Here is a 210,939-nt window from a genome sequence, read left to right as displayed (position 1 = left end):
ACCGACCCCACCTGGACCACCAAAGACCCCTACCTCCACGCCGAACAACTCCGCGGCACCACCCTCTACATCAGCACCGGAAACGGCACCCCGGGCCCGTACGACACGCTCGACAGTGCTGGGATAGACGGCGATCTCGGAAAGCTGCTCGACCGTTTCGGGGTCGGCGGGGGAGTCGAAGCCGTCACGAATATCTGCGTGGAATCGCTGCGGCGTCGGTTCGATGAACTCGGAATTCCGGCGACGTTCGATATGCGCCCGGTGGGCACCCACTCCTGGCAGTACTGGCAGGACGACCTGCACAATTCGTGGCCGATCTTCGAGCAGGCACTGACTCGCTAGTTCTCGGCGTCGTGACGGGCGAGACTTCCGCGCGGCGTGGTGTGATAATCGTCGAGTTCGATTCGGCGCGTGCGAAGCCGGTATCCGAGCATGGAACCAGGCCAATTATTGGTATTGGCCGGGCCGGCAGCGGTTCTCGCGATATACCAGCTGTTGCAGCCGCCGGTGTTCCAGACCGTGGTGGCCAGGCGCTGCTGAACCGATTCGTCGAACCAGTCCATGCTTTCCGCGTTCACTTCCAGGTAGCCGGTGCGAGTGAGTTCCTCGGCGGCGCGGACGATGTAGTTCATCTGGCTTTCGAGCATATGGACGATGGATCCGGAGCCGACGTTGGTGTTGGGCCCGTACATCAGGAAGAAGTTGGGGAATCCGGGCACCGTGAGGCCGAGGTAGGCATGCGGCCGGCCATGCCAGGTCTCGGTGAGATCCTGCCCGCCCAGGCCGCGGATTCGCATCGGCGCGACGAAGTCGTGCGAGCGGAAACCGGTCGCGAAGATGATCGTGTCGGCGCGATGGATCCGGCCGTCCTCGGTGCGCACGCCCTTCGCCTCGACCTGCACGATCGGACTGCTCGTCAAGTGGGTGTCGGCGCGATTGAGGGTGTCGTAGTACTCGTTGGAGGTCAGAATGCGATTGCAGCCGACCTCGTATCCCGGCAGGAGTTCGGCTCGGAGTCGGGGGTCCTGGACTCGGCGCAGATTCCAGCGGCACCACGCGCGAATCGGCAACGATAGGATGCGCCGGCCGACCGGCGATACCAGCATCGGGTTGAGCACACCTTCGAACCACAGGAAGACGCCCAGCCGGGGCAACTTTTGCAGGATGGGGAACCACCGGTTGGCGATCTTGCGCAGCCGCGGGTATGCCCGATCCGGCTTCGGGCTGATCCAATGTGCCTGTCGCTGAAAGACCGTCAGCATCGCGGCCTGTGCGGCGACCGGGGGAACGAACTGAATGGCGCTGGCGCCGTTGCCGATCACGGCGATGTCGCGGCCGCCGAGGTCGTGGGTATGGTCCCATTCGGCGGAATGGAAGACCTTGCCGGCGAACTCGTCGAGGCCGGGCAGGTCCGGGTGAGCCGGACGGCTGAGCTGCCCGCAGGCCGAGATCAAGATGTCGACGGTGGCTGTGTCGCCGGCCCGGGTCCGCAAGTGCCACTTGCTCGTCGTGCTGTCGAAGTCGGCGGCGAGGATCTCGGTTCCGGACCGCACGTGGCGCTCCAGGTCGTACTTGGCCGCGCAGCGGCGCAGGTAGGCGAGAATTTCTGGTTGTTCGGCGAAGCGCCGCGACCAGTTCGGGTTGGGTTCGAACGAGTAGGAGTACAGGTGTGAGGGCGCGTCGCAGGCGGCGCCGGGATAGGTGTTGTCGCGCCAGACGCCGCCGATGCCGTCTGCCTTCTCATAGATCGTCAGTGCGGTGAAACCGGCTTGTTTCAGTCGGATGGCCACGCCTAGTCCACTGAATCCACTGCCGACGATTGCAATCGACGGTCGGGTGCCGTTGCCATTTCGCACGTGCGCTCCTGTGTTGCCAGATTCCGATGTCCGGAACTCTGGATGTTAGCCCAGATGTATCAGTGCAACAAGACATGAATCGTTGATGCATTTGCCGATTCGGGCTTGTTTGACACAATGTAACCGCATCGGTAACTTCGGTACATGCCGGTGGGTCGCGACGCGCTCGACGAGAAGATTCTGGATGTGACGTTGGAGCGCGTGCTCCAGGTCGGCATCCGGCGCAGCAGCCTGGATGACATCGCGCGACGTGCCGGGGTCAACCGTGTCACCATCTACCGGCGGTTTTCCGGTAAGGACAAGCTGGTCGAGATGGTGCTCGAACGTGAGGCGCAGCGCATGCTCGCCGAGGTGACGGAGCGTGCGGCGGCCATCTCCGGTATCGACGCGCAATTCGAGGACGCGGTACTGCATGTCCTCCGGCAGACCCGCCTGCATCGGTTGGTCACTCAACTGCTCGCCGTCGCGCCGGATGAGGCGTTGTCCTTCTACACGGTCGGCGGCCGGGACATGCTGGCCCTGGGTATCCAGTACATCACGCGAATCCTCGAGCGTGCGCAGTCGATCGGCGCGATCGACCGCTACGATCCGACGCCGATCGCCGAACTTATCGCGCGACTGGCGCATTCACTCGTACTCACCCCCGCAGGCGGAGTCGATTTCCAGGACGACGACCGGGCACGCGAGTTCGTACGCAATACGATCGTGCCGTTGATGACTTACGGAATCACTCGGAAACCGGATTCGGGCGGTTGATTCGCCGATGAAATGTGCTGGCGAATAGGGCGTCATCACAACAAGATAAGCGGCGCCGCGACCAGGCGATAGCCTCGATTCGTCGTGTAGTCCGGAAGCCTGTAAACGGGTGGTGGAGGTCGGTCACAAAATGGGGCGTCACAGAAAACCGTCGTCTCGATTCCTGCGTCGCGGTTCCGTCATCGCACTGGGCGCTTTCGTGCCGGTGGGATATACGGCGGTAGCGGGAGCACCCGAAGCGGGAGTGGTATTCCGGGCAGCGGATCCACTGCCGCCGGAAGAACCGGTCGCCGTGCCCGTCGCCGGGCCGACGCCCGTGCAGCTCGCGCCGGTCGTCGAATGGGAAACACATCGTGCGGTCAGGCCGGCGCCCGCGCCGCCGGTCCTGCCGGATCCGGTACCGGTCGAGACCGATTCGCCGGTGAGCGCACGGCATCCGGCGGCCGCAGAGGTGGGTACTCCGGGCGTTCCCGGCATCGCGGTCGCGGCCTACACCAACGCCGAACGGATTCTGGCGGAACGTAACCCGGCCTGTGAGCTGCCGTGGACACTGCTGGCCGGAATCGGGCGGATCGAATCCGGGCACGCTTTCGGCGGTAATGCCGACGAGGCGGGTGACCCCCTGACCCCCATCTATGGTCCGACACTGGATGGGAGTCTCGACGGGAACGCGGTGATCGCCGACTCCGACAGTGGCGAGCTCGACGGCAACGCCGCCTACGACCGAGCCGTCGGCCCGATGCAATTCCTTCCCGAAACCTGGTGGCAGTACGGCGCGGACGGCAACGGTGACGGGATCATGGACCCGCAGAATCTGTACGACGCGGCGCTCGCGGCAGGCCGGTATCTGTGCTCTGGCGGGCTGAGCATGATCGACCCCGATCAGCGTACCCGCGCCATCCTGCGCTACAACTACTCGGCGGCGTACGTCGCGAATGTGCTGGCCTGGGAGAACGCCTATCGCAGTGGGGTCACGCCGGATCCTGGTGAACTACCCGCGATTTGACGGGATCAGGTCGCGTCGGCGTCGACCGGAGGAATGTCCGCGCCGGTCGACGGCGCGGGGTTCCACGCGCCGCAATTCAGTACGGCGCTGGGCTTCTTGACCAGGCTCACGGGTTCGACAGTGGGTATCGGCGAATTCGTTTCGGGCGCCTCGGGTGTGCCCGACCGCACCGCCTTGTCGGCGTCGAGCAGATATCTTGTGACCGCCGCCTGCGGAGTCAGCGACCGCAACTCGTTCAGTTGCTGCAACGGGCGGCGGATTTCGTCGAGTTCTGGACCGAATTCCTGCCGCAGTTGACCGGTGGCGCCATCGACATATTCCCGGGCCCGGCGCACAGCGCCGGTCGTCCAGCGGATAGCTCCGGGAAGCCGCTCGGGCCCGAGGATCATGAGCGCCGCGACGATCAGAATGATTGTCTCGGCCCAGCCGATACCGAACATGGGTCACCTCCGGGTGGCACGTCGTTGCTTTGCTCAGGGTAAGGATCGGTGATGCCGCAGAACAGATTCCGCAGGCGGCTTTTGAAACTGCACAACCGACTTGTCGATCGAGTGGTGCATGCGAACATGGTCGGCTGGAATCAAGCCGATCGTATGGAAACTCGGGTTAGCCTGCTGGCGCGACGCAAGATTTGCCGAGCAGAAAGTTGGGATAATTATGCGATCGATAGCGAAGGTGTGTGCCACGGCGGCCGTTGCCGGCTCGCTGGCTCTGATGGCGGTTCCGGCGCAGGCCGAAACGGGGTCGTCGCTCCTGCCGAGCACTGGATCGGGTGTACTGGACAGTGGTTCGGCGGTGGTGGGCGGTGGAACCGACCTGATCTTCTGCCTGTTGTCCACTTTTTCGGGGAGCAATCCCTCGACCTGCGTCTAGGTGGCGTAACGCCGATTTCGGCTGGGCGCCGGGTCACCCTGATGGGGTGGTCCGGCGCCCATGTGCGTTCAATTGCTGAATTTCCTTGTGCGAAATACTGGTTCGAGTATTTGTGACGAGGCCGTACGGTACGAATCCAGTGGTAGTCAGATCTCCATGATCGTCATTATTGCGTTACCGACCGGGGTGCGGCCCGGATACCGTCATGATCGTGACGCGGAGTTGGGGCCGGTGTCGCAACTCGCTCGGCGGATCCTTCTGAATTCACGCAGGCCAGCGGTCGGGAGTGCCGAGCGAGCTTATCGCGATCATAGCACGATCGTATTATATTCGGGCACAATGTGATTGCGTCGAGAGCGCCTACCGCGACCGCGGTAGGCGCTGTCGACGTTTGCGGCCAATGGTGCAACAAAGAATCAAATTCGGATACACCGTTGACAATTTCGCGCGACGCTCGTTACAGTTCTTTCACTCGACTGCTGGCCTGCTGTCGATTAGGACGTGATCCAATGGTGGAGTCCGATCTGTCTCGCCGTACGGTACTCAAAGGTGCTGCGGCCGGATCAATGGCGGTGGCCGCGGCTACGGCAACCAGCAGTGGACTGGTGGGGCTCGGCTCGGCGCATTCGCAGCCGACTCAGAATCGGGTTGTGGTCATCGGTGGCGGCGTAGCCGGCTTGACCACAGCACACGAACTGGCCGAGCGTGGCTACAAGGTAACAATCTTCGAAAAGCGTCAATGGGGCGGCAAAGCACGCAGCATGGATACGGCGCTGCCGGTATCGGACGGGCGTCGCCCGCTGCCGGGGGAGCACGGCTTCCGATTCTTCCCGGGTTTCTATCGCTGCATTCCCGACACGATGAGCCGGATTCCATTCCCGGGCAACGCCAAGGGTGTCTACAACAACCTGGTCGCCGCACCCACGGTGACCGGTGCGCAGACCGGCGCCGATATCACCCTGCCCTTCGGTGTGGACGGCTCGCAGATCGGCGTCGCGGCCGACCTGAAATGGTTGGTCAAAACTTTGCAGGGCGCGGCCGGCTGGATTCCCGACCTGCCGTATGCGGAGTTGCTGAAGTTCGCGAATCGCCTGTTCGTATTCTTCACCAGCTGTGACGCCCGCCGGTACGGGCAGTGGGAGAACCAGTCGTTCTTGGACTTCGCCAAAGTCACCGAGGACTCCCATCCCAATTACCTGCTGCTGATCTCGGTCTTGACCAACACGCTGGTGGCGGCGAAGGAGGACATCGCCAGTGCCCGCAGTATCTGCTGGCAGGCGGAGAACTTCTTCCTGAACATCCTGGGCCGCAACAACGGTGAGCTACTCACCGACAACGTGCTGAACGGGCCGACCAACGAGGTGTGGATCGATCCGTGGGTCGCGCACCTGAAGACGCTGGGTGTGGACTTCAAACTCGGCTACACGGTGCAGTCGGTGAACATGTCCGGCGGCAAGCTCGCCACGGCCACGGTCAAGGACGCCAACGGGGCCGCCTCGGATATCGAGGCGGACTGGTTCGTCAACGCCCTCGCGCCGGAGCACGTGCACAGTGTGTTCCCACCGGAGGTGACGGCCGCGGACCCGGACCTGAACAAGATCAAGGACCTGTTCGTGGACTGGATGACCGGTGTCTTGTTCTACCTGAACAAGGACGTGGTGCGCGCTCCCGGCCACATCGGCTTCATCGAGTCGCCGTGGAAGGTCAGTGGTATCCAGCAGGGACAGTTCTGGAAGAAGTACAACATCGGCCGCGACTTCGGCGACGGTAAGGCCAAAGACATTCTGTCGCTGGCTATTTCCGACTGGGACACCCCGGGGTTGACGATCAAGAAGCCGGCCAAGGAATGCAGTCCGGAGGAGGTCGCCAAGGAGGTGTGGACGCATGTCGTCAAGACCCTCGACGGTGTGGCCGACAGTGACCTCGCCTATTGGTACGTCGACGAGGGGCTGGTCTGGGACGGCTCGAAATACACCGAGAACCAGGATCAATTGCTGATCAACACCAAGAGTTCCTGGCAGAACCGGCCTACGACGACGACCAAGATCCCGAATCTGTTCCTGGCCGGTGACTACCTCCGGAGCAACGTCGATCTCGCCACCATGGAGGGGGCGTGCGAGGGCGGTCGCAACGCCGCCAACGCGATTCTGGACGCGTCCGGTTCCTCGGCGGCCAAGGCCCAGTTGTGGCCGCACGTCACCTTCCGCGAATTCAACGGGCTGCGCACGTTGGACGAGGCCCGCTACCGCGTCGGACTCCGCAACCTGTTCGACGTCTGACGATGAATTCCAACGAGTGGAGGAGGACTCCATGGGAGCAATGAGCGCTACCCACTGGCTGATCATCGCGGCCGCATTCCTGATCCTGTTCGGCGCCCGGCGACTGCCGGACGCCGCCCGGAGCATGGGACGGTCGCTGCGGATCTTCCGCAGCGAGATGAACGAGCTGCACACCGATTCCAAGAGCGCGGCCGAGCAATCGGGAGCACCTGCGGATTCGGTGGTCCGGACCATGCCGGAAGCGCGACGCAGTGCAGCGTCGGGCTGAGCGCGCTGAACAACGAAGGTAATCGACACATTTCGCAATCGACCGGGAGGTCACCAATCCTATGTCAAAGATCGCACGAGTAGCCGGCGTCGCCGTGTTGGCCGGAACATCCTGGCTGGTCGGGGTATCGGCCAACGCCGACGAACCCACCACCACCGCCCCCACGACCACAGCGCCGTCCGAAACACCGTCCACTGCACCGGCACCCAGTACGTCGTCGGCACCGGCGACCTCGTCGGCGTCGCCGTCGGCGGAACCATCCACCACGGTGGCACCGCCGACTTCGGAGGCTCCGCCTGTGACCGATGCCCCCTCGACCACCGAAGCGCCGTCCACTACGGTGGCGCCGCCGACCTCCGACGCGCCGCCGACCACGTCGGCGCCTTCCACGACCGAGGCTCCGCCGACCACCGCGGTTCCCGAGCTGACCCAGGACTCGATATTGGTCATGGTGGCGATGTCGGAGGGGGAGGAGCCCGAGGTACGTTCGGCGACGCTGGCCTGTAAGCCGACCGAGGGCAACACCCATCCCAAGGCGGCCGAGGCCTGCGCGGAGATGGCGGTGGCCAACGGCGACATCGCCAACCTCACCCAGAACGCCGAAGCGCAGTGCACCGATCAGGCCCAGAAGGTCGTACTGCTGGTCACCGGCACCTGGAACGGCGCCGACGTGCACTTCGAGAAGGAGTTCGCGAATTGGTGTGCGATGGAGAACGCCGCCAAGGACGTGTACCGATTCTGATCCGGCCGTCCTGATCAACCGGAATATGGCCCGGCACAACGGGGTTCGTCGTTCCTCGGCGGCGGCTCCGTTGTGCCGGGCCGCCGGGCTGCCCACCCATCGCCGATCCTCGAGGCGGAATCATGCGAGTCCTGTCCCTGCTCCGGCGCGTCGCCCGGGCATCCGAACGCGACGGCACCATGTCGCTGACCGATCACCTGCACGAACTGCGCCGTCGCCTGCTCATCTCGCTTGCGGCGATCGCGGTCACCACCACGTTCGGGTTCGTGTGGTACTCGCACCGAGTCCTGGGCGTCGAGGCGCTGGGGGAGATCCTGCGCGGCCCCTATTGCGCGTTGCCGCCGGAATCGCGTGCCGTACTCACCTCCGATGGCAGCTGCCGGCTGCTCGCCACCGCGCCGTTCGAACAGTTCATGCTGCGCCTGAAGGTCGCGTTCACCGCCGGCGTCGTGCTGGCGGTGCCCGTGTGGTTGCACCAACTCTGGGCGTTCATCGCACCGGGGTTGCGAGGCAGAGAACGCCGATACCTACCGGGGTTCGTCGGCAGTGGCAGCGTGCTGTTCGCGGCGGGGGCGGCGCTGGCCTATTTCGTCGTCGTCCACGCACTCGACTTCTTGCTCGGCATCGGTGACGACGTGCAGACCACCGCGCTGAGCGGGTCGGAGTACTTCGGCTTCATCATCCAGCTACTGGTGATCTTCGGCGTCAGCTTCCAAACCCCGGTCCTGATCATCGGTTTGAACCTGCTCGGCATCCTGACCTATGTCAAGCTCGCGGCTTGGCGCCGCGGTGCGATGTTCGGCCTGTTCGTGTTCGCGGCCGTGGTCACCCCGCAGGACCCGTTCTCCATGCTCGCCCTGGCTCTGGCCCTGACCGTCCTCTTCGAGATCGCCGTCCAATTCGCCCGCGTGAACGACAACCGACGTGCCCGCCGCGAAGCCGCGGCACTGGCGGAATTCATCGACGAGCAAGCCTCTTTCATCGCCGCGCCGGAACCCGTCAGCGCTGCCGAGCCTGTCCCGCCGTCCGCGTCGGGTATTGAATAGCGCCCGGCAGCATGCGTTGCGTCCGAGGCATCGGCTTACAGGAGATCGCGATCGTGTGGTGCCGACGGCGCGCCCGTAGCGCGATGCGCCGAGGGCACTGCCCGGCAAACGCCCATCATCGCCTGGACGGCACCGTCACGGTGTCCGAGGCGCCTGGCCGTGGTCTCGGCGTTTTCGCCACCGGGTCGATCGCGCTCGGGGATTGTCGCCAGGGGCGCAGCGACGTCGACCTGAACGTGCCGCGCGACCCGTGCGCGGCGGTTGCTGCGCGCTGTTGATCGGGGCCGGATGGTGGGTCGAGCGGGGGAATAAACTCGCCGACACCGGGATTGGACTACCGCATGACCAGTGCTGACTTGTTGATCGACGCCTTCGGTCGAGTCCAGGAGAATGTCCACGGCGCTGTCGCCGGCCTGAGCACCGAAGAACTGTCCATCCGCCTGGAACCCGGCGCCAACTCCATCGCCTGGCTGATCTGGCACCTGACCCGTGTCCAGGACGACCACATCGCCGATGTCGCCGAATTGCGCCAAGTCTGGACCGCCGCTGGCTGGGCCGAACGCTTCGACCTCCCCTTCGACGACTCGGCAACGGGCTACGGCCACGACACCGCCGACATCGATGCTTTCACCGGCACCACCGCCGAGCTACTGCTGGGCTACTACGACGCTGTCCACATTCGAACTCTCGACTACATCCGCACCCTCACCGACCGCGACCTGCCCCGTATCGTCGACACCCGCTGGACCCCGCCGGTCACCCTCGGTGTTCGTCTGATCAGCGTCGTCGACGACGACATCCAGCACTCCGGCCAAGCCGCCTTCATCCGCGGAATCTTGCTGCGCCGTCGCTGAACTACGGCCACATTGACTTGCGTTGAAGCTGGTCTTTGGGGCCGACGGGCAACCGACGGCGGCCTTCTGCGGCGAATCGCGCATCTGTTGGACGGCTACCGCGACTGTGGGTGCTTTATCCCGTCGGGAGATGCTGCGTGAAAGCTATTGCTACGGGGGATTATTCGACGTCTGGTTCGAGAAGGTCGAGGCGGGCCTTCCCTCTTCGGTGAGATCCGCCGGTAAAAGCCGGAAGTGATGGCGTTAATCGCGCATGAGCCGTTGACAGTGTGACGTCGCTCCTGGATCATGCTTTAACGCAAGAAATACTTGCGTTTAGTTCTTCGGTCCAGCTCGGATCGAGAACGCGCTTCGAGAGGAACGGTCGATGCTGACCAGACGACGTTTCATGATCGGCACGGTCGGGGTGACGGCCGCCGGTGTGGCCGCGGCACAGCTGCGGACCGCGACGGCGCTCGCGTCCCCGGCGCAAGGATCACCGGACTTCGGCCTGCGTACCTTCATCGAAGGACGCCTTGTCGACCAGGTCGAGGTCGTCGAGTGGGAGCGGCGGCGGCTCTCCGTGGCAGCGGCGCGACTGCGTAGAGATCATGGTGGCGTGGTGATCGGCGAGCTGGACTCGCTCTTGGCGCACGCGGAAATCTCGGTCGACGACCTTTCCACTGCGCGTGTGGCTTTGGCGCAAGTCCGGCTGATGATCGGCGAGGATGGTTTGCGTGAGCTGCTGGCCGCCGACCTACTCGCTTCCGAGGCCGCGGCACGCGCAGGGATTGCTGCTTCGGGAGGCCACTGGCAGTACGCCATCACCGAGATCGCCAGTAGTCGCGGGACCGCGCAGGGCTTCCTGGAGTGGTTCGACAGCGCGCGAGTCAACAACGAGCGGGCAGTATGGACCGACGCATGCCCGGACCACTACATCATCGCGACCCTGCCCGATGGCCGCCAGGAAGTCGTCGAGGTGACCGGCGGTGCGATGCTGGCCAGCCAGTTCTTCGTCGACTATGCCGATACCGCGGGGGTGATGGTGCCTTCGGATCCGGCCTTCCCGCTGACTGTCTGCGGTGTGGCGAGCCTGTCGGACGGCTCCGTCATCGGCGGAGTGCGCCACCAGTTCCGCGACGAGCCCGGCGGGGGATTCCGCGGCCAGTTCAAAGTCGCGTTCCCCGCGGCGCTGCCCGGGCTCTACATCGCCGAACATCGCTGGCATCTGGCCTGTGAATTCGGCAACTGGATCTCGGCCTACCTGCGCTGAGCGTCCGCGCGTTCGGTGCGACGCCGGTCCGGTAATACTTGGACCATGGACGGGCATGCACGCGTGGTGGGTGAGCAGAACTCGACGGCCCCCGGTCCGCGCAAGCGGACGGGAGGCCGGTCGGCGCGGGTGCGTGAAGCGGTACTCGGTGCCACGATCGATCAGGTCATCGAGTACGGCATCGAAGGCCTGACCATCGCTGATGTCGCCGCCCGGGCGGGCGTCGCGGAGACGACGATCTATCGCCGCTGGGGTAGCCGGACCGCGCTCATCGCCGACGCGGTGACCCAGTTGGCCGCGGATGGTAACCCGCCGCCCGACACCGGTGCGCTGCGCAGCGATCTGGGTGTGCTGGCAGAGCAGATCGCCCAGCTCATCACCCGTCCGGGCGTCGTGCGGTTGGTGGGCGCGGCGATCGCGCTGTCGGTGGATCCCGAGGTCGACGCCGCGCGTCGCCAGTTCTGGAACGACCGCTTCGAGCTGAGCTCGCAGGTGATCACGAAGGCAATCGAGCGCGGGGAACTTCCCGGTCGCACCGATCCGCGAGAGGTACTCGAAACCTTGTCCGCGCCTTTGTATTTCCGGCTGATGGTCAGTGAGAAACCGATCGACGACGCCTTCATTGCCCGCTGTATCGACGATGTGTTCATCCTCTTCGGCACCTCGGCCCAGTCATGAACGCCTGCCGTTGACGTGGCTGCGAGGACCCGGAGCCGCCCCGTCGGCGAGGATCTCCGCGGCAGCTCGGCGACCGGAGCGAATGGCGCCGTCCATGTAGCCGTTCCAGATATCGGAGGTCTCGGCTCCGGCCCAATGGATGCGGTCCACGGGAGCCGCCAGTTCTCGGCCGTAGCTGGTCCACGCGCCGGCCGCCAGTCGCCCGCCGTAGCAGCCGCGGGTGAACTCCTCTGCGTTCCAATCCTGTTCGAGGAGATCGAAGGGCTGTGCAGCCTGGCGGCCGAAGTACTTCACGAGGGCGGAGAGTACCCTTTCGCGGCGTTGCGCGGCACTCATCGTGGACGCGGTACGGGCGTGGGCTCCTTCGAGGAAACCGACCAGCACACCGCAGGAGCCGTCGGGTGGCGAATTGTCGAACACGACGTTGAACGGGTCGTCCATGCTGAGCACGAATCCACTGAGGCCCTGGTCGCGCCAGAACGGAGTCTCGTAGCCGATCTGGAACTTGATCACCGATCCGGCCGGCATCTGCTGAGTCAGGCTGTCCCGCAGTGCGGGAAGTGCTGGCACATAACGGATCCGGCCCGCGAGAGTGGGCGGGATCGCCACGATCACTCGCCCGGCCGCGACACTGCCGCCCTCGAAATCGACGACTACGCCGTGCTCATCCTGCCGAATGGTGCGAACCACACAGTTCAGCCGGACCGCGGCGCCCAGGTCGGCGGCCATGCGCTCGCAGATCTGATGGGTACCGCCGGATACACGGGACTCCTGCGCGCCGCCGGTGGTGGCTACCAAGGTTGCGAGGCTGGTGCCGGACTTGATGTAGAACAGGAAGTGTAGCAGTGACAGCTCCGGAGACTCCGCGGAGAACAGCGTGGGCACCAGGAGACGGAAGAAACCGCACGCGACCTCGTCAGCGGTGTTCGCGACCAACCATCCGTCGAGCGTCTGCCGATCCAGTTCCTCCGCGTTGTCGGTGTGCCAAGGCGCTGCGGTACGCACGGTGGCCGCCAGCGTCTCCAGTTCGGCCCAGAGGCGGCCGACTTCGGCGATCGATTCGGGCCGCAACCCGAACGACAGGTCGGTGTATCGGATGAGTTCGCCGTCCACAACGGTGATGGCGGCCCCGTCGTCGTAGGACGGAAAGCTCGTCAAGCCGAGTTCGGCGATCAACTCGATGACCGCGTCCTGCGTGGGACCGACCCACTGCCCGCCCAGTTCGACCGGCACGCCATTGCTCAGTTCCGCACCCAGCGTGCGACCACCCACCCGGTCTCGAGCTTCGAGCACACTGACGGTGCGACCGGCCGCGACCAGTGCACGAGCAGCGGCGAGCCCGGCCAATCCGGCGCCGACCACGATGACGTCCACATTCGACATTGCGATTCCCTGGTTTCTTGATGTGGCAAAAGTCAGTCGGTTGTATGACCGTAAGATAGGTCGTGACGCGAGCACCCGCAATAGCCGCGTCGGAATTCGTTCGCTGGCGAAGGCGAGGAGGCCGGTGGTTTACGTCAGGATGTCCGAGCGCGAGGAACAGATCGTCGCGGCGGCCGTGCGGGTACTCGGCGATGTGGGCGTACCCGCGATGACCTTGCGCGGCGTAGCCGCCGAAGCCGGTGTTCCGCTGGGAACTCTGCAGTACGTCTTCTCGTCCAAGGATCAACTGCTTCGCGCGATCATCACGACCGTGATCCGCGATATCTCCGAGGCGCTGCGCAGCCATCTCGAGCTCGACCGAGGCGTCGAGCACGCATTGCGGCACGGCATCACCAGCTTCTGGGACAAGCTCGTGGAAAACCGTGTGGGCCTGCAGATCATGCAGTACGAGCTCATGACCTATTCGCTGCGCAACCAGTCCGGCGAGCTGGCTCGGCTGCAATATGAGAGTTACAGTGCCGTCGTCACCGAGTTCTTCGAGCAGGCCGCCCGAACCTCCGGGGAGCGGTGCGCGGTCGGCTTCGACACTCTCGGCCGCCTCGCGCTAGCTCAGGTCGACGGACTGATCCTGCAATACATCGCCAGGCCCGACGCCGCGCGCGCCCGGCGCGATCTGCAGCAGGCGTTGGACATGGTGGTGATCTTCGCCGATCCCCAGCCGGTGGCACGCCGGGCCGGACGTCGCACCTCCACTGAGGTTCGGTGACCACACCGGCTATTGCGCTGCCGGATTGTGTCGAATTAGGGTGAGAGTCATACGCATGACTGACTCTTAGAGTTCGAGGTTGCTTCGCGCGTCGGACCGATGAATCGTTTCGTCCACCCGGAGTGTGACCAGATGACCCAGCTTCCCCCTGGCGTTCCGCCCGCTCGCCCGGAAACTCCGCATGCCGTCACGGTCGCCGTGATCGGCGCCGGAATGGCCGGGCTCGTCGCCGCTTGCGAGCTGACCGAGCAGGGAATCGACGTCATCGTGCTCGAAGCCGCCACCCGGCCGGGCGGGCGGACGGATGCTGGCCGAGACCACCGTGCTGGGTTCGCGAGTCGATCTGGGCGGTCAATGGATCGGTCGCGGTCATCACCGATTCGCCGCACTGGCTGCCGAACTCGGCACCGACGTCTTCGAGATGCACACCTCGAAGCGGCCCTCGATCATCCAGGGCGACACCATGATCCGAACATGGAGCCCGGACCTGGTGGCCGCCGGCGCAGTCCTGGCCATATGGGAAACGCTGGCCCGGATCGGGACGCCACGGTCATGGAAGCCGCTCAGTGTTCGAGCATGGCTGCGCCGAGTGCCGAATCGGCGCGCACGGCGTCTACTGGAAGTGCTCGTGTCGGTCACCAGCACCGCCGACCTGGGCGACTTCTCGATGCATGCCTTCCTGGAAATGGTTCGCTACCAGGGCGGCCTCACCGCAATGCTGTCGACCACCGGTGGCGCGCAAGAGAATTTGGTTGTCCAGGCCGCCGGAACGCTCACCGAGCGTCTGGCCGCCGAACTCGGTGATCGGGTCGCCTTCGACAGTGCGGTCACCGCGCTGCACCGGGACGAGACCGGTGTGACCGTTCACTCGACCGGGGGCACCTATCGCGCTGCCGAGGTGATCGTGACCGTTGCGTCGCCGACGGCCGCCGGAATCGAGCATCAGCCGCCGCTGCCCGCTCACCGGATCCGATTGCAGGACAACACCTCTATGGGGGTGGTGTACAAGGCGATCGCCGTGTTCGAGCGTCCGTTCTGGCGCGAACGCCGCGATGCCGAAATGATCGTGCTCGCGGATTCGGGTATGGCGGTCTTCGATACTTCGCCGCCACGGGGCCCCGGGCATCTGTGTGTGCTCGTCGCCGGACCCGAAGCCCGCGCCTTCGACGGACTCACCCTCGACGCCCGCCGCTCGACGATCCTGGGACTGCTCGTCGCACATCTGGGTTCGGAGATTCTCGAGCCGCGAGGCTGGCACGAGAAGGCCTGGCACCAAGACCGGCATACCGGCGGCGGTTACTCGGCGCTGCCGATTCTCGGGCACGAAGACGGCTATTTCCCGGTCGCCGCGGACCCGACCGGACACATCCATTGGGCAGGTACCGAAACCGCGGGTGAACACGCCGGATACGTCGAAGGCGCCATCGAGTCCGGCGAGCGCGCCGCACGCGAGGTCATTCGCGCGATGGGCGGCGCGCCGCGCTGACGAATACGCGAGGCAGGTCGCGCTTCGGTTGCGGTGGAGCCGAAGCCATGCGGGCCGCGTGGCAGGGTGAGCAGGTCGCCGGGAAGTGGCTGGTCGAGTGTGGAGTTGGGGCGTTCCACCCTGCGGGACAGGCGTTTTCGCTTGCCAACCGGTCGCTGCGCGGGTCCGGGTTGAGGTAACGTGTGGGTCGGCAAACCGGCCTCAGCGATCCGATCTCTCCCGAAGTCCTGGCCTCGGACCTGCCTTATGAAAGGGCAAAATACAGTGGACATTCGTGACGTCCCGTGCGGGCCAGGTCGTTTGCCTCTTGTCGGGCACGGCTGGCGAATGTGGCGTGATCCGGTCCAGTTCATGGTGGATCTGACCAGCATCGGGAAGATCGCGCGCGTCGATATCGGCAGCCGTGTCGTCTATGTCATCACCGATTTCGAAGTACTGCACAGCGTATTGGTCGGGAACTCCGAATCGTATGAACGTGGCCTGCTGTTCGAACGCATCCGGCAGATATTCGGCGAATCGCTGATCGTGGCGGACGGCGAGCGGCACAGAGATATTCGTCGGCTGCTGCAACCCGCGTTTCACCGAACAGAGTTGGACAGCTACGCGGACACCATCAAGCGCAACGCCGATGCGTTGACGAGTTCATTACAGCCGGGTCAGATCCTCGAGGCGCGTACGGCACTGTCGGAGGTGGTGATCGCCAACCTACTGGGCTCCCTGTTCTCGCGCGAACCCGATCCCGGCGAGCTGCAATTCATCTCGGGCCTCATCGAGGATATCGGCGCGGGCGCGATCGTAGGCAGCGTGCTGCCCAAGCGGCTGGCGAGCTTGCCTTTACCGGTGAACCGCAGATTCCTGTCGGCCGGAACGCGCCTGCGCGAATACTGCCAGGATCTGATCGTCGCGCGCCGGGCCAGCGGTGACCGGCGGAACGACCTGATCGACATCCTGCTGGATTCATCGGATGACGAACGCCATACCGACAAGTTCCTTGCCGAGCAGGCTGTGACCGTTCTCTTCGGCGGCATCGACGCTCCGACCGCCACGCTGAGCTGGGCTCTGTACGAGCTGTCGCAGCGTCCGGAGGTGGCTGCGACACTGCAGAAGGAGATCATCGGCGCAAGTGACCTCGGCCCTCGAGACCTCGGCCAACTCGACTACCTGAACGGTTTCCTGAACGAAGTCGCGCGGACTCATTCGCCACTGTTGCAAACCCGGCGCACTGTCGCCACGGTCGAACTCGACGGTTTCGTGTTGCCTGCCGGAACCGATATCGGCTACAGCATCGCGGCGATCCACCGCAACCCGAATATCTTCACCGAGCCGAATAGTTTCGACCCCGATCGGTGGTCGCCCTCGAGTTCCGACTCGAAGAACCGGAATTTCATTCCGTTCAGCATGGGCAATCAGATGTGCCTCGGTAACAACTTCGCCTGGATGGAATTTCAGACGACGATCCACAGTCTGCTGTCGACATGGGAGTTCCAGCCGTCGACCAAGAAGATCCGGCGAGCCATGGGGCCGATCCCCGGGTTTGCCGAGCTTCCGCTCGAGGTTCGCGCGGTCGCCGGGTAGCTCAGGCTGCGTCTGATTTGCTGAGTGTCGCTCTGCGATATACCGATATCCGGCGGACGAGGGGCGGTAGCACCGCTGTGAGAACAAAGAGCGCGACGGCGACGAGAACGAAATAGAGCAAAGACCCATTGCGGCCGAAGCGAGGCAGGAAGGCGACTTCCTGGCCGGTCGCGGCGACGGCGTTGAGAAACGGTGCGTAGGCCTGCAAGGTGTGCCCGCGGGGTAGCAGATTAAGGGAGTTCTCGCCCACATAGACCCAGAACAGCAGGACGGCGACGGCGGCGGACGGCGTGCGAATCACCGACCCGATCGCGACACCCACACCGCACGCGGCGAACGCATAGCACGGGACGGTCCAGAGGAACCGGATACCCGCGGCGTCCGTGATGTCCACCGCCCCATAGATTTGCGGGAACTGGTGCGGCAGCGTCACCATGACGACGACGAGCAGCACCGCTGCCGAGATCGCCGCGATGGTGCCGTAGTAGATCCACCGGGACAATGCCACCGTCCAGGATCGGGGGAACAGGAAAGCATTGAGATCGCTTGTCTGACCGCGCCATTGGCTGCCGTGGGCGTAGGCCGCGGTGACCATCATGACCGACACGGACAAGGTGATCACCCAGTACACCGAATTGGTGGTGGAGACCGTGGCCAGGTAGCTCTGTCCGGGGACAGCCGCGAGTCGTTCTGCGACAGCGGCGATTCCGAAGGTGACGACCAGCGGCAGCGCGAAGGTGAGGGGAACCGCGGCGGTCCACAGGAAGCTGCGTCCGGCGGTGCGGGTCCATTCGGCGGCGATGCCGCGGGAGATCGAGGTAGCCGGCCCGACATTGTTCACGAGGCGACGCCGGACACGACATCGGTGGGCAGCCCGGCGATTCGCAGATAGGCGTCTTCGAGGCTGGTCTCGCCCGGAGCGAGGGTGTCCATGACGTGAGTGAACGACTGGTCGGCCAGGACCCGCCCCTTCCCGATGATGACGATGTGGTCGGCGTTGCGTTCGACCTCGTCGAGCAGGTGCGTGGCAACCAGAACGCAGGTCCCGGCATCGGCGAGGCGGCGCAGCAGCTGGCGTATCCAGCGGATGCCCGCGATATCGAGACCGTTGAGCGGTTCGTCGAGCAGCAGGGTTCGAGGCTCGGACAGCAACGCGGCGGCGATGCCGACACGTTGGAGCATGCCGAGCGAGTAGTGCCCCAACCGGCGATCGGCGACGGGGGTGAGGTCGACGATCTCGAGGACGTCGCCGACCCGGCCGGTGGATAGTCCGCGGGCGCGGGCGATCCACCGTAGGTGCCGGCGTGCGGTGTGGCGTGGGTCGAAAGCTCGGTAATTGAGGTGCATTCCGAGCGACGGCGGTGTGCTGCGGTGGGCTCGGACGAGGGTGTCGTCGACCCGGACGGTGCCCGCGGTGGGCGCGATGACCCCGCAGATACACCGCAGCAGCGTGGTTTTACCCGTGCCGTTCAGACCGATCAGGTAGGTGAGTGCCCCGTCGGCGACGGTCAATCGAGGGACCTCGAGGACAGTTACGCCCGGGTAGCTCAGGGTGAGGTCACGGATGTCGATCACGGTGCTCGCAGCCGGTCAGAAATCGCAGGCCATCGCCAGCCCGACGGCCTTGATGCCCTCGCACACGGAACTGTTGGACAGCTTCCAGACACCATCGATACGCTTCCAGACCACGCGCGCAACGAGATCCGGCTGGCCCGCGGATTTGCTGCGCAGCATCGCGGTGTGCACATCGCCGTCATGGGTTTCGGGGCCGGTGATCTCGTTCGACCCGCGCGGAGCGCGATACCAGCCGATGTTGTAGAGGGTGCGCGCGACCACGACCGCCCGCATGCCCCCTTCCATATTGGCCGCCTTCGCCTCGTCGGAGGCGGGCGTTTCGATCAGGAAAGCGACCTGGGCGTCGAGATCCTCCAGGGTGGGGATCTCCCGGGTGACGAGGAACTGGCCGGGTGCGGCGGAAGTGACAGGGGCAATGACAAGCGAGGCGCCGGAGGTGATCACGGCGACCGTTGCGATCCGCGACACCACACCAGCGACAATTTTGAGGGTATTCATTTTCATCCTCTGATTCGACTGGGACAGCACCTGACGCACGCTCGAATGTGCAGGCGGCCAACAGATTGGCGTGTCCGAGACTACTCCTGTTCGTCCAGGATTCTCAGTGTTTGCGGCCGATGGCACCCAGCATGACCATTCGGGTCTCCGGCAGATCGGAACGTAGCCACTCCTGTACCGGCACCACACCGGGATCGAGCAACTCGAACCCGGTCAGGAAGGCCTCCGTCTGCGCTCGGGACCGGAAATCGACCTGCGCCGACGTGTCCTTCATATTGGTGAGCACCTCGAGTATTTCCGGGGCCGACTCGCTGGAGCCGTGGGTGATGGTGAGGTAGCTGCCCGGTGCCATCCGGTCACGGAGGGCGGCGATGATACCGGCGGGGTCCTCGTCGTCCATGACGTAGTGGAGCACGCTCACGAGCGTGATCGCCACCGGCTCGTCGAGGTCGATCAGGCCGCGGTGGCTCAGCTCATCGAGGAGGTCGTGCGGGCGGCGAACGTCGCCCAGCAGTGCCGAGATGCCTTTCGGTTTGGTCAGTAGCGCGTCGCAGTGGGCGACGACGACCGGGTCGTAGTCGACATACACCACCTGCGCCGACGGATCGATCTCCCGGGCTATCTCGTGCACATTGGGCGAACTCGGGATACCCGAGCCGAGATCGAGGAACTGACGGATGCCGACGGTGGCGGTAATCTCGACCGCTTTGCGCATGAAGCTCCGCGTGAACCAGGCCAACGTCTTGAGTTCGGGTGCGCTGGAGAGCATTCGGCGGGCCATGTCCCGGTCCGAGGAGTAATTGTCCTTGCCGCCCAGCAAGTAGTCGTACAACCGGGCGGAATTCATCTCCTCGGTATCGAACGGGTGCGGCGTCCGATTGATCTCCGGCGCAGGCCTTTCAATTTCATCGACCACGGGTGTAAGGGTAGCCGACCACCGGGTCGAGTGCGCGTTTCTCGGGGGATCAACCTGTGTACGCAGCGCTGGCGGACGGGTTGTCCCAGGTCGGCGCCGCTTCGGCTCGCCGAAAGCGGCCGCTGTGGTCAATCATGTTCCGGCACAAGATGATCCGGGAGTCGGCAGATCCGCCCGTCTGCCGTCGTGATCACAGTTCGGTGCCGGCCAGCGCGACCGCATGTGCGACCGCGGACTGCGCTCGGTCGACGGTCGTATAGCGCCCTAGACCGCAGGGCGCGGCGACGTCCACCGGGCCGCCGTAGGCGGCCTCCGCCGCCGCCAGTCCCTGTCGTGCTTGCTCGAGCGGCTGTGCCAGGTGCGCGAGCCCGGCGACCAGACGCGTCGCGGCAGGCAATTCCAGACGTGCGAGCGGCGCGTAGTACCGCGGTCGCACCGGCGCTTGTTTGCCGTCGCCGATGGGCAGATGGACGAAATCGAGATGCCTGCCCGCCGGCCAGTATCGCGCTATCGCGTTGGCCAGTGCGACGACTCCGGCTGTCGACCTCGGAGCGACGACCGGTTTGTCGTCGAGGCTCCCGTAGCACAGGTGCACTCCGAAACGGGCATCGTGGGGCGCCTGTGCGACGAGGCGCGCGAGTGCCCTACCTGCCGCGGCGGCCAGGCCCGCGCGCAGGCCGACGGGTGCCCGCGCGCAGAGGAGTGTCTCCGCGGCCAGCTCGAGCTGGAAGACGACATTGTCTCCCAGCGTCTCGTGAATGCGGACGATCTCGCGGGCGGTGGCGTCGACGATCGGGCGGTAGTACGGGAAGTTGCGGTCGCCACGGCCGACAGAGCGCCTCCGCCACACCAGCATTCGTGCTTCGAAAGCGATGAAGCCGATGACGAACGGTGTCGGTATGCCCACCTGCAAGCGAAGTCCGGGATCGGTGCGGCGCATTTCGGCGAGCGCCTCGAGCGCGCGCTCTGTCTCCGCCGTGTAGCCGAGCGCGGCGTCGATATCCGCTTCGCCCAGCGATCGGCCGGCGCGGAGCCGAAAGGTGTTGCGAGAACGCAACGTCGACCAATCACCGCGGCGCACCGGTTCCAGCGCCGGGACGTCGTCGAGCCGATCTATGATGGGTCTGATGTACCACTGGGCGCGATACGGATCCGCTTCCCCGCCGGGAACCATCCCGTCCAGAAACTCACCCGCCGTGTCGACAGCGAACGCCATCGCCTTCTCGGGAGTGTCCAACTGAGCGGGCAAACTGCCCACGAAGTGAATCCTACGATTCGGCTGCACGGCGTCAGTGTCGCACACGGCTGTGCGACAGCGGCCGGTATTTGGTCTGCCATGGCATTGGCGCAGGTTGCTCTCACGTCCGGGCTGCTCCAAACACGATGCCCGACCCGACGGCCTACCGGTCGTGAGCCGGAAATCCGCTTGGGAGGCATGACCTCGGCGAATCGTCATCGGCCCGCTGCCGCGAACAGCCCCGATATCCTAACCGTCGAGCAGGACGGGCAGTTCGTTCAAGGCCGCGAAGCTGATGGAATTGAGATACCCGATGACCTGGCTCGCCTGCTCACTCTCGGGAATCGCGAGGTCCAAGAGGGGGCCGGCTTCCTCGTCGAGGATGATGAGGCGGAAGGAGATCGCGAGCAGCTTCGCCAAGGACCCTTCGAAGCCATGGCCGATGAACAGCATCTCGAAAACCTGGTCCCCGGTGAGTATTTCACCAGTCGGCCATTGCCGGACAGGGGCGACTGGGGACTCGAAGAAGGTCCGGCTCGCCGCCCGCGCCTCGGCCGCCTGACTACCGTCCCAGTCGAAATAGTCCCACCCAGCTTTGAATTCGGTACCCGCGCCCCCCGCGGTGAGGTCATCGGGCAGCATTGACAGCAGCATTTCCTCGGTAGCGAGGTCGAGGGGATAGTTGACCCGGCCGTAACAGCCGAAGCCGCTCTGTCTGTCGTTGTTGGCTGGGCAGGCTAGGCAATCGTCGACGAAGGCGTCGAGCTGGGCCGCTTGCTCGAGTGCTTTGGTGACGCTCGACTCGACTTTCACCGTGCCCGTCGGGCGCGTCACCATGTTCCTGAACGTCATTCTGCGCCACGGCCTTCTGGCGTTGTGCCGGTGTTGGTCAAGCGTGAACATCGCCGCACCTCGCAGGATGAGCAGTTCGAGGATCTTTTCGGTGCCGAGCGCCTGCTTCGGCCGACACGGCAGGTCGACGACGTAATCTAGAGCCACGCCGTCACCCTAACCAGCAACCGCGACCGACGCGTTCTCACGGTCGAGTGGCTGAAGCTGTCGGGAGACATGACCCAGGAGGTTGGCGGCCGGTTGTGACGGCCGACGATGGATCTCGGTGTGTACGGACCGGCGGGTCGGCTGCTGATCTGGAATACGCTGGTACACATGAATATTCCACATGATCAGCGCGATCAGCTGAACAAGATCCAGGAAGGGTTGATACCGGGCGAGAGCATCATTGCCGTGTACGACGCGGTCGGTGTCGGCACCGGATTCCTGGGACTTACCGATCGTCGCGTTGTCATCCAGGACAACTCGTTCGTAGGCAAGAAGATCGCGATCACCAGCATCCCGTATGCCCGGATCAGCAGCGTGAGCATCCTCACCAACAAGTCTTTCGCGGGCCGGTTCTTCTCCTCCGGCCATATCGCCATCAGCACCGGCCACAACACCTACGAGGTGGAGTTCCGGGGCGACGAGAAGACCCAGCACGTCCACAACGTGATCCTGCACTACATCACGCAGTAATCCGACGAGTGTCGTGCCTTCGCTTCATGTGTCGATATGGAACTCGACCCAGAGCGGGTAGTGGTCGGATATGCGGAAGGAGGTCTGGGTGCGGGTGAGGGTGGGGTAGCAGTGCGGGAGGAAGTCGAAATGGCCCGCGCGTTGGGTGTAGGTGAGGTTGGTGAGCAGGCTTTCGTCGTCGGGGGTGCTGAACCAGGCGATCTGGTCGTAATAGTTGGTGGTGTTGTCGTTGCCGAAGATGGTGCGGTCGACGGTATTGAGCTCGGTCGGGGCCCAGAGGCCGGTGGAGACGAACGCGTCGAAGAGGGGGTCGCCGAGGCGGTCGAGGTTGAAGTCGCCGAGTACGAACAGGTTGTCGTTCCAGTCGTTGGGGCGATCGTTCCAGTCGCGCATCCACTGGGCGAAGGCGGTGAGCTCGGGCAGGCGGTCGCTGGGGTCGGCGCCCCAGAGGATGTGGACGGTGGTGAGGATGAACTCGACGTCGGCGCGGGTGAAGCTGGCGGCGTAGGGGGTGCGGACGAATTGGCGGGCGGGGTCGCCCGCGGCGGGTGGGAGGACGATCTCGCCGACGAGGCCGGAGGGTTGCACCCGGGTGCTGTCGTAGAGGTAGGCGAGTCGTTCGCCGTTGGTGTCGTTGTCGCCTTCGGTGACGTCGGAGGCGATCGCGCGCCAGTCGGGGCCGAGCCGGGCGAGCAGGAAGCGCAGGGCGTTGGTGTTGCGCTGGAGTTCCTGCACGGCGCAGACATCGAAGGCGGCGATCACCTGCGCGATGAGAGTGATTGCGCGCCAATCCCGTTTGGGTGAGTCGCTGCTGGTGGCGTTCCAGGACGGCGTCAGGTTGCCGAACTCGCGCAGGTTCCAGGTGCCGATGATCAGGTTGGCGTCCGTGCGCGCGGGCACGACGTCGGAGACCGCGGAGCGCAGTCGGGCGGCTTGGGCGGTGACGTCGGCGGGGATTGCCATAGCGTAATTGCATCACAGAGTTGCGGCGGTGTCGCCGAGTCGGTCGGACAACTTTCGGCAACCATCGACGATGATGGTTGCGGACCTGGGGAAACTCGAGATCGCAACCGGAAGGATTCGGCGAATGGTTGACCTGACCGGGAAGACAATCCTCGTGACCGGTGCGGCGCGGGGGATCGGCGCGGCCACGGCGCAGCAGGCGGTCGCGGCGGGCGCCAACGTCGTCATCGCCGATGTGCTCGACGACGAGGGGCGGGCCACCGCCGCGCAGCTGGGCGCGCGGGCGCGCTATCAGCACCTCGACGTCACGTCGGAGCCGGATTGGGCCGAGGCGCTCGCGGCGGCGCAACGCGAGTTCGCGACGACCGTGCACGGGTTGGTCAACAACGCGGGCATCTCGACTGGCGAACTCATGGCGAACGAGTCGCTGGAGCATTTCAAGAAGGTCATCGAGATCAATCTGGTCGGGGTGTTCCTCGGGATGAAGACCTTCATCCCGGCGTTGAAGCAGGCCGGTGGCGGGTCGATCGTCAATGTGTCGTCCGCGGCCGGGTTGATGGGGTTGGCGTTGACCGGCAGTTACGGTGCGTCGAAATGGGGCGTGCGCGGGCTGTCGAAGGTCGCGGCGATCGAGAACGGTACGGACCGCGTTCGCGTGAACTCGGTCCATCCCGGGATGACCTATACGCCGATGACCGCGCAGGTAGGGATCCAGCAGGGTCCGGGCGGCTATCCGAACACGCCGATGGGCCGGGTGGGCGAGGCGGCGGAGATCGCGTCGGCGATCGTATTCCTGTTGTCGGATGCCGCGACGTACATCACGGGTGCCGAGCTAGCGGTCGACGGCGGCTGGACCGCCGGACCGACTGTGAAATACGTTATGGGACAGTAGTACTCACGTGTTCCGGTGGTCGGTTCAGTTGTGCTCGACGCGGACTGTGTTGCGCGCGGCGAAGGGTTCCTGGAACTCGGTGAACAGCAAGGCGACCAATTCGCCTCGGCTGCTGACCCCGACCTTGTCGAAGATCGCCTTCACATGGTCGCGGACGGTGTGCGCGGACAGGTGCAGCTGGGCGGCGATGTCGGCGGTGGCCAGGCCGCGGGCGACGAGTTCGACGACCTCGAGTTCGCGCCGAGTCAATTCGTAGGCGGCGGTGACCAATTCGGCGACCTCGGAGGGTTTGGCGGGTTCGATGACCAGTGCGGTCGAGCTGTCGGAGCCGTCGGCGGCGCGCAGGCAGGAAGCGTGGCAGACCAGCCACCGGCCGGTGACGGTGCGGATCCGGATGCGGGCGCTGCCGCCGGTCACGCGGGCACGGCCGGCCGTGCTGAGAATCCACACCGGTAGGGGGAGTGCGATGCCCAGCGGGGTGGTCGTGGTCGGCCCCGGCGGCATCTGGGCGAGCAGGTCGCGGGCTTCGTCGTTGAGCGACACCAGATTTCCGCCGGCGTCGAAGAGCAGCATCCCGGGCGCTGTCGTCGCGTCCTGGGGAGCCGGGGGGTTCGACGGCTGCACGAACGACCGGATCCGCTGGGCGAGCGGCGTGGACAACGCCGTGACCAGCGCGATGTCGGCCGCATCGAAATCGGCGCGACCGCGTTCGCGGAACAGGCTGAGCTGCCCCCAGGACTTGCCGTCGACGCGGAACACCGCACGCAGTTCGTCGGCGAGCCCCCGGGGCCGCATGAAGTTCTGGTAGAGCGGGCTGCGCCCGGGTTCGCCCCCGGTCGCGGCACGCAAACCCGCGACCGGGACCGGCGCCGCCGCCAGATCCCGGAACCGGTTGACATGCTCGGCGAGCAGCTCTGATTCCCAATAGGTTCCGCAGCCGCCCTCGTGCAGGTTCTCCACCCGCACCGGGGCGGTGGTCAGTCCAGTGGTCGGATCGGTGACCACCCACACCGCGGCGTCGAACGGTGTGAGACGGCGCAGGCGGGTGGAGGCGTGCGCGAACAGGGTCTGCGCGTCGGCCGCGCCCCCGATGTCGTGCCGCAGCGCGTCGACCGCGTGGCGAGTGGTCATGACATCGATCTTGCCGGGTGCGGTGGACGTCGTCGATCCCTCAGGTGCGGGGGGCATCGCGAAATCCCCTGTTCGGGGGATGGGGCCGAACGTCGCGATCGGTGACGCTGGTAGCCGCACCGGACGGTGCTCGGAGAGGAGTTACGCCATGCGGATCGGAATTGTCGGGGCCGGAGCGGCCGGGGTCGGGTTGCTCGACGCACTCGCGGCGACCGGCGCAAAGCCCGGCAGCATCATGGTGTTCGACGGCTCGCCGGCCGTGTGGCGCGGCCGGCCGTATCAGCCCGACGCCGAGGCGGTGCGGGTGAACGCGCCGCCCATGATCATGTCGATCCGCGCCGGAGATCCGACGCATTTCCAGCGGTGGCTGGCGGCGCAGGCCGACGTCGACGGGTATCTCGACGCATCGCTGGGGCAGATCCTGGTGCCGCGGGCACGCTACGGTGACTATCTCGAGGAGACGGCGCGAGCGGCGATCAGCGGCTTGCGCGCGGCAGGTTGGCGAGTCGGTGTCGTCAACGCCCATGTCACCGGGTTCGCCGGAGCGGGTGGCGCGGCGGTGCTGCGAACCGAGTGCGGTGATCGGGTGCCGGTGGATCGCGCGGTCCTTGCGGTCGGAAGTGGCCGCCCGCGTGATCATTACGGTCTCACCGGTGCGCCCGGCTATGTGAACGAGCCGTACCCGCTGGCCCGAACCCTGGGCAATATCGCGCCGCGAGCGCATGTGGGCGTCATCGGCAGCGGGCTGACGGCCATCGATATCGCCGTGACGCTGGCGGCGAACGGGCACGCGGGTCCGATCAGCTTCCTATCTCGCAGCGGCACACTGCCTTTCGTTCAGAAGCGCCCGGTCCGGCTCGAACTGCGACACCTGCGACCCGATGTCCTGCACGCGGCCGCCGAGCGCGGCGGCGTCACGTTCGGCACGCTTGTCGAGCTGATGCGCGCCGAACTCGAGGAGCTCGGACAGGATTTCGACGCGTTTGCCGCCGAAATCGTCGGATCAGAGGCTCCCGCCGACCGCCTGCGTCGCCAGCTCGCGGAAGTGGACTCCCCACAGCACGGTTCGCGCTTGCTCACCATGGCGATTCGGGTGGCCGGGCCCCTCGCCTGGCGCCTGCTACCGGAATCCGATCGAACCATGTTGCGGGAGCGGCATTTCCGCAGCATCAACAGCCTCAGCTCACCGATGGTTCCGCACAACGCCCGAACAGTGCTGAGCCTGCTGGATTCGGGACAGCTGCGGTTGCGCCCGGGAGTCACCAAGATCGAGGACCACCCCGGCGGCGGCTTCACCGTCGTCGCCGGTGGCACCGACCGGCGCGTCGATGTGGTGGTCAATGCCGTCAACCCGCCCGCGTATACGACCCCGGCGGACACCCAGCCGCTGATCAGCGCGCTGCTGGCGAGCGGCGCCGTCGACCTGCGATCGGGCGGGGGTATCCCGGTGGACCGCGCCACCCGTGCGCCCGTGGTCCGGGGCCGCCCGGATGCGACCTGGCACGTGCTGGGCAACCTGGCCGCCGACTCGATGTTCATCGCGACGAACCCGCCCGGTCTCGCGGCAGAGGCGCAGCGCCTGGCGGGCATCCTGACCGCGTAGAAGCCGGACATAGCCGAGGGATCCGTTGTCCTGGATACTATTTCGTTGTGCTGTCGCAGTTGGTGGGAACGCTGAGCGGGGTGGTGATCGGTGGCGCGATCACCTTCCTCGCCTCCTATGTGAACGAACGGTCCAAGTGGAGCCGGAGTCAGGCCGCGCGGTGGGACGAACGCCGATTGCAGGCGTATTCGGACTTCCTCATCGTCACCCGGGGCATGCACACGCTGGCCGCGCGGGTGGTGCGGATCCGGTCGGGTGAGGCCGATCCGCACGGAATGACGTTGCAGGAGGGCGTCGTGCGACTCGGCGAACTCGAACAGGAGCGCATCCAGCGGTGGCAGGAGGTGCAGTTGCTGGGCAGTCCGAACGCGGTGGCGATCGGTGATCAGCTGAACCGCGGCACGTGGGCCATCGAGTGGTTCGCGTACGGCAAGCTGACCGGCGACGCCGACTGGCTGCTGATCATCCGGGAGGCCTACCGGCTGCGCAAGGAGTTCAGCACCGCGGCGCGTGAGGATCTCGACGTCGTCGAAGCGGGTGTCGCCGTCCCGGAATGGCGGGATTCGTGGACACCGCACGACCATATGACCGAAGTCCGGCAGCGGGCCCAGGCGTTGTCGCCACCGTAGCCTCGGCCGCCTCGCCGGTGGTCACCGTTAGAATGCGCGCGTGACTGCTGAGGCGGACGTACTGCACATGTTGCTGCTCGGACGTCGGCTGCTGGAATTGGCGCGGCAGGCCATCCGGGAGCCCACCGATGACGTGGTCGGTCCCGCCGCCAAGAACGTGCTCGAGGAGCTGACCTTCCGGCCGGGGTCGTCGGTCGAGGAGATCGCCGACCGAATCCGGGTGACCCCGGCCGAGGTGTCGGAGATCCTCGCGGACGAACAGCTGCGGAGCTGGGCCGAGCTCGTGCCGGACCCGGACGATCCGCAGCGGATCCTGGTGTGGCCGTCCGCGGAGCTGCTGGTCGAGACCGAGCGGCGAGTCCGTCGGCCCCTGGACACCGAATTGGCCGACAGCGTCCCGGATCCGGCCCAGCGGCGGCGCTGCATCGAGATGCTGGCCGAACTCGCCGACCTGATGCTGCCCGGGGAACCGGAAGGTCTATGACCGGAGCAGCTCCCGCTGTAGCTCCGATCCCGTCACCTCGCGCCGCCAGATACGCGCGAGCTCGACCAGTTCGGCCAGTTCGGCGGCCAGGTCGCGGCGCGCCGAGGTGGCCGTGAAGCGGCCGGGGCTCGACGCCCGCGGCGGCTGCCCGCTCCGTTTCGCGCCGATCGCGGCCGAAATCCGGTGCGCGTAGGTTCGGAGATCGCCGTGCATGTCGTCTTCGGGCACATACCGGTGCAGGCGAACCAGGCAATCCCGGATCTCCATGGACATGCGGTGCAGTTGGCTGATCGAATCGGTGGTGGGTCGTTCGAGGACGACCTCGGGGTAGACGCGGGTCAGATCGCGCCACAGGGGCCGGATGGCCCGGCAGTGCCGTCCCGGTCGATCCCATCCGGCGCGCACCACGACAGCCCCGAGCAGTGGAACGGTCAGGATCGCGGCTCCCACGATCAGAGCGATGAACGCGCTGAGCGCTTTCGACTGCATCGAGGGATCTCGTGCGGGGGAGTCGGTGAGCACCGCCGCGACCGTCTGAGCCGGCAGATAGACCGATTCCAGTGCGAGAACGCCGAAGTAGGCCAGCACGACGAGATAGATGGCGATCTCACGGACGGTGTTGTCGCCGCTGCGCAGCTCGATGACCATGATGCGGATGATCGCCAGTGAACTCGCGCCGAGTACGGAGTAGTAGGCGAGCCACACGATGATCGCCGGCCAGCCGTGATACTCGTCGATCAGCATGCCGTGCGCCCGGGCGGGGGTGCCCGCCGCGAGCATGACGGCGATGGCGATCAGCGCCGCGGCATCGTAGCGGCGCTGGCGGCGCCACACCGTGGATTCGTCGGTCGGGGACGTGGCGATCCGCGCCATCCCGAACAGGCACATGATCGAGAGCAGCAGCGGACCGAACGATGCCTGCCGGGCCAGGTCGATCACGTACGCGTCGTCGAACATCCACAGCGCCGCGGCGATGGCCCGCTGCACGGTGTCGTTGCGGAGCAGATCGCAGAGCAGCCCGAGCAGCAGCGCCCGGCTCGCCAGCCGGTCCAGGATGGTCTGGGCGACAAGGAGATAGCGGCCGATCAGCACCAGGGCGACGAACCCGAAAACCGGCCACTGCACGGCGGCGGGGATCGCCGAGGTCATCGGTGCCGCGTCCGGAAGAAGGTGCGGCGCGCGGCCGAGGGACGCCGCCGCGGCAGGGCGGCCTGGACCATCAGCAGGTCCGCGAAGGTCTCCGCGGCGGTCTCCCGGTCCGAGCGGTAGTCGTTGCGGGCCAGGACATGGTGGATCGCCTCGGGCGCCAGATCGGGCATGAGCGTGTGCAACGCGGAGTGGTCGGCGGGATCGGCATCGTCGTGGTGCAGGAGCATATGGCCGATCTCGTGGGCGATCACGTGATCGGCGTGCCATTCGGTGTCCGCCGAATACAGGACGATGTCGCTGTCGGTCGTCTTGATCCACAGGCCGCTGATGTTGGTCGCGCAGCCGATGCCGGACAGCAGGGCCGGATCCCCGAGTGGGTGCAGGCGGATCGGCCGCCCCCGGAACCGCGCGACCGTGGCGACGAACGCGTCGCGATCCCACGGATAGGGGATGTCGATGTACCGCATCAGGTGTGCGAAACGCTCTGCTGTGTCGGTCATCGAGACCGCCTCCTCGCGAAACTCAGGGAGCCAGGGACGAGTTCCGGGACCGCAATCGCATTCTCAATCCCGTCGGTTTGAGGGTGACCAGTTCATCGACCGCGAGCCGGTACCCCGGGTCGGGTTCCAGGTCGAAGGTGTGCAGCAGGTAGGCCAGGGTCAGGGTGATCTCGTGGATGGCGAACTGGCGTCCGATACACGACCGCACGCCGATTCCGAACGGCTTGTAGGCGGCGGCCGGGCGCTGCTGGGGCGCGTCCGGTGCGAATCGGTCCGGATCGAATCGGTCGGCGCCGACGCCCCAGGCGTCTTCGTCACGGTGGATGGCCAGCAGGTTCACATAGACGGACGCGCCGCGGCGGATGCGGTATCCGCCCAGCTCGGTGTCCTGCTTGGGCCGCCGGAAGAACCCGCCCGCGACCGGCCACAGGCGCAGCACCTCGTCCACGACGTGCCGCAGGTAGCGCAGCTTCGCCACCTGCTCATAGGTGAGAGTCGCCGGGCCGCCCTCGGTGACCGCGTCGATCTCCTGCCGCACCCGGGTGATGATCTCGGGCCGGTCGGCCAGCAGGTGCAGCGCGAAAGTCAATGTGCCGGCGCTTGTTTCGTGCCCCGCGATCAGGAAGGTGATGATCTGATCGCGCACCACGGTCCGCGACAGCAGCTGCCCGGATTCCGGGTCCAGCGTTTCCAGCATGTGCCGCAACAGATTCGGTGGCTCGACAGCGTCGGGCCGATAGCCGTCGATCATGTCCTCGGCGATACGGTGCAGTTCGGCGACATCACGCCGATTGCGCTGCCGGGCGGCGCGGCCAAGGGTGGCGTCGAGGAGTCCGATCGCGACCGGGCGGCTGGCATAGCGCAACACGTCCAGCATCCGTGTGACGACCGGCAGGGGCCGCTGGGCGAGACCGTCGAATCGGTGCCCGAATCCGGCCCGGGCGATGATCTCGAGCGTCAGCGCGTTCATCTCGGCCGCGACATCGACGGGGCCGTCGCCGCGTTCCCAGGCGCGGACCGCTTCGCCCACCACATCCAGCATGACCTGGTGGTAGAGCCCCATCGCCGCGCGGGTGAAGCCCGGCACGAGCACGCGATGCGCGGCGCCCCACTGCGGTTCATCGGTGGAGGCGACGATCAGCCCGGTCCGCGCGACCGCGCGCAGACGCCGGATCGGCGGCCCGAATTCCTTCTCCCACAGTGACTCCGACTGCACCGCCGTGGCGAGCTCGGCACTGTTGATCACCACCATCCGGGTCGGGCCGAACCGCAACTCGTAGATCGGGCCGAGGTCGCGCGCGAGCTTCGCCATCGACTGCACGGGTTTACCGGAGTCGAGCGCGAACACGTCACCGAGGACCGGAAGCCGGCCGGGCGGAGACGGAAGCGTGCGGTCGCCGGCGGCGCGAGAGTTCGACACGGTCGAAATCCTAGGCGTGAACCTCGGTTCGGCTCCACCGATCAGTCCGTATTCCGGTGCCGCGCGCGGACAATGCCGAGGTGCCACAATCGACGGCGGGCATATGCTGTGGCGTGTCACAAAATGCCGCAACGGTCGTCAACCTGCGATGCGCACGCCCATCGACCGCGCCGTCCCAGCGACAATGCGCATCGCGACCTCGACATCGCCGGTGTTGAGGTCGGGTAGTTTGCGCTGCGCGACAGCCCGCAACTGATCCTCGGTCAAGGTCGCGACACTCTCATGGCCGGGCCGGCTCGCGCCGCGCGTCAGCCCGGCCGCCGCGCGGATGAGCGCCGAGGTCGGCGGCGTCTTCAACCGCATCGACCACTTGCGATCCGGGGTGAAGGTGATCACCGCCGGAATGATCTCGCCCCGAAGGGAATTGGTGAGCGCGTCGTACTCTTTCTTCACCTCGAACGGCGGAATCCCGGTGGGTCCCAACATTTTGCCGAGCTCGGCGATCGAGGAATTCCCGGCGTCGAGGTGTATGGTCACCGAACGCGCTTGCTTGCCCATGGTTTTCGACATGGCTCAACGCTAGAAATTGACGTTACGTCAAGGTCAAGCCCGCGGTGGCTAGTCGAGCCGGTGTGCCAACAGCTTGTAGCCGTCTGCCGGGTATTCCGGTTGGCGTGCGCTGGGTTCGGTTTCCAGGAACCGGAACCAGACGACGTGGCGTTCGCTGGTGATCACGCAGAATGCGATCGTGCCCGCGACCGCCTGGGCCGACTTGTAGGCGAAGGGCTTCTCCCGTGCGGCCGCGATACTCTTGCAGGCCTCGGTGTCCGGAGCTTGTTCGTGCGAGGCGGTCGGAGCCGCTCGGATATCGGCCACCGTGCGGACCGTATTGTCCGGCCATTCCCCGCATCCGTACCTCAGTTCGGCTCCCGAGCGCTGTTGGTTCATCTCGCTGGATTCCTGCCACACCCGCATCGCGTCGAAATCGATGAACGTGTAGATCTTCTCGTCGCATTTCGGCTTCGGAACCTCCAGCCTGCTGCCACTGCTGCTGTCGGGATCACCACAGCCGGTAACAGCGAGTAGCGGTGCGATCAGGGCTACGGCGATTCGCTTCATATCGGATGATCTCCTCGGTGTCGTGAGTGTTGGTTGCACTACACACCGAGGTGGGTTCACTGCGAGTTCACTATGAACTGTTCATTGTTCAACGATGGGCGTGAACTGCCGGTTCGCTGAGTCGCTGTTCGGCACCTCGAGCAGTGTGCGGGCCGCGTCCGCATCGCGCGCCATGGTCGCCGCACCGTCGACCAGTTGTCCCCGGTTTCCGAGGCCGGTCCATCGGCCGATCATGGAACGACCCAAGGGTTGGACGATGAAGTACATGCTGCCGATCGAGCGCGGCGAGTCGTCGTCTGCGGCATACCATCCGGTGAGTATCTCGCTGTGCCAGAGGCGAAGTTCGCCATGCCACCGGAATCCCCCGCTGTCGGCGACGACGCCGGGGGTGGCGGTGTCGAGTTCGACGTGGGATCCGCGGTGCCGCAAGACCACCTCCTGCGTCGTGACGATCTCCTCGCCGTCCTGGTGCGCCTGCCATGCGGCCCACCACGCACCCGTCAGGTCGATCTGCCGGGTGGAGGTGGCGACGAGTTCATCCAGGCCGATTCGCAGCACCGCGGCCAATTCGACGGCCAGTGACAGGGTCGGCTCGGACTCACCGGATTCGTATCGGTGCAGTTCCGTTTCGTCGATACCGAGGCGACGCGCTACTTCCTGGGCCGGAAGCCCCAAGGCTTGGCGTCGGCGGGCGAGCCGTGTGTTCACGTCCATTCCGACAGGTCCCAGATCCGGAGTCGCTGTTCGTCGCCACCGGTAGCGACGAACAGCCCATCGGCGCGGAAATCGATGCTGCGGATCGGTGCTCGATGCGCGAGCGTGGCCACGTGCGCGAACTGTCCGCCGGCCCGCCACAGCTGGACGGCGGGCGTGGCGGCACATGCTGTCGCCAGCAGATCGCCACGAGGGCTGAAGCGGACGCAGCGCACGATTCCGCTGTGCTGTATCGACGTGATCGGACGGGGGTTGTGCAGGTCGGTCGTATCCCACAGCTGGACGGTCGCCTCGTCGCCTCCCGCGGCGAGCAGGCGGGCGTCGGGACTGAAGGCGATCGTCCGTATCGCGCCGCGCTGCCCCTCGAGGGTGGTGAGGTGGGTCGAATTCGCGGTGTCCCACAGTCGGACGGTGCGGTCTCGGCCGGTGCTCGCCAGGTATCTGCCGCCGGGATGAAAGACGACCGCACGGACGGGGCCGGTATGGCCGGCGAGAGTGCGCGTGAGGGCGGGACGAGACGGATCGTGCAGGTCCCAGATATGGACGCGGTGGTCGTCGCCCGCGGTGGCCAGTGCGAGTCCATCGGGACGGAAGGCGGCCGACCAGACGGTATGGGCCTGCGGTGCGAGCGTGGCTACGTGTACCGGCCGATCGCGGCGGGCTATGTCCCAGAGTCGGGTTCGACCGTCGTCACCTGTGGTCGCGAGCAGGGTGCCGTCCGGATGAATCGCCAGTGACCACACCACGTCGGTGTGCCCGATCACCGTGGCAACGGGCGAGTGCGGCACGGCGATATCCCAGATGCGAAACGTGCGGTCGGCGCCGGCGCTGATGAGCTCGGTGCCGTCGGGGCTGAATCTCGCCGTGTATATGGCGCCCTCGTGCCCACGGAACCTGGCGTCGTCGGCAACTGTGGAGCGATCCTTCTCTAGCACAAGGGGATTCGCCGACAACGCGCCGCGCTGCCGCTGTCTGAACCGCGCATCGTCGACACGCTCGAAACCTGTTCTGAATCCGGCCACCACCCGGCCGGGATCGAGATCGGAGGACTTCGCCGCGAGATCGGCCAGGTGCTGAACGATCCGGCCGAGGGCGTAATCGTCGTTCGGTACCGCCGCGCCGATGAACCAGTTCCTGACCCTGGTGTGGCTGGGATGTCTTCGACCGCTCGGCGGGCGCGGCGGAAACCCCACCACGGCCAAGCTCTCGTACGACGGATTCCGGGCAAGGAGCCGCAGAATCGTCAACTGCTCGGCAAGCGATTCCCGCGAGTGGATGACCGAAGGATCCAAGCCGGCCACGTCGCGTCCCGATACCGCGTCCACAAGGTGGAATCGTAGCCGATCCGACGGTGTGCGCTGAATCTTGCGGATTCGGCGGACTTTTGGTGGCGACGCAGTAGTCGGCTAACCCACCGGATGCTCCGGCTCGGCTTCCACGATCTCGAGCCGGGCGGTGACGGCCGCGGCGCGGTCGCGCAGGGCGCGGACCCGGGCTTGGATGCGCTGTGCCTGCGGGCCGGGGTCGACGGTCACGACGGTCACGCCGAGGGCCTGGGCGGTCGCGATCAGACTGTGCTGTACCGCGGGCTTCTGGGCGAGGATCGAGGTCGCGTACATGCCCGCGTCGAGGGTCTTCGTGCGGCCGAGCATGCCGGTGTAGACGATCTCGGTGGCGACCATGGTCGCCGGGTCGGCCTGTTCCATCGACGCCAGCAGGACCGTGGACAGGCCCTCGCCGATCTTGGTGAGGGCCCATTTGCGGCCGGGCACGGGCGGGAGCAGATCGCGGATCTTGTCCACCTCCTGCTCCAGCGAGCTGGTGGTCATCTTCAGAAAGGCGTTGTGGCAGCGAATTTCGACGACTTTCTCCCACGGGATGTCCTGGCCGTCGAAACCCACTGTCTCCGGGCCGAATCGGATACCGCCGAGGCTGATCAGCCCGTCGAGTACCTTTCCCACCGGCTTGGGGGTGTTCTCGAATCCGGCCTTGATGAGGCTACCGAGCGAGTGCTCCCATACCTCGGGCGTCGGAGCCTGCGGCTCGGGCAAATTGTCCAGCGCGCGGCGGGCCCACTCCCGCTCCACCGCGCGCTCGCGGGCATTGCCCACCGCGACCATCCCCGCGGCCACCGCGTTGCCCGCCCGCTGCCCGACCGCGCTGCCCAGACCGGTGACCTTGTCCCGGATCCCCATACTGTCGCCTCCCTGGTGAAACTCCAGAGCATCATAGGGGCAGCGGGCCCGCTGCTGTGGAAACGATTTGTCGCGGTGGGCAATGCCCGCGTCCACCCGCGCCGCGAACGCACGCTCAGTCGGGATTCCCGAACCTCAGCAGATTGTTGTCCGGGTCCATCAGAGCGAATTCGCGGAAGCCCCAGGGTTTGTCCTCGGGCGGGCTGAGGCGGGCCAGGCCGGTGCCCGCGTTCCAGCGGCGGCGCAACTCGGACTCGGTGCACGGTGGGTCGCCGGAATCGGTGGGCCAGACGCCGGCGGTGTGGAATTCGGCGTGGATGCCGTCCACGTCGTCGACCGGGATGAAGATCATGCCCGCGGCGTGCCAGGGGTCGTGCTCGGGTGTGGCGGTGTAGTGCAGGTGGATGGCGTTACGGCGCACGAAGGCGTAATCGGCGCTGTAGGACTCGGTTTCGAAACCGAGTCGGTCGAAGAAGCCGAGTGTCGCGGTGAGGTTCCGCGACGGCAGGATCGGCACGGCAGGACCTTCGCGACACTCGCCGGTGGACATGCCTTCGATGCTAGCGGTCCCGCCCCGAGCGGCCTCAGCAGTTGCTCGGGGCGGGTTCCCCGCGGAACCTGGCATCGATCCAGGCGAGTGCGGCGGGGGCGCCGAGGACGGCGGTGCTGAGATGGTCGGGGCTGGGGTAGCGTTCGGACAGGACGCGTACACCCGCGGCGCAGTAGCGGCGCACCGTGTTGTCGATGGAATCGACGGGGATCAGCGCGTCCTGGGGTGCGTGCCATTCGTAGATCGGCGCCAGGGGGATGCCGTCGTGCAGTTCGAGGCTGTTGGCTTCCACCACTCGGCGCGCCTGCGGATCGGCGACCAGCGAGGTCGACTTGGCGAGGTCCATGACGCTGCGTCCGGCCCCGGCCATCAGGATCTCGTTGGTGCAGCCGTTGGCGATCCGGCTGCGGATCGCCAGGCCGGCGGAATTCATGTGCTCGCTGATCGGAAGTTGCTGCGGGTATTCGCGTTCGAGTCCGATGGCAGCGGCGAGCGCCAGCCCGAAGACCGGGTGCCGCTGATATCCGAGACCTTCGATCATCTTCACCAGATTCATCGGCACGCCGCCTTCGGCCGCGCCGACCACACGCAGTTCCGGGGCGTATTCGCGTTGCAGCGCGGCGGCCCACGCGGTGGCCATGCCGCCGCCGGAGTAGCCGAGCAGGCCGACGGGGCTGGTGTCGAGCCCGAGTTCGGCGACCCGCTGCGCGGCGCGCACACCGTCGAGGGTGATGAGCCCGCCGAGCCGCGCGGCGCCGTAGGCGGCGTTGGGGCCGAGGTGGTCGGGCAGCGCGACCGACCAGCCGCGCAGCAGGAAGACGTTGAGTACCGGCGCTTCCTTGACGAACAGGTTCGGGTCCTGGGTGTAGAGCACGTGCGAGACCGCGCACTGGGTCCCGAGGCCGTTGATGATGTGCTGATAGGACAGCAGCGGCGCCCCGGGCCTGTGGTTCATCGGGGTGAGCACCGTCGTCGTCGCGGCGATCGGCGCGCCCGCGGAATTGGTGGAGCGGAACTTGATCAGGGTGACGCGCGCACCGGGGAACATGAACAGCGGCGGCATCGGCCGCGTCGCCAGCACGTCGCCGGGCGCGGCGGACGCGAGGTCGGCCGGTGCCTGATAGAAGGGGTCCGGGTCCGGTGCCGGGTAGAGCGGTTCGGCCCCGGCCGTGCCGGCGCCGAGTAGCACCGCGGTGACCACTCCCAGCGCGGTGAGCAGCGTGAATCGGGATGCGGACGTGAAGCGACGAACGGCGGACGTTCGCACGATACCTGACCTCCGAGGCCGATAGTTAGCTGAAAGTTTGCTGTCCGATTATCGGTGGGTGGTCCAGTGGCCGAGCAGGACACGCCGATCCCGGTGGAGAGTGTTACGTCAGCTTCACCAGGATCGGCCCCGCGGCCATCGCGCGACCTAGGCCGGGCCGTACGCGAGGTGCACGACGCCGTTGTCGTAGACCTCGGTCTGCTTCAGCGCGAGCTTGGTGGTGGCCTCGTCGGACCAGAAGCGCGCGCCGGTGCCCAGCGCGACCGGGTACACGAACAGGTGCAGGTCGTCGACCAGGCCGTCGGCGAGCAGGGCACGCACCAGGGTGCCGCTGCCGGAGATGTAGACGACGCCGTCGGTCTCGTCCTTGAGCTTGCGGATGGCGGCGGCGTCGTAGCCGCCGAGCAGGGTGGTGTTGGCCCATTCCACGGCCGGCGTGGTCGCGCCGACGACGTACTTCTGGGTCTCGTTGAAGAAGGGGGCGCCCGGATCGTCCTCGACCGTGCGGGTCGACCAGGCGGGGGCGAACATCTCGAAGGTGTTGCGGCCCAGCAGAATTGCCTTGGCCTCGCCGGTGATCGCACCGAGCGTCTCGCCCATCTTCGGGTCGAAACCGTAGTCGAAGGTCCAGCTCGGATCCTCGTAGACGCCGTCGATGCTGATGAACTCGTGAACCGCGATGCTACCCATGGTGGTGCCTCTCTCTGCTTCGTCGTGGCTTGCTGAACTGAAGACGACGCACCTGCCCGAAACTCATCGGCGCAATTGTGCGCCGAGATCGGCCCGCGATGTCGCGAATGGGCGGATCTCGGCGCACCAACCGGGAACGATCAGCGCCCGACATGCACCGGGAGTTCGCGATGCCCATTGGAGATGAAGCCGATGACCGGCGCGATCTCGGCGGGGTCGACAGCCAGGCGCAGGGCCGGGAAGCGGTCGAAGAGGGCCGGGAGCGCGATCGCGGCTTCCAGACGGGCCAGCGGAGCGCCGATGCAGTGGTGGGCGCCGTGCCCGAAGGCCAGATGGTCCTTCTTGATTCGCGTGACGTCGAAGGTGGGGGCGGTCGGGCCGTGCAGTCCGGGATCGCGGCCCGCGGCGGCGTAGGAGGCGAGGATGGCCTCGCCCGCGGCGATCCGGACCTCGCCGATCTCGATGTCCTCGACGGCGTAGCGCAGCGGCAGATGGGCGACGGGGGACTCGTAGCGCAGCGTCTCCTCGATGACATCGTCCCAGGTGGCGCGGCCGGCACGGACCGCGGCGAGCTGCTCGGGATGGGTGAGCAGGTTGAAGATGGCCTGATCGAGCAGGTTGACGGTGGTCTCGTGGCCTGCGTTGATGACCAGCATCAGGGTGTCGACCATCTCCTTCTCGGTCAGTCGCTCACCGTCCTCGTCGCGGGTGGAGATCAGGACAGTGGTCATGTCGTCGCCGGGCTGCTCGCGGCGCAGCGTGACGAGTTCGCCGACCAGACCGAACATTTCGATGTAGTTGGCCTGGGCGGCATCCGGGGTGATCTCGGTATCGAAGAAGCGGGCGACGCAGGTGCGCAGCGCGGGCTCCATCTCCTCGGGCACACCCATCAGCTCACAGATCACCTGGATCGGCACCGGATAGGCGAAACCCTCACGCAGATCGACGCTTTCCCCCGCCGGGGTCGCGGCGATGGCGTCGAGCAGCTCACCCACCAGCGCTTCGATCCGCGGGCGCAGCGCCGCGGTGCGGCGGTGGGTGAAGGCGGGCGAGACCAGCTTACGCAGCCGACGATGATCGGCGCCGTAGGCGGTGAACATGTTGTCCACCGCGACCCAGGCGAAAAGTGGCCAGTCCGCGGTGATTTCGCCCTTCATGAACGAACCCCAGTGCTGGGCCGCGTCTTTGGACACTCGCGGATCGGCGAGCAGCCGCTTGAGCAGGTCGGCATCGGTCACCGACCAGGCGGGCACCCCCATCAGTTCGACCCGCGTCACCGGACCGCGTGCGCGGATCCGCTCGTTCTCACCTTGAATGTCGATGCCGGTCAGGTCGAGCGCAAGCGGTTGAAGACTCACAGTTGTTCTCCTACAACACATTCAACGGTGGACTGGCGGGGAAGGTCACGGGAAGCGCCGCCAGCGCCCGATGGAAGAACCCAGGGCGCCAAGATAGTTCATCCGCTGGCACCGCCAACCGCAACTCGGGCAGGGCGTCGAGCAGCTGGTCGACCGCTTCCTGCGCCACCAGCGAGGCCACCAGCCTGGCTGGGCAGGCGTGCGGGCCGACGCTCCACGCCAGATGCGAGCGATTGCCGATCCGCTCGCCGCCGGCGATCGCGGGATCGTTGTTGCAGGCCGCGAAGCTGATCATGACCGGCTGATTCGCCGGCAGCCACACATCGCCGACGGCGATCGGCTGACGCGGGTAGGAGATACCGAAATTGGCCATCGGCGGATCGTTGAACAGCACCTCGTCCAAAGCGTCACGGGTGGACATACTTCCGCCCAGCACATCACCGGCGAAGCGGTCGTCGGTGAGGATCAGCCGGAGCGTGTTGATGATGAGATTCTGCTGCGGTTCGATTCCCGCGCCGTAGATGCTGATGATGTTGTACAGCATCTCGGTCTCGTCGAGTGCGGCGCTGTGTTGCAGCAGCCGGGTCACCATGTCGTTGCCGGGTTCGCGGCGCTTGAGGGCGATGAGGTCCATCAGGGCCGCGCTGAGCATGGTCATGCCCTGTGCCGCGTTGTCGCCGACGGAGTCGAAGAGCATGGCCATGCCGGCGGCCACCCGCTGCCCGATATCGGCGGGGCAGCCCAGCATCTGGTTGAGTCCGGCGAAAACCAGCGGGAACGCGTACTGGGACACCAGGTCCACCTCGCCGCGTTCACAGAAGGTATTGATCAGCGGGATGGCGTCGCGCTCGACGATGGCGTGCAGCGCGTGCAGATCGATACCCTCGATGGCGCTGACATTGGCCTGCCGATAGCGCAGATGCGCGGGGCCGCTGTTGCGCAACACATTCGGGTACCACATCATCATCGGCTTCACTGGGCAGTCATCGGGAATCGTGTCCTGCCAGGCGCGGGGATCGGCCGGGAAATGCTCCGGGTCGTTGAGGATCCGGACCGCCTCGTGGTATCCGATCACCAGTGTCGCCGGCACGCCCGGTGCGAGCTCCACCGGGGCGAAAGCGCCGTGGATGCGCCGCAATTCGCGGTAGTTGCGGTGCGGATCGGCCGCGAATGCCTCGGAGTACAGGGGGAATCGCGGTCCCTGCACGGTTGACGGACCGATCGCCCACGGGAGCGTAGTCTGCGGGCCGGATAGGCGCGAACTGACCAAGGCTGAGACTCCTGACGCGGTCGGGGATGGAACACGCGCGCGTGACGCGCACATGCCCTGACACCCTAGGGCGGATGACGCCGCGGCGAACAGTCGGAGGGGCGTCGCCGGACGGGGGCTGCTCCGAATCGGCCGCTGTACTAGGATTGCGCCATGCAGTGGGGGAGGGGTGGGCCGCCGCCGAATGCGCCGGGCGGGCAAGGTAATGCGTGGCAGTCGCCGTTCGCCGCCGCGGCGCCTCGAAACCCGCCGCCGCCCAGGGGCTCGCGCGGCGTGATCGTGCTGATCGTCGCGCTCGTGGTGGCCACGATCGCGGTCGGCGTCGGCGTGTACCTGGTGTCCGGCAGCGACTCCCGCTCCTCGGACCAGGCCGACGTTACGGTACGTCCTACGCCCACAACGATTTCGAGCACTCAGCTCACTCCGTCGCCTACCACCACGACCCGGACTGCGATCCCCAGTTCCACCGTCCCCAGATGGACGAAACCGGTCGAGCCGCAACCGGTCCTGGCGCTCGGCGACAATCCGCTGTTCAGCAAGACCACCACCGGATTGATCAGTTCTCCGTGCAACCTGCCCGGCTGGGGCGCCGACATCACGTCGGCGAAGTCGTTCTTCATGACGGCGTCGGGCTGCGCCGGGAAGATGTGGCAGAACCTGCTGACCAACGACAACGGCCTGCCCTACGCGCCACCCACGGTGCGCGTGCTCGAGCCGGGCGGTGCTGCCCAGACCAACTGCACCGGCGCGACCGCGAACTTCTCCGCCTTCTACTGTCCGACCGACAAGACCATCGTCCTGCCGACCGGCAACCTGCAAACCGGGAAGTACGGCAATAATTGGGGTATCTACCTGGCCGTTTTCGCACACGAGTACGCCCACCACGCCCAGGAACTCGCGGGGATCACCGCGAAGATGAACCAGGAGCGCGCCGCCGCCGGGGCGCGCACGGCCCGCGGCCTCGAGATCTCGCGGCGCTACGAACTACAGGCGCAATGCTTTTCGGGCATGTTCATCACCGCGCTGGTCGCCGCCGGGTCACTGACCGCCGACCAGGCCCGCGCCGTCATCGGTGACCAGTACGGGCGCGGCGACGACGGGGAGATGAGCGACCACGGCTCCAACGAGCACTACGGCGCCTGGTTCGAGCAGGGCTACAAGCACAATCGCGTCGCCCAGTGCAATACCTGGACCGTGAGCGCCGACCAGGTCACCTGAGCGGGTATCGGCGACGGCCTTCGCCCGCGGCCGGATACGGCTGCGCGGCGCTGATCTCGGCGATGAGGTCGGTCCAGGCGATCGCCAGCGCGCCCAGCCGCAACTGGGTAGCCCGGAGCCGGTACGCGTCCACCGGCGCGCCCGCGACACACTGCCGGTCGGCGGCGATCTGCGCGGCGGCCATCTCGTCGGCGAGGCCGCCAGGAGAGCGGGGCGGCCCGCTCCAGCCCGGGCGCCCCGGGAGATTCACCGCTATCCAGCGGTCGATCCGCGTGGCGAACTCGTGCCGCAAAGCCGATATCTCACACGGGCTGCCGGGCTGGACCCGATGCAGCGCCGCGAGCGCCGCCGCCATGATCAGGACGAGATGAGCGCCCGGCGCCCGCCCGGCACGGCAGTGGAAGGCGCGGGCCATGTCCCGGTAGGTCGGCAAACCAGCCGGAACAGGCGGATATTCGACTGGGAACACGGCAGAACGTGGCATCACGTGTCTCCCTCCTCTGCAACCGGTCGGCCGGTAACAGCATGCGCCCGTGCGGATCCGGCGCACCGAGCCCCGGAGGGAAGTTCGCGTGACGTTCACCTTCGATCAGAACATGCCGTGCGGCACCAGTGCGGGATTCGGGGACGGCTCGGACGACATCCCAGTGTTCGACCACCTGATCGTCGCGAACGCGCCGGATGTCGACCACCGCGTCGCCGCGGCCCGAGCCGGGCGGCGTCATCCGGTAGTGCACGACAACATATTCCTCGTCGGCGATGATCCGGGCGGCCGCGACCGGGCCGCGCTGATGTACTCGATGAAAGCGGCTTTGCCGGAAGGGTTTCCGGGGCTGTGCTCGATGAAGTCCTCGTGCACGACCGAGTGCAGGACATCGGTGTTGCCCGCGGCGAATTCGGCGTGCTGGATGAGGCGTCGGTTACGTTCGGCGAGAGCGGAGTTCGTCATGGGCCGAGCCTGCGGGAACGGCGCGCGGACTGTCGATTACATCGCAGGTAAATGGCGAAGCCTGGCCGGCGGGATCCGATACTGGGGCGATGCACGGGGATCGGCCGGTCGGTGAGTTGCTGCGGGGCTGGCGTCATCGGCGCAAACTCAGTCAACGGAGTTGCCGCGTCCACCGGTGACCCCGAGTTGAGCGCGCTCTACACCGAACTCGCCGCCTATGGTCCGCCGGTGCGCGGGGCAAGTGATCCGGCGGTCGTGCCCATGCCGATCCGGCTGTGGCACGGTGACGCGGAATTGACCTTGTTCAGCACCGTGACCACGTTCGGGGCGGCATTCGACATCACACTCGACCAGATAGCGGTGGAAGCCTATTCCGGCCGATGACCGGACCGTCGAGCGGTTGCGCGCGGGTAACGCCTCAGCCTGATCTCAGCCGGAAGTGACAGACTGTCGGTAGGCCTGGTTTCGATCCGCAGAGCACGAAGGTGACGAATTCATCGATGAACACCCCTGACAACGACGTCATGCCCTTTCAGAGCGAATTCACACGGTTCATGATGTCCTACCGCTTCGTCACCTCCGAGTTGATGACGAAGATCAATATTCTCGCGGACGAATTCACCTATATCCATAATTACAGCCCGATCGAGCACGTCGGATCCCGTTTGAAGTCCCCCGAGAGCATTCTGCGTAAGCTGGAACGCAAGAACATCCCGGCCACCCTGCCCGATATCCGGAAGAGCATCGTCGACATCGCCGGTGTGCGCATCACCTGCAGCTTCATCCAGGACACCTATCGGATCGCCGATATGCTCACCAGCCAGTCCGATGTCACCGTGAACGAGGTTCGCGATTACATCGCGAACCCGAAACCCAACGGCTACAAGAGTTTACACCTGCTCCTCGAACTACCGGTCTTCATGAGCGACCGGGTCGAGCACGTCCCCGTGGAACTTCAGATCCGGACGATCGCCATGGATTTCTGGGCCAGCCTCGAACACAAGATCTACTATCGCTACGGCGGCGATATCCCCTCGGAACTCCTCGCGGAATTGACCGACGCCGCCGACGCCGCGAACCGCCTCGATATGCGAATGGAACATTTACACGAGCGGGTCGCACTATCGCGTACAGCGGTTCCCACCGGAAACGGTACCGGTGCCGCCCAAGAACTATTCGAAGCCCTCGCCCGCCACCACCACTTCACCAGCTGACCCACCCGAGCCAGAGCCGTAGCCGGCTAGCGCCCGGAGTCGACCATCGAGGCCCGCAGTATCTCGCGCACCTCGGCGGTCGGCTTGGCTGCGGCATGTATCGGCCGGAGATTGTCGATGATCTCGAAGACTCTGCGGGGTGCTTGCCCGATTCGCAACTCGTCCGGCAGCAGACTCCACGCCGAGGTGATCGTATGACAGCCTTGTTCGAGATCGCTCGCCTCGATCTGCGCGGCGGCTTGGTCCATGAGTTGCAACGAGTTTCCGAGCTGGTCGTAGCGAGTGAACGGCAGTTCCAGGTATCGGTCGCGAATCGGCCCGGCTTGGGCGTGCGCGCCCGCAGCGGTGAGGGCGTTGGCCTGGTGCCAGCGCAGGAGCCACTCGCTGACACACACACCCCGTCGTTGACGGTTCGGGCCTCCGGTAGCCGCGAGTACATGCGGTCGGCGTTGCGTACCGCCGCCAGTGTCTCGCGACGACGCCCGAGACGAGACTGGATACCTGCCTCGACGAGGAAACCGAGCACGGCCGCGGGGTCGGCCGAATGGCCCGTGCCTGCCTGTGCGGCGAAGGCGGCCGCCAAACCGGCCTTGTAGCCGCGGCGATAGCAGATGCACGCATCGGCGATACAACCCGCGACCCACGCCTCGATACCCGCGTCGCCGGACTGGCGGGCAGCGCGTCGCGCAATGCCGTACCACTCGAAGGTCTCGGTCGACTCGGCGACGTCGTTGAGGCGCATCGCGATGAACCCGGCGTTCTTGGCGAACACTCGGTGCAGCCTGCGGCGAACGGCATCGGTTCGGGCGGTCAGCAGGCAGGCCTGGGTACGTGCGAGGTCGACCATGCGGGCGGGGATGAATTCGGCCGGTGCGGTGGTGAACAGACCGTACCCACTGTGCTCGGTGAGTTCCTCGAGCAGACCGACATCGATTCGCTCCGTCATATCCGAGCGGGCGTCGGAGCCGACATTCGGCTGGAAGAGCATCGAGGGACGCGCGGAGATGAACACAGCACCGGCGGAGGCGAGGTTGAGCACGTTACGGCGGTTCATCGAGTCCTCGCTCACCTCCCCTGGGTTCACCTGCCCGGGTGCGCGGGACTCCTCAACCATAAGCGGATCACGGGAGGTCAGGGGTATGTCGCGTGGCTTTGCACGCGAAGCGTGCAGAGACGAACCTCGCCGCGAGTTCTTCTGTTTCCGAGGCGAGTCCGGGCGGAGTGCCAGCGGCATTCTGGCAGTGTCACCCAGCCGCGATCGAGATCTGCGGCCAGGAAATGAAGGAGTCCAGGATGGCGCTCGCACAGGCCGGGAATTCCGGGCAGAGCGAACGGGAGTCGTTCGCGCTACGGGCAATTCAGGTTTATCCGATTACAATCACCTCATTGACTGCGCTGATCCCGAGTCTCGGTGTGTGGGGGAATGTGGTGCTGTCGGGGTTGACGATCACGACTCTGTTCATGTTGACCGTGTCGGTTGCCGTCTCCGCTCGGCGTCGGCAACGTGGAAACGGTAGCCGGGCCGCGGCGGCCGGTATGGGGGCATCGGGTGGGGCGGAGGGAGGGCGGTAGTGCTCGAGCAGATCAGATCCGACGGTTTCGCGTACGCCGGGCTGAGCGGGGACGAAGCGGACCGGATGCGGATGCTGCACAGCGAGGTCGATCGGTTCTTCGCAGCCGGACCATCGGTGAATCGGCGCTACGGCAACGCGCGTCTGTCGAACGGCTACCGGCCCCCGCGATCGTCGTACAACAACTTCGATCCGTCCCATGCGGATCTCAACGACTCGTTCCTGTACTGGAATCCGGCGGCCGGATCGAGGATTCCGCACTGCGACGAGATCGACCCGCTACTGAGCGCTCTCGAAGGACACCGACGCGGGGCGGTGCGCCGGATAATGGGCGCACTTCTTGCAGAACTGGCGGATTACCACGGGTACCCGCACAGTCTGTCGTTCGAGAATGCGTCGGTGCTGCAAGTGAACTCGTACGCCGACGCGAGCGATCGCGAATTGTTGCAGATGCCGCACGAGGACGGCACCCTGGCCACGATCATCTGGACTTCCGGACCCGGACTGGAGATCCTGACCGGAAACGAAGTCCTGCCGATCGATCTCGCCCAGGACGAGGTGCTGGTCATGCCCGGCGGAATTCTGAGCGCGATGACCGCGCACCGGATCCAGCCCGCCTATCACCAGGTACGCAATCACGGTAGCGAGTCGCTGCGGCGCAAGGCGATCATGTATTTCGGCTGCCCGGATATCGATCGTGGGCCGATCAGGTGTTATGTCACCGACGAGTCGAGCCCTGCGGTGGACATCAACGAAGTCATCCGAACGGCCACCGACGCCTATGGGTTACCGGCCGATTTCGTCGTCGACCACTGACCTGCCGCCGTACCGAGTCGGCGGCAGGGAGCGGACGTCGTTGCTCAGGACGGCAGGATCGGTGGGACGTATTCGAAGGTCTTGCCCAGCAGCCAGACCAGGAGCAGTACTACCGGGAGGTGGAACAGGAACTGGAGGAAGGTGAAGCCGACCAGGTCGCGGGCGCGCAGGCGCAGGACGGCGAGCAGGGGGAGCATGAAGAACGGGTTGATCAGGTTGGGCAGGGCTTCGGCGACGTTGTAGATCTGCACGGTCCAGCCGAGGTTCATGTGGACGTCGGTGGAGGCCTGCATCACGTAAGGCGCTTCGACCAGCCACTTTCCGCCGCCGGACGGGATGAAGATACCGAGCACGACGGTATAGAGGGCGATGACCACGGCGAAGGCGCCACCGCCGCCGATATCGGTGAAGAACTCGGCGAGGTGTTCGGAAACGGTGTGGCCGCCACGGCCTTTCGCCTTGGTCAGGATCGCGGCCATGGCCGCGTACAGGGGAAACTGCACGAGGATTCCCGCGGTGGCGGGGACGGCGAGTGACACGGCCTGCAAGAATTTGCGCGGCGTGCCGTGCAGCACCAGACCCAACATGAGGAATACCAGCAGGTACCCGTTGAGGCTGCTGACCACGGTGAGTATCGGTTTCGCGGCCAGCTGGGCCAGCAACCAGCCCAACGTCAACACTCCGGCCAGGATCGGCAGGATCCGGCTGTACTCGAGCCATTCGCCCGGACGCGAGCGTGGTGCGACCTCGGCGGGCTGATCGTCGAGGTCCACACCCATGTCCCGGGCCGATTTGACGGCCGCGCCCTTCGGCGCCGAGAAGTGCGCGATCACCACGGTGAGCACCATGATGATCGCGCACATCAGCAGCGACTGCCAGGTGAAGATGGTGGTCCCGAAGTCGAGTACGCCGGTGATCTTCAGTAGCGCCGGCGGCAGCGAGGCGGCGGTGGCCTGCAACTGCGCCGCCGAGGACGAGATGCCCAGCGCCCACACCGCGCCCAACCCCATGAAGGCCGCCGCGCCCAGTGCACGGTAGTCCACGCGCAGATCCGTCCGGCGCGCGATCGCCCGCGCCAGCAGGCCGCCGAAGACCAGGCTGAGTCCCCAGTTCAGGAAGGAGATCGACATGGCGAGCAGGGCGACGAAACTCACCGCCCCGGCGGCGCTGCGTGGCACGGTGGCCAGCCGGTCGATGAGACGGGCGACGGGCGGCGAGGTGGCGATGACGTAGCCGGTCAGCACGACCATCGCCATTTGCAGCGTGAACGCGGTCAGATCCCAGAAACCGTCGCCGAATGCCGTGGCGACGGTGCGCGGCGACGACCCGTTGACCAGCGCGGCGACCGCGACGATCACGACACCCGCCAGGGCGACGACATAGGCGTCGGGGAACCATTTCTCGGTCCAGCGGGCCAGTGCCTGGGCCACGCGCGCAAGCCCGGTTTCGGTGCTGGTCGGCGCATTCTTGCCGGGCTGTGCGCCCGTTTCGGTAGATGTCATCAGGTGTGTCCCTCATGCTCGTCGGACCCGAGCCCGCGCGGGCATGTGACGCGTCACACAGGCTCGGTCGCAGAGTATCGGCGGCGCGCTCGCCGGAAGGCAAGAGAGAAAAACGCAGGGGGTCTCTGCAAATTTGCAGATCGATAGCCGGTCTGTCGGATACGGGAGATGAGATGGCCGTGGCGATCCGATACCCTGGTCGCTGCTAGTGAGATCGCTCGAGGTTAGGAAAACATGGGAAGCACCGCGCTCGATATTGTCGCTTTGATCACCAACCGTCTTGCGGCATTCTGGAATTGGATGGCCACCGGCTCCGCGGGATTCCCTCCGCTGTGATGCGAAGCTGATCATATCTAAGCGAAACCCCTGGTAGATACCACTTTTGCGGATATCGGGCCGGGGGTTTTCTCATGCGGCGAGCCGACCGTCGACGTATGTTGTGGGGCATGGTCATCGGTGACGAGCGTGGTGGCGCGCCACGCTGGTTCGTATTCACCATGGGTGGGCTCATCCTGATCGTCGCGGGGCTGTGCCTGACGCTGTGCTGGGCGCTGGCCAGCCAGGGCGCCTTCGTCGTCAAGGCGCTGCTGTGGGCGGCGCTGGTCGGCGCCGGGCTGGTCGCGGCGGCGGTCGGGTCGATCGGGCTGGTGCGGTATCACGCGATCCAATTGTGTTCGGCCGCACCGTTGTTCATCGCGGTACTGGGTGCGCTGGTGTGGTTCGGGGTGCCGGAGCGGGTGGGCTGGGAGATCACTCGCGGAATTCTGGCGGAGCAGGCGGTCGACTGCGTGAATCCGGGGGAGGGGACCAGGCTCGGGGTCTACCGGATCGATTCGGTGCAGCGCCGCGACGGAGGCTGCCTGTTCTTCATCGCGGGCAACCGCGATCGGTCGGGGTTCGCGTACTTTCCGGACAGTCCGCCGGTCGCCGGATACGAGCCGTTCGACGGTCGCTGGTACCGCTTCTCCGAAAACTCCTGAATTTCGCCGCCACGCGGGTGCTGAGAAGTAGCGGCACCGCCTTCGCGGTCTACTGTCGAACCGCTGGGTCGGTTGGCGAACGGAGGAGCGATGGAGCTCGGAACGCTATTTGTCAGCGAAGCGATCGGAACGGGTGTTCTGGTTCTGCTCGGCGCCGGTGTCGTTGCTAATGTATTGCTGGCGCGGTCGAAAGGTTTCGACGGCGGCTGGCTGCTGATCAATTTCGGCTGGGGCCTGGGCGTCATGGCGGGGGTGTACCTGGCGTACAAGACCGGCGCGCATCTGAATCCGGCCGTCACCCTGGGCATTCTGTCCAGCGGCGCGGACGAATACGCCCCGGGGATTCCGGTGACCTTCCCGCGCACCCTCACCTATATCGCCGCGCAGATCGGCGGCGCGTTCGTGGGCGCGTGCCTGGCCTTTCTCGCCTACAAGAAGCATTTCGACGCCGAACCGGACGCCGCCAAGAAACTCGCCGTCTTCGCCACCGGGCCCGAGATCCGCGACTATCGCTGGAATCTGGTCACCGAGATCATCGCGACCTTCGTCCTGGTGCTGGTGATCCTGGCTTTCGGGCACACGCCTTCCGGGCTGGGGCCGCTCGCGGTCGCACTGCTGGTGGTCGGGATCGGCGCGTCGCTGGGCGGGCCCACCGGGTACGCCATCAACCCCGCCCGCGACCTCGGGCCGCGTCTCGCGCACGCCGTGCTGCCGGTCGGCCGACCGGCTCGGATCACCGTGTCCGCCGGGAGTCATCCGCAGGCCGATCCGGGACCCGCGCGACCCGCGGGATCCAGCGACTGGAGCTATGCCTGGGTGCCGGTCCTGGGTCCGGCGATCGGCGGCATGCTCGCGGGTGCGGTCTCGCAGATCGTGTTCTGAGATCAGCTCCCGCGCGGCGCGATCCACAGGGCTTCCGACAGCGCGCACAGTTCGCCGTCGGGCGTGGCCAGCGCGACTCCGACGGTGAACTTGCGGCCGTCTCGTCCCGCGGTCCAGGCGAACGAGAGATAGTCCGCGCCAACCGAAACCGGTCGCAGCTGGGTCGCGGTGAGCGCCGCGGTGACCGCACCGGCCGGCATGTCGAGCATGGTCATCGCCGCCCAGCCGCCGGGGCAGTCCAGCAGCGACCACACCTGTTCCGGGGCGAGTGTTCCGTCGGCCCGGCCCAGCAGCGGGTCCGGCGTCCACGCACCGGCGATGAGATCGCGGCCCGGCACCTGCGAGGTGAACAAGCGCATGCCACGCCCGGGCTCGGTCTCGACACCGCAGCCATAGCAGTTGGTTCGCCGTCGTGCCCCGGTGCGCGTCGCCTCGGTGGCCGCCTGCGCCTGCGCCCAGGACGGCATCGGCGGGACCGCGATGGTGACCGAAGCCTTCGCGGTCCGCGCGAGGACCAGTCCGTCGGCGTCGCTCAGCACCCGAGCATCGGCTTCGTCGGCGCGGACGGTCAGTTCGGTGTCGATCGGCACCGGGGCGCGGAAGTCCACGCGCAATTCGGCCGGTTCCGCCGAGTGCGCGGCCAGCACTCCGGCCACATAACCTCCGAAGGCCACGCCCGGATAGCCGTGCGCGTATCCCGGAACCTTGACCGTTGCCTCACCCATCGCCCAGCCCTTCGCCACTTTCGATCGAAGCCGACCCTACGGCAGGACGGTGGCTCCGGCGGACCCCGGCTGTGCTGTCGGGCGCCCGTGAATTAGGACTGCCGTCCAATTCGCTGAAACGCCAAGCCGTTCGGGCCGGCGTTCTAGAATTGACCGGCTGAGTCGCTTCGACAACCGATTTGCGAGGAGCCGTGTGGCGGATGAACTGGTAAGCCTACGTCCCGTTACCAGTGTCGCCCTGCTGGTGGAATACGCTGCCGGGCGGGGCTTGAACACGTCTTCGATCCTGCGCGGCACAGGCATTTCCGAGTCGCGGCTGACCGAGCACACGGGCGAAGTGATGCTCGGCCAAGAACTCTCGGTCCTGCGCAATATCGTCTCCGCACTCGACGACGAACCGGGCATGGGATTCCTGGCGGGGCTGCTGTGTCATCCGCCGAGTCTCGGTGTGCTCGGGTTCGCACTGCTGACCAGCCCGAATCTGCGCCATGCCCTGGAGATCGGGCTGCGTTACGCGGACCTGTCGTTCACCGCCGCCGCGCACACCCTGCACGATCAGGGCGCCGAGGTGCGGATCGTGCGCGACGATCAGGGCCTGCCGCCGGAGATCCGGCGCTTCGCGCTCGAACGCGATCTGGCGGCCATCTCGACGATCCAGCAGGACCTGCTGGCCACCCGGATCCCGGTGGAGCGGGTGGAGGTGCCGTTCGAAGCGCATCCGGTGTACGAGATGTTCGGCGCGGTCCTCGGCGTGGAGGACATCCGATTCGGGTCGCCGCACTCGGCACTGGTCGTCCGTGCCGGTGTGCTGGAACTACCCTTGCCCCAGGCCAACACAGCCAGCGCGCGCATGTACGAGCAGCAGTGCGCGGAACTGGTGCAGCGCAGGCGAAGCCGCGTCGGGATCAGCAAACAGGTGCGACAACTGCTGGTCCGTGAGGGCGGCATGGCCGACCAGTCCCGCATCGCGGTCGCACTGAATCTCAGTGTGCGGACGCTGCGGCGGCGGCTCGCCGAGGAGGGGACCTCGTTCCGGGAACTGAGCAACGAGACGCTCGGCCTGCTGGCCGAGGAACTGCTCGGAGCCGGTTTGACCGTGGAGAATGTCGCCGACCGGCTCGGCTATTCCAGCGTATCGGCGTTCACGTCGGCGTTCCGTAGCTGGCGCGGTCTGTCGCCGGGGAACTTCGCGCGGGTGAAACGGGGGCTCGCGCCGGTGGGTGCCTGAAATCCTCAGGCCGGGACGAAGGTCGCGGTGCGCACGCCTCGCAGGAAGGCGTCCCATTCCCGCGCGGTGAACACCACGACCGGGCCCGAGTCGCCATCGCCGGTGTTGAAGACGGCGACCGATCCGTCGGCCAGGGTTCCGAAGCCCACACACGCCCCGTCCGGGCCGCAGGCCGCCTTGAAGATCGGGACGCCGTCGAGGTCGCACTTGTGCATCATGGGCGAATCTCCTTCACACTCGGGTGATTTCGAACACCACGGGGTGCGGAAGCTGCCGGACATCCGCCACCTCGTGCTGGAGCTTCCACCGAGGACTGGGGCGGAACAAGCATCGAGTACCCGCAGCATTACACGCGCAAACCCGCGTCGACGATCGCGTGCGCCACCGCGGACAGCCGGGCCTGATGATCGCGGGAATGTCTGCGGATGAGTTCGAAGGCGGCGTCGGGGGTGATGCCGCGATGGTGGGCGACAATCCCTTTCGCCTGTTCGATCACCACCCGTGAGCGCAGGGCACGCTGGAGTTGATCGGTAAGCCGCTGCTGGCCTTGCCGTTTGCCGGCGTTGAGTACATATCCGGTGGCGAGGTCGGTCAGCACCCGGGCGACCTCGAGGTCGTCGGCGGACCAGTGCCGCGTCGGCTCGCCGTAGAGCGCGACGGTTCCTATCTCGGTGCCGTCCAGCCGCATCGGGATGGTGGCCACCAGCTGGATCCGGTCGATTCGATCGTTCGAGACGGTCGCCACCCGCGGCTGTGCTTCGGATTCCAGGGTCGCCCCCGCGCCGGACAATCCGAGCACCTCGGTGACGCCGCACACCAATCCGTCCAGCGCGCTCGCCGCGTCGTAGTCGGTGGGCAATAGCCGAGCGAACCGGGACAGCGTCGTGACCAGGGCCTTGTGGTCGACGGACACCCGGATCACCTCACTGTCGCTTCGTGTCCTCGAAAGGGACTACCCGATCCGCGTGCGCGTCACACGGTGCACCGCGGTTCGGGTGCCGAGCGCGGATCCAGGCCGTGCGTCACCAAGCTCAGGGTGAAGTCGTCGTAGACGACACCTTCGTGCTGTACCCGGGACGTGGCACAGAGATCCTGCACGACCAGGTTGGTGACCTCGGGGCCCTCGGGAAGTCGCGACTCGTCGGCGTCGACGATGAGATCGGCCCGGGAGCTGATCGTCACGTAGCGCACGGTGGGCCGGGTGAGACCGCCCGCCGCCGTCTCCGCGAGGAAGCTGGATCCGGTGGCGGCGTCGGCGGCCGAGGGCAGCAGCTGTCCATAGGCGGCCAGACCGCCCGGGAGACTCGCGATCATCCGTGTCATTCCGTGCGAGCTCATGCCGAGCAACGGACCGGACAGACTGATCAGCGTCCCGACGCGGCGGTCGCCGCCGAGCACATTGAGGTAGTGCAGCGCCACCAGCGCGCCCTCGGAGTAGCCGACCAGATCGACCTCGCGTGCACCGGTGGCCGCGAGCACCCGGTCGACGAAAGCGCTGATCTGCGCGGCGGAATCGCGCAGGTTGCCGGTCTGGTGCAGGGGTCCGCGCGCGCCGTAGTCGAGCCCGAAGACGCAGTAGCCCTGCGCGGCGAGGCGCGGCGCGAGCTCGGCCCAGTTGGCGTATTTGTCGAGGAACGCGCCGTTGAGCAGGACGACTGGTCGCGGGTGCGCCGCCGACGGGGTGCATTCGGTGTCGTTCATGCCGATCGGCAGCGTGCCGGGATGCTGGAACGAGTAGGTCACCGCCGGGTTCAGCTCGTCCTGCGGCGGACCGTATGCCGGTTCGGCGGTGGCGGTGGCCGCGCCGGCGACCAGAGCGGTGGACAGCGCCGAAATTGAAACAAGTTTCATTATCATCACACCGAAACCTACCCGCCCGGTATGCGCCGAATCATGGTTTCGCGCAGATGATCCGAGCGATCGTCGTGCCGGCCCGCAGCAGCGCGAGGCCACGGTCGGCGATCTCGACCAGGCGGGCGTCGAGCGCCGCCAGCGAATCGGCGGTGTCACCGAGATCCCGGATCGCCAGGAGCGCTGTCCGCACGTCCGGGATGCGGTAACCAGCGGCGCGCAGGGCCGCCGTGATGCGGGCCTCGCGGATCGCCGCGAGCGGATACCGGCGGGCCGATCCCGCGCGGGTAGCGACTCGCTCCGGTCGCACCAGGTCCTGCTGCTCCCAGAAGCGCAGGGTGGACGAGGGCACGTCGAGGGCGTGCGCCAGCTCGGTGATCGTCATCGCGTCCGCGTCGACGGGGTCGACATCGGTCGCGGCCTCGCCGTGTATGGCCGCGAGCGCCGCCCGCGCGGCGAGCGCGTGCGTACGCTCCTGGCCGAGCCGGACGTGGAACGTCGAGACCAGGGCGATGGCCTGTTCGTGCGACAGCGAACGGATCTCGCGCATCGCGTGCCGCGCGGTCACCGGGCCGACGGCCCGGGCGAGATCGCGGTAGGCGTCGAGGTCCCGGATATGGTCGGCCGTGAAGTGTCGATAGCCGTTGTCGGCCCGGGCGGCCGCGGCGATGACGCCGAGTCGCTCCAGGTCGCGGACTTGCTGAACCGAATAGCCGGTGGCCGTCGCGACGGCCGATACGGTCAGCTTCATCACCAACCCTCCATAAGCACTTCAACCACATACTCGAACTATGAGTATGGACGACATCCTGGCGACGATCCGAACCTTCGACGGCGTGCTCGAGTTGGCTCCCAGTGCGGGCAGCCCGTTCCCCGAGATCGCGTGGGGAGACCATTTCTTCTATTACGCCCCGGACGGCAGCGTGCCGCAGCGCGAACAGCCCTACGCCACCATCGTCACCAAGAACTACCCCGACGACGAATCCTCCGATCTCGATCGGCCCGGCCGGTGGCGGCTGAACATCCACGTCGGGCGAGACACCTTCATCGAACTGCTGGGCAGTGCACCGCGTGAGGTCGAGGCTCCGGCCGACGCGGCTGTCGTCGATACCGTGCTACCGCACCCGCTGTACCGTTCCCAGGGGTGGGTCTCGATCATCAACCCGGACAAGCGAACTCAGGATCTGGCGCTGCGCTTACTGCGCGGGGCGCACGAGTCGGCGGCCCGGCGGAGTTCGGTCTCGCGGCGCGCTCGATGAGGTGAAATCGACTGGGCGCTGCCAAAATCAGTGACATGATTCCCGTAACCGGAGCCACCGGCATCGTCGCCGTGTTCCGCGCATGACCGATGCGCTGGACCCGCCGCTGACATTCGCGCTGTACCGGATCATCGGCAACGACCTACCGCCGCGGCATTCAACCGGACAGACGCTGCGCAACTTGAGATTTCAGCTCGAACACGAGAAACCGTTCGAGGACTGCGCGAAATGGTGGGTGGTGAACCGGATCCGGTCACCCGAGCAGGAGGCCGCGATACTCGGGCTGCTTCGCGAATGCGGGGCGCGATATCTGCGGATCCCGTTCGTACTCGACGAGTACGCGCGAATCCCTTGGGACACCGGATGTTTCCCGCAGGAGCAGTTCTTCCACACCGAGCAGTTCGCGGGGCTCAGGGCATCGCATCAGGTCAGCGCCGAGAACCGGGCGCGCCGCCTCAAGATCAACTATCTGATGAACGTCAACGGCGCCCGCAATACGGCGCTGGCGCACGGCCGCGACCACGCGCGCTGGATCCTGCCCTGGGACGGTAACTGTTTCGTGCACGAGCAGGCGTGGCGTCAGCTCGCCGACGCGATGCGCGCCGCCGGCCCCGAGCGCTACTGCGTCGTGCCGATGGCTCGTCTCGCCGACAACGACGACGCGCTGAGTGAGATCGGGTCGGCCGCTGCGACCGAGGAACCGCAGATCGCGTTCCGGGCCGACGCCGCCGAGGAATTCAGCCCGGAACACTGCTACGGATACCGGAACAAGATCGATCTGCTGATCCGGCTCGGCGTGCCCGGGCGCTGGGATGTCCGGCATGCGAAGGCGTGGGATCTGGCGGACGGCGCACGCTCGCCCGATGCGGGCCGATACCTGACGGCGGGCTGGGTCTACCGCCTGGACTCGGGCCACCCCGACCAGGAACTGGGTCCCGATTCGCTGTCGCGGCGCAGTTCCGCTCGCGGCGCGGCGATCAATGCGGCCATCGATGCGGTGGATCGGGCGGTCCTGGCGCGATGCTGGTCGGGGGACCGGCTGACCAGCTACGACCCGGAGTCGCCGACCGCGCCGGTCCGGGATCGGCTCGAGCGGGATGCCGCTGCGGCGCTGAGCCGCGGCGTGTACTCGGTGCTGGACAAATCCGCGACCCCGCCGAGTGGCGACTCGCACGACTACTTCAGCCCCGCGCCCCTGTGGACCCGCCTGGACGATGGCACGTTCGTCCGGCACGACGGCATCTGGCGCGATGACGCCCGCCTCTACAGCGCCGGCGCGGACCGCTTCGACCGCACCCGCGCCCAACGGCTGTTCGACGATACGACGGTACTCGCGCTCGCCTGGCGCGCGACCGGGCGCGCGGAGTTCGCCGAACACGGCGCCCGGCTGGTCCGGACCTGGTTCGTCGATCCCGCGACCCGCATGACGCCGCATCTGCGCTATGCGCAGTGGAAGGACGAGGCGAACCAGCACGGCATCATCGAATTCAAGGACCTGTACTACTTTCTCGACGCGGTACGACTGCTCGAGCGCTCGGGGCACCTCGCCGCCGCGGACCGAACGGGCTTGCGGGACTGGCTTGCTCGCTATCTGGAGTGGCTGATGACCGATCCCGCCGGGCAGCGGGAACGCCGGGGCCGCAACAATCACGGCGTCTACTTCGATTTGCAGACCGCCGCGATCGCGGCCTTCCTCGGTGACACCGCGGTACTCGCGGGCACGGTCCGCGGATTTCACGAACGCTTCGACGGGCATTTCGCCGCCGACGGCTCCCAGCCGCACGAACTCGCCCGGGCCAAGCCCGTGCACTACACCCTGTTCAATTTGCAGGGCTGGCTCAATCTCGCGACCCTGCTGCGGCGGTGCGGGGTCGATCTGGCCGACCACGAGCGGCGCCTGCGGCAGGCGGCCGACTACGCCACGGTGCTGGCCGCCGGCCCGGCCGCCACGGCCGAGAAGCTCGACCCGAATCGGCTACTGCCGCTGCGGCATCGCTTCGGCCGTTCACCGGACACCGGTCTGCTGGTCGAAAACGCGGTGCTGCACCCGTATTTCGGGATCAAGCCGTACTGGTTCCTGTAGGAATTCGTCCGCCGAACTGCCACCGGCGCGTTCGGGGGAAATGTTAGCCACAATTCTTGCTCGCATGAGATGTGGAAGGATCCGGTGCCCGCGGTGCGTCCCCGGCGGCTTCGATATGCCGGTATGGCAGTCTTGGGACAAGTCTCGCGGCCCGAAGGCGGTTTCTCGATGAGCGACAACCGATCGATGGTGCGCCGGTGGTGGCGCGATCGGGTCGCCTACCGCCGACTGGTCGAGACCTTCGCGGCGCACGGCGCGCTGGGCCCGTTCAAGTTCATGCTCGGTGCCGGCGGTGTGGTGATGCTGATGCTCGCGGTGCTGACCCCGGTGGCGCAGGGCGGAGTACCCGGGTGGGGCCTCGAGGTGCAGGGCATCGCCGAAGGCGCCGTCGCCGGGGCATGGACGGTGCGCTGGTGGTTCCTGCCGTGGCCGCGGGAATCGGAATCGCTGGCCTGGATCGTGCTCTTCGATCTCGATGCCGTCGCCAACGAATTACTCGCCCACAATCGGGTCGTCGGCGTGCTGGGCGTCGTGCTGCTGGCGGCGATGGGCGGGTATGTCGCGGTGTTCCACGGGCCGCGCATCCTCGCGTTGCACATCGTCTGGACCATGCTGGCCAGTGTGCTGCTGGCCGGGCTGATCATCAGTGGCGCCCTGCCCGGCCCACCGGCGAGCCGTCAGGCGGATATCGCGCTCGGCGTCGGAGTGGTCCTGGTGATGGCGGTGGTAGTCGGGGTGGTGCTGCCGTTCATGCAGTTCAGTCACTGGTTGCTGCGGGTCGACGCGCTCTCGGATCCGCTGACCGGACTGTTGAACCGGCGCGGGCTGGACTCGCACCTGCCGATGGTGATCGGCCGTCGCCGGCCCGCCACGGCCTCCGTGGCGACTCTGGATCTGGACCGGTTCAAGACGGTGAACGACACCTTCGGTCATTCACTCGGTGACGAAGTGCTGGTGCGTACGGCGCGACGCCTGCGGGCGACCGTCGATTCCGACGCGCTCATCGCGCGGACCGGCGGCGAGGAGTTCGTGGTGGTCGGCCATCTGCGGGCCGACGCCGCCGCGGTCGGTGAGCGGTTGCGGGCGGCGGTGGCGAGTTCGGCGGATCTGCCCATTGCGATCACGGCGAGCGTCGGTGTCGCTGTCCATCGCGCCGCGGGGGCACGCGGCGAAGTCGGCTACGAGGAGTTGCTCCGCGGCTCCGATTCGGCGATGTATCAAGCGAAGCGAGACGGCGGCAATGCGGTGGTGGTCGCGGTCGTGGAGGCGCCACCCGGGCGGGACGGCAGCGGGGACCAGTCGCGGAAGTGGCGGCTCGTCGGCTTCACGCCGAAGTCGCGATAGCACGCCGTTTTCGGTGCGTGGCATGGCGCCCACCGCTATTATGTTACTGGTCATTCTTCTAGATTGGAGCGCGATGATGCGTACCGTCTTCCGTTTCGCCGCCGCATCGACCGCGGCGGTGGCCCTTGTCTCGGCCTCCGCGAGCGCGGTTGCCGAACCGATCGAGCCGATTCCGGTGGCAGTCGAATCCGGTTCCGCCGCAGTGGATTCCGGTTCGGCCGCCGCGCAGTCGGCGGTGTGGCTGTTCCAGCAGGGCAACGTCATCGGATTCCTCGTGCTGCTGGGTGTCACGCCATTCCAGGTTCTGACCGGAGGGATCTGCGACCTGGCCACGATGTCGGCACTGCCGAATCCATGCCGAGCGGAAGCCTACTGACCTGCATGTGAGGCAGATCACTCTTGAGGCTGCCCCTAGGGCCGGGTGGAGGCTCGTCGGCATACCGCGACGCCGCCCCGAGCGTCGGGAACCGAAGGAGCAGACACCATGTCAACCACCGATATCTCGCAGGCCACCGTGGATCGCCCGGAGCTGCGGCAGGCGATCGAGGAGATCGTCGAGTCCGGATTCCTCGGGATGACCTTGCGGGTGCACGATCAGCGCGGCGAATGGGTCGACAGCGCCGGCGCCGCCGAACTCGGCGGGACCGCGATGCCGCCGGTCGACGGACACGTCCGGATCGGCAGCAACACCAAGACCTTCACCGCCACCCTCGTGCTGCAACTGGTGGCCGAGGGCCGGATCGCGCTCGACGCCCCGGTTGTCGGCTACCTGCCCGAGTTCGCGCTCGACGCCCGGATCACGGTGCGAATGCTGTTGCAGCACACCAGCGGGGTGTTCAACTTCACCGGCGAGGTCTACCCGGACGGCTCGGTGGTGCAGGGTATCGCGATCCCGTTCGGCACCACCGGTAAAGAGTGGGTGGACAACCGGTTCCGGACCTACCGGCCGGAGGAACTGGTGGAGCTGGCACTGTCCCGCCCGGCCCGGTTCGAACCGGGCACCGACTGGAGCTACTCCAACACCAACTATGTGCTGGCCCGCCTGCTGATCGAGCGAGTCACCGGGGCCTCGCTCGCCGCGGAGATGCAGCGCCTGATCCTGGGCCCGCTCGGGCTGTCCGGCACCGTGGTACCGGATACTTCACCGGAACTGCCCGAGCCGCACGCACACGCCTACTACCGCTACGAGGACGCCGCAGAGTCGAAGACCGTCGACGTCACCCGGTACAACCCGTCCTGGGTCTGCACCGGCGGCGACATGATCTCGACCACCCGGGACCTGCACACCTTCATCTCCGCGCTCAACAGCGGAAAGCTCCTGCCCGCCGAGTTGCTGGCCGACATGCGCACAGCGCGCCCGACGGGCATCTCGAACATGGAGTACGGACTGGGGGTTTTCGTGGTCACCCTTGCGGGCGGTGGCACCGTCATCTCGCACAACGGCGGCACCGTGGGGTCGGCGGCGCTCATGTACAGCACCTTCGACGGCAGCGCGACCCTGACCGCGACGCTGAACTATGTCGACGATGCCGAGCTGTCGCTCGCGGCCACCTTCCCGGACGCTCAGCAGCGGCTCGTCGCCACGGTGTTCGGCGAACAGGCCGAATAGGCGCGACCGAGGCAGGCTGGACAGATGATGAACGGAGTCACGACCGGGCAGGCGGCGGCATTCGTCGGCGTCACGGTGAAAACGGTGCGGCACTATCACAAGCTCGGCCTGGTCACGGAGCCCGAACGGGACGGCTCGGGCTACCGGCGGTACGGATCGGCGGAGTTGTTGCGACTGGTCCAGGTTCGGACATTCGCCACCGCCGGCGTACCGCTGGCCGAGATCGGGGCCCTGCTCGACGCCGACGCGGGCCGGTTCGCCGCGAGCCTCGCCACGGTCGAACAGCGGCTGACCGACCAGATCGCCGACCTGACCGCCCAGCGCGACACATTGCACCGGCTCGCCGATCGGGACCGAACCCTGCTGCCCGACCGCGCCTGCGCGATCCTGGACCGCATGTCGGCCCTCGGCTTCGGCCCCGAATACGTTGCCGCCCAACGCGAAGCCCTGGTCCTGACTCGCGCCCTGGTACCGGCCGGTCTCGACGCGATCCTGACCCAGTTCGAACAGCGCCTCGCCGACCCCGGCTACATCGACCTCACCAAACGCGCACTCGCAGCAGAGACCTGGGAACCGGACGACTCGAGAATCGACGAACTCGCCTCCGCCATAGCCGATTTCTACCTCACCAACCCCGCCCTGCTGGGCAACCCGGCCGCCGCCCGCACCTGGACCAACGCCCCCACCCAGTACCGCTTGATCAACCACCACCGCGAACACCAGGCCCCGATAGCGGCCCGGCTGACCGCGCTCACCGAAGCGAAACTCCGCGCCGCGGGCATCCGGATTCCCAGACCCGACTCCGGCTGACAGGTCGCCGAGCTGCCTGCCTCGGCCCGGCCGTTCAGCGCGCCGGTTACCTTCAGCGCATGGAGATTCCCGACCTCGCCGATCTCATCTGGTTGTTCGAGGATGAGCCGACGCGGCAGTTCGATGATCTGGAGTGGCCGATCGGTCTGCATTCGTTCCGGCTGACCCGAGGCGCGCACACCGTTCTGTTCTCGCTCGACCCCACAGCCGGCGAGGCCTACATCAGCCTTCGGACGGGAGAGGGCGAGCACACATATCTCGGCCGACTTCGCCCAGTGGATCGCATCGGTATCGACCGAGGCTCGGCCGACTACGAAGGTTTGCGCCTGTGGTTCCGGGACAGCGCGAGCGATCCGCTGATAGTGCAGACCAAGCCTCGGATTCGGCTGTCATGGGATATGAGAACCCTCGGCAGCTGGTAATTGCGGGCTACGGCATCGGCCCGGGTAGCTACGCCTGTAGCTGCGTCAGCATGACGCTCATGACGCCGAGTTCCTGGCTCTGCGCCTGGAACATGGCGCGGGCGGTTTCCTTGACCGGGCCGGAGGCGAGCAGGGCGTCGGCGGCCTGGGCCATGGAGATGCCGCCCTGGTGGTGGCGAATCATCAACTGGAGGAACAGGATGTCGGCGTCGCGGCCCCGGGCGGCGGCCAGGGCGTCGAGTTCGGTGGTGGTGGCCATGCCGGGCATCGTGTCGGGCGCCACCGAGGTGGTGACCGAATGCTGGTGGGCGGCAGTGGATGTGGTGCGCATCCAGGACATGGGGCGCGACGGCATGGGGGATGCCTCGGCCAGGCGCAGCCAGCCGAGCATGGTGCCGATCTCCAGACGCTGGGTGTCGGCGAGCTGCTGGGCCAAGCGCCGCACGGACGCGTTCGCGCCGGGGTCCAGGCGCTGGACCATCAGCAGCGCCTGCTGATGGTGGGCGGTCATGTCCTGGGCGAAGCCGACCTCGACGGAGTCGAGAACCGGTGGCGCCGTGCGGGTCTCGTCGATGAACAGCGGGCGCAGGGCCGCGCCGAGCACCAGCAGGGTGAACCCGGTCGTGACGTAGGCGGCGATCCGGGCCCACCGCGCTGTCGCCACGCTAGGACCCGACGATCGACTGCTGGTCCGCGGGCGCGGAGTACACCTCGTTGTCGAGCTGCAACACCATGAATCCGTTGTCCGAGCAGGCCACATAGAGCTGGTTGCCGCGCCATTCCGGCGGTGAGAAGCACCAGTCGGTGGACATGTCGCCGAACGCGACATCGCCGGTGCGCGGTGTCAGCGCGTCGTAGGGGTTGAACGAGCCCTCGAGCACGGTGCGGGCCAGCGGCAGCGAGGTCATGAACGGTACGCCGATGATCGAGGCCAGTGCGTGCGGTGAATTCCACAGCTGCAGATTGCGTCCGGTGCGCGCAGGCGGATTGAAGTACGCGATCTCGCGGATGGCGGCGGGGTCCCGCACGTCGAAAACCCGAATGCCGGAGGAGATCCAGCCGCAGGCCAGCGCGGTGGGGTTGGCCGGCCGGTCGGCGGCGCAGTAGTGCGATTCGTAGGCGAAGATCGAGCCGCCCATGGAGGAACCGATATTGCTGTCGATGTGCTGCGGCAGGTTGATCTCCAGCTTCAGCTTCGCCGCGACCCGGGGTTTGGTGTCGTTGCCGATATCGATGAGTTTGACTCCGCCGGAACCGCCTTCGTCGACGGTGAACAGATACGGTGCGCCGTCATAGGTGACGGGCACGCTGTGCTGGGTGGCCCAGCCGTCGGTCCAGAAGGTGCGGCCGATGTGGTGCACCTGCGGATTCGGGTCGCGGCGTTGCACCGCGCTGATGTCGAGCACGGTGAACCCGCCCAGCGCCGACAGATACATGCGGTTGCCGTCGGGGCTGATACCGAAGCCGTGGGCTTCGATGCCGGTCAGTCCCTGCCAGATCACCCGCGGGTGGGCGGGATCGGAAATGTCGACGGCGCTGACGAATCCGGGCGCGATGCCGGAGGCCCAATAGGTGTTGCCGTCGGGGGAGAACCCGCCCTCGTGCGTGGTGATGGGCAGCGGCATCAGGAGATTCGTGCCGGGGCCGGGGTTGAGCAGACGCGGGTGCGCGCAGTCGGAGATGTCGTAGATCGACAGGTAACCCACGCCCTCGCCGACTGGGACACCGGTGCCCACCAGTAGCTTGCGTTCGGTATTGACCTTGAGGCTCTCCCAGGTGCCCGCCAGCATGGCGGGCTCGGTGAGGTTGGCGGTCGGGCGGGGATCGGCCGGATCGGACACGTCGAGCACCTGGACGCCGCGGCCCTCGCTGATCAGGTCACCGGGGAAGAAGGAGCCCATGTAGGCGCAGTGCTCGAAGCTGGTGGAGGTGATGCCGGCCCCGCGACCGGCGAAATTGCCGACCATCGACATATTGCAGCGGTAGCCGAGGGTGCTGCGTCCGCTGTCGCGGTCGGCGGCCGGAACATCGCCCTGGAGACCGGGTTCGGGCATCGAGCCGGGACCACAGTCGGCTCGGGGGACAGACGTGCGGCCGAGGTCGAGCAGCTCTTGGACGGCGGTGCCGATATCGGTCTGCAGGTCGGCCGACGCGCTGTTCGGAAGGAACATGGCGGCGACCACGCCGATGGTGAGCAGGACAAGCGGCCGCGATCTCGGCAGTGAGCGCATCGTTGCGTCCCCCAAAAAACTGTCGGTGGTTATGGTGTTGCGCCCAACCGACTCAGACGGTTGGGTGAACTGACTGCATAGTATTAACTGCCGGTAACTTGTGGGAGGTTTCGGGAAATCCGCCCACGATGTGGAACGAGATCACCGTCCGGCGAAGAACTCCCGGATGTCGGCCACCATCAGTTCGGGCGCCTCCGCGGCGAGATACGCGCCGCCCCGGTCGAATTCGGTCCAGCGGTCGACCTACGCATCGCGCTCTGCCCCGTCGCCGGATGGTGACCGCCGACAGCGGCACCAGGAATTCGAGCAGTCCCATCGCGCCGCCCGGGTTGTCGTGCAGCAGGAGCAGGGTCCGCGCGTCGGGATTCGCGGATTCCGTTTCAACCCTTTCTTCAGGAGTGGGCGAGCAGGGCCTCGCACACGGTCCGCAAGCGCTCGCGCAGGCCTGCGGAGCGGTCGGCGATCGCCGCCTGCCGGCGCACGTACTCCGCGCGCCCGGCCGGCGACTCGATCGGAATCGGCTCGTAGCCGTAGTCGCCGAGGTCGTACGGGCTTGCCCGCATATCGAGTTCACGTGCGGCGCAGGCCAACTCGAAGCAGTCCAGCACCAGATCAGAGGCGGTCAGCGGAGCCAGCTTGAAACTCCACTTGTAGATGTCCATATTGGCGTGCAAGCAACCGGGCTGTTCCCGCTCGACCTGATCGGCTCGGGTCAGCGGCTGGGCATTGCGGCCGACCGCTTCCGGGGTGAAGAAGCGGAACGCGTCGAAATGGGTGCAGCGCAACGACATCGACTCGACCACCGCATCGGTGCCCGCCCGGCCGAGCCGCAGCGGCACCTGCTGGTGGCGCACGTCATCGGTCCGGTAGACCATGGCCCACTCGTGCAGGCCGAAGCACGAGAGTTGGGCGGGGCGAGCGGCGGTGGCGCGCAACAGATTCGCAGCGAACTCGACCGTGTCGCGGCGCTTGGCCAGAAACGCCGGATCGGCGGTATGACCCGCCTCGACCCGGTGATATCCACGCGCGCCGTCGTATTCGCCCGCAGCCCCCAGCACGACGCCGAAACCCGGGTGCCAGCGCCGCAATTGGGCCGGCTTGTGCCCGTAATAGGTGAACAGGAAATCGATCACCGGGTGGGCGGAGCCCGCGGCTCGCCGATCCAGATACGGGCCGACGAGCCGGTCCAGGCGGGCGCGGTGCTCGGCCGCACGCGCCCGCCAATCGGCTTCGAGCAGGACGGTCATTCGATCACGCGGTGCGTCCCGTCGCGCACGGTGCCCACGAACTCCTCGACCAGATCCTCCAGCGCCACGATGCCGATCGTATTGCCGTGATTGTCGACCACCCGGCCCAGGTGACTGCTGGTACGACGCAAACGGGCCAGCGCCTCGTCCAGCGTGGCCGTCGCGCCGACCGTGGGCAGCGGGCGGATATCGGTGCGCGGGATCGGCGTACTCGGCCCGGCGGTCTCGTCGGCGACCTTGTCCAACACGTCCTTGACATGCAGGTAGCCCACGAGCGAGCCGTCGTCGGCCCGCACCGGATAGCGGGAGAACCCGGTCTCGGCGACCGCGGTCTCGATATCGCCCAGCGTGGTGCCGTTACCGCGCAGCGGCACCGAACGGGTGGTGGCCAGCGGCACCAGCACATCGCCGACCGTGCGTTCGGAGGTGCCGAGCGCCTGGGTCAACCGGCGATGCTCCTCCTCGTCGAGCAGCCCCTCGGAGCGGGACTCGCCGATCATCTCGGCCAGTTCCACGCTCGAGACCGTGGCCTCGAGCTCGTCCTTGGGTTCGATCCGCAGCATGCGCAGCGTGATGTTGGCGGCGAAGTTGTAGATCGCGATCAACGGCCGCGCCAGGCTCAGCCACGCGAGGTGGATCGGAACCAGCAGCAGCGCACTGCGTTCCGGCCCGGCCAGGGCGATGTTCTTCGGGATCATCTCGCCGAAGAGGATGTGCAGGATCACCACGATGGTCAGGGCGCCCGCGAACGCCACCGGATGCAGTAACCCCTCGGGCAGGCCGAGCAGGTCGAACGGGCCCTCCAGCAGATGCGCCACCGCGGGCTCGCCGACCCGGCCCAGCAGGATCGAGCAGATGGTGATGCCGAGCTGGGCCGCGGCCAGCATCATCGACAGGTTCTCACCCGCCCGGATCACCGTGTCGGCATTGCGTTTACCTTGCGCCGCGAGCGCTTCCAGGCGATCGCGGCGAGCCGAGATCAGCGCGAACTCGGCCGCGACGAAGAACGCGTTGGCCGCCAGCAGCACGACGGTCAGCAGAATTCCGAACAGATCACCCATGGTGGTGCTCACCCACTCCGTTGTGCTCCGAGCTGTACTCCTGCTGGGTCAGTTGCGCCGGATCGGCGGCGTTCTCATCGGGTGCGGGCGCGACCAGGTCGTCCGCCTGGCGTTCTCGTGCCGCCAGCACCTCGCCCGTCACCGGGATCAGCCGCACCCGATCGATTCGGCGGCCGTCCATCCGTTCGACCCGGGCGATCCAGCCGCCCTCCTCGCTCTCGTACGGATGACGGTGGTGCGCAGGCGAATTCGGCAGCACGACCTCGTCGTCCACCTCCGGGATGCGCCCCAGCCGCGTGAGCACCAGACCACCCAGGGTCTCGTACTCGCCCTCGGGCGCGTCGTAACCGGTCGCCCGGGACACCTCGTCGATTCGCAGCAGACCCGAGCAGTCCCAGCCGTCGACCACCCGGCGGACGTCGCGCTCCTCCTCGTCGTGCTCGTCGCGCACATCGCCGAGGATCTCCTCGATCAGGTCCTCCATGGTGACGATGCCCGCGGTGCCGCCGTACTCGTCGACGACCAGCGCGACCTGCATGCCGTGGGCGCGCACCCGCTCGAGCACCTCGTCACCGTCGAGGCTGGCGGGCACCACCGGCACCGGGGTGGCCAGCCGGCGCAGCGCGACGGTCCGGCGGGCGCTCACCGGATGGGTGAACGCCTGCTTGACGTGCACGACGCCCAGCGTGTTGTCCAGATCGCCGTCGATCACCGGGAACCGGGAGTAACCGGTGCGTGCGGCGGCCGCGATCAGATCGGCAATGGTGTCGTGCTGATCCAGCGACTCGATCTTCACCCGCGGAGTCATCAACTCCTCCGCGCTGCGCTCACCGAACTGCAGGGAGCGGTCCATGACCTGCGCGGTCCGCTGATCCAGCGCGCCACGCAGCGCGGAGGTGCGCACCAGCGAACCCAGCTCCTGTGGCGAGCGGGCCGAGCGCAGCTCCTCGGCCGGTTCGATACCCATCCGGCGCACCACCCAGTTGGCGGTGCCGTTGAGGAAATGGATCATCCACTTGAAGACCCGCGAGAACGCGACCATCGGGCCGGCCGTGAATCGCGCGGTGGCCAGCGGCTTGGCGATGGCGATGTTCTTGGGCACCAGCTCGCCGTAGACCATGGACAGCGAGGTGGCCAGCACCAGCGCCAGCGCCAGCGAAATACCGTTGGCGACACCGTCTTTCAGGCCGAGCGCGCCGAACAGCGGCGACAGTAGCCGAGCCAGCACGGGTTCGGCGATATAGCCGGTGATCAGGGTGGTGATGGTGATGCCGAGCTGCGCGCCGGACAACTGGAACGAGAGCGTGCGATGCGCCTGGCGCACCAGGCGGGCGCGTCGGTCACCGTCGCGGGCATGGGATTCGACGGTGCTGCGCTCGAGCGCGGTGAGCGAGAACTCGGCGGCGACGAACAGCGCGGTGCCCGCGGTCAGGGCGATGAACCCGACCAGGCTGAGTACGGTCAGTGCGACGGACATGTTCAGCACCGCCCGTCGCGGCTGGGTTTGGAAGGGTCGTCGGAATCGGCAGGGACTGCGGGGGGATGGAGAGCGCCGGGTTTGTCACCCGGCTCGGTAGAGGAGCCCTCCTTGGCGGCGCCCTTGGACGCGGGTGACAACTGGTTCCTTTCGGCGGTGGAAATTCAGGGACCGGGATTACCGGTGTGCCCTAGATGGTACCGGCCCACACGAGGGATCGTGTGGGCCGGTGATCGAGTCGCGGTGGTGTGTCGGGTTACCAGCCGCTGGGCAGCGGGCGCCCCTCGGCGAAACCGGCCGCGGACTGCACGCCGAGCACCGCCCGGTCGTGGAACGCGGGCAGGCTGCGGGCACCGGCGTAGGTGCAGGCGCTGCGCACACCGGAGCAGATGTGGTCGATCAGATCCTCGACGCCGGGGCGTTCGGGGTCCAGGCGCATGCGCGAGCTGGAGATGCCCTCCTCGAACAGCGCCTTGCGGGCCCGGTCGAAGCCGCTGTCGGTGGCGGTACGCGCGGCGACCGCGCGCTTGGACGCCATGCCGAAGCTCTCCTTGTAGCGGTTGCCGTCACGATCGGTGCGCAGGTCGCCCGGCGACTCGTAGGTACCGGCGAACCACGAGCCGATCATCACGTTGGACGCGCCCGCGGCCAGGGCGAGCGCCACGTCGCGCGGATGGCGCACGCCGCCGTCGGCCCAGATGTGGACGCCGAGTTCCTTTGCGGCGGCGGCGCATTCGGCCACCGCGGAGAACTGCGGACGACCGACGCCGGTCATCATGCGGGTGGTGCACATGGCGCCCGGGCCGACACCGACCTTGACGATGGTGGCGCCTGCGGCGGCCAGATCGCGCACACCCTGTGCGGAGACCACATTGCCCGCGACCAGCGGCACGCCCAGGTCCAGATCGGCGACGGTGCGCAGCGATTCCAGCATCTTTTCCTGGTGGCCGTGCGCGGTGTCGAGCACGAGCAGGTCGGCGCCCGCGTCGACCAGGGCCTTGGCCTTGGCGGCGACATCGCCGTTGATACCGACGGCCGCCGCGATGCGCAGCCGGCCGTCGGAGTCGACGTTGGGCTGGTAGATGCCGGCGCGGACGGTGCCGGTGCGGGTCATCACGCCGGCCAGGGTGCCGTCGGTGTTGGTGAGCACGGCGAAGGTGGCGCGGCCCGCCTCGAGCAGGTCGAAGATCTCGCGCGGGGAGGTGTCGGCCGGCGCGGCGACGAACGCGGTGTTCATCACGTCGCGCAGCCGGGCGAATCGGTCCACGTCGGTGCAGGCCGCCTCGGTGACGACGCCCACCGGCTGGTTGCCGTCGACGACCACGACGGCGCCGTGCGCGCGCTTGTGGATCAGGGCGACGGCCTCGGAGACCGAACGTTCCGGGTCCAGGGTGACCGGGGTGTCGGCGGTGAGCGAGCGGCTCTTCACGAACGCGATGGTGTCGGCGGCCGCGCTGATCGGCAGATCCTGCGGTAGCACCACGATGCCGCCGCGACGGGCGACCGTCTCGGCCATCCGGCGTCCGGCGACCGCGGTCATATTGGCCACGACAATCGGGATGGTGGTACCGGACCCATCGACGGTCGACAGATCTACGTCGAACCGGGACGCGACATCCGTCCGATTCGGGACGAGAAAGATGTCGTCGTAGGTCAGGTCGTAGGGCGGCTGATGGCCGGGGAGAAACTGCACTTGACCAATACTAACCGGCTCTGACTCGATTCGTGCAAACTCCCCGCGTGCACGTTTGTACATCTTGATCTGAATACAGAATTATCTGTACTGTTTGTGGCATGGACACCGCACAGCACAGCGACGCCCTGTCGCGCTTCGGTTACGCGCTCTCGGATGCGACCCGCACCCAGATCCTGCTGCACCTGCGTACCGCACCCGGGTACCCGTCGGAACTGGCCGAACAGATCGGAGTGTCCCGCCAGATCCTGTCCAACCACCTGGCCTGCCTGCGGGGCTGCGGCATGGTCGTCGCGGTGCCGGAGGGGCGCCGGGCGCGCTACGAACTCGCCGATCCCCGCATCGGGCGCGCCCTCGACGATCTCCTCGGACTCGTGCTCGCGGTCGACCCGGCGTGCTGCCCGGGCACGGATCGCGACGGGTGCTGTTGATGACCGAGCTGCCCATGCCGGTGTTCGGGGCGCCTGTCGCCCCGGTCGCGCAGCGCCACATGGTCCTGGCGCGGCGGATTCGCCGGCTCGTGGCCGCGACCATCACCTACAACGTGATCGAAGCGGGTGTGGCCCTAGGTGAAGGGGCGCGGGTGTCCTCGGCGGCGCTGGTCGGGTTCGGGCTGGACTCGGTGGTCGAGGTGTCGTCGGCGGCCGCGGTGGCGTGGCAGTTCGCGGGGCGGGATCCGGCGGCGCGGGAGCAGGTGGCGCTGCGGGTCATCGCGTTCTCGTTCTTCGCGCTGGCCCTGTACGTCACGGTGGACGCGATCCACGCGTTGTTCGGCGCGGGCGAGGTGCGGCACTCGCCGGTCGGAATCGGTATGGCCACAGCGAGTTTGCTCGTCATGCCGGTGTTGTCGCTGGCCCAGCGACGGGCCGGGCGCGAACTCGGTTCGGCGTCGGCGGTCGCCGATTCGAAGCAGACGCTGCTGTGCACCTACCTGTCGGCGGTCCTGTTGATCGGGTTGGTGCTCAACAGCCTGTTCGGCTGGTCGTGGGCGGATCCGATCGCCGCACTGGTCATCGCGGTGATCGCGGTGAAAGAGGGATCGAACGCCTGGAAGGGCGATACCTGCTGTGCGACACCGCGTGCCGCGGGAACGGAATCGGTCGCCTGCTGCGACCACGACGAAGGATGAGGGCGATGGCTGTATCGGCGCTGGTGCTGTACCTGGTGTTCGGGATTCTCGGTTTCGGCTGGCGCAGCGTGCGACAGCGCCGAGCCACCGGCTCGACCGGGGTTCCGTGGTGTCAGCGGAGCGCCGGGATCGCTGGAATGGCTTGCGGGAATCTTCGTCGCACCCATGGCTTCGCCTACGGGGACACCGCAGCGCCACCGGTCGGCTTCCTTTCCAGTATCGGCAGATCGGGGCGGTAGATGTATTGCCTGGAAGCAGTGATCGCCACCGAACGTGTGCTGCGTGAAGTGGTGCGTTCGATCGAGGTGGCTCGAATAGTCCCGCTCGGCCACCACCTGTCGATACTGCCCATGACCGACCCGTTGGCGACCGCACTGGCCGACGTGGATGGACCCGAACTCGACGAATTCTGGGAGGCCCCACCGGGGCTCGGTCTCCTGCTGGCCACCGGTTCCATCTCAGGCCCCGTCGCCTACGTCGAGGCCGAGTACTTCGGCGGAACCGGCACCCAGTGCGCGCAAGTGTGGGACGCGGGCGAGGTAGTTCTCGGCCCGACACGGTCGTCGGCCCCGGACGGCGCCACCCCGATCTCTCGAGCCCTTCGACAGCTGGGCGTGATCAGAACGAGCTCCGACGAATTCGACGCCGTCGACTTGGGGCGCCACCGTCGAACGGCCGACTGGCTTCCACCCTTCCAATGACGACAGGCGCCGAACTCCGGCCGGACTCGAGCTAGTTTGCTCCGCGGTTGCGGGAGGTGGGGGAGCCTTGGGGGCGTCCGGCGCGTCGGCGGGTGTGTCCGGGCGTGTCAGTGCCGGTCGCGCGCGTCGCGCGGCCGGTCGACGCATTGGCGGCTGAGCGGGTGTGCGCGGCAGGGGAATTGGTGGATGACGCGTGACCCGAGCCCGAAACATCAGGGCGACCGGGTGATTTCGAGTTGCCGGTGCCCCGGCCGGTGCTCGCGCCGCGACCCGAGGGTCCGTTGGCGGAGTGGGCGCCGGTAGACCCGCGACCGGACTTGCCGGCCCCACGACCGGTGAAACCTGCTGCGGGACGCCCGGATCCACCCGAGCGCCGGGTCGGCGAAGACGCGTCGTCCCGGCGGTCCGATGCGCCGGAACGCCTGTTGCCTGCGCCGGAACGGCCCGAGTCGGCGGCACGGCCGGCACCGCTGGGGCGGCCCGGGGTGCCGGGACGGCCGGAACCGGTTGCGGTGCGGCCTGATTCACCCGAGCGCCGACCGCCACGACCGCCACCCTGCTGGGCGGGAGCGTTGGCCGGGGCGAGGGGCACGCCCGGAGGCTGCTTCGCCCCTGTGATCTCGACGAGCTTCTGGGCACCGGGCCGCACGGCGACGCCGACGACGTCGACGCCCGCCTTGCGGGTCATCTTCTCGACATCGGCGCGTTCGTCGGTGGTGACCATGGTGACGACGACGCCGTCCTCACCGGCGCGGGCAGTGCGGCCCGCGCGGTGCAGGTAGGCCTTGGATTCGGCCGGTGGGTCGACGTGCACGACCAGGGAGATGCCGTCGACGTGGATGCCGCGCGCGGCGACATCGGTGGTGACCAGGACGGGGGTGGTGCCGTCGGCGAACGCGGCGAGGGTACGTTCCCGGTTGTTCTGGGCTTTGCCGCCGTGCAGCGCACCCGCGGCGATGCCCGCGCCCCGCAACTGCTTGGCCAGGCGGTCGGCGCCGTGCTTGGTGCGCACGAACATGATGGTGAGCCCATCGCGGGCGGCGATCTCGGTGACCACGGCACGCTTGTCGAACTTGTCACGCACGAACAGCAGGTGATGCGACATGGTGGCGACCGACGCCGAGGGCGGGGCGGTGGAATGGGTGACCGGCGACCGCAGGTACTTCTTCACCAGCTTGTCGACATCACCGTCGAGGGTGGCCGAGAACAGCAGGCGCTGACCGTCTTTCGGCGTCCGGTCGAGCAGTTTGGTGACCTGCGGCAGGAACCCCATGTCGGCCATGTGGTCGGCTTCGTCGAGCGCGGTGATCCGCACGTCGGACAGGTCGGCGGAGCGCTGCTTGATCAGGTCCTCGAGCCGGCCGGGCGTCGCGATCAGCAGGTCGACGCCGCGCGCGAGCCGGTCGGCCTGTCGTTTGATGGGCGCGCCGCCGACCACGGAGGCGACCCGAAGCCCGAGCGCGAGCGCGGGCTCGTCGAGGGCGCGCTCGATCTGGGTGGCCAACTCCCGGGTCGGCACCAGGATCAAGCCGCGCGGGCGGCCGGGCTGGGCGCCGGCGTTGCGGGCGAGGGTGGCCAGCATCGGCAGGCCGAAGGCGAGGGTCTTGCCGGAGCCGGTGGGGCCGCGGCCGAGGACGTCCTTGCCGGCGAGCGCGTCGCGGCAGGTGGCGGCCTGGATCGGGAACGGCGCCTCGATGCCGTTGCGGCGCAGGGCCTGGACGAGGACGGCGGGTAGGCCCAGCTCCGCGAAGGTAACCGAGGGGGTCAAGTGGGTGCCTTTCGTGTTCGACGCACTGTTGGGTCGGTGAACACGAGCGGGGTTCACCGCACGGTGCGCCGGTGTCGGGGCACTCGTGGTGGAGAGGGGGATCGGGTCGGGCGGCGGTACGTTGTCCAGCCGAACGCGGGAAGCCGATCGAACTGATCGAGCGTGGGTCAGCTCCGGAAGAGTCGGCCGATCTCGACCAGCCAGGGTACCGCGACGGCGAGGGTCGGCACCACCAGGATGGCGGCGGACCCCAGGTAGGCGGCCGAAGCGAGACGAAGATCACCGATCTGGCCGCTCAAACGCTGGATCCGGATCAAGGTGGTGGGTCCACCGGCGGCGAGCGCGCCCTGCGGTGCGGTGGATTTGGCGCAGGCGACGAGTGCGCGGGCCAGCGGCTTGGGTCCGGTGACCTTCACCGCGGAGTCGTCGGCGAGCAGTTCGATCAGCAGTTTCACCGAGCCGAGCGCGGCCTTGGAGCGGACCACTCGCGGGAACGCCTCGTGCACGGCGGTGAACGCCTCGAGCACCAGGTCGTGGCGGGCGCGCAGGTGGGAACGCTCGTGGCTGACGATCGCGGTCACCTCGGCGTCGTCGAGGCTGGTCAGGGTGCCTTCGCTGAGTACGACGCGCTGGCGCAGCCCGGGCAGACAATAGGCGATCGGCTCGGTGGCGGCCAGCACCCGGATATCGGCGGCGCGACGTTCCGGGCCGCTCTGGTCCAGTAGGTCGACGAGCATGCGATGCCGGTTGCGGCGGCGCCGGGTGTGCACGCCGACCCGGACGATGGAGAAGATGAGCCGCGCCCCGACGAGCAGGGTCAGCGCGAACACCATCACATAGGCCAGCCACAGCGGCAGCCCGAGCGCGTCGATCTCGCGGGTCGGGTTGGTGGTGGGCCGGCCGTCGGCTCCGGGGACCAGCAGTTCGGAGGCGATGGCCAGACCGGAGCCGAAGGCGGAGAGCACCGCGGCCAGCGCGATGGCCTGCCACAACACGAGCGCCGCGCGTGGAACCCGGTAGGGCCAGGTCGCGCGGCTCAGCAGAGCTGGAGCAGGCCCCGCGAGAAGCAATGCGAGTCCGGCGAATACCGGCGCGGTTGCGTTCATCGACTCAGCTCACTGCATTGGGGGATGGTCGGCCGGCTTGCCGGCGGGGTGGGTATGAAACTGTGGGGCCTGGGACGACAGGTAGCTTAGTGCCCGTCGTTGTCCTCGAGCTTAGCGAGTGCTTCACGTAACGCATCCGCTTCGTCACGTCCGACCTGTTCGACGAAGTGCACGAGTGCGGCTGCGCGGCTGCCTTTTTCCTCGGCCTGCTGCAGCGCATCGAACATGAGGCTGGCCACGAGTTCGTCGCGGGTGTGCACGGGCGCGTAGCGATGGGCGCGATCGTCGCGGCGCTGGACCACCAGGTTCTTCTTCGCCAGACGCTGGAGCACGGTCATCACCGTGGTGTAGGCGAGCTCGCGACGTGCGGCCAATGCCTCGTGCACCTGCCGTACCGTTTGCGGTTCGTCGCTGGACCACAGCTGGTCCATGACCGCCTTCTCGAGTTCACCAAGTCCTGCCATCCCACCAGCTTACGGACACAACGACGCGATTGCGTACTACACGATGTCGTAACTGGCTGATTGCTGTGTGGGATTCGTCATAGCCAGAGCGAGTGCGCATTACTGCGCGTCGGCGGTGGGCCGCACGTGCCGTGTGCCGATCGGCACGATCATCGGCCGCCCCGACACCGGGTCCTCGAGCACGGTCGCGCTGAGCCCGAACACCTCCCGCAACAACGCGGCATCGATGATGTCGCCGGGCGCGCCCTGGGCGATGATCCGCCCGTCCCGCATGACGATCAGCTGATCGCTGTAGCGGATCGCGAGATTCAGATCGTGCAGCACCATGACCACGGTGCGGCCCATATCGTCGTGCAGCCGGTCGACCAGGTCGAGCACCTCGAGCGAATGCGCGAGATCCAGGTAGGTGGTCGGCTCGTCCAGCAGCAGGATGTCGGTGCCCTGGGCGAGCGCCATCGAGATCCAGGCCCGCTGGCGCTGCCCGCCGGAGAGTTCGTCGAGCGGCCGGTCGGCCAGATCGGCGATGCCGGTCTGCTCGAGCGCGGTCAGCACCTCGGCCTCGTCGGTCGCCGACCACTGGCGCAGCCAGGACTGATGCGGGTGCCGGCCCCGGGCCACCAGGTCGGCGACGGTGAGGCCCTCCGGCGCGATCGGCGTCTGCGGCAGCATGCCGACCACGCGCGCCACATCCTTGGTCTTCATCGACGAAATCGCCTTGCCGTCCAGCACGACTCGGCCACCGTGCGGTTTCAGCAGCCGGCCCAGCGAGCGCAGCAGCGTCGACTTGCCACAGCCGTTGGGCCCGATGACAGTGGTGACGACGCCGGGCGCGATATCGATGCTCAGCCCGTCGACGATGACGCGGTCGCCGTAGCCGAGGGTGACCTCTTCGGCGGCTAGTCGATGATCGGCATTCGTGGTCATGTCAGGGTCGCCTTCCGATTCGTACGCACGAGCAGATAGAGCAGGAACGGCCCGCCGAACGCGGCGGTGACGATGCCCGCGGGGAGATCGACGGGAAATACGGTGCGGGACGCGACATCCGCGGCCACCACGGCGAGCGCACCGACCAGCGTCGACCCGATCAAGGGTTCGCCGGGGGTGCGCAGCAGACGCCGGGCGATCTGCGGCGCGGCCAGCGCCACGAAGGCGATCGGCCCGACCGCCGCGGTCGCCACCGAGGCCGCGATCACGGCCGCGCCGATCAGTAACGCTTGCTGGGACTGGATCCGCACACCGAGCGCTCGCGTGGTGTCGGTGCCCAGGCGCAACGCGGCCAGTGTGCGCGCCGACCCGACGGCGACCACGATCACGAGTGCCAGCGCGAGCGCGGTCGGCACGAGTTTGGCCTTGTCGACGGCGTTGAGCGAGCCGGTCAGCCACTGCTGGGCGCGCATCGCGTCGACCAGGGAGGCGCGTGCGACCAGCCAGCTCAGCAGCGCCGCCATGACCGCGTTCACCCCGACGCCCAGAAGTACCAGGCGCAGGCCGGTGGCGCCGGTGTCGCCGGTGCGACCGCGGCCCCAGGCCAGCACGTAGATGACCGTGGCGGTGAGCAATCCGCAGGCGAGCGCGGCCAGGGGCGCGCCGACGGCGGCGGCCGTTCCCGTTGTCGCGCCGGTGCCGACGATGACGGCGACCGCGCCGACGCTGGCGCCGGTGGTGATGCCGAGCATGTCCGGACTGGCCAGCGGATTGTGCAGGATGGACTGGGTGAGCGCGCCGGACAGGCCGAGCGCCGCGCCGACCAGTACCGCCGTGAGCGCGCGTGGCAGCCGTGATTCCAGGATGATGAAGCGCTGCGATCGGGTGCCGCCGCCGGTGAGTACATCGAGGACCCGGCTCAGCGGCATGGCCGAATCGCCCTGTGCGACATCCCAGCAGAACGCGGCGAACAGCAGCGCGGTCAACGCGACGACGATCGACACCATCGCCGGTCGCCACACCAGCGAGATCGGCCCGATCCGTACGGCGGGCCGGACCTTGTGCAGCACAGGCTGTTCGGTGGTGGTCACAGGCTCACCAGCTTCTTGCGGCGGACATAGGCGATGAAGAACGGCGCGCCGATGGCCGCGAGCATGACACCGACCTGGAGTTCGCCCGGTCGGTTGACCACCCGTCCTCCGACGTCGGCCAAGAGCAGCAGCAGTGCGCCGAACAGACCGGAATAGGGGATGAGCCAGCGGTAGTCCGGGCCGGTCAGCGTGCGCGCCAGATGCGGTGCGATCAGTCCGAGGAACGCGATCGGCCCGACCGCGGCGGTGGCGGCGCCGCAGAGCAGGACGATCGCGGTCAGTCCGAGAGCGCGGCTGCGCGTGATGTCGACGCCGAGCCCGCGTGCCACCTCGTCGCCCAGGGTGAGCAGGTTCAGGCCGGGACCGGCGGCGAGCGCGAGCAGCAGCCCGACCGCGAGAAATGGCAGTATCTGCCAGAACACCGCGGCGTCGCGTCCGGCGACATCGCCGACCACCCAGAACCGGTAGGTGTCCAGCGCGGCGGCGTCCATCAGCACCACGGCATTCGTCATCGCCTGCAAGAATGCGGCGACTGCCGCACCGGCCAGTACCAGGCTCATGGGGCTGGCCTTGCCGCCGCCCAGCGAGGAGGTGCCGAACACCACCACCCCGGCGAGCAGCGCACCCGCGAAGGCGAACCAGATGTACTGCTGGGGCGAGGTCAGGGCGAACAGGTAGGTGCCCAGGGCGGCGAGAAAGGCCGCGCCGGAGTTCAATCCGAGCAGGCCCGCGTCCGCGATCGGGTTGCGGGTGTAGCCCTGGATCAGCGCGCCGGTGCTGCCGAGTGCGAGTCCGCAGGCCAGAGCCAGGGCGGTGCGTGGCAGCCGGAGTTCGCGCACGATCTCTTCGGCGGTCGATTCCGCCGGGCATGCGAAGGGGCCGCCCGCGCAGCGCAGGGCGTGCTCGAGCGCGCCGAAAACGGTTCCGGGCGCGAGGGATCGGGTGCCGATGGCGATGCTGGCGAGCATCGCCAGCATCAGCAGCGCGGCCGTGAGGAGAAGTCCGATCAGGCGTCGTCGCCGGATCGTGCCGAGGGATGTCACTGGGTCGAACTTCTCCTGACTATTTCCAACTCTGCGCTTGCTAGGTCTGGTAAGGCTAACCTATGTTCGGTGGCGACTCACAACGGAGCCGACCACGAGGAGGTTCGATGCTCGAGCCCATGACCATTCGCTCGCAGCAGCAATTCGACCGCGCCTGCACGCGATTGCGCGCTCTGCAACCGGAGCACCCGCGGGTCTACGCCGTCGCGGACATGGGTGTCCAGGGCAAGCGGCGCTGGTGGAAGCTGTCCGACGGACTGGGGGAGGGGCGCATCGAGCTGATGTACCGGCGCCACGCCGCGGAGATGGTCAATCCCGAGATCGCGGCGGAAGTCGTTGCGACGGCGCTGATCCACGCGGTGGTCGGCCGGGTGGCCGCCCTGCTGGTGGCCGAGGGGCGGGCCTGGGATCCGGGGTTGGAGAACTTGTGGATCCATCACGACAACGACGGCGGCATCGACTGGGCGGGATTGACCGACATCACGATTCGTGTGCTCGACGGTGACCCTGTGGCGGGGGCGCCCGGCGTCGTGACCTTTCCATGTGAACAGGCCATGTTCGTGTGGCTGGCGCACCGCTGTGCCTCCTCGCTGACATCGATCCAGCGCACGCTGGCGCGCTGCACCGGCCTGGGTGCGCGCCGCTTCTGGGCGCTGGTCGGTGAATCCATTGTGGGGGCAAGCACTTACGTTCCGGAACTCGCCCGCACCAGCCCGGAGGCCGCGGCGCGCCGTGGTCAGGGTCTGCTGCTGGCGCTCGAGGAGCGCGGCCTGCCGGTGCGCCGCAGTCCCGCGATGGTTCAGTCGTCGTTTCTGATCGCCTAGTGCTCAGGCGGTGAGCCGCAGGTAGAGCACTGCGGCGACGGCCGCGAGCGAGCCCGTGCCGAGCACGGCGGCCGCGCCGTGACCGAGTGCCAGGCCGCCCGTCGCTGTGCCGAGGCCGATCCCGAGATAGATGCAGGACGCGTTGAGCGCCACCACCAGGCCGGACTCGTGTGGGGCCGCGGCGATCAGCCGATGCTGCTGGGCCGGGGTCTGGCACCAGCTCGCCGCGCCCCAGACCGCGGCGAGCGCGACCACCGCCGATGGCGCGCGGATGCCGGTCGCGGCGAGAGCGCCCAGCAGCGCAATGGCGGCTGCCATGCTCAGGTAGCCGACGGTGAGCACTCGGACGGGACCCCATCGGTCGGTCGCGTAGCCCGCGCACAGGTTGCCTGCGATCGCGCCGATGCCGTAGGCGCACAATGTGGCCGCGGGATCGGCACCGAGGGGTTCGAGCGTGGGAACGGCGTAGGCGTAGACGACGTAGGCCGCGCCCATTCCGAGCACTGTCAGCGGAAGTATCCGGACGACACCGGGAGTGCGCAGCACCGAGATTCGGGTGCACAGTGCGACGCGGGGGCCGCCGGGCAGGCGTGGCACCCGCACGGCCACGCCCGCGGCGGCCAGCGCGCACAGCGCGGCTACCCCGGCCAGGGCCGCGCGCCAGCCGAACCATTGCTCGAGCGTGCTGCCCAACGGCACCCCGAGTGCAGTCGCGATGGTCGATCCGCCGACGACGACCGCCAGGGCGCGCGCCCGTGCCTCGGCGGGCGCTAGGGCCGCGGCCACCGCACCCGCGGTCGGAGTGAACGCCGCCGCGCCGAGTGCCGCCATGATCCGAGTGGCCAGCAGCAGCGCGAACGTCGGTGCGAGCGCGGATGCGAGATTGGCGAGGGCGAGCACGAGCAGCGCGGTGACCAGTAGGGCGCGGCGCGGCACGTGCGCGGTCGCGGTGGCGAGCAGCGGTGCGCCGAGCGCGTAGGCGAGGGCGAAGACCGTGATCGCCGATCCGGCGGTTGCGGTCGACACCTGGAGCTCGGTGGCCAGCATCGGCAGGAACCCGGCCAGGATGAAGGCGTCGGTGCCGACGGCGAAGGTGCCGACCGCGAGAATCAGGGTGTGCCGCAATCTCTTCGGTCGGTCGGTCGGCTGGGGCTCAATCAGGATATTGGACATCCCGGTTTCCTTTCGAGAAAACCCCGGCCGGGGCCGGGGGTGGATCGCGACGCGGAGCCGCTCAGGTCGCCTGGTAGAACCGTCGCGCGCGGGTGGCGGCGGACGCGGGGGTGGCGGCCGCGAGGTCCGCGATGGTCCGGCCGGCCAACTCGCGCCGCCAGGCCAGCTCCGCTCGGCGCATGACCGCGGCGATTCCGCACGGCTTCGCGAAGTCGGACGGGCTCGCCGTCGCGCCGGCGCCGCGCCGGCGGATCTCGGTGCACTGGAATGCGTCCGTGCGTCCCTCGACCGCGGCGACCACATCCAGCACGCTGATCCGTTCCGGCGGCCGCGCCAGCCGGTAGCCCCCGCGGACGCCGGGTGCGGATTCGAGGATTCCCGCACGAACCAGTGGTTGCAGGCGCTTCTTCAGGTACTCCGGCGGCAGCTCGAACAGCTCCGCCAGACGGGCGGTGGCGATCGGCGCCTGATCGTCGAGCCAAGCCAGCGCCAGGCAGCAGTGCAGTCCCCACTCCACGCCTTCACCCATGATCATGAATAGGGATGGTACATGTCCCGAATAAGGGTGTGAATTCGTGGCCGACACCGGAGTTCGAACACGTCGTCACGGTTTGCCGCTTGCCAACTTAGGTAAGCCTGACCTATACTCATGCTCGGCGTTCGGATCGGGTAGGGGTCCCGAGGGCTGCGGTCGACCCCACGTTCCTTGCCGCGGCGGGCTCCACTTCCGGTGGAGCCCGCCGCTCTGTATCGGGCAAACCCGCGGCGATTAGGCTTTGGTCATGACAGAACAACCGGCCTCGATCACGCCCACCTCGATCAGTGAACTCACCCCCGAACTGATGACGAAATACAGTGAGGGCACGTTCACCGACCTGATCGGTCTGCGGTTCACCGAGGTCGGGCCCGATCGGGTCTGCGGCGAATGGATGGTCAAGCCGCACCTGTTCCAGCCCGCCGGGATCCAGAACGGCGGCGTACTGTGCACCGTCATCGAATCGCTGGCCAGCACCGGCGGCCAGTTCTGGTACGGCGATCAAGGCAACGTCGTGGGCGTCAACAACAACACCGACTTCCTGCGGGCGGTCAGCGACGGCCTGCTGACGGCGGCGGCCACGCCGATCCATCGCGGCCGGACCCAGCAGCTGTGGCAGGTCGTGGTGACCGACGAGCAGGATCGCCTCGTCGCCCGCGGCCAGGTGCGCCTGGCGAATCTGCCCAAGCGGAGCTGAGACTCGGCATGATGGCCGATTCCCGCTGACGCGCGCCGCAACATCGCCGAAACACGCAGGTAACGCGGGGCATGCCAGAATGGCCGACGACCCGCCCCGCGACTCGGTGAGGAGCCCGAATGCGTTTGTCGCCGCACGAGCAGGAACGTCTGCTGCTGAGTTACGCGGCCGAATTGGCGCGGCGGCGACAGGCGCGCGGGCTCAAACTCAATCACCCCGAGGCGGTCGCGCTGATCACCGATCACGTGCTCGAAGGCGCGCGCGACGGACGTACCGTCGCCGAGCTCATGTCCACCGGGCGCACCGTGCTCACCCGCGACGACGTGATGACCGGCGTACCGGAGATGATCCACGACGTGCAGGTCGAGGCCACCTTCCCGGACGGCACCAAGCTCGTCACCGTCCACCAGCCGATCGGATAGACGTTGATCCCCGGTGAATATCTCTGTGCCGACGGCACGATCGAATTGAACGCGGGCGCCGCCCGGATCGAGCTCGACGTCCTCAATACCGGTGATCGCCCGGTGCAGGTCGGCAGCCACGTGCACTTCCCGCAGTCCAACGCGGCGCTGGAATTCGACCGCGCCGCCGCGCACGGACATCGGCTCGACATCCCCGCCGGCACCGCGGTGCGCTTCGAACCCGGCCTGACACAGCGGGTTTCACTGGTGCCGATCGGCGGCAGCCGAGAAGTGCACGGCATCAGCCTGACCCCGCCCGGTCACCTGGATTCGACGAGGTAGGACATGACCGAACTCACCCGCGCCCGCTACGCCGAACTGTTCGGGCCCACCACTGGCGACCGAATTCGCCTGGCCGACACCGACCTGCTGATCGAGATCACCGAAGACCGTTCCGGCGGACCGGGACTCGCGGGCGAGGAAGCCGTCTTCGGCGGCGGCAAGGTGCTGCGCGAGTCGATGGGGCAGTCCCGTGCCACCCGCGCCGAAGGCGCCCCGGACACCGTCATCACCGGCGTCGTCATCCTCGACCACTGGGGAATCATCAAGGCGGACCTCGGGATTCGCGACGGCCGCATCTGCGCCATCGGCAAAGCCGGCAACCCCGACACCATGACCGGGGTGCACCCGGATCTGGTGGTCGGCCCGTCCACGGAGATCATCGCGGGCAACGGTCGCATCGTCACCGCCGGCGCCATCGACTGCCACGTGCACTTCATCTGCCCGCAGCTGATGGACGAAGCGCTCGGCGGCGGCATCACCACGTTGATCGGCGGCGGCACCGGTCCCGCCGAGGGCAGCAAGGCCACCACGGTCACACCCGGCTCCTGGCATCTGGCGCGCATGCTCGAATCCCTGGACAGCTGGCCGATGAACATCGTGCTGCTCGGCAAGGGCAACACGGTCAGCGCCGAATCGATGTGGGAGCAATTGCGTGGCGGCGCGGCGGGATTCAAGCTGCACGAGGACTGGGGCTCCACGCCGGCCGCCATCGACGCCTGTCTGCGGGTGGCCGACGCCAGCGGCGTCCAGGTGGCGCTGCACTCCGACACGCTCAACGAGGCCGGTTTCGTCGAGGACACCCTCGGCGCCATCGCCGGCCGCGGCATCCACGCCTACCACACCGAAGGCGCCGGCGGCGGGCACGCACCCGACATCATCACGGTCGCTTCACATCTCAACGTGCTGCCCAGTTCCACCAACCCGACCCGGCCGCACACCGTCAACACTCTCGACGAGCACCTCGACATGCTGATGGTGTGCCACCACCTCAGTGCCGCCATCCCCGAGGATCTCGCCTTCGCGGAGAGCCGGATTCGGCCCTCGACCATCGCCGCCGAGGATCTGCTGCACGATCTCGGCGCGATCTCGATGATCGGCAGCGACTCGCAGGCGATGGGCCGGATCGGTGAGGTCGTCATGCGCACCTGGCAGACCGCGCACGTCATGAAGCGGCGGCGCGGCGCGCTACCCGGCGACACCACCGCCGACAATGCCCGCGTGCAGCGCTACATCGCGAAATACACGATCGCCCCCGCGGTCGCGCACGGCCTGGATCACGAGGTCGGCTCCATCGAGGTCGGCAAGCTCGCCGACCTGGTGCTGTGGGATCCCGCGTTCTTCGGGGTCCGCCCGCACGCCGTGCTCAAGGGCGGCATGATCGCCTGGGCCGCCATGGGCGACGCCAACGCCTCCATCCCCACCCCGCAACCCGTGCTGCCGCGCCCCATGTTCGGCGCCGCCCCCGTCGCCGCGGCCGCCACCTCCCTGCACTTCGTCTCCGAACACGCCATCGCCGACGGCCTCGCCGATCGCCTGAACCTGCGCCGCCGATTGGCACCGGTCAAGAACGTGCGCGGCGTCACCAAAGCCGATATGCCGCACAACGACGCGATGCCCCACATCGAAGTCGACCCCGACACTTTCACCGTCCGCGTCGACGGCGAAGTCTGGACCGAACAGCCCGCCACCGAACTCCCCATGGCGCAACGCTACTTCCTGTTCTGATCTGGTGACCGGATAGCGAGCGGCGGGTGTAGCGGGGAACCGGGTCGCGGCAGCGGACGGCGATCGGATCCGGCCCGCCGAGTTGCAACCGATCTGTGACACAACGCCCGTCGGGGGGACACGCTGAAACCTATTGATGTAGAACAGCTATCGAGATAGTGTCGCTCTCCTGTTCGGGTCGTGCGAGATCGGCTCGCGCGGCCGGCGTTGGAGAAGGGGGCACAATGAGGACCGTGGACGACATCGCTGTGCTGCGCAGGCGACTGGACTCCCACCACGACAAGCTGCTGGAGGAGTTCGGTCTCGTCCACGCCGATCTGGCGGACATCAAGAACACCCAGGCCGAGCACACCAGGATCCTAGGGGAGCATACGAGGACCCTGCGTCAGCACACGAAGACGCTGGACCAGCATACGGCGACGCTGGATCAGCATACGAAGACGCTGGATCAGCACACGGCGACGCTGGATCAGCACACGGTGACGCTGGATCAGCACACGGTGACGCTGGATCAGCACACGGTGACGCTGGATCAGCACACGGCGACGCTGGATCAGCACACGAAGACGCTCGATCAGCACACGAAGACGCTCGATCAGCACACGAAGACGCTCGATCAGCACACGAAGACGCTGGACCAGCACACGAAGACGCTGGACCAACATACGGTGACGCTCGATCAACATACGGCGACGCTGAACCAACACACGCGGACGTTGGATCAGCACACCGAGAAGTTGGATGAACTGTCGGTGACCGTGGGTGGGCATACGAGGCTGTTGTACGAGATTTTGGATCGGTTGCCGACGAAGCAGGGATCGTGGGATGCGGCTGGTTTGTCGGTTCGACAGGGAACCGGATGTGCCTCGCCGCGTCCTCAATTATGGGACAGAACTGGCGGTCTGGACTGGAGGCATCGTGGGACGACGGGTGCGGGTAACGGTAGCGGTACTGGGCGGGGCCGCGTTGGTGCTCTCCGGGTGTGGGGAGGAGACCAGCGGGACGCCGGAGCCGAGTACCAGTGGAGAGTCGGCGGCTCTATGGGATCCGTGTACTCAGATTTCGGACACGGTCTTGAATCAGGTTGGAGTCGACCCTTCGACGAAGGAGTCCGGGGTCGCCGGGGTCGAGGAGCCCGGATGGAAGGTCTGCTCGTGGCATGACACGAAGACCCAATGGAACTACTCGCTCGGAGTCTGGTCGACCGTTAGTACGGTGGATGACTTCAAGAAGAAGCAAGACAACACCGACTTCCTTGAACTCTCAGTGGCTGGGCGAAATGGGTTCTCGTTTCGGCGGACAACTGACTCGGACAGCGAAGACTGCTATCTCGTGTTCTCCTCAGATTCGGGAGCGATCGAGGTCAGCATCTTCAATACGTTGTCCGGTACTTCTGTAGCACCGTGCGATCGTGCACGAGCCGCGGCCGAGGTTCTGGTACCGCTCTTCCCGCACTGATCGAAAAGGAGTTCGATAGTGGCGATTAACGACGAGAAGGCTCGGTGGAGCTACCTGGCGCAAGAAGCAAGAACTGGGCGTCTCTATCTAGATTCGGCGGTCGCCGCAGAATGCCGTGACGTATGTAATAGGCAGATCGATCTTTATACGAAGCTGCGCGAGAACCTCAAGCAGATCGTGAACGTGACGGGGTTAGGCAATTTCTCCTGTGCGGACGAACTGGCCAAGATGTTGGGCGCCAAGGCGATTGGTGGCGACGGCGATGTTGATGCGGCGTTGAAGGAACATCTCGAGGTGATCACGCTCATTCGCGACACTATCCAAGTTTCCGTCGAAATGTATGAGGCTCAGGACGCGGCCAATGCGGCCGAACAAGATAAGCTTCTGGACTGAATGGGGGATAGCATGGGTCTGCTTTTCGCCGGCATTGCTGCGGCTCTGTGGGAGTCGAGCAAGTCCGGGCCACCGGATGTGGGTAGAGACGAGAGTCCAGACGCCACGCAGGCGCGGAACCGGATCCTTGAGCTGGCTGGCGGGAGCGGCCTCCAGTTCCAGGGATCAAAAGTGCCGGAATCCGCGTACACGAATCCGGAGAATCTGGATGATTTGTACGAACGGGTGCAGGCGATGGACCCGGCGGCGGTCAAACTGCTGAATGATCGTTGGGAAGCTATGCGCAACAAGCTCAATGATGGCTTTGTGGATTTCGGTCTGGAGATGACACGGGCGATCGAGGCAAAATGGCAGGGGGAGGCGGCCAATTCGGCTGCTACGGGAATCGCGGAGTATGTGAAGAAGTCCAGCATGCTGGTGGATTCGGTGGCGCTGGTTGCGGAAAAGGTGAAGTTGGTGAAGTCGGCGATCGAGATCACCAAACCGAATGTGCAGCAGGCTCCCGAGTCGACTGTGACCAGTAATATCGCGTCCTGGGTTCCGGGGCCGACGTGGAAGTTGAACGAGCATCGGGACGAGTCGTATCGGGCGGCGGCCGCGAATGTGGTGAAGAACGTCTTCTATCCGGCGATCAAGGAAGCCGACGAGAAGGTGCCGTTGGTGCCGACGCCGTACAACCCGGTGCAGGCGGAGCCGAGTCCTGCCGAACCTCCGGTTGTTCCGTCGAATTCGGATGGGCCGGAGGTGGCGCTGAGACCGGAGGCCGCGCCGGTGCCGGAAGGTACGGGTGATCCTTCGAGCCGACCGGCGAGTTCAGGGGCGTCGACCGCTCCGTCGCTGTCGGAGGTTCCGAAATCGATTGATCCGAAGCTGAATTCGGCCGCGCCCGGCTCGAACGTGCTTGGAGCCGGTATGCCCGGTTCGAGTGTTTCTGGTTCTGGTGTTCCGGGCACGACTGGTCCGCGCGCAGGCGCCCTGGGCCCGAACGTTCCGGGTGCCGGCGTTGCGGGCTCGAGCGTCCCGCGTTCAGGTGCCCCCGGTTCGGTAGTCCCGCGGTCGGGCGTGCCCGGTTCGGTAGTTCCGCGGTCGGGCGTGCCCGGTTCGGTAGTTCCACGGTCGGGCGTTCCGGGTGCTGTTGCCCCGCGGTCGGGAGTTCCCGGTTCGGTAGTTCCACGTCCAGGCGTTCCGGGTTCTGGCGTGCCGGGTGCGGTTGTTCCGCGTTCGGGTGCCCCCGGTTCGGCCGTTCCGCGTTCGGGCGTTCCCGGCTCGGGCGCACCGGGCTCCGGCGCTCCAGTGGCCGCGAACCCTGGTACGGGAAGGCCGGGTTCGGGCGCTGCGGGTGGCGCGTCCGCCGCCGCGCACCACGCGGCCGCGGGTGCCCGTCCTGGAGTCGCGGGTATGCCGGGTATGGGTGTGCCGGGGTCGCGAGGTCAGGGCGACGACGACAGGGAACATCGGACCAAGGATTATCTGATCACTCAGAAGAACGGTGAGTTGCTGACCGGTCTGGATCCGGAGCATCGGGTGAAGACAGTGCCGCCGGTGATCGGCGAATGAGCAAGCGGGAGTGGCTGTTCTCGCCGCTCGCGTTCCAGGTGCTGTGGCGGGCGGCGGGCCGGGATGTGCTGCCGTATCCGTTGCAGTATCGCTCGACGGCGGGCACGGTCGCCGAATACGACCGGGCATGGAAGGCCGAGGCCGCCGCGTTGCTCGAGTATTTCGACGACACCTTGTTCGGTGCGCTGCGGGTGCTCGCCGAGCCGGAGGCGCGGATCGAGGTCGCGGGCCGGATCGGCAAGGATCGGCTGCGGATGCACGCGGCGATGCACTACCGGCTCGCGGTGCTGCTGGTGCAGGAGACGACGCCGCACCCCGATCGGGGCGGCCGCATCCAGATGACAATGGTTCCGGCGCACGAGATTTCACGTCGGGTGCTGGCACGGCTGCCGAAGCGGGCGCGGGGGACCGGCGCGGGTATCGAGGTGTCGCACCGCGATCTGGAGGACGATGGCCCGTTCACCCGTTTCCATGATGATGCTCCCCTGCCGCCGCGCGAACTGGCGGCAGGGTTCTTCGAACGGCCCCGTGGCGCGGTAGTGCATGTCGCGGTGTACGCGGGCCCGGCGTGGGACAACCGCCCGACGCCGTCCCGGGGCTTCCATGTCATGGACTATCCGGACGGTCGCTACATGGTTCGTACGGGCGGCGCCGTGCAGGCCGCACCGGCCGACCGCGCCATCCTGCGCGCGGATCTGGACCGCCTGGTGGCGATCACCGTCGAGTCCTTCCGGCAGGAATTCGATCCCGCCTACCGCGGCCGGATGTAGCCCGGATCGGCGCGATCGCTGGTCTCGCTTGCCGGGGCTGAGTGTGGCTCGGATCGGCGTGATCGCCGACTGCGCTCGCCGGGGCTGGGTGTGGCTCGGATGGGCGTGTTCGCTGGTCTTGCTTGTCGCGCCTGGGTGTGGCCCGCGCTGGCGTGATCGCTGGACTCGCTTGTCGTGGTCGGATGTGGGCCGGGTCGGTGTGATCGCTGGACTCGCTTGTCGTGGTCGGATGTGGGCCGGGTCGGTGTGATCGCTGGCCCCGCCCGCCGCGGCCGGATGTGGCCCGGGGCGACGTGATCACCGACGTCGCCGACCTCGGGACGGTCGACTTCCTTCGGCCACCTCGTTCGCTCGGCGCTCGATCGAGGTCGTCACGTTCGACATGACTCGAGCCGGGGAATTTGACCTGAACAATAGTTTAGGTAGCACCGTGGTTTCCGATGGCGGCGCCGATGGCCGCCACCGATGTGGAGGAAGCCATGAGCGTCACGGTTGAGAACGTCCGGACTACTGCCGATCCGCTGCGGATCGCTGTTGTCATCGGCAGCACCCGGGAGGGGCGGTTCGGGCCGACGGTCGCCGACTGGTTCGTTCGGCAGGCCACACGCCGCGCTGCCGTGCGTGTGGACGTGGTCGATACCCGGCAGGTCGAGCTGCCGCACGCCTTCGGTGCGTCCACCGATCATCCCTCGCTGCCGAATGCGGCCGAAACACTGTCCCGCGCTGACGCTTTCGTCGTTGTGACGCCGGAATACAATCACAGCTATCCGGGCGGGCTGAAGAATCTGATCGATGCGCACCACACCGAGTGGCAGGCGAAACCGGTCGGATTCGTCTCCTACGGTGGCGTTTCCGGCGGTTTGCGCGCCGTCGAACACCTGCGTCCGGTTTTCGCGGAAGTGCATTCGGTCACCGTGCGCGAGACGGTCAGTTTTCACAATCCGTGGGGTAGTTCGGACGACAGCGGAGCGCTGATCGATACCGAGGGGGCCGAGGCCGCCGCCGCGAAACTGCTGGATCAGCTGGCCTGGTGGGGCGAGGCGCTTCGCGCCGCGCGCGCTGCTTGTCCGTACGGAAAGTGAACGCGCGCATGGCTACAACGACGATCACTCCCGCATCCAGTACTGCCGACCCGGTGCGCGTCGCACTGGTGCTGGTGGTCGGCATGATCATGGCGACGCTCGATCAGACGATCGTCAATGTCGCGATCAATCGGTTGTCCATGGAGTTCGATGCCGGACTCGGCACCATCCAGTGGGTCGCCACCGGATACTCGCTGGCGCTCGGCGCGGTGGTGCCTGCCTCTGCCTGGCTGGTCGGGCGTTTCGGCGCCAAACGGCTCTACCTGGTGGCGATCGCCGCCTTCGCGATCGGTTCGGTGCTGGCCGGATCGGCCTGGAATATCCAGTCCCTGATCGTCTTTCGATTGGTGCAGGGCGCGAGCGGCGGCTTGTTGATGCCGGTGGCGATGACCATCCTGTTACGCGCCGCCGGGCCGGAACGCCTGGGCCGGTTGATGAGCACCCTCGGTCTGGCCGTTCTGGTCGGCCCGCTGCTGGGCCCGGTCATCGGCGGATACCTCGTCGACGAGATTTCCTGGCGCTGGATGTTCTTCATCAACCTGCCCGTGGGTGCGCTGGTGTTGGTGCTGGCTATCCGGGTGGTGCCCGATGACGTCCCGGAAATGCCACGGGCGCTGGATATTCCGGGCCTGTTGTTGATGTCGCCCGGCTTGGCGCTGCTGATCTACGGCGTGACGGCCGCGGGTGAGGGCTCGGGGTTCGCCACGCCCGCGGTGCTGGCGCCGATGCTGACGGGTGCCGGATTGATAGCCGCATTCGCGCGACGTGCACTGACGGCGCCCGCGCCACTGCTGGACCTGCGGGTGCTCGGCAACCGGACGACCGGATCCGCCGCCGCGCTCCTGGCCCTGTTCGCCTGCGGTTACTTCGGCTCGATGCTGTTGCTACCACTGTATTTTCAGGTGGTACGCGGTGAATCGGCGTTGCTGGCGGGCGCATTGGGCATCCCGTTCGCTCTGGCCTCGGGCGCTACCATGCAGGTGGCCGGCCGCCTGATCGACCGGATTCCGCCCGGCCGCTACCTGCCCGTCTCGATCACCGTGGCGCTCACCGGCTTCCTGCTGTTCCTGGTCCAGCTCGATGCCGATGCCCCGTACTGGGCGCTCTGCGCCACCATGCTGCTGATGGGTGCGGGCGGTGGCGGCACCATCATGCCGGTGATCACCACGGCTACCCGGCCCCTGCATCGTGACCAGCAGGCCGCCGGTTCGACGGTGCTGAACATGATCAGCACCACCTCGATGGCCATCGGCACGGCTGTCGCTTCGGTGACATTGGGCGCACGGATTCCCGTGGCCGGTGGGATCCAAACCATGCACGGCATGGATCCCGCTCGACGCGCCGAGGTCGCGCCCGGCGTCGCCGAGGCCTTCCAGCACACCTACCTGATCGCCCCGGCGCTGATCACGCTGTCCCTCGTTCCCGCCCTGCTCCTTCCGCGGCGGAAGATCAGGCCGGAGTCGACCTGAGGAGAATGCCATGCCGAGATTGTCCGCTCCGGGTACGGTCGCGGCATGGCTTGCAGAATCACTCAACTTCTCATCGACTGTGCCGACCCGCAGAAGCTGGGGGATTTCTGGCGTGAGGTGCTGGGCTACGTCGAGTTGGGCTGGGAGGACGGTGCGTTGGAGATCGGGCCGGCGGGCGCCGGATTCGGTGGCCCGCAGCCCACGCTGATGTTCCTGCCGAGTACCGAGCCGAAGCGCGGCAAGCTGCCCCTGCATTTCGATGTGAATCCCACCGACCGCGATCAGGAGGCGGAGTTGGCCCGGCTGCTGGCCGCGGGTGCGCGCCCGGTCGATATCGGTCAGGGCCCGGAGGCCTCCTGGCATGTGCTCGCCGACCCGGAGGGCAACGAGTTCTGTCTGCTCCGCCGCGCTGTCGACCCGATCGAGGATGCGGCGGTCACCGGCTAATTCGCGCGGATCGCGGCCATGATGATGTCCGCGATGCCGCGCATGCCGGCGGGGGTGGGGTGGTAGGGGACGAGGGTTTCGGTGGCGAGGATCGGGTCGAACCAGCGCACGCCCTCGGGCGCGCACATGTCGTGGCCGACGGAACCCGCACGGGTGTCGACGTAGGTGGCGCGGTTGGCGGCGGCGCCGGCGGCGACGACGGTGTTGAGCCGGTCGAAGGCGCGTTGCACGGTGGCGGCGTCGGCGGGGCGCAGGCCGACGAGTTCGGGGCAGCCGCCGTCGCGCACGTAGAGCGGCCAGCCGTCGACGATGATTCGCGCATTCGGCGCGAGCTCGGAAATGCGGTGCAGGGCAGCGGAGTACGTGTCGGCGATGGCGTCGATGTCGCGATCCCAGGCCGGGTCGCCGCACGGCTGTGCGCCGCCGGTGTGGCAGGTGAGTATATGTCGGCTGATGTTGGTGTCGTTGGCCCCGATATGCACTGTCACCAGCCGCGTGTTCGGGCCGAGCGCATCGAATTGCGGTGCGACACCGGCTCCTTGGGAGCTGGTGAGGTCTTTGATCTTGGCGGAGCTGCACGTGCGATCGTCGAGTCGCAGCCCGAGGTCCTGGGCGATCAGTTTCGGTGTGTTCGCGGTCGTGCGGGCGCAGATCAGCGGCGCGCCGGTGTCGAGGTGCTGGACGCCGGTGGTGGCCGCGCCGGAATCGCCGAGCGCCACGTATTCGGCGCCGTCCATGGCGGTCGCGTGCGGGGCGAGAACCATGGGCGTCAGGCACATCAGTGCCACCAGCCACAGCCTGCGCTTCATCTGTGCTCCGATCCTGAAGTGAGACCTATTGGTTCCGGACCCTACGGGCTCGGATCGTCACACGGCGGCCGAATCGGCTCAGGAGGCAGGATCTTTGGCGATCACCCGCACCAGATGCCAGGTCGACGAAGGCGCGTCGGCTGGCGGATCGACCCACGGCCGCTCTTCGACCAGTAGGCGATAGGTGTAGCCGGGCTGATAGTCGAAGCCCTCGATCCCGAAGTAGTGCAACTCCCACGCCGCCTGTGGATCGCGGCGAACCTGGAGGCACCGCATGGGTGCGACGCCGGTGCAGGGGGCGTCCTCGGGGGCCACTTCGATCTCGAATCGTCGGTCGACGGTGCGAGTGGCCTCGGCAGCCGGCTCGTCGGCCGAGCAGCCGCTCAGCGCGGCGCACGAGACGGCGAGGGCGAACAGCAGCGGGCGCATGGGCAGGAATATGCCACAGGATCGCGTTCGCCCGCGGGATTCCCTCGCCCCTTTCACCATAACCCGGTCGGGTGGGCTTGCGGCAAGGGGGCGGTGTGGGCGCATAATCGCTGGTCCAAGCCGTGTCGGCGGCTGGAGAAGGGTGAGCGGATGGTCGAGCAGCGGGTGAGCGGAGTGGGGCCGGCGGGGATCGAGATCGCCTACGAGCGCCTCGGTGATCCGGATCGACCGCCCCTGCTGTTGCTCATGGGTGCGGGCGGGCAGCTGATCGACTGGCCCGACGGGTTCTGTGATCTGCTGGTCGCCGACGGCTGGCAGGTGATCCGGTTCGACAGCCGCGATTCCGGCCGGTCCACACATTTCCACGACGCGCCCGCGCCGGACATCATGGCGGCGATCGGCGGTGACGTGTCCTCGGCGGCCTACACGCTCTCGGATATGGCCGCCGACGCGGTCGGCCTGCTGGACTCGCTCGGGATCGAGGACGCGCATCTGGTCGGCGCGTCCCTGGGCGGCATGATCGCGCAGACCATCGCGATCGAGTATCCGCGGCGCGTGCGGTCGCTCACCTCGATCATGTCCACCACCGGTGATCCCGCTGTGGGGCAAGCGGATCCGGATGTGTTCGGGCAGGCGGGCCCGCCGCCCGCGGATCGGGACGGGTACCGGGATTGGTCGGTGCGGACCAAGCGTGCGTCGGGTTCGCCCGGATTCGGGTTCGACGCGGACGCGGTGCGGTCACACGCGGGCCGGGTCTTCGATCGCGGCGTCGACTTCGCCGGGATGATGCGCCAGTCGGTCGCGGTCCTGGCCTCCGGGGATCGGACCGCGCGGTTGTCCGAGGTGACCGCGCCGACGCTGGTGCTGCACGGCGCCGCCGACCGTGTCTTCGATGTCAGCGGTGGCCGCGCGACCGCCGCGGCGATCCCCGGCGCGAAGCTGATCGTGTTCGAGGGGATGGGGCACAGCCTGCCCCGCGAGCTGTGGCCGGAGTTCGCCGCGTACCTGGGCGCTCTCGTCGCGGCGGCCGAAAGCGGTGTCGCGGTGGCAGACTGGCCGTCATGACGAGTGCTGAATGGGCTGATGTGGATCGGTACCTGGTCGAGAACCTGGTGGCCGATCCGGAGACCGCGGCCGTACTGACCGAGAACGAGCGGGCCGGACTACCGGCGATCGATGTCTCCGCGCCGCAGGGCAAGTTCCTGTATCTGCTGGCGCGGGCGGCGGGTGTGCGTCGCGTGCTGGAGATCGGCACGCTGGGTGGATACAGCACGGTGTGGCTGGCGCGCGCGGTCGGCAAGTCCGGCCAGGTGCTGACCATGGAGTACGAGCCGCGGCACGCGGAGGTGGCGCGGGCGAACCTGGATCGCGCCGGGGTCGGTGACCGGGTGGAGATCCGGGTCGGTGCAGCCCTGGAGAACCTGCCGGTGCTGGCCGATGAACAGCCGGACCCCTTCGATCTGGTGTTCCTCGACGCGGACAAGGTCAACAATCCGAACTATGTGCGCTGGGCGCTGCGGCTGACCCGCCCCGGATCGGTCGTCATCGTCGACAATGTGGTGCGCCAGGGCGGGCTCGCCGATGCCGATTCGTCCGATCCGGCGATTCGGGCCAGCCGTGAGGTGGTCGAATTGCTGTCCGCCGAACCGCGTTTGGACGCCACGGTGGTGCAGACCGTCGGCTCGAAGGGCTGGGACGGATTCGCCTACGCGCTCGTCCTGGATTAGGTCACGGCACCAGGACGACCTTGCCCATGGTGGCCCGGGTCTCGAGGGCGTGATGGGCGCTCGCCGCGTCGGCGAGCGGGAAACGCTGGATCGCGGGCCGCAGCCGACCGGCGGCGGCCTCGGTCAGCGCCCGGGTCTCCAACACGCGGATGTCGCCGCCGACCGGAGCCAGCATGACGGGCCCGAGCACGACCTGTGAGGTGATGCCGCGCTCGGCCTGTTCCGCCGCGGAGACGGCCAGCGGTGTCCCGCCCGGGGCGCCGTACACCAGGTGCGTGCCGCCGGTGCCGAGCAGATCCACTGCCGCCCTGGCGATTTCGCCGCCGACCGCGTCGAAGACGATGGTGGGGCGATGTGGGTGCAGCCGGTCGAGCCAGTCCGGCTGCCGGTAGTCGATGGCGAGGTCGGCGCCGTTGGCGGCGACTCGCTCGGTCTTGGCGCTGCCGCCGCCGAGGCCGATGACGAACGCGCCCGCGTGCTTCGCGGCTTGCACGAGCAGTGTGCCGATGCCACCTGCCGCCGCGGTGACGACGGCCACGCTGCCCGGGCCGAGGTCGGCGAATTGAAGGATGCCCTCGGCAGTGCGGCCCGTGCCGATCATGGCGACGGCTTCGGCCGGATCGAGCGAGTCCGGAATCTCGTGCAGCCGAGTCACATCCGTGACCGCCAGTGCGGCGTAGCCGCCCGGTGCCTGTCCGAGATGGGCGACGACCGGCTTGCCGAGCCAGGACGAATCGACCTGCGCCCCCAGCGCTTCCACCGTTCCGGCGACCTCCCGGCCGGGGATGGTCGGCAGTTCGGCCGGGGGAAAGGGGCCGGGCCTGCCCGCGCGCAGCGTCGTGTCGACCAGGTGAACTCCCGCCGCCGCCACCGCGATTCGCACCTGGCCGGGGCCGGGCACCGGATCGGGGACGGTTTCGTAGCGGAGGTTCTCGGCGGGGCCGAAGGTGTGGAGCCGGATCGCGTGCATGGTCCCGATCCTGCAACCTCCAGCGAGGTTCAGGTCAAGCGGGGCGCACCCGCGCCTCGAATCCGTCGCAGAGTGCGGCGAGCCCGGCGTAGAGCAGGTCCTGCTGGGTCAGTTCGCTGACGCCCGCGCCGACCAGTTCCGCGAGGGCGGGCGGCACCGGGGTGATCGGGGCACCCTCCAGCAGCGCGCGCAGCCCGTTGGTCTCCTCGGATTGGATCTTCTTGCGCTCCAGCAGATCCGAGCTGATCTGCGGCAGCGTGGCACCGGAGATGTAGTTCCACACCGAGAACGCCATCTGCATGGCCTCGCGCGGGCCCACGTCGAGTTCGCGGAACCCTTCGACCAGCCAGGCCAGACAGGCCAGGCCGCTGGGGCCGAAACTGTAGCGGGGCATGGCGAAGGTGAGCAGCACCCAGGGGTGCTGCTGGTAGAGCGCCCAGTCGATGTCGGCGGCGATGCGTACGCGGTCACGCCAGGTCCAGGACTCGCCCGCGGTGGGCGGATACGGATTGCGCCGGGAGACCTCGTCGGTCATGAGCGCGATCAGTTCGTCCTTGTTCGCGATATGCCGGTAGAGCGACATGGCGCCGACGCCCAGGCGGTCGGCGATGCGGCGCATGGACAGTGCGTCGAGTCCATCGGTGTCGGCGAGCGCGATCGCGGTGTCCACGATGGCGGCTCGAGTGAGCTTCGGCTCGGTCATCCCATGTCTACCTGTTCGTATCGAGGCCGGATGCGTACACTGTACCCTTAGTCATGCGTACGCCGTACGCGAGCAGCGAGAGGAACTTCGATGACACAGGTGCAGACGCCCGCCGATACCCGGCGGGCGTGGCTCGGATTGGCGGTTCTGCTACTGCCGGTGCTGCTGGTGTCGATGGATGTCTCGGTGCTGTTCCTGGCCATGCCCACGCTCACCGTCGACCTCGACCCCTCGGCCACCCAGGCGCTGTGGATCCTTGACATCTACGGCTTCATGATCGCGGGCCTGCTCATCACCATGGGCAACCTCGGCGACCGCATCGGCCGCCGCAACATCCTGCTGGCAGGCGCCGCGGTCTTCGGGCTCGCGTCGATACTCGCCGCCTTCGCGCCCAGCGCCGGCGTGCTCATCGCCGCGCGGGCCCTGATGGGCGTCGGCGGCGCGACACTGCTGCCCTCCAGCCTCGCCCTCATCTCCAGCCTGTTCCCGGACGCACGGCAGCGGGCCGCGGCCATCGGGGTGTGGACGGCGTTCTTCGCGGGCGGATCCGCGGTCGGGCCGATCATCGGCGGACTGCTGCTGCACCATTTCTGGTGGGGTTCGGTCTTCCTGATCAACCTGCCGGTGCTGCTGGTGCTGCTCGCGTGCGGGCCGTTCCTGCTGCCCGAACATCGCTCCGAGGCACTCGGGCCGCTGGATCTGCCCAGCGTGGTGCTGTCCATCGGCGGCATCCTGCCGCTGATCTACGCGATCAAGCACGCCGCCGCCGAGGGGATCGATATCGAGGCGCTGGCGCTGGCCCTGATCGGCGTGGTCGTGCTGACGCTGTTCGTCCGGCGGCAGACCCGGCTTGCCGAACCGCTGCTTGACCTGCGGCTGTTCACTCGGCCCGCGTTCTGCGTGGCGATCGGGTCCAGTCTGACCGGCATGATGGCGCTGGCCGCCATGGGCTACCTGACCAGTGTCTACCTGCAATCGGTGACCGGGCGCGACGCGCTCGGGGCCGCGCTGCTCGGCATTCCGAGCGCGGTGGCGGTGTTCATCGTCTCGATGAGTGGCGCCCGGCTCGGGCGGCAGATCGGCGTCCGCGCGACCTTCGTGCTCGCACTGCTGCTGGCCGCGGCCGGCAATCTGATGCTGCTCGGCGTCGGCGTGCACAGCGGAATCGGCTGGTACATCGCGGGATCCACGATCGCCGGTGTCGGATACGGTCTGGCGTTCACGCTGGTCTCCGATGTCGCGGTGTCCTCGGTGCCGCCGGAGCGGGCCGGTTCTGCGGTCGGCATCTCCGAGACGAGCTTCGAACTCGGCAACGCGCTGGGCCTGTCGCTGCTGGGTTCCCTGGCGGCGCTGGTGTTCCGCAATGGCGGCGACTACGCCGAAACGTTGGGTGAGACCCTGCATCAGGCCGGTGACGACACGGCGCTGATCGAGAGTGCGCGCGAATCCTTCGTCAGCGGAATGCATTTCGCGACGACGACGGGTGCGCTGATCCTGCTCGCCATGGCGATCGTGGCACGGCTGGCGATGCGCAAGAACACCGTACTCGTGGACGCCCACTGACGATCGTGGCTACATTGGGCGGGTGACCGATAACGGGCGACCGCTTGCCGAGCGGGTCGCCACCCGTCTGCTGTATCCGACCTCGCGCCCGCGAGCGGATGCGCTGCGGGATGCCGTGGCGGGGCGGGTCGTGCTGGTGACCGGGGCGTCGCACGGGATCGGCAAGGCCACCGCACGCAAACTCGGTGCTGCCGGTGCCGTGGTGCTGCTGGTCGCGCGATCGGCCGAGGACCTGACGACAGTGGCGGCGGAGATCGGGGAGACGGGTGGAACCGCCCATGTCTATCCGGCCGACCTCACCGATTTCGACGCGGTCGAGCAGCTGGCGCGTGCACTGCTCACCGTGCACGACCACATCGATGTGGTGGTCAACAACGCGGGCAAGTCGATTCGGCGGCCGATCGAGGAGTCCTATGACCGCTTCCACGATTTCACCCGCACCATGGACATCAACTATCTTGGCCCGGTGCGATTGCTGCTCGCCCTGCTCCCGCACATGCGCGAGCGGCGGCAAGGACATATCGTCAACGTCTCCACCTGGGGGCTGCTCATGCCGCCCACCCCGCGCTGGTCGGCCTACGGCGCCTCGAAAGGCGCGTTCGACACCTGGCTGCGCACGGTGGGCACCGAGATCGCGGCTGACAACGTCACCACCACCTCCATCTACATGCCGCTCGTGCACACCCGGATGAGCGCGCCCACCGACTTCAGCAAGATCCCCGGTCTCACTGTCGAGGAAGCCTCCGACCTGATCTGCCACGCCATCACCGCCCGTCCTCGCGAAATCGCCCCCTGGTGGCAGGCTCCGCTGCAAGCCTGGACCGATCTGTCCCGCGCCCAGGCGGCCCGATTCATGGAGCGTGCATTCCGGCTCGGCCGCGTCTGACCCGACTCGCCTCGCGGGGGCGACACGCCGACGCATAGGATCGGGCGGTGCACAAGAGGTCCGCGGAAAATTCGGCGATGTTGTTCGCCCTGGCGGATTCGCGGCTGCCGATCGGCGGGCACGTGCACTCCGGGGGAGTCGAGGAAGCCGTCGCGTCGGGGCTGGTCCGGGACGTGGCGACGGTCGAGCTCTACCTGCGGCGGCGGATTCGGACCTCCGGGCTGGTCGCCGCGTCGCTGGCCGCCGCGGTGTGTGCCGGAGACCTCGAGGTGGGGCGCGCCGAACTCGAAGCCGATGCCAGGACGCCCTCACCGGCCGCGCGGACGGCATCGCGCGCGCAGGGGCGCGGGCTGCTGCGTCTGGCCAAACAGTTGTGGCCGCAACAGGATTGGTCCGCGATGGGAGCGCGCCCGCACCTGTCGACGGTGTTCGGAGCGGTCGGGGCGGCGTGCGGGGTGACGCCGCGGGAGATCGCGGGCGTCGTCGTCTACACGACGTTGACCGGGGCCGCGACCGCCGCGCAGCGACTGCTCGCGCTCGATCCGGCGGCCATCGCGGGGTGCACGGTCCGGCTGGCCGAACTGTGTGACCACACCGCCGCCGAGGCGGTCACCGGGCTCGCCGCGCTGTCGGATCCGCTGCAGGACGTACTCGCCGAACGGCACCTGCACCGCGACATGCCCTTGTTCGCCAGTTGAATTGTTCACCGAGAGAAGGAGACTGCCCATGCCCCCGCACCTGATCGACGGTGAACCCCACGATCACTCCCACGATCGGCCCAAGCGGCAGCGCACCCCGGGCGAGGCGCTGCGGATCGGGATCGGCGGACCGGTCGGTTCCGGCAAGACCGCGCTGACGGCCGCGTTGTGCCGCCAACTGCGCGACGAGCTGTCCATCGCCGTGCTCACCAACGACATCTACACCACCGAGGATGCCGACTTCCTGCGCCGCCACGCGGTGCTGCCGGACGAGCGGATCACCGCGGTGCAGACCGGCGGCTGCCCGCACACCGCCATCCGCGACGACATCACGGCCAACCTCGACGCCATCGACGATCTGATCGCCGCGAACCCGCCGCTGGATCTGATCCTGGTGGAATCCGGCGGCGACAATCTGACGGCCACGTTCTCCTCCGGCCTGATCGACGTCCAGATCTTCGTGGTCGATGTGGCCGGCGGCGACAAGGTGCCGCGCAAGGGCGGCCCCGGCGTCACCTACTCCGACCTGCTCGTGATCAACAAGACCGACCTCGCGCCGCTGGTCGGCGCGGATCTGGATGTGATGGCGCGTGACGCCGCCCAGGTGCGCGAGGATCGGCCGACCGCGCTGATCTCGCTCACCGCGGATCCGGCCGCGACTCCGGTGCTGGCCTGGGTTCGCGAACAGCTCCGGGAGATCGCGCACGCCGACTCGCACGCATCCGATTCCGCTGTTGCGCACTGAGTTACGGATTGTGGCGGCCGCCGGGTCGCTACCCGAGATCCACGCGGTCGGCGGACTGTCGGCCCGCCGCACCGGCGTGGACACGGTCCATCTGATCGGTACCGCCGCGACACCGCTGGGCGGCGACGAACTCGATATTCGCATCGTCGTCGGCGCGGGAGCCCGGCTCACGGTGCGCTCGGTCGCGGCGACCATCGCGCTGCCCGGCGCGTCCACACCCGCGTCCGTCGCGCGCTGGCATGTCGAGCTCGGCTCCGGCGCGGAGCTGGACTTCGACCCGGAGCCCACGATCGTCGCGGGTGGCGCCCACCACCACACGCACACCACCGTAATGCTGGCCCCGGATGCCCGGCTGCGCCTGCGTGAACGGGTCCAGATCGGCCGCGCCGGTGAGGATTCCGGTGCGTGGAGCGGTGCGTTGACCGCCGATCTCGCCGAGATCCCGCTACTGCGCCATCGCCTGCACCTCGGCGTCGATTCCGTTTCCGAGGACGGGCTGGCGACCCCACGGGCCCTCGACAGCGAACTCCGCTACCCCGACCCCCGTCCGGCCGACACCACCGGCCTGACCGGCGTTCTCCTCCCGCTGGCAGCCGGGGGCTCCCTCCGCACCCACACCTACCGCACCCTCTCGTAATACGTTGTCGCGGTGGGCACTCGACGGACTGCGCGGTCGAGTGCCCACTACGCCGTCAGTGGTCCATGACTCGCGACGGTGCGTTGAACGCGTTGACCGCACCGACCACACCACCGGCGGCGGCGCCGACGACCGCGGCGGGCACGGTGATGACCGCGGCGCCCATCGCGGCGCCGAGGGCCGGGCCGGCGACCAGGCCGACCGGGATCAGCGGCGCACCCACCACCAGCCCGAGCGCACCGCCGACCAGAGCGGAGGTGAGCGCGAGGGGCGCGGCGCTGGCCGCGCCCGCGGCGGCGCCGATGGCGGCGGTGCCGACGGTCTGCCCGGCGATCCGGTCGGACCGGCTGCGTTCCATGCCGATCGAGTCGAGGAACGTCGCCAGGTTGGCCTCGGCCATGGCGGCGTTGTCGTTGATCTGAATCGCCTGCTCCGGATTGATCCACTCCGGCGCGGGCACGGTGACATCACCGAAACGGAACTGCCCGGGCGGCGGCGCGATCGGCGGAACGGGCGCCACGGGGACAGGCGGGTGCAGCACGCCGACGGGCGCGAGGTAGCTCTTGTCCGGCTGTGCCCGCGACCACTGCAGCGAACTGTGGGTGCCGTCCGGGATATCGAGGCCCTCGTAGGGCGTCGCGTTGGGGACGTCGGCCGCCGGCCACTGGGCCTTCTCCGTCAGTGTGGTGGTATCGGCGGGGTCGGCGTTGGCGGTGCCGGTGCCGACCAGGGCCAGTACCAGCGGCACCGCTCCGGCCGCGACCATCGAGCCGACCGTGGTCCGCTGTGGTGACGGCGCACGGTGTTTACCTGTGGGCATCAATCGCCTTTCTTCGGTGAGAAATGCAAGTTCGACGTCCCACATTCGGACCCGGGAGGTCCGTGGATTGGTCGTACCCACGCGAAGCCCGGCGCCGCGCAATTGCTCCGAATTAGCTGATCTGCCAGTAGATTCGGACAGCCCGCGGGCTAGCTGTGATGTTCGGCGGTAGCTCGCCCGGGGGCGCGACCGTGCTCGGTCGGCGCGCCCAGCGCCGCGGCCAGCTCGCCCCGGTCCTCCTCGTCGGAGTTGACCTGTTCGAGCGCGAGCCGTGCGAACACCCACTGCTCGGTCGCCGCCATCTGACCGCGGGTGCGGCCGAGGAAGGACACGAACCACTGGATGACCGTGATCAGGCGGCTGCGGTAGCCGACCAGGTAGTAGAGGTGCAGGCCCAGCCAGGCCAGCCAGGCGATGAATCCGCCGAACTCGAGCTTGCCGATCTGGCAGACCGCGTTGAACCGCGAGATCGTCGCCATCGAGCCCTTGTTGAAGTACTTGAACGGCTTGCGGTCCTCGGGGCGGGCGCCCTTGAGCCCGGCCTTGATGGCCTTGGCGGCGTAGGTGGCGCCCTGGATCGCGCCCTGGGCCATCCCGGGCACATCCGGCACCGACATCAGATCGCCGACCACGAAGACGTTCGGGTGCCCCTTGATGGTGAGGTCGGGTTCGACGATGACCCGCCCGGCCCGATCCACCTGGGTGCCCTCGGAGCGCTCGGCCAGCATCTTGCCCAGCGGGCTGCCCTGCACCCCGGCCGACCACACCTTGGTCGAGGATTCGATGCGGCGCAGCGTGCCGTCGCTGTCCTTCACCGTGACGCCGTGCGCGTCGACGTCGGTGACCAGGGCGTTGAGCTGGATCTCCACGCCCATCTTCTCCAGCTTGCGCTGGGCCTGGCCGCCGAGCTTGGGACCCATCGGCCCGAGCACCGCGCCCGCGCCCTCGACCAGGATGACCCGGGCATCACGCGGATCGATATTGCGGAAGGTGCCCTCGAGCGTGCGGTCGGCGAGTTCGGCGATCTGCCCGGCCAATTCGACGCCGGTCGGGCCGGCGCCGATCACCACGAAGGTGAGCAGCCGGTCCCGCATCTCCTGGGAGGTGGCCAGCTCGGCGCCCTCGAACGCGCCGAGAATCCGGCCGCGTAGTTCGAGCGCGTCGTCGATGGTCTTCATGCCGGGGGCATAGGTGGCGAACTGGTCGTTGCCGAAGTAGGACTGCTGGGCGCCGGTCGCGACGATGAGACTGTCGAACGGGGTGACCGTCTCCTGGTTGAGCAGCAGCGAGGTGACGGTCTTGTGCTCCAGATCGATATCGACGACATCGCCGAGCAGCACCTGCGCGTTGTCCTGTTTGCGCAGCACCAGGCGGGTGGCGGGGGCGATCTCGCCGACCGAGAGGATACCGGTGGCCACCTGGTAGAGCAGCGGCTGGAACAGGTGGGTGGAGGTCTTGGAGATCAGGGTGACGTCGACGTCGGCGCGCTTGAGGTGCTTGGTGCCGAACAGGCCACCGAAGCCCGAACCGATCACCACCACCTTGTGACGACGGTTCTCGACAGCTTCTGTGCTCATCGCCGTTGCTCCTCGAAGTCCTGGGGCTGGCCCCCGCGAACGTTTACTGACCGACTTCAACCGTAGTCGGCGTGTTTCGGGCCGTCACGGTGAGATCCGGTTTCGTCACTTTGCACGCGAATCAGACGGGCCGGACTTCTGAGAACAATACGGCGAAGACCCCCGCACCTGAAGGTTTGTCCAGGTCGGCGGGGGTCGTGTCTCGGCGGGTCAGCGGCCTTTGAGCAGGATCTCGGCCAGCTTGGTGTCGGTATCGGCGCCCTCGGTGTATCCGCCGTCGGCGCCGAGCGAGCTCATGATGGCGAGGGTGTAGCGCTCCTCCGGGCCGGCGAAGCCGACCGAGTTGACCACCCAGCCCCCCTGCTCGGCCGACCAGCCGTTCTTCAGGCCGGGCCGCATCCGCTCGCCCGCGCCCCAGACACCCCAGTGCTGGTTGAAGTCCACCGCGCGCATCCGGTCCAGCAGGTAGGCGCGGTCGTCGGGATGCATGCGGGTGAGCACGTAGTCCATCAGCCGGTCCAGGTCGGCGGTGGTGCACTTCTGGAACGACCAGTCCGGGAACAGGGCGGTCGTGGTCGGCTGGGGGACCAGGCTCACCATGCCGTTGGCGCGGAAAGCGTTGTTGAAGGCCATCCGATCGAAGCCCGCGTACTTGTTCCACAGCAGGTCGGCGGCGGCGTCGTTGGAGGTGGCCAGCATCGATTCGAGCAGGCCGCGATCTTCGGGCCCGAGGCCGATGATGCCGACACGCGCGCGGTTGAGCAGGTCCACGGCGATGGCGAGTTTGATGGTGGAGGCGGTCCAGACCGACTCCTCGGCGTACTCGTTCGCGTAGACGCCGCCGCTGACCCGATCACGAATGATGTAGCCGGTCAGGCCGGGACGTGATTTCAAGTAGTTGTCGGCGCGATCGATGCGATTGCTCAGATCGGCGTCGAAACCGGGAATCACGCGGCTCAGCGCGGGCGGCGCGGCCTCGGCGGCGGGCGCCAGCAGCGGCGCGGTCGGGATCAGGATCGCGGCTGCGGCGAGCACGCAGGCCGAAGCGGCCGCGCGTGGCAGGGCACCGGTGCTTGATGAGGGGTAACGCACGAGGGAACACATTGGCACAGAAGCCCGCGGGACGCACGTCTTGAGCTCGGCGCGGCGCTGTGTTAGGGGCGGCAATCCGATTCGGCCCGAGTCGAATTCAGCGGAAAGCCGCCAGCAGTTCCTCGACCGTGCGGCCGTTGAGGCGGTAGCAGTGCTCGAACGCCTCGCCGTGGCGGTCGCGCGGCCAGGTCTGTAGCACGACGGTGCGGCCGTAGAAACCCGTGTTGACCAATTCCCAGCGATCTCCGACGCGGCGGACCGTGAATCCGGCTCTCGGAACCAGAGCAATCACCTTCGCAGCCATGGACGCGAACCAGCCTTTCGAAGCTTTCCCGTGCGCCCGGCGCCGAGCCAGGGCGATGGCCGCCGAGTGCGTCGGCGGGGTGGGTAAGCACTGTCGCACATCGATTCCCGGCATCCGCGGTGACGCGGCCGAGAAAAACGTTCGCGTGTGGCTCAATTCACTCGCGCGGCACGGGGGCGGTGCGGTAGCGGAGCAGTCGCTGGCGTATAAACAACCAATGCCGCTGCACCTTCACCGTGCCGAGCGCGCCGACTCCCTGGCCGATTCGCTCGCCGCGCTCCTGGCGACGCCGTTGGGCGACCCGTTCGCCGCCGAGGTGATCGCGGTGCCCGCCAAAGGGGTGGAACGCTGGCTGGCGCAACGGCTCTCGACGGTACTGGGGGTATCGCGCGCGTACGGGGCCGGCGGACGCGGTGACGGCGTGGCGGCCAATATCCGATTCCCGTCGCCCGCCGCACTGGTGAGCGAGGTGCTCGCGGTGGCGAGCGGGGTGCGGCCGGAGACGGATCCGTGGGCGCCGGAGCGGGTGGTCTGGGCGCTGCTGCGGGTGATCGACGCGGCGGTGGGGGAGCCGTGGTCGGCCGTGCTGGCCCGGCATCTGGGGGCGGGTGAACCGGCCGGTCGTGGGCATCGGGTCGGGCGGCGGTATGCCACGGCCGCGCGACTGGCCGCTCTGTTCGACAGTTACGCGGCGCAGCGCCCGGCGCTCATCACCGAGTGGGCGGCCGGCTCCGATACCGACGGTGCGGGCAACCCGATCCCCGACGACCTGCGGTGGCAGCCCATGCTCTGGCGTCGGCTGCGCGCGGAGATCGGCGCCGCCGGTCCCGCCGAACGTCTCGACCGCGCGTGTGCCCGCCTGCGCGCCGAGCCCGCGTGCGTCGAACTACCGCAACGGATTTCCGTCTTCGGGGCGACCCGCCTGCCCGCCGACCAACTCGCTGTCCTGACGGCCCTCGCCGAGACTCGTGAGGTTCACCTGTGGCTGGCGCATCCCAGCCCGGTCATGTGGTCCACGCTCGCCGCGCGCTCCCCGTCGACCACCCGGGCGGCCGACACCACGAGCACCGCGGTTCAGCACCCCTTGCTGTCCGGGCTCGCGCGTGACGCACGCGAATTGCAACAGCGCCTGGCCACCGCCACTTCGACAGGGACCCAGGTCGATCACTCGAGGTCTGTTGCCACGCAGTCGGTTACGCCGGACACCGTGATCGCGAGTCCCATCCGGTCGGCTGGCGGCGCGCCGAGCTCGGCGGTCGCGGGGTCTTCGGATGCGAGCGGTTCGGACACGCTGCTGACGGTGATTCAGCAGGGGATTCGCGACGACCGGTGGCCGCCCGCGCCGACTGCCCACGGAGCCGACGGCAGCGTGCAGGTGCACGCGTGTCACGGTGCGACGCGGCAGGTGGAGGTGTTGCGCGAGGCGCTGCTGGGGTTGTTCGCGGCGGACCCGACCCTGGAGCCGCGCGACGTGCTGATCATGTGCCCGGAGGTCGAGGCGTACGCGCCGCTGGTCCGGGCAGCCTTCGGCGCCACGGGATCGGCTGAGGCCGTGCGGGATTCGGCGCATCCCGCGCATCTGCTGCGGGTCCGGCTGGCCGATCGGGGCCGCGGGGTCACCAATCCGATGCTGGCGGTGATCGCCACCCTGCTCGAATTGGCGGACGGGCGGGTCACCGTCACCCAGGTACTGGATCTGGCCGCGTCGGAAACCGTGCGCCGCCGTTGCGGTTTCGACGATGACGCGATCGAACGGCTCCGGGAGTGGGCGGCCGAATCGGGCGCGCGCTGGGGGATCGGGCAGCGGCAACGCCAGGCATTCGGTCTCGCGGATTTCGCGCAGAATACATTGAACAGCGCCGTCGACCGGATTCTGCTCGGCGTCACCGCCGACGAATCCGGCGACGACTGGCTGGATCTGGCGCTGCCGCTCGGCGATGTCGATTCCGGTGATGTCGACCTGGCCGGGCGGTTCGCCGAGTTCGTGGATCGGCTCGCGGTGTGCCTGCGTGATCTGCGCGGCCCGCGCCCGGCCAGCGAATGGGCCGCGGTGCTGGCACGGGCCCTGGATCTGCTCACCGACGTCCCCGAACGAGACGCCTGGATTCGCGCCGAAGCCCGTCGTGAGCTCGCCGCCGCCACCGAACACGCGGGCGAGGTCCAGCTCCGCCTGCCGGATATGGCTGTGCTGCTGGCGAATCGGCTCGCCGCCCGCCCGTCGCGCGCCAACTTCCGCACCGGCGAACTGACCGTGGCGACCCTGACGCCGATGCGCTCGGTGCCGCATCGCGTGGTCGTACTGCTCGGCCTGGACGACGATGTCTTCCCGCGCGCGGGTGCGGCCGACGGCGACGACGTCCTGGCCCGCGATCCGCTGCTGGGCGAACGGGATCCGCGCAGCGAGGATCGTCAGCTGCTGCTGGACGCGATCCTGGCGGCCCAGGACCGCCTGCTGCTGTTCTACACCGGAGCCGACCCGGTGACCGGCGCCGAACGCCCGCCGGCCATTCCGGTCGCCGAACTGCTCGACGTGGTGCGCGCGCACCTGCCCGACGGGGACACGGTGCTCACCCGGCATCCCTTGCAGAGCTTCGACCGCTGGAACTTCCACGCCGAGCGGCCGTTCAGCTTCGATACCGCCGCGCTGGCGGGTGCGGTGGCCGCCGCCGCGCCGCCGCGGCCGCGCCCCGGGTTCCTGCCGGCGCCGCTGCCCGCGCCGGAACTCGGCGATGTCGCGCTGGCCGACCTGATCTCCTTCGCCGAGCACCCCATTCGGGCGTTCCTGTGGCAGCGGCTGGGTCTGCGCGTCCCCGACCACGACGAGGACCTCGCCGACCGGCTGCCGATCGAACTCGACGGACTCACGAAATGGGAACTGGGCGAACGCCTGCTGACGGCGCGGCTGACCGGCGCGGACCCGGCCGGTCTGCGAGCCGCCGAGTGGCGGCGCGGCACGCTGCCGCCGTTCGGTCTCGGCGGTGCGGTGCTCGACGAGGTGGAGCACACCGTCGAAAGGCTCGTGCGCGCTTCGCTGCCCGAGTACGCGAACCCGGCGCGCGCGGTCGATATCGCGATCGATCTCGGCGGGGGGCGGCGGTTGACCGGCACCGTGCCCGAGGTGCACGGCGAGACCCTGGTGCGTACGACGTTCTCCCGGCTGGCTCCGAAACACCGGATCGCCGCGTGGGTTTCGCTACTCGCCCTCGCCGCCACCGAGGACCGCTCCTGGCGGGCCGTCACCACCGGCCGGGGCCAATTCCACCGTCCGGCTTGGCGTTCGGTTCTCACCGCGCCCGACGGTCCGGTCGACGTGCTGCGTGATCTGGTCAAACTCCGCGACACCGGTCTGTGCGAGCCGCTTCCGATCACCCCGACCGCTTCCGCCGCGTACGCCGAACGCCGCTTCCGCGGGTCCTCCGCCGATGAGGCATTCTCCTCCGCCGAACGCGAATTCAACGGTGGCCCCAACGGCCCCGGCGCTTTCGGCGATCACACCGACCGCCACCTGCGCTACATCTGGGGTCCCGCCCCGCGCCTGGACGACCTCATGTCCACTCCCGCACCGGCCGGTGCGGCCGCCGAACCCAGCTACTTCGGCGTCCTCGCCCGCCGCCTCTGGACCCCGCTGCTCGCGGCCGAAACGCAGGGACAGCCATGACACCGGCGGATGTGCGGGTTTCGCTGCCCGGCATACGGGCCGCGGCGTGGTTCGATCGAGTAGGTCGTGCCGAGTCGGAAGTGGGGTTGGCCGTGAGGGTTCCGGGGTGGTTCCGGTGACCGTGCAGGATGTCGCGTTCACGCCCGAGGAGACGGCGCAGCCGGGACGGTTCGATCCGTTCGCGGCGTTGCCGACCGGAACCACGGTGCTGGAAGCCAGTGCGGGTACGGGAAAGACCCACGCCATCGTGGGCCTGGCGGTGCGGTATGTGGCCGAAGCCGGGGTGGGGATCTCGGAGCTGCTGCTGGTGACCTTCAGCAGGGCCGCGACCCAGGAACTGCGCGAGCGTGCCCGGGAACGGTTCGTGGTGGTGGCCGACGCGCTGGCCGACCCGGAGCTGGCGCGAGCGCACCGGGACGAGCTGGTTCGTCATCTGGCACAGGCGGATTCGGCGGAGGTGCGCGGGCGACGGGAACGACTGCTGGTCGCGCTCTCGGATTTCGACGCGGGCACCATCGTCACCACGCACAGCTTCTGCCAGCGGATGCTCGACGAGCTCGGGCTGGCCGGGGAACACGACCCGGGAGCGCGGCTGGTGGACAGTGTGGACGACCTGGTCCGGACGGTGGCCGACGACCTCTACCTGCATCGGTACGCGCGGACCGAACCGCCGTTCACGCTGAAGGAAGCCCACACGCTGGGCCTGGCCGCCGTCGGGGACCGGCATGCCATCCTCGCCCCCGAGGGTGACGGCGCCCCCGGACAGCGGGTGGCCTTCGCCGCCGCCGTGCGCGCCGAGACCGAACGCCGCAAACGCCTTGCGGGACTGCGGGATTTCGACGATCTGCTGGTCCTGCTGCATGACGTGCTCGCCGATCCGGAGCACGGCCCGCGCGCCCGGGCCCGTATCCGTGCCCGCTACCGCGTCGCCCTGGTCGACGAATTCCAGGACACCGACCCACTCCAGTGGGACATCCTGCGCCTGGCCTTCCACGGCCACACCGCCATGGTCCTGGTCGGCGATCCGAAGCAGGCCATCTACGCCTTCCGCGGCGCCGAGGTGCTCAGTTACCTCGATGCCGTCGCCCACGCGGACCACCGCTGCGAACTCGACACCAACTGGCGCAGCGACGCCGGTCTGCTGGCCGCCCTGGACCACCTGCACGGCGGAGCGGCCTTGGGGCACAAGGACATCAGCGTGTACCCGGTGACCCCGACCCGCGCGTGGTCGCGCCTGTCCGGTCCCGCCGACCTGGTCACCCCCCTGCGGATTCGCTGCCTGCCCCGAACCGGGGCGGGCCCGCTCAACAAATCCGGATTCCCCGCGGTCGGCCGCCTGCGCGCCAAGGTCGCCGAAGACCTCGCCGCCGACCTCGTCCGCCTCCTGGAATCCGAGACCATCCTCGCCGATCCCCGCTCGGTCACCCCGGCCGACGACTCCTCGCCGGGGCGGCGGATCGGGCCCGGGGACATCGCTGTGCTGGTGCGTACCCGATCGCAAGTCGATGTGGTCCGCGCCGCGCTGGACAAGGTCGGGGTCGCGTCGGTGCTGGCGGGCGGCACCAGTGTCTTCGCGACCGGCAGCGCGACCGACTGGCTGTGGGTGCTGCGGGCGCTGGAGCAGCCGCATCGGTCCGACCGGGTGCGGCTGGCCGCGTGTACGCCGCTGTTCGGGGTGACCGCGGCCGAGATCGACAGTGGCGGTGCCGATCTCGTCGGGCAGGTCAGTGCGCAGCTGCGGGATGCGGCGCGGCTGTTCGTCCGGGCCGGGTTCGCCGCCGTATTCGAAAAGCTCTCGGTGGAAACGAATCTGGCGCAGCGGTTGCTGACGGTGGCGAACGGGGAGCGCGAGCTCACCGATCTGCGGCACATCGCGCAATTGCTGGATCAGGTGTCACTCGGCGAAGGACTGGGCCTGACCGCGCTGACCCGCTGGCTCACCGACCGGGTCCGCGACCCCGCGTCCGGATCGGTCGCCGACCGTAGCCGCCGCCTCGATCGTGATGCCGCCGCCGTGCAGATCGCCACCGTGCACGCCAGCAAGGGGCTCGAATTCCCGGTCGTGTACCTGCCTTTCGCGTGGGACAGCGCGAAGAACCCGTACCTGGCGACGCTGCTGTTCCACGACGACACCGGCGCCCGCGTGCTGGATGTCGGCGGCCAGGAGGCGACCGGATTCGCCGAACGCAAATCGCGCGCCGAGGCCGAGGAGGCGGGGGAGGAGCTGCGGCTGCTGTACGTGGCGCTGACCCGGGCGATGTGCCAGGTCGTTGCGTGGTGGGCGCCCGCCATCACGACGGCCTCGGCTCCACTGCATCGCATGATCCTCGGACGACCGGACCGCGGTGACATCGTCTCGAGCCGGGCCGCTGTGCCCGCCGACAGCGAAGCGGTGCACCGCATTTCGGCCTGGGCCGGACCGGCCATCTCGGTCACCGGCGTGGATACCGCCGAAGCCGTGGAGCTGCGCCGGATCCGCACCGAGCCGGTATCGAGCGACCTGGCGGCCGCCCACTTCACCCGCACCCTGGACCAGCAGTGGCGGCGCACCTCCTACTCGGCGCTCACCGCCGGTGCGCACGACCTCGCCGGCACCGCATCGGACGAGCACGCTACCGACGAACCCGACGCCCCGCTGCCCGACGACACCGAACTGCCTGCCGCGCCGTCCCTGATGAATGCCCTGCCCTACGGTGCGGAATTCGGCACACTGGTGCACGGTGTGCTGGAAGTGATCGACCGCGACGTCGCGGACCTCGCCACCGAGGTGCATACCCGCTGCCGCACCGCCGTCGACGAACTCATGGCCGAGATCGATCCGTCCCTGCTCGGCACGGCACTGCTCGCCGTTCTGCGCACACCCCTCGGATTCGGTTGTCTCGCCGATATTTCCGGTCGCGACCAACTGAACGAACTCGAATTCGAACTGCCGCTCTCCGGCGGAGACACGCCTGCCACCCACACCGCCACGCTCCGTCAGATCGCCGCCCTGCTGCGCGAACACCTCCCACCCGGCGACGAGTTCCTGCCCTACGCCGACCATGTGGCCGCACTGGACGACGTCCCCCTGCGCGGCTATCTCACCGGCAGCATCGATGCGGTCCTTCGGGTCGGATCCCGCTTCGTGATCGTCGACTACAAGACCAACCGCCTGGGCACCGGCGACCTCACCGTCGACCACTACACCCGCGACCGCATGTCCGCCGAGATGCAACGCTCGCACTATCCCCTGCAGGCCCTGCTGTATTCCGTTGCGCTGCACCGCTACCTGCGCTGGCGCCTGCCGGACTACAACCCGGTAGAGCATCTGGGCGGCTCCTGCTATCTGTTCGTGCGCGGCATGATCGGCCCCGACACCCCCACCGGGCGCGGGGTGTTCGACTGGAAACCACCGGCCGAACTGATCGTCGAGCTGTCGGACCTGTTGGCAGGAGAGGCGGCCCGATGACTGTCGACGGTGTGCGGCGATGTGATGTGGTTCGGGGGTGGCGGTGACGTCGATTCAGGTCGCGCAGCGGGGGACCGGGTTGCTGCGTACGTTCAACGAGGCCGGGGTGTTGTCGGCGGCGGATGTGCATGTGGCGGTCCGGCTGGGGCGGCTGGGGCAGGAGGCGTCCGAGGAGGTGCTGTTCGCGGCGGCGTTGGCGGTGCGGGCGGTGCGGTCCGGATCGGTGTGTCTGGAATTGGATCGGATGCGCGAGATCGGGGTGGACGCCGACGAGAGCTGGGAGGCGGGCAGCGGTGTCGATCCGGCGACGCTGCCGTGGCCGGATTCCGCGGCGGTGGTGGCCGCGCTCGGGGCCAGCCCGCTGGTGCTCGGCGGCCGGGCCGGGCCGTTGCGGCCGTTGCGGCTGGTGCCGGGGGATCGCGGTGGTGGGCCGCTGCTCTACCTGGATCGCTACTTTCAGCAGGAGCAGACGATTCGGCGGGTACTGACCGAACGGTCCGGGAGTCATCCGGTGGTGGATCCCGCATTCGTGCGGCAGGAACTGGATCGACTGTTCGACGGCCCGGCGGGCATCGCGCCGGACCGCCAGCGACTGGCGGCGGCGCTGGCCGCCACCCACTGGACGACGGTGGTCGCGGGTGGCCCGGGTACCGGTAAAACACATACGATCGCCCGGATCCTGGCCCTGCTGGACAGCCATCAGAAGCGAAATCCGAAACTGTCGGCGCTGCGGATCGCGTTGGCCGCGCCGACGGGCAAGGCCGCCGCGCGATTGCAGGAGGCGGTGCGCGAGCAGGCCGATCCGCTGGGTCTGCCGGAGCTGACCGCTTCCACCCTGCACCGCCTGCTCGGCTGGCAGCGCAGCCGCGGCAACCGGTTCAAGTACCACGAGTTCAACCGGCTGCCCTACGACGTGATCGTGGTCGACGAAACCTCGATGGTGTCACTGACCATGATGAGCAGCCTGCTGGCGGCGTTGCGCCCGGACACCCGCCTGGTCCTGGTCGGCGACCCCGACCAGCTCGCCTCCGTGGACGCTGGCGCGGTACTGGCCGACCTCGTCGCGGGCCCGGTGGTGGGCGAACCGAATCCGGTGCTCGACGAGATCGTGGCCGCCGGGTCCGGTGCAGCGCCGCCCGAGGCGGGGGCGGAATCGCTGACCGCACTCGAGCGCACCCGAATGCGCGGCGGCATCGTCCGGCTCACGCGCGGACGGCGTTTCGGCGGCCGGATCGCCGATCTCGCCGTGGCGGTCCGCGCCGGCGACGCCGAGACCGCACTGGATCTGCTGCGGGCGGGCGGCGAATTGTCGTTGTGCACACCGGAGAACACCGCGCCGGTGCGCGCCGATGTGGTCGCCGCGGCCCGCGCGGTCAGCGACGCCGCCCTCGCCGGTGATGCCTCAGGCGCGCTCACCGCCCTGGAATCACACCGGCTGCTGTGCGCCCACCGGCAGGGCCCGTTCGGCGTCGAACGCTGGGATCGCATGGCCGGCGACTGGGCCGCCGCCGCGGGCGCGGGCCCCGAATCCCAGCAGACCCCGTGGTATCCCGGCCAACCCCTGCTGGTCACCGCGAACGATCACGAGGCCCGCATCTACAACGGCGACACCGGCGTCATCGTCCGCCGGCCCGACGGGTCGCTGCGCGCCGCCCTACAGCGCGGCAGCGAACCCTATCTGGTGCACCCCACTCAATTCCCCTCCGTGGTAACGGTTTTCGCGATGACCATCCACCGCAGCCAAGGCAGCCAATACGACACGGTCTCGGTCGTGCTCCCCGAACCCGAATCCACGCTGCTCACCCGCGAACTCCTCTACACCGCCATCACCCGCGCCCGCCGCCACGTCCGCATCATCGGCACCGACGAATCCATCCGCGCGGCCATCGCCCGCCGCGTCCTGCGCGCCAGCGGCCTGTCCCGCACTCCGCCGCCCAGCGGAGAACATCGCGGCGGTCGGTGAGCCGGACGACTTCCGGCGGTGAGATCAGCCTCAGTCGGGTTCGTGGATGCGGGGTGCGGACTAGGCTCGAAGGAGCCGTCCTTGCTGGTTGGGGCGGGGAAGGGTGGTTGCGATGGCCAAGGTGTTCACACACCTCGACGAGGGATTGCGGAAGTTCATCGACGCGCAGTCGATGTTCTTCGTGGCGACCGCGGGGGCGCAGGGGCGGGTCAATCTGTCTCCCAAGGGGTATCGAGACACCTTCGCGGTGATCGACGATCACACCTTCGCGTATCTGGACCTGTTCGGCAGTGGCGCGGAGACCATCGCGCATCTGCGGGACAACGGGCGGATCACGATCATGTTCTGCTCCTTCAGCCGGAACTCGAAGATTCTGCGGCTGTTCGGCACCGGCCGGCTGGTGCGCCCCGATTCCGCGGAGTTCGAGACCTATCGGCCGCATTTCGGACTGCAACATCCGGGCCTGCGCGGCGCCATCGTGGTCTCGGTGGACCGGATCGCGGATTCCTGCGGCTACTCGATCCCGTATCTCGAACTCGTCGACGAGCGTCCGGCGCTGGATGCACTGCACGCGCGACGGACCGAGGAGCAGTTCGCCACCCGTATCGCGGGCGACAACGCGACCAGTATCGACGGTTTCCCGGCGCTGGAGCCGGATCACCCGCTGCCATCGAGTATCCCGAGGTAGGTCAGTCCAGGTCGAAGAGCCGGGCTCCATTGTCGTGCAGGACCTTCCGGAGCCAATCCGCGCCCAGGTCGAGCCGTTCCAGGGCGCGGACCTGGTGGGCATAGGGGTAGGGGATGTTGGGGAAGTCGGTGCCGAACAGCACGCGATCGCCGAGGTCGAGCAACCGGGGATGCTCGGCCCTCGGATAGGGGGCGTCGGCCTCGGTGAAGTCGGTCCAGACCATGGTGGTGTCGAGGTGGACCCCCTCGTAACGCTCGGCCAGATCGAGGAATTCGGAGTATTCCGGGGTGCCCATGTGAGCGATGATCAGGCGCAGTCGCGGAAAGCGTTCCAGCAGTGCGGCAATCGGGTCCGGACCGGTGAACGTGCCGGGCGCCGGACCGGATCCGCAATGGATAAGAACCGGAACCCGCGCCTCGGCGAGCAGCCCCCAGACCGGGCGCAGCAGCGGATCGCCGGGATGGAAATCGCCGACCTGGATGTGCACCTTGAACAGTCGCGCCCCGGACTCGACCGCGTCCTCCACGTAGGAGTCCGCGCCGTGCTCGGGAAAGAAGGTTGCCGTGTGCAGGCAGTCGGGCGTGCGCGCCGCGAAATCGGCCGCCCACTCGTTGAGCCACGCCGCCATATCCGGCTTGTGCGGATAGACCAGGGACGTGAACGCGCGAACACCGAAGTCGCGCAGGGTCTTCAACCGCACCTGCTCGTCGTCGCGGTAGGTGATCGGCAACTCGCGGCCGGTCAGCGGGCCCGCGGAATCGAAGTACGCCCATACCTTGCGTAATACCTGTTCCGGCATGAAATGGGTATGGACGTCGACGAATCCGGGCACGCCCAGGCGGGCGCGGAGATCGGCGAGATAGTCGGTCATCGCGCCTCCGAGGCAGGGTAGAGCGTGCGGGCCAAATCGCCGACGCGGGTGACGAGCCGATCGAAGAACAGCGCCGGGTCGGTGCCGATCACGATGTCGGCGTTGGGTTCCCGGCCCCACATGCCCGCCCAGTCGGCGACGGTGGTGGCGCGGGTGAGCGTGCCCGTGAGCTCGACGTCGACGGTGGCGGGCCGGAGTTCGGCCAGTGCGGGGTCCAGTGCGACCGCCGCGGCGAACGGGTCGTGCATGTGCGCGAGATAGCCCTGGTCGTAGTGCCGATGGAATTCGAAGTAGAACCGCACCGCGTCGCTGATGTGCCGCACGATCGGATTCGGGGCCACCGATCGAGTACCGGGCGGATCGCTCTCGGCGACCAGTTCCACGCTGCCGGTGCGTTCGGCGAGCTGCCGCAGGTGGTGCGGTCGCATCTCGATCGTCTCGGTGATGTCGAGCGCGCACACGATCGGCCGAGCGGGCGCCGCGCCGAAGGCGTCGAACACCGCCTTGGCGGCTTCCGGGTCGACGTGTACGTTCCACTCGTTGGTCGGGGTGGTGTTGCCCGGATGGTTGAAGGACCCGCCCATGATCACCAGGCGACGCAGCAACCGGGGCAGTTCCGGTTCGATCCGCAGGGCCAGCGCGAGATTCGTCAGCGGGCCGGTGCACAGGCCGAGGAGTCGACCCGGATGCGCCCGGGCCAGATCGACCCACATCTGCGCGGCCGTGCGATCCGACAGCGCACGGGTGGATTCCGGTAGTTCGGCGTAGCCGATTCCCTGCGGGCCGTGTGTGTCCTCGGTGGTGCGCAACGGAATCGCCAGCGGCGCGGAGGCGCCGAGCGCGACTTCGATATCCGGTGCCCGGCACAGATCCAGCCAGGCCAGATTGTTGGCGGCGACCTGTTTGGCGGAGACATTGCCGGCGGTAGCGGCGATTCCGACGATCTCGGCGTCGGGAGAGGCCAGAAGGTAGAGCAGGGCGAGGGAGTCGTCGATTCCGGTATCGACATCCACGATGATCTGCTGCCGCACGCGTCGAGCCTAGCCAGCGTGTCCCCGGCAACCCGCCACCCACCCATAGAACGATCGTCTTGGACAACTGTCTTAGACGTGCGGTAGGGTGGCGGGATGGGAAACCGGGAAGACCTCTTGGCAGGCGCACGCAAGGCGATCATGGAACGCGGAGTCGCCAAGACCACCGCGCGCGATATCGCCGCCGCGGCGGGAGTGAGCCTGGCCGCCATCGGCTACCACTTCGGTTCCAAGGACCGCCTGATCACCGAGGCGCTCGCCGAGGCGCTGGGTACCGGCATCGGCGACGCCATGGACGCGCTCATCCGCGCCACCGCCGGCCGTCCACTGCCGGAGGCCTTCGCGGCGATGGTCGACGGTCTGCCCGCCGTTTTCACCGACCAGCGCGAAGCCATGCTCGCCAGCCTGGAGAACCTGTTGCGGGTGAGCCGCTCCGCGGAGTCGCGCAGCTTCATGACCGACGCCATGCCTCAGGCCCATCGCGATATCGCCCGAACCCTGATCGAGACGCACCCGCAGCTGACGGCCGAGGAAGCCGACGGCCTGGCCGCCCTGTACTTCTCGCTGGCGCAGGGGCTTTCGGTGCTGTGGATGATCAGCGACGAGCAGACCCTGCCGACCGGAACACACTTGGTCGCGGCGATGTCCGCGCTCCGGGAGCGGTAGCGTCGCAGGACGCGAGATCTCGTGCTACCGAATCGATTCCGCGTCACGCACCACGACGATCGGGCGCTCGGCCGAATGGACCAGCGCGGCGCTCGTCGAGCCGAGCAGCATGCCCGCGAAACCGCCGCGGCCGTGGCTGCCGACCACGATCAACTGCGCGTCCGCCGATTCGTCCAGCAGCGCCCGGACCGGTCGGTCGGGGGCGACGATACTGCGGACCGCCACGTCCGGATATCGCTCGCGGTACCCGGCCAGCTGTTCACCCAGCAGCGCCCGCTCGGTGTCCTGTACCGCGTCCCAGCCGGGAACGGGGACATCCAATCCGGTGACGTCGGTCCAGGTGTGCAGGGCGGTCACGCCGACACCGCGCAGCGCGGCCTCGGCGAAGGCGAACTCGATCGCGGGCACGCTGTTCTTCGTGCCGTCCACCCCGACCAGGATCGGCTGGGCCGCCGATTCCGGGTCGATGCCCGCGCTGTCGTGGATCACCGCGACCGGGCAGCGGGCATGCCGGACCAGGGCGCTGCTCACCGAGCCGAGCAGCCCGCGCCGCAGCGCGCCGCGGCCATGGGAACCGAGCACGATCATGCTCGCCCGGTCCGAGCGATCGATCAGAGCGGGCGTGATCCGCTCGAAGGTCACCTCGGTCTCGAGGTCGAGCTCCGCGGGGGTCGCCGCGCGGGCGGTTCGCACGGCCGCCGCGAGCACTTCGTCGCCATCGCGCCGCAACGACTCGGTGTCGGCTTCGGCGAGCGTCGTACCCGGGGCGAAGCCGGCGGCCGATGCCACCGAGGTGAGCAGTTGCAGGGGCCGGCGCCGCAGCCCGGCTTCGACGGCCGCCCAGACGACGGCCTGATCGGAACTCGCGGAACCGTCGACGGCTGCGATCATCGGATATTCGGCCATGACCTTGCCTTTCTCGTCGAATTGCGGCCGAGCTCGCTACTTCCATCATCCCCGAGAAACCAGGGCGGGTCACGGTTCGGAGCGTGCGCGCTGCGGCGCCGGGTCAGTCGTCGCCGCTGTAGTCACCGGGTGGGAGAGCCCGCAGACGCCGGAAGGCGACGACGGCGACGGTCAGCGATGCGAGCCCGGCGATGCCGGCCGTGAGGTGCACGCCGTGCAGGAATGCGTCCCGTGCGGCGTGCAGGACCGACTCACCGAGCGCCGCGGGCAGCGTCGCCGCGACGTCGACGGCCGCGCCGAGGGTGTCGCGGACCGGCCCGGCCGCGTCGGCGGGCAGGTCGGCCGGTAGGCCGGTGCTGAGGTCGCCGCGGTAGATCGCGATGCTGATGCTGCCCAGAATCGAGATGCCCAGGGCGCCGCCGAGTTCCGCGCCGGTCTCCGAGACGCCGGAGGCCGCACCGGCCTGTTCCGGGGGAGCGGAACCCACGATGATCTCGGTGGTGATGCCGAAGACCGGGGCCAGGCCGAGTGAGCACAGGACCGAGGCGGCCAGCGCCATGCCGTAACCGGCGTCGGCGCGCAGCAGCGTCATCATGAGCAGGCCGACACCGGCCAGCGCCATTCCGCCGCCGATCAGAGAGGCCGGGCGCACCACGCGCACGATCCGGGGCGTGAGCTGTGAGCCGATGAGGAAGCCGAGACCCGAGGGCGCCAACACCAGACCGGTCGCCAGCGGTGTCATGCCGAGCACGAGCTGGAAGTACTGCGCGACGAACAGGAAGTACCCGAACGCGACGAAGATGCCGATCATATTGACCAGCAGGGCGATCCGGAACGTGCTCTCCCGGAACAGGCGCAGATCCAGCATGGGATCGTCCTGGGTGAGCTGGCGGCGCACGAAGATCGCACCGAGGCCAAGTCCGCCGAGCAGGGCGGCGACGGCCGCGACGTCCACACCGTCCTGCGCGATCTGCTTCATGCCGAAGACCGTCGCGATCATCGCGGCCACGCACAGTGCCGCGCTGATCGGATCGAGCCGGCCCGCCGCCTCGTCCCGGAATTCGGGCAGCACCTTCGGGCCCAGCACCAGCAACAGCAGCATCACCGGCACCGCGAGCAGGAACACCGAGCCCCACCAGAACTGCTCGAGCAGGAACCCGCCGAAGATCGGGCCGACCGCGCCGCCGGTGGAGAACGCGCCGACCCACACCCCGACCGCGACCGCCCGCTGCTGCGGATCGCGGAACATGTTGAAGATCAACGACAGTGTGGACGGTGCCACCGTCGCCCCCGCGATGCCGAGCAGCGCCCGGCACACGATGAGCGTCTCCGCGGACGGCGCGAACGCCGCCACGATCGATACCACCGTGAACAGCGCTGCCCCGATCAACAGCATTCGGCGCCGGCCGACCCGGTCGCCGAGCGTGCCCATGGTGATCAGCAGGCCCGCCACCATGAACCCGTAGATATCGATGATCCAGAGCAGCTGGGCGCTGGTCGGCTGGAGATCCGAACTGATCATCGGCACCGCGAGGTGCAGGACCGTCATATCCATCGCGTAGACCAGGCAGGCCAGCGCCAGGACGATCAACCCGATCCATTCGGTGCGCCCGGCACGCGGGACGAGCACGGTGTCACCCGGGAGACGATCACTGCTGGTGGACACGGACGTTCCTTCCGGCGGGGCTGCTGGCGGCGAATCGTGGAACCACCATCTCAGCTCCCACCGACACGTTCCGCAAAGCATTTTCCGGCGGCCCCGCCGGGCGGGGTCAGCGGCTGTACACGGGCCAGGCGGCCTCGTCACCTCCGTATTCCGGTGCGGCCCAGAGATAGTCGGGATACTCGGCCAGGGCGGGCGCGGCGGTGATGGTGTTGTCGCGATAGACCGCCGCGGCGGGGCTGGGCAGGGCCGGATTGGGGTGGCTGGGCGTTCGGTCGGGCGCGGTCAGCAACCAGGACGCGGTGCGCGCCAACGACACTCGCACGTCCCGGCCGATCCCGTCGAAGACCCGCGCGACGAGCGCGTCGATGATTCCGGCGGCCAGCAGATACCCGGACGCGTGGTCCAGCGCCTGCGCGGGCAGTGCGCCCGGTACCGACGGCGCGCCCTCGGTGATCGCGATCCCGGTCGCGGCCTGCACGATGCTGTCGAACCCGCGCCGCTCACCCCACGGCCCCGACTCGCCCCACGCGCTGATCCGGGCATGGACCAGACCCGGCCGCACCTGCGTATTCAGCCCGGCCTGTTCGAGCGCGCCCGGACGGTAGCCGGTCACCAGCACATCGGCGGTGGACAGCAGTTCGTCGAACACGGCCCACTCGGCGCGCAGATCCAGCAGGGTGGAACGCTTGCCCTGACCGGTGTCGAGGAACTGCCACGGAATCTCCGGCAGCTGCGGCGGATCGATGCGCAGTACTTCGGCGCCGAGCAGCGCCAGCGACCGGGTGGCGACCGGTCCCGCGATCACCCGCGTCAGGTCCAGCACCCGTACTCCCCGTAACGGCTGGAACGGCGTGGGATCGGAGCGGTACCGCGGGGCGGCGCGGTCGGCCCGCGGCTCGATGGCGACCAGGGGGCCCGCGGCCGCCGCCTGCGCCTGCGGTTCGACGGCCCATTCGTCCTCGGTGCGCACCCGGACGGCGACCGCCCCGACCGCGGCCGCGTTCTCCTCGATGTCGGCGGCGCGGGTCATCGCGAGCATGGCGACCGCGAGATCGAGCGGAGCCTCGGGCGGCAGGCCCAGCGCGGCGAGTAGCCGGACGCGATGGTGCGGATAGTTGGCGTGGGTGCGGACCCAGCCGTCGAAGGTCGGGAAGAAACCGGACAGGTCGCCGAACATCGGTACCTGGCGGCCGTCGACCCGTAATAATTGGTCGCTGCGGAAGGCTGCGTTGATCCGCATCGGATCGATCCGATGCGGTACCGGCGCCAGCCGATTCGCCTGCCGATGCCGGTTGGCGGCGGCGGTCAGCGCCGCCACCGACCCGGCGGCGAGGTCCCAGACCGGAAGTGTCGCAGCGAGATTGCTTCCGGGATCGGGGGCTGGATCGATGGGCGAGCCGGGTACCCCGATACCGGCTTCGTAGTCGTGGAGCAGTCGTGCGTGCGCGATCACCTGCTCGACCTTAGTCGTGTGACGCGTTTGTCGGGGGTTGGTGAAATGCTTGCATGTTACTTTCGTGGACAGGAGGACAGGGACGTGGACAAGGCGATCACCGGCACGGATTGGCTGCGGGTGTTGCGCAGCGACCCGGCACCGCGCCGGCAACTGGTTTGCTTTCCGCCGGGCGGGGGTTCGGCCACCGCGTATCGAGAGTTGGCTCGCCAGTTCGGCTCCGGCGTCGTGGTCGCCGCGGTGCAGCCGCCGGGCCGCCACGACCGGTTGGCCGATCCGGCCATCGGAGATCTGCACGAGCTCGCGGATCGCATTGCGGCGGAACTACTTCGGCAGGCACCGCTGACCGAGCTGTCGCTGTTCGGCCACAGCATGGGCGCGACCGTTGCCTACGAGACGGCGGTGCGGCTCGAACAGGGCGGCCAGCGGCTGCGCACGCTGTTCGTATCCGGCCGTCCCGCACCGACTTACGCCGAACCGGGCCGCTTGCACCTGGCCTCCGACGACGAGTTGATCGGCGATCTCGAACGGCTCGCCAACGATCCCGCCTCGGTCGCCATCCTGCGTGCCGAACCGGGGCTCGCGGAGCTCGTGCTGCCGACCGTGCGCACCGACTATCGCGCGGTGGAAACCTACACCCACCGCTCCGCCGACCCTCTGACCTGCGATATCGAGGTACTGGTCAGTACCGGCGACCCCACCGTGACCCCGGAGCAGGCCACCGGGTGGCGCGCGCACACCAGCGGCGGCTACCGCTCGCACACCTTCCCCGGTGGCCACTTCTATCTCGACGAACAACCCGCCGCGGTCGCGAAGGTCGTGGCCGCGGCGCTGACCTGAGTGTTCAGGCTGCGAGCCCGTACCGTGACATCTCGTCCTCGGCGGGCTCCTCCGCCCACTCCTCGGGGTCCAGAATCGTGGGCTGGACCTGGTGTGTCTGCCAGGAGCCGATCGAGGCGGCCCGGGCATGCTCAGCGATCCGTTCGCTCCATCCCCACATCGTTCGCTCCTCCCCTGAGCCGAAATACTTGCTCCGCCAGGTTATCTCGGCTCCCGGACCGAGCGCCACGGATTTACCGCGGCGCCGCGGCGGCGGCGGAGGTACCCGATCCAGGACACCAGCACACACACCGCGACCAGCGCGCGCACCAGATTCAGCGCCTGCTCCGGATAGATCACCCCGGTCAGATAGTGATCGATGAACCCGCTGGGCGGCAGCCCCGCCTGCCCGGCGCGGCGGCGCGCCCAGTTCTCGACATCGGTGAGCGGGCAGTCGTAACCGATCAGGATGGTTCCGAATCCCCATGCGAACGCGAGCAGGTGCAGCCAGATGGTGCGCGGCCACCGCCACGCCAGAAAGCCGCCGAGCACCACATAGACCACGAAGGCCAGGTGCACGGCCGCGGTGGCGTCGGCCGACAGCCGGTAGAACACAACACCCAGCTTAGGCGGGACTCACCAGGGGGAGGGGCGGTAGTCCTTGAGGAAGCAGCCGAACAGATCGGTGCCGTTCTCACCCTGCACGATCGGGTCGTAGACCCGGGCGGCTCCGTCGACCAGATCCAGCGGCGCGTGGAAGCCCTCGTCGGCCAGCCGCAGCTTCGTGTAGTGCGGGCGTTCGTCGGTGATCCAGCCGGTGTCGACGGCGGTCATGAGAATGCCGTCCTCCTCGAACATTTCGCGGGCGCTCGTGCGAGTCAGCATGTTCAGGGCCGCCTTGGCCATATTGGTGTGCGGGTGCCCGGGCCCCTTGTAGGCGCGGGCGAACTGGCCCTCCATCGCCGAGACGTTGACGATGTACTTGCGCCGACCCGCCGCCGCGGCCATGGCCGGCCGCAGGCGCGACACCAGGATGAACGGCGCGACCGAATTGCACAGCTGCACCTCGAGCAGTTCGGTCGGATCCACCTCGCCGACGGTCTGCACCCAGCTGTTGGTATGCGCCAGGTCCGGCACTAGACCGCCGGCGTCGATCGCGACACCGGCCGAAATCCGTTCCGGCGTGGCCGAACCCGCGACCAGCGCCAGTTCGGCGACATCGGCGGCGGTCAGTGTCGGCGCCAGCGAGGCGGTCAGCGCGGTCGGATGCGCCTGCATGGTCTTGCCGAAGCTGACCAGCTCGGGCCGCATGCCCGCCGGCAGCGGCGCGCTCTCGGCCTCCACCAGCGCCGAGTACGCGCCCGGGGAGCGGCGCACCGTCTGCGCGGCGTTGTTGATCAGGATGTCGAGCGGGCCCTGCGCGGCGACGTCGTCGGCCAGCGCCACCACTTGGGCCGGGTCGCGCAGGTCGATGCCGACCACGCGCAGCCGGTGCAGCCAGTCGGCGCTGTCGTCCATGGCGGCGAAGCGGCGGATGGCGTCATTCGGGAAGCGGGTGGTGATGGTGGTGTGCGCGCCGTCGCGCAGTAGCCGCAGCGCGATGTACATGCCGATCTTGGCCCGGCCGCCGGTGAGCAGGGCGCGTTTGCCGGACAGATCGGTGCGAGCGTCACGTTTGGCGTGACTGTCGGCGGCGCAGTCCGGGCACAGCTGGTGGTAGAAGGCATCGACCCGGGTGTAGCGCTCCTTGCAGATGTAGCAGGGGCGGGCCCGGATGAGTTCGCCCGCGCTCGCGCCCCGGGCGTTGGAGGTGAGCGGGATACCGGCGGTCTCGTCATCGATGCGGTTCGGTGAGCCGGTCGCGGTGGCGGCGACCACGGCACGATCGGCCTGCGACACCGCCGCCCGCGCCTCGGTCCGGCGCCGCTGCTTGAGCTTTTTGAACATGTGCCCCACCGCGCGCTGCACGGTGAGCGAATCCGGATGGTCCTTGTCCAGCTGCCCGGCTAGTTCGAGCACCCGCAGGCAGGTCGCGAGTTCGGTCGGATCGATGCTGCTGTCGGCCATCGGGGGTACGGGCATCCTTCGTGAGCTGGGCAATTGACCACTCATTGTCGCAAAACCGTCGGGTGTCTTGTGCGCCGCCTGTCGACAGTGCGGCCCGGATCACGCGATCGCCCGGCCGGCAGGGCTCCGATCGGGCTGACGGCGGCCCCCTCGGGTCAGGGGTGCGGGATGGTGCTCGCGCTGTCGTGCAGGTCGTCGATGAAGTTCGCGATCGCCTCGGCGACCAGGAGGGGCTCGGTGCTGGGCAGCCAGTGGTCGGCGGGAATTCCGCAGCGCCACAGCCGATCCACCCACTGCGCGCTGCCGTAGTAGAGGAACGGTGGGACCAGGACATCGGTTGTGTCCACGACCAGCTGGACCGGTACCGCGGTCCGGCGCTCACGCGGCCGCAGCAGGTGATGGGCCAGATTGGCGGCGGCGATGCGCGCGCCCGCGGCCAGATCCGAGCGCACGGTGGGGGCGATCGGGGCGTAGGTGCGGGGTATCCCGCCGAACCGTTCGATCAGCCAGGTGCGCACCCGCGGGGGATAGGCGATCCGACGGGCGGCCGTGTGGGCCGTGGCCGGGCCGTGCCGCCAGAACTTGCGATCGGTGAGCAGCTGGACGGCGCGAGCGGGCTCGGTCGCCAGTGCGCGCAGGGTGGTGCCGACGTGATCGAGGTTGGGGCCCGAGATCGCGGTGAACGAGGCGACGCGGGTATTGGCGCGGCCCTCGCAGACCGCCTCCCAGGCCTGCACCGCACCCCACCCGTGCCCGCAGACGTGCACCGGGCGGTCCGGGCTGATGGCGTCGAGCACCGCGTAGAGGTCCTCGGCCAGCCGATCGAGCCGATAGTCCCGGGGCGCAACCGGTGTGCCCGATCGACCGTGCCCGCGCACATCGAAGGCGACGACCCGGAAGCTGTCGGCGAGCAGCGTCGCCACCTCGGCCCATACGCTGTGCGTGTCGGACAGGCCGTGCACGAGCAGCAGTGGCTCCGCGTCCGGCTCGCCCCATTCGAAGACGGCGAGCCCGCCGCCCGCGGTGGGCACCCGCGACTCTCGCCACGGGTGGATGGTGCCTGCCGGGCCGGAGTGTTCGGTCATGTTCTTACCTCGGTGGAAGAGCCTGCGCGATGGGTGCCGTACCGCCGGTACGTATCCTTCGATAGTGGCAGTGCGGGTTCGCTGGAATCAAGTGACCGGGCCCGTCGGCGCTATGACCTGAATCACGCCTGCTGGGCGGCATATTCGGCTGCGGACAGGGCGATGGCCGGATGATACGAGCGCAGTGACATGGCCGCGGGGTAGACCGTACCGGCGGTACCCGTATGCTGCGTTCGTGCCCCGCCCCAGCGCTCGCTCCGCGCCGACCATCACGCGCGCGGAGATCGTCGACGCCGCCATCCGCGTGATCGACCGCGACGGCCCGCGCCCGAGCATGGACGACATCGCCCGCGAGGCCCGGATCACCAAACCCCGGCTCTACCGCCGATTCGCCGACAAGGCGGATCTGTACACCGAGATCGGCCATCGGCTGGCGACCTCCGCCGCCGCGGCGGCCGGCAGCGACCTCACGCTGGTCGTGCAGCCGCCGCGGGCGGCGCTGCGCCGGGTGCTCACCGCCTACGCCGAGAGCATTCTGGCCCATCCCAACGTCTTTCGCTTCCTGGGCCGGGCGCAGGTCGCCCAGCAGGCCGACGGGTCGGTGCTGCAATTCGATCTGGGCCGCGCGGCGGCGCACCGATTCGCCACCCAGGCCGAGGACATCGCCGATTCGCTGGCCCTGGACACCTCGGGGATCGACTACCTGGCGCGTGCCGTCGTCGGTGTGGTCGTGGCCGTCACCGATCTGTGGCTGGGTGACACCGGGCGTCCGGCTCCCGAGCGCACGGCCGAATTCGTCGAGCAGGCAGGCGAATTCGTCTGGGGGCTGCTCGACGGATTCCTGCGCCGTCAGGGCATCGCGGCCGATCCGGACACCCCGATCCTGGCCGCGCTCGCCGCGGCCGGCCGGTCCGCGGGCTGAGCGACCCGTTCCGGAAATCCCTGTGCCGCACGTACGCTGGCCCTTTGGTGTCGATGCGAGGAGTTCGGTCGGATGAACGACCCCGTGGCGGGTTTGACGGGTACGCTGACATCGCCGATCCGGGGAGCCGGGATGCTGGGCGAAGTCCTGGTGGCGATTCGTGGGGGAACGGAACTGTATATCGCGCGTGCGACGGAGCCGATTCCGGCGGGGGCCACTGTACTCGTCATCTCGGTCAATCCCGGTCGCATCGTCGATGTGGTGCCCTGGGTCGAGCTGGGATCGAATCAGCAAATATAAAGGGAGAATTGGGTGCTGGGCTATCACGTGCCGGATCCGGATGAGGCGATGCTGGTCAGCGGCGCCAAAGTCAAGGACAACGCGCCGTTCAGGGTGATCATCGGGCGCGGCGCCTGGGTGATCCCGCTGTTCCGCAAGGTGCGGTATCTGTCGCTGGCCATGTTCGAATCCGAGATCAAGGAACGCTGCGTCACCAAGCAGGCGATCCAGCTCGATGTGCGCGCGGTGATCGCGTTCAAGGTCGCCAACGACACGCAGTCGATCGTCAACGCGGCGCAGCGCTTCCTATCCGAGCAGGAACAGGAGATGTCGGTGCTGACCGGCCGGATCTTCTCCGGCCACCTGCGCTCGATCGTCGGCTCGATGACGGTCGAGGAGATCATCCGGGAACGGCAGAAGCTGGCCGACGAGGTGCTGGTCGCCTCGAAGGTGGAGATGAGCAATATCGGCCTGTGGGTGGACTCGTTCCAGATCCAGTCGATCGACGACGGCAATCTCGGCTATATCAACGCCCTGGCCGCGCCGCACAATGCCGCCGTGCAGCGCGACGCGCAGATCGCGCAGGCGCAGGCCGCGCAGCGGGCCGCCGAGGCCGAGCAGGAGTCGCTGCGCCGGCAGGCCGAATACACCCGGGAGACCGCGGTGCTCAAAGCGCAGTACCAGCGCGATATCGACAAGGCGAATGCCGAAGCAGCACAGGCGGGTCCGCTGGCCGAGGCGATCGCCCTGCAAGAGGTGCTCACCGCCAAGGCCGAGCAGGCGCGCAAGGAGGCGAACCTGCGCGAACAGCAACTCCAGGCCGAGATCGTGAAGCCCGCCGAAGCCGAGGCCGAGCGGGTCCGCATTCTGGCGGTGGCCGAGGCCGACCGCACCCGGATCCAGGCCGAGGCCGCCGCGTCGAACAACCGCATCGCGCTGGATCAGTTGCTCATCGAACAGCTGCCGGAGATTGTCAAGCAGGCCTCGGTCGGCCTGTCCAACGCGAATCTGACGGTCCTGAACGGGCCGGACGGCGTCAGCGAAATGGTGAACGGAATGGTCGGTCAGGGGTTGACCGTCTTCAACTCGCTGCAAAAGGCGCTTTCGACTAACGACGAGGACAAACGGAGCTAAGGTGTCCGGGTAGTTCACGGCGCGGCGAGGAGCGGGTGTATTGGTGTCCATCGGGAAATTGGTGTCGTTCGACAGTTCTCGGGGCTTCGGGTTCATTCGGCCGGAGGACGGCGGCCCGGATGTGTTCGTGCATGTGAACGACATCGGCTTGGACGAGGACGAACTGCGCCAGGGCCGGGTATTCGAATTCGATGTCACCGAGGGTGACCGGGGGCCGAAGGCGATCAATCTGAGCGCCGTCGGCGGCCCGTCGAATACCCCCGCTCCCCGCCACAAGAAGGACCGCGCGGCCACCGGGGGTCTGACTGTCGCCGAACACAAGCGCCTGATCACCGAGCTGCTGCTGGATGCCTCCCCGGCTCTGACCGCGGGGGAGATCCTGACCATCCGGGATCGATTGACCGCCTTCGCCGATCAGCACGGCTGGCTGGATTGAGCCGTGCCGATCGGGGTCAGTGCGAGGTAGCGGCGTTGGCCGCCCGTGAGTAGGCCTGCCGTTCGGCGGCGCGCTGATCGGCCTGTCGTTTCTTGAAGAATTTCGTGGCCGCCGCCGCGATGCCGGTGACCGCCAGGGTGCGCAGCATTCGGCTCGCCATTCCCTGCTTCCGGTGCGATGCCATACCGAACCACCTTCCTGTCGGACGTGTGCTGGTGCCATGCCGTGGTCCAGGGTAGCCACGTTCCCGGTCGGCGACCATTGCTCCTGCCAGGGTGCTGTTTCTCGAATTAGCCCGGTGATCGCGGGCGCGGTGTCGTACCCGGCACTTACGATCGAGCCAACGCACCGAACCCGAGGAGGAGCGCGTGGACCTGCCGGTGATGCCCCCTGTGAAACCGATGCTGTCCAAGTCGGCGCCGTCGGTGCCGCCCGGCCCGGGGTTCAGTTACGAGCCGAAATGGGACGGTTTCCGCTGCATCGTGTTCCGCGACGGTGACGAGGTCGAACTCGGATCCCGCAACGATCGCCCGCTGACCCGCTATTTCCCCGAGGTCGCCGAACTGCTGAAGCAGGCATTACCGGATAAATGCGTGGTCGACGGCGAAATCGTGGTCGTCACCGAAGAGGGTCTCGATTTCGACACCTTGCAGAATCGGCTGCATCCGGCGGCGTCGCGGGTGGCCAAGCTCGCGGTCGAGACACCCGCCAGTTTCGTCGCCTTCGACCTGCTCGCCCTGGGCGGCGACGATCTCACCGGTAAGCCTTTCCGGGAGCGCCGGCGGCTGCTGGAGACGATCCTGGACACCGAGCCGGCGCGCGTGCACCTGACCCCGATCACCCAGGATCCCGACCTCGCCCGGGATTGGTTCACCCGATTCGAGGGGGCGGGCTTCGACGGTGTCATGGTCAAGGGCGACGACGAGCCCTACCAGCAGGACAAACGGGTGATGCTCAAGGTCAAGCACGAGCGCACCGCCGACTGTGTGGTCGCCGGTTTCCGCTGGCACAAGGACGGCGAGGGCGTCGGTTCGCTGCTGCTGGGCCTCTACGACGAGCAGGGCAGCCTGCATCACGTCGGGGTGGCGAGCAGTTTCACCAAGGCCCGGCGCGCGGAACTCGTCGACGAGCTGAAACCGTTGCGCGAGAACGCCTTGGCGAATCATCCGTGGAAGCAGTGGGCCGATATGGCGGCCCAGGCCAAGTCCGACGGCAAGATGCCCGGGGGAGTGAGCCGCTGGACCGGCGGCAAGGATCTGTCCTGGGAGGCGCTGCGCACGGAACTGGTCGCGGAGGTCCGCTACGAGCACGTACAGTCCGGGCGACTGCGCCACGGCGGGCGCCTGGTCCGCTTCCGCACCGACCGCACGCCGGAATCCTGTACCTACGCCCAGCTCGAGGAGGTCGCGCCGGCCGAGTTGAGCGCCATCTTCACCGAGGCTCGGAAGGCACAGCGATGAGCGCGTCGGTGGAACTCGAGGTCGACGGGCGCACCGTCGCGATCAGTAATCCCGACAAGGTGTACTTCAGCAAACGCGGCGAGACGAAATTGGATCTGGTCCGCTACTACCAGGCGGTCGCCGAGCCGTTTCTCGGCGTGGTGCGCGACCGGCCGCTGCTGCTGGAACGTTACCCCGACGGCGCGTCCGGCAAATCCTGGTTCCAGAAGCGCGTGCCCAAGACGGCGCCCGGCTGGTTGCACACGGTGGAGGTGTCCACACCCAACGGCACCACCAGCGACGCGCTGGTCGCCCACGATCTCGCGCACATCCTGTGGGCGGTGAACCAGGGCTGCCTGGGTTTTCACGTCTGGCCCACGCACGCCGAGGCCGCTGCCCGCAGCACCGCGCCACCGGTATTCGATGCCGCCGGCACCGAGTTGCCGCCCACCGGCGTCACCGACGAGCTGCGCATCGATCTCGATCCCTCACCCGGCATCACCCTCGAGGATCTGAAGTACGCCGCGGTCAGCACGCGCGAGCTGTGTGCCGAACTCGGCATCGACACCCGGGTGAAGACCTCGGGTTCGCGCGGCCTGCACATCTACGCCCTGCTGGAACCGAATTGGGACGGCTACCAGGTGCGCGCCGCGGCGGTCGCGCTGGCCCGCGAACTCGAGCGGCGTCATCCCGAGCGGATCACCGCGGCCTGGTGGAAAGAGGAGCGCGGCAACCGTGTCTTCGTCGATTTCAACCAGAACGCCCCGCACCGAACGGTTTTCGGCGCGTGGTGCGTGCGGCCGAAGGTCGGCGCCCAGGTGTCCACGCCGCTGGCCTGGGACGATCTGGACGGTGTGGTGCCCGAGGAGTTGACCATCGCGACGGTGCCCGCCCGCCTGGGCGAGCGCGGCGATCCGTGGGCCGATCGGACCCCGCAGTCGCTCGCGCCGCTGCTCGAGCTGTCGGAGCGGGATCTGGCGGCCGGGCTGATGGACGCGCCGTGGCCGCCGGTGTATCCGAAGATGCCGAACGAACCGCCCCGGGTGCAGCCCAGCAAGGCGAAGAAGGGGTCCTAGGTGGTCCAGGGTGCCCAGGCGCCGCTCTCGCAGACCAGCGCACGGCCCTCGGCGGTGCGGCCGGTCTTGGCGATGGACGGGTCGCAGGCCTCGTCCTCGGTGTAGCGGCCGGTGCCCACGTTGTACGGGCCGGTCCATTCGTGCTTGTCCGATTTCGACAGGCACAGCAGCGTGCCGCCGTCGGCGGCGGAGCCGATCAAGCCGGCCTGGGCCGCGGTGCAGGCCGAGCCTTTGCGGACCACCGCGGGTGTGGTCGGGGCGCTGGTCGTGGTGGTGGGTTCGGCGGTGGGTTGGGCCGCCGTGCTCTGCGGCACGGCGCTGCCCTGCGTCACGGGCTGGGCCGCGACGCTGGTCTCGGTCTTGTTCACCAAGTCCTGCAAGGTGTTTCCGGACATGAGCACCAGCGCGGCAACTGCCCCGGCCTCGGCGACGCCGAGTACCAGCGCCAGCGTCGCCATGCTTTTGCCCTTGGGGTGCGAGTAGGCGATCAGCCCGAAGACGATCGCCACCGGAAAGAGCGCGAGCAGCGCCGCGACCAGTGCGACGATCGCGTACGGGTTGACGATCGGCCGACGTTCCTCGCCGAATTCCAGATCTTCCGATGGCACCTGTGGCCAGCGCTGGTCGCCGCGCTCGGGCGCACGTTCGCCCCAGCGGTCATCCTCCGGTAGCTCTTGCCGCCGCCGCTCGCGCTGCCACTCCTGTGTGCGTGCCATCAAGGCCCCTCTCGCATGAACCTTTCGCGCAGGTGCCTCGGGTCAAACCGAACCCCGCCCCGATATCCGCTCCACAATAAGGGCCCGGGGCAGCGACTTCACGGGTAAGTGCGAAATAGCGAAAGCGGATGGGTCCGGCGGGAGGCTGGCGCGGCGCTTGCGACCGGGCCTAAGCTGGTTCATGCCGACGATTTGCTGATATTCCGCAGGAGGATCCGATGGTTGGCATCAGCAGGAAAGAAAACGACGAGAAATCGCTGTGGCACGCCCGCGTCGGTGATTTCCTGGGCGATAACCACAAGATCCCAGGTGTCATTCTCTGCGCCCTGGGCATCGTGGCCGTCGCACTGACACTCACTGCGGCCGGGTACGGCTACGAAGGCTGGGCGATCATCTGTGGCATCACCGCGGCCGCGCTGTGGCTCACCGGAATCGCGGTGGTGAGTTTCGAGCATCGCGGGCACGGTCGCATGGACATCGAGCACGGCCGGCTGAGCGAAGCGGGCGAACCGGTGCACGCGATGCATTTCGGGCACCTGCACTCGCCGTGGCACCGACGCTCGCTGCGGTAGGTCAGGTGCGATCGACCTTGGGCATCGTCTCGGTGACCAAGGTCATCAGCATGTCCGTCAGCAGCCGGTACACCTGGTCGCGGTCCAGGGTGCCGCGCACGATCCATTCCCGCCCAGCCACTTTCACCAATCCGCCGTAGGCGCGCACCAGCGCCTGCAATTGCGCACTGTGTGCCGACTCGGCCAATCCGACCATGACGAGCATGCGTTCGGCGGCCGCGTCGTCGGCCTCGTCCAGGATCTGCTGGACCTCGGGGTCGTTGCCGACGCCCTCGTGACTGGTCACCTTCACCCAGGTGCTGCCGTGCTCGGAGATGGTGTCCAGCAGCCAGCGCACGCTCGCCTCGACCCGTTCGCGGTCGGTACCGGTGGGCACGGCCAGCGCGTCCGGACGCGGCAGGGTGACCATGCGGCGCACCACCGCGAGATACAGATCCCGTTTGTTGCCGAAGTAGTGGTTGATCAGCCCGCGCGCGACACCGGCGCGCTGGGCCAATTCTGCGGTCGACACCGCGGCGTAGGGACGCTCGCCGAACATGTCGATGGCGCAGGCCAGAATCTGCGCGCGCCGCTCGTCGGGTTCGAGGCGGCGACGGCGCGACGCGGCGGCGGTGCCGTTGGACGACACCGCCAGCCGTCCTGGCTTCGATCCGATCACGGCCCTAGCCTATCCGGCTACCGTCACGGCAACCCCGACAAGCCCGTCCTGATCGGGACGGTGCGACCGGCTGCTCCCGAGTTGCCGTTCACGCGCGCTGACGCCAGTACTCGCTCAGCACGGAGCCGATTCTCGCCAGGGCGGCGTGGTCGGTCATCCGCCAGTGCGTCACCGGCAGCGGGTGATCGTGGATCGTGCCGGCCACCGCGCCAGCCCAACTCGCGGCTCCGGAGTTGCCCGCCGGAGCGGTTTCGGTCGCTGTGAAGTACACGAGGTCGCCCCGGAACCGCGCGGCCTGGTATCCCACGGTCAGCTGCGTCATCTCGACGTTCGCCCGCACGAAACGGGCGATCCGCTCGGCTCCGAGCGAGCCGAACGGCTCCGGCAGATCAGCCAGTCGTGCGGCGATGGTCGAGAGGTCCGCGCTGTCGTCGAGCGCCATCGCGGTCGCCGCGTCGCCGAGCAGCCCACCCAGCAGTTCTCGAAGCGGAAAGGCACCGGTGTCCGCCGTGCTCTCGGTTCGGAGATGGCTGTCCATCATCGCGAGCAGACCCACCTGCTCCCCGGCCTCCTGCAACTGAACGGCCATGGTGTGGGCCAGTGCACCGCCGAGCGACCAGCCGAGCAGATGGTAGGGGCCGGTCGGCTGCACGGCGCGGATCTCGGCGACATAGAGCCGTGCCCACTCCTCGATCGATTCGGGTAGTGCCGCCTCCGACAGTGCCGGTGACTGGAGCCCGTAGAGGGGGCGATCGGCGTCCACGTGCGCGGCCAGTCCCGCGAACGACCAGGCGATGCCGCCGAAGGGGTGCACGCAGAACAGTGGCTCGGCCGAACCGGCCGGACGCAACGGAAGCAGCATGTCGAAGGCGGCCTCCGGTGCGACCCGGCCCGCGTGCCGGTCGGCGAGTCGGTCCGCCAGCGCACCCGGTGTCGGTGCGGTGAACAACCACAGCATCGGGACCTTCTCGTGCAGTTCGCTGCTCAGCCGCGCCGCCGCGCGGGCGGCCAGCAGTGAATTGCCGCCGAGTTCGAAGAACGAATCGTCCAGTCCCATCCGTTCGACGCCCAGCAGGTCGGCGAACACACCGGCCACGATCCGCTCTACCGGTGTCACGGGTGCTCGGAACTCCCGCGCCTCGAACACCGGCTCCGGCAGCGCGGTCCGGTCCAGCTTGCCGGAGGAGTTGAGCGGGAATTCGTCCAGCACCGTCACTGTCGAAGGCACCATGTACGCGGGCAACCGGTCCGCGGTGAACCGGATCAGCTCCGCCGGATCGACGGCCGGACCCGGCGTGTGCACCACATACGCCACCAACCGCTGGCCGGTCGCGGTCTCTAGCACCGATGCCGCCGCCTGCGATACGGCCGGATGCTCCAGCAGCAGCGCCTCGATCTCGCCGAGCTCGAGGCGCTGGCCACGCAGCTTCACTTGGAAATCGGTACGGCCGATGTACTCCAGGACACCGCGTGCCCCGTTGCCGTCATTCGGCAGCCAGCGCACCAGATCGCCGGTCCGATACATCCGCTCCCCGGCGGCGCCGAACGGATCGGCCACGAACCGATCCGCCGTCAGATCCGGCCGCCCGCGGTATTCGCGCGCCAGCTGCCGCCCGGCCAGATACAACTCGCCGGGCACGCCCACCGGGGCCGGCCGCATCGACGTGTCCAGCACGTACGCTCGCGAATTCCACACGGGCGCACCGATCGGCACCGAACCCGGCTCGACCTCCTGCACCCGCCATGACGTCGCGATGACGGTGAACTCGGTCGGACCGTAGGTGTTGTGGACCACCGCGTCCGACAACCGGCGGAAGGCCGCGACCGTCGCCGGTGGCAGTACCTCACCGCCGGGGAAAACCGCGCGCAGCGAACGGAATTCGGCGGGCGTGGCGACAGCGGCGAGCACCGACATCGCCGCCGGTACGGTGTCCAGCACGGTCACCTGGTGCCGATCGATCAGTTCGGCCTGTTGCCTGGGGTCGCGGTGGCTGTCGGCCGCGCCGATGATCAGCCGAGCGCCGGTCATCAAGGGCGTGAACAGCTCCCACACCGACGGGTCGAAGGTGAACGGCGTCTTCTGCAACATCACGTCGGTGTCGTCGAACCCGAATTCGCCGATCATCCAGCTCATCTGGTTGACCAGCGCGGCATGCCCGACAGCGACGCCCTTCGGCCGGCCGGTCGAGCCCGAGGTGTAGATGACGTAGGCAGTGTTGTCCGCGCGCAACGGCGCGAGGCGATCCGCGTTCGTCACCGGAGCGTCGGAGCAGGCGGACACGTCCACCGTGTCGATATCCACCCGGAGCACCGACTCCGGCCACTCCAGCGCGTCGGCGGACGTGCTGAGCGCGACCAGCGGCCGCGCGGTGCCGAGAATGTGGGTGACGCGCTCGACCGGATGATCCGGATCGATCGGCACGTATGCGCCACCGGCGGTCAGCACGGCGTACACCGCGATCACGGTATCGAGCGAACGGCGGATACCGACCGCCACCAGCACCTCTGGGCCCACACCGATGTCGATGAGCCGACGAGCCAGCCGGTTGACCCGCGCGGAGAACTGGGCATAGGTCAACTGCCGCACCGCCGCACCGTCACCCGGATCCGACACCAGCGCGACAGCGTCCGGCCGCGACCGCGCCTGCGCCTGGAACCGATCCAGCACGCTCACGAGTTCCGGTACGTCGTGCGCGGTCCGGTTCCACTCTCGCAGCACCAGCGCCCGCTCGCCGGTATCGAGCAGATCGATATCACGGACCCGCCGGTGCGGATCGGCGGCGATCGACTCCAGCACCCGCAGATATCGGTCGGCGAGCCGCGTGATCGTGGCGGCGTCGAATATGTCTGTGGCATAGCCGAAGCCGATATTCAGCCCGCCCAGGGTGCGGTCCGCGTGCACGACGGGCTCGAATTCGACGGTCAGGTCGACCTTCGCCGCCGCCGTGCCCTGGTGCGTGCCCGCGATCGTCAGTCCGGGCAGCTCGAGTCGTGCGGCTTCGGTGTTCTGGAAGGCGAGCAGCACCCCGAACAGTGGATTCTGCCGACCGTTCCGGTCGGTCACGATCTCGTCGACGACTCGGTCGAACGAGATATCGGCATTGTCGAAGGCGGCCAGATCGGTCTCGCGGACCTGATCGACCAGCGCGTCGAAACCGATCGCGCCGTCGACCTCGGTACGCAGCAGCAGCGTGTTGACGAACATGCCCACCAGATCGTCCAGCGCGCCCGCGCCGCGGCCCGCGACCGGCGTGCCGATCGCCACGTCGGTGCGACCGCAGGCCCCGGCCAGCACCACCGCGAGTGCCGCGTGCACCACCATGAACAGCGTCGCGTTCCGTTCGCGCGCAAGGTGTTCCAGCGCTCGGTGCACCGGCTCGGGCACCGACAGCCGGAATGCCGCGCCGCGCATGGACGGCTCCGGCGGATGCGGGCGATCCTGCGGCAGCCCCGGCAGTGGCGAGAATCCTGTCAACTGGTTGCGCCAGTACGCCAATTGTGTTGCGGCGAGGGAGGTTCGGTCCGACTCGTCGCCGAGCGCCCGGTGCTGCCACAGTGTGTAGTCGGCGTACTGGATCTCGAGCGGCGCCCAGGCAGGCGCGCTGCCGGTGCTGCGCGCGACATAGGCCGTCACGAGATCGCGCGCGAACGGAGCCTGCGAGGATCCGTCGGCGGCGATGTGGTGCACCACCAGGACGAGCAGGTGTTCCCGATCGCCGGGCGTCGCGCCGTCCTCGCCGGTGAACAGCGCCGCACGCACCGGAACCTGCTGTGTCACATCGAATCCGGCGGACATGAGCGCGGTGGCCTCGGTCAGCGGGTCGGCGGCCGAACGAACCTCGAGGCCACCCGGCACCGCCGCCGCGGCCGAAAGGATCTCCTGATACGGCAGGCCGGTGGAACCATCGGTCGGATACCGGGTACGCAGTGACTCGTGCCGCTCCAACACGTCGCCGAACGCCGCGCGCAAGGCGTCCACATCCAAGGAACCGGTCAGCCGCAACGCCAGCGGGATGTTGTAGGCGGGAGATTCGGGATCGAGCTGGTTCAGCGTCCACATCGGCAACTGAGCCGACGAGAGTGGCAGCCGCTCCGGGCGGGCGACCGCCACCAGCTTCGATCGTGCGGCCCCGACGGCTCCCGAGACGAGCCGGTCGGCCAGCGCGGCAACGGTGGGAGCCTCGAACAGGACGCGCACCGCGAGGCTCCCCTCGACGGCCTCGCCGATGCGCGCCGCCACCCGGGCGGCCAGCAGCGAGTTGCCGCCGAGGGCGAAGAAGTCATCGTCCAGACCTACTCGGTCCACGCCGAGCAGATCCGCGAAGACACCGGCGACGATCTCCTGCTTCGGTGTCACGGGGGCTCGGAATCGACGTAGTTCGAGCACGGGTGCGGGTAGTGCCTTGCGATCGAGCTTGCCGTTGACCGTCAACGGCAACGCCTCCAGCGTCATCAGCACCGAGGGCACCATATACGCGGGCAGGGTCTGCGAGAGCTGTGCCCGCACTAGTTCGGTATCGACCGGACCGGCCGCGGGCACCACATACCCGACCAGCTGATCGCTGACCCGGCTATCGGAACGGACGATGACGGCGGCCTGGGCGACCTCGTCCAGCGCCAGCAACGCGGCCTCGATCTCGCCGAGCTCGATACGGAAACCACGCACCTTCACCTGATCATCGGCACGCCCCAGATGCTCCAACTCACCCCGGGCATTCCAGCGCGCCAAGTCACCGGAACGGTACAGCCTGGAACCCGCGGCACCGAACGGATTCGCCACGAACCGGGCCGCCGACAGATCCGCGCGACCGAGGTAACCATCGGTCACTTGCGGTCCCGCGACATACATTTCCCCCGCGACACCGACCGGCACCGGGTGCAGGCGGGTATCGAGGACATACACCGACAAACCGGCGATGGCCCGGCCGATCACCGAACCCGTTGCGGTGGTGACGGTTTCGAGATCGAGGACCCGATGCGTGACATGCACGGTGGTCTCGGTGATGCCGTACATGTTCACCAGACGCGGACCGGCCGAACCGTGCGAGCCGTCACCGTGGCGGGTCATCCAGTCGGCCAGTCGGCCCAGATCCAGTGCCTCACCACCGAAGACCACGTACCGCAACGCCAACGGTGCCGCGGTGCCGGCATTGCGGTCGGCCTCGGCGAGTTGGTAGAACGCCGAGGGGGTCTGGTTGAGGACCGTCACCTGTTCGCGGCGCAGCAGCTCGAGGAACTGCTCGGGCGAACGGGAGACGAAGTAGTCCACGACGACCACGGTGCCGCCGTAGAGCAGCGCGCCCCACAGTTCCCAGACCGAGAAGTCGAAAGCGCTGGAGTGGAACATGGTCCACACATCACCCGGGCCGAAACCGAACTCGCGATCGGTGTTGGCGAACAGCCGCACCACATTCCGGTGCGAGACCACCACGCCCTTCGGGCGTCCGGTCGAGCCGGAGGTGTAGATCACGTAGGCGGTATCGGAAGCACGCAGCGGTCTCGGACGGTCGGCGGCGCTGATCGGCTCGCCGGTCTCGGCGCCGAGGTCCTCCACCGAGGTCACCGTCACGCCGTCGGGCAGATCCACGTCCACGCTGCCGTCGACGACCACGCCCGCGGGCGTGGAATCGGCGAGCACATAGGCGATCCGGTCGGCGGGATAGGCCGGATCGATCGGCACGTACCCCGCACCGGTCTTGACCACCGCCAGCAAGGCAACCACCAGATCCAGCGACCGCGGCAGGACCACCGCAACCAACCGGCCCGGCCCCGCGCCCTGCGCGATCAACGTGCGCGCCAGACGATTCGCGCGCTGATCCAGTTCGGCATAGGTCAGGGCTTCGTCACCGAATTTCACCGCGACCCGGTCGCCGTGCGCGCCGACCACGGCATCCATCAGATTCGGCAACGTCACCTCGCGATCCGCGAAAATCCCGGTGCCACCGTCGATTCCAGACGACACCCAGCGCCGCGTGACATCGGTGCGCTCGGCCGCGCCCAGCAGATCGATATCACGCACCCGTCGTTGCGGATCGGCGGCGATCGACTCCAGCACCCGCCGATAGCGGTCGGCGAAACCCGCGACCGTTCCGGCGTCGAATATGTCTGTCGCGTAGGACAATCCGACGTCCAAGCCGCCTGTGTCGGGCACCCCGGCGATGCCTGTGACCGCTCGGATCGTCACCGACAGGTCGACTTTCTCGGTGGGGCTCTCGAGACCGAGACCCGATACCCGCAACCCCGGTAGTTCCAACGCGCCCTCGGGCATGTTGTGCAACGACAGCATCACCTGGAACAGCGGGTTCCGATTGAGGGAGCGCTCCGGCGCGAGCAGATGCACCAGCCGTTCGAAGGGAATGTCGCTGTGCGCGAACGCCTGCACGTCGGTGTCGCGGGTGGCGGCGAGCAGCTCGGCGACGGTGTGATCACCGCGAATCCTGGTGCGCAGCACCAGGGTATTGACGAACATGCCGATCAGATCGTCCAGCTCGGCCTCGCCACGCCCGGCCATCGGAGTGCCGATCGCGATGTCGTCGGTACCCGACATACCCGCGAGCAGCACGGCGAGCGCGGCGTGCAGCACCATGAACAGCGAGCACTGCTGTTCTCGGGCGAGCTCCTGCAAACGCTGATGCAGCGTTGCCTCGATCGGGAACGCCAGCCGAGCGCCGGCGAACGACTGGGTGTTCGGGCGCGGCCGGTCGAACGGCAGCGGCAGCTCTTCCGGAATCCCGGCCAGCGTCGCGCGCCAGAACTCGGCCTGTGCCGAGATCGGGCTCCGCGGATCGTCTTCCGAACCGAGCACGTCACGCTGCCAGATACTGAAGTCCGCGTACTGGACCGGCAGCGGCGTCCAGCCCGGCGCCGCACCGGCGGACCGGGCGAGATAGGCGGTCATCAGATCGGTGGTCAGCGGGCGCAGCGACCAGCCGTCGGCGGCGATGTGGTGTACCACGCAGGCCAGGACATGGTCGGTCTCGCCGATCCGAAAGGCACGCAACCGAATCGGCGGGGCCGCGGTCACGTCGAACGCGGTCGCGAAGGTCTCGAGGACGAGCGCGGGGATCTGTTCGGGTTCGGCCGCCAGCACCGGCAGGTCCAGCGCCGCGCGCGGATCGTCGACGGCGAGCACGGCTTGATATCCCTCGCCGTCGGCCTCGGGGTAGATGGTGCGCAGCACCTCGTGCCGCGCGAGGAGATCACGCGCCGCGGCGCGCAGCGCGTCCAGATCCAGTGGGCCGGATAGTCGCACCGCCATCGGGATGTTGTCGACCACGCTGTCGGGGTAGAACCGGTTCAGGAACCACATGCGCTGCTGGGCGTAGGACAGCGGAATCCGTTCCGGTCGCGGCATGGGTTCCAGGCGAAGCTGCCTCCCTGTGTCACCATCGGTGCTCGGTTCGGCGTGCTGTTCGATCTGCGCGGCCAGCTCGGCCACCCCGCTCGCCTCGAAGACCAGGTGCAGCGGTATCCGAGCGCCCAGCGCGGCGCCCAGCCGCGCCGCGACCTGGGTGGCCAGCAGCGAATTGCCGCCGAGTTCGAAGAAGTCGTCGTCGGCGCCGACGGGCGTGTCGTCGTCCGGGCGCAGGACGGCCGCGAAGACCTCGGCCACGATCCGTTCGGCCCTGGTGGCCGGGGCCCGGAACTCCCGCACCGCGAAAACGGGTTCGGGCAGCCGGTCTCGGTCCAGCTTGCCGACCGGGGTCAGCGGCAGCTCGTCGAGCACCGTGATCGAGACCGGAACCATGTAGGCGGGCAACGACTTCGAGACGAACGCCGTGAGGTCCGCCACCGTGAGGGTGACTCCCGGACCGGCCAGCACATACGACACCAAAGCTGTCGTCCCGGAGGGCAGGGCCCGGCCCAGCGTGACCGCGAACGCGACGTCCGGATGCGCGGACAGGGCGCCGTCGATCTCGCCCAGCTCGATCCGCAGACCGCGGATCTTCACCTGGAAATCCGAGCGGCCCAGAAATTCCAGCGAACCGTCCGGCCTCCGGCGTACCAGATCGCCCGAGCGATACATCCGGGTCCCGGACTGGCCCAGCTCGGCCGCGAACGGATTGGCCACGAACCGTCCGGCGCTGAGTTCCGGCCGCCCCAGGTATCCCTGTGCCAGACCCACCCCGGCCAGATACAGTTCGCCTGCCACGCCGCGCGGCACCATCCGCAGCCGCGAATCCAGGATCAGCGGAATGGATCCCTCGGTCACGACGCCCAGGGTCACCGGACCGCCCGCCGTCATCGGCCCGGTGGCGAGGAACACCGTCGTTTCGGTCGGGCCGTACGCGTTGAACACCACCCGGTGCTCCGCGGTCCAGCGATCCACCAGCGCCGGGCTCAAGGTGTCGGCCCCGCAGATCACGTAGCGCAGGTCGCGGTACTCGTCCGGCGGCACCGACTCCAGCGCACCCGGCGTGATCAGCAGATGGCTGACGCGCTCGCGTTTCAGCAACGCGCCCAGGGCCTCGCCACCGAAATCGGCCGGTGGCACGATCACCACGGTGGCGCCGGCCGCGAAGGCCGGCAGGAACTCCATGATCGAGAAATCGAAACTCGGTGAGCTGAGATGCGCCACCCGCGACGTCGCCGAAATGTTCCATTGCGCGGCCCCGGCCACCACTCTCGCGAAACCCTCGCTGTCGATCACCACCGCCTTGGGCCGTCCGGTCGAACCCGAGGTGTAGACGAAGTAGGCCGGATGCCGCACGGTCAGCGGGCGTAGGCGATCGCCGTACCAGAACGGGTGCGTCGGCTGAGCGGCCATCTGTCGCAGCACGGCCGGGTCATCCAATTCCAGCCACTGGATTCCCGCACCCAGCCCCGGACGATGCGCGGAGGTGGTGAGTCCGAGCACGGCCCCGGAATCGGCCAGCATGAACTCGATCCGGTCCTTCGGATACAGCGGGTCCACCGGCACGAACGCGGCACCGGTCCGGGCGAGCGCCCACACCGCGAGCACCGATTCGATACTGCGGGCGATCGCGATCGCGACGACATCCCCCGGGCCGATGCCCTGGCCGATCAACAGACGCGCCAATTGTGCCGATCGTTCGTCGAACTCCCGGTAGGTGAGTTCGCGGTCCTCGAAACGGACCGCCACGTTGTCCGCGGCCGATTTCGCCGCCGAGGTCAGCAGGTCTGCGAAGAGCGGAACCATCGGTCCCCGACGGCGGCCCGGCCGCCCGTCCCGACGCGCGTTCACCATGGCACTTCCTCACTCGGGCCGCCGCTACCACACCGCCCGCACTCACTGTTACACACCACCGGTCGCAGCCCGGCCGAGATACGTTACAACCGGCGGACTCGGTGTCTGATGGAGTGTTCTCGAGAGGTGGAAGGGCGCGCTGATCACCCGATTCGCCGCCAGAACCGGCTCGAGCGCGAGAGTTTCGGGCATCATGGTGCGATGTTCACGCCGCTGCCGCCCTCGGCGGCCTGGTCGCATCGACTGGCACGCACCGGGTTCGAAGTGACCTATTTTCGCGAGGAGCAATCCGGATTCCTGATCGAAGGCTGTGCGACCGCGGCCGAGGACGATCTGGTCTGGATCATCGACTACCGACTGCGTCTCGATCAGGACTGGCACACGCGCTCGGTTCGGATCGACGGCCGCTACCCGACTGCGCGGCGCACTCTGACCGTCGACGCTGACGGGCTCGGGCACTGGCGGGTCGACGGGGTGGCCGCGCCCGAGCTCGACGGGTGCCTCGACATCGACCTGGCGGCTTCGGCATTCACCAACGCCCTACCGGTGCACCGGCTCGATCTGGCCGTCGGTTCCGCCGCCGACGCTCCCGCGGCGTATGTCGCGGCGGAAGATCTCACAGTGACTCGTCTGCCCCAGCACTATCGGCGCCTGCCCGCCGAGACCGGCCACCGCTACGACTACGCGGCTCCAGCATTCGACTACCACGCCACTCTGACCTACGACACCGCCGGGTTGATCGTCGACTACCCCGGTCTGGCGGTACGCACGGCTTGACCGGTGGGGACACAGGGAACGCCGCTCCGCTCGCGCCGGTTCGGCAGGTGCCGGTAACCACGGGTGTTTCGTGCGGTGTGACAGGAGCGCCCCTGGCCCGCATCGAACTACAGGCCGTGTTCGCTCATCTCGTCACCCGCTTTCCGGCATTGCGATTGGCCGTTGCGGTCGAGCAGCTGAGAACCCGTCGCGATGTTCTCACCGGCGGCCTGCTCGAACTTCCTGTGAGCTGGTGACCGGCCCTAGAGCGAGCGCGCGATGAGATCCTTCATGACCTCGTTGCTGCCCGCGAGGATGCGCAGGACGCGGGCGCCGGTGTAGAGCTGGGAGATGGGGTATTCGGTCATGTAGCCGTAGCCGCCGAACAGTTGCAGGCAGCGGTCGACGACGACGCCGAGTTGATCGGTCAGCCAGTACTTCGACATGGCGGCGGTGGGGATGTCGAGTTCGCCGCGCAGGTGCTTGTCGATGCAGTCGTCGAGGAAGGTGCGGCTCACTGTGGCGATGGTCGCGCATTCGGCGAGTTCGAACTTGGTGTTCTGCATGGCGAACAGCGGCTTGCCGAAAGCCTCGCGGCCCTTGGTGTATTCGACGGTGAGCGCGACCGCCTTCTCCATCATGGTGACCGCGAGGATGCCGGTGACCAGTCGTTCCTGGGCGAGCATCTGCATCATCTGATAGAAACCCTGGCCCTCGGCCGGTCCGAGCAGGTTGGCGGCGGGCACGCGCAGGCCGTCGAAGAACAGTTCGGCGGTGTCCTGGCCCTTGCCGCCGATCTTGCTGAGGATGCGGCCGCGTTCGAATCCGGGGGTCTGGTCGGAGACCTCGGCGAAGATGAGTGAGACGCCCGCCGCGCCCTTGTCCGGGTCGGTCTTGGCGGCGATGATGATGCCGTCGCAGAGCCAGCCGTTGGAGATGAAGATCTTCGAGCCGGTGATGACGTATTCGTCGCCTTCGCGGACCGCCCGGGTCTTGATGGCTTGCAGGTCCGAGCCGGTGCCCGGTTCGGTCATGCCGATGGACAGCACCATCTCGCCGCTGGCGGCCTTGGGCAGGATCCGGCGCTTGAGTTCCTCGGAGCCGAAGTGGTGCAGGTAGGGCGCGATGATGCCGCTGTGCACCGACATGCCGAGCGAGCCGTCACCGGCTGCGGTCTGGGCTTCGATGATCGCCGCCTCGTGCGCGAAAGTGCCGCCGCCACCGCCGTATTCGGCCGGGATGGACGGGCAGAGCAGGCCGAGCTCGCCCGCCCGGTTGTAGAGGTGGCGATCGGGGTGGCCCTGGGTGACGAACTTCTCCTCGTGCGGGACCACTTCCTTCTCGAAGAAGGTCCGGGCGAGTTCGCGTACCGCTTCGACCTCGTCGTCACTCCACACCGCGCGTGCCATTGTGCTCGATCCTTCTGCTCGATCCGTCCGGCCCCGATGCCGGTCTACGACACAGGTTCCACCACTGTTGGCATCATGTCAACAACTCGGCGCGGCGGGCTGCTATTCGCGGCTTTCCGGGCGCTTGTCCACCGCGCGCCCGGCCGCGCGCAGGGCGATATTGACCGCCACCACGGCGACCGTGCCGCAGGCGGCGACGTCCAGCATGCCCGCGCCCGCCAGCGCCCCGACGGCGGCCGAACACCACAGTGTCGCAGCGGTATTGAGGCCACGCACAGTGAGACCGTCGCGAATGATGACACCCGCGCCGAGGAAACCGATACCGGAGACGATCTGGGCGGCGACCCGGGTGGGATCGGCGACGGCGCCGTGGAAGCCGTGCGCCGAGAGCAGCACGAACAGCGTGGCCCCGGCGGCGACCAGGGCGTTGGTGCGCAGGCCCGCCTCCCGGGCCCGGTATTGGCGTTCGAAGCCGATGACGGCGCCGAGTCCGACGCCCGCGAGCAGGCGGATGATCATTTCTACTGTCGACATGACGTATTCCCCAGGAGTGGAGCGCACCGTCGAGCAGCGATCAGCCGTGGGTGCCCACTGCCGAGGTGACGCCGAGTGAATAGCTGGCTATCGGGAAGATCGGACTGTTTCCGCCGGGCATCCGGCTCACCTCCTTCGATCGGGCACGCGCCAGGGCGCGCGGGGGCAGAGTGCGGGCCAGTCAACCACCTGGCGGAAGAGTTCGCAAGGCAGTTCCTCGGTCGATCAGGTGCCGCGAGCACGGCACGGGCGTCGCTACTTGTAGATCGACCGGTACACCGTGATCGTCGCGACAATGTGGTCGACGATCTGCTCACGGCTAGCCCGCAGCGATCCGTTCAACCAGGCGGAGAACATGCCCGCGTTGCCGCTGGCCATGGTGACCGCGGCCAGCCGGCGCCGGGTCGGGTCCTCGATGTAGGCGAACAGGTGGTCCTGGATCAGCCGGGTGAAGGCGGGCATGACGGCGATGGTGGTCTGACCGAGGCCGGTGCTGGAATACGGCTCGACCAGGAACAGCCGGGACTTGCGCGGGTCTTCGAGCACCTTGTCGACCAGCACGTCGGATAGCTCGCGATCGCGGGCGGGATCGTTGGCCTCGGCGAAAGTGGTCATGGGCCCGAGGAATTCGTCGGCCACCTGCCGGTAGAGCACGTCGAGCAGTTCGTCGCGGCTGCCGAAGCTCTCGTAGAAGTACCGGTCGGTGAGATTGGCGCGGCGGCACACCGCGCGCATGGTCACCCCGGCGGCGCCGGACTCGCCGATCAGGTCCAGCGCGGCCTCCAACAGCGTGGCGCGGCGCGCCTCCCGCCGCTCGTTGAGTGTGGTCCCACCCCAGATGCGGGGGCCGCTCTCGCCTGATTCCTGGCCTGTTTGCACCGCACTACAGTAGTCCCCTCGGCGGGGTGATCCCGCATCACCGGACGACGCGGCCCGCTCACGCCCCTCGCTCCAACGGCAGCCCGGCATCGCGCCAGGCGGTGATGCCGCCCTCGAGGGTGGACGCGTCGTAGCCGTCGCGGCGGGCCAGCGCGGCGAACCGGCGCGAGATCTCGCCGACCGGGCAGACGAAGACCACCGGCCGCGAGCGTGGGAACGGCATGCCCTGGGTGAGCATGTCGTCGAGGTGGTCGTCGCGAATGTTCAACGCGCCCGGCACATGTCCGATCCGGTAGGCCATGGCGCCACGGGTGTCGACGACGACCGGGCGTCCGGTCTCGTCGAGCCGGGCCAGCTCCGGCGGGGTGAGGGTGGGCGCCGCCGCGAGTTCCGCGGCAGTGGGGGGCGGGCGGCGATCGCTGCGCCCGAACCGCTCGGGGCGTCGCTTCTCCAGGTAGGACAGGTAGGGCTCGAGCCGGTCGCACACGATGACGACCGCGACCAGCGGCGCGTCGCGCCCGGAAAGATCCAGAGCGCCCAGCGTTTCCAGGGCGGCGGCGTAGGCGGCGCCGCTGGTGGGCCCGCCCAGCACGCCGTATCCGGTGATCAGTTCCAGGGTCGCGTCCACCGCGCGCCCGGCCGTCACGGTCACGATGTGGTCGTAGAAGTCGGGCTGGAACAGGCCGACCTCCCACATCTCGGTTTCCGAGCGGATGCCCGGGATGAAGTCCGATCGCTCGGAGACCACGGCTACCGTGCGCAGGTCCGGGTTGTGCTTGCGCAGGTAGGTGGCCGCGCCGCGGCTGGAACCGGTGGTGCCGAGGCCGCCGATCAGGTAGTCGACGCGGTGGATGCCGTCGGCGGCCAGGTCCTCGTGGATCTCCCGGCCGGTGCCCAGGCAGTGCGCTTCCACGTTCTTCTCGTTGGTGTACTGCGAAAGATGGTGGTACGCACCGGGTTCAGCGGCCATCGTGGCTGCGATGACGGAGTACACGTCGTTCGGTGTGGTCGGGTCCGGGCATTCGGACAGTCCGGGCAACTCCACGATCTCGGTACCCAGTAGCCGCAGCAGATCGCGCACCTCGGCCACCTTGATCCGATTGGTCACCGCGCGCAGTTCGATACCGTGCAGCCCACCCAGCACCCGCAACGCCTTGGCGGTATTGCCGCTGGAGGCCTCGATCAGGCGCTGCCCGCCGGCGCGCAGGTGGTCCAGTTCCTCGCGGAGCATGCCCCAGGCGACCCGGTCCTTGACCGAGCCGAAAGGGTTGTGCGACTCCAGTTTCGCGTACAGCTCGACTCCGGCGAGCCGGTGCACGGCCGGGTCCAGGCGCAGCAGCGGAGTGTTACCGATCAACTCGGTGATGTGGTCGTAGCGCATTACGGCGCTCCGGTGTGGGGCGCGCGGCGCCGCGGTTCGTAGTCGCTGTCGTGGCACACCTGGAAGCTGCCCGACCGCAGGTCCACCGCCAGCTTGTCCGGCAGCGGATGCATCGCGGCCCGCGCGGCCGACAGATCCGAGTGGTAAGCGGCGGTGTTCGGGAAGATCACCAGGTCGCCGGGCTGCGGGTAGTACGGCAGCCACACCTTGTGATTGGTGATCATGTCGCGTTCCAGGCACAGTCGCCCGGCGAAGAACACGCCCACCGGACCGGCCGGGCGGACTCCGCCCGGCAGCACCAGCGGGTCGACCATGACCTCCTGGTCGGCCGGTGTCACCGAATCCCGGCTCAGGTCCAGATTCACCAGGACGGTGCCGTCGGCGAGCTCTTTGACGAACACCACGCGCGCCAGAGTGATCCCGGCGTGGTCGACCAGCGCCTTACCGGGTTCGATCCACAGCTCGAGCAGATTGTCGGCGGCGAGCCCGGCCACCGTGCGGCCACCGTGCCCCGCCAGCGGGGCGGTCAATATGTCGTCCAGCATGCGGTGTGCCGCAACGGTGTTCGCGTACTTGTGGAACACCGGTGTGCCGTGCACGGCGCCGCCGTCGATGTGATAGCCGAAGGTATTGTTCGCCCAGGTCATCGGTTCACCGCGCCCGAGCAGCGCCGCCCGCAGCGCGCGCACGTACTCGTCGAAGGCGTCGGCGTCGGCGGTGAACACCTGACGGAGTCCGCCACCGATGTTCAGCACGGACGGGTTCAGCCCACGTTCGTGCGCCCGCTCGATCAGCGTCAGGCAGGTCTCGACGGCGCGCACGCGTTCGGTGATCTCGCCGGAGTCGATATGAAAAGCGAAGCCCCGCAACGAGAGCTGGGCCGGTTGCGCGGCGAGCAGTTCGAGGGCCTCGTCCACCTGCTGTGGCGGCAGCCCGAATCGGCTCACCGGAATGCCCGCAAATCCGGAGACTCGCAGCAGCACGGGGACGCGCTCGCGGTCACCGGCCAGCTCACCGATCCGGCGCAGTTCCCACGCATTGTCGACATTGATGGTCACGCCGCTGTCGATGAGATCACGCAGGAACCCATCGGTCTTGGGGCCGGTGGCCTCGATCCGGCTCGCGTCGAACCCGGCCGCGCGGGCGTGGGCCAGCTCCTGTGGCGAGGCGACATCGATCGAGGCGCCCGCGTGCTCGGCCGCGCGCACGAAGGCCCGGGATCGATTCACCTTGTGCGCGTAGCAGATTCGATGCCCGGGCAGCCGCTGCTCCAGCACCGTGCGCAGCCGCTTCAGATTCTCCGCGTACACCTGCGGGAAGACCAGGTGCACCGGTGAACCGAACCGCAGCAGGGTCTCGTCGATGGCGGCGCGGGTGTCCAGGAAGGCGCGGACCAGCGGATGGATCTTTGCGGGCAGCGCGGGCAGAGCTGTCATACCGCGGATTCCGTCGGCTGTGCGGCGGGCCGCTCCAGGACCGGGTTGTAGCCGCCGTCGCGGATGGCCTCGAAAGCCCGTGCCCGATTGCGCGGACTGCGGAACTCGGCCACCACCCGCTTGCTGAGCAGGTCGATCTCGGCGACGGTGATCCCCATGGACTCGAGCACACCGGAGATGGTGCGCACACAGTGTTTGCAGTTCATATCCGGTACATAGAAGATCCGGTCCTCGCCGGTGACAGGAGTGTCGGCGCCGAGTTCGTCGAGTTCGCCGGGGACCTCGGCGATCCGGCACCGCGCGGCCAGCTGGTCGAACACCGTGACGAACTCCTCGACTACCACCGGGAGCAGACTGTAGTGCGCGCCGCCGAGCTGATGCGGCATGGCGGCCAGGCAGGCGGGCCGGGTGCCGGCGGGAAGCAGCGCGTATTGGCGGGAGATGAGATCGAGCTCCTCGTGGTACTTGGCGATGGCCGCGGCGACCGACAGCCCCTCGCTCGTGGTCGCCCGGCGCATGACCTGGTGCGCGTCATCGATGGTGGCGTCCTTCATGGCGCGCAGGGTCGCCACCGTCTCGGCGGTGTAACGGACGGTGCCGTCGGGCTGGGCGGCGAGAGTCACCGGGATCATGCCGCGCCGGTAGGTGGAGGCCTGCAACTCCCAGTACCACCGGGTGGCCACGGCGGCGAAGAGGCCGGAATCCCGCATCCCGTGCGCGAATTCGGCCGCGCCGCGGTACGGCGTCTGCCGGGCCAGCAGGGCATGCTGGGCCAGCGCGCGACCGGTCGCCTCGATACCGACCCGGAAGATCTCGAGCGGATCGTGATCGGTGGTGGTGCCCGCCAGTACCGCCTGTTCGCGCGGCCCGAGCGCCGCCATACGCCGCGCGAGGTCGGCGTCGGAGGCGATGCTGTGCCACAGCGCCAGCGCCGTCTCGCGGACCGCGATCGGCACCAGCGGTCCGAGCCCGTCGGCGCGATAGTGGCCGGTGTTGGGGACACCGTCGCTGTCGGTCCAGGTGATCCGATGCGTGGCGCTGGTGACCTGGTACGGCCGGCACGGGCGCATGAACCGATCCAGGTACAGCCGCTGGGAGTAGGTGAGATGGCTGTTCGGCTCGGTTCTCAGGGCGCGGGCGGTGTATTCGATCCGCGGCGGTTCGGGCACTGCGGGCCCGGTGCCGAACACTCCGGGCTGTGCCAGCGCGGCCAGCACGCGGGACGCGGCCCGCCGGTCGTAGCGAGGCATATCGGTACTCACGAAACCTCCTCGGCGATCGTCCGCACGCACGCGGTGAATCGGTCGATCTCGTCGCGGGTGTTGTAGACATGCGTGCTGACCCGCACGGACTCGGAGTCGGCGCCGGGCGCGCAGTGCAGGCCGGTGCGCACCAGGAAGCCGAGCTCGCTGAGGACGAAACCCAGGTCGGCGGCGCTGATTCCGGGCAGGGTGAACGAGAGGATGCCGTAGCCGACCGCGCACGACGCGTAGGCCGGACCCGGCAGGAATTCGCACCCGGGCACCCGGCGCAGCCCGTCGATCAGGCGCAGCGTCAGCTCGCGATTGTGCGCGGCGACGACGGTCATGTCCAGTGATTCCAGCACTTCCAGTGCGCTGCCCAGGGCGAGGATGCCGGGGATGTTGTGCGTACCGCCCTCCAGCAGTTCCGGCATGCCGCTGCGTGTCAGGCCGGTGCCGGTGAGCCGGACACCGGAGCCGCCGCCGGGCAGGAACGGCAGCAGCCGATCGTGAATCCGGCGGTGGCAGTAGAGGATTCCGGTGCCGGGCGCGCCGAACATCTTGTGCGCGGCGAAGACCGCGAAGTCCGCGCCGAGCTCGGTGACATCCACCGGCAGGTGCCCGCCGCTCTGGCTGCAATCGAAACACAGCAGCACCCGCGGATCGAGCCGGCCGCGCAGTTCCTCCAGCGTGGTGCGCCCCCCGTACACGTGATGCAGATGGCTGGTGGTGATCAGCCGGGTGCGCGGGGTCAGCGCGGCGAGAATGTCGGCGATGTCGGCCTCGCCGGTGGCGGTGCTGCGATAGGCGACCAACTCGATCCGGCGGCCGAAGCGCGCCAGCAGGTCGCGCAGATGATGCCAGGGATAGATATTGGAGGCGTGATCGCGGGGGTTGTAGAGGATCTGGTCGCCGTCGGCGAGTTCTGCCAGGCCCCAGGACAGCGCGACCGCGTTGAGCGCCGCGGTGGCGCCGGCGGTGAACACCACCTCGTCGGGGTGGCGCGCGCCGATGAACGCCGCGGCACGGGCCCGCACCCGGGCCAGGCGCGCATCGAGACTGGTGGCCCACGGGTAGGTGCCGCGCCCCGCGTTGGCCGTGCGCGCGGCGTGGTAGTCGTGGATGGTCTCGATGACCGGACGTGGTTTCTGGGTCGTCGCGGCACTGTCGAGGTAGACCTCGCCGGTCCGGGCCAGCGCGGGGAACAGGTCACGGATCGACTCGGGGAGCTGCGGCGCTCGGGTGGGGGCGGATGGCGGCAACGAACGCTCCCTTCACAGGATGCGCATGGACCCAACCAGCTTATCCGTCCCGCCGCGTCCGCAGGTCCGACTCGTTCGCAGTTCTGTTGGCGTGCAGCGATTGTCGTGCGCGTGGCGCGTGCTCGGCGGATCTGTCGGTGCCCCGGTGCATCCTGGTGGCATGCCTCTGAATCCGGAAGAGCGTCAGCAGTTTCTCGCCGAGCCCCATATCGGGGCGCTGTCCCTGTGTGCCGAACCCGGCCGGGGCCCGCTCACCGTGCCGATCTGGTACCGGTACGAGCCGGGCGGCGAACTCTGGTTCGTCACCGGCGCGCAGTCGCGCAAGGCGCGGTTCCTGCGGGAAGCGGGTCGCCTCGGTCTGCTGGCGCAGCGGGTCGCGCCGACCGTGCGCTATGTGTCGGTGGAAGGTCCGATCGTCGGCGTCACGGACATGACCGAGGACGAGCACCGCGAGGTGGCCGCCCACTATCTGCCCGCCGATCAGGTCGACGGCTATCTGGAGATCGCCGCGGGCTTCGGCGCGATGATCACCGTGCGCATGCGCCCGCAGCGCTGGCTCTCGTCCGATCTGGGCGGCGGCGACCAGTACTGAGACGGCGCGGCGGCGATCAGTATCTGCCCTGGATGTATTCGGTGAGCTGCTGGCGCTCGCTCGCCAGTTCGGAGATCGCGCTCTTGACCACGTCGCCGATGCTGACGATGCCGATCAACCGGCCGTCCTGCACCACCGGCAGATGCCGGATCCGGTGTTCGGTCATGGTGGTGCGCAGCCCGTCGACGTGGTCGGCGGGCGAGCAGGTCCGGACCGCGCGGGTCATGATGTCCGATACCGGGCGGTCGAGCACCTGCGCGCCGAACTCGTGCAGCCGGCGCACCACATCGCGTTCGGAGACGATGCCCGCGATCTCGGCGTCGTCCGGGGTCACGACGACCGCGCCGATATTGTGCTCGGCCAGAATCCCCAGCAGGGTACGAACGGTGGTCTCCGGTGTAACCGTGGCTACGGCATTACCTTTCCGACGCAATATCTCCGCTATGCGCACTGTCTCGCCTCTCCGCGTTCTTTGCCGGTCGTGAGAGCCCCGCGAGTTCCTGACCGGGTCGGCGGTCAGGCATCCGGCTGGACTTCGGGCGTACCCGACGAGTTACCCATGCTCTCGCGAAATCAGTTGGCGAGTTTCCGAATTCGCGTTGCATCTCGGCAACGATCTTCGACTCAGAGCCTCCGTGCGACCGTGCGGTCCAGGTCGCGGGCGAGCAGCGCGATCGAGGCCTGCGAGATGCCGGCCGAAGTGGCCAGATCGATGGTGGTGAGCTGGGCGATACGGCGCAGCCGGTAGTCGACGGTATTCGGATGCACATACAGCTGACGTGCGGTCAGCTGGCGGTTCATGTCGTTGCCGAGGTAGGCCCGCATGGTGTCGAAGAGTTCGGGATGCGCGTCCAGCGGGTCGAGCGCGGTGGCGATTCGCCGGGTGGCCGGGCCGCCGCGGGTCAGCTGATACTCCACGGCGAGATCGGCCATCTCGTAGAGGGCGGGGGAGCGGCCGCCGACCCGGACCAGATTCAGCAGCTCGTGCGCTTGATCGGCCGCCTCGGGAATCTGATCGGTCTCGCTGGTGACCAGGGTGGCGGTCAATGGGACCTCGGCGGCCTCGGCCAGCCGATCCAGGGTCTCGGCGGTGACCTCGGGGACACCGTCGCCCTGCGGGACGAGCAGGGTGCCGCCCTTGGTGGACAGCAGCGCCAATGCGCGGGAATCGAAGACGGTGGCCAGCGCGGACTGGAGCCGGCGCAGCTTGCGTCGTGCGGCGACCTCGGCGTCCACGCGTGGATCGCGTTCGTCGGGATGCTGCGGAACCGACAGGGCGACCACGTGATACGACTCGGCCACCGGTATTCCCGCCTGGCGGGCCAGCGCGGAGCTGCCGCGCCCGCTGAGCAGAGCCGAGGCGAGAGTCTGGGCTGCGGTCTGGTGTTCGCGCGCGACCAGGTGCTGTTCCTCGACATAGGCGTCGGAGACGGTGACGGTGATGGCCTCGAGCAGTTCGAGCATGAGATCGGAGGCGACCAGGAGTTCGTCGACATCGTCGGCCTTGGCCTGCGCGGTCACCAGGCCCAGCGCGATGCGCACGCCCTCGTGGTAGGCGCGCAGGATGGTGCCCAGCGGCACTGCCTCCCGGGCCCATTGGGTCGCTGCCTCGCGCACTTCGGTCAGCCGTTCGGCGTCCGGGACGGCGCGCCGGTCGAACATCTCGGCGGCCAGCGTCAGGACTGTTCGGGTCAGTTTGGTGACGTCGCCGCGCAGTTGCTCACCGGGCAGCGTGCGGCACGGAGCCATACAGGTGGCGAAGTAACCGACCATTCGCGATGCCACCCGATCGGTGTTCTGCAGCGGGACCGAGGCGGGCCGGCCGCCGATCTCCAGTGCCGCAGCGGGTAGTTCGGTGGACAAGTCCAACGCGGAGAAGGTCATAGGTGTCGCTTCCATGCCACATCGGACGTAATCGAACCGCGCCCGAATCGTTGCATCACTATACGAAAAAGTTATGAACGTAGGGAAGCTTCCGTGGGATCCGCGGGGGCGTGCGGCATCGCCGACAGCCGGGTTGCGCAGGGCGTCGGGCGACTTCGGGGCTACTCGTCGTCCAGGCCCGCGGACAGGTAGGCGGCGGCCGCCAGCCACTGGCGGCAGGAGGGGCCGTGCACCTCGTGGGTGAACAGGATCTCGCGGGCCCGGCGGTAGGTGAGCGCACCCGGCTCGCTACCGCATTCGGACCCGAAATCGGTAGCGGGTAGGCGCGCGTGGTGAGCGGCCGTGACCCGGTGGGTAGTTCGGAATGCCTGGTTCATGGTCGACCACCCTCGCCTCTGCCGAGAGGGGAGGTGAATGTGGCACCGCGGGAACGAAACTCCCGCGTACCTCCCCGTTAACTGTGCGTTCGATTTTATGCGTCTGCGCCTTGCAGATGCAAGTACATTTGCACGGTCGACGGCACCGCCGAATATTCACCAGCGCATAAGAAAAGACAGTTCCGACCGGTTGGTCGGAACTGTCTCGGCGAACCGAATTCAGGGCTTCCGGGCGACCGCTCCGTAAGCGGAAATCGGGCGGGCCGCACCGACCTCGGTGTCCTCGGCGCGCCACTGGGTGATGGAGACGAATCCGGGGTCGATCAGTTCCAGCCCATCGAACACGGCGCGGATCTGCTCCTGCGGCCGCGGAATATAGGGCGTGCCACCGGTTCCCGAGTAATTCTCGCAGAGCGTGACATACGCCTTGCTGTCGTCGGTCCCGTCCCACATGACCAGGAAGCTGTTCGACGGAACGGCCGCCAGCACGGTGTCGACGATGCGGCGCAGGTCCTCGTAGCTGCGGGCGTGGCCGAGCACCCCCATGAACATGACGCCGATCGGCTCCTGGAAGTTCAGTACGTTCTTGGCATCGGCGATGATGCGCTCGGGTTCGTGATAGTCGACGTTGACGTAGGTGGTGACGCCCTCGGGGGTGGTGCTGGTCAGTAGCGCGCGCGCGTGCGCGAGCACCAGCGGATCGTTGTCCACGTAGACGACTCGCGCTGTGGGCGTGATGCTCTGGGCCACCTCGTGGGTGTTCTGCATGGTCGGCAGGCCGGTGCCGATATCGAGGAACTGCGAGATGCCGCGTTCGCGCGCGAGGAACTGTACGGCCCGGATCAGGAATTGCCGGGACTGCGTGGCCATGGTTCTGATGTCGGGGTCGACCTCCAGCCCGGCATCGCCGGCGATGCGGTCGATTTCGTAGTAATCCTTGCCGCCCATCCAGTAGTTCCAGATGCGGGCCGAATGTGGGATGTCGGTCCGAATCAGGGGGGCATCGTCATCAGGCATGGCGGGTGTACTCCTCAGCGAGTGATGTCCGCGCGGCGCGCCGAAAATGGCTGTCGCGAACGGCTGGTGTATCCGATGTGCACTGTGACAGTACAAGATTCAAGTTGGCCGAGCAGCGCGGATTGCCGAGCTGAACACGCCTTTTTCGAGCATGGCTAAAATTACCGCGAAAAAGCCGACCGGTAGGTATGAAAAACCCTGTGCGCCATGGTGAACTTCGTGCTATCGTCCGAATGTCGGTGCAAATGCAAGAACATTTGAGAGTGCAGATGCAAAACCGGCATCGAAGGATCTCTACACTGCGGAACCGAGGAGTGGGGAAATGTCCGACACGACACGCACGATCGAAAGCGCTTGGCGTAAGAGTTCGTTCAGCGGTCCCAGCGGCGGTAACTGTGTCGAACTGGCGCAGGCATCCGGCGGCCTGGTGGCCATGCGCAACTCGCGTGACCCCGAGGGTGCGATGATCTTCTACACCCGTCCGGAGATCGACGCGTTCGTCCGCGGGGCGAAGGCGGGAGAATTCGACGACCTGACTTGCTGAGCGGTAACATTGCGGTCGGTGCGGTGTGTCGTCGGGCGGTATGTCTGTGACACACTGGTGGGCAACCTCGAGTATCGGAGACGAACTCCATGATCGCAGAACCCGATAACGTCGACTCGGTGCAATCGGTTGCCGTGGAACGTGGTCCGACCGTGCTTCGGATCGCGCTCGGCGGGCAATTGCGAAAGCTCCGGGAACGTCGCAACATCACCCGCGAGGCCGCGGGTGATGCGATTCGGGGCTCGCACGCCAAGATCAGCCGTCTCGAACTGGGCCGCACCGGCTTCAAAGAACGCGATATCCGAGATCTGCTGACGCTCTACGGGATCACCGATCCCGACGAACGAGAGCGATTCCTGGATCTGGCCAGGCGGGCCAACGAGCCCGGCTGGTGGCATCGCTACAGTGACCTGCTGCCGTCGTGGTTCGGCACCTACCTCGGTTTGGAGCAGGCGGCGAGCAAGATCCGTACCTACGAGGCGCATTTGGTGCCTGGGCTGTTGCAGACGCCCGACTATGCGCGGGCCGTGCTGTCGCTCGGCAGCGACGACGCCGATACCGAGCGTCGCGTCGCCGTGCGGCAGCATCGCCAAGAGTTGCTGTATCGCACGGATCCGCCCGTGCTCTGGGCCGTGATCGACGAAGCCGCGCTGCACCGTTCGGTCGGCGGGCCCGGCGTGCACCGCGATCAGATGCGGCACCTGGTGAAGCTGGCCGCGCTGCCGAATGTCACCGTCCAGGTGTTGCCCTATGCCGCGGGCGAATACGCGGCAGCGGGCAGTTCGTTCAGTATTCTGCGCTTCTCCGAACGCGAGCTGCCCGACATCGTCTACCTCGAACATCTCACCAGCGCACTGTATTTGGATCGCCGGCAGGATCTGGAGACGTATCTGGCGGTGATGGATCGGCTGAGCGTCCAGTCGCTGGCGCCGGACCGCTCCTTGGATCTGATCGGCGAGTACGCGGCCGGTTCGTGACCTCCTCGAGACTCACACAGCGTTCGCACCCCTCGGGTGCGAACGGCGTGCAATAAGACGAACGCAAGAGTGCGGGCGACCGGTTCGGTCGCCCGCACTCTTGCGTTTGTGTGGTCGTCGTCGACGCGAGAATGCCCGTGTCTTGGCCGGATTCGGGTCGGCGAACGACACTGGTCCGACAGTCGGGTGAATTGTCCGTTATTCCAGCATGTCCCGGCACGCGGCGGGGCGAACCCGAAAGCGTGCCGGGACATGGGAACTGTGCGATCCACCGGTTAGCCGGCGACGGTACGGCCGCGGGCCGGGTGACGGCGGCAAAGACCTCTGTCGGGTGGCGCGAGGTCGGCGGTACACCCGAAAGGTACTGCGGCACAGCGGTGTTCGACCGCGGCCGCCGCAGGAGGTCGGCTACTGCTTGATGCAGATGGAGGCGATGCGCCAGAACGTCGATGGCTGCAGGACGTTCATATCCCAGTCGTCTGCCATGGCGTGGGCCGTGGAAACGATCCGATCGATATCGAAATCGTTCCTGGTGGCGGCGCCGGTGGACTCGACGGCATCGATGACGAACGCGACCGCGGTATCGCGTGAATGCGCTGCTTTTCGGTGGCCGCTGTGGGCTGGCAATGTGCTCATTGTTGTACCGTTCGCTGGCTGGTCGGCCAATGCGGTATCGGCGAAACCGACCCGGCCGCCGAAATATGGTTGGTTCATTCGAACGCCCCTCTGGTATGGCGGCAGCGAACCTTTGGCAACATTACCGTCGGCTCGCTCATGCGGCCTCCCCTGGTTGTCCCCTGTAAAGCCCTGCCGGTTGAGTTTAGGGCTGGTGGCCTTTCAGATGCAAGTACATCTGCACTATCGATTGCATTCGCCCGACCCGCTTTTCACGATTCTGGGCGCGTTTCGCAGCGTCCCGACCGGGTGGTTTGGTTGACCGAATCGAGACCTGCGCGCGCACCCGCTCCCACCTGCGCGGTGCGCGCGGGGTTCGGCTCGTCCGGGCCGGTGTGCCGGGGCCGCGTCGGGGCGGCAGGGTGGATTGTGCGAACGGCGGGGGAATTCCCCGCGACACGAAAAATATTGGTTATTTCCGAGTTACATTCAGCGTTCGGGACCGCCGGGATTGCAGGTGGCATCGACGGTGGCTTGATATCCGACAGCGGGCCGCCAGGGCTCCAGATTCCAGCTCGGTTTGTTCGGCTGCACCAGCCGGGCCCACACCCAATGGCACACGAATTGATCGCGCATGCCCGGTGCGTCGGCGTCCGGCGCCGCGGCCAGAATCTCCTGCCAAGCCCGTTCGTCGGAGCGGGGATAACTGGTCCTGCGACCCGCGGGCGAGGGAAACACCAGCAGTCGCGCCCCGTCCACACCGGTGGTCCATTCGACCCGATCGATCAGGGCGACGCCGGCATACGGATCGACGGTGGGCGTCGGCGAAACCACAGGCGACACCGTGGGCGTCGTCGTGGCGGCGACGGTCGTCGAAGCCGGCGCGCCCGCCGGATCCGTCGCGCCGCCGCATCCTGCCACCGCGACGACACCGGCCGCCACCGCCAGCCGCGACCACAGGTGATGAGCCACAGGACCTTCCTCTCTGTCTGTCCTCGAGCCTAGCCATCGGAGCTCCGGTGCCGCGTATCCGACCGGGGACGGCCGGTGGGCCGACCGCACAGGCCGAATCGGTCAAACTTGTGAATTGCCAACATAATCGTGGTGCGCTCTGCCGCCCGGCGACCGTGATGTTTGAAGATGATCACGAACGTTGGACCAGGGAGAGGCTTACGTCGATGGGTACAGCCCTACGTTCGAGAAGAAGTAGAAGCCGACTGTCGCGAGTGGTGGGTGCGATGGTGCTCGGTGCGCTGATGGTGCTCGCCACAGCGCAGGGCGGGAACAGCGCGCCGTTGTATCCGGCGCCCGATCCGGATCCGTTCTACGCGCAGTCGCCGGATCTGGAAGACAAGGAGCCGGGCGAAGTGCTCGGCGTGCGCGCACTGCCGCCGCTGGCGATCTTCCCGGACACCACGGTCACGCAGGTGCGGTTCCGGTCGACCAATTCTCTCGGCGAGCCGATCGTCGCCACCACCACGGTGCTGACGCCGAACGCGCATCGGCCCGACGGCCCGCTGCTGTCCTTCCAGCACATCATCAACGGGCTCGGCTCGGAATGCTCGGTGTCGCGGGTGCTCTACACCAAGGACCCGAACCTCATCGTGCGCGAGGCCCCGGGCTGGAATGTGCTGCTCCAGCGCGGCTGGACGGTCGCACTGCCCGACCACCTGGGCCCCCAGTTCGCCTACGGCGCCGCCAAGCTGGGCGGGCAGATCACGCTGGACGGCATCCGCGCGGTGAAGAACGTGCGGGAACTGCGGGTCGAGAAGAGCCCGACCACCATGATCGGATATTCCGGTGGCGGTATGGCCACCGCGTGGGCGGCGGCGTTGCAGCCGCGCTACGCGCCGGAACTGGAGATCGCCGGCGCCGCCATGGGCGGCGTGCCGATGAATCTGGTGAAGATGATGGAGGGCCTGGGACTGAACGCGCACCCGGTGTTCGGGCTGGCGCTGGCGGCGGGGCTCGGCCTGGAGCGGGAGTATCCGAAGCGGTTCCCGCTCAGCGATCAGCTCAACGACCGCGGGCTGGCCGCGCGCGCCGCGATGGCCAACAGCTGCACCAACGACATCCTTGCCGCCGGCGCGGGGCGCGGCGCCATGGACTTCGCCAAGACCACCTCCATGATCAACGACGCGGACGCCCGCGCGGTGGTGGAGGAGAACAGTCTCGAGCTGTACGACGGCGCGCCCACGATCCCGGTCTTCGAATGGCATTCGCCCATCGATGGACTGGTACCGGTGGACGCGATCGTCAACACCAACCGGCACTGGTGTGCGGAGGGAGTTCGGCTACAGGCCGAGCAGATCCCGGTGCCCGATCACCTCACCGCGGCGGTGCTGGGCATCCCACAGGCGCTGGGCTGGTTGGACGCGCGTTTCCGCGGGGAGCCCGCGCCGAGCAACTGCTGAGCGCGCCCGGAGGCGATGGTCACCGGATCAGGGCGGTGGCCTTCGCTCAGGTGACATGCGCAAGGTACGCGGATCCCGGTCGTATGAGCCGTGATTCGCGTACTTTGTTGCGATTCGGCCGCAGGGCGATGGAGGCTGTGCTCGAAACGGACATTCGGGCACCCCGGTGCGGCTAGCCTGAGTGTCCTGTGCCCGGTTTCACCGGGGCATTTCGGGGGGCTGGTACCGCAGAGATCCGAAAGCCGCGACATTCCGGGTGGCAGGGACACTGCCGTCCACCCAGGGGTTCGTGCTATGAGATGTTCGCGCGCACTGCTTTTCACCGCGCTCCTGTTGTGCCCGCTCTTCGCCGTTCCGGCCACCGCGCAACCGCCCGCGCCGCCGCCGTTTCCAGCCGTTCCGAATATCTCCGGGAGCTTGCTGCCGGGATTGCAACAGTGGATCGATCAGGTCATCCCGCCGCCGCCGGTCGATCCACCGGTCCGCCCCAACGCCCCCGAGCTGGTCGAATCCGCGGGCGGCACACCGGGGTTGGACGCGCTGTGGCGGGCGACGCTGCCCAGCGATGTCGGCGATCCGATCTTCGATGCCTGGCCGGTGAATCTGGAGGCGTACGCGCCCGGCGAGGTGATCGAGGTGCGCGACGTCACCGCGACCGCGGGCGTGCTGGTCCTGATGCCGTTCCGGCAGGCGCTGATGCTGAAGTACCGCACGACCGACGCGCACGGGCGCCCGTCGTTCGCCACCGCGACCCTGGTGATTCCGGTGGGTGTCTGGCCCGGTCCGGGGGATCGCCCGGTCCTGGTCAACAATCTGCCGATCGACGCGCTCGGCCGGGACTGCACGCCCGGCTACAGCCTGGCCCATGGGCTGGCATCGGAGATCAGCGTGACCGACTATCTCCCGCCGACCACCCAGCTGGCGTTGCTGCGCGGATACGCGGTGCTGATTCCCGATCATCAGGGTCCGTGGATGGCCTATGCGGAACCGTATGTCGCCGGGCACGCGATCCTCGACAGCATCCGGGCCGTGCGCAACCGGTTGCCGGCGGAGTTCGGCGCCAGCGGCTTCGCGCTGCACGGCTATTCCGGCGGGGCGATCGCCACGCACGGTGCGGTGAAGCTGCTGGCGGAGTACGCACCGGAGCTGGACGGGGTGGTGGTCGGCGCGGCGCTGGGCGGTGTCCCGGCCGACTACGAGATCCTGGCGCGCAGCATGAACGGCAATCTGGCCTCGGCGGTATTCATGGGTGCCACCTTCGGGGTGGCCCGGGAGCGGCCGGAGATCCTGGGCCGGATGAACAATCTCGCGCGCTGGGTGACCACCTCTCCGGTGAAAGACCTGTGTATCAGCGTGTTCGCCACGGCCGGGGTGCTCATGCTGCCGATCGATGTCGCGGCGAATTTCCCGGATCCGCTGCACTCGGAGTTCGCGGCCGAGGTGTTCCGGGTGACCCGGATGGCCGGCCGGAAATCCGCTGTGCCGCTGTATATCTACAACGGCGAGCAGGAGTTCTGGATCCCGGCGGAGGGAGCGCGGAATCTGTATCGGGAACAGTGCGCGCTCGGTGCGTCCGCGGTGTATCGCAGTGTGTTCGGTGAGCATGTGATCGGTGCGGCCGTGGGCTATCCGGAGTCGGTCGTCTGGCTGGACGAGCGGTTGCGCGGGGTCCCGGCGCTCAGCGAATGCTGAAGCGCCGCGCCTACTTCCGGGTCATGACCGTGCGGGCCACGGGGCCGGACCAGCCGCAGGGGAGGTCGCAGGTGGCCGAGATGGTCACCTGCACCTCGCCGGTACGCACCGAGGGTGCGTGGGTTTCGACGGCTCGGGCCGGATATCCGCAGGCCGGGCACTTGCCGAAGTAGTTCAGTATCTCCTTGACGACCGTGGTCGGTTCGTCTCCTCCAGTCATGCTTCGAGGTTAGGTGTTTCGAACCCTTTTGTGCTCTGGATCACAGTGGGTTCTGTCAGTCTCACAACGCTCCGCGCGAGTCGTGGTAGCAAGTGACAAGATGGCCGTCATTGTGACACAGCACAATTCGTTACATCGGAAACAGATTGTGCTTTCGCGGATTGGCGCGGCGGCGCGCATCCTTGTCGCGCAGCAGCCGCAGCGCCCGGCGGATCTCGAGCCGGGTCCGCGACGGCTCGATGACCGCGTCGATGTAGCCGCGTTCGGCGGCGGTCCACGGCGTGGCCACGGTGGCGTTGTAGAAGTCGATCATCTGATCCCGCACCGCCGCGCGCTGATCCGGCGGCGTCACCGCGAGCTGCTTGCGGCCGACGATGCTCACCATGGACTCCGCGCCCATCACCGCCAGCCGCGCGGTCGGCCAGGCCAGGCTGATGTCCGCGCCGAGCTGCTTGCAGCCCATCACCGCGTAACCGCCGCCGTAGGCCTTGCGGGTCACCACCGTCACGATCGGGACCGTCGCCTCGATCAGCGCGCGGAACATGCGGCCGCCGCGCTTGATGACCTGATTGCGTTCCTCGTCGACCCCGGGCAGCACGCCCGGAGTGTCCACCACATAGACCAGCGGGACATTGAACGCGTCACACAGCCGGATGAAATGCGCGGCCTTGTCCGAGCAGGCCGCGTCCAGCGCGCCGCCGAGTACGAGCGGCTGATTGGCGACCACGCCCACCGGCCGGCCGTCGACCCGGGCGAAGCCGGTGATGAGATTCCGGGCGGTGCCGGCGCCGAGCTCGTGGAAGGCGCCGTCGTCGAAGATGCGCAGCACGATCTCGTGCATGTCGTAGCCGGCCTTGTCCGAGTCCGGCATGAACCGGTCCAGCTCCAGGTCGGTGTCGGTGAGCTCGGGTTCCAGGCCGGGATTGAACACGGGCGGCTGCTCCAGGCAGCTGCTCGGCAGGTAGCTCAGGTAGTCGCGCACCCAGTCGAAGGCCGCCTGCTCGGTGGCCGCGACGTGATGCACGGTTCCGTTGGTCTGCAACGCCGCCGCGCCGCCGAGCTCCTCGGCGGTGACCGACGAGCCGGTGACCGCCTTGATCACCTCGGGGCCGGTCACGAACATGTAGGAATCCTCGGTGGCGACCAGGACATCCATATTGATCGGCCCGTAGACCGAGCCGGCCGCGCATTTTCCGAGCATGACCGCGACCATCGGCACATAGCCGGACAGGTCCTCCTGCCGGCGGCACATGGTCGCATACCAGGCCAGCGAGGTGACGCCGTCCTGGATGCGGGCGCCACCGGAATCGTTGACGCAGACGACGGGGCAGGCGTTGTTGTAAGCGAATTCCATGGCGGCGCCGACCTTGCGGCCGAACATCTCGCTGACCGAGCCGCCGTAGACGGTCTGGTCGTGCGAGATCACCACCACGGGGCGGCCGTCGATCGCACCGCGCCCGGTCACTACGCCGTCGCCGTACATCGCGGTGCTCACCCGCCCCGTCGGCTCCGCCTCCTGCCGTCCTCTAGGACCGTCGGCCGGCTTGCGCACCAGCGCGCCCAGTTCGACGAAGGTCCCCGGATCCAGCAGCATGCGCACCCGCTCACGGGCGCTCGGTATGCCTTTGGCCTTGCGTTTCGCGATGCCGGTCTCACCCGCCGGTTCGGCGGCGAGCTCCAGGATGTCCCGGAGGTGTTCCAGCTTCTCTCGCGTGACGCTCACTCTTGTACAGCCCTTCGAACTCATATCCGGCCGCCTGTTCCGCGGCGAGGGTCGACGGTAACCCAGGACCGTCGCCCGGTGCCATCGCGGCCGCCGAATCCGCCGCGGGGCCGCACCGGGCTCATCCGGTTGTGATTCCGACCAACCGCACAGGTCGTCGCTGGTGATATCCCTGATTCCGGCGCCGAAGCCGCGGAATCGGGTTCGCACCGGCCTAACCTCGGACCACCTCGAAAACCAAGGGGGATAAAGGAGTAACCGGTGCCGAGCAGCTTGACCGATCTGGATATCCTGCGTGAACTGGAACCGACCGCCGAGCGCCTGCTCGAGGATCACCTGCGCAAGGCCAAGGACTGGAATCCACACGACTACGTTCCCTGGGACGACGGCCGCAATTTCGCCGCACTGGGCGGGGTGGACTGGGAGCCGGAGCAATCGCGCCTGTCGGAGGTGGCGCGGACGGCGATGGTGACGAATCTGCTCACCGAGGACAATCTGCCGTCCTATCACCGGGAGATCGCGGACTCGTTCTCGCTCGACGGCGTGTGGGGAACCTGGGTGGGGCGCTGGACCGCCGAGGAGAACCGGCACGGGATCGTCCTGCGTGACTATCTGGTGGTGACCCGCGCGGTCGATCCGGTAGCGTTGGAGCAGGCCCGCATGGCACATATGACCACCGGGGTCGCGAAACCCGAGAAAGGACCGCAATTCCTGCGTTCAGTGGCGTATGTGACATTGCAGGAGTTGGCGACTCGTATCAGCCACCGCAATACCGGAACCGCCTGCGCCGAGCCGATCGCCGAGGCTATGCTCCAACGGATCGCCGCCGATGAGAACCTCCATATGATCTTCTATCGCAACCTCAGCGCCGCCGCGCTGGACTTGACGCCGAACGAGATGCTGCGCGCGATCACCGATATCGTGACCCGCTTCCAGATGCCCGGGCTCACCCAGCCCAACTTCCGGCGCAACGCGGTGCTCTTGGCCAAGCACGGCATCTACGATCTGCGCCAGCACCTGGACGTGGTGGTCCGTCCGGTACTTCGGGCCTGGAATGTGTTCGAGCGCAACGATCTGCGCGATGACGGAGAGCGGGCGCGCGACGATCTGCACGCCTACCTGACCGAATTGGATCTCAAGGCAAGCCGGTTCGAGGAACAGCGGGACCGTGCCGCCGCCCGGGAAAGACAGCGAGCCGCCGCGACACTATGAGCAGACGACTACCGAAGACAGCCGCGGTGATCCTGGCGATCGCCGCGGTTGCCGCGGCTCCGGGGGTGGCCGATGTGCCCGATCCCCAGCCCGCGGTGCTGGACCAGCCCCTACCCCCGCCGCCTCCGGTGGACCCGAAGATGACCCGCACCGGCCTGCTGCGGATCGAACCGGTGGGCCCGCGACGCGACCGCCTGCATATCGCCTCGGCGGCCATGCGCCGGATCATCACCGTCGATGTGCTGCACGGCAGTGGCGACGGGCCGCGACCGGTGCTGTATCTGCTCGACGGCGTCGACGGTGATCCCACCTCGGCGTGGATCACCAAGGGCGCGGCCGCGGAGTTCTTCGCGGACAAGCCGGTCGATGTGGTGCTGACCAGCGGCGGCACCGGCAGCATGTACTCGGATTGGGTCCGCCAGGACGCGGCGCTCGGGCTGAATCGCTGGGAGACCTTCCTCACCGAGGAACTGCCGCCGATCGCCGAGTCGCTGCTGCGTTCGGACGGTAAGCGCGCGATCGCGGGCGTCTCGATGGGCGCGCAGGCCGCGATGATGCTCGCCCAGCGCCACCCCGGGCTGTATCGGGCGGTGGCCGGGATGAGCGGCTGCTACTCCACCGCGGATCCGCTGGGCCATGCCGTCACCACGATCACTGTCGCCTCACGCGGCGGCGATGTCGAGAACCTGTGGGGCCCGGCAGGTTCCCCGGAATGGGCGGCGCACGATTCCCTGCTCAACGCCGAAAGGCTCAGGGGCACCGCGATCTACCTCTCCGCGGCCAGCGGTGCGCCGACCCCCGCGGACCTGGTCGAGATCGCGAACGCGGCCTCGGTCGTCGAAGCGCTGCGGGTGGCCGGCGGCGGCGTGGCCCTCGAGGCCGGCGCCCGCCAGTGCACCGACCGTTTCGCGGGGCGGCTCGCCGAGCTGGAAATCCCGGCCACCGTGGAGTATTCGCCGGAGGGCATGCACACCTGGTCGGATTTCCAGGCGCAGCTGCCGCGCGCCTGGCGGGTGCTCGCCGAAGCGCTCGGGCTATAGCCCGGGGAACCGCATCTCGGCGGCGGCGTATCCGAACAGCCGTCGGCCCTCGGCGCGTGCGTCGAGCGCCACGGTGGCCTTGCGGCGGCGGGTGTCCACCGAGGTGACCCGGCCGCGGAACTCGATGGGGCACGACTGATCCGGTGCGACCAGCAGGGCGTGCGTATAGTGCGCGAACTGGGCCCGGAACCGCAGCACCGCCGACGGATCCCCGGACCAGGCGCTCAGGTATCCGGCCGCGAGACCGAGTTTGAGCATGCCGGGCGCGATCACGGCGGGGCTGTCGCCGGGGCCGCCGAGCACGCGGGCGTAGCGGTTCAGATCGGTGCGGGTGAGTTCGACGATCTGGCGGGGCAGCTCGACGCCGACCGCCAGCGTGTCGAAATCGACTGTGGTGTGCGGCATTCGGAGCGAGATCGGCCGGGAGAGCACGGCCGGGCGCACCGGGTTCAGTGCGACGGTGCCCGCCGAGCGGCCCGCGGTCGCATCGGTGCGTGCGAGCAAGGCCGTCGACCCGGTCTGCACCACCGCGTCGCGCTGGTCGGTGAGCACGGTCTTGATCGCCAGCACGTCGTAGGCGGCGAAATGCCGAAACGACTCGAAAAACGCCCGGCAGGTCAAGCGGTCGCCCGCCACCAGTGGGCGGACCGGGTCGAGGACTTGATCGACATGCAGAATTCGGTGCGGATCGTAACCGGGCACCAGCGAATCGAGAATGGCGCGCTGCGCGCGGGTCAGGATGACCGAACCGAAGGTCGGCGGGGCGATGAGGGCGGGAAAGCCGAGAGCGGCGGCGGCGCTGTCGCGCCAATGCGCCGGATGGAAATCATGGACGGCGAGCGCGAATTCCCGAATGCGCTCGCGGGTGACCTGGTAACTGGCGGTCGGAATGTTGCGCAGGGTGACAGGTGCGCCCGCGTGCGAGTACGCGGCGGCGAGATCACTCATGGTTTGCTCCCGTCGGGCCGAAGGGTGCGATGCCGAACGGCAGGATGATGTTCGGCACCTGGTCGGGGGTGAGCCGGGCGATGACATCGACACCGGCGGCGGCGAAATCGCCGGCCGCGCGGTCGATGTGATCGGCGGAGGTGACGACCACGACGTCGCGTGCGCCGATCTCGCGCAGGATCCGGGCCGAGCGCTCGGCGTTCTCCACGGTGCTGGTCGCGTCGGGCTCGCGGTGGATCCGCTCGGGCGCGATGCCGTGTGCGATCAGCCAGTCCGCCATGGCGTCGGCCTCGGTGACGCCGTTACGCGGATTGCCGCCGGTCACGATGATCGGCGCCAGCGGCGCGAGCAGGGCCTGGGCGAATCCGGCGCGCAGGCGGTGGATCAGCTCCGGGCGCATGGTCCCGTCCGGTTGCAGGCCGTAGCCCAGTACGACGATCGCGGTGCCAGGTCCCCGGAAACCGAGCTGGGTGCTGGTGACCGGCGTCGGATCGGGGACCGCGGAACCGGAGTTGTCGGCGGGCGCGGCCGGGGCGCCCAGCAGGACGGCGGTCGCGCCGAGAAGGCCGGCGGCGGCCAGCAGCGTCGGGCGGCCGCGCAGTGAGTTCGAGTCGAGCATTGGCAATCTCCGTTGATTAGCCACCGGGTGGCCGAACTGGCTTGAATTACGTCATTCATGATTGCTCTGAGTCGAGCGATATCCACCCGGCTTTCTCGGATCTGTGGACAATTCACCGTTGCGGGCCTGCTGATTTGGGACCGTCTGCATATTCGCGAATTCGCTGCACAGCGTGGTGACTGTGCCGGATACCTGTTTCGGTTTGCGGTCTTTCGTGAGGTGTCCAGATACCGATCTCATACTGCGTTTTCCGGTTTCGCTGGACCTAGCGTTCTGCCCAGTCCCGGTGCTCGCCATCCGGCACGGCGAGCACCGGGGCAGCCGATAACAGGAAGGCTAGTTATGAAACGAAGTACCTGCGGCCGAGCGGCCCGTTGGAAAGGGACCGGTGCCGCGGTGGTGATGGGCGTCTCCGTCCTCGCCATGAGCTTCGCCGGGGTTCCGGCGCAAGCCGAACCGGGACCCGCACCCACCGAGCAGACGCTGGCCCGCTTCATCTACGACGGACTGAAAGTCAAGCCCGTTGCCGATTCGGGCAGCGGTCTGGGTTCGTCGTGCAACTCCGGCAGTGGCGCCGGGTCGGGCAACGGTTCCGGTGACTGCTACGGCGGTTCCGGTTCCAGCTCCGGTTCGGCGGGTGGATACGCCAGTGACACAGTCGGTTACGGGCCGGCGTCGACCTCGTGGCTCGCCGCGTTCGGGTACGGCCTGCTCAACCCCGACGTCGCCCCGCCGGGCACCAACGACTGGAACTGCAAGCCGCAAGACGGCCGGCGTCCGGTGGTCGCGGTGCACGGCACCTGGATGAATGCCTACAACGGCTTCGCCTACATGGGCCAGCCGATGAAGGACGCCGGGTTCTGCGTGTTCACCTTCAACTACGGCCGCTCCAACATGCTGGAGGGTGGCGGCCTCGGGTCGTTCCTGCCGGGCGTGATGGGCACAGGCTACATCCAGGATTCGGCCAAGCAGCTGTCCGCCTTCGTGGACCGGGTGCTGGCCGCGACCGGAGCCGACGAGGTCGACATCGTCTCGCATTCACAGGGTGGGTCGATGTCGAACTGGTACACCAAGTTCGAGGGCGGCGCGGCCAAGGTGAAGAACCTGATCACCTTCGGCGCCACCCACCACGGGACCAGCCTCGACGGTATCGGCGCACTGGGCCGGATGATCAACAACCTGGGTATCGACATTCTCGGGCCCATCGAGATCTTCGTCGGGCACGCCGGTATCCAGCAGACGATCGGTTCGGAGTTCGTGCTCAAGCTCAACGAGAACGGCGACACCGTGCCGGGGGTCGATTACACCGTGGTGGCGACCCGCTACGACGAGGTGACCAACCCCTACGATCTGACGTTCCTGAAGCCGGGACCGGGCGCCAAGGTCGACAACATCCTGCTGCAGGACGGTTGTGAGCAGGACGTGTCCGATCACCTCACCATGATGTACTCGCCGCGCGCGCTGTCGATCGCGCTGCGGGCCATGGATCCGGTGGCGTTCCCGCAGCTGGACTGCACGTTCAACCCGTGGCTGGTTGGGGGTGGTGGCTCCATCTGACATCTGGCGACCGGCGCCCATCGAGTGGAACTCCGCACGTTCCTCCACTCGGTGGGCTTCCGGCGTTGTATCCATTTCCGCGTCATTGAGGAGTAGGCGATGCGTGCCATGACGGTCGCTGCCATATCGATTGCCCTGTTCGTCTGTGTTCCCGGTCCGGTGGGTGCGATACCCGGCGAGCCCACGGAACCTGTTCCGGCGCGTGCCTTGTCGGCCGCGCAACCCGCACCGAACGGTTCCCGTCTGATCAGCGCCGTCCAGGGCAAGGGGCGGGTGGTGGACCTGACCGTGCACTCGGCGGCGATGGGCCGGCCGATCACGGTGGCGGTGCTGCCACCCGCGGACCCGGCGCGGCCCGCGCCGGTGCTCTATCTGCTCAACGGCGTCGACGGCGGCACCGACGACGGCCAGTGGCCCAACGGCAGCAACTGGCTCACGAAAACGGATGCGGCGCAGTTCTTCTCGGACAAGCAGGTCACGGTGGTGATCCTGATGGGGGGAGCGGGCAGCTTCTACGCCGACTGGCTGGCCGATGATCCGGTGATGGGCCGGCAGCGGTGGACGACCTTCCTGACCGAGGAGTTGCCACCCATCGTGGACTCGGCGTTCGGCGGTACCGGCGCCAATGCCGTTGCGGGACTGTCGATGGCGGCGGGCGCCGGGTTCCGGCTGGCGCTGGCCGCGCCGGGACTGTACCGCGCCGTCGGTTCCTACAGCGGGTGCATCCGCACCAGTGACGCCCGCGGTCAGGCGATGGTCGGTGCCGTGGTCGCCGCGCGCGCGGGCAACGCGTCGAACATGTGGGGCCCGCCCACGCATGCCGCGTGGGCGGAGAACGATCCGTATCTGCATGCCGAGCAGCTGCGCGGCACGGCGATCTATGTATCGACCGGGAACGGTCTGCCCGGTCCACTGGACACCCTGTCCGGACCCGGCATCCACGGCAACCCGATCAAGCTCGCGGATCAGCTGCTGATCGGGGGTGTCCTGGACGCGGTCACTGTGCACTGCACCCGTCAGCTACGAGATCGATTCGCGGAGCTGGCGATTCCGGCTACCTTCGATATGCGACCGGCCGGCACCCACTCGTGGGGCTACTGGGAGCAGGATCTGCACGCCTCCTGGCCGCTGTTCGCCGCCGCGCTCGGCGAGTGAGTCAGCGGGTGGTGCCGTCGACCAGGACCAACCGGCGCATGCCGGGCCAGGCCGCCGACCACGCGAGCTCGGAAAAGCGGCACTTCCACACCGCGACATGGCGATTCACGCCCGGATAGCCGAGCGGATCGGCCAGTCGAACGAGCTCGGTGGTCTCCGCGAAGTCGATGCCTAGCGCCGATTCGGGGTGATCGGTGCCGATGTAGAGCACGGTGGTCGCGGAGTCCGGCGGCGGCGAGAAATAGGCGTAGCCGCGGTTGGTGCTGTACACCGGCGGGAAGCCGAGTCGCGGCCCGTAGTACTCCAGTGCCGCTGCCTGCCAATAGTTCTGGGTGATCAGTACGATTCCGGGCAGTTGTTCGGCGGGCACCTGGCGGTAGGCGGCGTCGACTCCCCGCACCAGTTCGTGCCAGCCGCTCGGGCCGAAAAGCCGACTGCGCCACTCGAACTGGGAGTATCGGTCGGTGGGCTCGCTGAGCCGGGACTGCGGGAGGGGCAGGGCGAGTACCGCGCCGACGCAGATCGCGGTCGCGGTGGCGACGGCGACGATGCCCACCGCCCGCAGCCGTCGCGCGATTCCCAGGTCGCCCAGGTAGACCGCGCCCGCCGCGAACAGGCCGGGAAACGCGGCGACCATGTAGTAGGGGCGCAATCCGCCGGCGAAAACGGCGGCCAACCCGAGCAGTACCACGGGAATGAAGAAGCGGTAGGGCCGCAGCCGGGGCGCGCGCAGTCCCGCCCACAGACCTGCCAGCAGGAGCAGACCTGTCGGCCCCACCAGCAGCACGGTCTGCCACGGCATGGTCGCCAGGGATCCGCTGGCCAGCTGTTCGTCGCGGACCACCGCGCCCATCGCGAGCTGCGGCCAGCCGTTGGCGTGCTGCCACAGCGCGGTCGGCACCGCGGACAGGGCCAGCAGACCGGAGCCGATCCACCACGCCGGCCGGGTGAACAGCCGCCGCGGCCCCAGCAGCGCGATGCCGAGCGCGAGGGCCGCCCACACCATCGGGATCAGCCACTTCACCTGGAAGTCGAGCGCGGCCGCGACGCCGGCGAGGATCAGCAGCGAATCGCTGCCGGTACGGACCCAGCGGATGAACAACCAGCTGATCAAGGCCGTCAGGGTCGCATCGAGCGCGTAGGTGCTGAGCATGGCGGACTGCATGACCGCCGCCGGGGTCACCGCGTAGGCCAGTGCCGCCACCGCCTGCGGTCCGCGCCGACCGCCCAGCTCCCGGACGATGACCGCGGCGAGCACGATCGCGACCACCGTCATCGCCAGCGCGGGCAGTCGCAGTACCACGGCCGAGCCCGGTGCGATGTCGTCCGCGATGGCCGCGAGAACCGGTACCACCGGCCCTTGATCGGCGTAGCTCACCGCCGGATGTCGCCCGGCGCCCAGGAAATACAGTTCGTCGCCGCCCAGGTCGTAGCGTCCCAGGCGGGCCAGGAACAGCGTGCCCGCCACTGCCGCGATCGTGGTGACCGGTACCCAGGCGAACGGCGGCAGCCGGTCGGCGAATCGGGGCCGGTCGGGGCTGTGCGGGCGAACGGTGAGTTCGTCGGTCATGGCGAACGGAACGACGAGGGGTGCTCGGCCGGGAACAGCGTCGCGAGCTCGAGCGCACCGGCGGCGTAGAGCCCGGCCAGCGCAGCGCGCAGGCTCTCGCCGTCGGATCGGGTCCGATCCAGGGTCGGCACCGCGACGCCGGGTTCGCCTGCCACTGAGAGGATCTCACGGATCGTGGTGGACAACACCGGATGCGGGCCGATCTCCAGGAAGACCCGATGCCCCGCCTCGGCGAGCGCGGTGACGGTGTCGGCGCACCGCGGCGCTTCGGTCAGGCCCGCGTGCCAGTAGTCCGCGCCGGCGTGCACCGCGGTGACCGGTGCGGCGGTGACCGTCGAGTACAGCGGCACACGCGGCGGCCCGGGCGTGAGAACGGCGAGCGCACCGCGGTTTTCGGGGCTGGTGGGCCGGGCGCGGTGGCAGGCCACCAGGACCGCATCGGCCACGGAGAGCACGCCGGTGGCTGCCGCGGCGGCGATCTCGCCGACGCCCTGCCCGAAGGCGGCGGCCGGGCGGATCCCGAACTCGGCCAGTTCGGCGACGAGCGCGAGCTGGACCAGAACAGTGGCCGCCTCGGCGATCTCGGCGGAACCGGCGCGGGGATCGACCGCGCTGCGCATCATGAGCTCGTCGAGCACCGACCATCCGGCCGCGGCGCGGAAGCCGGCGTCGACGGCGCGCGCGGTCGCGGCGAAAGCGCCCTGGGCGCTGAGCAATTCGCGTGCCATTCCCCACCATTGCGCGCCGACCCCGGAAAACACGAAGACCGGCGCGGTGACACGGAAGTCGATCACCCGGGTAGCGTCGGGACCTTCGCCCGCGGCGTAACGCCGCAGCTCACGGATCAGGTCGCGGGCCTCGCCCAGCAGTACGCCGTGGCGGTACGGGTGGTGCGGGGTGCCGGCCCACGCGGCGGCGGCGAGCAGACCGGGATCCGCGCCGTCGCCGATCAGATCGGCGAACCGGCTCGCCAGCGCCCGCAGGGCGCCCGGACTGCGCGCCGACAGCGGCAGGACACCGTGGTGGCGCGCGTCGATCGCCGGGGCATCGAGGCCACCGGTGAGACGACTCCCGATATCGGCGATAGCGATGTTCGACAACGCGGTTCCTTCCGAGAAATCGGGGCCGGAATCGGCGATTTCCGCAATTCCGCGCGGCTGCCCGATCCTGCTCAGATTAATCGGCGCCGATGACCTTCGAACGGTCGCGGTCCAAACATTTGTGCAGTACACAGCGTTTTCGGGTGCGAGCTGTGAGTCATTCCAGTGTTCCGGCCGATTCCGGGGCGGGCGTGGACAGTGGCCGATCACAAATTCACCGCCGCGCGATTTGTGTGCCGGAAGAAGCTTCTGGCACCCGGGTGATCGGTATTGCGATTATCGGTACTGTCAGCCCGCCGCAATTCGAGGCGATGATCCATTCACGCAGGAGTAGCCGATGAGAGTACGCAACTGGGCGCCGGTGGGCGCGGTGCTGGCCGCGTCGCTGGCGGTGGTGCCGCCCGCCGCCGCGGAACCGGACGGGTCCGCGATCACCGGATCCTGGGTCAAGGACGACCGCACCGTCCAGTTGCGGGTGCATTCGGCGGCCATGAACACCGACATCATGGTCGAGGTGCAGCGGCCCGCCGACCGGTCGACGCCGGGCCCGACGCTGTATCTGCTCAATGGTGGTGGCGGCGGACAGGATTCGGCGACCTGGCAGAAGAACACCGACGCTCTCGCCTTTCTGGCCGACAAGCACGTCAATGTGGTGCAGCCTGTCGGCGGGCGCTGGAGTTACTACACCGACTGGCGTGCGCCGGACCCGAAATTCGGTGTCTACAAATGGAAGACGTTCCTCACCGAGGAACTGCCGCCGCTGATCGACGCCGAATTCGGCACCACCGGCGCGAATGCCATTGCGGGCCTGTCCACCTCGGGCACCTCGGTATTGCAGCTGCCGATCGCCAAACCCGGCCTGTACCGGGCCGTGGCGGCCTACAGCGGCTGCGCGCAGACCAGCGACCCGGTCGGGCGCAAGTTCATCGAACTCGCGGTGGAGAGCTGGGGCGGCGGTAACACCGACAATATGTACGGCCCGCCCGACGATCCGATGTGGGCCGCCAACGACCCCTACATACACGCCGACCAGCTGCGCGGGCTCGAACTCTATGTCTCCACCGGCACCGGCGTGCCTGGCATGTACGACGTCTACAACGGCACGCACATGCAGCCGGGACCGCGCGGCTTCTTCAACCAATTGGTGCTGGGCGGCGTGATCGAGGCCGCGGTCAACTGGTGCACCCACAATCTGCGCACCAAACTCGACGGGCTCGGCATCCCGGCCACCTTCGACTTCCAGCCCACCGGCACGCACTCGTGGGGTTATTGGCAGCAGGCGCTGAAGGATTCGTGGCCGGTGCTGGCGCGCGGGCTCGGCCTGGGCTAGGTCACCAGTTCCATGAGCCCGCGGGGGTCCCACGGCCGCGGACCGGTCGGGAAACCGAAGCGCACCAGCCGGTGCGGCCGGTCCGCCTCGATGTGGGCGACCCCCGCGGGCAGGAAGCTGCCGAGCACCTTCTCGATCATGACGCTCAGGCCCGACAGCCGGGGCCGCAGCCGGATCTGCCAGCAGTCGATCTGCCCGGCCGGCACCTCGACGACGGTGCGCTTCTCGACCCGGGCGGTGAGCGGGATGTGCACCGAGAAGGCCAGCCACAGTGCGATATCCGTCTCGGCGCCCTCGGTAAGCTCGAGGCCGCGCAACAGCGTCAGACCGCCGGCTAGCGGCATGAGCTCGGCGGGGAACGGGGCGATCCCGTCCCCGATCTGCAAGTGGGTGGTGCCCAGGAACAGGGCCTGCTCGCGGCTGACCACCGTGCCGCCGGACCGGGTTTCGGCCCGGTAGCTGGCGGCCCGCAGGTGCTCGCCGGCGCGCTGGAATCGCTGCTCCACCGTGATCGCGAAGGCGCCGTCACCCGAACCGGCCTGCACGATCGAGAGGTAGTCCGCGTCGTCGTGGCCGATCACGCTGACGATATCGAGGCCGGGCGGCTCGTCCGCGACGCTGACGGTGTAGACGCATTTCTCGCCGTCCGGAATGCCAGGATCGCGAAAGACGCTGTCGTTCATGCGGTTTCCTTCCGGGCGGCGTCGGCGAAGACCGCCGCGAGCTGTGCGACATAGCGGTCCACCGACCGGTGCGCGATCGGTGTGTCCGGATAGATGACGCTGAGGGTGGTGCGCTCGGTCATCCGATTGATCCAGATCAGAACCTGTTCGGAGGCAGCGCGATTGGCGTACAGCCCGCACGAGGCCACATCGAACGCCTCGTTGCCGGGCAGCTCGCGGGCGTCCACATAGGAGATCATCGGGCAGGCCCACCCCGGGCTCAGATCCAGATCCGAATCCGGGGGCAGTAGCTCCACCACGCGCTGGAAGGAGGTCGGCGTCAGTCGGAGCCCGTTCTCGTAGGCGTGCTGGGCGAGCTTCACCGTGCGGTCGAAGGACGAGCTCAGGCCCAGTGGGAAGGCGACCGGCAGCAGGGTGACGTACCAGCCGACCGAGGCGCGTTCGGCGGCGGTGCCGCGGGTGGTCACCGGCGTCATGCCGAAGTAGTAGTCGCTGTCGACGAGCGCCCGCTCGACCAGAGCGGCCGCCGCGAAGATGCCGCCGATGAACTCCGCGCCGTTGTCCTGGCACCGCCGCTCCAGGCGGGCGGCGGTGTGCTCGTCGAACAGCGTCACCGTGCGGTGCGCGCTGCGGTTGTAGACGTCGGTGCGGGTGCCGAGATCGAGCGGAAACGAGGGCAGCGCACCGCCGTTGCCGCGGATCAGCTCCATCCACTTGCGCACCCCGGGGGAGGTGAGCGACATCTGGGTGGTGAACGCCCGCTCGGCCGTGCAGTAGTCGAGATAGCTGGCCGCCGGTGCGAGCGCGTCGGGCATCTCGTCCCAGACCTCGCGGGCGTAGAGCAGCGCGAGATCGAATCCGGACAGGTACTGGCCGAATCCGTCGGTGTGCAGATGATCGACCGCCAGATACACCGTGGTCGACTGCTCGCGCTCGATCGCACCGAAGGTGAAGCAGTCCCAATCGAACGGGCCCGGCGTCGTCTTCTCCACGTGGTCGCGGACCGTGCTCGAATTGTCGACCCAGCCGTAGTCGACCGGCACGAACTCCACATCGGCCTCGGGCACCAGGTGCCGCTGGATCGCGCCGTCGGCGCCGATCCGGAACCAGGTGCGGAAGGTGTCGTGCCGGGACAGGAACGCGTTGACCGCGCGGGTCATGGCGTCCCGGCGCAGGTCACCGGTCGGGATCTCGGCGGTCACCAGGCACAGGCCCGAGTACCGGAAGTCGGCCGCGGCGTGCTGGTCGGCCAGGCGTAGATACTGCTCCTGCTGGTGTGACGGCGGGGCCGGGTGTCGCGGCGCCGATTTCGCGCGCGCGGCCGATTCCGGCGCGGCCACCCAGGTGGTGAGCCGGCCGGGTTCGGGCTCCCAGTCATCGATCAGTCCGAAGTGGACCATGACGTCCTCTCTGCCGTGCGGCCGTGGGTCACGACGCGGCTCCCACCGGTTGCGGTGCGGCCGTGGCGGATTCGCTCGCGGCGGCCGCAGTCACCAGCGCGGCCGGGTCCACCGGCTGCGGCTGCCCCTGCGCGGATTCGGCCGCCATGATCAGCTCCGCCACCTTCGGCCCCGCCTGCTCCAGGCTGAACGAGCGGCCCATCTGCAGCGACATCAGGTCGATACCGAGGGTCTTGGTGACCCGGGCGCCGAGCTCCACCGCCATGAGCGAGTCCAGGCCCAGTTCGGGCACCGGCACGGTCATATCGATGGATTCGACCGGCACGCCCATGACCACGGCCAGTTCCTCGGCCATCTTGCGGGCCACGAACGCACCGCGCTTGCTCTCCTCGATCGCGGCGACCTCGGCCCGCAGTTGCGCCAGCTCCGAGGTGTCCTTGGCCGAGACCTGCGCCAGCGCCATGGTGCGACCGGTGCGGGTCAGCTGCGGGAAGGTGCCGGTCAGCTTGGCCCAGTCGGTCGGGATGATGGCCGCGCGCGAAATACCCAGGCGCAGTGTCTGTTCCAGGTATGCGGTGGCGTCGGCCATATCGATCGGGTCGAAACCGACCAGATCGAGGTACTTCACCGCCGTTTCGTCGGCGGCCATGCCGCCGGTCGCGCCGGACAGGTGTCCCCAGCCGACGCACAGGGCGCGCTCGCCCGCCTTGGCCCACTCCTGCGCCATGGTCTCGACCGCGACATTGGCGGCGCAGTAGTTGTACTGGCCGTAGATGCCGTACTGCGAACCGCCCGAGGAGCAGAGCACGAACATGTCCGGGCGGATGCCGGCGTCGGCCACCGCCTGGTGCAGCACCCGGGCGCCGTGCACCTTGGGGCGATAGACGATGTCCAGCTGTTCGGCGGTCATGGCGGCCAGGCGGTTGTCGGCGACCGATCCGGCCGCGTGGAAGACGCCGCGCAGCGGATGTTCGAAGCTGTGCGCCCGGCACACGATCGCGGTGACGGCGTCCGGATCGGTGACATCGGCCAGTTCCTGGATCACCTCGACGCCGGTGGCTCGCCAGGCCTCGAGCTGGCGGCGCGCGTGCTCGGTACTCGCACCGCTCCGGCCGACCAGGACCAGGCGCCGCGCGCCGCGCAGGGTCAGCCAGCGGCCGATGGCCATGCCGAAGCCGCCGAACCCGCCGGTGATGAGATATGTTCCGGCCGGGTCGATCTCGATCTCGGGCAGGTACGGCCGGACCGGCGGCAGCGCCGAGTCCATGCGCAGTGCGATGCGGGACAGGCCGGTCGAACGGATGGTCTCCTCGAACGCGCCGGCCACCTCGCCGGTCTCGAACAGCCGGTAGGGCAGCGGCGTGTACGTTCCGGCGAGTACCTTCTCGTACACCCGCTGCAACAGCGCGATCAGCCGCTGTGCGTCGACGGCGACCAGACGATCGAGATCCATCGAGTAGTAGGCCACGTTCTTGTCGAAGTTGGCCAGCTCCAGCAGGCCGCCGGTGTAGATATCGGCCTTGCCGACCTCCACGATGCGGCCGAACTCGGCCAGGGCGTTGAAGTTCTGCCGCAGGATCTCGCCGGGTGCGCTGCTCAGCACGACCTCGGCGCCCTTGCCGCCGGTCAGTTCGAGCACGTCGTCGACGAAGTTCAGCGAGCGCGAATCCAGTGCGTGATCCGCGCCCAGGGACAGCACGTGGGCCCGGCGTTCCTCGGTGCTCGCGGTGCCGATGATGCGTGCGCCGCGGTCCTTGGCGACCTGGATCGCGGCCGTGCCGACACCACCCGCCGCGCCGTGGATCAGCACCGTCTCGCCCGGCTCCAGCCGGGCCAGATCGAGCAGCGCGTACTCGGCGGTGCCGAAAGCGATAGTGCTGGTGCAGTATCCGGGATCGGCGTCCGGCGGCAACGCGATGGCGCGGGCCCGGTCGACCACCACGTAGCGCTGCATCATGCCCTTGGCCGCGATCGCGACCAGATCACCGACCGCGAGATCGGTCACCCCGGATCCGATCCGCACCACCTCGCCGACGCCCTCCATACCGGGCACGGTGCCGAAATAGGTGGGTGCGAGCTCACGTTCGCCGAGCAGGCCGATGACCTTGAGCGGATCCTTGTAGTTCAGGCCGATGACCTTCATCCGGACCTCGAGCTGGCCCGGCCCCGGCTCCGGTCGCGGGCAACCCCGCCACGCCAGTCCGGACAGTACCCGGGTACGGGGGAGTTCCAGCGCGAAATTCGCCTCCGGGTCGGCCAGCGGTTCGGCGGCGTCGAGTGCCTCCAGCCGGTCCGGCAGCGGCTTGGATACCGTCGGCGTCCACCGGATGCCCGCGCGCAGCGCGACCTCGTCGGTGTTGTCGCTCCAGAAAGCCCCGGGGACAGCGAGTTCGGTGATCAGATCGGCGGTTTCGGTAGCCGGTTCCACATCGACGAGCCGCCAGCGCAGCGCGGTCTGCTCGTTGAGCAGGACACGGTGCGCGCCGGCCAGCGCGGCCTGCCCCGGGTTCGCGGGAGCCGGATCGTCCGGGATCGCGAACGCGCGCTCGGTCACCAGGGTCGCGTGGCATTCGCCGTCGCCGAACTTGCTCGCGTCCGGCTCGTCGGGGTGGGCGAAGGCGGCCAGGGCGACCGCGACCCGCTCGAGTACCCAGAGATCGGCCAGATCGTCGCCCTCGGGATCGGCGACCACCACCACGTGCAGCCGTTCCGCGCCGTCGGCCCGCGCGGCCGCCAGCGTCGCGTTCAGTCCCGCCTCCGGCTCGTCGTCGGGGGAGCCGGTGAGGTGCAGGCGCGCACCGGGGATGGCGTCGGTCAGCGCGCGGGTCCGCTCGGTGTAGCCGCCGAGCGCGACGATCACGGTGCTCACCGAATCCCGGGGCAGCGCGGTGGGATCGAGTGGATCACGCTGCTGCATGGTCTCGACGTAGAAGAAGTCGGCCATCCGGCGCAGCGGGTTCTGGCCCGGGGTGAGCGCGCCGATCTGGACGCCGCTCAGCCGCATGACGAGGTTGTGCTCGGCGTCGAGCAGATCCACGTCGGCGCGCAGGCGCGCTTTCGGGTCGCGCCGGGCCACCACGGTGATGCGCTCGGGCAGTGCGGTGATCAGGCGCACCGCCGCGACACCGACCGGCACCAGAGTGCCCTCGTCGATCCGGGATTCGGCGAACAGCAGCGCCGCGGACTGCATGGCCGCGTCGACCACCGTCGGATGCGCGAGATGGCCGGAGTCCGTGGCGATCGTGCCGTCCACGGTGGCGACCACCGCGTCCTTGCCGACCCGCGCGGACAGCACGCGCTGGAACGACGGCCCGTAGCGCAGGCCGGCGGCGGCCAGACCGCTGTAGAACAGGTCGGGGTCCACATCGACGCCCACTTCGATCTCCGGGACCGCGACCCGGACGGGTTTGTGGCTGCCGGTCAGCATCCGGCCGGAGGCGTGCAGGGTCCAGGCGGTGCCGGTGGCCGAGCGCGAGCGGATCAGGAACCGGCCGCTGGCCTCCTCGACGGTGAGCGCGACCAAGGGCACATCCGGCGCACCCATGATCAACGGTGCGATGAAGCGAACCCCTTCCACCGCAACGCGTTCCACGCCGAGACGCTTCGCGGCGGCACTGAGCGCCGCGTCCAGATACGCCGCGCCCGGCATGATCTTCACGCCGTTGACCACGTGATCGGCCAGCCAGGGCAGCAGTTCGGTGCCCACTTGGAGCAGCCAGTCCGGGCGGCCCTCGACATCGGGATCACCGAGCATGGCGTAGGTGCCGGGGGTGCCCAGGCGCGCCTGCTCGAACAGCGGCAGTGCGGAGTGCAGCCGGGTCCGCTGCCACGGATACCTTGGCAGCGGCACATGCGCGGTGGCGGGACTCTCGGGCGGGAAGAGCGCGTCGAGGTCGAGCACGCCCGCGCCGTAGAGGCCGATCAGGCTGCGCCGCAGGCTTTCCGAGTCCGGTTGCTTGCGATCCAGGGTCGCCACCGTGGTGCCGTTGACATCGGCGCCGAGCAGGATCTCGCGAATATTGCCCGACAGCACCGGATGTGGCCCGACCTCGAGGAAGACCCGGCGCTCGGCGCTGAGCTTGCCGATCGCGTCGGCGAAACGGACCGGCTCGCGCACATTGGCGCACCAGTAGTCGGCATTCCACTCCGGTCCGGTCACCTGCTCGCCGGTGACCGAGGAGAACAGCGGCACCGTCGGGGGGCGCGGGTCCAGGGTCGCCAGCGCCGCGCGCAACTCGTCCAGGATCGGATCCATCAGCCGGCTGTGATAAGGCACCTCGACGCGCAGTGCGCGCGCGAAGATGCCGTCCTCGGTGAGCTTTTCGGCGATCTCCTCGAGCCGGTCCACATCGCCGGAGAGCGTCAGTGAGCTCGCGCTGTTGATCGCGGCGATATCCACGCGCGGGTCCTCGGCGATGAGGGCGAGCGCCTGTTCGTGGGTCATGCCGACCGCGAGCATGCCGCCGGTGCCCGCCGTGGTGGCTTGCAGACGGGCGCGGTGATAGGCCACCAGGACCGCGTCCCGCAGCGACAGCACCCCGCTGACATAGGCGGCCGCGACCTCGCCGACGCTGTGGCCGACGATGGCGGCGGGCTCGATGCCGTACTGCGCGAGTTCGCGTACCAGCGCCACCTGCACCAGGAAGTTGGCCGGCTGGGCCACCTCGGTGCGGGCGACTCGCGACTCTTCCTCGGGCCGCAGCAGTTCGGCCACGATCGACCAGCCCGCGAGCGCGCGGAACTCGGCATCGATCTCCGCCGCGGTCTCGGCGAAAACGCTTTCGGTGCCGAGCAATTCGCGGGCCATACCCCACCACTGCGGCCCCATGCCGGAGAACACGAACACCGGTTCGGTGGTTCGGGCCACGATGGTGCGGACCGCGTCGCGGCCCTCACCGCCGGCGAACGCGCGCAGGTCCCGGATGACCTCTTCGCGATCCTCGCCGAGCAGGATGCCGCTGCGGAACTGGTGGTGCGCCATCCGGGTCCAGGCCGCCTCGGCGAGGCGCTCCGGTTCGGCGCCCGCGGTGATCAGCTCGGCGAACCGGCCGGCCAGGGCCCGGGCCGCGCCCGCGCTACGCGCCGAGATGGGCAGCACGCCATAGTGTTTCGGCTCGGTCGCGGGTGCCACGACGGTCGCGGGCCGATACTCCTGGAGGATGGCGTGCGCATTGGTGCCGCCGTAGCCGAAGCCGTTGACCGCGACGGTCATCGGCGGGGCCTCGGCGGGCAGCGGCTCGGCCTCCAACTGGATGTGCAGGCCGAGTTCGTCGAAGGGGATATCGGGATTGGGTTTGTCGATCCAGCCCTGCGGCGGGATGGTGCGGTGCCGGATGGCCAGCGCCGCCTTGATCACGCTCGCGACGCCGGCCGCCGCCTCGGTGTGCCCGAGGGTGGACTTCACCGAACCGACGCCCAGCGTGCCCGTGCGCTTGTCCTTGGCGCCGAAAGCCCGTCCCAGTGCCCGCAATTCGACCGGGTCGCCGACCAGGGTGCCGGTGCCGTGCGCCTCGACGTAGGTGATTTCCTCCGGTGCCAGCCCGGCGCGTTCGCACACCGCGCGCGCCAGCGACTCCTGGGAATCGGCATTGGGCACGGTGATCGCGGTGGTGCGGCCGTCCTGGTTCGAGCCGGTCGCCTTGACCGTGGCGTAGATCCGGTCGCCGTCGCGCACGGCGTCTTCGAGACGCTTGAGCGCCACCATGCCCGCGCCCTCACCGCGCCCGTAACCGTCCGCGCCGGCGTCGAAGGACTTGCATCGGCCGTCGGCGGCGAGGAAGCCGCCTTTACACATCAGCACGAAGGTTTCCGGTTGCAGCATGACGTTCACCCCGCCCGCCAGCGCCACCTCGCAGTCGCCGTTGGCCAGTGCCTGACAGGCCAGATGGAACGCCACCAGCGACGACGAGCACGCGGTGTCGACCGTGATCGCGGGCCCGACCAGATTGAGCGCGTAGGCGATCCGGTTGGACAGCATGGTGTAGGAGGCGCTGGCCGGGGTGTGCATATCGGTGTGGAACAGTGCCGGGCCGACCACGCCGATCACCGACTGGTCGACCACGAAACCGCCCACATAGACGCCTACCTGACCGCCGGAGGCGTGCCGGGCGATCCCGGCGTCGTCGAGCGCCTCCCAGGTGACCTCCAGGATGAGCCGCTGCTGCGGGTCGAGCACGGTCGCCTCGCGCGGCGAGATACCGAAGAATTCCGGATCGAATTCCCAGGGATCGGTGGTCATGAACGCGCCGTGCTTGGTGTACGCACGGCCCGGAGTACGCGGTTCCGGGTCGTAATAGCGGCGATAATCCCAGCGGTCGGCGGGTATTTCCGTGACACCGTCCCGCTTGTCCAGGACGAATTCCCAGAACGTGTCGGGCGAGTCGATCCCGCCGGCGAATCGACACCCTATGCCGACAATTGCGATATCCGACATGCACATCCTCCGAAGCGGGATCAGGTTGAGGGTCATCAGCTTTCGGCGACGCGTCTAGTGGTCTGCCAGCTGGCGTGACCTCACAGTATCGGCCGCCACGTCGGTCCCAGCGGATATCAGGGACAGTTCACAATCCATTCCCGGCGAAATTGTGGCATGTCGAATGTGGCTATACAGATGCGGTAGAACCGATTGTGGTTACGCTTTGTTTCACGTTTTCTCGGTCGGAAGGCTTCGATGTCAGGCGAATTCACCCACTGGATAGATCTGATCGTCCGGCGGCGGTTCGCCGTCCTCGTCGTCGTGGTCGGCGGGCTGCTCGCCCTCGGCTGCTACGGGCTCGGGCTCGGCTCCCACCTGAGCGTGAGCGGATGGGACGATCCGGGCTCGGAGTCGGCGCAGGCGACGCGGCTGCGCGACCACGCCTTCGGCAACGATCACGTGGCCGACGTGCTGCTGCTGTTCCGCGCACCCGCGGGCGGCACCGTCGACGACCCCGATTTCGCCGCCGCGGTCATCGCGCATCTCGACGGCCTGCCCCAGCGTTTTCCGGATCGGATCGCGGGGATCAACGGGGCCTACTGGCCGACCGAGACCGGTCTGGCGGTACCGGAGATCTTCGGCACCGAACAGCGTGACCGGGCCTTCGCCTCGGTCGCGCTGCGTGGCGACGACGACACCACCGTGCTCGACAACTATCGGCAGGTCGCGGACCAGTTCACCGCGCCCGGCCTCGATATCGAGGTCGCGGGCGGGCAGCCGGTCGCGCTCGCGTTGAACGACACCATGGCCCACGATCAGCGCCGGATGGAACTGGTGGCCATACCCGCGGTGGCGCTGCTGCTGTTCTTCCTGTTCGGCGGGGTGGTGGCGGCGTCGCTGCCGCTGGCCGTCGGCGGGCTGACGGTGCTCGGCGCCTGGGGGATCGTGCGCCTGCTGACCCACGTCATGGAGGTGAATTCCTTTGTGTCCCCGGTGGTGTCGATGATCGGGCTGGGTCTGGCGATCGACTACGGGCTGTTCATCGTGAGCCGGTTCCGGGAGGAACTGGCCGCCGGGCAGCCGGTGCCGGACGCGGTCCGCGCCGCGGTGGCCACCGCCGGGCGCACCGTGGTGTTCTCCGCCGTCGTCGTGGTGGCGTCGGCGGGCGCGATCCTGGTGTTCCCGCACGGGTTCCTGCGCTCGTTCGCGCTGGGCGCGATGGTGACGGTGGCACTCGCCGCCGCGGTGTCGGTGACCGTGCTGCCCGCCATGCTCGCGGTGCTCGGCCGGCGGGTGGACCGGCTGGGGTTCAACGGTTTTCATGCGCGCCGCGCGGATTCCGAGCAGCGCGACAACCCGTGGGGCCGGATCGCGGGGTGGGTCATGCGGCGTCCCCGGCTGGTCGCGGTGCCGGTGGCACTGGTGCTGCTGGTGCTGATCGCCCCGGTGCGCGATATCGCCTTCGGCGGAATCTCCGAACGTTTTCTGCCGCCGGAGCATCCGACGCGGGTGGCGCAGCAGCATTTCGACGAGACCTTCCCACTGCGTCAGCTCAACCCGGTGGAGCTGGTCGTCATCACACGCGCCGACGCCGATATGGCCACGGTGCTCGACACCGCGAATCGAGCGCCGGGACTGAAGGCGCCGTTCCCCGATCCGCTGCACGCGCCGTCGCAGCTGGGAGTGTTCACCACCTCGACCGTGCTCCAGGACGCGCGCGACGCCGAGCAGACCATCGACTATCTGCGCGACATGCCGACGCCGAACGGCACCATCGTGCTGGTGGGCGGCCAGTCGGCGGTGGAACGCGACAGCGTGGACGCGCTGCTGGAGCGGATGCCCGTAGTCGTCGTCCTGGTCTTCGCGATGACCACGCTGCTGCTGGTGCTCGCCTTCGGCTCGCTGATCCTGCCGCTGCAGGCCGGATTGCTGAACCTGCTCGGACTCGGCACCACCCTCGGCGTGCTGACCTGGATCTTCGTCGACGGGCACGGCGCGGGACTGCTGAACTTCACCCCGCAGCCGATCATGGCGCTGGTGCTGGTGCTGATCATCTCGGTGATCTACGGACTGTCCACCGATTACCAGGTGTTCCTGCTGGCCCGCATCCGGGAGGCGCGAGCGGCCGGCGCCGACTCCACCGAGGCGGTGCGCTCCGGCATAGCGCGCACCGGATGGATCATCACCGCCGCCGCGCTGATCCTCGTGGTGGTCTGCGGTGCCTTCGCCCTGTCGAACCTGGTCATGATGCAGTACATCGCGATCGGCATGGTCACGGCGCTGATCATCGATGCCGCGATTCTGCGTATCCTGCTGGTGCCGGCGACGATGCGGATGCTCGGCGAATTCGCCTGGTGGACACCGGTATCAGCGCGCGGCTCAGGCCGCGGTGGCTCGGCTCCACGGCGTCGCGCCCAGGGTGGCGCGGCGATCGGGCAGCGCCAGGGTGAGCACGCCGAGCCCGAGGGCCGCGACGGCGATGGCGGAGAGCATGACCATCGAGCCGGTCAGGGTGTGCGCGCGGAAGAACAGCGCGCTGAGCACCGCGAGCCCGACCGAGTTGCCGATCTGCTCGACGGTGGGCAGCAGCCCGGACGCCTCGCCCATGTCCCGGTCGTCCAGGCCCGCGAGCATGATCGGCTGTAGCGGCACGCCGAACACCCCGACACCGAAGCCGGACAGGAACACCGGAACCGTGACCAAGGCCAGGTTCACCGCGCCGTCGCCCACGTAGAGGTATCCGACGCCGATCGCGACCCAGCCACCGAAGAACGCGACGCCGGCGGCAAGCACTCGAATTCCGAAGCGGTTCACCAGGATCGGCGAGACCACCGCGCCCACACCGGCGCCGATCGCGAAGGGGGTCATGGCGATGCCGGTCCGCAGCACCGAGAATCGCAGCACATCCTGGAGCAGGATCGACACGGTGAACACGAACGCGGTGAACAGGCCGAAGAACACCGTCACCAGCACCGATCCGACCGCGAATCCTTTGTCGCCGAACAGATCCAGGCGGACCAGCGCGATCCCGCCGCGCCGCCGGGTCGCCCGCTCGTAGCCCACGAACAGCGCGCCGAGGGCGAACGCGGCCAGGACACAGCCCCCGTGGATCGGACGCCACCCCGCCTGCTGACTGTCCGAGAGCGCGAACAGCAGCAGAAACAGTGCGGCCGTGGCGATCAGACAGCCGCGCAGATCCAGCGGCGGGCGCTCCGGCGACGGTCCCAGTCGCAGGAACTTCCAGGCCAGGCCGATCGCCAGCACGCCGAGCGGCAGGTTCATCAGGAAGATCACGTGCCAGCCCAGCCCGAACGGATTCAGAGTGACCAGCGCACCGCCCACGATCGGGCCGAGCATGCCCGCGAAACCGGCCGTGGCGCCGTAGACGGCGAAGGCGTAGGGCTGATGGTCGCGCCGGAACGACGCCGTGATCACGGCGATGGTCTGCGCCGCCATGCCCGCGCCGGCCACACCCTGGACGATCCGCGCGAGCACCAACTCCATTGCGCTGTCCGACATTCCGCACCAGAGCGAAGCGGCGGTGAAGCCCGCCGCCGACCACAGGAACACGCGCCTGCGGCCGAAGATCGCACCCAGGCGCGCCGCGGTGAGCAGGACGCAGGCGAAGGCCAGCGAGTACCCGGCCACCATCCACAGCTGCTGTGCCTGCGAGGCGCCCAATTCGCCGGTGATCACCGGCAGCGCGGTGGTCACGATGGTCACGTCGATCATCTGCATGAACACCGAGATCAGGCACGCGCCGAACGAGCCGACGGCCACGGCCGCTTCCTGGCGCGTCATCGCAGTGCCGCCTCGAACATCGGCCAGGACGTGTGCAGATGGTCCTGCCAGTACCGCCAGGAGTGCGTGCCGGTGGGCCGCAGATCGAAGGTGGCGGGGATACCGGCGGTGCGCAACCGCTCCTGCAACTGGCGGGTGCACACATTGGCGACCGCCTCCATCGGGGCGCCGAACACCAGTTGATACATCAGCTGGATCAGATCGCCGTCGGTCGACCGGAGATTCTCGTGCGGGCCCCACAGCCCGGTCCCGGTGGCGACGTAGACGGCGGTACCGCGCAGCCGATCCGCGTGCAGATACGGGTCGTTCGCCCGCCACGCCGGATCACCGGGCGGGCCCCACATGTTCGCGGCCGTGCCGCGCTGGGTGGTGACCACAGCCTGCACGATCGCCTGGCCCTTGGGATCGCTGGTGCGCACACAGCCGCTGTAGGACCCGATCGCGCGGTAGAAACCCGGTGCGGCCAGGGCCAATTGGAAGACCGAGGTCCCGGCCATCGAGATCCCGGCGATGGCGTTCGCGCCCGTGCCGTTGTACTCGCGGTCCACGATCGGCGGCAGCTCCGAGGTCAGGAAGGTGGTCCAGCGTTGCGTGCCCAGCACCGGGTCATCGGCACGCCAGTCGGTGAAGTAGCTGCCCGCGCCGTCCAGCAGGACCACGACATTCACCTGCCGGTCGGCGAAGAAATCGGCGACATCGGTGCGATCGAGCCAGTTGCCGTCCGAGCCGCCGCTCGACCCGTTGAGCAGATACAGCGTCGGAGCGGGCGTCGCCGGGTCGGCCGCGCGCAGCAGCGTCATGCGCACAGCCCGGTTCATCGCCGCGGAATACACCTCGAGCTCGAGCTGGCGGCCGGGCCCCGGGCGCGATTCGACCACATCGGCCCGGGCGTGCGTGCTCGTCCAGCCACCGGCGAGCAGCAGCGCCGCGGCGAGTAACGCGGTGCCCGCGCGCCGGGATCGTTCCGACATGTCGACTCCTGCTCCGATAGGGACCTGGATTCGCAGTCAAGAACATTCGCGCGCCGGCGCGCTCGTTATCCGGGCAAGATTGTGGCCGTTACCAATTCGGCCGCTCAGCGATAGGAACGGGCCACCAGGGCCGAACGCAGATACCACAGGCCCGAGGGCTGGGCCGGGTCGAAACCGGTGAGCTGGGCGATGCGCTTGAGGCGATAGTCGACGGTGTTGGTGTGCACGTGCAGCACCCGGGCGGTGCGCTGGCGGTTCAGATTGTTGGCGATATGGCGTTGCAGGGTCTCCAGCAGTTCGGGGTGCTCGTCGAGCGGATCGAGCAGCGAGCCCAGGTATTCGCGGCCCGGGCCGGGGCGGGTCAGCTGGTACTCCAGCGCGAGTTCGTCGAAGCGGTACAGGCCCGGCACGGCGTCCAGGCGCTGCACCATGTCCAGCAGTTCATGGGCCTGGTCGGCGGCATCGGGAATCAGGTCGGTGGTGCTGCGCACCAGGGTCGCGGTGACGCCGACCTGGGCCGCATCGGCCAGATGCGTTACCAGCGCGTCCAATTCGGCGGTCTCGAACATCGCGGCCGGGATCAGGATCGTGCCGCCGTCCACGCTGAGCAGCGACAGCGCGGCATTGTGGCAGCGGGTCGCCAGTTCGGCCTGTACCCGTCGCAGTTTGCGCCGGGCCACCACCTGGCGGTCGACCCGCGGGTTGGCCTCCTCGCGGTGCGGCGGAATCGCCACGGCCACCACGTCGTAGGACGTCGCGATCGTGATGCCGCATTCGCGGGCCATGGTGGAGGTGCTGTGCCCGCCGAGCAATGCCGAGGTGAGCGTGTGCACGGCGGTGTGGTGTTCGCTGACCACCGAACGCAACTCGCGCACATAGGCCACCGAGATCGCCGAGGTGATCTGATCCAGCATCTCGACCACCATCTTGGCGCCGTCGACCAGATTGTCGTAATCCGCGAGTTCGGCCTTGGACACCACCAGTTCCAGGCCGATCTTGAAGCCCTCGTGGATGGAGTGATGGATGGTGTCGATCGGCACCCCCTCGCGCGCCCAGCCCGCCGCCGCGTCCTGCAAGCGAGCGAGTTTGGCCGGAATGTCGATCCCGTCGAGCATGCTGACCGCGAATTCCAGACAGGTCCGGGTGATCGCGGTGACGTCACCGCTGATGGCATCGCCGGGCAGTGTGCCGCACGGCGCGACGTTCTCCACGAAATGGCCGACCATCTGGCGGGATAGCCCGCGCACATCCTGTAGCGAGGACGACATCGGTTTGCCCGACAGGGTAAGGCTCGGGCGAGCCGAACTGTCGACGGTCATCGGCGACTTCCTTCCACCCCCGAATTTGCTGTGTTGCGCATTCACACTAACCGTAGTGGGTGGGTCCTGGAACGAATCCGGGCGCAATGTGCGAACGGATAGCCGTTCACCTGGCAATTTGTGATCGCACACAGAAGGGCTGGAATTCGGTCGAAGCGGGCGGTAGTAACGAATCGACCATTCCCGGACAGGTACCGGTAGTATCGCCCCGGCGGGGCCGGTACCCCGAGAACCGGGGGCTTGCCCGAGATGTGCTGGGCACGCAAGGTGGGAAGTGGTGCTACGAACGGATAGGGGCAGGCGTATGCGACCGGCTCTGAGATGTCTTGTCTGGGAACTGGACAACACGCTGTGGGACGGCGTCATCTGTGACGCCACCGGCGTCACGCCGAAACCGGAGGCGCTGCGCACCCTGCGCACGCTCAGCGACCGCGGCGTCTGGCACGCCGTCGCCAGCCGCAGCGACCGCGCCCTCACCCTCGACGCGCTGTACCGGCACGGCCTCTACGACATGTTCTCCGCCGTCGAAATCGGCTGGGGCCGTAAGTCGTCCGCGATCATCCGGGTCGCGCGAACCCTCGGTCTCCCCGTCGAAAGCATCGCCTTCGTCGACGCCGAACCCGTCGAACGCGCCGAAGTCCTGCAAGCCCTGCCCCGCGTCCGCTGCTACGCGGCCCGCAACGTGGACATCCTCCCGGTTCTTCCCGACTTCCGCCCCGTAGTGCACTCCCGCCCCACCCCGACCCCGCCCATCGGCTTCGATCGAGTACCGGCACTGTAGTTCCGGCGCAGCGGGTTCCGTGCGGTTGTGGCCCCGTCCCGAGGCCGGATCGCGGCTCGGGCACTCGTTCGCCGGGGATGGTCGGCGTGGCTACGCCATGGATCGCCGATCGGCGCTACCCGCCGGTGTTTCGCCGGTAGGCTGCCGAGGTGGCCGGGTTGCCTCGGAAACCGTTGTCGCCGTGGCGGTTCGTCTTCGTATTCGGTGTGGTCAGTCTGCTTGCCGATGTCGTGTACGAGGGTGCGCGTTCGATCGTGGGGCCGTATCTGGGTGCGCTCGGGGCCGGTGCGGTGCTGGTCGGGGTGATCACCGGGGCCGGGGAAGCCGTCGCGCTGGTGGGGCGATTACTGGCCGGCCCGCTGGCCGATCGCACGCGGGCGTACTGGCCGATCACCATCGGCGGGTACACACTCACCGTCGCCGCCGTGCCCCTGCTCGGGTTCACGCACACGCTCGCCCCCGCGGCGGGGCTGGTGATCGCCGAGCGGGCAGGGAAGGCGGTGCGCAGTCCGGCCAAGGATGTGCTGATCTCGCATGCGGCGTCGGCGGTCGGTCGGGGCCGGGGGTTCGCGGTGCACGAGGCACTCGATCAGGTCGGGGCGCTGGTGGGTCCGCTGGCCGTCGCCGGGTTGCTGGTGCTGACCGCGGGGGACTATCGGCCGGTGTTCTGGGTGCTGGCGGTGCCCGGGGTCGCGGTTCTGATCCTGTTGGCCCGCTTGCGGATTCGCATGCCGGATCCGAGCGTGTACGAGAAGCCGTCGAGCGAACCCGACGCACCCCGGTTGCCGCGCGCCTTCTGGAGTTATCTGCTGTTCGCCGTCACCACTACGCTCGGTGGCACCGGATTCGCGTTGCTCGGCTTCCACCTCGCCGACCGGCAGGTGCTCGCGCCGGCTTCGATCCCGGTTGTCTACGCCGCCGCGATGGTGAGCGACGCCGTGGCCGCGCTGGTCACGGGGTGGCTCTACGACCGGATCGGGGCCCGGGTACTGGTCGCGGTGCCGCTGCTCTCCGCCCTGGTGCCGCCGCTCGCCTTCCAGCACACCGCGGGCGCCGCGGTGGCCGGCGCGGTGGTGTGGGGTGCGGTGCTCGGCGTGCAGGAATCCACGTTGCGCGCGACCGTCGCCGATCTTGTGCCGGTCGCCCGGCGCGGCACCGCGTACGGCGTTTTCGCCGCGGGCGTCGGCATGGCCACGTTCGCCGGGTCCGCCCTGCTCGCGCTGCTCTACTCTCGATCCTTGACCGCGGTCGTGAGCGTGACCGCGGGCATCCAGCTGCTGGCCCTGCTGCTCCTGGTCGGACACCAGCTGCGGAAACGGATGTGAGCGTGGCGATTCCGCTCTACAGTGAAGCGGTCAACGGGGGTGACACTCTGAGGAGACGCCATGTTCGTCGCAACTGTCATCGTTTCTGTCGTGCTGGCCGTCGGTCTCGTACCCTCCGCCTACTTCAAGATCGCTCGTAAACCCGAGTTCGTGGAGGCCTACAAGAAGCTCGGTGTCCCCGACACCTGGTTCAATCTGCTGGCCGCCGCCCTGCTGGCCGGTTCCCTCGGCGTCCTCGCCGGCCTCTGGTGGGCCCCGATCGGAATAGCCGCCGCCATCGGCCTGATCCTCTACTTCCTCGGCGCCCTCTACTTCCACCTCCGCGCCGAGGACTACAAGAACATGGCCGCACCGGCCATCATCCTGGCAATCGCCACCCTCGACCTGATCCTGCGTCTCCTCACCGCCTGACCAGCCCCGACAGCCCGCGCCCACACCGAGTCAACGCCTCGAAGTCGGCCCCCGCACCGGCGCGATTTGTCGAATCCGGAGTAGGGGCTTGTGTCGGCTCGTATGTTGGAGGCGCGGATTGGAGTCAGGCGATGACGACGAGTGGGCTTTCGGCGGATTACGTGATCGTGGGGGCCGGGTCGGCGGGGGCGGTGCTCGCGAACCGGCTCAGTGCCGATCTGGGTGTGCACGTGGTGGTGCTGGAAGCGGGGCCGCCGGACAAGAACAAGTTCGCGCACATCCCGGCCGCGTTCTCGAAACTGTTTCGTTCCGAGGTGGATTGGGACTACCTGACCGAACCGCAACCCGAACTGGACAATCGGCAGATCTACTGGCCGCGCGGCAAGATGTTCGGTGGTTCGTCGTCGATGAACGCCATGATGTGGGTACGCGGATTCCGCGCCGACTACGACGAGTGGGGGCTGCTGGCCGGCGATGATTGGGGTTTCGCGGCCGCGATCGAACAATTCCGGCGCATCGAGAGCGTGCAGGACGCCCAGTATCCCGACGAGGGCGCGACCGGTCCGCTGCACATCAGCAAACAGCGCAGCCCGCGCGCATCGACGGCGGCGTTCCTGACCGCGGTCCAGGAAGCCGGCTATCAGGTGGAGGCCCCGAACCGGCCGCAACCCGACGGATTCTCCGAGACCATGGTGACCCAACGCCGCGGCCGCCGCTGGAGCACCGCGGACGCTTACCTGAAACCGGCGATGCGGCGGCGCAATCTCACGGTGCTGTCCGAGGCGTTGGCTACCCGGGTGCTGTTCGACGGGAATCGAGCGGTGGGCATCGAATACCGGCGCGGCGGAACGACTTCCACGGTCACCGCACGCCGTGAAGTGGTGCTGTGCGGTGGCGCGATCAACAGCCCCCAGCTGCTGATGCTCTCGGGCATCGGCGACATGACCGAGCTCGGGCGGCACGGGATCGCGACCATCCAGCACGCCTCCGAAGTCGGTGCGAACCTCCAGGATCACCTGGTGGCCGGGATCGGCTACGGGGTGGCGGGCGATTCCCTGTTCGCCGCAGAGCAGCCCGCGCAGCTGCTCGACTACCTGATCCGCCGCCGCGGCATGCTGACCTCCAATGTCGGTGAGGCGTACGGGTTCACTCGATCCCGCCCGGATCTGGAGCTGCCCGACCTGGAACTGATCTACGCGCCCGCGCCCTTCTTCTACGAGGGTCTGCGAGAACCGGCCGAGCACGGTGTGATCCTGGCGACCGTCCTACTGCGCCCGCAGAGCCGTGGCCGGATCGGATTGGCCGCGGCCGACCCCACCGTCAAACCGGTGATCGACCCCGGTTACCTGTCCGAGGGCGCGGACCGGGCCGCGCTCATGGCCGGCCTGCGGGTCTGCGCCGACCTCGCCGCGACGCCCGCGCTGAAATCGGTTCTCGGCCCGCTCATCTATCCACCCGAGGCGCCACCCGAACTGGAGCAGACCCTCGAACTCGCCGTCAACGGTTACGCGCACACGCTCTACCACCCGGTCGGCACCTGCCGCATGGGCGCCGACCCGGCCAGCGTCGTCGACCCGCACCTGAAAGTCCGTGGCGTGGACGGCCTTCGAGTCGCCGACGCCTCGGTGATGCCGGTCCTGATCCGCGGCCACACGCACGCGCCGAGTGTCTTCATCGGCGAACAAGCCGCGAAGTTCGTCCTCGCCGAGTCGGCACCGTAGCCCGCGTCGCCGGCCTGCTGCTTCGGTCGGCGCAGACCACGGCACGAGTTTGCAGGACCAGCGGGACTCTGCCGGTCGATGCCCGCGACCGTACATCGGCAATCTGTGCCCCACACGCCCATCGGCCACTGAGCTCGTGCGTTCACCTGTGCGCAGTGCCCAGCAGGCGTGTGTTGTCGATTCGCGAGTTCGAGATGGCCGCGGTTGGTCTCGTACAAGTTTCGGGTCGTCGCGGCGGTTGTCGTTTCCTCGCACCTGCACTCGCGACTGTGCCCGGGTGATCGGCGGTGCGCAGGCGCGAGTTGCGGTGTGAGGTGGTGATGTACCGGTGTCAGATGGCGGTGTACAGGAGGGCGGAGGCTGCGGCGGTGAGGAGGTAGGGGAGGGGGTAGGCGACCTGGTTGAAGAGGCGGGAGCGGGTGAGGACGGCTACGGCGAGGATGTAGTAGAGGGTGAGGCAGAGGGCGGCGATCAGGGACAAGGGTTGCAGGGCCATGCCGACCAGGAGGCCGAGAGCGCCGATCGCCTTGATCGCGGCGAGGGGGTACAGGCTCCAGTCCGGGATTCCGGCGGGGCGCATATTGGCGCGGACCCAGTCGGCACGCACCACATCGACGAGGGCCGCGGCGAGGGTGAGCACCGCGGCGAGGACGGTGACGATGACATAGGCGGTGTGCATGGGGTGAGCCTCCAGTGGGAATCGGCGTCTGACAGGGTGGAGGCGGCCGCGGAAACGGCCGCTACGCATATGACGGATCCCGACGGCGAAAGGTGACCGGTGCACGCGCAGGACTTGCTGGCGCGGCGATTCGAGGACCGCCGCCCCCACCTCCGGGCCGTCGCCTTTCGAATGCTCGGTTCCGCCGCCGAAGCCGACGACGCGGTGCAAGACGCCTGGTTCCGCTATGCCGCCGCCACCGACGGCGCCATCACCGACACGATCGAGAACCTGGACGGCTGGCTGACCACGGTCGTCTCCCGGATCTGCCTGGACCGGCTGCGGGCTCGGGCCGCACGACGCGAAGACCCGCTCGACTCGGCATTCGGCGCGGCCGCCGCCGACGGCGACCCGGAACACGAAGCGGTGCTGATCGATTCCGTCGGCCGCGCCCTGCTCGTGGTCCTGGATACGCTGGGCCCCGACGAACGGGTCGCGTTCGTCCTGCACGACATGTTCGCGATCCCCTTCGATCAGATCGCCCCGATCGTCGGCCGCACCACCGCCACCACCAAAAAGCTCGCCAGCCGCGCCCGCGTGCGCGCCCGCGGCGAGTCCGCCTCCGACCCCGAAATCGGCAATCACCGCGCTGTCGTCGAAGCGTTCCTCGCCGCCGCCCGCGAGGGTGACCTGTCGGCCTTGCTCGCGGTCCTTGCCCCCGACGTCGTCCGCACCGCCGACCCCGTCGCCCTCCCCGCCGGCATGGCCGCCGTCGTTCGCGGCGCACAAGCTGTCGCGAAGGAAACGGTTGTCCTGCAACGCCGTTCGCAGTTCGCAGTCACCGCCCTGGTCGACGGCGCGGTCGGCGTCCTCGTCGCGCCGCACGCGAAACTCGCTCTGGCCCTGCGCGTCACAGTCCTCGGCAACCAGATCTCCGCCTATGAGGTCATCGCCGACCCCCGCCGCCTGCACACTCTCGACCTCGCTGTCATCCCCGACACCGCGACCATCTGAGCCGCGGAGCGCTCAGGGGTTCGCGGTCACAGCTTCGTTCGCCGAAACGAGCTGGTTGGGTGTGGTAGGTGGGGGTTATGGTCGGCGTATGTGTACCTACGCCTTCGCGCACTACAAGATGCACTGCGTCGCGCCCGCGGCGGGACCGAACAGGTCCTGAACCGCACCGGATGACGCGGGGCCGCAGGAACGGAGGTCGGGGATGGGCTCGGGATGTGTGATCGTCACCGGTGGTAGCCGGGGGATCGGTGCGGCCGTGGCGTCGGCGCTCGGACGGGCCGGGCAGCGGGTTGTGCTGACCTATCGGCAGGACCGGGCGGCCGCGGACAAGGTCTGTGCCGAGATCGTGGCGGCGGGCGGCACCGCCTGGGCCGTGCGAGCCGATATGGCCGAATCCGAGGATATCGACCGGTTGTTCGCGACGGTCGACGCGGAGGCCGGGACGATCACCGGTTTGGTGAACAACGCGGCGATCCTCGAAAAGCAGTGCCGTGCCGAAGCACTCGATGCCGAGCGCTTACGGCGAGTGCTCGCGGTGAACGTGATCGGCCCGATGTTGTGCGCCCGAAACGCGGTGCGGCGTATGTCGACCGCGCACGGCGGCGCCGGTGGTTCGATCGTGAACGTGTCCTCGGCGGCCGCACGGCTGGGTGCACCGGGGGAGTACGTGGACTACGCGGCGAGCAAGGGCGCGCTGGACACCTTCACGCGCGGTCTCGCGCTGGAGGTGGCGAACGAGGGAATCCGGGTGAACTCGGTACGCCCGGGCTTCATCTACACCGACATGCACGCCGACGGCGGCGAACCCGGCCGGGTCGACCGGATCGCGCCGACCCTGCCGATGGGGCGGGGTGGGCAGCCCGAGGAGGTCGCCGAGGCCGTTGTCTGGCTGCTGTCCGCGCGGGCCTCCTATGTGACCGGCACGTTCATCGATGTCGCGGGCGGCCGCTGAACGGCTATTTCAGGATGCGCAGCGCGGATTTCTCGATGAGATCGGCGATTTCGGAGTACGACGCGTACCCCATGCCCGCGCGCACCAGCGCCCCGGCGTAGATCAGTTCCAGCGATTCGACCATGTCGAGGTCCGGGTCGGGTCCGAGTGCCCGGATGAGCCGCTTGCGGATCTCGGTGCCGATGCGAGTGCGCAGATGTTCGACGTCGGGGTCGCGGCCGAGCAGCGCGCTGGTGACCGCGCCGGAGAGCTCCTGCTCGTCGGCGACCAGCATGGCGATGGTGCGCAGTTCGGCGACCACCCGCACCGTCGGGTCCGGATCCTGGCTGGCGGGCGACGGATTCGACACCAGCCGCCGCCAGAAGATCTCCGCGACCAGATGTTCCTTGGAGGAGAAGTAGGTGTAGGCCGTCGCCGTGCCGACCCCGGCGGCGGCCGCGACCAGGCGGATGGTCATGCCCGCGAATCCTTCGCGGGCAAGCACTTCCACCGCCGACCGCGTCAGTTTGTCGACGGTGTCGGCCTGCTTGCCGGTGAGACGGCGGCGCGTCGCCTCCATGATGATGGGGGTACCGTCGATGGACTGCGCTTCGGACATGTGTCTGAATCCTACCCGGGTCAATTCTTGGCGGCGGAACCGCCGGCTCGGCGTCCGTAGAAGCTGCCGTCACCGAGGGAGGCGCCACTGACATAACCGCCGGTGCAGATCCCGGTGGTGCAGCGCCCGGCGGCGAACAGCCCGGCGATGGGCTCGCCGGAGACGTGCAGCACGCGAGAGTCGAGATCGGTGCGCAGCCCGCCGAGGGTGAACCCGCCGGTGAAGTTGCGCATATCCCAGGCCGCGAGCGAACCGGTCAGCGGCCGAACCCATTCCGGCTTCTTGCCGAGCAGCGGATCGGCGCCCTCGGCGGCGTGCCGGTTGTAGGTGTTGACGGTCGATTGCAGGGCGCCCTCGGGCAGGCCCATCTCGGTTTCGAGTTCGGCGACGGTCTCCGCGGCCCACTTGGGTGGCTGCCGGAAGAACGGCGTCGCGGTGACCGTGGCGAGCGCGGCCTCGTACCCGGTTTCGTCGAGAATCAGGTAGGCATGGTTGTCCTGCTGGATCAGGGTGAGCTGGCCGATGCGCCCGCCGTAGGTGTCCTCGGGGACGTAGCGCTGCCCGCGCCCGTTGACGAGGATGCCGCGCGCCATCATCTGCGGATCACCGAAGAAGGCGACCTCGGTGGCGTCCATATTGGCCAGGTCCGCGCCGAGGGCCTGGGCCAACCGGATTCCGATGCCGTCGTGCTCCTCGATGGAGGCGGCGGGCCGCCCGATCAGCCGCGGTGCGTACTGCTCGACCATCTGCTGGTGGTAGGCGAAACTGCCGGTTGCCAGGATGACGCCGCGCTCGGCTCGCACGGCGACCTGCTTGCCGAACCGGGTGGCCAGCACGCCGACCACGCGATCGTCGTCGTCGACGATCAACCGCCGGATCCGGGTGTCGTATTCGGCGCGCACGCCGAGCGATTCGGCGGTCTCGGCCAGCGGCTTCATCAGCATGTAGCCGCCGCTGCGCTGGCCGACGCGCTTGTCGGTCATCTGCGGCACGTGTCCGCGCGGCGCGGGGGTGGCGATGGTGTTGAAGGGGGCGGCGTTCTCTCCGCCGGAGAAGTTCAGGCCCTCGTCGTGCGGCGGTTCCCAGCCGGGCTCGCCCCAGAACGCCTCGCGGAACGGCACTCCGGCTTCGACCAGCCAGTTGTAGTGCTCGACGCTGCCCTTGCAGTAGTCGGCGATCCGGGCCCGGTCCACCCCCGGTCCGATCGCGGCGAGCAGGAATTTCTCCATGTTCTCCGGCGAGTCCTCGAAGCCGAGTGCCTGCTGGAGTGCGGTGCCGCCGCCGAGATAGATGTGCCCGCCTGCCATCGCGGCCGCGCCACCCCAGCCGCCGGTGCGCTCCAGGACCAGTACTCCGGCCCCGGCGCGCGCCGCCTCGATGGCGGCGCAGACTCCGGCGATGCCGTAGCCCGCGATCACCACGTCGGCGCCGAGCTGCCACTCGGTGACCTCGGCGGCGCGCAGCGGGCGGATGGTGGTGGTGTCGACCATGTTCGATCCTTACTTCTCGGACTGCTCTTCGCGGGCGGCCTTCTTCTGCTGGGCCACGATCGTTCCCACCAGAATGTCGAGTTTCGTGCCGCTGGGCCACCCGACGTAGTGACAGAGGAACAGGGCGATCTCGTGCAGCTCGGCCTCGGTGAGTTCCTGATTGCGCAGCGCGGCGCCGATCTGGATGCCCGCGGTGTCCATCAGGTTCTGGGCGGTGAGCGCGCCGAGCAGCAGCAGGCGGCGGTCCCGGATGCTCAAGCCCGCACGGGACCAGACCTCGGCGAACAGATGGTCCGCGGTCATGGCGAAGTGATCGCCGGGGTAGTCCTGGAATTCGGTGCCGTAGACCTCGGCCATCTTGGCCAGGCCGCGTTGCCGGACGCCGTTGGTGTTGTCGCTCATGCGTTTTCGCCTGTTCGGGAGGATCCCGGGGTCTGCCGGGACGACGGGGTGGGCTGCGAACGCTCGACGCCGAGGGCGGGGCCGAGGCGGTCCAGGGCGAGTTCGGTCAGGGGCAGGTCGACGCCGAGTCGTCCGCCGAGCTCGAGGGCGAGGGACAGATCCTTTTCGCCGAGGTCGCGGACGTGGCGCAGGATCGGCAGCCAGAAGTCGCCGTCCGCGATCGCGGCCGTGCTGTCGCGCAACATGATCGCACCGGGTCCGCCGGTGACGGAATCGGAGTGCCGGACCACCTTGCCGAGCGCGGTGATATCCAGCCCGGCGGCCTCGGCGAGCCGTTGCGCCTCACCGGTGGCGGTGAACGCGACGAAATGCAAGAGGTTGCGCGCCAGCTTCATTCGCGTACCGGCACCGACCGGACCGGCGTGCACGATGAGATCGGCGAAGGCGCCGAAGGGTTCTCGCACCCGCTCGAACGCGGCGTCGGTGCCGCCGACCATGACCGCGAGCCGCCCGCCGGCGGCTCCCGGCGCTCCGCCGCTGATCGGCGCGTCCACGAATTCGACTCCGCGGACGGCGCATTCGGCGGCGAGCTGCTCGGCGGTGCGGTCGCCGATGGTGGAGTGCACGGCGACCACGGTGCCCGGTTTCGCGGTCTGGAGAATGCCGTCGGGCCCGGTGACCACGGTCCGCACCTGATCGTCGTCGACCACCACGATCGAGACGACCTGACACTGTTCGGCGACCTGCGCGCCCGAGAACGCGCTCGCCGCACCGGAATCCATATAGGGCCGGATGGCCTCGGCGCGCACGTCGCTGACGGTGAGCCCGCCCGGCCAGGCCAGCAGCCGTTCGGCCATGGGCGCGCCCATGGACCCCAGGCCGATGAAGCCGATCCGATCGCTCATGCCCGGAACACCTGCCCGCCGTCGATATTGAAGATCTGACCCGTCACCCAGCTCGCTTCGTCGGAGAGCAGGTACAGGCAGGCGCCGACCAGATCCTCGGGGGTGCCCAGCCGTTTGAGCGGCAGCCGGCTCACCATGTCGGATACGATCTGCTCGGGCGTGACGGACTTGGTGGCCTCGGTGTCGATCGGTCCCGGTGCGATGGCGTTGATCCGGATATTGTTGCCGCCCAGCTCGAAAGCCAGCTGCTGGGTCAGGCCGTTCACGCCGACCTTGGCGAGTCCGTAGAAGCTGGAGTAGGTCCACGCGGCCGTGGAGGACTGGTTGACGATCGAGCCGCCCCGCTTGCGCATATGCGGCCACACCGCGCGCGTCACGTTCAGCGCGCCGTCCATGTTCACCGACATGAACCGCTTGTAGTAGTCCCACGGCACGGTGAGCAGCAGGTTGAGTTTCATCTCGCCGTAGATGGCGGCATTGTTGACCAGGTGATCGATACCGCCGAACTCGGCGACGGTGAATTCGGCGAGTTCCCTGGCGGATTCGGGGTCGGCGACATCGCAGCGCGCGAACACCGCGGTACCGCCGTCGGCGGTGATCTTCTCCGCCGTCGCCTGCCCGCGCTCGGTATTGACGTCGGCGACAACGACTTTCGCGCCCTCAGCGGCCAGGGCGGCGGCGTAGGCGGCGCCGATGCCCTGCGCGGCGCCGGTGACGATGGCGGATCTTCCGGTGAACCGGCTCATGGGGTTTCCTCACTGTGTCTGTCGGCGGGCCGGGCTGGGCCCCGCGTGATCGCTTCCGGCTCCGAGCTCACCCGGCGGCGGTCGAGATCAGCTTGGTTTCCAGGTATTCCTCGAACCCGGCGACGCCCATCTCCCGGCCGATGCCGGACTGCTTGTATCCGCCGAACGGCGCGTCCGCCGAGTACCAGACCCCGCCGTTGACGCTCAGCGTGCCGGTGCGCACCCGGTCGGTGACGCGGCGGATCCGCTCGGGATCGGTGCCCCACACCGAACCGGACAGACCGTAGGGGGAGTCGTTGGCCAGCCGGACGGCGTCGTCGTCGCCGTCGTGGGCGAGTACGACCAGCACCGGGCCGAAGATCTCCTCGCGCGCGACCGTCGCCGTGTTGGTGAGGTCCGCGATCACGGTCGGTTCGATGAAGAACCCGTGCTCGCGATCCGCCGGGCGAGCGCCGCCGGTCACGATCCGCCCGCCCTCGCCGCGCGCGATCTCCAGATACCGTTCGACCCGGGTGCGCTGGCGTGCGGAGATGAGCGGGCCGCATACCGTGCCGGGCGCGCTCGGATCACCCGGCGTGATGCCGCCCATGGTGCCGGCCGCGATCTCCACGGCTTGCTCGTAGACGGCGCGGGGTACCAGCAGCCGGGTGGTCAGCGCACATCCCTGCCCGGCGTGCACGCACACCGAGAACGCCGTGACACCCACGGCCGCGGCGAGATTCGCGTCGTCGAGGACGATGGCGGCCGATTTGCCGCCGAGTTCGAGAAACGCCTTCTTCAGGTTGGACGCCGCGCCGCGCATGACCGCGCGCCCGGTCTGGGTGGACCCGGTGAAGCTGATCATGTCGACCCGGGGATCCTCGGTGAGCATGGCGCCGAGCGCATGGTTGGCCGAGGTCACGATGTTCACCACCCCGGCCGGAATGTCGGTGTGCTCGGCGATGATCGCGCCGAGGGCCGCCGCGCACCAGGGCGTATCGGGAGCGGGCTTGAGCACCAGGGTATTTCCGGCCGCGAGCGCCGGGCCCAGCTTGGCGAAATTGATCTGGTGCGGGAAGTTCCACGGCGTGATCGCGCCGACGACTCCGACGGGTTCGCGGCGCAGCGCACGGTGGCTGGCGACCCCCATCGGCGCGGCCGTCCCGAGATCGGTTTCCCAGCTGTAGGTTTCGGCGAGACCGGCGGCGAATTCCAGATCCGCGATCGGGCCCTCCAGCTGCGGGCCCCGGGTGAACATGAGCGGCGCGCCCGCCTCGGCGATCGTGATCGACCGCAGTTCTTCGAGATTCGCCTCGAGCGCGGTACGCAGCTGGCGCAGGCAGTGCGCGCGGAAAGCGTGATCGCGTGACCAGTCGGTCTCGTCGAACGCCGTGCGCGCGGCGGTGACGGCGGCGTCGAGGTCGGCCGCATCGCCGTCGGCGGCCTGGCCGAGTACTTCCTCGGTGGCGGGGTTCACCGTGGCGAATACGCCGTTGCCGCCGTCGATCAGCTTGCCGCCGACCAGCATCGGCGCTCCACCTGGGGGCAGGAGGCTCGTCATCGCACTTCTCCGATCCTGTCTGGACACGTGTACGGAATATAGTCCGATCACGATCGGCGAATCAAGATCCGCTGGTTTCCTGTGGGCCAAGGGAATTCCGTCGAACCGTTGTCGCGATCTCGTGCCGCTGGTACCGTCCAGACACATGTCCAGCTATGTGTCTCCCTCGGCTGTGGCGCCGCTCGTCTTCGATCCGTACGACTACCGCTTCCACGAGGACCCGTACCCCACCTATCAGCGCCTGCGCACCGAAGCGCCGCTGTATCACAACCCGGACCTGGGTTTCTGGGCACTGTCACGACACGCGGACGTCACCAACGGTTTTCGGGACGCGGCGCGACTGTCCAGCGCCAACGGCGTCTCCCTGGATCCCGCGGCCTACGGCCCGCACGCACACCGGGTGATGTCGTTTCTGGCCATGGACGATCCGCGCCACCTGCGCCTGCGGAAACTCGTCTTCAAAGGCTTCACGCCCAAGCGGGTGGCCGAAATGCACGATCGCATCCGGGAACTCACGCTGTCCTACCTGGAGCCGGCGCTGGCCCGCGGCGGCTTCGACTGGATCGACGAGGTCGCGGGCAAACTGCCCATGGACGTGATCTCCGAACTCATGGGCGTCCCCGCGGCCGACCGCGCCGAGATCCGCCGCCTGGCCGATCTGGTCGTGCACCGCGAGGACGGCGTGCTCGATATCCCGATGGCCGCCGCGCAGGCCTCGATGACCCTGATCGGCTACTACTCCGACATGGTCGCCGCGCGCCGCCGCGTGCGCGCCGACGACCTGACCTCCGCGCTGCTGGACGCCGAAACCGACGGCGACCGGCTCACCGACGAGGAGATCATCGGCTTCATGTTCCTGATGGTGGTCGCGGGCAACGAGACCACCACGAAACTGCTCGGCAATGCCCTGTATTGGGCCGCGAAGAACCCGGGGGAGTATGCCAAGGTCCGCGCCGAGGACCACCTGATCTCCGACTGGGTCGAGGAGACCCTGCGCTACGACACTTCCAGTCAGATCCTGGCCCGCACCGCCGCCGCCGACCTCGACTACCCCTACGGCACCATCCCCGCCGGGTCCAAGGTGCTGCTGCTGATCGGTTCGGCCAACCGCGATCCCGACGTCTTCACCGACGGTGACAGCTTCCGGATCGAACGCCGCGACAAGTCGGCGCTGACGAGTTTCGGTGCGGGCGTGCACTTCTGCCTCGGCGCGCACCTGGCCCGCCTCGAAACCACCGTGGCACTGCGTGAATTCGCCGCCCGGGTCCGAGCCTACGACGTCGAGGACACCGGCATCGAACGCGTGCACTCCAGCAATGTGCGCGGCTTCGCGAAACTGCCCATCACCGTGGAGGTCAGGTAATGCCCCGATTCGAACCCAGCCCCGAGCGCAGGCCCGCGCTGATCGCCGGGGCCTCCTCCGGGATCGGCGCGGCCACGGCCGTCGCGCTGGCCGCACTCGGACATCCGGTCGCGCTGGGCGCGCGCCGCGTGGACAAGTGCCAGGAGCTCGCCGAGAAGATACAGGCCGACGGCGGAACGGCTTTCGCGGCTCGTCTCGATGTCACGGATACGGCCTCGGTGGACGAGTTCGCCGTCGCGGCCGAGGCCGCCCTCGGGCCCACGGAGATCCTGGTCTCCGGGGCCGGTGATATCGAGTTCGGCCCAATCCACGCCATGGACCCGGACCGCTTCATGCACCAGATCGGCGTGCACCTGGGTGGTGCGCACCGCCTGGTGCACCGGGTACTGCCGGGCATGCTGGCCCGGCAGCGCGGTGATGTCGTGCTGATCGGTTCCGACTGCGCGCCCGAGCCTCGCCCGCTGACCGGGGCCTACAGCGCCGCCAAGGCCGGTCTCGAGGCGATGGCCATGCAATTGCGGATGGAGCTGGAGGGGTCCGGCGTGCGTGCGTCGGTCGTGCGTCCCGGCCCGACGCTCACCGGCATGGGTATGAATTCGACGCCCGAGGTCCTCGGCCCGATGCTGACGGCCTGGAAGGACTGGGGTTTCGCCCGCCACCCCTACATGCTGCGCGCCGAGGACCTGGCCGCCGCCATCGTCGCGGTGGTGAGCGCGCCGCGCGGCGCGCACCTGGTGCTGGTCGAGGTGCAACCGGAAGCTCCCCTGCGCGAGGACGAATCATGACGATCATCGCCGACCTGGACCTGTGCCAGGGCCACGCGGTCTGCCAGGACGAGGCCCCGGAGGTCTTCACCGTGCCCAAACGCGGCAAGGTCGAAATCACCGACCCCACAGCCGATTCCGCCGACGTACAGCGTGCCGTGCGGTACTGCCCGACTCGAGCCCTCACGCTGGAGACCCGAACCGAAGGAGCCCGGTGATGACGATGCCCGCCGGGGGCAACCCCGATCCCCGTGCCGAACTCGACGAAATGGTGCGTCGCTGGGTGGCGGAGAACCAGCGCTGCGAGGCGAAGGGCGACTGGAAACCGCTCGCCGAGATGTACACCGAGGACGCCACCTACGGCTGGAACTACGGCCCGGCCCAGGAGTTCATGGCGGTGGGCCGCACCGAGATCCGGGAGCTGGCGCTCGGACAGGAGATGCAGGGCCTGGAGGGCTGGACCTACCCGTACCAGGAGTTCGTCGTCGACGAGCGCAGCGGCACCGTCATCGGACTGTGGAAGCAGATCAGCGAACGCACCCGCCCGGACGGCAGCCACTACTCCCCGCAGGGGATCGGCGGCAGCTGGTTCCGCTACGGCGGTGACTTCCAATGGTCCTGGCAGCGCGACTTCTTCGACTTCGGCAATGTCTCGGCCATGTTCGTGGAGATGATCCAGCACAACGCGCTGACCGACGGCATGCAGCAGCGCATCCAGCGCTCGGTCTCGGGTCCGCTGCCGGGCTGGTACCCGGTCGGCGCGGCCCCGGCGCCGCTGTGGTGAGCGGATTCGACGGCCTGGATCGCGCCACGCTGGCGCGGGTGGTGCCGGAACTGCTGCTGTGCGGCCACCTGATCGACCGGTCGGGCATGGCGCACTGCCTGGGCGCGTTCGGCCGCCCGGGGATGACCGAGGTGGCCGTCGCCGAGTGGCAGGTGGCCAGCCCGGTATACACGCGGCGCATGCGGCGCGCGCTGCGTATCGAGGGCGACGGCGTCGACACCATTTTCAAAGGGCTGCAACTCGATATCGGCGCGCCGCCACAGTTCATGGACTTCCGCTACCGGGTCGAGGATCACGATCACGGCGAGTTCTGGCTCGACCACTGCGGCGCGCTGCTGGACGTGGAGCCGATGGGCCCGGAGTTCGTCATTGCCATGTGCCACGACATGGAGGACCCGACCTTCGACGCGACCGCGCTGGCGACCAATCCGCACGCCCGGGTCCGGCCCATCCACCGGCCGCCGCGCACCCCGGCCGATCGGCATCCCATGTGCGCGTGGACCGTCGTCATCGATCCGGCGCACGAGCCGCCGCCGGTTCCGGAGAACGCGGCGGTGGTGGCGAATTCGGTTGCCGCGCGGCTGGAGTTACCCGATATCGACCCCGCCGAGGAGGGGCTGTCCGACTATGCGGGACCGTTGCTGAGCGATCTGCGGTTCCCGGACTTCTCGAAGTCGGCGCTGGTCCGCCTGGCCGACGAGGTGTGCTTGCAGCATCACCTGCTCACGCTGGGCTTCCTGCTCGCGGTGCGGGCGCGCACCGACAGGGCGGCCGAGATCGGGCGCAAGCAGTTCGCCGGCATCGCGGGCATCACCTCCGAACGGCTGCGCGCCGCACTGGATCTCGGTGACGGCCCGGGCGACCTGGCGACAGTGCTGGGTGTGCATCCGGCGTGGAACCCGGTGGCCTACACCGGAATCGAGGTCTCGCACACCGCCGACACGGTGTCGCTGCGGCTGCCGCGCAGTAGTGGCGCGATCACCGATGGGGTGTGGCCGAGCCTGGTGGACGCCGGTCATCCGGCGCCGCTCGAGGCCATGGTCCGGGGTGTGAACCCGCGCGCCTATCTCCGCGCCGTCGAGGCCGACCGGTCCGGCTGGACCGTCGAGATCGCCTACGCGGCAGAGCCGTTCCCGGAGGTGGCCGAGGTCGCCATCACCCGTTTCAGTAAGGGCGCGGGCTTCGCCTTCGCCGATCGCGGCACGCCGCTGCCGCTCACCGTGGTGTAGCCAGACAAGGAAAGGCCCATGGCCAACAATTTCGCCGACCTGTACGAGCACGCCGCCGACGCGATGGGAGATCGCGTGGCCGTGATCGAAGGCGACCGGGAGCTGAGCTTCGCCGAGCTCGACGCGAACGCCAACCGGCTGGCCCACTACCTGGCGTCGATCGGCGTGCGCGCGGGCACCCACGTGGGATTCCAGATGCACAACGGCATCGCCACATTGGAGACGCTGATCGCCTGCTTCAAGCTCCGCGCGGTACCGATCAACATCAACTTCCGCTACGGTCCGGACGAACTGCGCTACGTCTACGACAACGCCGATCTCGAGGTGCTGGTCTACCACGCTGCCTACGCTCCGGGGGTGCGGGCGGCCGCGCCGCGGGTCCCCTCGTTGCGCGAGCTGATCGTGGTCGGTGAGAACACCGGCGGCGCAACGTCTTACGCCGAGGCCCTGGCCTCGGGCGCGCCGGATCGCGATTTCGGCCCGCGCAGTGCCGACGACCTGTTCATGATGTACACCGGCGGCACCACCGGCCTGCCCAAGGGCGTCATGTGGCGTCAGGAGGACATGTGGCGTGTGCTGGGTGGCGGCATCGACTTCTACACCAACGAGCCGGTCGCCGACGAATTCCAGCAGTCGCGCCTGGGCGCGCAGCAGCCGCAGGCCACCTGGTTCGTGCTGCCGCCGCTCATCCACGCCGCCGCCATGATGCCCACCTTCACCGCGCTGTGGGCGGGCAACGCGGTCGTCTTCGAGCCGAGATTCGAGGCGCGGCGGGTGTGGGAGGTGGTGCAGCGCCGCAAACCGCACGTTCTCGTCATCACCGGCGATGCCATGGCCCGCCCGCTCATCGACGCCTACCGGGCCCGGCCGGTGCAGTCCTCGGTGATCGCGATCGGGTCCGGGGCCGCGCTGCTGTCGCAATCGGTCAAGAACACACTGCTCGAACTGTTCCCGTCGACCGTGGTCACCGATTCCATCGGCTCCTCCGAGACCGGGTTCGGCGGTATCGGCTACGCGCAGCGCGACGACAACCCCGGGCGCGGGCCCCGCGTGCGGACCGGGCGCGGTGCGGTCGTCGTCGGCGCGGACGGGCGGCCGGTCGGGCCGGAGCAGGAGGGCTGGCTGGCCAAGACCGGTTCGGTGCCGCTGGGCTACTACAAGGATCCGGCCAAGAGCGACAAGCTGTTCCGCACCGTCGACGGGGTCCGCATGGTGGTCACCGACGACCGGGCCCGTCAGGAGGCCGACGGATCCATCACCCTGCTCGGTCGCGGCAATATGGTCGTCAACACCGGCGGCGAGAAGGTCTTCGTCGAGGAGGTCGAGGCCGTGGTCAAGGCGCACGCGGCGATCTACGACGCAGTGGTGATCGGTGTCCCGCACGAGCGGTGGGGCCAGCAGGTCGGCGCGGTGATCTCGGCGACCGCCGCCGTGGAGTTCGGCGATCTGGAAGCCCATGTGCGCAAGCATCTCGCGGCCTACAAGCTGCCGCGCCAGGTCTGGATCGCGGAGCGCCTAGAGCGCTCGCCGAGCGGCAAACCGGATTACGGCTGGGCGAAAGAATATGCGGCACAGCATGATCCGGCCTATCGGGCCCGCTGACGGGTTCGCGTGAACGGTGGTCGAGCCATGGCGAAGGTGTTCTAATTCAGCCGATCGGACCGTCTGATGGAGGAAATCCTATGAGCACCACCGAATCCCGCGCCACGTTGCCCCCACGGATCACCCCGGAACTGATCGACCGGTTGACCGCGATGGTGGCCGCCGGCGACGCCGCGCCCTACGAGATGGTCGAGGTCTACACCGGCGCGGCCGTCGGCCCGCTGCCCCAGTCGCGGCCTGCGGACATCGCCGCCGCCTACGCCACGGCCCGTGCCGCGCAGCGGGAATGGGCCGCCTGGCCGCTGCGCCGCCGTCTCGAGGTCTTCGAGCGCGCACACGAACTGCTGCTCGCCGAATGCGAGACCACCGCCGACCTGATCCAGATCGGCTGCGGCAAGGCCCGCCGCATGGCGGTCGAGGAATCCTGCGACGTGCCGATGGTGATCAGCCACTACCTCAAGACCGCGCGCAAGGTGCTGCGCCCGACCCGTCGAGGCGGGCCGATGCCGGTGCTCACCAGCTCCACCGAGGAACACCGGCCCAAGGGCGTGGTCGCGGTGATCGCACCGTGGAACTTCCCGTTCGCCATCGCGCTGTCGGATTCGGTGCCCGCCCTGATCGCCGGGAACGGCGTCGTGCTCAAGCCGGACAACAAGACCGCGCTGTGCGTGCTGTTCGGCGTCGAACTGCTGTACCGGGCGGGGCTGCCGCAGGGACTGGTCCAGGTCGTCTGCGGGGAGGGGCCCGAGGTCGGGCCCACCCTGATCGACAACGCCGACTTCGTCATGTTCACCGGCTCGACCGCCACCGGCCGGGTGGTCGGGGAGAGCGCGGGCCGCAATCTGATCGGATGCAGCCTCGAACTCGGCGGCAAGAACCCGATGATCGTGTGTGCGGACGCGAATCTGGACGAGGTGATCCCGGGCGCGAGCTTCGCGGTGTTCGCCAACTCCGGACAGGCCTGCATGCACATCGAGCGGATCTACGTGCACCAGAGCCACTACGACGAATTCCTGCGCCGATTCGTCGCGGCGGCCGACGCGCTGAACGCGAAGATCGGTGCCGCCTACGACTACACGCCCGAATTCGGGTCGCTGGTCTCGGTGCAGCACATGGAACGTGTCGCCGCCCATATCGAGGACGCGCGCGCCAAAGGCGCGACCGTGCTGACCGGCGGCAAGCCGCGCCCGGATATCGGACCCGCGTTCTACGAGGCCACCGTGCTGACCGGCGTCACCCCCGAGATGACCCACGCCACCGCCGAAACCTTCGGCCCGGTCGCCGCGGTCTACAGCTTCGGTGACGAGCAGGAGGCCATCCGGCTCGCCAACGACACCGACTACGGCCTCAATGCCAGCGTCTGGAGCGCGGACCTGTCGCGCGCCCGGCGGATCGCGAACGAACTGCAGGCCGGGAACATCAATATCAACGACGGTTTCGTCACCACCTACGCCGCCAAGGCCACGCCGTCGGGCGGTGTGAAGAACTCCGGCGTCGGCACCCGCCACGGTGACCACGGGCTACTCAAATACACCGACACCATCAATGTCGGCGTGCAGAAACGTCAGGTCATGGCGGCACGCGACGGCATGCCGTACCAGAAACAGTTGAAGATCACCCTGGCGTCGCTGCGGCTCATGCGTCGAACACGTCTGCGCTGACCCGCATCGCGCCGGGCTGGAGAAGGAGACAGCCATGGCGCCGCACTTCGCGTCCGGATTCGATTTCACCGACCCGGAACTCTGGGAACGGCGAAGTCCCGTAGCGGAATTCGCCGAACTACGCCGCACCGCGCCGGTGTGGTGGAACGCGCAGCCCGACGAGACCTCCGGCGGATTCCGCGACGGCGGCTACTGGGTGGTGAGCCGGCACGAGGACGTGAAAGAGATATCGCGGAACTCCGAACGGTATTCCGCACAGCGCAAAGGCGCGATCATCCGCCTGCCCAACGACACCACCCCCGAACAGATGGAGCTCACCGGCGCGCTGCTGGTGAACATGGATCCGCCGAAACACTCCACCATTCGCCGGATCGTCTCCAAAGGGTTCACCCCGCGCGCGGTGGAGGGGCTGCGGGCGGCGCTCACCGAACGCGCCGCCCGCATCGTGCACGAGGCCACGCGGTCCGGCAGCGGCGATTTCGTCCAGCAGGTGGCGTGCGAGCTGCCGTTGCAGGCGATCGCCGAACTGCTCGGCGTGCCCGAGGCGGACCGGCGCAAGCTGTTCGACTGGTCGAATTCGACGCTGAACTACGACGATCCCGAATACGGTGACCCGACCGCGGCCTTCGCCGAAATCATCGGCTACGCCTGGAACATGGCCGAGCAGCGGCGTGCGCACCCGGTCGGGGACATCGTCAGCACCCTGGTGCACGCCGGACTCGACGGCGAGGCGCTCGGCTCCGACGAATTCGGGTTCTTCGTGGTGCTGCTCGCCATCGCGGGCAACGAGACGACACGCAATGCCATCACGCATGGCATGAAAGCGTTCGTCGATCACCCCGAGCAGTGGGAACTGTTCCGGGCCGAACGCCCGCGCACCACCGCCGACGAGGTGGTGCGCTGGGCCACGCCGGTCAATGCCTTCCAGCGCACCGCCACCGAGGATCTCGAGATCGGCGGCGCGCACGTCCGTGCCGGTCAGCGCCTCGGATTGTTCTACAGCTCCGCCAATTTCGACGAGTCCGCCTTCACCGACCCGTTCGCCTTCGACATTCGCCGCGACCCGAACCCGCACGTCGGCTTCGGCGGCACCGGCGCCCACTACTGCGTGGGCGCCAACCTCGCCCGGCTCGAGATCGACCTCATGCTCAACGCCATCGCCGATGCCATGCCGGCCCTCACCGAACTCGCACCCCCGGTCCGCCTGCGCTCGGGCTGGATCAACGGCATCAAGAGCTGGCAGGTCCGCTACGGCTAGAGCTCCTCGACCAGACGCAGCCGCCGGGCGAGGTCGGAGACGAAGACGTGGTTCGGGTCGGCGGCGTCGCGGATACGACGCCAGTCGTCCAGTCGGGGGTACATGGCGCGCACCATATCGGGCGTGGTGCGCGATTCCTTGGCGAAATAGAGTCGCCCGCCCGCGGCGAGGACCCGGCGGTCGAGTTCGGTGCAGAATTCGTCGAGGCCCGGCTTCATCGTGAAGTCGAGGCTGAGCATGAAGCCGGGATGCGGCCACGACAGCGGGGCCGGGCTGCTCGCGCCCATCCGTTTGAAGACGTTGAGGAACGAGTGGTGCCCGGAATGCGCGATCGCGCGGACCGCGTCGGCGAGCTGGGCCTCGGCCCCGAACGGCATCGAGAACTGGTACTGCAGGAAACCGCGGCGGCCGTAGGCGCGGTTCCATTCACCGAGCAGATCCAGCGGGTGCAGGAACTGGGTGATGTTCTGGATCAGGCCGCGGCGGTTCTTCTTGAACGTGCGCAGGGCCACCTCGCCGGCCATCCGGGTGGTGAGGTTGTTGACCATCCCGTTCGGGAAGATATCGGGCACGGTCAGCAGCTGGGGCGCATTGAAGTGCAACGGATTCCGGCGCAGGGCCGCGGGCAGCTGGTCGAGGGTGGCCAGCGAGCCGCGGCTGAAACCCGCCCGGCCCAGCTTCGCGCCGGTGCTGATCGTGTCGGGCACCGCGACCGAGTACTCGTAGCCCTCGTCCGAACCGTCGGTCAGCAGCTCCATGGTCTGCTCGAGATTCTCGGTGCGGTCGCTGTCGACCAGGAAGTAGGCGGTCTCGGTGCGCTTCATCCGGATGGTCGCGCGCAGCACGATGCCGGTCAGGCCCATACCGCCGACCGTGGCCCAGAACAGCTCGGATCCGGGGCCGTCGGGGGTGAGCGTGCGGACGTCGCCGTCGGCGGTCAACAGATCCAGCGACCGGACGTGATTGCCGAAGCTGCCGTGCGAATGATGGTTCTTGCCATGGATATCGGCGGCGATCGCGCCACCCACGGTGACCTGCCGGGTGCCGGGCAGTACCGGCACCCACAGCCCGTGCGGCAGCGCCGCGCGCATGAGGGTGTCCAGGCTGACGCCCGCGTCCACGTCGACGAGCGCCGCGTCCGGGTCGATGGTGTGGATCCGGTCGAAGACGGTCATGTCCACGACCAGACCGCCGCCGTTCTGCGCGGGATCGCCGTAGCTGCGGCCCAGCCCGCGCGCGATCACGCCGCGCGGACCGGCGGCGCGCACCGCGGCGATCACGGTGTCGATATCGGAGGTGCGAAGGACCGTGGCGACTGTGGGTGCGGTCCGGCTCCAACCGGTGAGCCGACGCTGATCGAGAACCGATCCCCCTGAAGTGTTCTGCACTGGCGCCACCGTACCCGAGACCGCGGCGGCCGGGGGAGCGGCGGCTCAGCGGCGTCGGCGATAGCGCACGGTGCACGGTTGCGCCAACTGCACCACCATCTTCGAATGATCGTTGCGATAGCTTTGCGCGGGCTGGGCCATCTCGAATTCCCAGTCCCGCAGCAGGATCGAGAAGATCGCCTTCAACTGCATGAGCGCGAACGCGGCGCCCACACAGCGATGCCGTCCGGCCCCGAACGGAATCCAGGTCCAGCGGTTGACCAGATCCGCCTGGATCGGGTCGAGATAGCGGCCGGGATCGAAGGCGTCCGGGTCCGGGAAGTCCGCGGCGATCCGATTCGACACCGCCGGTGTCGCGGCGACCAGATCGCCCGCCTCGATCCGATGCCCGCACACCTCGAAATCCCCGCGCGCCACCCGCATCAGGATGATCAGCGGCGGATGCAACCGCAGTGTCTCCTTCAGCGTCGCCTCCAGATTCGGGATCCGGCGCAACGCACCGAAACTGATGTCGGAGCCGTCGGCGTAGAGCTCGTCCAGTTCGGTGACCACGCCGCGCAGCAACTGCGGATGACGCAGCAACTCGATCACCGTCCACGCCGCGGTGCCGGAGGTGGTGTGATGACCGGCGAACATCATGGAGATGAAGATGCCGGTGATCTCGCTGGCGCTGAACCGGGGCCGGCCGTCGTCACCGGGCACCGAGACCAGCACGTCGAGCATGTCGCGATCCGCTTTGCCCGCGGGCGGCGCGGCGGCGCGCCCGTCCATGATCTCCTGCACCAGCGCGACGAGCTGGGCGCGCGCGGCATCGCGGCGGCGGAAGCTCTCGATCGGGGCGTAGGGATCGACATAGGCGAGCGCATCGGTGCCGCGTTCCAGATCGTGGTACAGCCGGGCGAAGCGGCCGTCGAGCTGGTTACGGAACTTGGTGCCGATCAGGCAGGCCGAGGACGTGTAGATGGTGAGTTCGGCGAAGAAGTCGAGCAGGTCGATCTCGCCCTCGTCGCCCCATTGCTCGAGCATGCGCTCGACCTCGCGGGCGATGGTGGCCGCGTGCCCGCGCATCTGCTCGGCGCGCAGGGCCGAATTGTGCAGCATCTCCTTGCGACGCTCGGGGCTGGCGTCGAACACCACACCGTCGCCGAAGATCGGTTTCATGAACGGATAGGCCGCGCCCTGATCGAGATCCTCGTCGCCGGCCCGGAAGAAGAACTCGTTGGCCTCGGCGCCGGAGAGCAGGATCACCCGTTTGCCCGCCAGGTCGAACGCGCCGACATCGCCGCATTCGGTGCGCACCCGGCGCATGAGGCCGATCGGGTCGGCGCGGAACTCGTCGAGGTGGCCGTGTTCGGGCTCCGGCCCGTCCGCGCGCAGCGAGACTCGGCGGGGTTCGACCAGGGTCATGGGAATCCTCCCTGTACTTCTGCCGGAAACGACAGTTGGACACCTGTCTGGACAGTACTATGGGACCGATTGGCGGGCAAGGTGATTCACCAGGGGAGCCGATGGGTTCGACAGCGAAGGCCACGACGAGATCGAGCGGATGGCGCGTGGTCGCCCGCGTCACCTGGCAGGTGCTGCGCCTGAAGATCGCGGGTGCGGCCCTGATCCTGTTCCTGGTCGGGCTGCTCGCGCTCGCGCTGACGCTGTACTCGGGGCGGCTCGACGCCACGGCCGAGGTCGTGGTCGAGACGCCGCGCAGCGGACTGGTGTTGAATCCGGGTGCGCGGGTGACCTTTCGCGGGGTGGAGATCGGGCGGGTAGCCGCCGTCGACCGGGTCGGGGGCCGGGTCCGGCTGCGGCTGGCGGTGCGACCGGAGCAGTTGCGGCGGGTGCCCGCCGAAGCGCGGGCCGACATCCGATCCACGACCGTGTTCGGTGCGAAATATGTGAATCTTGTTGCGCCGGAGCGGTCCTCGCGCGATTCGATGCGGCCCGGCGCGGTGCTGCGGGCGGACGCGGTCACCGTCGAGGTGAACACGGTGTTCGAACATCTCTCGGCCCTGCTGGCCGCGGTCGACCCGGTCCACCTGAACGCGACCTTCGCCGCGCTCGGCGCCGCGCTGGAGGGGCGGGGCGAGCGGTTCGGTGACCTGCTCGCCCGCTCCGATGCCTATCTGCGCGAACTGAATCCGAGCCTGCCCGCCCTGCGCCGCGACTCGAGCGCCGCTGCGCAGGTCGGCACGCTGTATGCCGAGACCGTCACGGACCTGCTGCGCACCACCACCAACGCGATCGTCCTGGCCGGGACCGTCGTCGAGCGGCAGGCCGACCTGGACGCCCTGCTGGTCACCCTGATCGGCCTGTCCGCCACGACCTCCGCGGTCCTGCGCGAGAACGAACAACCGCTGACCGCCACGCTGGACCTGCTGCGCCCCACCACCACCCTGCTCGGCACCTACTCCCCGGTCCTGTTCTGCGTCGTCACCGGCCTCGCCGAAACCCTGCCCCGCGCGGACCCCTTCATCGGTGGCGCCCTCCCGGGTGCGGTCTTTCGCGCCGGCTTCCAATTCGGCTCGCGCCCATACCAGTACCCCGACGACCTCCCGAAGGTGAACGCCACCGGCGGCCCGAACTGCCACGGCGTCCTCGAACACATCGAGGGCACCCACTCCGACTACCTCGTCACCGACACCAATGCGGGCCCGCCGTTCATACCGTCCACCACGCTGGCACCGAACGCCCCGAAGGTGTTCCAGGTCCTGTTCTCGGGCTTGCCCGGAGTGCGGTGGTGAGTCACGGTTTTCGCGCCCCGCGAGCTGCTGTCGG

At 68.1% G+C, this 210,939-nt stretch carries 195 protein-coding genes and 6 pseudogenes; 98 read left to right on the top strand and 103 right to left on the bottom strand.

Annotated features, from left to right (window positions below):
- A pseudogene (locus ACFVMC_RS15210) lies at positions 1 to 342 on the top strand (esterase family protein); the annotation flags it as partial.
- Here the strand turns inward: ACFVMC_RS15210 and ACFVMC_RS15205 are convergent.
- Positions 339 to 1,856 carry a flavin-containing monooxygenase gene (locus ACFVMC_RS15205; RefSeq protein WP_379210561.1) on the bottom strand — a complete coding sequence of 506 codons (1,518 nt, stop codon included), beginning with the start codon at positions 1,854 to 1,856 and terminating at the stop codon, positions 339 to 341. The pseudogene ACFVMC_RS15210 and the gene ACFVMC_RS15205 sit on opposite strands and share 4 nt — an antisense overlap.
- Positions 1,857 to 2,000: 144 nt before the next feature.
- Between ACFVMC_RS15205 and ACFVMC_RS15200 the strand changes: the two genes are divergently transcribed.
- Together ACFVMC_RS15200 and ACFVMC_RS15195 are read left to right on the top strand one after the other, a co-directional pair.
- On the top strand, positions 2,001 to 2,612 hold the full coding sequence (locus ACFVMC_RS15200; protein ID WP_379210559.1) for a TetR/AcrR family transcriptional regulator: 612 nt from the start codon (positions 2,001 to 2,003) through the stop codon (positions 2,610 to 2,612).
- 130 nt (positions 2,613 to 2,742) lie between these two features.
- Positions 2,743 to 3,618: a lytic murein transglycosylase gene (locus tag ACFVMC_RS15195; RefSeq protein WP_379210558.1), complete on the top strand. Its 876-nt coding sequence runs from the start codon at positions 2,743 to 2,745 to the stop codon at positions 3,616 to 3,618.
- Positions 3,619 to 3,623: 5 nt separating this feature from the next.
- Here the strand turns inward: ACFVMC_RS15195 and tatB are convergent, their stop codons facing one another.
- Positions 3,624 to 4,058, bottom strand: coding sequence for a Sec-independent protein translocase protein TatB (tatB, locus tag ACFVMC_RS15190; RefSeq protein WP_379210556.1), 435 nt, complete (start codon positions 4,056 to 4,058; stop codon positions 3,624 to 3,626).
- Positions 4,059 to 4,109: 51 nt separating this feature from the next.
- Here tatB and ACFVMC_RS15185 point away from each other — a divergent pair, with 51 nt between their 5' ends.
- From ACFVMC_RS15185 to ACFVMC_RS15150, 8 genes are all read left to right on the top strand, one after another.
- Positions 4,110 to 4,607 carry a hypothetical protein gene (locus tag ACFVMC_RS15185; RefSeq protein ID WP_379210554.1) on the top strand — a complete coding sequence of 166 codons (498 nt, stop codon included), beginning with the start codon at positions 4,110 to 4,112 and terminating at the stop codon, positions 4,605 to 4,607.
- Positions 4,608 to 5,141: 534 nt separating this feature from the next.
- Positions 5,142 to 6,770, top strand: a complete 1,629-nt coding sequence (locus ACFVMC_RS15180) for an FAD-dependent oxidoreductase (protein WP_379210552.1) — start codon at positions 5,142 to 5,144, stop codon at positions 6,768 to 6,770.
- 31 nt (positions 6,771 to 6,801) lie between these two features.
- Positions 6,802 to 7,038: a Sec-independent protein translocase subunit TatA gene (gene tatA / locus ACFVMC_RS15175; protein ID WP_379210550.1), complete on the top strand. Its 237-nt coding sequence runs from the start codon at positions 6,802 to 6,804 to the stop codon at positions 7,036 to 7,038.
- A gap of 298 nt (positions 7,039 to 7,336) precedes the next feature.
- Positions 7,337 to 7,780 (top strand): SSI family serine proteinase inhibitor, encoded by a 444-nt coding sequence (locus ACFVMC_RS15170; RefSeq protein WP_379210548.1) that lies wholly within the window; start codon positions 7,337 to 7,339, stop codon positions 7,778 to 7,780.
- A 122-nt stretch (positions 7,781 to 7,902) separates the two neighbouring features.
- Positions 7,903 to 8,826 carry a twin-arginine translocase subunit TatC gene (gene tatC / locus ACFVMC_RS15165; RefSeq protein ID WP_379210546.1) on the top strand — a complete coding sequence of 308 codons (924 nt, stop codon included), beginning with the start codon at positions 7,903 to 7,905 and terminating at the stop codon, positions 8,824 to 8,826.
- 341 nt (positions 8,827 to 9,167) lie between these two features.
- Positions 9,168 to 9,680, top strand: coding sequence for a DUF664 domain-containing protein (locus ACFVMC_RS15160; RefSeq protein WP_379210544.1), 513 nt, complete (start codon positions 9,168 to 9,170; stop codon positions 9,678 to 9,680).
- Between the two features lie 367 nt (positions 9,681 to 10,047).
- Positions 10,048 to 10,932 carry a hypothetical protein gene (locus tag ACFVMC_RS15155; protein WP_379210542.1) on the top strand — a complete coding sequence of 295 codons (885 nt, stop codon included), beginning with the start codon at positions 10,048 to 10,050 and terminating at the stop codon, positions 10,930 to 10,932.
- Between the two features lie 45 nt (positions 10,933 to 10,977).
- Positions 10,978 to 11,610 (top strand): TetR/AcrR family transcriptional regulator, encoded by a 633-nt coding sequence (locus ACFVMC_RS15150; protein WP_379210540.1) that lies wholly within the window; start codon positions 10,978 to 10,980, stop codon positions 11,608 to 11,610.
- On the opposite strand, the gene ACFVMC_RS15145 is transcribed toward ACFVMC_RS15150, so the two are convergent.
- On the bottom strand, positions 11,605 to 12,993 hold the full coding sequence (locus tag ACFVMC_RS15145; RefSeq protein ID WP_379210538.1) for a flavin monoamine oxidase family protein: 1,389 nt from the start codon (positions 12,991 to 12,993) through the stop codon (positions 11,605 to 11,607). The genes ACFVMC_RS15150 and ACFVMC_RS15145 overlap by 6 nt on opposite strands.
- Between ACFVMC_RS15145 and ACFVMC_RS15140 the strand changes: the two genes are divergently transcribed.
- From ACFVMC_RS15140 to ACFVMC_RS15125, 4 genes and pseudogenes are all read left to right on the top strand, one after another.
- A complete protein-coding gene (locus ACFVMC_RS15140; protein ID WP_379210536.1) occupies positions 12,974 to 13,759 on the top strand; it encodes a TetR/AcrR family transcriptional regulator in 786 nt (261 codons plus the stop codon). The genes ACFVMC_RS15145 and ACFVMC_RS15140 overlap by 20 nt on opposite strands.
- A gap of 99 nt (positions 13,760 to 13,858) precedes the next feature.
- Positions 13,859 to 14,023 (top strand): annotated as a pseudogene (locus ACFVMC_RS15135) (NAD(P)-binding protein); the annotation flags it as partial.
- Between the two features lie 40 nt (positions 14,024 to 14,063).
- Positions 14,064 to 15,245: a flavin monoamine oxidase family protein gene (locus ACFVMC_RS15130; protein WP_379210534.1), complete on the top strand. Its 1,182-nt coding sequence runs from the start codon at positions 14,064 to 14,066 to the stop codon at positions 15,243 to 15,245.
- Positions 15,246 to 15,425: 180 nt separating this feature from the next.
- Positions 15,426 to 16,820 carry a cytochrome P450 gene (locus ACFVMC_RS15125; RefSeq protein WP_379210533.1) on the top strand — a complete coding sequence of 465 codons (1,395 nt, stop codon included), beginning with the start codon at positions 15,426 to 15,428 and terminating at the stop codon, positions 16,818 to 16,820.
- Position 16,821: 1 nt separating this feature from the next.
- Here the strand turns inward: ACFVMC_RS15125 and ACFVMC_RS15120 are convergent, their stop codons facing one another.
- The 6 genes from ACFVMC_RS15120 to ACFVMC_RS15095 form a co-directional block, all read right to left on the bottom strand.
- Complete coding sequence (locus tag ACFVMC_RS15120) at positions 16,822 to 17,661, bottom strand: ABC transporter permease (protein ID WP_379210531.1); 840 nt, start codon at positions 17,659 to 17,661, stop codon at positions 16,822 to 16,824.
- Entirely contained in the window at positions 17,658 to 18,395 is a 738-nt protein-coding gene (locus tag ACFVMC_RS15115) for an ABC transporter ATP-binding protein (RefSeq protein ID WP_379210529.1), read from the bottom strand. Before ACFVMC_RS15115 ends, ACFVMC_RS15120 begins: the two co-directional genes overlap by 4 nt.
- A gap of 15 nt (positions 18,396 to 18,410) precedes the next feature.
- Complete coding sequence (locus ACFVMC_RS15110) at positions 18,411 to 18,932, bottom strand: hypothetical protein (RefSeq protein WP_379210527.1); 522 nt, start codon at positions 18,930 to 18,932, stop codon at positions 18,411 to 18,413.
- A gap of 64 nt (positions 18,933 to 18,996) precedes the next feature.
- The gene (locus tag ACFVMC_RS15105; RefSeq protein ID WP_379210525.1) at positions 18,997 to 19,809 is read right to left on the bottom strand and encodes an SAM-dependent methyltransferase; all 813 of its coding nucleotides are present in this window, start codon (positions 19,807 to 19,809) and stop codon (positions 18,997 to 18,999) included.
- A gap of 190 nt (positions 19,810 to 19,999) precedes the next feature.
- Entirely contained in the window at positions 20,000 to 21,067 is a 1,068-nt protein-coding gene (locus ACFVMC_RS15100; RefSeq protein WP_379210523.1) for a hypothetical protein, read from the bottom strand.
- A 228-nt stretch (positions 21,068 to 21,295) separates the two neighbouring features.
- The gene (locus tag ACFVMC_RS15095; protein WP_379210522.1) at positions 21,296 to 22,045 is read right to left on the bottom strand and encodes a hypothetical protein; all 750 of its coding nucleotides are present in this window, start codon (positions 22,043 to 22,045) and stop codon (positions 21,296 to 21,298) included.
- 168 nt (positions 22,046 to 22,213) lie between these two features.
- Between ACFVMC_RS15095 and ACFVMC_RS15090 the strand changes: the two genes are divergently transcribed.
- On the top strand, positions 22,214 to 22,576 hold the full coding sequence (locus ACFVMC_RS15090; protein WP_379210520.1) for a PH domain-containing protein: 363 nt from the start codon (positions 22,214 to 22,216) through the stop codon (positions 22,574 to 22,576).
- Between the two features lie 24 nt (positions 22,577 to 22,600).
- Here the strand turns inward: ACFVMC_RS15090 and ACFVMC_RS15085 are convergent, their stop codons facing one another.
- Positions 22,601 to 23,539 carry an endonuclease/exonuclease/phosphatase family protein gene (locus ACFVMC_RS15085; RefSeq protein WP_379210518.1) on the bottom strand — a complete coding sequence of 313 codons (939 nt, stop codon included), beginning with the start codon at positions 23,537 to 23,539 and terminating at the stop codon, positions 22,601 to 22,603.
- Between the two features lie 124 nt (positions 23,540 to 23,663).
- Between ACFVMC_RS15085 and ACFVMC_RS15080 the strand changes: the two genes are divergently transcribed.
- Positions 23,664 to 24,431, top strand: coding sequence for an SDR family oxidoreductase (locus ACFVMC_RS15080; protein WP_379210516.1), 768 nt, complete (start codon positions 23,664 to 23,666; stop codon positions 24,429 to 24,431).
- 24 nt (positions 24,432 to 24,455) lie between these two features.
- On the opposite strand, the gene ACFVMC_RS15075 is transcribed toward ACFVMC_RS15080, so the two are convergent.
- Positions 24,456 to 25,619, bottom strand: a complete 1,164-nt coding sequence (locus ACFVMC_RS15075; RefSeq protein ID WP_379210514.1) for a LuxR C-terminal-related transcriptional regulator — start codon at positions 25,617 to 25,619, stop codon at positions 24,456 to 24,458.
- Positions 25,620 to 25,710: 91 nt separating this feature from the next.
- On the opposite strand from ACFVMC_RS15075, the gene ACFVMC_RS15070 reads away from it, so the two are divergent.
- The 3 genes from ACFVMC_RS15070 to ACFVMC_RS15060 are packed head-to-tail and all read left to right on the top strand — an operon-like array spanning position 25,711 to position 28,278.
- A complete protein-coding gene (locus tag ACFVMC_RS15070) occupies positions 25,711 to 27,165 on the top strand; it encodes an FAD/NAD(P)-binding protein (RefSeq protein ID WP_379210512.1) in 1,455 nt (484 codons plus the stop codon).
- Positions 27,166 to 27,212: 47 nt separating this feature from the next.
- The gene (locus ACFVMC_RS15065; RefSeq protein WP_379210511.1) at positions 27,213 to 27,794 is read left to right on the top strand and encodes a hypothetical protein; all 582 of its coding nucleotides are present in this window, start codon (positions 27,213 to 27,215) and stop codon (positions 27,792 to 27,794) included.
- 40 nt (positions 27,795 to 27,834) lie between these two features.
- Entirely contained in the window at positions 27,835 to 28,278 is a 444-nt protein-coding gene (locus ACFVMC_RS15060) for a MarR family transcriptional regulator (protein WP_379210509.1), read from the top strand.
- Here the strand turns inward: ACFVMC_RS15060 and ACFVMC_RS15055 are convergent.
- The 13 genes from ACFVMC_RS15055 to ACFVMC_RS14995 all read right to left on the bottom strand — a co-directional run bounded on the left by ACFVMC_RS15055 (position 28,273) and on the right by ACFVMC_RS14995 (position 40,447).
- Positions 28,273 to 29,427 carry an MAB_1171c family putative transporter gene (locus tag ACFVMC_RS15055; RefSeq protein WP_379210507.1) on the bottom strand — a complete coding sequence of 385 codons (1,155 nt, stop codon included), beginning with the start codon at positions 29,425 to 29,427 and terminating at the stop codon, positions 28,273 to 28,275. The genes ACFVMC_RS15060 and ACFVMC_RS15055 overlap by 6 nt on opposite strands.
- Positions 29,424 to 29,927: an ImmA/IrrE family metallo-endopeptidase gene (locus tag ACFVMC_RS15050; protein ID WP_379210505.1), complete on the bottom strand. Its 504-nt coding sequence runs from the start codon at positions 29,925 to 29,927 to the stop codon at positions 29,424 to 29,426. The genes ACFVMC_RS15055 and ACFVMC_RS15050 overlap by 4 nt, the downstream gene beginning before the upstream one ends.
- A 22-nt stretch (positions 29,928 to 29,949) precedes the next feature.
- Complete coding sequence (locus tag ACFVMC_RS15045; protein ID WP_379210504.1) at positions 29,950 to 31,347, bottom strand: cytochrome P450; 1,398 nt, start codon at positions 31,345 to 31,347, stop codon at positions 29,950 to 29,952.
- A 138-nt stretch (positions 31,348 to 31,485) separates the two neighbouring features.
- The gene (locus ACFVMC_RS15040) at positions 31,486 to 31,917 is read right to left on the bottom strand and encodes an uL11 family ribosomal protein (protein WP_379210502.1); all 432 of its coding nucleotides are present in this window, start codon (positions 31,915 to 31,917) and stop codon (positions 31,486 to 31,488) included.
- A 48-nt stretch (positions 31,918 to 31,965) separates the two neighbouring features.
- A complete protein-coding gene (locus tag ACFVMC_RS15035; RefSeq protein ID WP_379210500.1) occupies positions 31,966 to 32,466 on the bottom strand; it encodes a hypothetical protein in 501 nt (166 codons plus the stop codon).
- A gap of 81 nt (positions 32,467 to 32,547) precedes the next feature.
- Positions 32,548 to 33,174, bottom strand: a complete 627-nt coding sequence (locus ACFVMC_RS15030) for a helix-turn-helix domain-containing protein (protein ID WP_379210498.1) — start codon at positions 33,172 to 33,174, stop codon at positions 32,548 to 32,550.
- Entirely contained in the window at positions 33,171 to 34,505 is a 1,335-nt protein-coding gene (locus ACFVMC_RS15025; RefSeq protein ID WP_379210496.1) for a WD40 repeat domain-containing protein, read from the bottom strand. The genes ACFVMC_RS15030 and ACFVMC_RS15025 overlap by 4 nt, the downstream gene beginning before the upstream one ends.
- Before the next feature lie 81 nt (positions 34,506 to 34,586).
- Entirely contained in the window at positions 34,587 to 35,375 is a 789-nt protein-coding gene (locus ACFVMC_RS15020; RefSeq protein ID WP_379210494.1) for a hypothetical protein, read from the bottom strand.
- Positions 35,376 to 35,490: 115 nt separating this feature from the next.
- A complete protein-coding gene (locus ACFVMC_RS15015) occupies positions 35,491 to 35,925 on the bottom strand; it encodes a bleomycin resistance protein (protein ID WP_379210492.1) in 435 nt (144 codons plus the stop codon).
- Positions 35,926 to 35,959: 34 nt separating this feature from the next.
- Positions 35,960 to 37,195: a lipase family protein gene (locus ACFVMC_RS15010; protein ID WP_379210594.1), complete on the bottom strand. Its 1,236-nt coding sequence runs from the start codon at positions 37,193 to 37,195 to the stop codon at positions 35,960 to 35,962.
- A 144-nt stretch (positions 37,196 to 37,339) separates the two neighbouring features.
- Positions 37,340 to 37,882 (bottom strand): dihydrofolate reductase family protein, encoded by a 543-nt coding sequence (locus tag ACFVMC_RS15005; protein ID WP_379210490.1) that lies wholly within the window; start codon positions 37,880 to 37,882, stop codon positions 37,340 to 37,342.
- A gap of 140 nt (positions 37,883 to 38,022) precedes the next feature.
- Positions 38,023 to 39,240 carry a cytochrome P450 gene (locus ACFVMC_RS15000; protein ID WP_379210488.1) on the bottom strand — a complete coding sequence of 406 codons (1,218 nt, stop codon included), beginning with the start codon at positions 39,238 to 39,240 and terminating at the stop codon, positions 38,023 to 38,025.
- Between the two features lie 10 nt (positions 39,241 to 39,250).
- A complete protein-coding gene (locus tag ACFVMC_RS14995; protein WP_379210486.1) occupies positions 39,251 to 40,447 on the bottom strand; it encodes a cytochrome P450 in 1,197 nt (398 codons plus the stop codon).
- 216 nt (positions 40,448 to 40,663) lie between these two features.
- Here ACFVMC_RS14995 and ACFVMC_RS14990 point away from each other — a divergent pair, with 216 nt between their 5' ends.
- The gene (locus tag ACFVMC_RS14990; RefSeq protein WP_379210484.1) at positions 40,664 to 41,728 is read left to right on the top strand and encodes a neutral zinc metallopeptidase; all 1,065 of its coding nucleotides are present in this window, start codon (positions 40,664 to 40,666) and stop codon (positions 41,726 to 41,728) included.
- On the opposite strand, the gene ACFVMC_RS14985 is transcribed toward ACFVMC_RS14990, so the two are convergent.
- Positions 41,721 to 42,212, bottom strand: coding sequence for a hypothetical protein (locus ACFVMC_RS14985; protein ID WP_379210482.1), 492 nt, complete (start codon positions 42,210 to 42,212; stop codon positions 41,721 to 41,723). The genes ACFVMC_RS14990 and ACFVMC_RS14985 overlap by 8 nt on opposite strands.
- 237 nt (positions 42,213 to 42,449) lie before the next feature.
- Positions 42,450 to 42,677, bottom strand: coding sequence for a hypothetical protein (locus ACFVMC_RS14980; protein WP_379210480.1), 228 nt, complete (start codon positions 42,675 to 42,677; stop codon positions 42,450 to 42,452).
- A 186-nt stretch (positions 42,678 to 42,863) separates the two neighbouring features.
- On the opposite strand from ACFVMC_RS14980, the gene ACFVMC_RS14975 reads away from it, so the two are divergent.
- Together ACFVMC_RS14975 and ACFVMC_RS14970 are read left to right on the top strand one after the other, a co-directional pair.
- Positions 42,864 to 43,061 carry a hypothetical protein gene (locus tag ACFVMC_RS14975; RefSeq protein ID WP_379210478.1) on the top strand — a complete coding sequence of 66 codons (198 nt, stop codon included), beginning with the start codon at positions 42,864 to 42,866 and terminating at the stop codon, positions 43,059 to 43,061.
- 116 nt (positions 43,062 to 43,177) lie between these two features.
- A complete protein-coding gene (locus tag ACFVMC_RS14970; protein ID WP_379210476.1) occupies positions 43,178 to 43,891 on the top strand; it encodes a GTP pyrophosphokinase family protein in 714 nt (237 codons plus the stop codon).
- Between the two features lie 26 nt (positions 43,892 to 43,917).
- Here ACFVMC_RS14970 and ACFVMC_RS14965 read toward each other — a convergent pair whose 3' ends face one another.
- Positions 43,918 to 44,286, bottom strand: a complete 369-nt coding sequence (locus ACFVMC_RS14965; RefSeq protein ID WP_379210475.1) for a hypothetical protein — start codon at positions 44,284 to 44,286, stop codon at positions 43,918 to 43,920.
- A gap of 1,176 nt (positions 44,287 to 45,462) precedes the next feature.
- Here ACFVMC_RS14965 and ACFVMC_RS14960 point away from each other — a divergent pair.
- Positions 45,463 to 46,278: a 2OG-Fe(II) oxygenase family protein gene (locus ACFVMC_RS14960; RefSeq protein ID WP_379210473.1), complete on the top strand. Its 816-nt coding sequence runs from the start codon at positions 45,463 to 45,465 to the stop codon at positions 46,276 to 46,278.
- 44 nt (positions 46,279 to 46,322) lie between these two features.
- On the opposite strand, the gene ACFVMC_RS14955 is transcribed toward ACFVMC_RS14960, so the two are convergent.
- Positions 46,323 to 47,780 carry a short-chain fatty acid transporter gene (locus tag ACFVMC_RS14955; RefSeq protein ID WP_379210471.1) on the bottom strand — a complete coding sequence of 486 codons (1,458 nt, stop codon included), beginning with the start codon at positions 47,778 to 47,780 and terminating at the stop codon, positions 46,323 to 46,325.
- Positions 47,781 to 48,226: 446 nt separating this feature from the next.
- Here ACFVMC_RS14955 and ACFVMC_RS14950 point away from each other — a divergent pair, with 446 nt between their 5' ends.
- Both ACFVMC_RS14950 and ACFVMC_RS14945 read left to right on the top strand, forming a co-directional pair.
- Positions 48,227 to 48,760, top strand: a complete 534-nt coding sequence (locus ACFVMC_RS14950) for a hypothetical protein (RefSeq protein ID WP_379210469.1) — start codon at positions 48,227 to 48,229, stop codon at positions 48,758 to 48,760.
- 90 nt (positions 48,761 to 48,850) lie between these two features.
- Positions 48,851 to 49,642, top strand: a complete 792-nt coding sequence (locus ACFVMC_RS14945; RefSeq protein ID WP_379210467.1) for an MIP/aquaporin family protein — start codon at positions 48,851 to 48,853, stop codon at positions 49,640 to 49,642.
- Positions 49,643 to 49,644: 2 nt separating this feature from the next.
- Here ACFVMC_RS14945 and ACFVMC_RS14940 read toward each other — a convergent pair whose 3' ends face one another.
- Entirely contained in the window at positions 49,645 to 50,367 is a 723-nt protein-coding gene (locus ACFVMC_RS14940) for a hypothetical protein (RefSeq protein WP_379210466.1), read from the bottom strand.
- A gap of 193 nt (positions 50,368 to 50,560) precedes the next feature.
- On the opposite strand from ACFVMC_RS14940, the gene ACFVMC_RS14935 reads away from it, so the two are divergent.
- Positions 50,561 to 51,595, top strand: a complete 1,035-nt coding sequence (locus ACFVMC_RS14935; RefSeq protein WP_379210464.1) for an AraC family transcriptional regulator ligand-binding domain-containing protein — start codon at positions 50,561 to 50,563, stop codon at positions 51,593 to 51,595.
- A 5-nt stretch (positions 51,596 to 51,600) separates the two neighbouring features.
- Here the strand turns inward: ACFVMC_RS14935 and ACFVMC_RS14930 are convergent, their stop codons facing one another.
- The 4 genes from ACFVMC_RS14930 to ACFVMC_RS14915 form a co-directional block, all read right to left on the bottom strand.
- A complete protein-coding gene (locus ACFVMC_RS14930; protein WP_379210462.1) occupies positions 51,601 to 51,813 on the bottom strand; it encodes a DUF397 domain-containing protein in 213 nt (70 codons plus the stop codon).
- Between the two features lie 128 nt (positions 51,814 to 51,941).
- Positions 51,942 to 52,508, bottom strand: a complete 567-nt coding sequence (locus ACFVMC_RS14925; protein ID WP_379210460.1) for an ANTAR domain-containing protein — start codon at positions 52,506 to 52,508, stop codon at positions 51,942 to 51,944.
- Between the two features lie 59 nt (positions 52,509 to 52,567).
- On the bottom strand, positions 52,568 to 53,446 hold the full coding sequence (locus ACFVMC_RS14920) for an esterase/lipase family protein (protein WP_379210458.1): 879 nt from the start codon (positions 53,444 to 53,446) through the stop codon (positions 52,568 to 52,570).
- A 40-nt stretch (positions 53,447 to 53,486) separates the two neighbouring features.
- Positions 53,487 to 54,197 (bottom strand): MerR family transcriptional regulator, encoded by a 711-nt coding sequence (locus ACFVMC_RS14915; RefSeq protein WP_379210456.1) that lies wholly within the window; start codon positions 54,195 to 54,197, stop codon positions 53,487 to 53,489.
- Positions 54,198 to 54,237: 40 nt separating this feature from the next.
- On the opposite strand from ACFVMC_RS14915, the gene ACFVMC_RS14910 reads away from it, so the two are divergent.
- From ACFVMC_RS14910 to ACFVMC_RS14880, 7 genes are all read left to right on the top strand, one after another.
- A complete protein-coding gene (locus ACFVMC_RS14910) occupies positions 54,238 to 54,705 on the top strand; it encodes a DUF6194 family protein (protein WP_379210454.1) in 468 nt (155 codons plus the stop codon).
- 82 nt (positions 54,706 to 54,787) lie between these two features.
- On the top strand, positions 54,788 to 56,788 hold the full coding sequence (locus ACFVMC_RS14905; RefSeq protein ID WP_379210452.1) for an alginate lyase family protein: 2,001 nt from the start codon (positions 54,788 to 54,790) through the stop codon (positions 56,786 to 56,788).
- Between the two features lie 168 nt (positions 56,789 to 56,956).
- Positions 56,957 to 58,132: a diguanylate cyclase gene (locus ACFVMC_RS14900; protein ID WP_379210450.1), complete on the top strand. Its 1,176-nt coding sequence runs from the start codon at positions 56,957 to 56,959 to the stop codon at positions 58,130 to 58,132.
- 73 nt (positions 58,133 to 58,205) lie between these two features.
- Positions 58,206 to 58,508: a hypothetical protein gene (locus tag ACFVMC_RS14895; RefSeq protein WP_379210448.1), complete on the top strand. Its 303-nt coding sequence runs from the start codon at positions 58,206 to 58,208 to the stop codon at positions 58,506 to 58,508.
- Positions 58,509 to 58,616: 108 nt separating this feature from the next.
- The gene (locus ACFVMC_RS14890) at positions 58,617 to 59,741 is read left to right on the top strand and encodes a serine hydrolase domain-containing protein (protein ID WP_379210446.1); all 1,125 of its coding nucleotides are present in this window, start codon (positions 58,617 to 58,619) and stop codon (positions 59,739 to 59,741) included.
- 24 nt (positions 59,742 to 59,765) lie between these two features.
- The gene (locus ACFVMC_RS14885) at positions 59,766 to 60,551 is read left to right on the top strand and encodes a MerR family transcriptional regulator (RefSeq protein ID WP_379210445.1); all 786 of its coding nucleotides are present in this window, start codon (positions 59,766 to 59,768) and stop codon (positions 60,549 to 60,551) included.
- 59 nt (positions 60,552 to 60,610) lie between these two features.
- Positions 60,611 to 60,973, top strand: a complete 363-nt coding sequence (locus ACFVMC_RS14880; protein WP_379210443.1) for a hypothetical protein — start codon at positions 60,611 to 60,613, stop codon at positions 60,971 to 60,973.
- A 28-nt stretch (positions 60,974 to 61,001) separates the two neighbouring features.
- On the opposite strand, the gene ACFVMC_RS14875 is transcribed toward ACFVMC_RS14880, so the two are convergent.
- The 6 genes from ACFVMC_RS14875 to ACFVMC_RS14850 form a co-directional block, all read right to left on the bottom strand.
- The gene (locus ACFVMC_RS14875) at positions 61,002 to 61,637 is read right to left on the bottom strand and encodes a DUF305 domain-containing protein (RefSeq protein ID WP_379210441.1); all 636 of its coding nucleotides are present in this window, start codon (positions 61,635 to 61,637) and stop codon (positions 61,002 to 61,004) included.
- 1 nt (position 61,638) lies between these two features.
- Positions 61,639 to 63,204 (bottom strand): LVIVD repeat-containing protein, encoded by a 1,566-nt coding sequence (locus ACFVMC_RS14870; protein ID WP_379210439.1) that lies wholly within the window; start codon positions 63,202 to 63,204, stop codon positions 61,639 to 61,641.
- 392 nt (positions 63,205 to 63,596) lie between these two features.
- Entirely contained in the window at positions 63,597 to 64,451 is an 855-nt protein-coding gene (locus ACFVMC_RS14865; RefSeq protein ID WP_379210437.1) for a 3-methyladenine DNA glycosylase, read from the bottom strand.
- Positions 64,448 to 65,512 carry a hemolysin family protein gene (locus ACFVMC_RS14860; protein WP_379210593.1) on the bottom strand — a complete coding sequence of 355 codons (1,065 nt, stop codon included), beginning with the start codon at positions 65,510 to 65,512 and terminating at the stop codon, positions 64,448 to 64,450. Before ACFVMC_RS14860 ends, ACFVMC_RS14865 begins: the two co-directional genes overlap by 4 nt.
- Entirely contained in the window at positions 65,505 to 66,989 is a 1,485-nt protein-coding gene (locus ACFVMC_RS14855) for a hemolysin family protein (protein ID WP_379210436.1), read from the bottom strand. The genes ACFVMC_RS14860 and ACFVMC_RS14855 overlap by 8 nt, the downstream gene beginning before the upstream one ends.
- Positions 66,990 to 67,245: 256 nt before the next feature.
- A complete protein-coding gene (locus ACFVMC_RS14850; protein ID WP_379210434.1) occupies positions 67,246 to 68,682 on the bottom strand; it encodes a GuaB1 family IMP dehydrogenase-related protein in 1,437 nt (478 codons plus the stop codon).
- Between the two features lie 101 nt (positions 68,683 to 68,783).
- Between ACFVMC_RS14850 and ACFVMC_RS14845 the strand changes: the two genes are divergently transcribed.
- The 4 genes and pseudogenes from ACFVMC_RS14845 (at position 68,784) to ACFVMC_RS14830 (ending at position 70,512) form a co-directional block, all read left to right on the top strand.
- Positions 68,784 to 69,113, top strand: a complete 330-nt coding sequence (locus ACFVMC_RS14845; RefSeq protein WP_379210432.1) for an ArsR/SmtB family transcription factor — start codon at positions 68,784 to 68,786, stop codon at positions 69,111 to 69,113.
- Positions 69,113 to 69,811, top strand: a complete 699-nt coding sequence (locus ACFVMC_RS14840; RefSeq protein ID WP_379210431.1) for a cation diffusion facilitator family transporter — start codon at positions 69,113 to 69,115, stop codon at positions 69,809 to 69,811. Before ACFVMC_RS14845 ends, ACFVMC_RS14840 begins: the two co-directional genes overlap by 1 nt.
- Positions 69,812 to 69,816: 5 nt before the next feature.
- A pseudogene (locus tag ACFVMC_RS14835) lies at positions 69,817 to 69,964 on the top strand (isoprenylcysteine carboxylmethyltransferase family protein); the annotation flags it as partial.
- Between the two features lie 104 nt (positions 69,965 to 70,068).
- A complete protein-coding gene (locus tag ACFVMC_RS14830; RefSeq protein ID WP_379210429.1) occupies positions 70,069 to 70,512 on the top strand; it encodes a hypothetical protein in 444 nt (147 codons plus the stop codon).
- A 409-nt stretch (positions 70,513 to 70,921) separates the two neighbouring features.
- Here the strand turns inward: ACFVMC_RS14830 and ACFVMC_RS14825 are convergent.
- The 6 genes and pseudogenes from ACFVMC_RS14825 to ACFVMC_RS14800 form a co-directional block, all read right to left on the bottom strand.
- A pseudogene (locus tag ACFVMC_RS14825) lies at positions 70,922 to 72,280 on the bottom strand (DEAD/DEAH box helicase); the annotation flags it as partial.
- Positions 72,281 to 72,447: 167 nt separating this feature from the next.
- Positions 72,448 to 73,386 carry a M56 family metallopeptidase gene (locus tag ACFVMC_RS14820; protein WP_379210427.1) on the bottom strand — a complete coding sequence of 313 codons (939 nt, stop codon included), beginning with the start codon at positions 73,384 to 73,386 and terminating at the stop codon, positions 72,448 to 72,450.
- 86 nt (positions 73,387 to 73,472) lie between these two features.
- A complete protein-coding gene (locus ACFVMC_RS14815; protein WP_379210425.1) occupies positions 73,473 to 73,850 on the bottom strand; it encodes a BlaI/MecI/CopY family transcriptional regulator in 378 nt (125 codons plus the stop codon).
- 99 nt (positions 73,851 to 73,949) lie between these two features.
- A complete protein-coding gene (locus tag ACFVMC_RS14810) occupies positions 73,950 to 74,774 on the bottom strand; it encodes an ABC transporter ATP-binding protein (RefSeq protein ID WP_379210423.1) in 825 nt (274 codons plus the stop codon).
- Positions 74,771 to 75,865 carry a FecCD family ABC transporter permease gene (locus ACFVMC_RS14805; RefSeq protein WP_379210421.1) on the bottom strand — a complete coding sequence of 365 codons (1,095 nt, stop codon included), beginning with the start codon at positions 75,863 to 75,865 and terminating at the stop codon, positions 74,771 to 74,773. Before ACFVMC_RS14805 ends, ACFVMC_RS14810 begins: the two co-directional genes overlap by 4 nt.
- Positions 75,862 to 76,908 (bottom strand): FecCD family ABC transporter permease, encoded by a 1,047-nt coding sequence (locus ACFVMC_RS14800; RefSeq protein WP_379210419.1) that lies wholly within the window; start codon positions 76,906 to 76,908, stop codon positions 75,862 to 75,864. Before ACFVMC_RS14800 ends, ACFVMC_RS14805 begins: the two co-directional genes overlap by 4 nt.
- Before the next feature lie 107 nt (positions 76,909 to 77,015).
- Between ACFVMC_RS14800 and ACFVMC_RS14795 the strand changes: the two genes are divergently transcribed.
- Positions 77,016 to 77,732: a hypothetical protein gene (locus ACFVMC_RS14795; protein ID WP_379210417.1), complete on the top strand. Its 717-nt coding sequence runs from the start codon at positions 77,016 to 77,018 to the stop codon at positions 77,730 to 77,732.
- Positions 77,733 to 77,735: 3 nt separating this feature from the next.
- On the opposite strand, the gene ACFVMC_RS14790 is transcribed toward ACFVMC_RS14795, so the two are convergent.
- Together ACFVMC_RS14790 and ACFVMC_RS14785 are read right to left on the bottom strand one after the other, a co-directional pair.
- Positions 77,736 to 78,905 carry an MFS transporter gene (locus ACFVMC_RS14790; protein WP_379210415.1) on the bottom strand — a complete coding sequence of 390 codons (1,170 nt, stop codon included), beginning with the start codon at positions 78,903 to 78,905 and terminating at the stop codon, positions 77,736 to 77,738.
- A 61-nt stretch (positions 78,906 to 78,966) separates the two neighbouring features.
- On the bottom strand, positions 78,967 to 79,440 hold the full coding sequence (locus tag ACFVMC_RS14785; protein ID WP_379210413.1) for an RrF2 family transcriptional regulator: 474 nt from the start codon (positions 79,438 to 79,440) through the stop codon (positions 78,967 to 78,969).
- 247 nt (positions 79,441 to 79,687) lie between these two features.
- On the opposite strand from ACFVMC_RS14785, the gene ACFVMC_RS14780 reads away from it, so the two are divergent.
- The 4 genes from ACFVMC_RS14780 (at position 79,688) to ACFVMC_RS14765 (ending at position 82,605) form a co-directional block, all read left to right on the top strand.
- A complete protein-coding gene (locus ACFVMC_RS14780) occupies positions 79,688 to 80,137 on the top strand; it encodes a PaaI family thioesterase (RefSeq protein WP_379210411.1) in 450 nt (149 codons plus the stop codon).
- 119 nt (positions 80,138 to 80,256) lie between these two features.
- Positions 80,257 to 80,559 (top strand): urease subunit gamma, encoded by a 303-nt coding sequence (locus tag ACFVMC_RS14775; RefSeq protein WP_379210409.1) that lies wholly within the window; start codon positions 80,257 to 80,259, stop codon positions 80,557 to 80,559.
- 3 nt (positions 80,560 to 80,562) lie between these two features.
- The gene (locus ACFVMC_RS14770) at positions 80,563 to 80,880 is read left to right on the top strand and encodes an urease subunit beta (protein WP_379210407.1); all 318 of its coding nucleotides are present in this window, start codon (positions 80,563 to 80,565) and stop codon (positions 80,878 to 80,880) included.
- Between the two features lie 3 nt (positions 80,881 to 80,883).
- Positions 80,884 to 82,605, top strand: coding sequence for an urease subunit alpha (locus ACFVMC_RS14765; protein ID WP_379210405.1), 1,722 nt, complete (start codon positions 80,884 to 80,886; stop codon positions 82,603 to 82,605).
- A 359-nt stretch (positions 82,606 to 82,964) separates the two neighbouring features.
- Here the strand turns inward: ACFVMC_RS14765 and ACFVMC_RS14760 are convergent, their stop codons facing one another.
- Positions 82,965 to 83,291: a hypothetical protein gene (locus ACFVMC_RS14760; RefSeq protein WP_379210403.1), complete on the bottom strand. Its 327-nt coding sequence runs from the start codon at positions 83,289 to 83,291 to the stop codon at positions 82,965 to 82,967.
- A 139-nt stretch (positions 83,292 to 83,430) separates the two neighbouring features.
- Between ACFVMC_RS14760 and ACFVMC_RS14755 the strand changes: the two genes are divergently transcribed.
- The 7 genes from ACFVMC_RS14755 (at position 83,431) to ACFVMC_RS14725 (ending at position 89,781) form a co-directional block, all read left to right on the top strand.
- A complete protein-coding gene (locus ACFVMC_RS14755) occupies positions 83,431 to 84,063 on the top strand; it encodes a DUF3558 domain-containing protein (protein ID WP_379210401.1) in 633 nt (210 codons plus the stop codon).
- Between the two features lie 18 nt (positions 84,064 to 84,081).
- Positions 84,082 to 84,456, top strand: a complete 375-nt coding sequence (locus ACFVMC_RS14750) for a hypothetical protein (protein ID WP_379210400.1) — start codon at positions 84,082 to 84,084, stop codon at positions 84,454 to 84,456.
- Entirely contained in the window at positions 84,457 to 86,013 is a 1,557-nt protein-coding gene (locus tag ACFVMC_RS14745; RefSeq protein ID WP_379210399.1) for a hypothetical protein, read from the top strand. It begins immediately after the preceding gene.
- The gene (locus ACFVMC_RS14740; protein WP_379210397.1) at positions 86,010 to 86,783 is read left to right on the top strand and encodes an ESX secretion-associated protein EspG; all 774 of its coding nucleotides are present in this window, start codon (positions 86,010 to 86,012) and stop codon (positions 86,781 to 86,783) included. The genes ACFVMC_RS14745 and ACFVMC_RS14740 overlap by 4 nt, the downstream gene beginning before the upstream one ends.
- Positions 86,784 to 87,262: 479 nt before the next feature.
- Positions 87,263 to 87,865 (top strand): NADPH-dependent FMN reductase, encoded by a 603-nt coding sequence (locus ACFVMC_RS14735; RefSeq protein ID WP_379210591.1) that lies wholly within the window; start codon positions 87,263 to 87,265, stop codon positions 87,863 to 87,865.
- An 8-nt stretch (positions 87,866 to 87,873) separates the two neighbouring features.
- The gene (locus tag ACFVMC_RS14730) at positions 87,874 to 89,334 is read left to right on the top strand and encodes a DHA2 family efflux MFS transporter permease subunit (protein ID WP_379210395.1); all 1,461 of its coding nucleotides are present in this window, start codon (positions 87,874 to 87,876) and stop codon (positions 89,332 to 89,334) included.
- A gap of 45 nt (positions 89,335 to 89,379) precedes the next feature.
- A complete protein-coding gene (locus tag ACFVMC_RS14725) occupies positions 89,380 to 89,781 on the top strand; it encodes a VOC family protein (protein ID WP_379210393.1) in 402 nt (133 codons plus the stop codon).
- Here the strand turns inward: ACFVMC_RS14725 and ACFVMC_RS14720 are convergent.
- Positions 89,778 to 90,590 (bottom strand): SGNH/GDSL hydrolase family protein, encoded by an 813-nt coding sequence (locus ACFVMC_RS14720; RefSeq protein ID WP_379210391.1) that lies wholly within the window; start codon positions 90,588 to 90,590, stop codon positions 89,778 to 89,780. The genes ACFVMC_RS14725 and ACFVMC_RS14720 overlap by 4 nt on opposite strands.
- A gap of 78 nt (positions 90,591 to 90,668) precedes the next feature.
- Positions 90,669 to 91,019 (bottom strand): DUF4377 domain-containing protein, encoded by a 351-nt coding sequence (locus tag ACFVMC_RS14715; protein WP_379210389.1) that lies wholly within the window; start codon positions 91,017 to 91,019, stop codon positions 90,669 to 90,671.
- A 150-nt stretch (positions 91,020 to 91,169) separates the two neighbouring features.
- Here ACFVMC_RS14715 and ACFVMC_RS14710 point away from each other — a divergent pair, with 150 nt between their 5' ends.
- Positions 91,170 to 92,084 (top strand): alpha/beta fold hydrolase, encoded by a 915-nt coding sequence (locus ACFVMC_RS14710; RefSeq protein ID WP_379210388.1) that lies wholly within the window; start codon positions 91,170 to 91,172, stop codon positions 92,082 to 92,084.
- Complete coding sequence (locus ACFVMC_RS14705; protein WP_379210386.1) at positions 92,081 to 92,746, top strand: O-methyltransferase; 666 nt, start codon at positions 92,081 to 92,083, stop codon at positions 92,744 to 92,746. Before ACFVMC_RS14710 ends, ACFVMC_RS14705 begins: the two co-directional genes overlap by 4 nt.
- Before the next feature lies 1 nt (position 92,747).
- Here the strand turns inward: ACFVMC_RS14705 and ACFVMC_RS14700 are convergent, their stop codons facing one another.
- Together ACFVMC_RS14700 and ACFVMC_RS14695 are read right to left on the bottom strand one after the other, a co-directional pair.
- Positions 92,748 to 93,716 (bottom strand): zinc-binding dehydrogenase, encoded by a 969-nt coding sequence (locus ACFVMC_RS14700; RefSeq protein WP_379210384.1) that lies wholly within the window; start codon positions 93,714 to 93,716, stop codon positions 92,748 to 92,750.
- Positions 93,717 to 93,750: 34 nt separating this feature from the next.
- Positions 93,751 to 94,419 (bottom strand): TetR/AcrR family transcriptional regulator, encoded by a 669-nt coding sequence (locus tag ACFVMC_RS14695; protein ID WP_379210382.1) that lies wholly within the window; start codon positions 94,417 to 94,419, stop codon positions 93,751 to 93,753.
- Positions 94,420 to 94,509: 90 nt separating this feature from the next.
- On the opposite strand from ACFVMC_RS14695, the gene ACFVMC_RS14690 reads away from it, so the two are divergent.
- The 5 genes from ACFVMC_RS14690 (at position 94,510) to ACFVMC_RS14670 (ending at position 98,948) form a co-directional block, all read left to right on the top strand.
- Positions 94,510 to 95,982: an MFS transporter gene (locus ACFVMC_RS14690; RefSeq protein ID WP_379210380.1), complete on the top strand. Its 1,473-nt coding sequence runs from the start codon at positions 94,510 to 94,512 to the stop codon at positions 95,980 to 95,982.
- Between the two features lie 22 nt (positions 95,983 to 96,004).
- A complete protein-coding gene (locus ACFVMC_RS14685; RefSeq protein ID WP_379210378.1) occupies positions 96,005 to 96,868 on the top strand; it encodes an SDR family NAD(P)-dependent oxidoreductase in 864 nt (287 codons plus the stop codon).
- A gap of 77 nt (positions 96,869 to 96,945) precedes the next feature.
- A complete protein-coding gene (locus ACFVMC_RS14680; RefSeq protein WP_379210377.1) occupies positions 96,946 to 97,566 on the top strand; it encodes an urease accessory protein UreF in 621 nt (206 codons plus the stop codon).
- 28 nt (positions 97,567 to 97,594) lie between these two features.
- Complete coding sequence (ureG, locus tag ACFVMC_RS14675) at positions 97,595 to 98,311, top strand: urease accessory protein UreG (protein ID WP_379210375.1); 717 nt, start codon at positions 97,595 to 97,597, stop codon at positions 98,309 to 98,311.
- Entirely contained in the window at positions 98,301 to 98,948 is a 648-nt protein-coding gene (locus tag ACFVMC_RS14670) for an urease accessory protein UreD (protein ID WP_379210373.1), read from the top strand. The genes ureG and ACFVMC_RS14670 overlap by 11 nt, the downstream gene beginning before the upstream one ends.
- A gap of 55 nt (positions 98,949 to 99,003) precedes the next feature.
- On the opposite strand, the gene ACFVMC_RS14665 is transcribed toward ACFVMC_RS14670, so the two are convergent.
- The 4 genes from ACFVMC_RS14665 to ACFVMC_RS14650 all read right to left on the bottom strand — a co-directional run bounded on the left by ACFVMC_RS14665 (position 99,004) and on the right by ACFVMC_RS14650 (position 102,741).
- Positions 99,004 to 99,768, bottom strand: coding sequence for a hypothetical protein (locus ACFVMC_RS14665; RefSeq protein WP_379210371.1), 765 nt, complete (start codon positions 99,766 to 99,768; stop codon positions 99,004 to 99,006).
- A 149-nt stretch (positions 99,769 to 99,917) separates the two neighbouring features.
- Positions 99,918 to 101,345, bottom strand: coding sequence for an NAD(P)/FAD-dependent oxidoreductase (locus tag ACFVMC_RS14660; protein ID WP_379210369.1), 1,428 nt, complete (start codon positions 101,343 to 101,345; stop codon positions 99,918 to 99,920).
- A 210-nt stretch (positions 101,346 to 101,555) separates the two neighbouring features.
- Positions 101,556 to 102,449, bottom strand: coding sequence for a tat pathway signal sequence (locus ACFVMC_RS14655; RefSeq protein ID WP_379210367.1), 894 nt, complete (start codon positions 102,447 to 102,449; stop codon positions 101,556 to 101,558).
- Between the two features lie 85 nt (positions 102,450 to 102,534).
- A complete protein-coding gene (locus ACFVMC_RS14650; protein WP_379210366.1) occupies positions 102,535 to 102,741 on the bottom strand; it encodes a hypothetical protein in 207 nt (68 codons plus the stop codon).
- 217 nt (positions 102,742 to 102,958) lie between these two features.
- Here ACFVMC_RS14650 and recC point away from each other — a divergent pair, with 217 nt between their 5' ends.
- The 4 genes from recC (at position 102,959) to ACFVMC_RS14630 (ending at position 112,498) form a co-directional block, all read left to right on the top strand.
- On the top strand, positions 102,959 to 106,399 hold the full coding sequence (recC, locus tag ACFVMC_RS14645; RefSeq protein WP_379210364.1) for an exodeoxyribonuclease V subunit gamma: 3,441 nt from the start codon (positions 102,959 to 102,961) through the stop codon (positions 106,397 to 106,399).
- A gap of 115 nt (positions 106,400 to 106,514) precedes the next feature.
- Positions 106,515 to 109,847, top strand: a complete 3,333-nt coding sequence (locus ACFVMC_RS14640; protein ID WP_379210362.1) for a UvrD-helicase domain-containing protein — start codon at positions 106,515 to 106,517, stop codon at positions 109,845 to 109,847.
- A gap of 43 nt (positions 109,848 to 109,890) precedes the next feature.
- A complete protein-coding gene (recD, locus tag ACFVMC_RS14635; protein ID WP_379210360.1) occupies positions 109,891 to 111,810 on the top strand; it encodes an exodeoxyribonuclease V subunit alpha in 1,920 nt (639 codons plus the stop codon).
- Positions 111,811 to 111,922: 112 nt separating this feature from the next.
- Positions 111,923 to 112,498 (top strand): pyridoxamine 5'-phosphate oxidase family protein, encoded by a 576-nt coding sequence (locus ACFVMC_RS14630; protein ID WP_379210358.1) that lies wholly within the window; start codon positions 111,923 to 111,925, stop codon positions 112,496 to 112,498.
- 1 nt (position 112,499) lies between these two features.
- Here ACFVMC_RS14630 and ACFVMC_RS14625 read toward each other — a convergent pair whose 3' ends face one another.
- Both ACFVMC_RS14625 and ACFVMC_RS14620 read right to left on the bottom strand, forming a co-directional pair.
- Positions 112,500 to 113,369, bottom strand: coding sequence for an amidohydrolase family protein (locus tag ACFVMC_RS14625; protein WP_379210356.1), 870 nt, complete (start codon positions 113,367 to 113,369; stop codon positions 112,500 to 112,502).
- Complete coding sequence (locus ACFVMC_RS14620; protein ID WP_379210355.1) at positions 113,366 to 114,400, bottom strand: nucleoside hydrolase; 1,035 nt, start codon at positions 114,398 to 114,400, stop codon at positions 113,366 to 113,368. The genes ACFVMC_RS14625 and ACFVMC_RS14620 overlap by 4 nt, the downstream gene beginning before the upstream one ends.
- Positions 114,401 to 114,496: 96 nt before the next feature.
- On the opposite strand from ACFVMC_RS14620, the gene ACFVMC_RS14615 reads away from it, so the two are divergent.
- A complete protein-coding gene (locus ACFVMC_RS14615) occupies positions 114,497 to 115,066 on the top strand; it encodes a TetR family transcriptional regulator (protein ID WP_379210353.1) in 570 nt (189 codons plus the stop codon).
- A gap of 24 nt (positions 115,067 to 115,090) precedes the next feature.
- Here the strand turns inward: ACFVMC_RS14615 and ACFVMC_RS14610 are convergent, their stop codons facing one another.
- From ACFVMC_RS14610 to ACFVMC_RS14600, 3 genes are all read right to left on the bottom strand, one after another.
- Positions 115,091 to 115,972 carry a universal stress protein gene (locus tag ACFVMC_RS14610; protein ID WP_379210351.1) on the bottom strand — a complete coding sequence of 294 codons (882 nt, stop codon included), beginning with the start codon at positions 115,970 to 115,972 and terminating at the stop codon, positions 115,091 to 115,093.
- A gap of 103 nt (positions 115,973 to 116,075) precedes the next feature.
- Positions 116,076 to 117,602 carry an MFS transporter gene (locus ACFVMC_RS14605; RefSeq protein WP_379210589.1) on the bottom strand — a complete coding sequence of 509 codons (1,527 nt, stop codon included), beginning with the start codon at positions 117,600 to 117,602 and terminating at the stop codon, positions 116,076 to 116,078.
- A 142-nt stretch (positions 117,603 to 117,744) separates the two neighbouring features.
- Positions 117,745 to 119,091 (bottom strand): CoA transferase, encoded by a 1,347-nt coding sequence (locus ACFVMC_RS14600; protein WP_379210350.1) that lies wholly within the window; start codon positions 119,089 to 119,091, stop codon positions 117,745 to 117,747.
- An 84-nt stretch (positions 119,092 to 119,175) separates the two neighbouring features.
- On the opposite strand from ACFVMC_RS14600, the gene ACFVMC_RS14595 reads away from it, so the two are divergent.
- Positions 119,176 to 119,931, top strand: a complete 756-nt coding sequence (locus ACFVMC_RS14595) for a thioesterase II family protein (RefSeq protein ID WP_379210348.1) — start codon at positions 119,176 to 119,178, stop codon at positions 119,929 to 119,931.
- Between the two features lie 4 nt (positions 119,932 to 119,935).
- On the opposite strand, the gene ACFVMC_RS14590 is transcribed toward ACFVMC_RS14595, so the two are convergent.
- The 4 genes from ACFVMC_RS14590 to ACFVMC_RS14575 form a co-directional block, all read right to left on the bottom strand.
- Entirely contained in the window at positions 119,936 to 120,091 is a 156-nt protein-coding gene (locus tag ACFVMC_RS14590; protein WP_379210346.1) for a hypothetical protein, read from the bottom strand.
- A 41-nt stretch (positions 120,092 to 120,132) separates the two neighbouring features.
- Positions 120,133 to 120,525, bottom strand: coding sequence for a DUF2784 domain-containing protein (locus tag ACFVMC_RS14585; RefSeq protein ID WP_379210344.1), 393 nt, complete (start codon positions 120,523 to 120,525; stop codon positions 120,133 to 120,135).
- A gap of 21 nt (positions 120,526 to 120,546) precedes the next feature.
- Positions 120,547 to 121,977 carry an SDR family NAD(P)-dependent oxidoreductase gene (locus ACFVMC_RS14580; RefSeq protein WP_379210343.1) on the bottom strand — a complete coding sequence of 477 codons (1,431 nt, stop codon included), beginning with the start codon at positions 121,975 to 121,977 and terminating at the stop codon, positions 120,547 to 120,549.
- Between the two features lie 155 nt (positions 121,978 to 122,132).
- Entirely contained in the window at positions 122,133 to 123,062 is a 930-nt protein-coding gene (locus tag ACFVMC_RS14575) for an alpha/beta fold hydrolase (RefSeq protein WP_379210342.1), read from the bottom strand.
- Between the two features lie 235 nt (positions 123,063 to 123,297).
- On the opposite strand from ACFVMC_RS14575, the gene ACFVMC_RS14570 reads away from it, so the two are divergent.
- From ACFVMC_RS14570 to ACFVMC_RS14555, 4 genes are all read left to right on the top strand, one after another.
- On the top strand, positions 123,298 to 123,984 hold the full coding sequence (locus ACFVMC_RS14570; RefSeq protein ID WP_379210341.1) for a TetR/AcrR family transcriptional regulator: 687 nt from the start codon (positions 123,298 to 123,300) through the stop codon (positions 123,982 to 123,984).
- 72 nt (positions 123,985 to 124,056) lie between these two features.
- Complete coding sequence (locus ACFVMC_RS14565) at positions 124,057 to 124,284, top strand: hypothetical protein (RefSeq protein WP_379210340.1); 228 nt, start codon at positions 124,057 to 124,059, stop codon at positions 124,282 to 124,284.
- A 12-nt stretch (positions 124,285 to 124,296) separates the two neighbouring features.
- Positions 124,297 to 125,397 carry an SPFH domain-containing protein gene (locus ACFVMC_RS14560; RefSeq protein WP_379210339.1) on the top strand — a complete coding sequence of 367 codons (1,101 nt, stop codon included), beginning with the start codon at positions 124,297 to 124,299 and terminating at the stop codon, positions 125,395 to 125,397.
- A 43-nt stretch (positions 125,398 to 125,440) separates the two neighbouring features.
- A complete protein-coding gene (locus ACFVMC_RS14555; protein ID WP_379210337.1) occupies positions 125,441 to 125,833 on the top strand; it encodes a cold-shock protein in 393 nt (130 codons plus the stop codon).
- Positions 125,834 to 125,849: 16 nt separating this feature from the next.
- On the opposite strand, the gene ACFVMC_RS14550 is transcribed toward ACFVMC_RS14555, so the two are convergent.
- Entirely contained in the window at positions 125,850 to 126,017 is a 168-nt protein-coding gene (locus ACFVMC_RS14550) for a hypothetical protein (RefSeq protein ID WP_379210336.1), read from the bottom strand.
- Positions 126,018 to 126,201: 184 nt separating this feature from the next.
- Here ACFVMC_RS14550 and ACFVMC_RS14545 point away from each other — a divergent pair, with 184 nt between their 5' ends.
- A complete protein-coding gene (locus ACFVMC_RS14545) occupies positions 126,202 to 127,293 on the top strand; it encodes an ATP-dependent DNA ligase (protein WP_379210334.1) in 1,092 nt (363 codons plus the stop codon).
- Complete coding sequence (locus tag ACFVMC_RS14540; protein ID WP_379210332.1) at positions 127,290 to 128,348, top strand: DNA polymerase domain-containing protein; 1,059 nt, start codon at positions 127,290 to 127,292, stop codon at positions 128,346 to 128,348. The genes ACFVMC_RS14545 and ACFVMC_RS14540 overlap by 4 nt, the downstream gene beginning before the upstream one ends.
- Here the strand turns inward: ACFVMC_RS14540 and ACFVMC_RS14535 are convergent.
- Complete coding sequence (locus tag ACFVMC_RS14535) at positions 128,345 to 129,064, bottom strand: hypothetical protein (protein WP_379210330.1); 720 nt, start codon at positions 129,062 to 129,064, stop codon at positions 128,345 to 128,347. The genes ACFVMC_RS14540 and ACFVMC_RS14535 overlap by 4 nt on opposite strands.
- A 218-nt stretch (positions 129,065 to 129,282) precedes the next feature.
- On the opposite strand from ACFVMC_RS14535, the gene ACFVMC_RS14530 reads away from it, so the two are divergent.
- Positions 129,283 to 129,636 (top strand): hypothetical protein, encoded by a 354-nt coding sequence (locus ACFVMC_RS14530; RefSeq protein WP_379210328.1) that lies wholly within the window; start codon positions 129,283 to 129,285, stop codon positions 129,634 to 129,636.
- Between the two features lies 1 nt (position 129,637).
- On the opposite strand, the gene ACFVMC_RS14525 is transcribed toward ACFVMC_RS14530, so the two are convergent.
- Both ACFVMC_RS14525 and ACFVMC_RS14520 read right to left on the bottom strand, forming a co-directional pair.
- Positions 129,638 to 130,291 carry a TetR/AcrR family transcriptional regulator gene (locus tag ACFVMC_RS14525; protein WP_379210587.1) on the bottom strand — a complete coding sequence of 218 codons (654 nt, stop codon included), beginning with the start codon at positions 130,289 to 130,291 and terminating at the stop codon, positions 129,638 to 129,640.
- Positions 130,292 to 130,382: 91 nt separating this feature from the next.
- Positions 130,383 to 139,502 carry an amino acid adenylation domain-containing protein gene (locus ACFVMC_RS14520; RefSeq protein ID WP_379210327.1) on the bottom strand — a complete coding sequence of 3,040 codons (9,120 nt, stop codon included), beginning with the start codon at positions 139,500 to 139,502 and terminating at the stop codon, positions 130,383 to 130,385.
- A 201-nt stretch (positions 139,503 to 139,703) separates the two neighbouring features.
- Here ACFVMC_RS14520 and ACFVMC_RS14515 point away from each other — a divergent pair, with 201 nt between their 5' ends.
- Together ACFVMC_RS14515 and ACFVMC_RS14510 are read left to right on the top strand one after the other, a co-directional pair.
- Positions 139,704 to 140,279 (top strand): putative glycolipid-binding domain-containing protein, encoded by a 576-nt coding sequence (locus tag ACFVMC_RS14515; protein ID WP_379210325.1) that lies wholly within the window; start codon positions 139,704 to 139,706, stop codon positions 140,277 to 140,279.
- Between the two features lie 77 nt (positions 140,280 to 140,356).
- The gene (locus ACFVMC_RS14510; RefSeq protein WP_379210323.1) at positions 140,357 to 140,515 is read left to right on the top strand and encodes a hypothetical protein; all 159 of its coding nucleotides are present in this window, start codon (positions 140,357 to 140,359) and stop codon (positions 140,513 to 140,515) included.
- A 6-nt stretch (positions 140,516 to 140,521) separates the two neighbouring features.
- Here ACFVMC_RS14510 and ACFVMC_RS14505 read toward each other — a convergent pair whose 3' ends face one another.
- From ACFVMC_RS14505 to ACFVMC_RS14475, 7 genes and pseudogenes are all read right to left on the bottom strand, one after another.
- Positions 140,522 to 141,667 (bottom strand): acyl-CoA dehydrogenase family protein, encoded by a 1,146-nt coding sequence (locus ACFVMC_RS14505; protein WP_379210321.1) that lies wholly within the window; start codon positions 141,665 to 141,667, stop codon positions 140,522 to 140,524.
- A 117-nt stretch (positions 141,668 to 141,784) separates the two neighbouring features.
- Positions 141,785 to 142,201, bottom strand: a pseudogene (locus tag ACFVMC_RS14500) (MgtC/SapB family protein); the annotation flags it as partial.
- 255 nt (positions 142,202 to 142,456) lie between these two features.
- On the bottom strand, positions 142,457 to 143,080 hold the full coding sequence (locus ACFVMC_RS14495; protein WP_379210319.1) for a TetR/AcrR family transcriptional regulator: 624 nt from the start codon (positions 143,078 to 143,080) through the stop codon (positions 142,457 to 142,459).
- 58 nt (positions 143,081 to 143,138) lie between these two features.
- A complete protein-coding gene (locus tag ACFVMC_RS14490; RefSeq protein WP_379210317.1) occupies positions 143,139 to 144,461 on the bottom strand; it encodes a pyridoxal-phosphate dependent enzyme in 1,323 nt (440 codons plus the stop codon).
- Positions 144,461 to 145,897 (bottom strand): alanine racemase, encoded by a 1,437-nt coding sequence (locus ACFVMC_RS14485; protein ID WP_379210315.1) that lies wholly within the window; start codon positions 145,895 to 145,897, stop codon positions 144,461 to 144,463. The genes ACFVMC_RS14490 and ACFVMC_RS14485 overlap by 1 nt, the downstream gene beginning before the upstream one ends.
- Complete coding sequence (locus tag ACFVMC_RS14480) at positions 145,894 to 147,159, bottom strand: heavy-metal-associated domain-containing protein (RefSeq protein WP_379210313.1); 1,266 nt, start codon at positions 147,157 to 147,159, stop codon at positions 145,894 to 145,896. Before ACFVMC_RS14480 ends, ACFVMC_RS14485 begins: the two co-directional genes overlap by 4 nt.
- The gene (locus ACFVMC_RS14475; protein WP_379210311.1) at positions 147,156 to 148,400 is read right to left on the bottom strand and encodes an aminotransferase class V-fold PLP-dependent enzyme; all 1,245 of its coding nucleotides are present in this window, start codon (positions 148,398 to 148,400) and stop codon (positions 147,156 to 147,158) included. Before ACFVMC_RS14475 ends, ACFVMC_RS14480 begins: the two co-directional genes overlap by 4 nt.
- Positions 148,401 to 148,560: 160 nt before the next feature.
- Between ACFVMC_RS14475 and ACFVMC_RS14470 the strand changes: the two genes are divergently transcribed.
- Positions 148,561 to 148,992 (top strand): pyridoxamine 5'-phosphate oxidase family protein, encoded by a 432-nt coding sequence (locus ACFVMC_RS14470; protein WP_379210309.1) that lies wholly within the window; start codon positions 148,561 to 148,563, stop codon positions 148,990 to 148,992.
- 16 nt (positions 148,993 to 149,008) lie between these two features.
- Here ACFVMC_RS14470 and ACFVMC_RS14465 read toward each other — a convergent pair whose 3' ends face one another.
- From ACFVMC_RS14465 to ACFVMC_RS14450, 4 genes are all read right to left on the bottom strand, one after another.
- Positions 149,009 to 149,443 carry a CBS domain-containing protein gene (locus ACFVMC_RS14465; protein ID WP_379210307.1) on the bottom strand — a complete coding sequence of 145 codons (435 nt, stop codon included), beginning with the start codon at positions 149,441 to 149,443 and terminating at the stop codon, positions 149,009 to 149,011.
- 173 nt (positions 149,444 to 149,616) lie between these two features.
- Positions 149,617 to 150,891, bottom strand: coding sequence for a PucR family transcriptional regulator (locus ACFVMC_RS14460; RefSeq protein WP_379210306.1), 1,275 nt, complete (start codon positions 150,889 to 150,891; stop codon positions 149,617 to 149,619).
- Between the two features lie 146 nt (positions 150,892 to 151,037).
- A complete protein-coding gene (locus tag ACFVMC_RS14455; protein ID WP_379210304.1) occupies positions 151,038 to 151,253 on the bottom strand; it encodes a hypothetical protein in 216 nt (71 codons plus the stop codon).
- 219 nt (positions 151,254 to 151,472) lie between these two features.
- Positions 151,473 to 152,270 carry an SAM-dependent methyltransferase gene (locus ACFVMC_RS14450; RefSeq protein ID WP_379210302.1) on the bottom strand — a complete coding sequence of 266 codons (798 nt, stop codon included), beginning with the start codon at positions 152,268 to 152,270 and terminating at the stop codon, positions 151,473 to 151,475.
- Between the two features lie 322 nt (positions 152,271 to 152,592).
- Here ACFVMC_RS14450 and ACFVMC_RS14445 point away from each other — a divergent pair, with 322 nt between their 5' ends.
- Positions 152,593 to 152,814, top strand: coding sequence for a DUF397 domain-containing protein (locus ACFVMC_RS14445; RefSeq protein ID WP_379210301.1), 222 nt, complete (start codon positions 152,593 to 152,595; stop codon positions 152,812 to 152,814).
- An 89-nt stretch (positions 152,815 to 152,903) separates the two neighbouring features.
- Positions 152,904 to 153,791: a helix-turn-helix domain-containing protein gene (locus tag ACFVMC_RS14440; RefSeq protein ID WP_379210299.1), complete on the top strand. Its 888-nt coding sequence runs from the start codon at positions 152,904 to 152,906 to the stop codon at positions 153,789 to 153,791.
- A 408-nt stretch (positions 153,792 to 154,199) separates the two neighbouring features.
- Here the strand turns inward: ACFVMC_RS14440 and ACFVMC_RS14435 are convergent, their stop codons facing one another.
- On the bottom strand, positions 154,200 to 154,427 hold the full coding sequence (locus ACFVMC_RS14435) for a hypothetical protein (RefSeq protein ID WP_379210298.1): 228 nt from the start codon (positions 154,425 to 154,427) through the stop codon (positions 154,200 to 154,202).
- 468 nt (positions 154,428 to 154,895) lie between these two features.
- Positions 154,896 to 155,378, bottom strand: a complete 483-nt coding sequence (locus ACFVMC_RS14430) for a DUF2599 domain-containing protein (RefSeq protein WP_379210296.1) — start codon at positions 155,376 to 155,378, stop codon at positions 154,896 to 154,898.
- A 266-nt stretch (positions 155,379 to 155,644) separates the two neighbouring features.
- On the opposite strand from ACFVMC_RS14430, the gene ACFVMC_RS14425 reads away from it, so the two are divergent.
- Both ACFVMC_RS14425 and ACFVMC_RS14420 read left to right on the top strand, forming a co-directional pair.
- Positions 155,645 to 156,820 carry a lipase family protein gene (locus ACFVMC_RS14425; protein ID WP_379210585.1) on the top strand — a complete coding sequence of 392 codons (1,176 nt, stop codon included), beginning with the start codon at positions 155,645 to 155,647 and terminating at the stop codon, positions 156,818 to 156,820.
- 294 nt (positions 156,821 to 157,114) lie between these two features.
- Complete coding sequence (locus ACFVMC_RS14420) at positions 157,115 to 158,512, top strand: lipase family protein (RefSeq protein WP_379210294.1); 1,398 nt, start codon at positions 157,115 to 157,117, stop codon at positions 158,510 to 158,512.
- Between the two features lie 10 nt (positions 158,513 to 158,522).
- Here ACFVMC_RS14420 and ACFVMC_RS14415 read toward each other — a convergent pair whose 3' ends face one another.
- Both ACFVMC_RS14415 and ACFVMC_RS14410 read right to left on the bottom strand, forming a co-directional pair.
- Positions 158,523 to 158,732, bottom strand: a complete 210-nt coding sequence (locus tag ACFVMC_RS14415) for a hypothetical protein (RefSeq protein WP_379210293.1) — start codon at positions 158,730 to 158,732, stop codon at positions 158,523 to 158,525.
- A 130-nt stretch (positions 158,733 to 158,862) separates the two neighbouring features.
- Positions 158,863 to 160,455, bottom strand: a complete 1,593-nt coding sequence (locus ACFVMC_RS14410; protein WP_379210291.1) for an acyl-CoA carboxylase subunit beta — start codon at positions 160,453 to 160,455, stop codon at positions 158,863 to 158,865.
- Positions 160,456 to 160,716: 261 nt separating this feature from the next.
- Between ACFVMC_RS14410 and ACFVMC_RS14405 the strand changes: the two genes are divergently transcribed.
- Together ACFVMC_RS14405 and ACFVMC_RS14400 are read left to right on the top strand one after the other, a co-directional pair.
- Positions 160,717 to 161,667: an acyl-ACP desaturase gene (locus ACFVMC_RS14405; RefSeq protein ID WP_379210289.1), complete on the top strand. Its 951-nt coding sequence runs from the start codon at positions 160,717 to 160,719 to the stop codon at positions 161,665 to 161,667.
- Positions 161,664 to 162,707, top strand: coding sequence for an alpha/beta hydrolase (locus ACFVMC_RS14400; protein WP_379210287.1), 1,044 nt, complete (start codon positions 161,664 to 161,666; stop codon positions 162,705 to 162,707). The genes ACFVMC_RS14405 and ACFVMC_RS14400 overlap by 4 nt, the downstream gene beginning before the upstream one ends.
- On the opposite strand, the gene ACFVMC_RS14395 is transcribed toward ACFVMC_RS14400, so the two are convergent.
- Positions 162,702 to 163,655 carry a MaoC family dehydratase N-terminal domain-containing protein gene (locus tag ACFVMC_RS14395; RefSeq protein WP_379210285.1) on the bottom strand — a complete coding sequence of 318 codons (954 nt, stop codon included), beginning with the start codon at positions 163,653 to 163,655 and terminating at the stop codon, positions 162,702 to 162,704. The two genes, ACFVMC_RS14400 and ACFVMC_RS14395, sit on opposite strands and share 6 nt — an antisense overlap.
- On the bottom strand, positions 163,648 to 164,274 hold the full coding sequence (locus ACFVMC_RS14390; protein ID WP_379210283.1) for a YdcF family protein: 627 nt from the start codon (positions 164,272 to 164,274) through the stop codon (positions 163,648 to 163,650). The genes ACFVMC_RS14395 and ACFVMC_RS14390 overlap by 8 nt, the downstream gene beginning before the upstream one ends.
- A gap of 342 nt (positions 164,275 to 164,616) precedes the next feature.
- Between ACFVMC_RS14390 and ACFVMC_RS14385 the strand changes: the two genes are divergently transcribed.
- The gene (locus tag ACFVMC_RS14385) at positions 164,617 to 165,831 is read left to right on the top strand and encodes an esterase/lipase family protein (protein WP_379210282.1); all 1,215 of its coding nucleotides are present in this window, start codon (positions 164,617 to 164,619) and stop codon (positions 165,829 to 165,831) included.
- 99 nt (positions 165,832 to 165,930) lie between these two features.
- Positions 165,931 to 166,986 (top strand): alpha/beta hydrolase, encoded by a 1,056-nt coding sequence (locus ACFVMC_RS14380; RefSeq protein WP_379210280.1) that lies wholly within the window; start codon positions 165,931 to 165,933, stop codon positions 166,984 to 166,986.
- A 1-nt stretch (position 166,987) separates the two neighbouring features.
- On the opposite strand, the gene ACFVMC_RS14375 is transcribed toward ACFVMC_RS14380, so the two are convergent.
- Together ACFVMC_RS14375 and ACFVMC_RS14370 are read right to left on the bottom strand one after the other, a co-directional pair.
- A complete protein-coding gene (locus ACFVMC_RS14375; RefSeq protein ID WP_379210278.1) occupies positions 166,988 to 168,556 on the bottom strand; it encodes an ArnT family glycosyltransferase in 1,569 nt (522 codons plus the stop codon).
- Positions 168,553 to 169,656 (bottom strand): acyltransferase domain-containing protein, encoded by a 1,104-nt coding sequence (locus tag ACFVMC_RS14370; protein ID WP_379210276.1) that lies wholly within the window; start codon positions 169,654 to 169,656, stop codon positions 168,553 to 168,555. The genes ACFVMC_RS14375 and ACFVMC_RS14370 overlap by 4 nt, the downstream gene beginning before the upstream one ends.
- A 337-nt stretch (positions 169,657 to 169,993) precedes the next feature.
- Here ACFVMC_RS14370 and ACFVMC_RS14365 point away from each other — a divergent pair, with 337 nt between their 5' ends.
- On the top strand, positions 169,994 to 170,986 hold the full coding sequence (locus ACFVMC_RS14365; protein ID WP_379210274.1) for an alpha/beta hydrolase: 993 nt from the start codon (positions 169,994 to 169,996) through the stop codon (positions 170,984 to 170,986).
- On the opposite strand, the gene ACFVMC_RS14360 is transcribed toward ACFVMC_RS14365, so the two are convergent.
- The 3 genes from ACFVMC_RS14360 to ACFVMC_RS14350 are packed head-to-tail and all read right to left on the bottom strand — an operon-like array spanning position 170,983 to position 179,502.
- On the bottom strand, positions 170,983 to 171,669 hold the full coding sequence (locus ACFVMC_RS14360; RefSeq protein WP_379210272.1) for a hypothetical protein: 687 nt from the start codon (positions 171,667 to 171,669) through the stop codon (positions 170,983 to 170,985). The genes ACFVMC_RS14365 and ACFVMC_RS14360 overlap by 4 nt on opposite strands.
- On the bottom strand, positions 171,666 to 173,069 hold the full coding sequence (locus ACFVMC_RS14355; protein WP_379210270.1) for a condensation domain-containing protein: 1,404 nt from the start codon (positions 173,067 to 173,069) through the stop codon (positions 171,666 to 171,668). Before ACFVMC_RS14355 ends, ACFVMC_RS14360 begins: the two co-directional genes overlap by 4 nt.
- A gap of 28 nt (positions 173,070 to 173,097) precedes the next feature.
- On the bottom strand, positions 173,098 to 179,502 hold the full coding sequence (locus tag ACFVMC_RS14350) for a type I polyketide synthase (RefSeq protein ID WP_379210268.1): 6,405 nt from the start codon (positions 179,500 to 179,502) through the stop codon (positions 173,098 to 173,100).
- Between the two features lie 237 nt (positions 179,503 to 179,739).
- On the opposite strand from ACFVMC_RS14350, the pseudogene ACFVMC_RS14345 reads away from it, so the two are divergent.
- Positions 179,740 to 181,794: pseudogene (locus ACFVMC_RS14345) on the top strand (MMPL family transporter); the annotation flags it as partial.
- 69 nt (positions 181,795 to 181,863) lie between these two features.
- Here ACFVMC_RS14345 and ACFVMC_RS14340 read toward each other — a convergent pair.
- The 3 genes from ACFVMC_RS14340 to ACFVMC_RS14330 all read right to left on the bottom strand — a co-directional run bounded on the left by ACFVMC_RS14340 (position 181,864) and on the right by ACFVMC_RS14330 (position 185,575).
- Complete coding sequence (locus tag ACFVMC_RS14340) at positions 181,864 to 183,285, bottom strand: MFS transporter (RefSeq protein WP_379210266.1); 1,422 nt, start codon at positions 183,283 to 183,285, stop codon at positions 181,864 to 181,866.
- The gene (locus ACFVMC_RS14335; protein ID WP_379210264.1) at positions 183,282 to 184,256 is read right to left on the bottom strand and encodes an alpha/beta hydrolase; all 975 of its coding nucleotides are present in this window, start codon (positions 184,254 to 184,256) and stop codon (positions 183,282 to 183,284) included. Before ACFVMC_RS14335 ends, ACFVMC_RS14340 begins: the two co-directional genes overlap by 4 nt.
- A 104-nt stretch (positions 184,257 to 184,360) precedes the next feature.
- Positions 184,361 to 185,575: a PucR family transcriptional regulator gene (locus ACFVMC_RS14330; RefSeq protein WP_379210262.1), complete on the bottom strand. Its 1,215-nt coding sequence runs from the start codon at positions 185,573 to 185,575 to the stop codon at positions 184,361 to 184,363.
- Between the two features lie 304 nt (positions 185,576 to 185,879).
- On the opposite strand from ACFVMC_RS14330, the gene ACFVMC_RS14325 reads away from it, so the two are divergent.
- The 4 genes from ACFVMC_RS14325 (at position 185,880) to ACFVMC_RS14310 (ending at position 189,813) form a co-directional block, all read left to right on the top strand.
- Complete coding sequence (locus tag ACFVMC_RS14325) at positions 185,880 to 186,356, top strand: HAD-IIIC family phosphatase (RefSeq protein WP_379210260.1); 477 nt, start codon at positions 185,880 to 185,882, stop codon at positions 186,354 to 186,356.
- A gap of 158 nt (positions 186,357 to 186,514) precedes the next feature.
- Complete coding sequence (locus ACFVMC_RS14320; RefSeq protein ID WP_379210583.1) at positions 186,515 to 187,681, top strand: MFS transporter; 1,167 nt, start codon at positions 186,515 to 186,517, stop codon at positions 187,679 to 187,681.
- A gap of 60 nt (positions 187,682 to 187,741) precedes the next feature.
- Complete coding sequence (locus ACFVMC_RS14315) at positions 187,742 to 188,092, top strand: DoxX family protein (RefSeq protein ID WP_379210258.1); 351 nt, start codon at positions 187,742 to 187,744, stop codon at positions 188,090 to 188,092.
- Positions 188,093 to 188,223: 131 nt separating this feature from the next.
- Positions 188,224 to 189,813 (top strand): GMC family oxidoreductase, encoded by a 1,590-nt coding sequence (locus tag ACFVMC_RS14310; RefSeq protein ID WP_379210256.1) that lies wholly within the window; start codon positions 188,224 to 188,226, stop codon positions 189,811 to 189,813.
- A 331-nt stretch (positions 189,814 to 190,144) separates the two neighbouring features.
- Here the strand turns inward: ACFVMC_RS14310 and ACFVMC_RS14305 are convergent, their stop codons facing one another.
- Positions 190,145 to 190,492, bottom strand: coding sequence for a DoxX family protein (locus tag ACFVMC_RS14305; RefSeq protein WP_379210254.1), 348 nt, complete (start codon positions 190,490 to 190,492; stop codon positions 190,145 to 190,147).
- A 99-nt stretch (positions 190,493 to 190,591) separates the two neighbouring features.
- Between ACFVMC_RS14305 and ACFVMC_RS14300 the strand changes: the two genes are divergently transcribed.
- Both ACFVMC_RS14300 and ACFVMC_RS14295 read left to right on the top strand, forming a co-directional pair.
- On the top strand, positions 190,592 to 191,485 hold the full coding sequence (locus tag ACFVMC_RS14300) for a sigma-70 family RNA polymerase sigma factor (RefSeq protein WP_379210252.1): 894 nt from the start codon (positions 190,592 to 190,594) through the stop codon (positions 191,483 to 191,485).
- Between the two features lie 202 nt (positions 191,486 to 191,687).
- Positions 191,688 to 192,437, top strand: coding sequence for an SDR family oxidoreductase (locus tag ACFVMC_RS14295; protein WP_379210251.1), 750 nt, complete (start codon positions 191,688 to 191,690; stop codon positions 192,435 to 192,437).
- Positions 192,438 to 192,441: 4 nt separating this feature from the next.
- Here ACFVMC_RS14295 and ACFVMC_RS14290 read toward each other — a convergent pair whose 3' ends face one another.
- The 6 genes from ACFVMC_RS14290 to ACFVMC_RS14265 all read right to left on the bottom strand — a co-directional run bounded on the left by ACFVMC_RS14290 (position 192,442) and on the right by ACFVMC_RS14265 (position 198,118).
- The gene (locus ACFVMC_RS14290) at positions 192,442 to 193,002 is read right to left on the bottom strand and encodes a TetR family transcriptional regulator (protein WP_379210581.1); all 561 of its coding nucleotides are present in this window, start codon (positions 193,000 to 193,002) and stop codon (positions 192,442 to 192,444) included.
- A gap of 53 nt (positions 193,003 to 193,055) precedes the next feature.
- Positions 193,056 to 194,525 carry an FAD-dependent oxidoreductase gene (locus ACFVMC_RS14285; protein ID WP_379210249.1) on the bottom strand — a complete coding sequence of 490 codons (1,470 nt, stop codon included), beginning with the start codon at positions 194,523 to 194,525 and terminating at the stop codon, positions 193,056 to 193,058.
- 9 nt (positions 194,526 to 194,534) lie between these two features.
- The gene (locus ACFVMC_RS14280) at positions 194,535 to 194,927 is read right to left on the bottom strand and encodes a carboxymuconolactone decarboxylase family protein (protein WP_379210247.1); all 393 of its coding nucleotides are present in this window, start codon (positions 194,925 to 194,927) and stop codon (positions 194,535 to 194,537) included.
- Positions 194,924 to 195,832, bottom strand: a complete 909-nt coding sequence (locus ACFVMC_RS14275; protein WP_379210245.1) for an NAD(P)-dependent oxidoreductase — start codon at positions 195,830 to 195,832, stop codon at positions 194,924 to 194,926. The genes ACFVMC_RS14280 and ACFVMC_RS14275 overlap by 4 nt, the downstream gene beginning before the upstream one ends.
- Positions 195,829 to 196,578 (bottom strand): SDR family oxidoreductase, encoded by a 750-nt coding sequence (locus ACFVMC_RS14270; RefSeq protein WP_379210244.1) that lies wholly within the window; start codon positions 196,576 to 196,578, stop codon positions 195,829 to 195,831. Before ACFVMC_RS14270 ends, ACFVMC_RS14275 begins: the two co-directional genes overlap by 4 nt.
- 67 nt (positions 196,579 to 196,645) lie before the next feature.
- Entirely contained in the window at positions 196,646 to 198,118 is a 1,473-nt protein-coding gene (locus ACFVMC_RS14265) for an aldehyde dehydrogenase (protein WP_379210243.1), read from the bottom strand.
- A gap of 145 nt (positions 198,119 to 198,263) precedes the next feature.
- Here ACFVMC_RS14265 and ACFVMC_RS14260 point away from each other — a divergent pair, with 145 nt between their 5' ends.
- The 8 genes from ACFVMC_RS14260 (at position 198,264) to ACFVMC_RS14225 (ending at position 206,779) form a co-directional block, all read left to right on the top strand.
- A complete protein-coding gene (locus ACFVMC_RS14260; protein WP_379210241.1) occupies positions 198,264 to 199,481 on the top strand; it encodes a cytochrome P450 in 1,218 nt (405 codons plus the stop codon).
- Entirely contained in the window at positions 199,481 to 200,266 is a 786-nt protein-coding gene (locus tag ACFVMC_RS14255) for an SDR family oxidoreductase (protein ID WP_379210239.1), read from the top strand. The genes ACFVMC_RS14260 and ACFVMC_RS14255 overlap by 1 nt, the downstream gene beginning before the upstream one ends.
- On the top strand, positions 200,263 to 200,463 hold the full coding sequence (locus ACFVMC_RS14250; RefSeq protein WP_379210237.1) for a ferredoxin: 201 nt from the start codon (positions 200,263 to 200,265) through the stop codon (positions 200,461 to 200,463). Before ACFVMC_RS14255 ends, ACFVMC_RS14250 begins: the two co-directional genes overlap by 4 nt.
- Complete coding sequence (locus tag ACFVMC_RS14245; protein ID WP_379210236.1) at positions 200,463 to 201,029, top strand: nuclear transport factor 2 family protein; 567 nt, start codon at positions 200,463 to 200,465, stop codon at positions 201,027 to 201,029. The genes ACFVMC_RS14250 and ACFVMC_RS14245 overlap by 1 nt, the downstream gene beginning before the upstream one ends.
- Positions 201,023 to 202,258, top strand: coding sequence for a hypothetical protein (locus tag ACFVMC_RS14240; RefSeq protein WP_379210234.1), 1,236 nt, complete (start codon positions 201,023 to 201,025; stop codon positions 202,256 to 202,258). Before ACFVMC_RS14245 ends, ACFVMC_RS14240 begins: the two co-directional genes overlap by 7 nt.
- A gap of 18 nt (positions 202,259 to 202,276) precedes the next feature.
- The gene (locus tag ACFVMC_RS14235; RefSeq protein ID WP_379210232.1) at positions 202,277 to 203,860 is read left to right on the top strand and encodes an acyl-CoA synthetase; all 1,584 of its coding nucleotides are present in this window, start codon (positions 202,277 to 202,279) and stop codon (positions 203,858 to 203,860) included.
- Between the two features lie 80 nt (positions 203,861 to 203,940).
- Positions 203,941 to 205,521 carry a succinic semialdehyde dehydrogenase gene (locus ACFVMC_RS14230; protein WP_379210231.1) on the top strand — a complete coding sequence of 527 codons (1,581 nt, stop codon included), beginning with the start codon at positions 203,941 to 203,943 and terminating at the stop codon, positions 205,519 to 205,521.
- Between the two features lie 34 nt (positions 205,522 to 205,555).
- Positions 205,556 to 206,779: a cytochrome P450 gene (locus ACFVMC_RS14225; protein WP_379210229.1), complete on the top strand. Its 1,224-nt coding sequence runs from the start codon at positions 205,556 to 205,558 to the stop codon at positions 206,777 to 206,779.
- Here ACFVMC_RS14225 and ACFVMC_RS14220 read toward each other — a convergent pair.
- The gene (locus ACFVMC_RS14220) at positions 206,776 to 208,167 is read right to left on the bottom strand and encodes an FAD-binding protein (RefSeq protein ID WP_379210227.1); all 1,392 of its coding nucleotides are present in this window, start codon (positions 208,165 to 208,167) and stop codon (positions 206,776 to 206,778) included. The two genes, ACFVMC_RS14225 and ACFVMC_RS14220, sit on opposite strands and share 4 nt — an antisense overlap.
- 45 nt (positions 208,168 to 208,212) lie before the next feature.
- Positions 208,213 to 209,574, bottom strand: a complete 1,362-nt coding sequence (locus ACFVMC_RS14215; RefSeq protein ID WP_379210225.1) for a cytochrome P450 — start codon at positions 209,572 to 209,574, stop codon at positions 208,213 to 208,215.
- Between the two features lie 101 nt (positions 209,575 to 209,675).
- On the opposite strand from ACFVMC_RS14215, the gene ACFVMC_RS14210 reads away from it, so the two are divergent.
- A complete protein-coding gene (locus tag ACFVMC_RS14210) occupies positions 209,676 to 210,905 on the top strand; it encodes an MCE family protein (protein WP_379210223.1) in 1,230 nt (409 codons plus the stop codon).
- Positions 210,906 to 210,939 lie beyond the last annotated feature (34 nt).

This window comes from Nocardia sp. NPDC127579 (assembly GCF_042672005.1).
Lineage (GTDB): Bacteria > Actinomycetota > Actinomycetes > Mycobacteriales > Mycobacteriaceae > Nocardia.
Note: the sequence above shows the minus strand (reverse complement) of the source record. Positions and strands in the feature narration are given on the sequence as shown.

Excerpts from the sequence above, each read along its gene's own strand:
- ACFVMC_RS14310 (WP_379210256.1), top strand. The coding sequence starts at position 188,224 with ATGACGACGAGTGGGCTTTCGGCGGATTACGTGATCGTGGGGGCCGGG.
- ACFVMC_RS14395 (WP_379210285.1), bottom strand. The coding sequence starts at position 163,655 with ATGAGTGATCTCGCCGCCGCGTACTCGCACGCGGGCGCACCTGTCACC.
- ACFVMC_RS14715 (WP_379210389.1), bottom strand. The coding sequence starts at position 91,019 with ATGCGCCCGCTGCTGTTCGCCCTCGCCGTCTCGTGCGCCGCGCTGAGC.
- ACFVMC_RS14890 (WP_379210446.1), top strand. The coding sequence starts at position 58,617 with ATGTCAACCACCGATATCTCGCAGGCCACCGTGGATCGCCCGGAGCTG.
- ACFVMC_RS14460 (WP_379210306.1), bottom strand. The coding sequence starts at position 150,891 with ATGGAAGCGACACCTATGACCTTCTCCGCGTTGGACTTGTCCACCGAA.
- ACFVMC_RS14520 (WP_379210327.1), bottom strand. The coding sequence starts at position 139,502 with ATGGTGAACGCGCGTCGGGACGGGCGGCCGGGCCGCCGTCGGGGACCG.
- ACFVMC_RS14940 (WP_379210466.1), bottom strand. The coding sequence starts at position 50,367 with ATGGGTGAGGCAACGGTCAAGGTTCCGGGATACGCGCACGGCTATCCG.
- ACFVMC_RS14225 (WP_379210229.1), top strand. The coding sequence starts at position 205,556 with ATGGCGCCGCACTTCGCGTCCGGATTCGATTTCACCGACCCGGAACTC.
- ACFVMC_RS14375 (WP_379210278.1), bottom strand. The coding sequence starts at position 168,556 with ATGACCGACGAACTCACCGTTCGCCCGCACAGCCCCGACCGGCCCCGA.
- ACFVMC_RS14435 (WP_379210298.1), bottom strand. The coding sequence starts at position 154,427 with ATGAGCACATTGCCAGCCCACAGCGGCCACCGAAAAGCAGCGCATTCA.
- ACFVMC_RS14215 (WP_379210225.1), bottom strand. The coding sequence starts at position 209,574 with ATGACCCTGGTCGAACCCCGCCGAGTCTCGCTGCGCGCGGACGGGCCG.
- ACFVMC_RS15160 (WP_379210544.1), top strand. The coding sequence starts at position 9,168 with ATGACCAGTGCTGACTTGTTGATCGACGCCTTCGGTCGAGTCCAGGAG.
- ACFVMC_RS14895 (WP_379210448.1), top strand. The coding sequence starts at position 58,206 with ATGATGCGTACCGTCTTCCGTTTCGCCGCCGCATCGACCGCGGCGGTG.
- ACFVMC_RS14785 (WP_379210413.1), bottom strand. The coding sequence starts at position 79,440 with ATGATCATGGGTGAAGGCGTGGAGTGGGGACTGCACTGCTGCCTGGCG.
- ACFVMC_RS15185 (WP_379210554.1), top strand. The coding sequence starts at position 4,110 with ATGCCGCAGAACAGATTCCGCAGGCGGCTTTTGAAACTGCACAACCGA.
- ACFVMC_RS14315 (WP_379210258.1), top strand. The coding sequence starts at position 187,742 with ATGTTCGTCGCAACTGTCATCGTTTCTGTCGTGCTGGCCGTCGGTCTC.
- ACFVMC_RS15005 (WP_379210490.1), bottom strand. The coding sequence starts at position 37,882 with ATGGGTAGCATCGCGGTTCACGAGTTCATCAGCATCGACGGCGTCTAC.
- ACFVMC_RS15085 (WP_379210518.1), bottom strand. The coding sequence starts at position 23,539 with ATGGCAATCCCCGCCGACGTCACCGCCCAAGCCGCCCGACTGCGCTCC.
- ACFVMC_RS14485 (WP_379210315.1), bottom strand. The coding sequence starts at position 145,897 with ATGACAGCTCTGCCCGCGCTGCCCGCAAAGATCCATCCGCTGGTCCGC.
- ACFVMC_RS14355 (WP_379210270.1), bottom strand. The coding sequence starts at position 173,069 with ATGGTCCACTTCGGACTGATCGATGACTGGGAGCCCGAACCCGGCCGG.
- ACFVMC_RS15080 (WP_379210516.1), top strand. The coding sequence starts at position 23,664 with ATGGTTGACCTGACCGGGAAGACAATCCTCGTGACCGGTGCGGCGCGG.
- ACFVMC_RS14710 (WP_379210388.1), top strand. The coding sequence starts at position 91,170 with ATGGTCGAGCAGCGGGTGAGCGGAGTGGGGCCGGCGGGGATCGAGATC.
- ACFVMC_RS14255 (WP_379210239.1), top strand. The coding sequence starts at position 199,481 with ATGCCCCGATTCGAACCCAGCCCCGAGCGCAGGCCCGCGCTGATCGCC.
- ureG (WP_379210375.1), top strand. The coding sequence starts at position 97,595 with ATGCCCCCGCACCTGATCGACGGTGAACCCCACGATCACTCCCACGAT.
- ACFVMC_RS14980 (WP_379210480.1), bottom strand. The coding sequence starts at position 42,677 with ATGACGAACTCCGCTCTCGCCGAACGTAACCGACGCCTCATCCAGCAC.
- ACFVMC_RS14515 (WP_379210325.1), top strand. The coding sequence starts at position 139,704 with ATGTTCACGCCGCTGCCGCCCTCGGCGGCCTGGTCGCATCGACTGGCA.
- ACFVMC_RS14725 (WP_379210393.1), top strand. The coding sequence starts at position 89,380 with ATGGCTTGCAGAATCACTCAACTTCTCATCGACTGTGCCGACCCGCAG.
- ACFVMC_RS15140 (WP_379210536.1), top strand. The coding sequence starts at position 12,974 with ATGACGTCCACATTCGACATTGCGATTCCCTGGTTTCTTGATGTGGCA.
- ACFVMC_RS15150 (WP_379210540.1), top strand. The coding sequence starts at position 10,978 with ATGGACGGGCATGCACGCGTGGTGGGTGAGCAGAACTCGACGGCCCCC.
- ACFVMC_RS14415 (WP_379210293.1), bottom strand. The coding sequence starts at position 158,732 with ATGACTGGAGGAGACGAACCGACCACGGTCGTCAAGGAGATACTGAAC.
- recC (WP_379210364.1), top strand. The coding sequence starts at position 102,959 with ATGCCGCTGCACCTTCACCGTGCCGAGCGCGCCGACTCCCTGGCCGAT.
- ACFVMC_RS14855 (WP_379210436.1), bottom strand. The coding sequence starts at position 66,989 with ATGTCCGTCGCACTGACCGTACTCAGCCTGGTCGGGTTCATCGCCCTG.
- ACFVMC_RS14795 (WP_379210417.1), top strand. The coding sequence starts at position 77,016 with ATGCTCGAGCCCATGACCATTCGCTCGCAGCAGCAATTCGACCGCGCC.
- ACFVMC_RS14765 (WP_379210405.1), top strand. The coding sequence starts at position 80,884 with ATGACCGAACTCACCCGCGCCCGCTACGCCGAACTGTTCGGGCCCACC.
- ACFVMC_RS14270 (WP_379210244.1), bottom strand. The coding sequence starts at position 196,578 with ATGAGCCGGTTCACCGGAAGATCCGCCATCGTCACCGGCGCCGCGCAG.
- ACFVMC_RS14470 (WP_379210309.1), top strand. The coding sequence starts at position 148,561 with ATGCCTCTGAATCCGGAAGAGCGTCAGCAGTTTCTCGCCGAGCCCCAT.
- ACFVMC_RS15020 (WP_379210494.1), bottom strand. The coding sequence starts at position 35,375 with ATGGGGATCCGGGACAAGGTCACCGGTCTGGGCAGCGCGGTCGGGCAG.
- ACFVMC_RS14810 (WP_379210423.1), bottom strand. The coding sequence starts at position 74,774 with ATGACCACGAATGCCGATCATCGACTAGCCGCCGAAGAGGTCACCCTC.
- ACFVMC_RS14880 (WP_379210443.1), top strand. The coding sequence starts at position 60,611 with ATGGAGATTCCCGACCTCGCCGATCTCATCTGGTTGTTCGAGGATGAG.
- ACFVMC_RS14350 (WP_379210268.1), bottom strand. The coding sequence starts at position 179,502 with ATGTCGGATATCGCAATTGTCGGCATAGGGTGTCGATTCGCCGGCGGG.
- ACFVMC_RS14680 (WP_379210377.1), top strand. The coding sequence starts at position 96,946 with ATGTTGTTCGCCCTGGCGGATTCGCGGCTGCCGATCGGCGGGCACGTG.
- ACFVMC_RS14775 (WP_379210409.1), top strand. The coding sequence starts at position 80,257 with ATGCGTTTGTCGCCGCACGAGCAGGAACGTCTGCTGCTGAGTTACGCG.
- ACFVMC_RS14740 (WP_379210397.1), top strand. The coding sequence starts at position 86,010 with ATGAGCAAGCGGGAGTGGCTGTTCTCGCCGCTCGCGTTCCAGGTGCTG.
- ACFVMC_RS14865 (WP_379210437.1), bottom strand. The coding sequence starts at position 64,451 with ATGACCGTCCTGCTCGAAGCCGATTGGCGGGCGCGTGCGGCCGAGCAC.
- ACFVMC_RS14700 (WP_379210384.1), bottom strand. The coding sequence starts at position 93,716 with ATGCACGCGATCCGGCTCCACACCTTCGGCCCCGCCGAGAACCTCCGC.
- ACFVMC_RS14630 (WP_379210358.1), top strand. The coding sequence starts at position 111,923 with ATGGCCAAGGTGTTCACACACCTCGACGAGGGATTGCGGAAGTTCATC.
- ACFVMC_RS14950 (WP_379210469.1), top strand. The coding sequence starts at position 48,227 with ATGGTCATCGGTGACGAGCGTGGTGGCGCGCCACGCTGGTTCGTATTC.
- ACFVMC_RS14990 (WP_379210484.1), top strand. The coding sequence starts at position 40,664 with ATGCAGTGGGGGAGGGGTGGGCCGCCGCCGAATGCGCCGGGCGGGCAA.
- ACFVMC_RS14235 (WP_379210232.1), top strand. The coding sequence starts at position 202,277 with ATGGCCAACAATTTCGCCGACCTGTACGAGCACGCCGCCGACGCGATG.
- ACFVMC_RS14265 (WP_379210243.1), bottom strand. The coding sequence starts at position 198,118 with ATGACGAGCCTCCTGCCCCCAGGTGGAGCGCCGATGCTGGTCGGCGGC.
- ACFVMC_RS14230 (WP_379210231.1), top strand. The coding sequence starts at position 203,941 with ATGAGCACCACCGAATCCCGCGCCACGTTGCCCCCACGGATCACCCCG.
- ACFVMC_RS15145 (WP_379210538.1), bottom strand. The coding sequence starts at position 12,993 with ATGTCGAATGTGGACGTCATCGTGGTCGGCGCCGGATTGGCCGGGCTC.
- ACFVMC_RS14590 (WP_379210346.1), bottom strand. The coding sequence starts at position 120,091 with ATGTGGGGATGGAGCGAACGGATCGCTGAGCATGCCCGGGCCGCCTCG.
- ACFVMC_RS14450 (WP_379210302.1), bottom strand. The coding sequence starts at position 152,270 with ATGCCTGATGACGATGCCCCCCTGATTCGGACCGACATCCCACATTCG.
- ACFVMC_RS14440 (WP_379210299.1), top strand. The coding sequence starts at position 152,904 with ATGATCGCAGAACCCGATAACGTCGACTCGGTGCAATCGGTTGCCGTG.
- ACFVMC_RS14615 (WP_379210353.1), top strand. The coding sequence starts at position 114,497 with ATGGGAAACCGGGAAGACCTCTTGGCAGGCGCACGCAAGGCGATCATG.
- ACFVMC_RS14550 (WP_379210336.1), bottom strand. The coding sequence starts at position 126,017 with ATGGCATCGCACCGGAAGCAGGGAATGGCGAGCCGAATGCTGCGCACC.
- ACFVMC_RS14420 (WP_379210294.1), top strand. The coding sequence starts at position 157,115 with ATGAGATGTTCGCGCGCACTGCTTTTCACCGCGCTCCTGTTGTGCCCG.
- ACFVMC_RS14910 (WP_379210454.1), top strand. The coding sequence starts at position 54,238 with ATGAGTATGGACGACATCCTGGCGACGATCCGAACCTTCGACGGCGTG.
- ACFVMC_RS14530 (WP_379210328.1), top strand. The coding sequence starts at position 129,283 with ATGGTTGGCATCAGCAGGAAAGAAAACGACGAGAAATCGCTGTGGCAC.
- ACFVMC_RS14985 (WP_379210482.1), bottom strand. The coding sequence starts at position 42,212 with ATGCCACGTTCTGCCGTGTTCCCAGTCGAATATCCGCCTGTTCCGGCT.
- ACFVMC_RS14780 (WP_379210411.1), top strand. The coding sequence starts at position 79,688 with ATGACAGAACAACCGGCCTCGATCACGCCCACCTCGATCAGTGAACTC.
- ACFVMC_RS14690 (WP_379210380.1), top strand. The coding sequence starts at position 94,510 with ATGACACAGGTGCAGACGCCCGCCGATACCCGGCGGGCGTGGCTCGGA.
- ACFVMC_RS14580 (WP_379210343.1), bottom strand. The coding sequence starts at position 121,977 with ATGGCCGACAGCAGCATCGATCCGACCGAACTCGCGACCTGCCTGCGG.
- ACFVMC_RS15015 (WP_379210492.1), bottom strand. The coding sequence starts at position 35,925 with ATGTCCACCGGCGAGTGTCGCGAAGGTCCTGCCGTGCCGATCCTGCCG.
- ACFVMC_RS14735 (WP_379210591.1), top strand. The coding sequence starts at position 87,263 with ATGAGCGTCACGGTTGAGAACGTCCGGACTACTGCCGATCCGCTGCGG.
- tatB (WP_379210556.1), bottom strand. The coding sequence starts at position 4,058 with ATGTTCGGTATCGGCTGGGCCGAGACAATCATTCTGATCGTCGCGGCG.
- tatA (WP_379210550.1), top strand. The coding sequence starts at position 6,802 with ATGGGAGCAATGAGCGCTACCCACTGGCTGATCATCGCGGCCGCATTC.
- ACFVMC_RS14385 (WP_379210282.1), top strand. The coding sequence starts at position 164,617 with ATGAAACGAAGTACCTGCGGCCGAGCGGCCCGTTGGAAAGGGACCGGT.
- ACFVMC_RS14755 (WP_379210401.1), top strand. The coding sequence starts at position 83,431 with ATGCGGCTGGTTTGTCGGTTCGACAGGGAACCGGATGTGCCTCGCCGC.
- ACFVMC_RS14295 (WP_379210251.1), top strand. The coding sequence starts at position 191,688 with ATGGGCTCGGGATGTGTGATCGTCACCGGTGGTAGCCGGGGGATCGGT.
- ACFVMC_RS14335 (WP_379210264.1), bottom strand. The coding sequence starts at position 184,256 with ATGTCGGAACGATCCCGGCGCGCGGGCACCGCGTTACTCGCCGCGGCG.
- ACFVMC_RS14540 (WP_379210332.1), top strand. The coding sequence starts at position 127,290 with ATGAGCGCGTCGGTGGAACTCGAGGTCGACGGGCGCACCGTCGCGATC.
- ACFVMC_RS14380 (WP_379210280.1), top strand. The coding sequence starts at position 165,931 with ATGCGTGCCATGACGGTCGCTGCCATATCGATTGCCCTGTTCGTCTGT.
- ACFVMC_RS14330 (WP_379210262.1), bottom strand. The coding sequence starts at position 185,575 with ATGACCGTCGACAGTTCGGCTCGCCCGAGCCTTACCCTGTCGGGCAAA.
- ACFVMC_RS14305 (WP_379210254.1), bottom strand. The coding sequence starts at position 190,492 with ATGCACACCGCCTATGTCATCGTCACCGTCCTCGCCGCGGTGCTCACC.
- ACFVMC_RS15090 (WP_379210520.1), top strand. The coding sequence starts at position 22,214 with ATGAATATTCCACATGATCAGCGCGATCAGCTGAACAAGATCCAGGAA.
- ACFVMC_RS14650 (WP_379210366.1), bottom strand. The coding sequence starts at position 102,741 with ATGGCTGCGAAGGTGATTGCTCTGGTTCCGAGAGCCGGATTCACGGTC.
- ACFVMC_RS15195 (WP_379210558.1), top strand. The coding sequence starts at position 2,743 with ATGGGGCGTCACAGAAAACCGTCGTCTCGATTCCTGCGTCGCGGTTCC.
- ACFVMC_RS14970 (WP_379210476.1), top strand. The coding sequence starts at position 43,178 with ATGAACACCCCTGACAACGACGTCATGCCCTTTCAGAGCGAATTCACA.
- ACFVMC_RS15155 (WP_379210542.1), top strand. The coding sequence starts at position 10,048 with ATGCTGACCAGACGACGTTTCATGATCGGCACGGTCGGGGTGACGGCC.
- ACFVMC_RS14885 (WP_379210445.1), top strand. The coding sequence starts at position 59,766 with ATGATGAACGGAGTCACGACCGGGCAGGCGGCGGCATTCGTCGGCGTC.
- ACFVMC_RS14340 (WP_379210266.1), bottom strand. The coding sequence starts at position 183,285 with ATGACGCGCCAGGAAGCGGCCGTGGCCGTCGGCTCGTTCGGCGCGTGC.
- ACFVMC_RS14860 (WP_379210593.1), bottom strand. The coding sequence starts at position 65,512 with ATGGGTGATCTGTTCGGAATTCTGCTGACCGTCGTGCTGCTGGCGGCC.
- ACFVMC_RS14455 (WP_379210304.1), bottom strand. The coding sequence starts at position 151,253 with ATGAACCAGGCATTCCGAACTACCCACCGGGTCACGGCCGCTCACCAC.
- ACFVMC_RS14695 (WP_379210382.1), bottom strand. The coding sequence starts at position 94,419 with ATGACCGAGCCGAAGCTCACTCGAGCCGCCATCGTGGACACCGCGATC.
- ACFVMC_RS14930 (WP_379210462.1), bottom strand. The coding sequence starts at position 51,813 with ATGATGCACAAGTGCGACCTCGACGGCGTCCCGATCTTCAAGGCGGCC.
- ACFVMC_RS14815 (WP_379210425.1), bottom strand. The coding sequence starts at position 73,850 with ATGGCAGGACTTGGTGAACTCGAGAAGGCGGTCATGGACCAGCTGTGG.
- ACFVMC_RS14665 (WP_379210371.1), bottom strand. The coding sequence starts at position 99,768 with ATGCCCACAGGTAAACACCGTGCGCCGTCACCACAGCGGACCACGGTC.
- ACFVMC_RS15035 (WP_379210500.1), bottom strand. The coding sequence starts at position 32,466 with ATGAAGCGAATCGCCGTAGCCCTGATCGCACCGCTACTCGCTGTTACC.
- ACFVMC_RS14535 (WP_379210330.1), bottom strand. The coding sequence starts at position 129,064 with ATGGCACGCACACAGGAGTGGCAGCGCGAGCGGCGGCGGCAAGAGCTA.
- ACFVMC_RS14505 (WP_379210321.1), bottom strand. The coding sequence starts at position 141,667 with ATGGCACGCGCGGTGTGGAGTGACGACGAGGTCGAAGCGGTACGCGAA.
- tatC (WP_379210546.1), top strand. The coding sequence starts at position 7,903 with ATGCGAGTCCTGTCCCTGCTCCGGCGCGTCGCCCGGGCATCCGAACGC.
- ACFVMC_RS14260 (WP_379210241.1), top strand. The coding sequence starts at position 198,264 with ATGTCCAGCTATGTGTCTCCCTCGGCTGTGGCGCCGCTCGTCTTCGAT.
- ACFVMC_RS14660 (WP_379210369.1), bottom strand. The coding sequence starts at position 101,345 with ATGAGCACAGAAGCTGTCGAGAACCGTCGTCACAAGGTGGTGGTGATC.
- ACFVMC_RS14360 (WP_379210272.1), bottom strand. The coding sequence starts at position 171,669 with ATGAACGACAGCGTCTTTCGCGATCCTGGCATTCCGGACGGCGAGAAA.
- ACFVMC_RS14840 (WP_379210431.1), top strand. The coding sequence starts at position 69,113 with ATGACCGAGCTGCCCATGCCGGTGTTCGGGGCGCCTGTCGCCCCGGTC.
- ACFVMC_RS14900 (WP_379210450.1), top strand. The coding sequence starts at position 56,957 with ATGAGCGACAACCGATCGATGGTGCGCCGGTGGTGGCGCGATCGGGTC.
- ACFVMC_RS14705 (WP_379210386.1), top strand. The coding sequence starts at position 92,081 with ATGACGAGTGCTGAATGGGCTGATGTGGATCGGTACCTGGTCGAGAAC.
- ACFVMC_RS14845 (WP_379210432.1), top strand. The coding sequence starts at position 68,784 with ATGGACACCGCACAGCACAGCGACGCCCTGTCGCGCTTCGGTTACGCG.
- ACFVMC_RS14365 (WP_379210274.1), top strand. The coding sequence starts at position 169,994 with ATGAGAGTACGCAACTGGGCGCCGGTGGGCGCGGTGCTGGCCGCGTCG.
- ACFVMC_RS14905 (WP_379210452.1), top strand. The coding sequence starts at position 54,788 with ATGACCGATGCGCTGGACCCGCCGCTGACATTCGCGCTGTACCGGATC.
- ACFVMC_RS14210 (WP_379210223.1), top strand. The coding sequence starts at position 209,676 with ATGGGTTCGACAGCGAAGGCCACGACGAGATCGAGCGGATGGCGCGTG.
- ACFVMC_RS14655 (WP_379210367.1), bottom strand. The coding sequence starts at position 102,449 with ATGTGTTCCCTCGTGCGTTACCCCTCATCAAGCACCGGTGCCCTGCCA.
- ACFVMC_RS15200 (WP_379210559.1), top strand. The coding sequence starts at position 2,001 with ATGCCGGTGGGTCGCGACGCGCTCGACGAGAAGATTCTGGATGTGACG.
- ACFVMC_RS14250 (WP_379210237.1), top strand. The coding sequence starts at position 200,263 with ATGACGATCATCGCCGACCTGGACCTGTGCCAGGGCCACGCGGTCTGC.
- ACFVMC_RS15040 (WP_379210502.1), bottom strand. The coding sequence starts at position 31,917 with ATGTCGAAAACCATGGGCAAGCAAGCGCGTTCGGTGACCATACACCTC.
- ACFVMC_RS14920 (WP_379210458.1), bottom strand. The coding sequence starts at position 53,446 with ATGAAACTTGTTTCAATTTCGGCGCTGTCCACCGCTCTGGTCGCCGGC.
- ACFVMC_RS15055 (WP_379210507.1), bottom strand. The coding sequence starts at position 29,427 with ATGACCTCGGCGATCCCCGCCGCCGTGCAGTGGCCGGTTTTCGGGTTC.
- ACFVMC_RS14425 (WP_379210585.1), top strand. The coding sequence starts at position 155,645 with ATGGTGCTCGGTGCGCTGATGGTGCTCGCCACAGCGCAGGGCGGGAAC.
- ACFVMC_RS14955 (WP_379210471.1), bottom strand. The coding sequence starts at position 47,780 with ATGACATCTACCGAAACGGGCGCACAGCCCGGCAAGAATGCGCCGACC.
- ACFVMC_RS14490 (WP_379210317.1), bottom strand. The coding sequence starts at position 144,461 with ATGCGCTACGACCACATCACCGAGTTGATCGGTAACACTCCGCTGCTG.
- ACFVMC_RS14285 (WP_379210249.1), bottom strand. The coding sequence starts at position 194,525 with ATGGTCGACACCACCACCATCCGCCCGCTGCGCGCCGCCGAGGTCACC.
- ACFVMC_RS14325 (WP_379210260.1), top strand. The coding sequence starts at position 185,880 with ATGCGACCGGCTCTGAGATGTCTTGTCTGGGAACTGGACAACACGCTG.
- ACFVMC_RS14720 (WP_379210391.1), bottom strand. The coding sequence starts at position 90,590 with ATGAAGCGCAGGCTGTGGCTGGTGGCACTGATGTGCCTGACGCCCATG.
- ACFVMC_RS15050 (WP_379210505.1), bottom strand. The coding sequence starts at position 29,927 with ATGACCGACACAGCAGAGCGTTTCGCACACCTGATGCGGTACATCGAC.
- ACFVMC_RS15130 (WP_379210534.1), top strand. The coding sequence starts at position 14,064 with ATGCTGGCCGAGACCACCGTGCTGGGTTCGCGAGTCGATCTGGGCGGT.
- ACFVMC_RS14400 (WP_379210287.1), top strand. The coding sequence starts at position 161,664 with ATGAGCAGACGACTACCGAAGACAGCCGCGGTGATCCTGGCGATCGCC.
- ACFVMC_RS14745 (WP_379210399.1), top strand. The coding sequence starts at position 84,457 with ATGGGGGATAGCATGGGTCTGCTTTTCGCCGGCATTGCTGCGGCTCTG.
- ACFVMC_RS14730 (WP_379210395.1), top strand. The coding sequence starts at position 87,874 with ATGGCTACAACGACGATCACTCCCGCATCCAGTACTGCCGACCCGGTG.
- ACFVMC_RS14245 (WP_379210236.1), top strand. The coding sequence starts at position 200,463 with ATGACGATGCCCGCCGGGGGCAACCCCGATCCCCGTGCCGAACTCGAC.
- ACFVMC_RS14280 (WP_379210247.1), bottom strand. The coding sequence starts at position 194,927 with ATGAGCGACAACACCAACGGCGTCCGGCAACGCGGCCTGGCCAAGATG.
- ACFVMC_RS14565 (WP_379210340.1), top strand. The coding sequence starts at position 124,057 with ATGAACGACCCCGTGGCGGGTTTGACGGGTACGCTGACATCGCCGATC.
- ACFVMC_RS14870 (WP_379210439.1), bottom strand. The coding sequence starts at position 63,204 with ATGCGCTCACTGCCGAGATCGCGGCCGCTTGTCCTGCTCACCATCGGC.
- ACFVMC_RS14820 (WP_379210427.1), bottom strand. The coding sequence starts at position 73,386 with ATGAACGCAACCGCGCCGGTATTCGCCGGACTCGCATTGCTTCTCGCG.
- ACFVMC_RS14760 (WP_379210403.1), bottom strand. The coding sequence starts at position 83,291 with ATGTTGATCGAGCGTCACCGTATGTTGGTCCAGCGTCTTCGTGTGCTG.
- ACFVMC_RS14445 (WP_379210301.1), top strand. The coding sequence starts at position 152,593 with ATGTCCGACACGACACGCACGATCGAAAGCGCTTGGCGTAAGAGTTCG.
- ACFVMC_RS14575 (WP_379210342.1), bottom strand. The coding sequence starts at position 123,062 with ATGACCGAACACTCCGGCCCGGCAGGCACCATCCACCCGTGGCGAGAG.
- ACFVMC_RS14275 (WP_379210245.1), bottom strand. The coding sequence starts at position 195,832 with ATGAGCGATCGGATCGGCTTCATCGGCCTGGGGTCCATGGGCGCGCCC.
- ACFVMC_RS14610 (WP_379210351.1), bottom strand. The coding sequence starts at position 115,972 with ATGGCCGAATATCCGATGATCGCAGCCGTCGACGGTTCCGCGAGTTCC.
- ACFVMC_RS15075 (WP_379210514.1), bottom strand. The coding sequence starts at position 25,619 with ATGCCCCCCGCACCTGAGGGATCGACGACGTCCACCGCACCCGGCAAG.
- ACFVMC_RS14625 (WP_379210356.1), bottom strand. The coding sequence starts at position 113,369 with ATGACCGACTATCTCGCCGATCTCCGCGCCCGCCTGGGCGTGCCCGGA.
- ACFVMC_RS14915 (WP_379210456.1), bottom strand. The coding sequence starts at position 54,197 with ATGAAGCTGACCGTATCGGCCGTCGCGACGGCCACCGGCTATTCGGTT.
- ACFVMC_RS15070 (WP_379210512.1), top strand. The coding sequence starts at position 25,711 with ATGCGGATCGGAATTGTCGGGGCCGGAGCGGCCGGGGTCGGGTTGCTC.
- ACFVMC_RS14390 (WP_379210283.1), bottom strand. The coding sequence starts at position 164,274 with ATGCTCGACTCGAACTCACTGCGCGGCCGCCCGACGCTGCTGGCCGCC.
- ACFVMC_RS14790 (WP_379210415.1), bottom strand. The coding sequence starts at position 78,905 with ATGTCCAATATCCTGATTGAGCCCCAGCCGACCGACCGACCGAAGAGA.
- ACFVMC_RS14945 (WP_379210467.1), top strand. The coding sequence starts at position 48,851 with ATGGAGCTCGGAACGCTATTTGTCAGCGAAGCGATCGGAACGGGTGTT.